The organism is Maribacter sp. UH1 (assembly GCF_056839145.1).
The window spans coordinates 1,872,230-2,102,915 of record NZ_CM166387.1 but is presented as its reverse complement, the minus strand read 5'-3'; the positions used below and the strand labels follow the sequence as shown (position 1 = coordinate 2,102,915).

Genomic DNA, 230,686 nt, shown 5'->3' with positions numbered 1-230,686 from the left:
TTAACTTCATCATTCGGTCTATCTAATTTTAATTCAATACCTGTTACTAGAGAAGTATTAAAGGTTGAAGTAGAAGAAATCGAAGAAAAAATACCGTTCGTTATTAGTCCTGAACGTAGAGAAACCAGCCGTTTTAGACCTTATTTAAAATATGCTGCTATTTTAATGTTGGCATTCTCTACAGGAATAACCGGCTATCGTGCATACCAACAAAAAAATACAAACGAGCAAGTTGCTAGACAAGATGCGGAAGAGTTTGTAAACAAGCAAATACAAGAAGCTACCTTCTTCGACCTATCGCCATTAGAATTACCAACTGTTACGGTTGATGCTACTACAACGTCAGCAGCAAAACCAGTAATGAGAAAGGGTGAAGCAACACATTTTATTGTTGCAGGAGCTTTTAGGGTTAGAGGTAATGCGGATAGAAAGATAGAACAGCTTAAAGCTAGTGGATTTAATGCCGGATATTATGGCACTAACGCTTACGGACTGCACATGGTAACTTTTGATAGTTATACCAATGCAAACGATGCGTTAAAAGCGTTGCGTGAAATTAAACGTACGCAGTCTAAAGATGCTTGGTTATTAACCGAAAAATAAACCCGTACACATTTTATAAGTACTATTGATGCCCGTATCTTTGCGGAAAATTTCAAATTAATGGAAGCAAAGACTCCTGCAGCATCACGTACTACAATGACCGATTTGGTTTTACCGAGTGAGACCAATGCACTTCAAAATTTATTTGGTGGCGAATTATTGGCCCGTATGGATCGTGCAGCTAGTATTGCTGCCGGTAGACATAGCCGTAGAATTACCGTAACCGCATCTGTAAACCACGTCGCATTTAATTTAGCCATTCCGCTTGGCAGTGTTGTTACTGTAGAAGCAGCCGTTTCTAGAGCATATAACACTTCTATGGAGGTTTATATTGATGTTTGGATAGAAGACCGCTACAGTGGCAAGAGCACCAAGGCAAATGAAGCTATCTATACCTTTGTTGCAGTAGACGAAACAGGTACGCCAACGGAAGTTCCTGAACTAACGCCTGAGACTCCATTGGAAATTACACGTTTTGAAGGTGCTTTACGTAGAAAGCAATTAAGTTTAGTTCTTGCGGGTAAAATGAAACCTGATAATGCTACTGAACTTAAGGCATTGTTTACGAAGTAGTAGGCTTAATAAAATATAAGTAGCTTACCGAATTATTTTCGAGATAAATAGTAGGAGCTGAAGATGTAACTATATTATACCTTATTATAGAAAAAATTCTACTAAGCTACCTCTCGGTACAAATCTTTTTCTAATTCTGATTGTTTTAAATCAATTTTAAAAGAAAGATCCATTTCAATTTTATTTGCATTGTTCCAGATATAAAGTGCAGCCAGACCAATGCTTCCAATTACAAAAAAGGAAATGGAATAGGCAATTAGTCCTCCGTAGGCTAAAGTCAGACATGCTACTAAGAAAGCAACATATACCAAAATTGGCTTAAGAGACCAGTTTAAATTTAAACTTGATGATTTAGTATTCTTCTCTAATTGATTTTGAGTAGACTCTGAATTCAAAGTGATCGTGTTGCTCATAATAGTTCCCTTTTACTGATTAATACCGTAAAATTCGGAAAAAATAACCAACCTAGCCTCACATAATATCATGAAAATCAATATGATAACTCAGAATTAAAGAAATCATATTATTTAAATAACAGAAAAATAGTATTAATAAAATTAGCTACTAAAAATTGAAGTTATCGGGATCAGGACCTGAACGTTCTCCAGTTTCCAATCCATCTAAAAAGGTAATATCAGCATCAGACAGTTCAAAATCAAAAATATCAGCATTAGATGCAATACGTTTTGCATGAACAGACTTTGGGATAGCAACAATACCTTTTTGAAGGTTGTAACGTAAAATAATCTGTGCAACACTCTTATGATACTTGCTGGCTAAATCTGCACAAATATCCAACTCAAAAACCTTACCCTGCATAAAAGGAGACCAAGACTCGTATTGAATTCCGTTATCAGCACAAAAATCGATCAGGTCTTGCTGAACTAAATGCGGATGAAACTCCATTTGGTTCACCATAGGCACCACGGTACAATCGCTCATCAAATCTTCTAAATGATGTTTTAGAAAATTACTTACACCAATAGCTCTAATCTTCTTTTGCGCGTACAAATACTCTAAAGCTCTCCAAGTATCTTTGTATTTGCCTTCAACCGGCCAATGAATAAGATATAAATCAAGGTAGTCTACACCTAAACGTTCTAAACTCGCATCAAAAGCTTTCAATGTTTCTTCATATCCTTGATCGGAATTCCAAACTTTGGTCACCAAGAAAATTTCACTTCTATTTAATCCACTTTCTCGTATACCCTTACCTACGCCCTCTTCATTTTTATAAGCAGCAGCAGTATCTATATGACGATACCCCAATTGAAATGCACTCTTTATTGCATCTACAACCTCTTGATCATTATCTGATTGGTAAGTCCCTAAGCCTAAATAAGGCATTTGAACCCCATTGCGCAGTTCAAAGCTTCCTTTAATATCCGTAATTGTTTGTTGCTGTTTCATTTGTGTAAAGTTTTAAAGACGATACACCCATTCTTCTGGATTAAGACGAGATGTATCTTGATATAGATAGAATTTTAATCGTGTCTGACCATTGTTCTTATTCGTGTAAACAATGCCAAGTTCTTCTTTACTGGCTACTTTATCGCCCTTTTTCACGTAAAGCTCAGATAAGTTATAATAAGTACTAATGAAATTACCATGTTTGATCTGTACCCCTTTATTACCACCTGGTACCGCTAAAATAGCAATTACCTCACCTTCAAAAATGGCACGGGCTTTTGAACCCTCATCAGTTGCAATGATAACGCCGTTACTTTGATGTTTTATTCCAGGATAAACCGGATCGGCATATACTCCAAAACCTTGACTTTTAACACCTTTTTCAACCGGCCAGATAAGCTTGCCTTTATTTGCGGAAAAGTTATTTGCAATTACAGTTGCTTCAGGAGTTAAAACGAACTTACTAGTATTTTTAGTCTTGCTACCAGATTTTTTATTAGAAGCTGCAATAGCACTTCTGATCAGCTTTTCTATCTGCTGATCAATCTTTCTAGCTTCCTTCTTTTTCTTATCAATGGCACTGGTATACTTACTCTCATTCTTGCGGATAGTTCCCAACAATGCTTTCTGAGTCTGTATTTCAGCGAATAATTGATTTTTTGCCTTTTTATTTTGAGCCAATAAAACCTCTTTCACTTTTCGCTCTTCGTTCAAATCTGCATTTAAGCGCGAAAGTTCTTCGGTTTTAGCTAATATTTGAGCTCCCTGTTCTTTTCTATAGTCAGTATATTGCTTCATATACTGAAGCCTTTTAAAAGCCTGAAAAAAGCTTTCCGAAGATAACAGAAACATTAATCTATTTTGTTTGGATTTGTTCTGATATGACTTCTGAATCATTTTGGCGTACTCATCCTTTACTTCTTGCAGCTCTGTCTTTAGCTTACCTATATTTCTAATATTGGTATTGATCTGCCTGTTCAACAAATTTGATTGCTGATTGGTAACACGAATTAACTGTTGACGAACGGTAATTTTTTTATCCAACGCCTCCATTTGATCCAAGACATTCCCTTTTTCCTTTTTCTCGGCAAAAAGCAATCTATTGATATCGCGTATTTCAGATTGAAGCTGCTCACGTTTTTCCTCTAAGGCTTTTTGCTCACTAGTCTGCGCAATAGCAGAGACTGCAGTGAACAGTACTAATAGAAAAAAAACATTTTTTAATTTGAACAACATCTGCTTACAACTCTATTTCATTAAACCCTTTTGGTATTGAATATGGAAAGTTGACTTTTCCGTTCAATTCTAAATTTTTAAACTCAAGGTCGATCGTATTCATCTTATCCTTACTTATAGCCTTTACCATAATTTCATTGGGCAAAACTTCTTTATCTATAATTTGATAATTTTTATAAGCAATTTCTAATAAGCGTTTGTCTGCAGGTTGAGAAAGCTGCTGCAATGCCATTTTAAAATTTTTAGGCTCTATCTGAAATAAGGTTTTGTATAAAGCACCTTGCTGCTTAGGCGTAAGCTTATACGTATCTTCAGAAATATCAACATCATATTTCTCCTCTCTCAAATCTACTATTGCCTGACCGGTCAATAAGTTTTGTAGAATAGAAAAATCTACCTCTGTCCCCAGCAAATCGCTTAAATATGAAAAATCACCATCAAAATATTCGTTTTCCAACTTATTATAAAACGATACTCTATCTGGGGTAATATAAGCTTTAACAATACCAAGTGGTGCGCTCATCCATATGGCTTTATCCTTCTCCATTCTCAAGCTTACGGAAACACCTTGAGAAGATTCGCCATCAGAATAATCGATTTTAACCCTACCTGTTAATGTATTAAAACCTGCTTCATTTTGGTAATGCGCTTTTATAACCGATTTAGACGTTAATTTAGCATCTACAGTACCACCAGAAATCACCTTTGTACTTTTACAGGATGCAGTAAAAGCTATTACTACGATTAGTAAAGCATACTCTATCTTCATCATACTCAAAAACTTCGTCATCTGTAATTCCTATTTAATTTTACTAAGGTACATATTTGCTTTAGAGGTATTGTTGGTAGCCGTATATGCATTTGCCAATTCTTTATAAACGGCATGTTCTAAGGCAGTGTCATCAATAATATAATCTAAAGCAGTTTCTAGAATTTCTATAGCATCTTTATATTTAAGGGCTTTATTCAAAGCTGTTCCGTTGGCATAATAAAAATACGGTTGAGAAGGGAAACGCTCCATTGCCTCCTCAGTTGTTTCAAGTAAATTATCATTGTCAGAACCAGTAGTAAGCAAGGTTTCGATTTTTGACTTGTACGCTTCTACACTATTTAAATCTTCAGAAGATACGACACCTTCTTTTTTTGCTACAGGCACCAGTTTCCTTTGTTGTTGAGCAATAGAGTCATTTATTTTACTTTCTAGATACTCTTGCTTTTTAGAAGTTTTGATCCCTTTTAACATGGTCTTAGCGGTAAGGTAATCTTCATTTAGATAATAGATTTCCGCCAAATTACCCCTAAGCTCAGCATTGCTCCATGGTAATTCTCCCTTTACTTCTTCTATTACAGATTTTTTGGCATCTACAACATCAACCAATGTTTCTGCATACCAATAATTCTCAGGCTCACCATTTAGCGCTTCTAATGCATATTCTTGAGCACGTATAAATTGCTTATCATACAAATGAAACTTAGCAAGCTCAAAAGAAACGACCGTATTTTGCGGCTGAAGACGTTTACATTCCAGGAAATAGGTGATAGCACGATCATAATTTCGTATCCCCATTTGTTTTAGCCCTTCAAAAAAGTTCTCTTGAAAAGTATCTGAATATTCTTCCAGAAAAACTTCTGAGCTTTGCTCCACTTCCAGTTCTTGATTTTCTTGCGCATGCGCTAACCTCGGTGTAACAAAAACACCAAAGAGTACGCCCAAAAAAATCAACTTCTTCATTTCAATTTTATAAAATTACTTTACACCTGTACTACCAAATCCGCCCTCACCTCTTGCAGTTTCAGACAAATTATCGACAAGATTCCAATCTGCACGTTCATGCTTAGCGATTACCATTTGTGCAATACGTTCTCCGTTTTCAACTACAAAATCTTCACTACCAAGATTTATCAATATTACTCCCACTTCACCTCTATAATCCGCATCAATTGTGCCAGGCGCATTAAGTACTGTTACTCCTTTTTTAGCGGCAAGACCACTTCTAGGTCTTACTTGGGCTTCGATACCTACTGGTAACTCAATGAAAAGACCAGTTGGTATAATAGCTCTTCCTAAGGGTTGTAAGGTAACAGCTTCGGTAAGGTTAGCTCTTAAGTCCATACCTGCAGAAGCACTTGTTTCGTAATGCGGTAAATCGTGATTCGACTTATTAATAATTTTTATGTTCATCTGTTTACATATAGTTTTTTAAGATTCTCAAACTCTAATTTATACACTAGACCCAAGAACAGAATTAATAGCGGTATACCAACAAAAAGGTTTCTATCAAAAATGTAAAATGAAAGAATAGAAAACAAGATGGATATTCCTAAATAAAAGATAATTTTTCTAAAGTTATACGGAATAGGATAGTACATGCGCCCAAAATAGAATGAAAGCAACATCATAGTCCCATAGGCTAATAAGGTTGCAACGGCTGATGCCATATATCCGAAATACGGAATGAATATTAGATTGATGATAATAGTTAACACAGCACCTATCATTGAAATATATGCACCGAATTTTGTACGATCGGTAACTTTATACCAAACCGATAGATTATGGTAAATACCTAAAAAGAAACTTGCCAATACAATTAAAGGAACAATTGGCATGGCGTCCCAATAAGCCTCGTTCAATACTAAGAACTGTTTTAAAATGTCAGCGAATACCACTACACTTAACAATATTACACTTCCCATAACCACAAAATAATTTGTTATTTGTGCGTAAGCCTTTTCTGGATTTTTAGTGTCAGAGTGACTAAAGAAAAATGGTTCAATACCCATACGGAAGGCAGTAGCAAATAATGTCATAAAAAGCGCCAATTTATAACATGCAGAATATTTACCCATTTCACTTTTTGCAATATCCACAGGCAACAATTCAGAAAGTAAGTACCTGTCAAATACCTCATTGATTGTAAATGCAACACCGGCAACCATCACTGGCATTGCATAACGAACCATTCTTTTCCAAAGATCTTTATCGAATACGTAAGGTCTACGAATGTAAACCCTAATCATTAACAATAAAGTAACTCCACTGGCAAACAGATTTGCAATTAAGATATATGGAATTTCGTAATCAGGTTTATAAAGAGATTGCAGAAACCCTTCAGAAGTTCCTTCTGCTATCCTAGGTAACAGAATCAAGAAAAATAAGGTAAGACCTAAGTTAAGCGATACATTAAGTATTTTGACTATTGCATAACGCATTGGTTTTTCATTTGCTCTCAACCATGCAAAAGGTATAATTGCCAAGGCATCAAGTGCTAAAATTCCTAACACATAGTTCATGAAAGGCAAATCGATATTTAAAGCTAAGGATAATTTTTCCTTAAATAGAAGACCTATTAGTACCAATAAGGCTGTAGAGCCCATGATGGACAACAATGATGTACTAACAACTTTTTTTCTATTTTCTGACTCCTTATAAAAACGGAAAAACGCAGTTTCCATTCCGTAGGCCAAAAAAACATTGAAAATTGCAAACCAAGAAAATATAAGTGTTACTTCTCCATACTTACCAGGCGCCATTACATCAGTGTAAATAGGCACAAGTAAAAACGAAATCATCCTTGGCAAGACAGTTGCCAAGCCATAGATTGCAGTTTGTTTAAAAAGTTTTTTGAGTGGATTCAAGCACTATACATTCAGGCGATAAAAGTACCTATTAAAAGCCTAGTTACAAAGTTAGTTTTTGGTTGCGCCCTTATAAATTAATGGTTGCTTTTGTTTTATGCCATTTACTTTAGCATATTTCATTTCTCCATTTTCATTATAACTTATAACAGCTTCATCTGTATTTAATTTTAAATCTAAAGTTTCAGATGATTCAGGATTGTTGTTAGGTATTCTAACCACAATCATCTTTTGATTATCAACCATATTCACTAATGCCTTTACCTGCTTACCGCGAAAATAAACTTCATTTAATTCGATATCAGAATTTTCAAGTAATGAAACCGGAATACGTAATTCGGTACCAGAGCCACTTTCTTCTCTACCGCCAACATATTGCTGACAAGTAGCGCTACCTATCTCAAAAGGAGCTTCTGCTTGTAGTTTTTTTTGTGAGGTACAGCTGGTTAAACAAAGACAGAAAATTAAAAAGCAACTAAGTACATATTTCATTAGACCCATATTATTCTTATAAAGATAATAAGTAATATGGGTTTAATAGGTCATTTAACATCGTGATCACAAATATTATACTACGTTTTGCATTTTCAATTGCTTCAATTTAAAAAGTTCATTCTTTACTTGTTTGTATAAAAACACAGAGAACAGGACTAAAAATACTACTGATGAGCATAGAATATAGATATAAAATCCGTTTGATAAGCTAGCCTTAAATAATGGCAATAATATTATAAACCCAATGGTATAAATTACAAGAGCTAAAGGAGTAATTATGTAATGCGTATATTTTCTAAAAGAATAATAGGTAGTTAAATCTTCAGTAAAAGTACTTGCATCTTTACTAAAGTTTATGGTACGCAGCCTCTTTAAACTAAACAATTCAATAGCAATTCTAATCACTAAACTACCGATCATTAAACCAATACCAAGCATAAATGTCGCGCTCTTATAACCTGAAACATAAATTAGAAAAGAAACTAGAATAATGATAGTAAGGGTCAAAACTATGTTTCCTGTTCTTTGTTTCTGTTCTATGGATTTTACACTTTTTAAAAGCGATTGAAATCCGTCTTCGGTTGCAGTAACTTCAGATTGGTTCTGCCATTTATTTTGTAAATCTTCAAAATTATTCATTGTTTACACATTTTGTAAGTTGTTGTTTTATTCTATGAATTCTAGTTCGTACAGCTTCATGTTTTATCCCAATTATTTCTGAAATCTCTAGTTGGGGCAAGCCTTCCAATTCTAATAATATTATTGCTTTATTAGTGCTGCTTAGTTTATTTATGCACTTGTATAATTGCACTAACATATCTTCTTTCTCAGCAGGGTTGTCATTACTATCACTTACCTGCAGACTATCAATCTGAAGTTCTCTCTCCTTTTTACGCTCCCGCCGTATTTCAGCTAAACAGGTATTCACACAAATACGGTAAATCCAAGTGCCTATTCCGCTTTCATTTCTAAAAGCGTCTAAATTTTGCCAAATTTTTATAAAAGTTTCCTGTACCAAATCTTTAGCAAGAGACTGGTTACCTGCAGTATACCCCATGCATAATCGCATTACCTTTGGGTAGTTTTCTTCGTATATTTTCTGGTATGCGATTTCTTTAGAGCTCATTAATTCTTCAACGCATTTTTAAGATTCTCTATAAACCACTGTGGTTGATCATACATGATAAAATGTGATGATCCATTTGCAAATTCAATGGTGTATTCTGCAAGCGCTTTATACTGTAGGTCATATGTGGATTTCGCCATTTCTAAACCATAAGGTTCTGTAGCCGCCAAAATGGTCACCGGTGCATTTATCTTAGACAAATCTTCACGTAAATCTAACTTCAATAAATCCGTATACCCATAGACATAGGTCTCTCGATCTGCCTGAATCATCCAATCTTTAATTTTTTCCTGATTCGATTTTTCTTTAGTCATACTATTCGACATTTGCCGTGCCATAGCTTCAAAATCAGAGTCGCTCATAACTAATAGTTGTTTATTATATGGCGAATCATACACCATGTACTCACTTTTAAAATCGGGCATCATTAAAGCACCTGTTGATGGTAAAGCATCAACAATTATCAGTTCTTTAAATGAATTGCCATCTGCTGCCATCCACAATGCCAAAGCACCACCTAAACTATGACCTAGCAAAACAGGATTCTCTAATTTATTTTGTGAAACATATTCCAAAATACCTTCTTTTACTTTTGGTAACCATGGTTTTTCAATAGCGGGTACATCTCCAAAGCCAGCAAAAGTAAATACATGGCATTCGTAATTCTTTGATAATTCATTTACGGTCGCATTCCAAACTTCACCAGTACAGGTAAATCCAGGGAATAGGAGTATTGGTTCTCCTTCGCCAGTAACTTTTACTTCAAAAGCGTTGTATTGTGCAGTACTAGAAAAGGCAATAAATAGAAGTAGTCCGAATAGTAATTTTTTAATTGTTTTCATCATAAGAGTTTTTGTTTGTTTGCCCTTTAGATTCAAAAACTAAAAAATGTTACATCATAAATTGAAAAAAGATATTATTCTGGCTCTACATCCATTCTTTTTATAGCCGTAGATGCTAAAATAAAAGCCGCTAAGAGAAATACAGCCGCCAGAGCATATGGTGCTCCAGGAAAGTAAATTGATGCCTCAGGACGTATAAAATAATAAAACACGGGCGCAAAGATGAATTGCCCAAGTATAGCAGTAATACTAACTAGACCGGTAATTGATCCTTGTAAAATTCCCTGTTCCTTTTCAGATACTTGGTTTGAAATTACGCCTTGCACAGTAGGACCCGCAATACCGCCTAAGGCATACGGAATTAAGAACGCATACAGCATCCACGGTTCTTTGGCGAAAGAAAATAAGAACATACCAACCGTCCATAACAAAAATCCGAATGTAATTACCTTTCGTTTTCCAAACTTCTTTACAATCTTACCTACTAAAAACCCTTGTACGATTGCAACTAATAAGCCTACAACCATTAGCGACAATCCTATTTGTTTCGGAGTCCAATCATATCGCTCAATACCATAATAAGACCACGTTGAAGGTAATGCCTGACCGGCAAGATTTGCCAAGAAGAAAGCAGATATCAATAACAAAATGCCTTTATAATTTCGTAATGCAAACAAAGAAACTCCCGGAATCATTTTTGAAAAATTAATCTGTCTTCTATTCTCTAGAGCTAAAGATTCAGGAACAAAGAAATACCCAAAAAGGAAGTTGGCAAATGTTAAGCCTGCAGCTATATAAAATGGAAGTCGAATATTGATCTCCCCGAAAAAACCACCAATACCGGGACCGATAATAAATCCAATTCCGAATGCAGCACCTATTAATCCGAAGTTCTTCGCCTTATTTTCTTTGGTACTTACATCTGCGATATAGGCCGAGGCAACAGTAAAACTGGCACCAGTTATTCCCGCTAAGAAACGACCTAGAAATAACCAGGTAATTGTCGGTGCCCAAGCATGAATCAAATAATCTATACTTAAACCCAAAAGCGCTAGAAGTAGAATTGGTCTTCTACCAAATCGATCCGATATTTCACCTAACACGGGTGAAAACAAAAACTGCATACCAGCAAATGCCGTGGTCAGCCACATACCATAGATAATTGCCATGTGATTACCCTCACCCGTTAATTCCATTATCAATTCGGGAATAATAGGTAGAATAATACCGATACCTATTACATCAACAAGAATAGTAATAAAAATAAAAAGTAAGGCGGTTTTATTGGATTTCATGGTCAAGACAAAAGTCGGACAAAAAAAAGTAATCTTAAAGCTATAAAACCAAAAACCCCACTTTTAGGTGGGGTTTTCAATTCAATATATTTTCAAGCTTTGCATGACTTTACTCAACTCAGTCATTAAATACAATAGAAGTATTAGTTATTCAGTGCTTCTGCACCACCAACGATTTCTAAGATTTCGTTAGTAATAGCTGCTTGTCTTGCTTTGTTATATGTTAATTTTAATTGATCACGCATTTCTGTTGCGTTATCGGTAGCTTTATGCATTGCAGTCATACGTGCACCATGCTCACTAGCAAATGAATCTCTAATACCTTTGTACAATTGTGTTTTTAAGGATTTAGGAATCAATTGTTCAATGATTTCCACTTTAGAAGGTTCAAAAGTATAATCTGCACTAGCAGTTACTTCAACTTCTTCTAATGGAACAATCGGCAAAAATTGCTCTGTCATTATAATTTGAGTAGCTGCATTCTTGAATTTATTGTAAACAATCTCAATACGATCATATTCACCTTCCGTAAAAAGCGCCATTAGACTCTCAGCAATATCAGCGACATTATCAAAAGTCAAGTCGTCATAAACACCACTGTGATTGGCGATTACTTTATAACGTTTCTCTAAGTAATCATTAGCTTTTTTACCAACTGCTATGAAATCTACTTGTTTACCTGCGTAAACATTTTCGACCAAATTAGTAGATTGCTTTAAAATGTTGGTATTAAAAGCACCACAAAGACCTCTATTAGAAGTAACAGAAACTACTAAAACCTTGTTCACAGCACGATTATCGGCATAAACACTTCCCGAATCACCTTCTAAACTAGCGCTTAAATTTTGCAATAGTTCAGTAAGTTTATCGGCATAAGGTCTCATAGCCGTAATAGCATCTTGCGCCTTTTTCAATTTTGCAGCCGATACCATTTTCATGGCACTGGTAATCTGCATCGTTGATGAAACCGATGAAATCCTATTACGTATTTCCTTTAAATTTGCCATTTGTTCAAGTTAAAAGTTATGAATGAAGAGTTATGAGTTTTTAATAATTGAAACTAAAATTCTAATTAACTCTTCGCATTTAATTTTCATATCCTTTGGTACATTTCTTCCAGTTGCTTCCAATATATCTAACCAATACATTGTCTCGTCTGCCTCCTTTAGAGCAATTCCAAACTTATTTTTAAAATCTTTTTTTACTAACTCCTCGTTGTGCTTCTCTAGTATTAGCTCCAATACTAGTTCCGCTTCTTAACAATTGAGAGGCAAGCTCAAAATCTTTATTTCCTTTTAAAGTATCACAGTACAAAACGATATTACAAGCAAAATCAAAACTTTTTATCCTAATAGGACTTTCATTCAATTTACTCATAACCCATCATTCTGCACTTTTAACTTATTTGTATTTAGCAGAAAGTTCTTTACAAACAGAAGTCAATGTATCAGTAACCTCATCAGTTAATTTACCAGACTTCAATGTATCAAGAACACCTCTGTGCTTAGCGTTCAAAAACTCTAAATAATCACGTTCGAACTCTTTTACTTTCTCAACAGGTACATCTCTTAACAAGTTCTTAGAACCGGCATAGATAATGGCAACCTGATCTTCAACAGTATAAGGATCGTTTTGTGCTTGCTTTAATATTTCTACGTTTCTACGTCCTTTTTCAATAACGTTCAAGGTAGCGGTATCTAAATCTGAACCAAACTTAGCAAAAGCTTCCAATTCACGGAACTGTGCCTGATCCAGTTTCAATGTACCAGAAACCTTCTTCATTGATTTAATCTGAGCGTTACCACCAACACGAGATACAGAAATACCTACGTTAATTGCTGGTCTTACACCTTGGTTGAATAAATCTTGCTCCAAGAATATTTGTCCGTCAGTAATAGAAATTACGTTCGTTGGAATATAGGCAGAAACGTCACCCGCTTGTGTTTCAATAATTGGCAATGCCGTTAAAGAACCACCACCTTTTACCATAGGCTTTAATACCTCAGGTAAATCGTTCATTTCTTTTGCGATATCATCATCATTGATCACTTTTGCTGCACGCTCCAATAATCTAGAGTGTAGGTAGAAAACATCTCCTGGGTAAGCCTCACGTCCCGGTGGTCTTCTTAATAAAAGAGACACCTCACGGTAAGCTACCGCTTGTTTAGATAAATCATCATATATAATTAATGCAGGACGACCTGTATCACGGAAGTATTCACCAATAGATGCTCCAGTAAATGGTGCATATACTTGCATTGGTGCAGGATCAGATGCGTTGGCAGCTACGATAGTAGTATATGCCATTGCCCCTTTATCTTCCAATACTTGAGCGATACCGGCAACAGTAGATGCTTTCTGACCTATGGCAACATAGATACAGTAAACAGGTTCACCAGCATCATAAAATTCTTTTTGGTTTAGAATGGTATCGATACAAACTGTAGTCTTACCAGTTTGACGGTCACCAATAACAAGCTCTCTTTGTCCTCTACCAACTGGAATCATCGCATCAATTGCTTTAATACCAGATTGCATTGGCTCAGTTACAGGCTCTCTATAGATTACCCCTGGAGCTTTACGCTCTAATGGCATCTCATAAGTATCACCAGAAATAGGTCCTTTACCGTCAATAGGATTACCTAAAGTATCCACTACACGACCCACAATACCTTCACCAACTTTTACAGAAGCAATACGTTGTGTACGTTTTACGGTATCACCTTCACCAACTGATTTAGATGGTCCTAAAAGAACCACACCAACGTTGTCTTCTTCAAGGTTAAGAACGATACCTTCAAGTCCGCCTTCGAACTCAACCAATTCTCCGTATTGCGCATTCGCTAATCCGTAGATTCTTGCGATACCATCACCAACTTGTAATACAGTACCTACTTCGTCTAAAGTAGCGGTAGCATCAAATCCAGATAATTGTTTCTTTAAAATTGCTGATACTTCAGCGGCTTTTACTCCTGCCATTTTTAATTAGATATAAGATATTAGGCATTGAATGTAACCATTCTTAGCCTTATATAGTTATTATAGACTATTTGAAAATTCTCTTTTTAAATTATTAAGCTTGTTGCTAACACTAGCATCATACTGCAAATCTCCCACTCTTAAGATGAAACCTCCAATAATACTTTCGTCAACCTTACTTTCAATGGTAACTTCATTACCGGTAAGTTCAGCAACCTTCTTTAATATTTTCTTTTCCATTGCGGCATCTAAAGGTACAGCTGTTGTAACGTAAGCTACATCTTTACCTTTTTGTTGCTCATTAAGGATAATGTACTTCAAGGCAACCTCGTTTAACATTCCTAAACGCTTGTTGTCTACCAACATATTAATGGTTCCTTCTGTAATAGAATGACTGCCCTTGAAAATTTCAAGTAAAGCATTCTTTTTCACAGTACCGGAAACCACCGGACTAGCCAATACATCTTTAAGTTCTTTACTATCTGAAATAGTAGAGGCGATGGAACGCATATCTTTCTCAACAGCATCCAAGGCTTTGTTTTCCTTGGCCATATCCAATATTGCCTTTGCGTAACGTAATGCAGCTCTAGATTCGCTCATTATTTCTTTTAGTTAAGTTTTATATCGCTCAACATTGTATCTACCAATTTCAATTGCTTGTCATTGCTAGATAAATCTTCTTTCAATACTTTTTCTGCTATAGCTACAGACAATTCTGCAACCTGGCTCTTAATGTCAGCAACAGCAGCTTTCTTTTCGCTTTCGATCGCAGTCTGTGCTTGCTTCAACATTTTATCGCCTTCTAATTTCGCTTGCTCCTTAGAGTCAGCGATCATTTTTTCTTTGATTTCACGAGCTTCTTTCAACATCGCCTCACGTTCAGCACGAGCCTCTTGAAGCATCTTCTCATTATCAGCCTGTAAGTTTTGCATGTCTGTACGCGCTTTATCAGCAGCAGCCAATGCATCTTCAATACCAGCTTCTCTTTCGTTCAAAGAGTTTAAAATTGGTTTCCAAGCAAATTTTACCATTAAGAAAATCAATCCTAATAATAATATTGTTTGAACTATAAACAAACCTGGTGAAAAATCGTTCAATAAAACTTCCATATCCTAATCTTTAAAATCTAAATCAAATAATTAAAAAACATTTCCTGTAACCAACCGTTACAGGAAGATGTCTTTGGGTTTTCGTGTTCTTATTTTCCTAAGAACAAAGCACCGAATGCTAAACCTTCTAAAAGTGCAGCTACGATAATCATCGCAGTTTGAATTTTTCCTGCCGCTTCTGGTTGACGAGCAATACCTTCCATTGCTTTACCACCGATTTGACCAAGACCTAGACCTGCTCCGATAACGATTAAACCTGCTCCAATTAAATTGTAAGTTACCATACTAATTGATTTATATAATTAAATTAAAAAAACTCTTATTAAATGAAGTCTGCTCTTACATCTTCTGTATCAGCTACTTCGTGACCCGCCTCATCATGCTCATGATCGTGGTCGTGTTCTGCTACTGCCATACCTATAAACAAGGCTGAAAGCGCGGTAAAAATATATGCTTGCAAGAAGGCTACTAAAACCTCAATAAGCGTAATAAAAAATGATAACACCAATGATAGACCCGTAGCTCCTGCTACACCTAAACTCTCTTTCAAAGTAAACATAATTGCAATTAAGCTCATTACTACAATGTGACCTGCAGATATGTTTGCGAATAAACGCACTAACAATGAAAATGGTTTAATGATAAATGCACCAGCTAATTCTATTATAGCCAAAATAGGTTTTACGAATACAGGTACACCTGGCATCCATAAAATGTGCATCCAATAATCTTTATTTCCACTAACCGTATAAATGATCAATGTAAAAATAGCCAAACAAGCAGTTACTGCTATTTGTCCTGTTACGTTAAAACCGAATGGGGTAAGTCCTAATAAGTTCAACACCCAGATAAAGAAGAAAACCGTTAATAGGTATCCTGTAAATCTTCTGTAATGCTTTTCCCCAATATTAGGTCTAGCAATCTCATCTCTTACATAAAGTACCAATGGCTCTAACACTCTACCAAAACCAGTAGGTATTTTTTTCTTTCCGTATTGTTTCGCCAATGAAGAAAAGGCCAATAACATAAGTAAGCCTACCAACAACACCCCAACAACACTCTTAGTAATAGAAAAATCTAAAACTTTATGTGCATTAGTGGCATGGTGCTCTTCATCAAAATTCACTGAAGATGCTCCAGCATCCAATTCATATATTTTACTATGAAGTTTTACGAATTTAGAACCGTTTCTCTCAACAATTACATGTCCGTTATCATCATGGTGAAATTCTGATGACATAAAAGTTGCCAAACCATTGCTTGACCAAAGAATTACAGGTAGTGGAAAACCAACATGCTTTCTTTCTCCTGAATCACCAGTATAAGAGAACAAATGAAAATCATGAGAATCTTTAAGGTGATGTAAAATATAGGCATCTACCTGTTCCTTACCACTTACCGCACCTTCTGGCTCAGTATCGGATATAGCGAAACTTTGCAATGAAAAACAAAGTATTAGAAGTTGTAATAAGGTTTTAATCGTATTTGAAACTTGCATCATTAGTTCTTTATCAAAAAATTTAGCTCCTAGAAATTTTGCGCAAAAGTAGTTAATTATTGCATAATCTACCCAATTTTAAAGCTTTAAAATTTAGAGTCTTTTTTTGCGCATAATTTTGGAAATAAAAAACACTTCTAGAAACAAAAAAATAATCACCGGTATAAGCAGCGCACCCCTATATATTTGAGGCATAATAAGTTCACCCAAAAGGTAAGGATAGAACATTGCCGCAAAAATTGTAATCTTAAAAACCAATACACCCATATACATAAAACCCAACTGATCAAAAAAAGAATTGTTTTTTGAGGCAATTAAGAAAATGATGACCAATACAAGAGAGAACACGAAGTGAAAAGTGTATGCCTTAACCAATAACGGACCAAAATAAGTTGGCGGATCCAACAAAGCAAGATCTTGCAGAAAATAAGAAGTCGCGCCCACAACAGTGAACACGACTATATATAAAATGATATTTTTTAGCAACGTTTATTTATTTAGCGCCATAACTTTCTTTATGACTAAATAGATGGACAAAAATACAGCAAGTAATGTAAATGTGTCCTCTAAAAACGTTTTTTCAAATTTTTGATCTAACCACTCCCCTAAAAGATTGCCCAAGAATATAGTGACACCCATTTGTATGGCAACACCAGATAAGCTTGCGGCATTTCTTAAAAGTTCAGAATTATCGTTACGAGGCTTTTGCGGCTCCATTATTAGATGATTTAAAACCTGCACCAGCAGCTTTACCACCACCCATTGTACAAGAGGCGTTAAATGTAGCACCCGGCTCAACAGCCAATTTACTTACAGATACGGTCCCTTCTATAACTGCAGATGATTTTAAGGATAACAGATCAGACACTAAAAGTTCACCGTTAAAGCTACCTTCTATATCTGCATTTACACATTCTACTTTTCCATGAATGTAGCCATCTTTACCGATCACCACTTTACCAGAAGTTTTTACATTACCATCTAGCTTACCGTCTATACGAAAATCTGCTTCAGATATGATATCTCCTTTTATTTTGGTGTTCTTTTCTATTCTGTTAGGTTGGCCTCCTACTTCATTCATAGCTCTAGGTTTTTGTTTGTCTGAAAACATTGTTCACGGTTTTGGGGTTAAAAGCGTATTTCTATATTCGATTATATTCTTGTGTACTTGTACAATCTTATAGTTCTCCGATAAAACTACAAAATTCTCATCAGCAACAAGGTAATCCTTATTGTTTTTTAGTAGCTCGGCATACCCTAAAGCAAAATCTTTAGATTTAAATCCGTGCACCACTACAAATTGGTCTTCTAGGTTATAAATATCTCTAGAGACAATATTTTTATATCTAAGGTCAATGATAGATTGCTCTAACAATTCCATCAACTTTAACGCTTGTTCCGTATTACTTCTTTTAAACGGAAAAACTACCTTCCAGTTAGATGTTCCTTTAGAATCTGTTTCTGGTGAAAACTCCTTTTGTTCTAATTTAGGAAGCTGCTCTGCAATCATTTGTTCAGCCTTTTTACCCTCTGGATTATTAGGATATGTCAACGCCACATAATTCAATGCTTCTTTAAAAGGTTCAAAGCCTTGAAGTCTACCAATGGCATTCGCCTTCAACATTTCAAATTTAGGAACAATAGGGTCACCGGTAAATCTATTAATATTCTCTTCTGACCCTGTAATTACCTGTAAATATTGTTGCTCTTTATATTGTTTGAACAAACTCTCATAGCGTTTCTCTGGACTATCAGAACTATCTGCTAATACCGCTTGCGGATTCAATAAAATCTCAGCATATCTAGAGTCGGCATGGTTGGCAATAATATCTGCCTTCATGGTCTCTTTCAACGGACTATCAACTTCTTCGTAAATCTTATAAAGATTATATTTTGAAGGAAGAATCAATCGTTCTTCAGCATTAGACGCCAATACATCTTCTAATTTGGCAGCTGCCAACAGATTCTCGTTAAACTTCTCCTTATATATTAATCCTAATTGATAGTTTGCAAAATTACGTTCTGTTTTTAAGCTGTCAATAACCGCAACATCTGTTGGCAAACGATCCATATAATAGTCTAAAGAGAATTTCTCATCTTCACTGACTACACTTAAACTATCATTTACACCCGGTGCATTTTGCAAGGCAACATTTTCAGTATTGATAACCGATTTGTCTGACCATCGCCAATCATCTGTCAATTCTCTATTGCCCCAACGATTCTTAAAATCGTTCTGACCATAACCTAAACTTGTTATATTATAGAAATAGAATTTACCTTTATTTTCTTTGCCACCTTTACTGTTACTAAATGCAGCAAAACCATCGGTAATTCTTGCTTTTTCTTTTTTCTGTGCAGCTTCTTTCGCCTTCTGTAATTCTTCAATATGCTTTCCAAAATAAGCCAACTGCTCATCTTTAGGCATTTGGTAAATTGTAATTACACTGTCAGAATACTGTACAATGTCTTCGTATTTAATAACATCTTCCAAATTATCGCGCTTCTTCTTAATAGCACGAAATTTTTTGGTGTTTTCATTAAGGTTAGTCAATACACTATCGTAATATGCACCAGCCGGCTTATAAACACTTTCATCAAAATTGTATTCCGCTAAATTCTCGTAATTCAGTGCATTCAATTTTGGCTTATTTTGAGAGGCTCGCAAAGATTTATTGAAATAAACCAAAGCCAAACTATCAGATTCCTGCTTTAAATGAAACTCAGCCAACTGTCTGTAAATACCATCTAAATAAGGTCTGTTCTCCCTATTCATTTCCAATTTTGTCAAATACTCCAAAACCTCTTCCTTATTTTCAGAAGTTACTTGGGTATTCTTTAATTTTTCGATTTTGGCATTTATCATGTAAACACGAGGCGACTTCCTATTTAATTCAATCACCTTATCAAATACGTAATTAGCACTGTCTTTAAAGCCTAATTGATTGTACAATTGACCTATAATATAATAGTACCTTCCTCTTTCTGGATTTTTTGTAGTGTAGTGCGATGCTATCTTAAGATTTTGCACAGCAGTATCTGGTGCATTTAGATTAATAAACGCCTGTGCCATCATTGCTCTTGCATCAGCATATTCTTGATCTTTTAAACGCTCATATTTCATTAAGCGCTTTAAATTTTTAATTGCAAGATCATCGTTTTCTAAGCGGATGTTTACTTTCTCTCTCCAAATACTTGCCTCGTTCAGCTTATCGCTTTCAGAATATTTATTAAGAACATAGTTGAAAGATTCTAATGCCGGTATGTAGCGTTCATCAAAATATCTTGCTTTCCCTAAAAGAAGAAAAGCTTCATCTATTTGTGGGTTTCGCTCTTCATCCTTAATATCCATACTATGGCGTTGAATAGCCTTAGTAGCTTTTTCTTCTGCAATAAGGAAATTAGGATTGTTGTCTTCTGAATCTAATTTAATTTCGCCACTAACCTCTAAACGCTCTATAGGCAAGACTTCAAAATAATCATCTTGATAGGTATCGTTCAAAGTTTCTCGACCTAGCTCAAAAGCAATGTTACCATTATACAAGGTATTGTATTTGGTATTGAGCGCATGCCAATTACGGTTTACGAACTTGTCTTTCTTGACAGAACATGCATTAAAAAGCATACTCGCCAAAACACCGGATAAAATAAGTTTGTTTCTAAGATTCAAAATAGTTGATCTACGTATGTATGTTTAACTTAAAAACAACCAGATTATTATACCGTTCATCGGTAAACTGCATATTTATTTTTGAGCATTCTCAACATTTTAAGACTACTACAACCAAATTTTACCGACCGTGTAGTTTGTTTTGAATTAAAATAACCAAGCGAATATAAGTTTACATCAGATAATCTGATCAAAGAGGTCTTAATCGGATTTTTATCCATCTTGCTATAAAACTCAGAAATAAAAAACCGACCTAGTGGTCGGTTTTTAGATTTTATATGGTTTTTAGCCAAAAGTGTAGTTCGTCTGATCACAAGCTGCCGTAATCTCATGGTTTTTTTAACGAATTGTAATTATCTAGAGCCTAGAACCAGTAGACATCCGTATTATTCCGCAACCGGTAGAACACTCTCTGCACCAAAGAACACCTCTAATTCTTTTAATGTTTCAGCAGATGTTTCTATGTCTTTAACCACTTCACCTTTATTTAGTACTACAATACGTTCGCATACTTCAGTTACATGAATTAAATCATGACTAGAAACTAAAACGGTGACGTCTTCTTTTGCAGCAAGTTCTTTAATGATTTGCTTTAGACGAATCTGTGTAGTGGGATCCAAATTGGCAAAAGGCTCATCTAAAATGACCACTTTGGGGTTACCAATAAAAGAAGCTACAATACCTGCTTTCTTCTGGTTTCCTTTAGATAAATCTCTCAGGTATTTCTTTTGTCCTAGTATTTCTCCATGAAAAAAGTCTTGATACTGCGCTAATAATGCATCGACATCGGCTTTATTTTGACCGCGAAGGTCGCCTATAAAGTAAAAATACTCTTCGGGAGTCAAGTACCCAATCAGAAAAGTTTCATCTATAAAAGATGATGTAAATGGTTTCCAATCTTCACTGGTGTTTACCTGAACATCATTATTAATGATATGACCTGTACTCGGCTGTATTAAATCTAGCAACAAACTAAATAATGTTGTTTTACCCGCTCCGTTATTACCCACCAAACCGAAGCTTTGTCCCGTTGGAATGTTTAAAGATTCAATATTAAGAACTTGTTGTGAACCGTATTTCTTTGATAAATTTTCTATTGTAATCATAATCTTGTTATTCTAATTTTTTAGGATGAAATGAAATGCGTCAAATAAAAAACCCTAACTCGCCTTCTCTTTAAAACCTGCAATCATTCCGTATTTCTTTTTCTTGTATTGTTCTGTTATCAACCCTAGTAAATAATTCTTCATAGCAAAACCTATGATGCCTAGAACGGATAATACTCCCACTGCTACGTCTAAACTAAAGATGTAATAAAAGATGGAAAATATGATAATAGGAACGATTAAAACCGGAACCATTACCAAAAATTGAGTAGCACTAGCACCCTGCATATTACCAAACGGACTCTGATCCAGTTCGATTCTTTTTTTATTAAATGAACCAAAATATAAAATGACCGGTATATTAATTCCTAAGTTATATAATGCACAACCAAAATTGATGGCCAAAGCGTCCCAACCGAAGTAAACATAGGGTAAGGTCAATAAAAACATGAATACGATACTAACAGTAATTAAGGATACTTTAGACTCTAAATATTTGCGCATTGGAATATTTTGCGACATCATCATACTATAGTAACTACTATCCCAAGCAGGAATAAATTGTCCGAAATTACTCAAGAAAATACCCGTCATAAAAATGCCCACAAAGGCTTTCATCGGCATCATACTACTATACATATCTTGGGTGTAAAACACTAATCCGTAGAACACGAACAGAATTGAAATGTACACCTGAGACTTCGTTCTTTTATTACGCCAAATCATTTTAAGGTCAAGTTGTAAGAAAGAACCCATTTCTCCAAAACGCTTTGTCCAAGACATATCTGAGGTATTTGCCTCTACTGATTTCGATTGAAGCTTTGCATCTAGATAAATTTTATCTCGTAGGTATTTAAAATTGACATAATATATAATTGCAGCTAAAGCAATCGGAATCAATACTGTGATTGGATATGCATAAAGCGCATGAAAAACAGGTGCAAAAAACTCTTTTACAGAAAACACTCCAAAATAATCCAATCCGTACCCTAAGACAAGAATACTACCAATTCCAATAAGAACTTTATCATTCTTATTTACTAGCAAGTTCACATAATTAATACTCAGAACAATACCTATAATACCAACTACCCAAAGTAAAACATTTAGTACAGGGTAGCCATTAAATAACAAAACTATTGCAAACGGAACTATAAAGAATATCGTCAATAAATTATAGATAGATGCTGCTGATCTACCTAATATATAATGTGCAATGGTACTTTTCTTAACAGGAGTGGTCAAAAATGGTTTTATATCCATTACAGGAAGCTTCTGCATGAAATACCTTAAGAATAATTCCATTAAAATCCAGTAAATAAAATATTGGCTAATACTCCACATAGGGCTTTGATCAGGGAATATTTCTTTTAAGATAAAGTACATTCCGGCTCCTGCACCAGCAAGTGATAAAAGCATGTATACGCCAAAAAATCCCATCACTATTTTTATCCCTAGACTTTTACCAAGGTTAGAGGACCTAAAAAAGGATTTCCATTGTAATGAAGAAAAACGTTTAAACATTCGGTTGGTTTTAGTATTTGAAATATAAGTAAGAAAAATCTTGAGATTGTTACAAACAAAATTCAAAATATTCATTAAGCCCTTATTTTATACCTTACTATATATACCTAAAAAATTAACCGATTAATTCCTCTTTCTTCCCCATCAAAAACTCCTTTTCTAACGTATTTGAAGTTTGTAAAAGTGCTTTATCTAAAAAAGAAATTGCTAGTTCTTTCTCTAACAACAACCATCAAATAAAAAATTCTCTTTGTTCTAATTCTAAAACTTATTTATATAAAAAAGTTAAACAAAAAGTAGTAACTCCCATTTTTTTGACAAATGTCATATGATATCGCAAAAGCATGCTTAATTTTGTAATTCGATTTAAAGAAACCAACATATGTCGCATTTTCACCCATTAACGGTAAAACATATTAAACAATTGACGCCAACCTCTGTTGCCGTTACGTTTTCAATTCCGAAAGAATTGGCACAGACTTTCACCTTTACGGCGGGTCAGTATATCACCATTAAAAAAGAGATTAAGGGTAAAGAACTTAGAAGAGCATATTCTATAAGTTCATCACCTGAAAAAGATGGCATCACCATCGGCATTAAAAAAGTAGATAATGGCGGATTCTCCAATTACGCCAACTCAGAATTAAAAGTTGGTGATACATTAGAAGTAATGGAACCAGAAGGTCGTTTTGTATTCAATACGACCAATGACGTTCAGAATATTGCTGCTTTTGCTGCGGGTAGTGGTATTACACCAATTATGAGTATTGTAAAGTCTGTTTTAGATAGTAACCCTAAGAACAAATTTGTTTTGGTTTACGGTAACAAATCGTACGAAGAGACCATGTTCTATACAGATTTGGTAAAATTAGAACTAGAATATGCCAATCGGTTTTTTGTGTACTTCACCAATAGTCAAACCCGTGAAGACAAGGCTTTATTCGGTAGAATAGATACCTCAACGGTTAATTATGCCTTGTTGAACAAGCATAAGGATGTTGATTTTGATGGATACTATTTATGTGGACCGGAAGAGATGATTCGTTTGGTACAAGATACCTTAATTGAGAATGAAGTGGATAAGGATAAAATCCATTTTGAACTTTTTACGCCTACTGAAATAAAAGAGGAATTACCTATACAAGCAGATGGCCAAACCGCGGTTACCGTTCTTGTTGACGATGAAGAATTTCAATTTATTATGGATAAGAAAACCATGATCCTCGATGCGGTATTAAAAAAAAATATTGATGCGCCATATTCATGCCAAGGCGGAGTATGTAGTAGCTGTATTGCCAAGGTAACGGAAGGAAAAGCTGAAATGGTTATGAACCAGATTCTGACCGATAAAGAAATTGCAGATGGTTTTATTCTTACCTGTCAAGCTCATGCTACAACACCTACCATTAAGGTAGATTATGATGATGTATAAGCTCATATAATAATCAAAAAACGGCCGGTTGATACAATTCAACCGGCCGTTTTTATTTATCTAAGAAGTAAAGACTTCTTCAAACTTTCTAACCGCGGCTTCATAGCCTATTGCGTAAGCTTTTTCAATGCCTCTTCTATCTAGCAAGCCAATATGTTCCAGTTCTTTAGATTCTAGTACAAGGTGACAATTATTAATTTTTTGTCGGTTAATAGCATAAATCATTAATCCGGTTACTCTGCCTGTCAATTGAAATGAATTGTTCAAATGTTTTTTCTCTAATTGAGAAACCACAGATACATTACTACCTATTACATAATCAACTTTTGGCAGCACAGCTTCAGACGGGAAATTGTTCATGATTCCGCCATCGGCATATAATTCTCCCTTATACTCTACAGGACTAAAAACAGGTGGTAATGCAGCCGATGCCAATAAAGGCTTTATCAATTCACCTTTATCGATAAAAAGCTCTTCACCTTTCTGCAAATTTGTAGCGACTACATGGAGTTCTCTATTCAAGGCCTCAAAACTATCATCTGGAAAATACTGTTTAAAAGAAGCTATATAACTCTCGCTATTCAATAAACCTGGTTTAGCAACAGCAAAGTAATTATATTTAAAAAGCGGTGTTTCCTTAAAAAACTTAAGCATATCTACTACAGGTTTGTCTGCCGCATACAATGCACCCACTAATGCACCAATACTACTACCGGATACCACCTTAGCCTCAATGCCAAACTCTTGCATTGCCTTAATAACACCTATATGTGCCATGCCTCTAATGCCTCCACCGGAAAGCACCAAACCAATGGACTTAGAACCTAATTGCATCTATCTAGAATTAATTTCAAAAAAAATGCCAAACGGATACTATTATCCGCTTGGCATAAAATTAATCATTATAGCGGACTATGAATCCAATCCGAAGGCATAATAATTTTTAGTGCCATCTTCATAAACACCTTCTAACATTACTCCGCCTTTTTTGTTCTCCAAAATAGCAGCAACATCATCAATGTCATCTACACGTTTACCATCAATATGCGTAATGATGAAACCAGCTCTCATTTGCGTCTCACTCTTAATCTTACCAGGGTATAGTTTAGAAACCTGTACCCCACCATCAATATCTAATTTTTTGGCTAATTGCTTGTCTACATTTTCAAAATCCGCACCTAAAAGATTAAATACTTCTTTCTTCTCTTTCTTGATAAAATCTGTTCCACCTTGAGAATTATGTAGCTCTACTTCCAATTCTTTTTCTTTTCCTTTTCTATTTACAATAATAGCAACCTTATCACCAGGTCTTTTTCCTGCTATAATTTCTTGAAGTCTTGGTGACGTAGCTGTTTCTTTACCGTTAACACTAACGATAATATCGCCAGATTGCATACCTGCCAAATCAGCACCACTATCTTCACCTACTTGCTCTACCCAAACACCTTTGGTAAAGTCAACATCTTTTTCTTTTGCCAAGTTACTGTCCATAGTTCTAATAGAAACCCCCAACATACCACGTTGTACGTTACCGAATTTTAGTAAATCTTCAACCACTTTGGTTACGATGTTACTAGGCACCGCAAATCCGTATCCGGTATAAGTACCGGTTGTACTGGCTATAGCAGTGTTAATACCAACAAGGTTTCCGTCTAAATTCACCAAAGCACCACCACTGTTACCAGGGTTGATAGCGGCATCTGTCTGTATAAAACTTTCTACAGCAAACTTATCGGTATTGATATGGATACTTCTTGCCTTAGCACTAACAATACCGGCGGTAACCGTAGAATTCAATCCTAATGGGTTACCAACTGCCAATACCCACTCGCCAACTTCAACATCATCTGAATTGACCAAAGACATCGTTTTTAGATTATCGGCTTTGATTTGTAATAACGCCAAATCTGTTGTCGGGTCGGTACCGATTACAGTGGCTTTATACGATTGATTGTTATATAAAGTTACCTCAACCTCATCTGCATTATCAATCACATGATTATTGGTAACGATATACCCTTTATCATTAATGATAACACCCGAACCTGTACCTACTCTAGGTCTTGATTGCGCTCCATTTGGAGATTGCCCTTTAAACATATCGCCAAAAAATTCTTTAAAAGGGTCTGGTAATTCTCGCGCTCCTTGACTCTGGCTTGTTGATCCCGTTTGGGTAGATTTAATATGTACTACAGCATCTAAAACTTTTTCAGAAGTTTCCGTAAAATCTAAAGGCTTAATATTTCCTTCATTATCCTTTGTGTATAAAGCCTGTGCTCCAGGTACAGATTCTACTACGGTAACTCCGCTAGTTTCTTTTGTTTCTTGTTTGTTAAATTGAATTACTCCGTAACTTACGACTAGAGCAATAACTGCAGAGAAGAAGTAAACCTTCCAAGCGCTTCTAGTATTTGTGTTTGATTTCATATGTATTTAAATTTTTATGATTCTTCTGATGTCTTACTGGCAAAGGCTATGCCACGCACGGGACTGCCAATGCTAAAAAAAAATTAAAACTGATTAAAATTTTAAGGCTTTTTTTAGACTAACCAGTCTGTAACCTTAAAATTTTGCAAGATCCCATGTCAAAAAAAGGAAGATAAACGGACTTTACATTGAGTTTATAGGTTTAGTATTAAGGTAGCACAATATAAATTTGGTTTAAAACCAACCAACTAGTCTAAAACTGACATATTGACCTAAGGTAAGAGATTTCGTATGTTTTAATTTTATAATTATGCATTCTTAGAAAACCTTTGCTATATTTTTACGTAAGTTTAACAACTAGAAAGAACAATTAATTGAATTCATTAAGTACTGCAATTTTGGTATTTGCCAATTCCGCCAAACAAGATTTGGCGAATAAGCACATTCTTAGAAGTGAAGAATTATTTGATGTTTTAACCCGTTCTACTCTTAAAAAAGCAAAAGATACAGGTTTACCTGTTTTTCACTTTTCAGATGAAGATCAAGTTGGTACTTCTTTTGGCGAACGTTTTACAAATGCCATCGCCAGTGTTTTCAACAACGGTTTTTCTAATATTATTACTATAGGTAATGATACACCGCATTTAAAAACCCATCATCTTAAACATACCGCACAACAATTGGCATTCGGCAAGACCGTAATAGGTCCTTCAATTGATGGTGGTTTCTATTTGTTAGGTCTGCAAAAATCTAATTTTGAAGCTAGTGAATTTCAAAAATTACCTTGGCAACGTTTGGGCTTGTATCACCAAATTTCATTGTGGTTACATGAAGAATCATCAGAATTAATAAAATTACCTGTATTACAGGATTTGGATAACGAAAGAGATTTACAATCAATTCTATCGTTTTCTACCGGTCTGTCATCAACTATATTCTTGTTGATCATCAATCTATTAAAAAGTAACAGAAGTCTATACTACACTAACCAAAACTTCTCTACCCTATATTCTAACAGCTTTCCTTATAACAAAGGTTCTCCTGCAGTTTCATTTATCTAAATCCCCCTTTATCCAATAGTTGGATAAATGAAAACTCAGTCCAAAGCTATATATGAAACACTTATTACTAGTGTTGACATTGTTTATGATGAACATGGTCAATGCTCAAGAAACAATTACAGGTATTGTAACAGATACCGATGGAAATACCATACCGTACGTCAACATTCTATTATCTGACACCGCAACAGGTTCTACAACCAATGAAGATGGTTTTTATACTATAGATGTTCCCAAACTTTCTGGCGCCATTGAATTTTCGGTTTTAGGATACGAAACTCAAGTAGTTTCCATAAACAATAGACGTACCATTAATATCACTTTAGCAGATTCATCTGAAGTTTTAGATGAAGTCGTGCTAACGGCTTTAGGTTTAAAACGGGAAACTAAAGAATTAGGCTATGTAGTTCAAAGCTTGGACGCAAAAGGAGTTACGGAGGTAAAATCGGTTAACTTTTTAGACAACCTTTCTGGTAAACTGGCAGGTGTAACCATTAACCAAGGTGCTACCGGGGTAGGGTCTTCCTCTAAAATTACCATTCGTGGTGAAGCCTCTTTTTCTAATAACAATCCGTTATTTATTGTAGACGGAGTGCCTATTAACAACAATTCGGTCTTTAATTTTACCAATGAGGCAGCAGCCGGGTTTCAAGAAATAGATTTTGGTAACGGTGCTATGGATGTGAATCCTGATGATATTGCCGAAGTTTCGGTTTTAAAAGGACCTAGTGCGGCGGCTCTATATGGAACAAGAGCATCTAATGGTGTTATAATCATAGAAACCAAAAGCGGAAAAAATTCAAAAGGATTAGGCGTTAGCTACAACACTAGTTTCTTTGTGGATTCGGCATTTCAACTACCCGAATTTCAAAATGAATACGGACAAGGAAATTCTGGTGAGTTTGCATTTGTAGACGGATTAGGTGGTGGAACCAATGACTTGATCACCTATAGTTGGGGACCACGCCTAGATGTAGGCAATCTTATACCACAATATGATAGCCCCGTAACTTTAGCAGATGGCACTATAGTACGTGGTGGTGATACTGCCCTTTACAGCGGATTACCAATTACACCTACAGAGTTTAGGTCTAACCCAGACAACTTGAAGAATTTCTACGAAACGGGCACAACCTTAATCAATAATATTGCCATTTCTAACGGATTTGACAAAGGTAGTTTCCGTCTATCGTTTACTGATTTACGAAGCGAATCTATCATTCCGGGAGTAAATCTTGACCGACAAACTATAGGTACAAGACTAAATTTTCAACCTATTGATAAACTGCGCATTAATTCCTCTATAAGTTATATTAATTCTAGTAGCGACAATAGACCCTCTAACGGTTATGGTTCAGAGAATGCCAATTACTCTTTAGTAGCTTGGGGACCAAGGTCATTAAATATTGAAAACTTAAAAAACTATTGGCAACCAGGTTTAGAGGGCTTACAACAGTATTCTTATAATTATACGTTTTTTGATAATCCGTATTTTATTCTTAATGAAAATAGAAACTCCTTTAATAGAGACAGGGTATTCGGAAATATTTCGGCTAGCTATGACATTACCGAACATATTACTGCAACTATTAGAACCGGAATGGATTATTCAAGTGAATTACGACAACTGCGCAGAGCCTATAGCTCTAATCGATTTGTAAATGGTGGTTATGCCGAGCATGATGTATTTTTTAGGGAAATAAACACTGATTTCTTATTAAATTATACCAATCAGTTAAATGATTTTAATATTGATGTCTCTTTAGGTGGAAACAGATTAGATCAAAAGGCATTCACTTCACAATCGCAAACCACGAGTTTGGCGCAACCGGGTATTTTTAGGTTATCTAATGCAGCTTCACCAATTGAAGTTTTCGAATTTGAATCGAATAAAAGAATAAACAGTTTTTACGGCTTGGCAAAATTTGGATACAAAGACTTCCTTTTCTTGGATGTTACAGGAAGAAACGATTGGTCTAGTGCATTGGCTACTCCGTTTTCCGTAGACAATACGTCATTCTTTTATCCATCCGTATCAAGTAGTTTTATACTATCAGAAGTGGTTGATTTACCAGAGGCCGTTTCATTTGCAAAACTAAGGGCAAGTTGGGCACAAGTAGGTAATGACACTGATTCCTACCAAACTACAGGTGCTTTTGTAGCACAAACCCCTTTTAATGGGCAACCAACTTTCAGTAACTCAAACACTATAGCAAATGCAAATCTTCAACCAGAACTAACCTCTTCATTTGAAGTAGGTGCAGATGTACGTTTGTTTGGAGACCAATTAAGATTAGATGTTTCTTACTATAACGCATTGACCAAAGATCAAATTATTTCATTGCCTATAGGTATCTCATCTGGTTATACACAACAAGTAGTTAATGGTGGTGAAGTTCGTTCAAAAGGTGTAGAGATTATTCTGGGTATATCGCCGGTTATGAGTCAAGATTTCAAATGGAACAGTACTTTAAATTTTAGCACGAATAGATCTACGATAGAAAGCTTACCACAAGATGAAGGTCGATTAACATTGGCATACTCCAGAATTTATGACAGTCAAAACCAAACGGTATTTTTACAGGCAGAAGAAGGTGGTCGTGTGGGTGATTTGTACGGAACAGGATATTTGAAGAATGAAAATGGTGATTTTATTTTAACGGATGAAGGCAGATACATACCCGATAATGAACTACAAAAATTAGGAAATTACAATCCCGATTTTATGTTGGGCTTCAACAATCAATTTAATTACAAGAACTGGAATATGGGTTTCCTTTTCGATTGGCGACAAGGCGGAATCATTGTATCTAGAACAAGGGCATTGGGTAACGTTGGTGGTCAGTTAGCAGAAACAGCAAACAGACCAGAGGCAGGTATTGTACCCGAAGGAGTTGTAAATACTGGTACTGCAGATAATCCGGTGTATACACAAAATACCGTTGCAGTAACGGCAGAAAGTTATTACAGGCAATTTTATGATCGAAACCATGAAGAGAACAATATGTATGATGCTTCCTTTTTAAAGCTGCGTCAAGTATCCGTTGGTTATACGTTTGATAATCTTAGTCTTTTCAATCAGGATGCTACGTTGAGTTTATCATTGATAGGAAAGAACTTATTTGCAATAACAGAGAATCCACATTTTGACCCCGAGCAATTGGCAGTACAAGGGCAAGGCTTTATTAGCGGTGTTGAAGATATGTCATATGCCACAACAAGAAGTATAGGTTTTAAAGCCGGATTTAATTTTTAAGAAAAAGAAAATGAAACATATATATAACATTCTAGTCTTATTGCTGGTCGTTGGCTGCACAAAAGATTTTGAGGAAATTAATACAAATACAAATGACCCTGTTACGGTGCAACCAAGTCTATTGTTAAGACAGGTAATTTATGACTATGGGGAACAAATGTCATATGAAGGTTTTACTGCCGGTAACCTATTAGGACAATATAGTACCGCTCTAGACTTTAACTTATTTGACCGTCATGATTTAAAATCTCCGCAATTAGGTGGAAACCCATGGCCTATATTCTATCAGAATTTACGAGACAATGAAATTATTTTGAATTTATCTCAAGAGAATACTGCATATACCGTTTATGAAGGCCCAGCAAGAATTATGAAAGCGTATATGGCAGCTGGTTTAACAGATTTATTCGGTGATGTTCCATATTCAGAAGCATTTCAAGGAGATACAGAAACTGTTACTCCGTCCTATGACACTCAGGAGTCAATTTACATGGACGAAGGTGGTGTTTTTGATAATCTTGATAAGGGAATTTTAGCCATTCAGAATTATTCAGGTACCATAGCTTTAGAGGGAGACATTCTCTTTAATGGTGATTTAGACGGATGGATACGTTTTGCAAATTCCTTGAAAATTAAATATCTAATGCGAGTTTCAAGCAAAATAGATGTGGCCTCACAACTACAAGCAATTGTCGCAGAAGGCAATTTTATAGATGATAATAGCGCAAATGCCATTTTCAACTTTACCGATGGCGAACCAAATAGTTTTAGGTTGGCACAGCTTAGGGTGGGCGATTTTAATAATTATGTGCTTTCTGAAACGATGGATGAAATTTTGACCAACTTAAACGACCCACGAATTGCACGCTTATATCAACCTTTTGCCAATAGTACAGATGGCGGTTATAACGGACTATTAAATGGAATCGATGCATCAGCGGGAGTATCGTTAGCTGATTACTCTTTATTGGGTACTATTTTCAGAGATAATACAGGGCTTTTAGATGCCAATTTTATGACCAGCATGGAAACACACTTTCTATTGGCAGAGGCTTCGCAAAAAGGGCTTATTTCCGCTAATACGGAAACCCTATATAATACAGGAGTAACACAAGCTTTTGAATATTGGCAAATAGCACTTCCTGATGATTATCTAACCATTGATGCTGCATTGACCAACGGGAATCCTTTAGAAAATATCATCACACAAAAATGGATTGCAAATAGTATAAACGGTTATGAAGGTTGGATCGAATATAGAAGAACAGGTTTTCCGCAATTGAAAACGATTTCGGCAAGTTTGAACAATAATTTGATACCGATACGCATGCCTTACCCTTCTGAGGAAGAAGCTTTAAATAATGCCAATTATACCGAAGCTTCAAATAACACGGAAGGTAATAGTATAAATGTGGCTGTTTGGTGGGATGAGTAACAGAGTTAGGAGTTAGGAGTTAAGAGTTAGGAGTTAGGAGTTAGGAGTTAGGAGTTAGGAAAAAACAAAAAAATGACTGAAGTAAAGATTTGGCAATGGGGATTGATAATAGCATCAAGTTTGGTGTTGTTCTTCCTTTCCCCATGGGCAAAAGATACCAATCAGTTTTTTAAAGCCGTTCAAAAGAAAAAAGCACCCAACACATTTATGCTAATGGGTAGTTTGATCATCTCATGGATTTTCGCCAAAAGCATTACCAATGCGGCAAATTTAGGATTGGATTTCGGTATTGTTGGTGGTGTTGCCTATGCAGGGTACTATCTATCATTTGCCGTGGCAGGTATCGTAATTTATAAGATGAGGCTACATGGTAAGTATACCAGTATTCATCATTTCTTATCCTCAAAATTTGGAAAAACTGCGGTAATGGTTTTTTCAATTCTTATTGCATTTCGGTTATTCAATGAAGTCTGGAGCAATACCATGGTTATTGGTTCTTACTTTGGTGATATGGGTACGAGCCCATATTACTGGTCCATCTTAGTATTTACCGGACTAACATTGGCATATGTACTCAAAGGAGGCATGAGCAGTTCAATTTTTACCGATGTTGTCCAAATGGGGCTATTCTCTATACTATTAGCGGTAATATTGTTCACTATTTTTGGAAAAGACAATGCCATAAGTATGACAACAGTTATAAATTCAGGTATTTGGTCTTTTGAAACCGGACTTAATTTATTGTTTGCTGCCTTGTTGCAATCGTTCAGCTATCCCTTTCATGACCCGGTATTAACCGATAGAGGATTTATCAGTAGTCCGAAAGTAACATTGAAGAGTTTTTTATGGGCAAGTGTACTAGGTGCAATCTGTATCATTCTATTTAGCCTTATTGGTGTTTATGCCCAATCTCAAGGTATGCAAGGTCAAGCGGCTGTTCAAGTTGGTAAGGCTTTTGGAACAATGATTTTACTGGTCATCAACTTCATCATGATCACATCCGCAGCATCCACTTTAGATTCTACATTTTCATCATTTTCAAAATTACTGGCACTTGATCTAAACCTGGGAAACACTTTAAGATTTGGTCGTTGGTCTATGGTAGCAATCGCTGTTTTGGGTACCGTACCCGTTTTTTTAGATGCAGAAATTTTATCGGCCACAACTATTAGTGGTACAATGGTTATAGGACTAACCCCTGTTTTTCTATTCTGGAAAGATAAAGCACCTAAAATCAGTTTTCATTTGAGCGTTTTTATTGGATTGATATTTGGTTTCCTTTTAATTTTTAACTGGTTTCCAGATAATTTAATTTTTACCACTGGCAAGTATGCCAATTTACTATGGATTAATTTTTGGGGCATTTTATGTTGCCTATTCGTTTATATAATACCCACATGGATAAAGAAATAAAACATATTGGTACCAAAAGCGGAAAGCTGTTGCTTTTCGGCGGTGTGTATAGTAATCTACAGGCATTGGAGAAATTAATTTCTATTGCCGAAGAAGCAAGAATTAGACCAGAGAATTGTATAAGTACAGGAGATCTTACCGGTTACTGCGCACAACCTGAAGAAACAGTACAGCTATTTCAAAAATGGGGAGCACTTAGTATTTCCGGAAATGTAGAATTGCAACTAGCAAGCGATAGTGAAGATTGTGGCTGCGATTTTAAAAGCGGTAGCCGCTGCGACGATTTTTCAAAAATGTGGTTTCCCTATACTAAAGGACATTTATCACAACAGTCTTTAGGTTGGATAAAGCAAATTCCAGAATACTTAAGTTTTGATTATGGGAATAAAAGAGTAACGGTAGTCCATGGCAACTATGGTAATACATCAGAATTTGTATTTAAATCAAACGCTACAGAAAGTAAAGAACGTTGTTTTCAAGAGACTAAAAGTGATATCATTATTGCGGGGCATTGTGGCTTACCATTTCATCAAACCATAAAAGAGAAGGTATGGCTGAACCCTGGTGTAATAGGTATGCCGGCAAATGATGGCACTACTCGCGTATGGTATATGATCTTGAATATTGAGGGTGGTGAAGTTACTTACGCACATCACTCTTTTGAATATGATGCAGAAACCGCACAAAAATTAATGTATAAAAACCATTTACCAGAAGCCTACGGCGATACACTTACCTCTGGCATTTGGGACAATATGGAAATACTTCCCGAACTAGAAAAAATGGGACAGGGAATTCCCATTCATTTTAACCAAGAACTAAAAAATTCAATAAAACCTAAAACACAAAAAAAGATGGCAAATACGTACTACGACCCAGCAGATTTAAGAAAATTCGGAAAAATTACCGAGTGGAGCGAAGAGCTTGGAACTAAATTTTTTGATTATTATGGTAAAGTTTTCGAAGAAGGCGCACTAAGCGCTAGAGAAAAATCTCTAATTGCATTAGCAGTGTCTCATGTAGTAAAGTGTCCGTATTGTATTGATGCGTATACCAAAGACGGATTGCAAAAAGGAATTACGAAAGAAGAAATGATGGAAGCCGTTCATGTAGGTGCTGCCATTGAAAGCGGTGCAACATTGGTTCATGGTGTACAGATGATGAATAAGTACAATAAATTGTCAATGTAAATTTCGTTGTTGGTTGTTGGTTGATGGTTGTTCGTAGCAGCTTTCTGCAATAATCAATTGATTGAAATTTAAATTAGTTTAAAAAATTGCAAATGGAATATTCATAATGAATATCCATGGTTAAGAATAAGAAATTAATTGTTGTCATGTTTAAGTTTAAAGCATTTACAAAATGCCCACAACGAACAACGAACAACGAACAACTAAAAAATGGCTACAAAATCATTAAAAGCGAAAGGGAACGATTTAGCGGTTTCCAACAAGCAGTTAGAAATATTGAACGGAGGCATATTTGCTGATGGCGAGCTTCCTTACTTTAAAGATAAAATTGCAGACATAGGGCATTTTCCTTTACGCCCAAAAAAGCTGGAAATCTTGCAAATTAACGTAGGTTACATGTGTAATCAGGTTTGCGAGCATTGCCACGTAGACGCTGGACCCGATCGTAAGGAGATTATGACCCGTGAAACTATGCAGCAATGTTTAGAGGTGATTAAAAATACAGGTGCGCATACCTTAGATTTAACCGGTGGTGCACCAGAAATGAATCCTGATTTTGAGTGGTTTGTAGAAGAAGCTGCTAAAGCCGGAATCAAAGATTTTATTGTTCGTTCTAACTTGACGATAATAAGAGCAAATAAGAAGTACTATCATCTACCGGATTTCTTTAAAAAACACAACGTCCATGTTATTTCTTCAATGCCACACTATACCCGTGGAAAAACGGATAAGCAAAGAGGGGACGGAGTTTTTGACAAGTCGATAAAGGCATTACAAGAATTGAACGAAAGGGGCTATGGTATGCCAGGTAGCGATTTAAAGTTGGATTTGGTTTATAATCCATCTGGGGCTTATTTACCAGGCGACCAAGCAGCTATGGAAAAGGATTTTAAAAAAGCCTTAAAAGAAGATTTTGATATTCAGTTCCACAATCTTTTCGCCATTACCAATCTGCCAATTGCGCGCTTCTTGGATTATTTAATCGCATCAGAAAATTATGAAGATTATATGTATGCCCTAGTAGAAGCTTATAATCCCTCTGCAGTAGAAAATGTGATGTGCACCAATACCATTTCAATTAGTTGGGATGGTTGGTTGTATGATTGTGATTTTAACCAAATGCTAGACCTAAAAGTAGCTAGCAAAGTGAAACATATAAAAGATTATAACGAGGATATTTTGAACGATAGAAACATTATTATATCTCAACATTGCTATGGCTGTACAGCGGGTGCCGGTAGTAGTTGCCAGGGTACCGTTGCATAATCTTAAAAGCAGTTTAGTTTAAAACAAAAAACACCAAGTTAATACGTTAGCTTGGTGTTTTTAATTACTAAGAATTGTACATATCTACTCCTCTAACAACAGTTCTAATTGCTTGTGAAACAGTAAAATGCTACTAATACTTTTTTGGTCTATTCTTTGACAATTGAAAATAGTTGTTTCTAATTGCTGCATCATCTTATTAAAACCTCCATTTTCAAAAATTAATCCATGTTCTTTTTTCAATTCTCCATTTTCTACCAAAGCTTCCTTTAGTTCTTGAATAGATTCAATATTTGGCATTTGAACAAAATCTAATTTATCCAAATTATTAACTTCCTCGTTTAACGAATCAAATGATTTTTTTACGCTTGCGGTTAATGAGTGTATATGTTCTTTGGTTACTTCGCCAACCTTCTGAACCTCAATTACACGATTGTAAATTGTATTCTTGGTAGTAGTCATATTTCTATAGAACATAGATAGCGTTTCATGTTGCTTATAAAGTCGATGCAATTGCTCTTCTTTACCATCTTTTCTAGCCAGCAGAATAAAGAACGCACAAAAAGAATAATCCCAATTTTCAAAGCTTTGGTTAAAATGCTCCTCCCTTTTGTTTAGTAAAAAATTATATCCATTCTCTAATGTTTTCTTATTATACTCAACCCCTTTAAAAGAAAAAGTCTTTTCCTTAGTTGTACCTTGAGCAATATTTTGAGCTTTGACAATTAAAGTTTCTATTTCTTTAATTGGTAGCATTAAATCTTTTAATTCAGATTTTAAGCTAGCTAAAACCTTCTTTGTGGGCGTACCAATTTCTAGTAACGCAGCTGATAACTTTTCCGCATTCGGAATTTGAAAAAATCGGTTAGAAAACGTATTCTCATATTCTTTGAACAATTCTGCTCCCTGGGTTTCGGACTTTATAAACTCTTCTAATACTTCAGAAGATTGCCATTCTTTTGGAACTTGATTTAAATACATTTTATAAAGCAATAAAGTCATTTCCATCTGAATTTCTTCTCTACTTTCAAATAAATTCCAGGGAGACCTCTCATCAATTTCGCAAAAAACATATGGTGATTTAGCACTATTCTCTCGCTTATCATTAGGCGGGTGACTTGTATACATGCCTACCTTAGAATGTTCTGAAGCAGAAAAATACTTTTTACCACCTCTAATGTCCGTAGGCAATTCTTTAAGTGCTTTAATTTGCTCAACAGCATTTCTTTTATTGGCCAACGCGTTATTGGCATACAGGTTTTTAACGAAAATGTTCTTTTTGCCCGCCAAAATACCATTGTTCACAGTTATACCCCATGCCTCTGAGCCTCCATCTAATTTCCAAAGTGCGGAAATAATTGCATCACTGCCAGAAGTTTTAACGGCAACCTTATCTGCATTAAACTCCATTTCTCTGGACAATGAAGAATACATTAAATTCAAAAACTGATAAAACAAATTTAGAATTTGTCTTATAACCCATATCATTGGTGTAATTACCCAAGCCGCAGCAGAAAGCCTAATGTCAGATGCACGCCATTGATCAAGAGCATCATCCCACTTATCCCTTTCAAAAATCATGTCATGAATAATGGTATTGGCAGATATAATATAACTCCCGATTTTCATGCTACGTTGAGCAAAATGACCAAATTCATGACTAATTACCGCTTTAAATTCAGATAGGTTAAGACAATCTGTAAGACCCATACCAATAGTTAATTCCTTTCTTATTGGTAAAAATAAACTTAACCACATATTGCTATATGATACATAAGCATTGACATCAGGATCCATATAGATAGCCTTAGGCTTTGGTGCACCTGTTTCCTTGCATATCTGATCAATAAAACTCCATAACAATTTATTTTTTTCTTTAACCAACTTAATACGGTTTACCGGTTTATGGTTTTTGAGCTTAAAAATAAACTTGAGTGTAAAAACAAATAGCATTGCTGCCCCTGCAATTGCACCTACCTTAAGAATAATAGTAAACTTATTAATATGCCCCATATCATAGATGACGGCATAGTAAAGCAAATAACCCAATGCTGTTACCATTGCGGCATAAAGCGCAAAAAATAATACAATGGCCAGTATAGCTAAAAATGATTTCAATTGATAGCTGCTTGTTAAACCAGTTAACTTTTTAGGGATTTCAGTAGGACTTGTTGGGTAGAAAGAGTTAATCATTTATGGTCGATTATTGGTTTTGGTACGAATCATAAACTTTTATAAACAAGATTTATTTTAATCCTATTCAAGAAATATCTTAAGGTTAATATGGCATTATGTAGGTTAATGCAATAATTTGTATACCAACTTATTAGTCTGTTTTAATATTGAAAATGTTGTTCTTTGACCAATTTTCAAACATTCATCGAAAAAATATTACATTTCATCCAATTTTATAAATAATCTTAGGAGGTAAACTGTTATGTAAAAAGACCACATGGTCGGATTTACCCAAATCTACATATTATGAACAAGAGCCTTAAACGCATGGCAACCATGCAACGTTTACAGAACACCGGATTAGAATTATTTTATGCCCAAGGGTATTATGATACTAGTGTAGATGATATTCTAAAAAAACTAGACCTTTCTAAAGGTGCTTTCTATTATCACTTCGAATCTAAAGAAGATTTCTTCATACAAATTATAGAAAACCTTCTTGCACGTAAAATATACAGCACCTTAATTGAACCTATTGAGGGTCATGATAATCCATTAACACTTATAACAAAATGTTTTGACGATGCCTTGGAAACCGCAGTGCATAATGAAATGGATTATGGTTGTGTTCTAAGTAATTTTTTGGCAGAATTCAATGGTAAGAATGATGTTGTTATGCGTCATCTAAATGAGATTGTTACTGTATGGGAGGTAAATCTAGTAACTGCTCTACAAAAAGGTAAATTTAATGGCTATTTAGACCGCCATGCAGATTGTGAAGCTGCAGCTACTTTTATAATGAGCTCTTATTTTGGAGTAAGAGTTTTAATGACCAGTGCAGCACCTTCTTCTAAGAAATATCGATTTATGTCTCAGATACGTCAATACTTTAAAAGTATAGAAGCTAAGCCCGTAAATTCTTAAACCGAATCACGTAAAATTTCACTGATTTTCTGAACGATTGTTTCAGGTAATATTGTTTCCATAACCTTATCATAACCATCAGGAAATTTATTACCATAAATAGAAGTGGGTATAGCAGGATATTTTTTTCTATCAGATAAAAGGGCATTTTGCTCTGGCTGATTAAAAGGGAAAAAACCAGCATACGGATGAGTAACACCCCAAATTGTTACGGTTGGCACACCATACATTGCTGCTAAATGCGCATTTCCACTATCCATTGCCAACATTAATTCAAGGTTGGATATAAGTTTCAATTCATCTGAAAAAGATAATTTGCCGGCAACATTATGGCAATTGTTGAACTGAGCATCCCATTTACTCAAAATTTCTATTTCTTTCTCTCCTCCCCCAAACAATACAATTTGATAATTATTAGAAGAATTCAATGAGCCTAGCACTTCTTCCATCAGATTTTGTGAATACATTTTTCCGCTAAAAGCGGCAAACGGAGCTACACCAATTAGAGATTTAGCCTTGGTATCTTTTAAATACGACACATTTTCTGGGATAGTCCTTTTTGGCAAGGTTTCCATCTCTGATACAGCAATTGGGTAACCCAACTTACCGAATACCTCAGCATAGCGCTCAAAAGTGGTTTTTAAAGGAATAAAAGATGTTCTCTGCGGATTAACCAATTCTTTTTTTGCAACCCTACCTTTATCAATTTGGATAAAGGGAATCGAAGAAAGTTTAAAGTACTGCTGTAAAATGGTACTTCGCAGTACATTGTGAATATCTGCGACTGCATCAATATGCAAGGATTTTAATTCCTTGTATAATGTCCATAGTCCTAAAACACCTTTATGTTTTCCTTTTACATCGGCTTTATAAACCCTTACATTAGGTATGTTAGCAAAAATTGGCGCAGTAAAAGCTTTGGTTAAAACGGTAATCTTTACCTCCGGATATTTTTTAATAAGACCCAAAATAACCGGAACGGTCATAGCAACATCACCCATTGCGGATAGTCGTATGACCAGAATATGTTTGGTACTATTTGTTACCACGAAGGATGGGATTTAGTTCCTCATCATTATACATCTTCATTTGCTTGTACACCTTCATATATTTAGCACCACTTTCAATATCCGTAAGTAATTGGTCTATTGCCGAAGAAAGATCGTTTTTCTGTTCAAGCAAAACTTCTAATTTAGCTTGACACTTTTCGCGGTGTTCTAAAGAAGCGTCAGCTCTAGTAGCTTCTTCCGCCATATGGTAAATTTTCAATGCTAAAATAGAAAGTCGGTCAATAGCCCAAGCAGGGCTTTCTGTATTAATAGTAGCGTCTGAATGAACATCTACCGATTGGTATTTTTTAAGAAAATAACTATCAATAAATTCTACCAAGTCTGTTCTATCTTGATTACTTGCATCAATCTTACGCTTTAACACCAAAGCGTCATCCGGATTAATATCAGGATTTCTTATAATATCTTCATAATGCCATTGCACCGTATCTATCCAGTTCTTTCTATATAACAAATGTTCAATATCCTCTTTAGAATAAGGATTTTTAAAACTCTGATATACATCATCTTTAATATGATACTTCTCTATACTTTTATTAAATATATTAAATGCGAATTCGCTAAACATAGGTGACTTTTTTACAAAGATAAAGTTTATAGGATAAAACTATAGTTTTGTTATAAAAACAATAATAGGCACCATTATACTAGCAACAAGTATTAACTCTAACAGCTTAGGTTTTTTAATGGATTCCAAATAATTAACTATAAAAACCACAGAAGGAAAAAAGGTAATCATGACCGCATTATTGTTTTCTGTAGTAACCAGAATATTAACGATTAAGCCAATTACAAATGAAAATGCAATCAATCGCATAATTATGACTTTACCAACACCAGATTTACTAAGGTTAACAAATGCTGAAAAGGCCAGCGCCATATTAAACAAGGCATAGAGTGTCATTTTTAAGCTAGTCCACCATTTTATAGGAAATATAGCGTCATAATCAACCGCAAAATCGTAATGATCTTGAATAAAACTTGGCTTATCCAACAACACTAAAATACCGTAGAGTATCATAAAAAAACAGAACCCTACAGATAATAAAACCAGCCAATTTCTTATATTTTTTGGATCATAAATATAAATAGCAGCAAAAACCAACAATAAATATAACAGAGCCCATTCATAAAATACACTCGAAATACAAATCCAAAGTCCGGCATCGAAAATTTTAAGCTTTATATTTTTCAGAGACTTAATACTTAAAAGGCGTCTCATGGCTAAAAGCAGAAAAAAGCTAGTAAAAATTGCGTTATTATCTCCTAAGGTCTCTGGGAATACAACAAATAATAGCGTAAAAAACAAAATAGCAAATGAATTGGTACCCGTGAGTTTATTACGTTTAACCACAAAGTCAACAACGAAAACACTAAAAAGAAGAATCGTTAGAATACCGATTGAAGGGGCAATTTCTACATTGCTCATCGATAAATCGAATAAGTAAAATTGAACCGACCAATAGAAAAGAAACAAAAAAACCAGAAGAATTATGAAATTCACCGGTTTTGTTTTCTCAAAAATGCTTGAAATCATCTAAGCTTTTTATATTTTTGCTGGTAAATATAGTAATAAGATGAAATCATTTTTTGAAGGTATTGCAGATTTGTTCGTAAATGTACTATTTGCACCGTTAGATTTTTTGCGTTTTACAGATAGCTGGGCATTATCAAATATCTTAAACTGGATATTTATGTTGATTGGTTCAGTTGCTTTTGTTTATTGGATGCTTGAATTGAAGAAATACAATGATACAGGAGAGGAAGATACCTCAAGTACTTCTCACTCTTACTTATAATATAAAATTAAATCAATTATCGGTTTTTAATAAATAAAACCGATAATTGATTTATACTTAAAGATCGAAACCTAGATCTTTTCTATAGTTCATTCCTTCAAAGGAAAGCTTCTCTACATTTTTATACGATTGCGCCAGTGCAGATTTAAAATCGGTACCAAAAGAAGTAATGGCCATTACTCTACCACCGTTAGTAACTACTTTACCATCTTTAAGCGTAGTACCAGCGTGAAATACCAAAGATTCGCTAATAGCATCTATACCAGAAATTTCTTTTCCTTTCTCGTAAGAACCAGGATACCCACCAGATACTGTCATAACAGTTGTTGCTGTTCTTTCATCTAGCTTTAAATCAATCTCTGATAGTTTTTGCCCAGCAACCGCATTTAACAATTCTACCATATCGTTTTGAATACGTGGTAAAACTACTTCAGTTTCTGGGTCACCCATTCTAACGTTATATTCAATAACCTTAGGATCATCACCAACTTTTATAAGTCCGATAAAAATAAAACCTTTATAAGGCATATTATCCTTTTTAAGCCCTTCTACGGTAGGTTTTACAATACGCTGCTCTATCTTATCCATAAAAGCCTTACTTGCAAAAGGAACCGGAGAAATAGCACCCATACCGCCAGTATTAAGTCCGGTATCACCCTCACCTATTCTTTTATAGTCTTTAGCTGTTGGAAGCACTTTGTAACTATCACCATCAGTTAGCACAAATACACTTAATTCAATACCATCAAGAAATTCTTCTATAACCACAGTTGCACTAGCAGCACCAAACTTCTCATCAACCAACATTGATTTTAGCTCAACCTTGGCGTCGTTTAAATCATTAAGAATAACAACACCTTTACCAGCAGCCAATCCGTCAGCTTTTAAAACGAACGGAGGATTCAGTTCTTCCAAAAATTTAAATCCGTCTTCAACAGTTTCTGCAGTAAAACTTTTATACTGAGCGGTAGGTATTTGATGACGCATCATAAATTCCTTCGCAAACTCTTTACTACCTTCTAAAGTAGCCGCCAATTTTTCAGGACCGATAACTGCAACATTTTTCAACTGAGCATCTTCTAAAAAGAAATCATGAATTCCATTTACCAAAGGATCTTCAGGACCAACCATAATAAGTTCAATGTTCTCCTTTAAAACCAATTCTTTAATAGCTTCAAAATCATTTACACCAATTGGTACATTAGTGGCAATTTTCTCAGTACCTGCGTTCCCAGGTGCAACAAATAGTTTAGAAAGTTTTTTACTTTGAGCCAATTTCCAAGCAAAAGTATGCTCACGACCACCTGATCCTAAAATTAAAATGTTCATTTTTTCAATTTTTGCAAAATTACTTTTTGCTTTTATATAACCTTATTTAGTAGAGAAATCTCTATGCTCTTTCTTTTGTAAGTCTTCATGAGACAAGGATTTAAAATAATCGTATACGATTTTAAATCATATCCATAGTCTACAAAATCAAATATTTTAAGGGCAAAAACACTATTATAATTGAGTATAATATTTAAACACCCCTAGAAAATAAAACAGTTGTTACGGTTTTAAATACAATACGTAAATCTAGAGTAATTGATCTGTTTTTAATATAATATAAATCATACTCTAGCTTCTTTATTGAATCTTCTAAATTTTCCCCGTATTTATACTTCACCTGAGCCCAACCCGTAATACCTGGTTTTATTAAATGGCGTGTTCCATAAAAAGGTACTAATGAATTTAGTTGGTTTACAAATACTTTACGTTCCGGTCGCGGTCCGATAAACTGCATATCTCCTTTTATCACTGATAATATCTGAGGTAATTCATCAATTCTAAATATTCTCAATATACGACCAAAAGGGGTTATTCTAGCATCATTTTTTACCGCCATTTTAGCTCCTTCTTTTTCGGCATTAACCACCATCGATCTAAACTTGTAAATTTTAAACTCATTACCATGAAGCCCTACTCTTTTCTGTGTATAAAACAAAGGTCCTCTATTGAAGAAAATATTTAAAATAAAAACGAATGGTATACATAACACTAATACAAGACCAACAATTAATGAAAGAATAAAATTAACTAAGAAACTAAAAATAGTATGCAAGTATCTAATTTTTCTATTTCTTAATTGTAAAATTTCATAAAAACTATCATTATGAGATTGTATTGGCAAGGCTTCATAAGTGTTTTCGTAAAATGATGTATACGATATTACTTCTTTACCTTTAAGAATGGACCTCAAAAGAATTTTTTCTAAATCATCTGGAAATTCGCTATAGTTCTTAATATTAACAATCCACGAATCTACTTTTTCAGTTGCCACTAGAAACTTCTTTCTTACTTCGCTGTGTTGATTTAAGTTATAAGTTAGCTTTACTTTATAAAAAGTTTCGACATCTTCCCCATCAATAGATGAAGTAACTTCTCTAAAATGTTTTTCAGTTTCTTTATCATATATTAATAAAACATTTCGCGTAGTCGGTATTACCCTAAAAACATTTACAAAAAAAAGTCGCCAAAGAGCTATTTCTATAGGTGTTAGAATAAGAAAAACCAACAATGGAATTCTCCAAAAACTAGTGTCAAAAAATAATACGGAAAAAATAAAAACTATGAAGACAAATAATGCAGTTATATACAAAGCTTGTGATACTACATATTTTCTTTTTAGAGTTCTTTGTAAATTATATAGATCTAAAATATAGGAAAGGGTTAAAAATGAAAATACTCCAAATAGAGTTACAACTACCTTTAATTTTAAAGATAAAAACTCAATATCAATTGCATTGCTAACAAATACATTTAGACTCGCAATAATAATTACTAAATCTCCTACTAAGAGAATAAATTTTCTCTCAATTGAATTTAAAATGGAAGGGTTTGGCATTTTATATTGTACTTATAACAATCAAATGTAACTTTTCAATTTCAAAAAAATAGCAGAAACAGTATAAAATGCAGATTTCAAAAATGATAAACCCTCGACATCTCTATATATCTGCCATTCATATTTGAGTAATTTAAATTTATTGGACGAAATTGATTCATTACCTATACGATATGATGATAGACATTGGTTTAATCCAAACCCATTAGATTTTTTTAATAATTTTAGCCAAAGTGCAAAATCTTGGCGTTTGCGAATAGCAGGCATAAATTGCTTTCCATAAAAATCAACACTATAAATTGCTGTTAAGCACCCTATTGGATTTTTGTAAAGAGCTTGACTATAGTTTACAGATAATTTACATTTCACAAGTTTATTTAGTTTACCACCAGTTTCATCAATCATATCATAATCGGTAAAAGTGAAGTGATAATCATTCTCTTTCATGAAGCTTAGTTGTTTTTCTAATTTTTCAGGATACCATATATCATCACTATCTAAAAACGCAATGTAATTACCTTGGGCCAGTTCTATAGCCTTATTTCTCGCAATACCTGCTCCACTATTAACCGATAATCTATGAAGCTTAATTCTGGCATCTTTCTGAACATATTCTTCTATAATTTGAACACTTTCATCAGTTGAGCAATCATCTACCAAAATATGTTCCCAATTAGAATATGTTTGGTTTAAAACAGATTCTATATGACAAATAATATATTGCTTACTATTAAAAACCGGTGTAACAATGGATACTAAATCACTCATTTTATTAAGTATTAAAATATCAATTTATTACTGTACTTTTCAACAACATATTGTAAAAATGTAATAGTTTCTTTTCTTCTATATTCCAATTAAACTTATCATAAACCGCCCTACGACCACGTTCTCCCATTTCTTGGGATTTATCTTTATTATGAACTAAATCCTTAATAGCCTTTCCTATTTCCTTTGGATTTTTGGGATCTACAAAATAAGCACAATCAACATGTTCAATTAATTCTCTCCAATAAGGAAAATCTGAGGCAATTACTGGTATCCCAGAAATCATATACTCGAACATTTTAACTGGGATACTGTCTAAATAACTCTTTGTGGGTTCAAGAACTACTAAGCCTGCAATAGATTTCTGTAAAGTTGTTTTGACTTGATTTCTATTTAAAAAACCGAGTTCAGCTACGTTTTTCCAACCTTCATTATCTAATGATTTCATTCTCAATTCTTCATTCTCAAATTTACCACCCAATAATAATTTAATATTATCAGTAAATTTCATTGCACTAACCATATTTAAAATTCCCCTTACTTTAGATATGGCACCAACGTAACAAACAGCATTTTCTTTCTGTATATTCTCATTACCATGACTTTCAAGTTCTTTTATTTTAGGAAAATTACATATTTGAACAACCTTAGAATTATTTTTTAAAAAACGCCTCTCCAAATTAGGTGTAACAGTTATCACTCCAGACAATTTGGAAACAACACTATCTTCATATCTTTCAATTATACCAGAGATTACTTTTCTTAAGAAAGGTGGTATATAAGCCTTGTCTAAAACTTGTCTTGGAACATCTTCATGCGAATCATATATTACAATTTTATTTTTTTTACGAAGATTTTTACCAATCTTCAATAATTCGGGATCATGAAAATGATATAAACTGGCATTTAAACTTAAAGCCTTTTCATAAGCAATAGATCTAAAGTTTAAAATACGTTTAACTCTGTTTTTAGGTTTTCCTATGTCAAATATTTGCACACCATCTACTGTCTCATTTCCATTTCCGTCTGCTACAATCAAACAAACTTCATATCCGTATTCCGTTAATGACTGACATTCCTTTACAAAAACTCTTGTGTCATATCTATTATGAACTGTAGTAATGTGACATATTCTAATCTTAGCCATACTGTTTAATAGGTTCTTTATGCAAAAATAACGTTTCAATGAATAGTAAAAGAATAAGACAAAAAACAATCTTAACCTTTTATATTTAGCTTAAAAAAACAAACCGGAGAACTCACCTACCTCTCAGATGAAAGTGATTTTGTTTTGTTTTCTCTTAAAATAAATATAGAAACAATTATTAGAAAAAAAGCACCGTGAGTCAACATAACAGTAATTAATGAAGAACTTATAAATGATAACGTCACCCTGAAATATAAACCAAAATATTTAGATGGAATCTTTAAATTATTTAGAACCATAAAAAACAGAGATACTAAAAAAATATTGATAATTACACCAATTGAATTGGCATTCATATATCCGTCAGAAATTAATCCATTGTTCGCAGACATATCTAAACGACCAAAATAACCTTGACCAATGATACGCGTACTTCTATAATCGTAAGGATAATCAATAAATTTTCCAAAAATTGATTCTGACCAATAAATAGGTGCGTCTTTAAAAAAATCCAAATAACAAATATCTAATAAAGTAGGTATAAACTGAATCCTTCTAACTGTCAGAATCCATAGATAATCAAAGGAGAAAAAGGATAAAACCAATGCTACAATCACCAGTAAATTTAAAAATAACAGCATTTTACTTACAATTTCATTATATGTGAATTTGTAAAAAATAAGTATAAAAATAAAGCCTAAATAAACAGATTTATGAGCTCCAAACATATAAAATAGTATCAATAAAATTATACTTATTAAGACAATTATTTTCTTTTTCATCTCTAAAGAAAAAACAAGTAATAAGGGTATTATAATTTTAGTGAATAGAGAATAAGTATAACCAAAATAAGGATTTTTAATACCGGCTACTTGTGCTCGAGTTTTATAAACATCTATTAATAAGAGATTTTTTAGATTTAAATATGGTCCGTAAGCTATTAAGTAAGGTATTATCCCGACTAAAGTTATTCCTAAAAATAACAATAATGTTTGCTTCCTATTAATTGTCGGCAATTTTACCAGTGATTTAATCTTAATAGAACCAATTAGTAGAAGAGCCCAAAACAACAACTGGTGGTAAATTAAAAGTTTAGTTGGGTACATCGATTTAGATGTATATGCTATTAATGAAGGAATAGTAAGTAATACCATTACTACTGTAACGATAGGGTAAATCAATCCTTTAGATTTTCTAGAAATTAATCCTTTGATATTAATAGCAAGTATAATGGTACTTATTGCAAACCTTGAGGTTGAAAAATCAAAACTTCCATCTAATTTATTAGCTATATTTACCCAATAAAAATAATGCTTAACCTCTAAATGATATAAAGTACTGAGTAGTAAATAATATAACCAAAGAGTTATTGATGGAGAAAATTTAATCTTTAGTTTCATCGAAATTTGATATTATAATACACCACCAAAAAGTAAAAAAAGAAATTCCTGAAAATCGATTAAAGTAACTCTCAAAAAAAGCATTGACAAATAACAAAACAAAAGAAGCTAGAAAAAACATACGTTCTTCTGGTTTTTCAATGCATTGCTTAAGTAAAAATATAAATAATAAAACAAATCCAATGAACCCAAGTAATCCGTTTTCTAACCAGATCTGGAAAAACTGGTTGTGGGCATTATAGCTATTTTTTAAAGGGTACTTATATCCTCTATTAAAGTAGACTTCATTTAGTTTGTCTTGTGTTTCATTAGGCCCGTATCCTATTATTGGGCTATGTTTAATTAATCTAATAGCCGCGTCCCAAGAAAGTAAGCGAGTTTTATAGTCATATCTAGCATTCTTATCGAGTAATAATTGTTCTGACCCTAGTTTTTTAAAACTTGCTTTTACTCTAGGGCTATTATAGCCCAAAACTATCATGCATAAACATAAACATATGAATGCCAATAGTTTTATAAAAATACTATACTTTAATGATAATAGTTTAATTAATAAAATTAAAGTTAAAACCAAAAAGCCAGCTTTATTCGAAATCATAAAAACAATCAGCATAAAATAAAGAATAAGACCGATGCGTACCGTTTTAAGTAAATTAATTTTTAAGAAAAGTAATATAGATATTCCTGCACATAGATAAAGTGAAAAATATACTGTTTGGTGAAAGAAAGAATAAAACCTACCAAAAAAGTAATTTCCTCCAAAAACTATAGACTCCATAAAACCTCTACCTTCTTGGACATTCGCAGTAAAACGTAATTCTCCACTATCGAAATGAATAGATTTATACGCAGCTATAAATAAGCAGGTTATTGAGGTAAATACCAATCCATATATTATTGCTAAATAAATCTTTTCTTTTTGCTTCAATGAAAACCTATTAAAAAAGAAAACTATTGGAAATATTAAAAGCGAAAGTTTGCGCTGTAAAATATCAACCGAAAAAGAAGTTAAAACCATACTAAGAGCATAGGTCAAAAATAAAAATACTGGGAATAATAATTCTAAATTATTATAAATCCGAGTTTTAAAAGATGTAATTATTGTAAGTATAACCCAAAGAATCATAGCCAATGTTCCCGCTAGAGGGTAAAATGAAAAGCTAAACGCATAAACTAAGGCCCCTAAAAAAGGTAAGTCATTTATGTTAATTCTTTGAATTGCTAATTTCATTCGGCGTTTATAAATAAAACAACAGGTTTATTTTAATAAAGTTTCTTTATTAATTACCCGCATAAAACTTAATATTTTTTTAAATGCCATTTTCTCCGTTTTTGTATTAAATGTGGAGTTATGCCATAACAAGTTGAAATTTAGATTAGTATCCGCCGCATTATTAATCAATTTATTTGCAAGTAAAATACCTTCATCAATATTCAAATTCATATAAGCCCTATTAAACATTGAAACTTCCATCATAATTAACGGCCGTATTATTAATGAAATAGGAACTCTATTTGTAGAATCATAAAAAAAATACTCACGGCTAGTGCCTGATCTAAAACCTACAGATTCAGGATAGCCTAATGTGCTGTCATACTCCATGCCTGCAGCTAACCAGTTTTTCTCTGTAATACCTGTTTGCCACCTTAAATAATGTTGCCTACCTCCCTTTATCTCCTTTGGGTGTCCTCCAGCTTTGGCATAAACCTTTTTTAGCAAATTAACTTCTTCAATTGTTTTACTTTGATTATTGTAAGAGTCATAACTTCCATGATAGCCAATTTCATGACCTCTTTCAATTATATTTCGCATAAGTTGTAAAACTTCTTCGCTTTCAATATTATAATCTCCGTCGATAGGTTTTTTGGATTTTCTAGGAATAAAATAAAAAGCCATTTTAAGACCATTTTCATCGCATTGGTCCATCATGAAGTCAAAAGTATTAAATGGATCTTTATTCATATTTCCAAAAATACTAACTGCAAAAAATGTTTTTAAGGAATTTGTAAATTGAATTATTGATTTGCGCCTAAACAAATCAGCAGCCAAACGTTTTAGTAGACCAGGAAATCTTATTCCTTTATCGCAGATGTGATCAACATCACAACTTATAAAAAACTGTGTAGTCGTTTCTTTTCTGCTTGTCATTGGCCATAATAAAACAATCTGTTGCCAAAATATTTCTATATATTGATCAACAATAGGCGTATCAATAAAGCCTTCTTTGTAAGCAATGGATGATTTTGCAGAAAACCGTAAATGTCTATCTTTTTCAGTCAACACTAGCTCTTCATACCTTGATAACATAAAAAAACTTGATCCAAAAATATCTATTCCAAATTCAGTACGATTATTTATACTAACAATTTCATTTTTTCCATAAATCACAGGTAAATTTATAGGCGATTGTTCGTCGTTCTGAAATGAAAAAACATTTAAAGGTGATTTAGGCATCGTTTCTTTAGACAACCACTCTTCATCTTTAAATTGTTCAAAAAAATCTGTATTGGTAATTAGTTTTTTATCCTCTTTTACTATTTCAATTGTAGTTAAAGAATCATCTTCAATTAAATCAAATTCAATTCCTAAAAATCTATTTAATATAAGATCAATTATATATCTTTTCTCAGATAGACATATAGAACTAGTATAAACCTTAAACATTATATTCTAAATTTAACGACCTTAGCTGGGTTGCCAACTGCAATGGCATTTTCAGGTATACTTTTAGTCACAACTGAACCCGCTCCTATTACTGCTCCATTGCCAATTACGACCCCTTTAAGTATAATTACTCCTGCACCTATCCATACATCATTTCCTATACAAATTGGTTTTTCAATATGTGGTTGGCTATTCATTGGACTACCTATTTCAATACCATGGTCTCTACTCCAAATCATAGTTTTTGGTCCAATCATAACATTGTCTCCAATAGATATATCACCTAATAAATGGCAATTTGCATTAAGGTAGAATTTAGATCCAATTTTAATATTTGGATTTCCTACCAATCTACAATACGGTTCTATAACAGCGGTGCCACTAAAGGAAACATTACTAAAAGTGGTATTGTTATAAAAATAAACACCCTTTTTTTTGAACTTTGCTTTTTTATAAAATAACCTTACTCTATTAAGTATCGTTTTAGGCATTTTTTGAAGTTATTTTCCTCATCAACAACTTAAACAAAGATACAACAGTATAAAACTGATCAACTATAAAAGGCAGCGGATCCTTTAAACGCCAAAGTGCTAATGTGCTATTTTTAAATTTTAAGTTTTCTTTAAAATATTTAAAATAATCTTTTCTAGTAAATAGATTGATTATTTCGTGTTTAAGATAGCAAAAATGAATCAATTCTTTATTTTGCTCATACTTAGGTATTGGAAGACCAATGGCATCACACCATTGGCTATACTGTAAATACACTCCAGACAAAAAACCTGTACGATGCCACATCATAGATCTTAAATTAATTTCCATAAGTTTATACTGACCATCTCGCTCATCGTATTTAAATTCTGGCTCACAAATACCATATAAAGACATTCCATTCAATAATTTTCTGCCTTGTTCTGCTATTATAGCTGGAGCCTTATTAGATGCTGAGGCAAAAACCCCATAATCATTAGGAAACTGAGTTAACTTTTTCCCTACCCATTCGTTTTCTATTCTACGCGTTTTCTCACTTCTATAGGCCGTATAAGCGTATATAGTACCGTTTGTATGACCTGGTATAATTTCCGAAGCAATAAAAGTTATTCCCTGCTCTACAAAAGGCTGAATTGTAAACTCCAACTCATTTAAATCAGATTTACTACTAATACTAATTGATCTAAAAACTTTTATTCTTAAATCTTCTCTTTTATTTGGTTTAATTATTATTGGCAACTGTAACGACCCTAATTTCGTTATATCATTTAAACCTTTTATTTCTATTGTTTTAGGAAAAGGTACGCCTAGTTTTTGACAAAATTCATATTGAATAGCCTTATCTGCAACCTGGTTTAAATTTTTATCATTAAAAGGTAAAAAACAAAATTTTTCGATTTCACTTTTTAACGTTAGTAGGTTTTCCATTTGATGATCATCGGTAGGAAATAAAACCAGTTTTTCATAGCGCTTATGTAAATTGTTTAAACTATGCAATAAATCTTCACTACCAGTACCAATTTTCAATTTCTCCTTTGGCATATTACTGAATTTACCAATCTGGCTGCCATGGTAAAGAAGAACTATATTCTCTACGCCAAAATGATGAAGCTCTTGAATAATAGAATAACCATTTACATAACCTCCTAAAATTACTGCACAGTTTTTATCCATTATATTTTCTTCAAAATTACACGTTGAATTATGTACAATAAAAGTAAATAATAAAGAAACAGACATATTGTTTGCATCCAAAGAAGATTAGAGATACTTAAATTAAACTGTTTGGAATATAATAGTATTCCTATGGTAAGCAGCATTAGACCTAATTGCCAAAAAAAAGATATCTTTTGTTTTTCAAAGACACTATTTGTAATAGTTAATGGAATTACAACAAATCTCATAAAAACAAGTGGCACCAATATTTTGGCGTATTGACCGGCAATACGCCATTCTTCTCCAAAAACAAATGCATAAAGTTCCTCAATAATAAAGTACAATGGTAAAAATAACAACATCCCAATTATTGTGAGTCTTTTTATCGCGTCGTAAAAAATACGTATTGAAACTTTTTTGTCGTCTTTATTCTTAGCTATTTTCTGAAAATATACTTGACCTATAGAATTTCCAATTAAGGTTATTGGAAATCCTAAATAACGATTGGCATATGAAAAGTGCCCCAATGAACCTAAACTATAAAATCTAGCTATGAAAAAGTTAATCAAATTTGTTGATGCTGTGTTCATGAATATAGCCCATAATGAAAATTTTGGAAAGTCAATATATCTAAAAGCAAGTGATTTTAAATCGGTTTTAGTTACTGTTTTAATCAGTGCTTTGTTTTCCAAAAATGTTCTAACCATTTTTAGATTTCCAAATAAATGTGAAGAAACTTGACCTAAAATTAAGCCGCCTGAAGTATATTTCAACACTCCCAACATAAATTGAGAAAAACTACCTCCAATAGCCTTAAAAACATTTGCAGTTGCTATTACCTTAAATTTCTTCTCTCTAGTATTATAGTAATTTAAAGCGTTAAAACTACCCATCATAAAAATACTAAGAGGAACTAGATATAACCAATACTTTAATTTTTCATCTCCTAATAATTTCGCTATCTCCTCGGGAAAACAAATAACGATAATTAGCACAAACAAAGAGAAAAATAATGTAATAAAAATAGCCAATAAAGTTAATTGAACTCCTTTTTTTCTTTCTTTAGGTAGCATTATTGCAAGTTCATAACGACCACTGGAAATAGAACTTAAAATTTGAACGATAGCAAGATATAATGCTAATCTTCCAAAATCTTCTGGAGAGTATATTCTAGAAAGAATCGGGGCAAGAAGCAAAGGTATTATTTGTGCCAAAGCTGTACCCGATGTTAACGTGAGAACATTTTTTGTAAACTCAGACTTAACTATCTTACGGAAACTCTCTCCAAGTTTTTTCAAAATCAGAAATGGTAATTATAAAAAACTGTGATATTCCCCTTTCAACCCAACAGGTTTAGAGTTTCGAATATCATGTACTATTTCAATTGCTGTTCTAGCTGCATCTACACCATAACCATTACCTGCAAGAATATCTTTATAAACCATAGTGTGCAAATCAGTGAAACCTCCACTAAATTCTAATTCTTCATTATTTATAGTAATTGATCTAAATGTAGTTTGACCTTTGTCTTTAATTTCTTTTGGTAAATAGTCTGAATTTATGGAAAGAAACCATTTAACCCTCGCATTTTCAAATTCCAAATAACCCGCTGCGCGATCTTCTTCATGAACATGCACAATATTTTCTTGAACATCTCCAAAAATCCATGAAAGCATATCATAAAAATGTACGCCAATATTAGTTGCTATTCCTCCGGATTTTGATTTGTCTCCCTTCCAAGATGTATGATACCAGTGCCCTCTTGATGTTAAATAAGTAAGGTCAACTTCAAATTTTGTATCCTTCTTCGCATTCATTACTTTTTCACGTAAAGCAATTATACTAGGGTGAACACGTAATTGAAGAATATTATAAATTTTCTTCCCTGTTTTTTCTTCAACATGTTGCAATTTATCAATGTTCCATGGATTTAGAACCAGAGGTTTTTCACAAATAGCATCAGCACCACTTCGCAAAGCAAATCGAATATGAGCATCATGTAAGTAATTAGGAGAGCAAATACTTACATAATCAAGATAAGTATCAGATTCATATTTTAATTTTTCTATATGTCTATCAAAACGCTCAAATTCAACAAAAAAATCTGCACTTGGAAAATAAGAATCAATAACCCCAACACTATCACCTTTATCAAAAGCGGTTAATAAGTTATTTCCTGTATCCTTTATGGCTTTCATATGCCTTGGAGCTATATAGCCAGCTGCTCCTATTAATGCGAAGTTTTTCATTTATAAAGTTTTTATCAAATTTGAAGTTATATATTCTATTTCGTCTTTATTTAAGTATGGGTTCATAGGTAAGCTCATGACTTCATTTGCACATATTTCACTAATTGGAAAATCACCTTTTTTATGGCCCAGATAAGAAAAACATTCTTGTAGATGCATAGGAATAGGATAATGTACAGCCGTAGGAATTCCTGCTGCTTTTAAGTTTTTTTGAACGTTTACCCTATTTTTAACTCTTACAGTATATTGTGCGTAAACTGATGTTCTATCTTCTTTAACAATTGGTGTTGACACAAAACCAGAAAGCATTTTATCATACATTTTGGCAACATTTTGTCTTCGCTCTATATCATTTTCATAATATTTGAGCTTAACATTTAAGATTGCGGCTTGCAAATTGTCAAGTCTACCTCCCATACCAATATATTTATGAGTGTACCGTTTTACTTGACCATGTACACGCATGGCTTTCATTTTCTCATAAAGCGCTTGGTCTTGAGTGAATAATGCCCCACCGTCACCGAAACAGCCCAATGGCTTTGCTGGAAAAAAACTTGTACAACCCACAGTAGACATTGAACAGCTACGTTTACCTTTGTACAATGCGCCAAAACTTTGTGCAGCATCTTCTATTACAAATAAATTGTGTTTAACTGCTATATCATTTATAGTGTTCATATCTGCCATTTGACCATAAAGGGAAACCGGCATTATAGCTTTTGTCTTCTCTGTAATTGCATCTTCAATTTTGGACGGGTCAATATTAAAAGTTTTCTCATCGATATCAACGAAAACAGGTTTTGCTCCTAAACAGGCGATAGTTTCCGCAGTCGCTATAAAAGTAAACGGAGTGGTAATTATTTCGTCTCCACCACGAATACCAAGTGCCATCATCGCTAATAATAGAGCATCTGTACCAGAAGAAACACCTAATGCATAATCACTCTTCACAAAGTCTTGTAAAGATGTTTCAAGATTATCTGTATCCTTACCTAATATATATCTTGCTGAAGACATTACATCTAATGCCGCAATTTCAAATTCAGAACTATGTTCCTGATAGGCTTTATCTAGATTGGCAAAATCAATTTTCATAAATAATCAATATTTCTATACTACTACTTAATTCTATATACCTTTTCGTTCTCCAATCTATATTCCTGTTTACTTTCAGAGCAAATAGCAGAATTATTATTAGAAAACTCTAATCGATGCCCATATTCGCTTACCCAACCAATTTGCTTACCAGGATTACCTACTATTAGGGCATAATCGGCAACTTCTTTCGTTACAACTGCGCCAGCACCAATTAAACAATATTTTCCAATAGGATTCCCACAAACAATTGTGGCATTGGCACCAATAGAAGCACCTTTTTTTACTAATGTTTTTTGATAACTATCTCGTCGAATTATGGCACTTCTTGGGTTAATGACATTAGTAAAAACCATTGATGGTCCAAGAAAAACATCATCCTCACAAATTACACCAGTATATATTGATACATTGTTCTGAACCTTAACATTATTACCCAAAATAACTTTTGGTGAGACAACCACATTCTGTCCAATATTACACTTCTCCCCAATTTTACAATTAGGCATAATGTGCGAAAAGTGCCAAATTTTAGTTTCTTTTCCTATTTCACAACCATCGTCTATAACAGCAGTTTCGTGTGAAAAGTAATTGGTTTCCGTCATAGACCATTAAATTTGTTAATTGAAATGTTAGACTTTTTACGAATGTAAATATTTAACATGTATTAATTCCAAGAATCAAAATAAAATGAAAAGAAAACAATTTATTTTGATTGATTTTCCAAAGAAAAATCAACCTTAGAAATTACGTTACTCTTTTTCAATCCACTTTTAAATAAACCTACATTTAATTTTTCAACATTTATAATATCGCTATCAATCTCACGACTAACATAGTATCCATTGCTTGTAGGTAAAACTTTAGGATGAAAGTCAAAATTTTCAAAAGTTTTTTTATCGAGTTCTATTTCTTTAGGGTGTAGGTGTACATAAAATTTATATTTGGATAGCAAATCGAAATTATTGCTTTTATCAAATTCTAATATTAATTCACTTTTGCCGTTTATACTTTTAAGAAGATAGGCATGCCTAACTTTAAGATCATTAAAGAGATTTAAGTTTTTTCCAATTTCAATAGTAAATTCGCTTTCTTTATTAGTCAATGTATCATATAAATAGAACTCTTTCTTAAGCTTCATCCTATCTATCCAGTAACTAGAGTTTTTATCTATTTTTTGAATTAAATATTTAGATTTTAAAAGTCTTCCCAAATAGGTGCTAACTTGAACTGCACCATAGTAACTAGTATGTTGATAAGAAATAAATCCATTTTCAAAACTTTTTTTCTCTATTCCAATTTTATCGGAAATAACATTAAAATCTATAAAATTTTCTGGCTCTGGTAGTACATTTTGAATCGTCTTAAATTTTTCTACATAAGTTGGATTAAGTATATCGCTATACTTAGGGCTCATAACATATAGTATCTTAAATTTTTCCTTTTTAGATAAATCATTTATCTTTTGCAAGTATTTATTATCATTCTTACTAATTACATACTTGGACATATCAGAAAACTCTTGTTCCTCATATTTCTTTGCTGTTTTGTTATTCATTTCGCTTTTTCTTGGAGAAAAGCCCCTAAAATCTAAATATTTTTTTAGTTCAATTCTTTCTAAATTTGTATTTATAATCTCTGAATCTTTCCAATTATTATGATTTCTAAAAAACGAAAACATACTATTGAAAAAATCATCAGTTGGTCTTTGAGCGAGAACAGCTTGAATTTTATTTAAGGAAAAGCGCATTCCATCAAGGTTAGAATAAACTCTATAATCTCCCTTTTCAGATTTCCAACTACTACCTGTTAAAGTGGAGAGCTGAATAATTACAATTTTGGGTCTTTGAAACTTTAAAGCTTCATTTAAATTATAATATACCTGTTCTATATTTTGAGAGTTACTGGCAAGTATAAAACTATTTGTTTTACAAATTACATCAATTATATTGGGGTCATAGGTAGAATAAGCATGCGAATTACCTAAAACAAGTATATCTAAACTTTTTTTCGGTAATTTATAAAAGCTTTCCCAACGTTGTTGTATATCATCAAATTCAGTAAAAATTTTCTGTGTTGAGGAAAAAACATATCCAAAAACAACTAAGAAACTTACTACTGATAATAATTTAAAACTGAAAGTATATAAATTGTGCTTTCTCATTACTACCATAATAACCAAAAATCAAAATAAAAATTATCATACATAAATACAACGACCATCTAATAGGTAACCATTGATTTTTAATCCAAAAAGTAATATTATAACTGCGTTGAATTAAATGAACCGTTAATAGTATTAACAAACTTATAAGAGCAATGCTAAAATCTTCTTTATCTAAACCTAGATTAAATAGTTCCTGCCCAAATAAAGTACTCCAATTTTGTACAAAAAGATGCTTAATTATATAAAATGCATCATTAACAGTGTTTGCTCGAAAAAAAATCCATGCAAAACATACCAATAAAAATGTTTTACTTACTTGAAAGAACTTAAAAGAAAAACTATCATAGTTCAGGTTGAATTTATTTAGAACACGCTTTGAAAGAGGAGAAGTAATTTCCTCAATAATCAGATATGCACCATGTAAACCACCCCATATTGCAAATGTCCAATTGGCACCATGCCATAGACCACTTACTAAAAAGACAATTGCAATATTTCTATAAACTTTAATTTTTCCTACTTTACTGCCTCCAAGCGGAAAATAAACATAATCTCGAAACCAAGTCGATAAAGATATATGCCAACGCCTCCAAAATTCACGTAGGGATTTAGAAAAATATGGTCTATCAAAATTCCTCATTAGATCAAAACCCAAAACTTTTGCAGAACCAATGGCTATATCTGAATAACCTGAGAAATCACAAAATATCTGGAAAGCAAAAAAGAAAGTCGCTAGAATATATTGAACTCCTACATAATCCGTTGGGGCATTGTAAACGGTATTTGTAATTACAGCAAGTCTATCGGCTATAACTACCTTTTGAAAATAACCCCATAACATTAACAACAGACCTGATTTGATTCTTTCAAAATCAAATTTTTTAATTAATTTAAATTGTGGCAATAAACTTGTCGATCTTTCTATAGGACCCGCAACTAATTGAGGGAAAAAAGAAACAAACAATGCATAAATACCAAAGTGCTTTTCGGGTTTTAGTTTACCTCTATAAACATCCATAGTATAACCTAGAGCTTGAAAGGTATAAAAGGATATACCCACCGGTAGTAATATATTATATTCATGTTTAGTCCAAGCAAATCCCAATGTTTTTCCAAGTTCAGCTATATTATCATCGATAAAATCATAATATTTATAAAAAAACAAAAGTGAAAGATTGGAAATAAAACTAATAGCTACAAATATCTTTTTCTTCCGTAAATTAAGCTCGAAGTTATCAGAATTTTCATTTATCCGCCCTATGAAAATACCGCTTAAATACGTAATTACTGTAGAAGAAAATATTAGTAAGGCATAAGAAGGACTCCAGCTCATGTAAAAGTAATAACTTACCAATAAGAGCCAAAACCATTTAATTTTTTTAGATAATAAAAAAAAAATTAAAGTAACAACTGGAAAAAAAATAAGATAATTCTCAGAATTGAATAGCATTTACGTTTTAATTATGAGAATAGTCAATTATTTTTATAAGACTACAGAAAAAAGCATTCAAATTATTAATAGTCTTTTCGGCCTAATACACTGTATTTAGGTCTAATAGCAAATGTACGATAATTCTTCGCTTTTTCAAGCAGCACTTTATTTGATAAATTATTATCTACCAATATTTTCTTTGCGAACTGAAACCAATTAAGTACTATACCATCAGTAAAATGAATAATTCCAATAAATTTATTCTGATTTGATATCATTTTTAATACTTTCAGAGCTAAATTATTTGCATTTGTAGGACAACCAGTTTGTTCGTCGGTTACTGAAAGATTTTCCCCTGCCTTCGCTTTACTCAAAATTGTAGTATAAAAATTCTTCCCAAATTCTGAATATAACCAGGAAGTTCTAATAATAGAATAATCTTCCATTATCTCTTGAATATATTTTTCTCCTAATAATTTAGATTTGCCATATTCATTAATTGGATTTGGAATGTCATCTATTGTATAAGGTTTATTTGTCTCGCCATCAAATACATAATCCGTAGAAATATGTATTAGTCGTGTATCGTTTTCACTACATATTAATGCAAGATTTTTAACCCCCTCTGCATTGACCTTATAAGCAATATCTGGGGTTTTCTCGGCTTGCTCAACGTCTGTATAGGCGGCACAATTTATACAATAATCAAAATCATCTACTGCAAAAAAAGATCTCATTTGCTCCTTATTCGTAATATCCAAGTCTTTGGAATTCTTAAAAACAAAAGTATAGTTCTTATAGTTAGGAGCAATTTTCTGTAAGCACTGCCCAAGCTGGCCATTTGCGCCTGTTACTAATACCTTCTTCATACTATCATTTCTTTGAAACTAGGCAAAACCAAATCTTTATCTGAAATTATTAATTCTGACAAGGGATAATTCCAATCTATAGCCAAATCAGGATCATTATATAAAATGCCCGACTCTTGATCAGGGTTATAATAGTCATCACATAAATAATTGAACACCACTTGATCGGTAAGAGCTAAAAAACCGTGAGCCATACCTTTTGGTATAAAAATACTTTTTTTATTTGTCTCAGATAAGTTTATCTTAATGTGTTGTCCATATGATGCGCTATCTGACCTAACATCAACGATAACATCAACTACCTTACCTTTTTGTACAGAAACTAACTTTGCTTGCGCGCTATCTCCTGTTTGAAAATGTAAGCCCCTTAAAACTCCTTTCTTAGAGATAGATGTGTTCTCTTGTACAAAATCTACTTCATACCCTAAAAAACTTTCAAGTTCCTTTTTTTTAAAGACCTCAAAAAAGACACCTCTATTATCTTCAAAAATTTGAGGCTCTAGAATTAAACAACCCTTTAGCTTGGTTTCGGTTATTTTCATTTAATCATATTCATTAAATATTCCCCATAACCGCTCTTTAACAAAGGTTTTGCTAGTTTTTCAAGTTGCTTTTCATCAATAAAGCCCTGAGTAAAAGCTACTTCTTCTATACAACCAATTTTTAATCCTTGTCTCTCTTCTATTACTTGAACAAATTGAGAAGCTTGCATTAGAGAACTGAATGTACCGGTATCAAGCCATGCAATTCCCTTATCAAGAACGCTTACTTGTAACTTTCCCTTTTCTAAATAAGCAACATTAACATCTGTAATTTCTAATTCACCTCTACTGCTAGGTTCTATGTTTTCTGCAATTTCAATTACTTCATTGTCATAAAAATAAATTCCTGGAATGGCGTAATTAGATTTAGGGGTTTTAGGTTTTTCAACAATTGAAATAGCTTTCCCCTTAGCATCAAACTCTACGACACCGTATCTTCTGGGATTATTAACGTGATATCCGTAGATAACACCCCCGTCTGGCTTATAATTTTCTTTCAACAATTTTTCAAGACCATTACCATAAAAGATATTATCACCAAGTATCAATGCTACTTTGCTTGAGCCAATAAATTTTTTCCCTATAATAAATGCTTCTGCTAGTCCCTTGGGTTCTGATTGAACGGCATATTCAAATCTACAACCCAACTGACTACCGTCTGAAAGTAACTTTTTAAATAAAGGTAAATCTTCTGGAGTAGTAATGATTAAAATTTCGCGAATGCCTGTTGTCATCAAAGTAGACAAGGGGTAATATATCATTGGTTTATCATAAATAGGCATGAGTTGCTTACTTAAAGCCTTTGTCAATGGCCATAAACGTGATCCAGTACCACCTGCGAGTATGATTCCTTTCATATATTAGAGTTGATATTTTTTTAAATACCATTCTACAGTTTTCTCTAGACCAGTATCAAAGCTTTCATTGGCATTCCAACTTAGTTCTTTTGAAGCCTTTGACGCATCAATTGCATACCTAAAATCATGTCCTAAGCGATCTTCAACAAATTGAATCTGATCACTATAACTTCCATTATTTTTTGGGCTTTTTACATCTAAAATATCACAAATTTTATTTGCTATAGTTAGATTATCATATTCATTATTTCCTCCTAATAAATAAGTTTCTCCTGCTTTTCCCTTATGGTAAATAGTGTCTATACCTGTACAATGATCATTAACAAACAACCAATCCCTTATGTTTTTTCCATTTCCATATATAGGAATCTTTAGACCTTTTATGGCTGACCTAATAATTGTGGGAATCAATTTTTCATCATGCTGTTTTGGCCCATAATTATTAGAACAATTGCTGGTCACTACGTTCATACCATACGTATGATAATAGCTTCTAACCAAAAAATCCGAAGATGCTTTAGATGCGCTGTAAGGGCTGTTAGGTCGATAATTCGATGTCTCTGTAAAAAATCCATCTTGCCCTAATGAACCATACACCTCATCAGTAGAAATGTGATGAAATCTATAATTCTTCCCGTTCCAATATTTTCTAGCAGCCTCTAATAAATTAAAAGTACCCTCAATATTTGTTTTTATAAATTGTCTAGGAGAATTAATAGAGTTATCTACATGAGATTCCGCTGCGAAATTTATTACACCAGAAATATTATACTTCTCAAATAATTGCTTTACCAAAACATCATCGCATATATCGCCATTAACAAATGTATAATTAGGATTGAGATTTACTTCCAGAAGATTATCTAAATCTCCTGCATAAGTTAATACATCTAAATTTACGACTTTGATACTAGGATTTTTATCTAAAAAGAAAGGTATAAAGTTGCTTCCTATAAAACCAGCGCCACCAGTAATTAAAATTGTCTTGTTAGATTGGTGGTCAACCATAAATTACAATATAGTTTTTGCTTTTTTGTTTAAATATATTAGTGCCGACAAGATGAAGAAAGCCGAAATAAATATTATAGGAATCAAAACAATACTTTTACCAAAAAAAGATTTATGTTCTATTTGAGCTTGCCCCAAATTAATAATACTTACTGGTAATGTTCGCTCCTTCAATTCTAACTTCTTAGCTTCAATATCTCTTATAAGTCTCGTCTTATATTCAAATAAATCAGCAATGTTTACTTGTTCTTGATTATCTAAAATAATTTTTTCATTCGAAGAAATCTTCTCTTTACCAGCTAGCCCACTCGTATAATTAGTTATAATTTGATCTACTTGAACTAATAGTTTTTGATTCTCCTCGATACGATTTTTTGCGTTACCATTATAAACTTCAAGAAGACCATTAAAATAAGTATTAGTATTAATATAATTCAATACTTTTTCGGCAAATTGTTTACCAAAAGTTGCATCCTTATAATAAAAAGTAATCCTATGATTAAATGAACTTTTATTCTGCAACTCAGCTCTAACTATATCTGAAATTGCGTTAGTGTTTTCAAAACTTTGCAGCAATTCTAAATATTTAATATCATTTTCTGTATTACCTATTTCTACAACACGATTAATCTCTACATTTAAGCCCTTGAAATCAATATTTTCAACACCTATAGATTTAAAAAATAAAGTGTCCTTTGATTTTATATTAGATTGAATTTCACTTACAACATCATACAAGTAGTTTTTACTTTCTATTTGCGGTTTGACAATCACCTCTGTTTTATACTTTTTGGAAATAATTTGGTTTAAACCGTAACCAATTGCAAGTCCAACAACTACTAGACCAATAAGTAAAAGCATGTTCTTTTTAAGGTATAAGAATACTCTTAGAATCCAACGAAAAATAGCATTAAAGCCCCTTCCTATTAATTGAAATAATTGTCCCAAATCAATTTCATCGGAATTGTTTTGTGTAGATGGTGTTTGATTACTTGCCATTTATGTATTAAAAATTTGCTTTAAAATTTTATCAGTAATTAAGTATGTAGGTTTTACTCCTGTTGTACCTAATCCTCCTGAAGCTAATGTACTTCCTGTTTCTAAAGGGTTATCTGATGCATAATAAGCATAACGTACTTTTACATCTTCACCTATACTCTTTCTAATTTTAGAGGCAGACTGTATTGCTTTTTGGTAATGCACACCTTCCATCTCTAAACCGATTACATTCCAAGTTGATTTATGAAAGAACTTAAGAATATCTTTGTTTTGAAGAGATGTTCCTAAAACTGTCACCATAGTTCCTTCAAAAACCTCTAAACCGTAACCTTCAAAGTCTTTGGCACACAATTCATTTTTAAAAGGATAATTATCTGCTGTACCTTCAAAAATATGTGCTGACGGAATCATTAAATCTCCTTTTCCGCCTTCCAAAATACCTGCTTTTCCCATTATTGAAACAGAATCAACATTTATCAAAGACACATTGTTCTTTTTAGTATTGTACGGTTTCAATAACTCATCAATTGTTTCATAAGCTTGCTCGCCAAATGCGTAATCCATTACAAATATAACAGGTTTTTTATCAACCTCTTCTTCAGAAAATTCATACGAACAATTGTTGATCTTAATTTTTGCCGTATCAAAAATCTGTACATCTATATTTGTTCCAGAGGTATCATCCATAATAATCATACCATTCTTCTCGGCCAGGTCGGTAACTTTCTTCCTTAGTGCCGCATTACCAGAACTACTAAGTGCTTCAAAAATTTCTAATGAGTCTGTATTTGGGAACTCCTTTTTTAAGGCTGCCTTCGCAAATAATGAATTCATGACACTATGCATATTCGCAGAGATAATATGAATTGGTCTATGCATCAGGTTGTTTTTGGTTAAAACCTCCTTTATGTTATTTGCCCATCTTTCTCCATGAATATGATGCCCTAAACGCTCTCTCAGCAAAGCACTAAATGTAACTGCTCTTTTTTCACCTGAGATTTCTTCGTCTAAAGCTAGTTTGCCTAACCAATAAATAACATTTAGAAATCTATCTGGATTACTTTTAGTGCTGAACTTTTTATAGACTTCTAAAATTTCTTCAAAAGACCTACCTAAAATGTTAGCTGTATGTATAAGTGCAATTTCTCTCTCTGCCTGGGTCAAATCCTCTTTTTGAACCGCAGCTTCAAGTTTAGCCCAATCTCTTATCGTTCTTTCTGTATCTGTTATTAAAACACGCTTACATATTTTCTCAGATTCAATGAACAGAAAAGTAAGGTGCGTAAGAATATCATAGATATCTGAACGACCTCTAGTGATTTCAATATTCATCTGCTCTTCGTCTATACGATAGCAGTTTCTCCTTCTTTTTGGCGGAATGATCGGGTTTATATGAGAAATACCATACCCTTCATCTGAAGTTAAATTTATGAATGAACATTGTTCTATTCCTTCAGGTAATCTTTCTAAAACGTATATAAGTCCGTTTAATTCAGCTTTCTCTTCCCCTACAGAGCCATATATTTCTGGTCTTAGTTGCAGTAAGGCATTTTTCAATGCTTCACCTGAAACTCCGTTTGGTTTATAAAAACCTCTATTAAAAAGATGACGCATAGTAATATACATGCGTTCTATGGCATTTGTAGACTCTTGCGCTCTTGTTGTTGTAATTGCTTTTCCCATTTATGATTTCAAACGAAATTACGATTTATAATTTGTTATTTAAAAGCTAGTTGTTATCAGCCTTATATTTTGACAGGCCCTCAACCACTTTTCGGTCGTTAGATAGCCGCTGAACTTTGTTTTGTCCACCGAGCTTACCTATTGATTTCATATACTCTAAAAATCCTCCACTTTCCACAGCGGTTACTTTTAAAGTTTGCAGCACCTTACCTACAATAAGGTCATAATAATAACTGTTTTGTTTTTGAAGTGCTGAATCTAATTCTTGTATAAATAGCGCCATATCAGATGGTAATTTCTCAAATTCTATAAACCACTCGTGATAAGGCAATTCATTTTCTTTCGGAGTAATTTGTGGTGCCACCGTAAATTCACTTACACTGGCATCGGTTGCCTTTGTAGCTACCAACATAGCCTCTTCCACTTCTTTGGCAATAACATGCTCCCCAAAAGCAGATATAAAATGTTTTATACGCCCAGAGACCACAATTTTAAAAGGATAAGTTGAAATAAACCGAATGGTATCACCTAGGTTATATGCCCATAACCCAGCATTGGTGGTAATAATCATGACATAATCAACGCCTATCTCAACATCTTTTAAAGTGATTCTTTTAGGGTGTTCGTCAAAAAATTCATCTGATCTTACAAACTCATAAAATATGCCTGCATCTAAAAGCAGCAACATTCCTTTTTCGGTTTGAGAATTCTGATAGGCAAAAAAGCCTTCACTTGCCGGAAACAGTTCTATACTAGCTACCTTTCTACCAATTAACGTCTCAAATTTCTTTCGGTATGGTTCATAGTTTACTCCGCCATAGATAAATAGCTCAAAATTCTTGAATAAATCACCTACATACTCATTGGTATTTTCCTTTAATTTTTCAAAGTACATTTGAACCCATGATGGTATGCCGGCAATTACCGTCATATCTTCATTCTTGGTTTCTTCTACAATGGCATTTACCTTAGTTTCCCAATCTTCAATACAATTGGTTTCCCAACTTGGCATTCTATTTTTCTGCAAATAATTAGGAACATAATGTGCCGAAATACCAGAAAGCCTACCTAATTTTACTCCGTTTTTCTCTGTTAGAACAGGGCTGCCCTGTAAAAATATCATTTTACCGGTTACAAAATCTGCATTACCACTTTCATGTATGTAATTAAGAATGGCATTTCTAGATGCTTTTACTTGTTCTTTAATACTACCTTCTGTAATGGGAATAAATTTTGCTCCAGAAGTAGTACCAGAGGTTTTCGCAAAGTATAATGGTTTTCCCGGCCATAGAATATCTTCTTGCCCAGCGACCGATAAATTCACATAATCCTTCAGCTCTTCATAATCTCTAATAGGAACCTGAGCGATAAAATCGTTATGTGTTTTTACTGTTTTGAAATTGTGGTCTTTACCGAATTTTGTTTCACTGCCTTTAGCAATAAGTTCATTAAAAACTTTTTCTTGGGTTTCAATAGGATTACTGACCCACCTATCGGTTCTTTTAGCGATACGGTGTGCAAATATTTTGGCAGCAATGGTCTTTAAAGACATTTTGTTCTAATTAAAATCTATATAATTTAAAGGATCAATAGGTGTTCCGTTGTCCCAAATTTCAAAATGTAAATGTGGTCCCGTAGTGAATTCACCGGTATTACCGACTGCAGCTATTACTTCACCGCCTCTTACAATATTACCTTGATATTTAGACAAAGAACCATTGTGTTTATACACACTTAACAATCCGCCTTCGTGTTCAATTATAATTACATACCCGGTATCTGCCGTCCATTCAGAAAAAATGACCGTACCGTTTGCAACTGCCTTTACCGGACTATCGGTTTTTGCAGTGATATCCACTGCATAATGTTTTTCATTAGGATTGAAGCCCATGGAGACCGAACCTGAAACGGGAGTAAACAATACCAAGTTCTTCTTATCGATGGTTCTTTCGAATAAGTTGTATTTGTCTTCTAGTGCAACTTCAGCCCGTAATAACGAATCTTCTTTTATGGGGTTTAAATCTACTGAAGCGGGATCTAATTTAAACTGTTGAAAAAGAGAATCTCTATTAACAACGTTATTTTCAATATCACCCTTTAATACCATACGAATATTCTCCAAATACTTATTGGTATAATTTAAAGTTCTAATTAAAGAATCTGTTTTATAGGTAAGTTCTGTAGCTTCCTTTTTCAGTCTAGTAGATGAATAACCCGGTATATATTCTCGTAATGGCGTAAAGGCAATAAGTAGTGTTGTAAGCCCTATTAAGGTAATCATAAATAGTGATCCCGTCACAAATACATTAAGTCTACTTAACTTAAAAGAAATTTTCTCTTCAAAAGTACTTTCGTTTAGTATTACCAAACGATACTTATGAAGAAGCTTCCTTTTTATTTCCTTTCTTTTTTTGACTTTCTTTTTGGCCATCTTAACAAAGATAAACTTAGAATTTAATTTTAGACCTTCTTTAAAATGAATAATTTACAAAGAGTTGTTCAAACTTAAATTAATTACAGCATTCTCTACATTTTACATTCATAAAAAACATCTAAAAATTACCTGCCTAATCACAAATGAAAAATCAATTTTCAACCTTTTTCATTTCCCATATGTAATCAAATTTTATATGTAAGTTTATTCCTACTAATAATTTAAACATCAAATAAATGATTGTATTACCACGCTATATCATCTGTTGACAACAAAAATTACTGTTTACCCGTCTACATAGTTAGATTTGAGTTAAGTGTTAAATCAATCCACTAACCTATCGAAATTAAAACTTGATTATCAAGTACTTAATGATACATCCTCAATCTCATATCAAACAGATTCGTAATTTAAAAAGCTCAACGGTATTAATTGCCGCTTTTTTATTTTTTACGATTATAAACATTGGTTACGCTCAAATAAATAATTCTGACTACCGCGTAGAACTTAGCTCTACTAATATGGGTGTTTGCGGTGGATTAAATGATGGCAGTAGTACTCTTAGCATTGCCGCAAAAGCTGCTCAACTACATACTTTTAAAATTAGTCTTGACCTGCCAGATGGTATTTCCTATAAAACCGGAACAGCAGTTATCGATTCTCAAACCGGCTCTGCGGATTTTATTTTATCGGAATTCGATATTACAGATGTAAATCAACCTATTTTTCAAATTGAAAGACCTTCTAACGCAAATTGGCAAATTTCTGATGTAGTTACATTTACGTTTGAAAAAACAGGAGATTGCGATGCTGTACAATTCTCATACGATGGCGGACTTTTTAAAGATGTACACACCATAAATTACACACAAAATACAACGACTAAAACAGCTAATAATACCGACCTAACATCCAACGGTTACACACTCTTAACAGCATACTTAGCAGTAAATGATATTAGCGCAGTAGATGCCTTTGTAGGCGATATAACCAATAGAAATGTAGTTATTAATAATTCTGGTAACGGCAGCATCTCTCAATTTGACCATATTGTAGAAGTCAGTCCGGGTTTACAAGCCAACTATGAACTTTCTTTTAATGGCACTGTTTTAACACCTTCTATAAGTGGCGATTTCTATTCATATAACATCGATCTAAACTCAGCTCCATTTATGGGTCAAGTGGGTGATGGGGATAATCTTTTTGAAAATGAAGATATCACTTTAGTAGAACAGTTGGTATTAACCAATTGTACAGACAATCAATCTACGACCCATAGTCCTAGATGGGGATGTACCGCTGGTACGTATTGCCAAATTGGAGCTGCAATACCGGGTTTTATTGGTTTCAATCAAGAATGGTCAGATATTTCATTTCAAACAATAAGCGATCCACGCCCACAATGGGATGCCCCTGTAACCTATACATACAGACTAGAAAACGACACAAGTGCAGATAATGCCTATAACGTTAATTTTAATATCGGTTATACTTGGGACAATAGAATGTCTGGCATAGGTTTTAATCCTATGTACGGAGATGATAACGATACAAATAGACAATTATCTAACTTCAGATTTACAGGTGGATCTTCATTTACCCCGGTAAGATGGGAAAACACGACCACAGGAAGCTCTCTAGGTTTAGGGTCTTATCTCGTTGGTCAAGATTTCTTTACTACAGATCCTGACGGACCAGGAGGATTACAAGATTTAGATGGTGATGGTTTCTTTGACGATTTATTACCTGGTGATTTTACAGAAATCAATGTTGATCTATCAATGTTGCAGATAACACCTGCTTGCGACCCTTATGATGCAGAGTACTCAAAAAGTGCTAGCTTAAATATGGATGCCTGGGCGGTAAATACTTGCGGTGGCAGTAATAAGTCCGTCCGTGAAGAGCTAGAAAGACATTATGTAAATAGGGCGGCATTGTTCAATGAAGATTTTCCTGAAGATTATGATTTGGACGCAGAAGACGGTTCTGTTTTCAATCTATCATTTATAGGAAATTTCATTGCCTCAAATCAATCGCCAACCTGTAATGGTATTGAAATGTTTTCTAATGACCCCTCTACTATATACAGAGCGGTTCTTGATATACCTACCGGAGTTTCATTAGACCCTAGTGCAGATGCACGTTATGTACAGGTGGGTAATCAAATTATTTTCACCGAAACCCAACTAGAAGATTTTGAATACAATTCCTTTTGGTTACAAATACCTATTAATTTTTCTTTAAATATTGATTGTAGCACATATACAGGTCCTGAAAATCTATCTTTAGATTATACCACTTCTTACGAAAGTTCATGTTACAGTAAAGATTTACACTGTGGGTCTTTTAATATAACAACTCATTGTCCAAATGCTTGTAGTGCTCCAATGACAACCTCTTTTGATGCAAACAGGACTACCGCAGGGTGGACAGACAACACCATGAGCACCAAAGTGATTTTAGACCCAGATGCTCATGCTACCAAATATTACATGCCTAAAGATGAAATGGTGGTAACTACTAGGGCTGTAATGCAAAATACAACTCAAGATAACTTAGTATTTGAAATGCGATACATCACTGAAACCGGTGAAAACATGGATGATATTATTGGGTTTACAGGCGGAACTATTACCATACATGACCTTTCTTCTGGAACACCACAGACATTTCCTATTACCAATACTCCGGTAATTACCACACAAGACACTAATGACAATCGTTTTACATTAGACTTATCATCTTACCAAACATTAATCTCTCCTACCTATGAATATGGAGAAGGATTGGAAGCTGATGAAATATCTTTAGAGCTTACATTTCAATACAAAGAAGACTTCCCAGATGAAGCTTTCCTGTATCAATTTCATGTATTTCAAGGACGGTTTTATAGCTTGGATAGTTCCAATAATCAAATAGATTGTGGTGCGTATAATGAGAGGGCACACTTCTTCCAAAACGAAATAAATATTACCGCAGACATTGATAATCATACAGACGGGTGCGATGAAAAATGGCTTTACGTAGGTTTAGCGCAAGCTTCATCCGTAGATGACAAATTCCCTGATGAATTTAGACCTCCGTTATTATGGAATTCCACAACCATTGAAATACCAACCGGCATGCACATTAATGATCTTGTAACCAGTTATGGATATCCAAGTCTAATGCCTGAAAATGAAGATGCTACATCATGGAATAATGGATTAGATTATTCTGTATCAGGTAATATTGTTACTATAACACCTGGTACTAGATTTGTACATTTAGATCAAGGCGGAAATAACTATCCTAGTGTCTCGATCAACTTAATAGCAACTAGTGCAACACCTTCAATAAGTTCTCATAATATATCTGTCACTTATGATGAATATGCTTATGCGGATACACCAGTTAGAAAAACAGAAACCGACACTGAAGATTTTACATATAACCAACCTGTTTACTTTTTGTCATCTGATAACCCTACAGAAATAGGCAACTCAGAGTTAGAAGGCTTTACTGTTGATATCTGTAAACAAAACTCCACAGAAATTGTCAACAATTGGCTGCGTGTAGATACCGGCGCAAATTACATGATTACCAATGCGTACTTAGTAGATGGCGTTACAGAAACCGCGCTAACTTTTACAAGTGAAAATGATGTTACCTATATTCAATTTGGTGATATGGAAGATGGATCTTGGGTCTGCAGACAAATTAGGTTTGAAGGCACCTATAATACCAATATTCCAATTGACTTAAGTATTTCACATAATTATGATTGTATAGCCTACCCAACAAGCTATAGTGGTATTTCATATTATGATGAAGAAGTTTTCACATTAAATCCGGTTCCGGCAGCAATTCAATTACAAATATTAAATCAGCCAAGTACAACCGTTGATACGTGTACAGATTTTAATATTACCCTTGAAGCAAGAAACGCTGGAGAAGGAGATTTAATTTCTCCTATTGTCGATTTTGATGTGCCTGGTGATATTTCAGCGCTATTAATCAACGATCTTACAATTGAATACCCTAGAGGATCGGGTAATATAGAAACCTTAACACCAATAATATCCGGAAATAATGTATCCATTAACCTATTAGACCACTCATTTATTGCAGCAATAAATGGTATACCTGGATCATTGAATGCAGCATCTATAGAAGAACAAATTGCTATAATTAGCCTTACTTTAAATGCGCAGTGTAATTATGTGTCTAACACAGGTACGGCATATACAATGTATGGCAATAGTCCTTTTGGGGAACCAGCTACAGGAAGTGGTAGTAGAACATCTGCAAATCCTATTATATTAACTGGTGCAGAACCACCTTACAGCACCAATAACAGTTTATCTGTTTCAAACACCGCAAGATTAGAAGGCTGTGAAGCAGAAACGGTAAGTGTAAATACTATTATTGTTGATGGTGTGTCTGGTAATGATGATTATGTTCGTGTGGTTTTACCAGATGGTATACAATATGTAGCTTCCTCATTTACATCTACCAGTGCTTTACAACTTACTTATGTAGGCACAAGTACAGTAGGTGGTCATCAAGAAATAGAGTTAAAATTACCACAAGGTGCAACATCTGCCGATACTTTAACTTACGGTTTTGATATTAGCAATCAATCGACGAGTTGTACTAGTACAGCCAATATTGATTTAACTACATATGTAACTACAAATGCGTTAAGTTGTATGGGTGTTTCATGTGGTACAACAGAAATTGCAACTGGTAATGCCACTATTCCCGTGGAAACATTTAAATCTGAAATTGCAGTTGCAAATCCTGCGCCACAAGCTACTTATGTAAATAACGGTACGGATTATACGTATGACTTAGATTTTAGCATTGAAAATATTGGAGCATATACTGTAGCATCAGGAGCAACTTACGCTGTTTACTGTACTGATGCTTCTAATAATAAATCTGGTACAGCAATCTACACTGGTAATTTGGACGCCGAGATTATAAGCGGTAATACGATAAATGAAACTGCTTCTTTTACAACGAGTGACTTTTGTGGCGCCGGAGGCAATCTATTAATAGAATTAGAACCTGCCGTTGGAAATTGCTTCTGTAATACGGTAACATTTTTAATTGCCTCAACTGATAACTCCGCAAATCTGTCTTTGAATAAATCTGTGTCGGATACAAATCCTGAAGTGTTCGATGTTATTACGTTTACCATTGATTTGGCAAATGCCGGTCCAAATGATGCAACCAATGTAAGTGTTGAAGATGTTGTTCCTGTTGGGTATACTGTCGATGTTGCTACTATTTCTAATGGTGGAACTTTAACAGGTTCAACTATTACTTGGAATTTAGCGACAGTTACTACTGGCACAACTTCATTAACTTATGATGTATCGGTCAACACACCTACTGGAGCAACGGATGAATATAAAAACATAGCGCAAGTAACCGCAAGTGACCAAACCGATCCTAATTCTAAGCCTAACAATGATGACGGAGATCAATCTGAAGATGATGAAGATTCCGTTGACACCGTGAGCGTTGCTATGCAAGCAGACCTGTCTTTGAATAAATCTGTGTCGGATATAAATCCCGATATTTCGGATGTTATTACGTTTACTATTGATTTGGCAAATGCCGGACCGAACGATGCTACAAATGTTAGTATTGAAGATGTTGTTCCTGTTGGATATACTGTCGATGTTGCTACTATTTCTAATGGTGGAACTTTAACAGGTTCAACTATTACTTGGGATTTAGCAACTGTTACTGTTGGCACAACTTCTTTGACTTATGATGTATCGGTCAATGCACCTACTGGAGCAACAGATGAATATAAAAACATAGCGCAATTAACCGCAAGTGACCAAACAGATCCTAATTCTACTCCGAACAATGATGACGGAGACCAATCTGAAGATGATGAAGATTCCGTTGATACTATATCCATCAATAACGCAGATCTATCATTAATAAAGTCTTTATCATCGGATTCTAATCCTATTCCGAATATAGATGAAAGAATTACTTATGAAATAACGCTAACAAATGCTGGTCCAGATTTAGCTACAGGTATTGTTATTGAAGATTATGTACCCCCTGGGTTAGTTGTTATTGCAACTTCAATATCCGATGGCGGCACCTTTTCAAATGACACCATTACATGGAACATTGCTTCATTAGGTGTAGAAAGTCTAACAATATCCTATAGTGTTGTAGTAAATATACCAAAAGGTACAGAAGGGGAATATAAAAATGTTGCTCAAGTAACCCAAGTAAATGAAGCCGATTCTGATTCTAATGCCAACAACTACGACCCGAATACTCCTAACGAGGATGACGAAAGCGAATATGAAATTAACGCTCCATCAACTGACATTTCAATTGATAAATCAGTCTCTGCAGAATCTGCAGAAATAGGTGATGAAGTTATTTTTACAATTACCGCAAGCAACATTGGAAGTTTAGAAGCAACGAATCTAAGTATTACTGAAAATATACCTAATGGTTTTGTTTTAGTAGAGCAAAATAGTAGTCTAGGAACTTACGATGCAGAAACGGGGTTCTGGGATATATCTGTTCTCTTACCTGGTGAAACCGCAGAACTTCTTTTAACCGTAATAGTACAAGACGCAGAAGACTATACTAATGTAGCCAGTGTAGATTATGTTGATCAAATAGATTCGAATACCAGTAATAATCGGGATGAGGCAACCGTAAACATAAATGAACCTTTAGAAGAAGATTGTTTGGTCATTTTTAATGAGTTTTCGCCAAATGGCGATGGTAGTAATGAATTCTTCTTTATCGAATGTATTGAAGATTACCCAAACAATACCTTACAAGTATTTAATCGTTGGGGAACCTTGGTGTATGAAACTAAAGGATATATAAATGATTGGGACGGTACTTCTCAAGGTAGAGCCACCGTTAATGGAAATGAAAAACTACCGGTAGGTACCTATTATTATATACTAGTACCTAATGAAGATATTAACGATGCAAAAACAGGTTGGTTATATATAACTAGATAAATGCTAGAATGAAGTTAAAAATATACAACATGGTCCCATTGCTCATCTTAATCCTTTTTGGATTAATGAGAGCACATGCACAACAAGAACCGCAGTATACTCAATACAACTATAACACTATGACTGTAAACCCTGCTTATACAGGTTCTAAAGGTCATTTGACCGTTACCACTTTATTTAGAAGTCAGTGGGTAGGTATAGATGGATCGCCTAAAACAATATCACTAGGAATAGATTCCCCATATAATAGCTCTGACGGTATTGGTTTTTCTATTGTACAAGATCAAATAGGGCCTTCCTCAGAGACGTTTTTAGATCTTAATTATGCACATAATATTACTTTGAATAGAAAGGGAGATAAATTAGCTTTAGGTTTAAAAGCCGGCGCTCGTTTTCTTAGTGTAGATTGGTCTAAAGGTACATACAGAGATCCAGATGTTCTTTTCAATGAAAATATAAATAGTGAACTCTTACCATCTGTAGGTGTGGGTTTGTTCTATTATACTGACCATGCTTACCTGGGTTTATCCACACCTAATGTATTATATAACAAACGGTATGATGCCATAGAAGAAGCCGTGGGTACAGAGAGAATGCACCTGTATTTAATAGCCGGTTATGTTTTCAATCTAAACTCTGACATAAAATTTAAGCCTTCAACTTTTGTAAAATATGTTGAGGGAGCACCTATAATTGCGGATTTGTCTTTAAATTTCTTATTTAATGAAACATTGACATTAGGTGTAAATTATAGATGGGATGATTCAATTGGAGCTTTATTGGGCTTTCAAATAAATCCACAATTCAATTTGGGATATACCTATGATTTAACAACTAATAATTTGGGAACCTATAATTCTGGTACACATGAAATATTTCTACGTTACCAATTAATATCTAAAATTACAAGGATTAAATCTCCGCGTTTCTTCTAAATATAATAGTAAACTTAAGGTCTTTATGAATTATACCATATAGTATTTTATGTAAAATTAATCTAAGTAGCTTGTTCTAATAAATAAAAAATCACTTGCTATTAATATTAACAGCAAACTAAGAACTTTTTAGTATCTTTGAAATCCATTTTAAATCATAGTCTTATGACAATATTATCTACTTTTTTGGCCATAGGCGCTCCACAAATCATATTAGTGGTAGTCGTAATTCTACTTTTGTTCGGAGGGAAAAAGATTCCTGAACTAATGAGAGGTTTGGGTAGTGGAATTAAAGAGTTTAAGGATGCTTCCAAAGAAGATGAGCAATTAGAAGAAAAGAAAAAGGAATAAGAAATACATTATCCTTTCCAATAATTTATAAAGCCTTGATATTCAAGGCTTTTTTTATGATTTCAATTTTTTTCTACTTTTTTACGAGATAATAAGAGACCAAAAACATCTACAAAATGGTCAAATTATCGGTTTATCGGCTAAAATTTAGTGATGAAGCTACTAAATACTAATCATTCACGACATAAAAACCCTCTTTCACAACAATTAATATTCAGAATATCGCTTTACTACTAATTTCGTTAGACTTATAGTACTAAAAATCCATAACTAACCGTTGGTACTATACTTAAAACCCCAGTTGACCGTAACGTTCAACTAAGAATTATGTCTATGAGAAGTGTAATAAATTTATTTTTTCTGGTCTTTATCGTTTTTGCCCAAGCTCAAGGTTTTCAAGATGAACTAGAGTCCGATGTATCAAATAACATCGAAAACCCAATAGTATCGGTAGCTGAAGAAAACGACAAAAAAGATTTTCAAAGAGCTGCTGAAGCATTGTCTATTCCATACAGAGCCTTTCATGATATTCCAGAAACTGAAAACGGATACTACGTTGTAGCTGGCACTTTTTCAAAAGACAAAAATCTAAAGTCCCAAATTAAAAAATTAACTAGAAAAGGGTTTAACGCAGGATACTTTCAAAATCCTCAAAACCTATTATATTATTTATACTTAAACCATTATACTTCTTGGGAAGAAGCATTAAACGATTGTTCAACAGAATTTGATAATCGTTACGATGATGAAGTATGGGTTCTTAAAATGATTAACAGTAATATATATAATGAGACAGAAGCTGTTTCTGAATTACCAACAGTATCAGAAATAGAAGCTACCTCAGTATTACAAACAACACCTGTAACTGAATTAGAAACAGAAGCAATACCAGTAGAAGAGGTTTCTTATGAAATGCTTACATCATCTAAAGAGAACGACCCAGCGGTTAAATCTAAACTTATAAAAAGAGCAGATGAGTATTTTGATAAAATGTGGTATGCAGAAGCTGCTAAAATATATGAGCAAGCTTTATCTAAAGGAGAAAAAGCTTATACATATGATGTATTAAAGAAAGCGGGTGATGCCCATTACTTTAATACCGATATGGAAAACGCATATAAATGGTATAACATATTATATACTAAATATGAGTCTGACATGAGTTCTGACTACCTATTTAAGTATGCACACTCTCTTAAAGGTATTGGAAACTACAAAAGGTCTAAACGTCTTTTAAAACTTTACAATAAGAAATTAGCAGGTGAAGAAATTGAGCAAGACATTGAACAAAACGAAATAGTTTTGGACGGACTGTTAAGAATGGAAGAAAGGTTTGATATCGACAACCTAAATATAAATTCTAAGTACTCTGAATTTTCACCTATGTATTATGGTGGTGACGAAATGGTTTATGCATCTGCTAAAGATTCATCTATATTTAATACCAGAAAGTATAAATGGAACAATCAGCCTTATTTAGATTTATTCGTTGCAAAGGTAAATGAAGAGTCTCAAGACTTTAAAGATGCCATTAAGTTCTCTAAAAAAATAAACACTAAATACCACGAAGCTTCTGTAGCGTTCTCTCCAGATAATGAGACCATGTATTTTACTAGAAACAATTATGGTAAAAAATTAAAGAGAGATAAGAATGGTATCAATCACCTTAAAATTTATCGATCTAAAAAAGTAGATGGAGAATGGTCAGAGGCAGAAGAAGTATCTTTTAATAGTGATAACTATTCTACCGGTCACCCTGCATTGAGCCCTGACGGAAAGCAATTATATTTCGTTTCTGATATGCCAGGTAGTATTGGTGATACGGATATTTTTGTAGTAGATGTACTTGAAGATGGTTCTTTCTCTTCTCCAAGAAACCTTGGTCCAGAAATTAATACGGAGCATAAGGAAATGTTTCCTTTCATAAATGACAAGAAATTATATTTCTCATCTGACGGTCATGTAGGTTTAGGTGGTTTAGATGTATTTGAAGTTGCCTTTGATGATGAAGCCGGCTTTTTAGAAGTACGTAATGTAGGTAAGCCCGTTAATAGTAGTAAAGATGACTTTTCATTTATAGTAAACGAAGAAACTCAAAAAGGATATTTCGCATCTAATCGTGATGGCGGTAAGGGCGATGATGATATCTATTCATTTAAAACATTGGAAGTTGAAGAAATACCAACTAGTATAAATGCTATTGCTGGTGTGGTAACAGAATTGATCACTGGTGATTTAATGCCTAATGCATTAGTGGAGCTGCTAGATGAAAACAACATTAAACTTAAAGAAATGGAAACCGATGAAAACGGTAACTTCATTTTCGAAGATTTAGATGCTGATACTAGATATGTATTAAAAACCACCAAAGGTTCATACTTTGACGATACAAGAGAAGCTGCAACTAAAGACAATGAAATTGTCAACGTAGATATCTCAATGAGAAAACTTAATGATATGATCGCTGTTGAAAATGGTATCAAGAAGCTTAAGACAGAGATGATCCACTTTGACTTTGATAAATCATACATACGTGACGATGCTGCTGTAGAACTTAACAAGCTAATTGAAGTAATGAACGATTCGCCAAATATGGTCATAAAAATAGAATCTCATACAGATTCAAGGGGTGCAGCGGTATATAACAAATACTTATCTGACAAACGTGCTAAGTCTACCAGAGACTATATCATTTCTCAAGGTATAGACCCAAGCAGAATTGAAAGCGCTATTGGTTATGGAGAAGAACGATTAATAAACGATTGTGATGGTACCATTCGTTGTACAGAAGAACAACACTACTTAAACCGTAGATCAGAGTTCATAATCGTAGATATGTAATATTAAAATAACATCTATGAAACAAAAGACCCGCTACATAGCGGGTCTTTTGTTTTATATCACATTCAAGGAATTGTACTTTCAAAGTAAATACATTCATGATTGGTTATGCAAGCTGTTATGTATCAACCAACTTGAACATTTGAAATGTGTAGTTAATCTATCATTTTTACAGTTAAAAGATAAGCATCTCAACCGGTTACATTTTATAGAGTAATTGGGTTTTTTACCTAAACTTTTCAATAAAGGCATTAAGATTGAACATCTTTACGGAAGAACTCCTAAATCAATGAACATGGAAAAAATTACTTTAGTCAAAGAAATCTACATTGAAGCCTTTAGAAACTGGAAAAGCTTCATTTTAGAACATTATTTTAAAATATTCTCCTGGTTATGTTTTGTATTGATAGCATATGCTTCTTATGCCCTAATTTTTAGAGTATCTACAGGCTTTTCTTTCAGCAACTTATAATACAGAAATAGTTAAGTTCTCATTTTAGAACAAACGGTATTAATATAAAAAAGGCTCAGGTAATTCCTGAGCCTTTTGCTTTTTATAATATTAAATAAGTAGTAGTTATTTACTTTCCTCGTTAACATTGAACTTAACAGATTTCATAATCGCCTCTAGTTCGAACATGTAATCTCTTTTCTTAGTTGCAGGAGCAAAAACAAAACCTTCGATAATTAATTTACGATTGTTCTCTTTATCGCTAATAATATAGGTTAAAAACGGACCTGCCATTGGATAAGCCGACATTTCCCAAATTCCCCTTACCTCTGCTGCTTTTTTACCTGAAACCTCAGCAGGGAAGACATATGGAGAAAAAGCTTTTTCTGTAATCATATGATTTTGCTTGCCAGGTATATCTTCACCACCAATATAAAGTCCGCCAATAGAATCGCGCATCTTTATAATATCCTGTACAAAAGTAGAATCGTTCTGAAAACTATCCCATGGCATGGTGTATGCGATAATATTCATGTTTCCCTTCTGAATTTGACGATCTATCCATACAAAGTTATCTTCTTCTCTACCCACTCTATATATAGAAGGTATTTTCATTGAAATATCAAACTTGTCCTCTAGCGCCTTTTCTTTATTCAAAGACTTCTCAAAACGCTTTTGCGCCTTACCAATTTCCAATGCTTTAAAATCGGCAATAAACTCTGGAGCGGTTTTATGAATATTTGCTATTAACTCTTCTTTATTCAATCCTTTGATGACACCTACTTTCTGTGGCTTGGCATACATGTTTGATTTCATATGCGCAACATTAAGGGTATCTTCCATAACATAAAGTACAGAACTGGTATTACGTATAGCACCGGAAAAAATCTGTTGTGGTATTTGTGTTACGCTAAAAAGAGCTTCATCCCAAGTTAGTCCTTGGGCAGCAGCTGTATAATTTTCACGAATAGCATCACCTACACTACTATTCCAAAGGTCGTTATCAATAACCACTGTTAAGGTGTTCATAGCGCCTACAGATTCTGGTAAGTAATCTGCTTTGCCCTCTTCTTTACAGGCAATTGACAATCCTAAAATTGCCATAAAACAAAGTAAAATTCTTTTTTTCATTGGTGTTTTTAATTTACGATGAACAGTCGCACAATTTAAGTTTTGTGCCTAGTTTTAAATTATTACCACTAATACCGTTCCACTTTCGTAAATTTTCAATAGTTACACCAGGATATTTTCTAGAAATCGTCCATAAACTGTCTCCACTCCTAACCTCATGAGTTTTAGAATTACTTGCAACTGCCGTTCTAGAAGGGGTTTCCTTAGGTTTTACAGAAGAGCTAGCTTTTTTTCTAGGGTATATGGTTAAACGTTGTCCAATACGTAAATTATTACTTCTTAAACCATTCCATTGCTTTAATTGGCTTACACGTACTCCGTAACGTTCCGCAATTTTACCAAGAAAATCACCATCTCTAACTTTATATCTAATACTATTTGCGTCTGCTTGCTTTGTAATTTGAGCTATCGGACTTTCTTTACTCTTCAATTCCTTTTCCACATGAGCATAAATTGCTTCTTCGTTAGCCACAAATTTTCCCATTTTATGAACAGGCAATCTTAATGCATGAGGTTTACCTTCTATAAAAGGAATAACATCTAGTTTATAATGAGGATTAAGGACCTTTAGCTCTTCTTTATCAATAGCCGCTAATTCAGAAATTTGATCGAATGTAATTAAGCTTTTTACATGTATGGTATCCGTTTCAAAATATGCGCGGTCTGTTTTTTTTGATTTTAAGCCGTGCTCTTCTGCATATTCAAATATGTACATGGTGGCTTGAAAAGCAGGAACATAACCAGCGGTTTCCCTTGGTAGGTTTCTTCTAATATTCCAGTAATTACGTTGACCGCCACTTCTACGTATAGCCTTGTTTACATTACCTGGACCAGAATTATAGGCTGCCAATGCCAAATCCCAATCATCATATATTCTATGTAATCTATTTAGATAGTTAGCAGCTGCAGCTGTAGATTTTATAGGGTCGCTACGCTCATCTACATAACTATTGATATTCAATTTCATTTCTTTACCCGTACCGTACATAAATTGCCAAAGACCTGTTGCACCCACTCTTGAACGTGCTTTAGGATTTAATGCAGATTCAACAATAGACAAATATTTCATTTCTAATGGAATATTCTTATTGTCAAATTCTTGTTCAAATAAAGGAAAGTAAAATTGGCTAATGGTAAGCATACGCTCCATTAAACCCCTTTTTCTGGTTAAAAATGATTTGATAACACTTTCTAAAGACTTATTGTACTCAACGTTAAAAGGTGTTTTTGCGTTTAATCTTGCCAAACGCATCTTCAGTGTATCTGTAGGCAAATCTAAAACGAAGGTAGAAGCTGTATCGGGCTCAACTAAGATTTCCTCGTACATTTCATTGTAAAGAGGTGCCGCGTCTACAAGTTCTTTCATCCAAAGACTATCAAACTTGGCTGCCAAAGCGTTATCCTGAAGATTATAAGAAGAAGATTCTGTAGGTTTAAATAGCGTTAAATCTTCTGTTTGAGAATTTTGTACGATACTCAATTGACCTATCGGAGCTTCATTTTTCAATGAATCACTTACGACTATTGTGGTAGTGGTCAAAGAGTCTGAAACAGTTGTGACTGTATCCTGTTGTTGTGCCGATCCTAAAATAGGAACTAAGCTTAATCCTAAAAAATAAAAACAGTTATAGGCTACTTTCTTCATAATGGGGTGAAAATATGTTAACGGAACAAACGAAAATCGTACATTTTTTAATGAGAATAAAATAATTTCTCTTAAAATGCACAAATTTTCGTTGTATGCCGTTTATCGATAACCCCTTTACTAGTCTAATATAGCAGCGATCCCAGGTAATGTTTTACCTTCTAAACTTTCTAACATTGCACCTCCGCCTGTTGATACATAACTAACTTTGTTTTCAAAGCCAAATTGTTTCACTGCGGCAACTGAATCTCCACCACCAACTAAAGAAAATGCACCTTCTTTGGTAGCTTCAGCAATATAATCACCAACAGCTATTGTCCCGGCAGCAAATTTCTCCATTTCAAAAACACCAATTGGTCCGTTCCAAAGAATAGTCTTAGAAGCTAGAATCACTTTTTTGAAGTTTTGTAAAGTATCAGGTCCGGCATCTAATCCTTGCCAACCATCTGGTATTTTATCTACATCTACCACTTGGGTATTTGCGCTTGCATCAAAAGCATCTGCAGCAATTACGTCTACAGGTATATGAACGTTTACATTCTTCTGTTTAGCCTGTTCAAGAATCTCCATAGCAAGTTCCATTTTATCGTCTTCACAAATAGAATCTCCTATTTTACCTCCTTGAGCCTTAATAAAGGTATAAGTCATACCCCCACCAATGATAAGATCATCTATCTTATCAAGTATGTTTTCAATAATCGTAATCTTAGAAGAAACCTTTGCTCCGCCAAGAATTGCCAAAACAGGTTTTTCACCAGTAGCCATCACTTTATCGATCGCTTCTATTTCTTTCGCTAATAAATATCCAAAACATTTAGCTTCCGGAAAAAATTTAGCTATTACTGTAGTTGATGCATGTGCACGGTGTGCCGTACCAAAAGCATCATTTACATATATATCACCTAATTTAGAAAGTTGCTCAGCAAAAGCTTCGTCTCCTTTTTCTTCTTCGCTATGAAATCTAAGGTTCTCCAATAAAAGTACCTCTCCACTTTTTAATTCCGCAACTGCTTTTTCAGCTTCTGCACCAACACAATCTGCAACAAACTTTACAGCTACACCAATAACATCAGAAACAGCATCTACAATATGGCTTAAAGACAAATCTGGATTGCGTTCCCCTTTTGGCCTTCCCAAATGACTCATTAACACAGCACTACCGCCATCTTCCAACACTTTTATGATTGTTGGCTTAGCTGCCTGAATTCTAGTGTTATCAGTTACTTCAAACTGGTCATTTAAAGGAACATTGAAGTCCACTCTAATTAACGCCTTTTTATCTTCAAAATTAAAGTCATTCAATACTTTCATGTGATATTACCTTTTGTTAGGTAACAAATGTAAAGATTAAATGGCTTGTGATAAAGTGCTATTTAGGATAATTTACACCCAATACCATTAAATTTGTTGTGCTTTAAACAACTATATTTGAATCTATGTTATTCAATGAAATTTTAGGACTTTCACATATTAAAACGCATTTGTCCTCTAGTGCAGATGCAGGTAGAATACCACATGCCCAGCTATTTGTTGGTCCAGAGGGGTGCGGTCTTTTGCCTATGGCATTGGCTTATGCTCAATATATTATCTGTCAGAACACTAACGGAGATAACAGTGGTGGCAATGAAGCTTGTAATTTAAAGTTCAAGTCGTTTGCCCACCCAGATGTTCATTTTGCATTTCCTGTTTCTAATTCCGATAAGGTGAAATCTCACGCCGTAAGCAACCATTACATGAAAGAGTGGCGAGAGTTTATTACGGAACAGCCTTATGGAAATCTGTTCGATTGGTATCGCCATATTGAAATTGAAAAGAAACAAGGTCAAATTGGTGTTGATGAAGCACAGGATATCGTAAAAAAATTATCCTTAAAATCTTATGAAGGCGGATATAAGGTGATGCTTATTTGGATGGCTGAAAAGATGAACACGGCTGCTTCAAACAAACTATTAAAACTGATTGAAGAACCGCCAGATAAAACCATCTTCTTACTATTGTGCGAGGACGAGGAGCAAATTATACAGACCATAAAATCTAGATGCCAAATAGTTCATTTTCCTCCTTTGGCGGAAGACGCCATAGCCACGGCTTTAAGTGAGAAAGGGGCAAGCAATGCAGAAGCAATGCTATTGGCTCACGAAGCCAACGGTAATTATAACAAAGCTCTAGACCTTTTAAACAAAGATTCTGAAGACCTTGTGTTTGAAAATTGGTTTGTACAATGGGTAAGAACCGCATTCAAGGCAAAAGGTAACAAAGCCGCAATCCATGAATTGTTATTATGGAGCGAAGAAGTTGCAAAAACCGGTAGAGAAACACAGAAGAACTTTCTAAGTTATTGCATTACCGTGATGAGGCAAGCTTTAATGATCAATTATGGCGCTGAAGAACTTGCTTATCTAAAAATACATGCCGAAGGATTTCAACTAAAGAAATTTGCACCTTTTGTACATGAAAACAATATTTTGGACATTACCAAAGAGCTAGAAGATGCTATTTACCATGTGGAAAGAAATGGGAATTCTAAAATCATATTTACCGACCTTTCTATTAAACTAACTAGACTACTTCACAGAAAGAAGTCTGAACTTAAATAAACCACCATGAATATTTTACTAAAAAATTCTACTGTAATATTGTTGCTCTTATTTTTGATTATCACCTTTTTACAAAGCGGATTTGATAAAATAACCGATTGGAACGGTAATATATCTTGGCTCAAAGATCACTTCTCAAAAACTATTTTTAAAAACATAGTCCCTTTATTGGTCGGTATTATTTTGGTTACCGAAGTTATTGCAGGTTTGCTATGTGTAATAGGTGTATATGAGATTTTTAGTTCCGGGAAATTAAGTTTCGCGCTGTATGGTGCAATACTATCAGGTATAACATTGCTAATGCTATTATTTGGGCAGAGACTTGCAAAAGATTATGAAGGTGCTAAGACAATAGCTGTTTATTTTATACCAACAATTCTTCTTGTATTTCTACTACAAGCTCAGAGCTATCATTTTTAATAAGAGGTAAAACTACTTGTAAAAGATGACCCATTTTTATTCCAACGTTTTGGAAACAAAAGACCCTCCTAGTTAGGAGGGTCTTGGAGGCATCGAGCGGATTCGAACCGCTGTACAAGCTTTTGCAGAGCTGTGCCTAGCCACTCGGCCACGATGCCATTTTTTAGCGAGAGCAAAAATAAACAATATTCCCAATTTAAGCTGCATTAACAACTAAGAAATTATATTTATTTAAAGTCGGATTGATTATTGAACAGATTGTCCCCTTTGCAAATTCAATGATACCGTAACCTTTTCAACGTCACCGTTTATAGGTGGATTAATTTTAGAAACGGAAACCATAGCAGCATCTACGGTTGGAAGTTCAACAAAAATTCTGTCGATTATTCTTTTGGCTACATGCTCTAATAACTTTGAAGGCGTAGCCATCTCTTGCTTTACAATTCTGTTGATATGAACATAATCAACAGTATCTTTCAACTCATCTGAAACTGAGGCAATCAATAAGTTTGTGTCAACGGATACGTTGACCAAATAATCACTACCAATATTAGTTTCTTGAGGCAAACACCCGTGGTGGGCATATGCTTTTATATTCTCTAATTGTACTTTACCCATTATTTATGTTCTGGAGATCAAATTTAATGATTCTCCATGAAGGATTAATATGTACAACGACAATTACTGATACCTTGAAATAAATCTACCCCTAAGGTGATAACATGCGTACCAGAACTATATCCAAGAAGTTCGTTAAGAATTACTTGATAAGAATATCCGAAGTAAAAATTACTTTTCTTTAAACCTGCGATAGGAGCTATATACAGAGGATTACCAATTTGATCGTTCAAGAAACGATAGTTAACACCTGCATAGAAATAATCTTCAAAATCGTAAAATCTGAATTTCAAGTTTAAATCCGTAACAGAACGACCATCACTCTCAAACAATTGAAACAACACAGATGGCTCGATTTCCATCTTACTGGTTCTTTTCTTCATGTATCTATAACCGGTATACACATAATAGTTTCTTAATCTATTAGGCTCGTATAAGGCGTTGAAGTTACTTAAATCCTTATCTAAAATATTTGAAGCATTGATACTAAAATAAAATTTGTCATATCTATAAAGTGCACCAATATCAAAATTGTGGTTTGTAGTAGCTTTATCACCTACATATGCAGGATCGGCTATTAGCTCAGGGTTTGTATTGTCAATTCTAAACTGGTTAAAATTATACGAAATACCGAATGATAAAAACTCATCATCATAACGGTCTAACGTAAGGTGATGCGCAAATGAGAAACGAGCTCCCTGTTGCTTAGTTTCACCATTACTATCATTATACAATAGCATACCAATACCAGATTTCTCACCAACACGCATATCTGCAGCTAGAGATTGGGTATCGGGTGCATCTTTAATACCTACCCACTGTGTAAGACCGTTAAGTCTTATTTTAACATGGTCACCGATTCCTGCGTAAGTTGGGGACATTACAAAGGGGTTATCGGCTAGATATTGAGATAATTGAGGTATAGTAAGCTCCTGCCCTCTTAGGGAGAATACGCTTATAAATAATACCAGTGTCAATAGACTGTTCCGCATCATCATTTTAGGTTAAGTTTTTAACGGTATAAAGTAAAGTGTCCAACAAATTCTCTTTCGTCTCTATCGCCATTAAGTTGTACTACATACCAGTAGTCTCCAGTTGGCAATTCATTGTCTAAATATGTTCCGTCCCAACCTTCAGAATCGACAGATTGTTCAGAAACCACTCTACCATAACGATCAAATATTTTTATTAGTATTTGAGGGTATTGTTCAATGTTTCTTGGGATCCATAAATCGTTCTGCCCATCTCCGTCAGGAGTAAAGAAATTAGGCACTTCAATGTCTATGAACTCCATAAATATGTTAGCAATAGTAGAACATCCGTTCTCATCAACAACACGCACCTCATAGGTATCGGTTCTTGTAACATAGAATATATTATTATCACCATTATCATAACCATCGAAATAGTAAGTATAGCCTTCTCTACCACCTTCTACGACTGCAGTTATTTCATTCATATTGTTTTGCTCTAATTCTAGAGTCAATGGTTCAAACGCTTCAATAACGAAATCGACTGTTTGTATACATCCATTAGAATGAGCAATGGTTATATAGTGATTGCCTGGTGCTGAATTTCTAAAATCAGGATTCAACTGTAAAGCAGCTGGATCAACAGAATCTATTGCATAAAGCACATCACCGATTACACTATCATCCTCAAGGGTGATATTCACAAAATTGTCTGGTGTATCACTTGAACATTCATAAACCGGTACTACGGTAGCATTTAAATTTACACCGGTTTCAATATCAACTACTACGTTGGTATCACAACCATTGGCATCTTTAATTACGATAAGGTAATTACCTGCAGCCATGTTATAGAATTCTGTTCTGTTCAATACAAAGTCTGCATCGCTATTAGAATTCAATGCCGTGCTATATGGTGCCGTACCACCTGTTATTTCAAGGATGATAGAACCATCTTGACTATCAACACAAATTTCTGGTGTTGTCTCTACCGTTACTTCTAAAATTGAAGGTTCTGAAATAGTATATGTCAAGAATTCGAAACAACCATTTTGATCTTGTGCAATGATTGTATACTCACCAGCTGTCAATTCGGTAAATGTACCATCAGCATAAAACTGGTTCAAGTTCGGAGAAATCGCATATTGATAACCACCAGCTCCACCTGAAAGTGTTACCGTAATCTCGCCATCATTTTCACCAGAACATGTAATATCTATTACGTTTTCTGTGTAAGACAATGGTGTTGGCTCATCTATAATAACAGTCTCTGGTGCTGTTTCACAATCATCACTAACTACAGTCACATAATACGTACCTGCACCTAAATCTCTGAATACACCTTGGGATTGTGGACCGGCAATTCTAGAAGCTACACTTAAAGAACTATCGGTAAACAATTCATATTGGTAGTTTCCTAAACCACCATCAGCAGTAGCATAAATAATAGCCGTACTTTCACCCGTACAATTCAGTACTGCAGCAGTATCATCTACGAATAGTAGCAACGGTGGTATTTCGCTTTCAGTAATTGCATTGGAGATTGCAGATTCACAACCGTTGATTGCATCACGTACATAGAATTGATATCTACCAGCTTGATATGTACCTGTTTCTGGCAAGTAAACTACATTGCCTGACATTGGTAAGAAGTTAATGTTGTCAACACTATACTCGTATGTCCCACTACCACCTGACGCGGTAAGTTCAAATTCTGCACCTTCTGCACATGTTAATGCATCTGTTCTAATTAAGCTAGCCTGTACTTCTGTTGGCTCCCTTACCTCTACTATATTGGTCGTGGTATCACAGTTCCATCCATCAACTACAGTAATACTATAGAAACCTGCACCTAAATCATTAAAATTAGGATTCGTTTGTGCTCCCGTTGTAGTTGTAATCGTAGTACCAGTTTCATCATAATAGTTCAACTGATAGCTATACGTACCACTACCGCCACCAGTTACATTTGCAGTAACTACGGCCCCAGTATCTCCGTAACAAGCTAAGTCTGTTACAAGCGGAGTTGCGTTTGCCACTATTGGCGTAGCTGCTGCCAATGTTTCTGTATAGTTTACTACACATCCGGCATCATCGGTAATACTTATGGTGTAAGCGCCTGAAGCTAAATCAGTAAATATTCCTTCATTAACATCATCCATTGTAAACACGTCACCAGTTGTCGTATTTGTTAATACAATATCATAAAGCCTATATCCGCCTTCAACCTCTACTCTAATCACACCTTGGTCATCAGTACAAGTCGCTTCAGCCAAAGGAGTAACAGTTCCGCTTAACGCTATATCCGGAGATATAATAGTCACCATATTCGTGTCTTCTGAACATAAAGGAACATCGGTTTCTGTAATGGTAACATAATAGCTACCGCCAGATAATCCTGTAATCGTTCTTGGATTAACACTAGTATCTGATGCTGTAGCAGAAATAACAGATGCACCTGCTGCAGTAAACACTTCATAAGTGTAATTACCAGTATAGCCATCGATATCAATTTCCAAACTTCCGTTAGCATCACCAAAACATGTAACCTCTGATACAGGTGTAGCTGTTGCCGTAATGAAATCAAACGGAGCAACCGTATAACTAGCTGTATTTACATAACAACCCGTATCTAAATCTGTAACTCTAAATACATAAGAGCCTACAGTAGTTAAATCGTACGTAGCAGAAGTTGCGGTAGAGCTAACTAATGCAGCCGTTGTATTACCAATTGGTAATAACTCATAACCATAGTTATGTGCCAAGCCATTATCGGCAACGGTGATTGTTATTGTTTCATCAACAGTACAATTAATAGCTACATCTTGAGCAATTGAAGCTGTGAACGTGTTAATAGGTTGAATTGTAACCGTATCAAACGTAGTACAACCTTTGGCATCTTTTACATATACATCTATAGTTTGTGCACTTCCTGTGTCTGAAACATTAAATGTATTCTGTGCTTGGAAAATAACATTATCAATACTGTATAAATATGGAGCGGTACCTGTACCAGCGCCAGCAGTTGCCGTTATCGTTGCGGTATTAACACTATTATCCGCTGAACAGTTAAACGCTGTTGCCACTGCACTAACCGTTAATTCTAATGGTTCTGTGATAGTTTCATTCTTGATGTCTTCACAACCTCTACTAGAAATTACTTTTACTTGGTAATCACCTTCTGTTAATCCTGTAAATAAAGGATTTGTTTGAGATGCAATCGGAGTAACCAAATCAGCAATATCATATAATTCATATTGATATTCAGGGTTTGTATTCGTTGCCGGGTCAATGTTAGCGCTAATACTACCATCTGAACCACCGAAACAACTTACGTTTACAATAGTTGCATCTAATAACACTGGATCAACCGGCGCATCTAATGTCTGAGTTACTGTTCTTTCACAAACAGGGTTTGTCGTATCTAAATCACTAACCACAAAAGTGTATGTCCCTTCCTCAGTTAAGTTTGTAAATACTCCTGTTGTTTGCGTTACAATGCTACCTAATGGAGTTGTCATTTCAAACTCAAGATTTGTGGAACCACCATTAACATTTACGGTGATTTCACCTCCTGGTATTGATGAACAATCAATAGACTTATCTACTATAGTAGAAACATCCATTTGCTCATAAAGCACCACCGAATTGGTTGTAAAAGGACAACCCCACTGGTCTATAATCGTTACGTCATAACTACCAGCACCAAGACCTGTGAATACTCTAGTGTTTTGTGGTGCACGGAAATCAGTACCGTTTAATCTTAATTGGTATGTATAGTTACTTCCTTGTCCGCCAGTAGGCATACTCACTTCAATTTCTCCTTGTAAGTTTGTGCAGTTCTCTATGTTTACTTCTAATATTGCCGCTATTGGGTCTGGAACATCCAAAACATTGTTATCTTGAATTAATCGCTCACAACCTTCAGCGTCACGAACCCAAGCTTGATATGTTCCGGCCGAAAGCGAATCGAAAGTAGCACCTGCTACGAAATCTACAGTTGCAGGAACACCCACACCTACATAGTATGTATAGCCACCCCAACCACCAACTACGTCAATGATTGTAATTGAACCATCATCACCAGGGTTACAGGTAATTTCAGTTACAACGGTATCACCACTGATATCAGCTGTAGGTCCGTTTATAGTGAATGCTTCTGTATTTGTACAGAATGGGTTATTATCTTGTGTTATGGAAACATAGTAATTACCAGCTTCTAAGCTAATGTCTGCTGTAGGACCATTTGTTGTTGCTTCTGTACCAGAGATAACAATGGTATCATCACCGGTATTTGCCAGTGTCCCTTCGGTATCATAAATAGTCCAAGTAAATCCGCCAGGGTAAGTTGCATCAACTAATTCAAAATTAACAGCGCCTGTTGCGGTACCATAACAAATAACATCACTTGTTTTCACAACATCGATAGTAAATGTATTTGGCTCTACTAGAGTTTGCGTCGCAGAAACGATACAATCTGTATCTAAATGCTTCACAAGAATCGTATACGATCCCGCAGATAATCCGCCGAAAACGTTCATTGATTGGTAGTTTACACCATTATCAATACTATACTCAAATTTAGTAGCATCACTTAAGGTTGAAGTTACCACCACTGTTAATTCTCCATCACTAATTGGTGCACAAGTAACCGTATTGGAAACATTTGCAACTGCATTAGTAATCTCATCAAAAGGAAGTATAGTTTCAGTTGTGCTACCAGAACATCCTTTATCATCATACACATTAATAGTATAGGTATCTCCTGCTCTATTTGAAACGTTTAAAACATTAGACGCACCAGATTGGACAACGGTAGAACTACTATCTACAAACTCATAAATTACATAGTTGCCGCTACCGCCGGTTATGGCAGCCTCGTCAACTGTAATTGTAGCGTTGTTAGGGTTATTACCTACAGTACAACCGAATTCAACTACCGAAGTATTGATATTCGAAATTAATGCAGGTTCATCAATTACAATATTACCTGATGCAGTACTACAACCATTGGTTCCTGTTGCCGTTACAACATATGTATTTGGAGGTAAACCTTCAAACGTATTGTTACTCGCATTGAACGTTCCAGCTACTGGAGATATCGTAAATGTCAACGGATTTACTCCGTTTTCAACTTGTGTCAATGTAATTGAACCATCATTAGATCCAAAACATGTAATATCTATATGAGAATCTGTAAATACTGGCTGTACGGCAGGAGCTAACTCTTGCGTTACAGGGTACTCACAAACAGGATTTGTAGTATCTAAATCTCTAACTAAGAAACTATATGTACCAGCATCAACCAAACCTGTAAATTTTGGGTCATTCAACTGAGTTACTGCAGCACCTATAGCAGGGGTCATTATAAACTCAAGGTTTGTAGAACCACCAGTTACATTAATCGTAATTGTACCACCTGGTATACTTGTACAGTCAATTGCTTTATCTACTGAAGTAGTAGCGCTCAACTGTTCGTATAATTCCACCGGGTCTGTCGTAAATGTACAACCCCATTGATCTGAAACAATTACTTCATATTCACCAGCACCTAGACCAGAGAAAACCAGCGTGTTTTGTGGTGCTCGGAAATTAGAGCCATCCATTATCAATTGGTATGTATAATTACTTCCTTGTCCGCCAACTACGTTGCTAACCGTTACCTCTCCCTGTAAGTTTGTACAATTCTCTTGAGTAACAAGTAAATCAGCATCAATAAGGTCTGGAACATCCAAAACAATGTTATCTTGAATTAATCGCTCACAACCTTCTGCATCACGAACCCATGCTTGATATGTACCCGCTCCTAATCCTGTGAAAGCAGCATCTGCTACGAAATCAGTTGGTAATGTTGGTGCTACCGTATCAACAAAGTAAGTATAGCCACCCCAACCACCGACAACGTCAGTAATTGTAATTGAACCATCATTTCCAGGTACACATGTAATATCTGTTACTACAGTATTTCCTGTAATATCAGCATCAGGACCTGCAATATTGAAAAATTCAACATCGGTACAATACGGATTGTCTGTTTGTGATATTGATACATAGTATTCACCTACACCTAAATTAATAATCGGTGTTGGACCGTTTGCGGCTTCTGAACCACTAACGACAGAAGTATTATCGGTACGGAAAATTTCCCAATCGAATCCTGTGTTATATGTAGCGTCAACTAATTCAAAAGTAACTTCGCCAGTATCCGTTCCAAAACAAATTACATCACTTGTCTTAACAACATCGATTGTAAATGTATTTGGTTCCTCAATAATAGCTGAAGCTGTTATGATACAATCCGTATCTGTATGTCTTATTAAGAAGTTATAATTTCCTGCAGATAATCCGCCAAAGACATTGGTAGGAACATAAGTTGAACCGTTATCGATACTATATTCATATTTAGTAGCATCACTAGCAGAAGACGTTGCCGTAACCGTAATTACTCCGTCGCCACCAGGTGCACAAGTAACTGTTGTTGTTACATTTGCCGTAGCTCCTGTTAATTCATCATAAGGCAATACCGTAGCCGTTGTGCTACCAGAACAACCATTATCATCATACACATTAATTGTATATGTTTCGCCTGTTCTTTCTGTAACCGTTAACACATTTGATGTACCAGATTGAACAACAGCAGAACTACTATCAATAAATTCATACGTAACATAGGTATTGCTACCACCTGTTATTGCTGCTGTATCTACAGTTACCGTTGCATTATTTGAATTGTTACCAACGGTACAACCAAATTCAACAACATCTGCATTCACGTTTGTAATTTGTAATGGAGTACCTACCGGACTGTCAACCTCTAATTCACAACCACGACCAGAAGTAACACCTACCACATAATCTTCTGCAGGTAAGCCTGTAAATGTACCCGTTGTTTGTGGTGTACCAACCGGAGTTAATGTTGATGGAGCTGTTCTAATATATAATTGATATTCATAAACAGGGTTATCCATTGATGCATCTAACGTTGCAACAATAGTACCGTCAGAATCACCAAAACAAGTTACATCTGTCATCACCGTAGTAAATAATACAGGTGTAGCCAATTCAAGTTCTATAGTGGTTTGAGCACTACATCCGCTTAGTGTAGTATCATATACAAAAGCAGTATAGATACCAGAATCTAAACCTGTAAAGTTTGGCAATGATTCTGGAGTTCCGGTAACACTTACACCACCTTCAAATAATTCATATTCGTAGTTTGTAGAGCCGCCAAAGCCTTTTATTAAGATTTCACCGTCACCTTCTGCACATGATGGTTGTGCAACAACCTCAGCAGAAATAGAAACAGGAGTGAAAATTTCAATGTTTTCTACATTTCCACATCCGTTAAAGTCACGAACTTGAACAGTATAATTACCAGAACTAAGGTCGGTAAATTGATGTGTAGTACCTGCAGTAGTTAAAGTAGAAGACTGGTATGAACCGCTGTTTAAACTAAGTGTATATGGTTGAGACCCTTCTCCGTCTAACGTAATTTCTATAATAAAGTCACCCTCATCTGCAGTACATTGGTTGATTACCAATCCAGAAATAGCTGGGGTTGGATCGTCTTCAATAGTAACATCTATAGGTAAAGCTGTTGAACAACCATTTCCGTCCAATACATAAATATCCCATTCTGTATTTACAGAAGGATCTAATTCTGCGTAATTACTAGTTATATAATCTGTTGCAACCGGAGTAGCTCCGTCTTCAACATATGCATACGTATAAGAACCATTACCACCACCAGCGATAACCGTTACATTAGCGTCTTCTGAACAGTATCCATTGTTTTGGTCTGCTAGAGTCAAGGTAACCGGGTTCGGTTCTAATATTCTGAACTCAAAAGTATTTGTACACTCAGGAGTAGCTGCCTCTTGGAAGAATAATACATAATCTCCTGGAGGAATATTCGAAATTGTTTCAGTAACCGTTGGACCAGGACCATTTGGACCTGTAACACTACCTGAATAAGCACCACCTAATGGTGTGTTGCTAATACTTTCCCTTAATTCATAATTAATGGTAGTAACCGAAGAATCATAACCCTCAAATTGAAAAGCAATTGATCCATTTGTATCACCAAAACAAGCAACATCTGTTACCGTTGGTGTTGGAACTACATCAATAGTTGATACGTTAGGAACATCGACCTCAACAAAACTAGAACATCCTGTGTCTGTATCAATAACTTGGAAAACATAACTAGATCCAGGATTAAGTCCGTTATACGTAGCTACCTCCTCATCTGCAGTAGCACCTGGTGCCTCAGCATCTGGTGTTGTACCCGCACCATAAATCGTAAAGTCATAATTTCCAGAACCACCACTAGCCGTAAGTTCTGCCGTACCGCCGGTGATACAACTAGAAGGCATTAGAACGGGATCAACAGATAAATATGGACTAGAAAGCACACGTACCGGATTTTCATAGTATTCACAACCATTGGCATCCAATACACGAACGTAGTAATCTCCAAAAGCCAAACCATCAAAATTAACGACTGTTGCCGTGGTATTCACTACAGGGTTTGGACTTGTAGTTGCAGCTAAATTATTTAAGTTATCGTAAAGTGTATATGTAAAGTTCGGCTCACCACCACTTGTAATCGTAATTTCAATACTACCTGGTATATCACCAGTTGCACCACAACTAACATCAGTAGCCACAACATTGGCATCAAACAATACAGGGTCAACAACAGTTGCGCTACCATTATAAATACATTCTTTAGAATCCCTAACAATATAATTATAAGTACCTGCAGCTAAACCTGTGTATACTCTTTGGCTTGTAAAAGCACTACCATCAAAACTAATTTCAAATGGCGAAGACCCAAAATTAGGATCAACGTTAATTTCAACAATGCCGTTAGTGTCACCAAAACAAGTAGGATTGGTAATTGTTTCCGTTGCAACAGGATTTACCGTTGCGGTAACCGTAACCAAATTTGAAACAGCTGTACAACCCTGGTCATCTGTTACTCTAAATCTATAAGTACCAACTGTTGAAGTTGAATACGGGAATGTTCCTGCAAAAGCAGCATAGCCACCACCATTAACATCTAATTCATAGGTGTAAGGAGCATAACCACCATTAGTCACTAAGTTCATAGTTGCCTCTGGTGATACCGTACAATCTAAGTCCTTATTTAACGTAAGTGTTGCGGTTAGTTGAGGTTCAATATCAAATGCTACGGTATCCATACAACCGTTAGCATCTCTAATTTCAAAAGTGTAACTACCAGGTGTTAGATTTGTAAACGTATTATCAGTTACAAATGTACCCGTACCTAACCTGTAGGTATAAGGAGCCACACCACCAGTTGCACCAACTTCAATAGTTGCAGAACCAGTTACAGAAGAATCAAAACACACATCTGAACTTGGTAAAATACTTGCTACAGGAGCAACAGGTGCTGTTAATGTAAAAGTATCCGTATCCGTACATCCGTTTGCATCGGTAACAGTTATAGTATGTAAACCTATTTGATCAAGACCAGTAAATATTCCTGTGTTTTGTGCTGGTGTTAAGGAAGCGTCTGGTAATTGAATTACATAAGAATATGCAGCGGTACCACCTGTAACCGTAATATCTACAGCACCATCATCTATACAAGTAGGTTGTGTTGCTGTATTAGAAACCGTTAAAACTACAGGCTCATTAATAATTTGAGTCAATATTTCCGTACAACCGGCAATAGGGTTGTCAACATCTCTAACATAGATAGTATAAGTACCAGCAGCTAAACCAGTTATTTGATGTATTGCATCTGTATCGCTACCTTCAATAGTTGCAAAAGCACTATCATAGCTATACTCATAACCACCTGCTCCAAAATTCTCAACTTCAAAAGTTATGGTGCCAGAATTATCAGCACTACAATCTAAATCTTCATGAGATAAAATTGCAGCTTCAAAAGCATTACCATCTTGAACATCTACAATAATATCCGTTGTACAATCACTACCATAGTCTACAGTAACAGTATGTTGACCAACTGCTACGTTATTAAATACATTGTCACCAATTTGAGGCGTATTTCCATCAATCCTGTATGCATACGATGCATCATTTGGAAGTATTGTAATTATTCCTGTTCCATCACAACTGTAATCAACAGAACTACTTAATAAAGGAGCCGTTGGTAAAGGAGCAATAATGATATTCGGAAGGCTTATTATACATGCAATATTATTTGCATCTCTTACTTGAACGGTAAATGTACCATCAGACAAGTCGGTGAAAACTGTTCCGCCAGCAGTTGCGGCTGTCCAAGTACCACCATTTAAGCTATATTGATAAGAACCAGAACCACCGGTTGTAGGGGTTACACCACCAACGGTGATCTCTGCTAATTGATTACAAGTATAATCTTCTGTCTGTGCACTTTCTGCTACTATTTCAGGTAACTCATCTACATCAACAGATAAAGTAACTTCACAATCGTTTACATCTCTAACTCGAACATCATAAGTACCTGCGGTAAGATTGTTAAAAGAACTTTCCGTACCGAAAGTACCACCATTGATACTATACGTATAAGGTGTCTCACCACCACTTGGGGCTAAAGAGATACTACCGTTATTTCCACCAAAACAAGTAACATCTACAACAGTTTCTGTTGCGGCTACAGGAGCATCTTGAGCAATAGAAATATCATACATCGCAGGACACGCATCTGCACCTCCATTATTGTCTAAAACATAAACATCGTAATCTCCAGCACCCGTGACAGTGACCGGATTGGTTGCTGCATAGTCACCAGCTGAAGGAGTTGCACCATCGGCAACTACCGCATAAACATAATTACCATCACCACCCGCAGCGGTAATATTAATTTCACTATCGGTACCACAAGCAGTTATTGTACTAGCACTTGCGCTAACCGTAACTTGTTGTTCGATAGTTATGGTTTGAGCCGGAGCATCACAACCAAAAGCATCTGTTACTTCTATAGTATATGTACCATTTGAAAGTCCGGTGAATGTATAAGAAGTTGCATTTGCTGGCATTGGAGTTACAAAAGAACCACCATTGATTCTAAATTGATAATCACCATTTCCTGCAGTAACATCTACCACAATAGTTGCATCATTACTACCACTATAACACGTTGTTTCCTGTAAAGTGAAAATTGGTGTTTCTGGTGCTGTAACTACAATTGGGGTATCGCTTACATCTATACAGCCATTTGCATCTCTAGCACGAATATAATACGTACCGGCGGGTAATCCGTTAAAAACGGTTTCTGTTTGGTATGCAGTTACAATACCAAGAATATCTTCTTCTAATTGATACGTATAGCCTGGAGTACCACCAGTTGCATTACCCGTAATTTCTGCACCACCATTGTTACAGGTAAAATCTTGTGTAAGATCTGCATCGGCAACAACCAATGTTGGTTCTTCAATAGTTTCATCGAAAAATGTGATACAACCTGGTAAAGTACTACCTGCTTCTCTAACATAAACTCTATAACTACCAGCTGCAAGTCCAGATATGGTTTGTGGAGATACCGTAGTACTTCCCAAAATACTAGCAAAATTATCTAAGCTATACTCGAATCCGCTTGTTCCGTAGTTGTCAACTTCAAAAGTTATAGAACCAGAATTATCTGCATTACAATCCAAATCTTTAGAAGAAAGCATAGACGCTTCAATAGCATTTCCGTCTTCAACGGTAACCGTAATATCTGTGGTACAATCACTACCATAATTTACGGTAATAGTATGCTGACCAACTAAAACATTATTAAATACATTGTCGCCTATTTGAGGAGTATTACCATCAATGCTATAGGAATAAGATGCATCGTTTGGAAGAATTGTAATTATCCCTGTTCCATCACAACTATAAGCAACACTACTGCTTAAAGAAGGTACTGTTGGTAATGGAGCGATTATAATTTCCGGAAGAGTTACAACACAATTAATATTATTTGCATCTCTAACCTGAACCTGATACGTATTATCCGTTAAATCTGTAAAAACTGTACCGCCCGCCGTAGCCGCCGTCCAAGCGCCACCATTTAAGCTATATTGGTAAGAACCAGAACCACCCGTTGTAGGTGTTACGCTACCAACAGTAATTTCTGCTAATTGATTACAAGTATAATCTTCTGTCTGTGCGCTTTCTGCTATAATTTCAGGCGACTCGTTTACCGGAAGTGATAATATCGCTTCACAACTATTTGCGTCCCTTACCCTAACATCATAAGTGCCCGCGGTAAGATTATTAAACGAACTTTCCGTACCAAAAGTACCACCATTTATGCTATAGGTATATGGAGCTTCGCCACCACTTGGAACTATAGAAATACTACCGTTATTTCCGCCAAAACAAGTAACATCTACAACAGTTTGTGTTGCAGCTACCGGAGCTTCCTGGTCAATAACAATATCATAGTTGGCTTCACAAAAATCAGCGTTTCCACTATTATCCCTTATATAAACATCATAGTCTCCTGTTCCAGTCACCGTTACTGTATTACTTGGGTCAAAATCACCAGCAGTTGGTGTAACTCCGTCAGCTACTACAGCGTACACATAATTACCATCTCCACCAGCACCACTAATAGTAATATCGGTATCGGTACCACATGCAGTAATATCACTTGCACTTGCGTTTACTGTTAATGCCGGGTCTATAGTAATACTTTGTGTATCTCTACAATTATTACCATCTCTAACATCAATAGTATATGTACCCGCTGCAAGTCCAGGGAATATATTGGTACTACTAAAAGCACCACCATTCAAGCTATATTCAAAAGTTCCATCTCCACCAGAAGAAACACTAGCGGTCAGGGTCAACAATACAGCATCATCAAAACAATCTTGATTTGGTGTAATTACTAAAACCGGGGCAGTTGCTGGATTTAAATCGAAAGTAAAAGGTATGCTACAATTATTAGCATCAGTAATAGTACCGTTATAAGTTCCTGATTGTGATAATCCACTAAAAGAACCTGTAGTATTAGAACCAAATACGGAATTATCTGGATTATTAAGTTCATAGACATAACTTCCCCATCCGCCATCGGCAAGAACACTTACACTACCCGCTGATGTACAACTAGGCTGTATTTCCGTTAAACTTGAAATGGTCAATGCCGAAGCCGGACCTTCTAATTCATGACTAGCCGAATATGTACAATTAGTATCCGTGTCTACAATAGCTATGGTATAAACACCGGCAGCTAAATTGTCGATATTATCAATTAAAGCTTCGGTACCGCCTGTTCTTTCAACTCCTGAAGGACCTGTAATGGTATACGTGAAATTTTGACCCGCTTGGAAGTTTACATTAAAACGGATAACGCCATCTGCAGCACCAAAACAGCTAATTGGTTGTATTGTTTGACCACTCACCGATATTGGGTTAATCGCATTTATCGTATAATTTTCTTCATAAAAACAACCATCGGCATCGGTAACTCTTACCGTATAAGTATCAGGAGCCAAATCTTCAAAAACAGCTTCATTTCCTGAAGTGCTTGTTGGGCTAAGAGCAGAAGGTGTTGTAATTGTATAAACATATGGTGCAGCACCATTAATTGCGTTAACAGTTAAATTAGATGTTCCTGTAGAACATGTAATTTGAGACTCCGTTATGGTTAAATCCGTTGGTGGATTTGGTCTGTCAATTATTATTTGGTTTGTTGGAAATGTACAGTCATTGGCATCTCTTATGGTAATGGTATAAGAACCATCGGTAAGGTTTTCAAAACGATGTGCATTAACGGTCGTATCTGGAACAAAGTTGATTCCGTCAATACTGTATGAATATGGTGCGGTTCCGCCTACTACATTTTGTGCCTCGATAATACCCTCTTGAAGACATGTATAATCTTGAATCAAAACAGCATCGCCACTAATGGCTTCTGTAGGTGCGTCTATAGTAAATGTCTCTTCTGATAAACAAGTAGCTGTGCCTCTTGTCTGAGAAATTTCAACCCTATAATTACCTGCAGCAAGGTTTGGAAAACTACCAGTACTATTGTCCGTCAATGGTTGATTTGTACCATCAAATAGAGCGAATGCCAAAGTATATCCGTTTGCGCTTGCAACATTAAATTGAATTCTACCCGTAGTTTCGCCAAAACAAAGCACATCTGTAACCGTTGTTGGGTCAAAATCTGAAGTTGGGTAATATTCTATCGTAACCGTGTTAGATTCTACATAACAACCCGTTCTATCTAATACTAAAAAGATATAATCACCAGCGCCAGAAACATTAAAAGTAGTTTCTGTTTGAAAGTTAGTTGCAGGAATGTCAGCAAAATCTGCATAAGAAGTAACAGTAGTTCCGCCTTCATCTACATAGCTCCAAATTACATAAGAGTAATCTGGGTTGCCACCGTCGGCATCCATTGAAATAATACCATCTTCACAAGTAATATGTTGCGTAACACTTGCGGTTAATTCTAAATCATTTTCATCTAAAACAGTTATTTCTCGACTATATTCACAACCATCAGCTGTAGAAATATAGGCAATATAATCTCCAGCACTTACATCTCTAAAAATGTGGTTATTATCACCTTTACCATCTTCACTATCTATTAAAGTACCTAACCCACTATCTGCACCGTCATTTCTTCTGATTTCAAAATCATAAGTAGAATCAGCATTTGTAATCTGTAGGGTAATAGTACCTTGATTAAAACACGTTTCTGGAGTTGCACTTACATTATAAGTTACATCTCTTTCTCTAATACCTATTACCGGTGTAGTAAATATACATGCATCTTGTATAGGGTCACCATTTAAATCAAGTTGAGTAACCTCTACTCTATAAGAACCATTTTCACCAGAACCAAAATCAAAACTAGGTCCGTTGTTTGAACTAAATGGTACAATAACATTATTAGTATCATTATCTACCAACTGATATCCATATCCACTTCCTAGATTTGTAATGGTAATGTTACCATCGGTATCACAAACAATATCTCTATTATTAAATTCTATATCTAAGTTGTTCTGAAACCCCTTAAAGAAAAAGCGGCTTGTACAACCGTTTTGATAAACAACAGATAATCTGTATTCACCTGGTGCATTTAATAAATAGTTACTACCTGTAGCTACTTCTGTCCATGTACATGTAAGTGCTCTATTAGCACAATCCTCTCCCGCTTCAGCATTAACACCACAACTTCCTTCATCTAATATCTCCCAAGTAACACTTTGAGCATCAACTATATTTACTGCTAATGGTTGAGAATCATTAATACCACACAAGAAAATTTTCGGAAGTTCGGTACCGTCAGAACAAAAAACTATTTCTCCTGGAATATCATTATTTGGGTCGGTATCGTTATTTACTTCGTTGAAATATTCTATAACCGGGTTCGGTAAATTACCAGAACCAAATGGCTCTACAGTAATAATCTCTTTAAATCCTTTACAAGGATCAGCAACAATTTTATCAACTATATATTGGCCAACAAGGGTTACAACTTGTGTACTAGGGTCGTTATCTGGATCACCATCATTAATTTCAATATCAGATGCATCAATTTCTCCATTGTTATTCGTGTCGCGATACCATATATAAGAATCAAAACCGTCACCTGCATTTAAAATGGCACTGGTACCACAAAGTTCAATAGTTCTCTCAAAATTACAATCAGACAAATCATCTAAAAGAAAATTGGTTGCTCCAGGTATAACAAATCCACATGAATTAAAATCAGTCACACTTGGGTCATCTGTTACCTGTGCAGAATTATTCTCTCCCCTATATGAGCTATAAGCCAAGTTTTCAATTAAATCTGAACAAGCATCAATAAAATCAAAACAGTTTTCGGCTACCTGAACTCTAAAGATAATTGAATATTCTCCATCTTCATCTTCTACATAAACATCTGGAATATTGAATTCAATTTCTCTTGTTGCTGGGTCGTAAGTATATGTTATCTCGTAACAAGTTCTTGGTGTACCCGTACATATTTGAGCAGGAAAAGAAAAATCAGTATCATTAAAAAAGCTTCTACCATCTGGTGGTGAAACGTTCACGGGCAACACATCTCTTATAGTATAGTTCACACCATCATCATTACCAATATTTTCAAACGTCAATACATAATCTAGAGTTTGACCTAAATTTACACCTTGCCCGGTTATGTCTACACCTCCAGGTGTCTGAACTCTTTTTTCCAAAACAATGTTTGGGGCAATAATATCTACATCAAAAGAAGTAAAGAAAATATCATATTTATCTTGTGAAGAACTGGCCCTTAAAACGGCACTAGTGGCCCCATTAGGAATTATAGTATTACTAGCACCACCATTAGGTATTTCAAAAAGGTCAACATCCCAACCTAAAGTATTTATACTATTAGGATTTCTGGTTGTATATTGAGTATCAAACTGAGTAATACTAGAATTGAAAAAATTATTAGCTGGATTTTGACCATTTGATAATGTAGTAAAAGAACCGTTTGCATTAATTTGTAATGCATCTCCACCAATTCTGTTATCACCTTCTAAAGCAGCAACACCCATGTTTGCATATACAGGAAAAGGAGCTGGTAAAGTTGTAAATCCGTTTACCGGGATATCAATACTTTCTCCTGATTTAACACCTGCATAACCATCAAAAGTGGTTATAAATTTATCTCCAGGCAAATTAGGATTTTCATAAACAATAACCATTTTCCATCCACCTGAAATACCACCTGAAATATTATTTCCAGTACTAGCTCTTACATTGGCAACAAAGTAATCGCCGTTAGGATTTGCTAATCCTGATACGATTGAGGTTACATCTTTATAAGCTGCATAAGGACTGTAGTAGCCAAAATCAACATCACCATCACCATCAAAAATAATCTCATCTGCTGTAATATCTTGGTATGCACCGCCCGGTGTTCTAAACTTTATTTCATCAATATTACTTCTATCTGAATTTACATAAACAGCAGACCAATAGAGACCTGCATAACGTACTAAAGAACAATCAACATCGGGTATTTCAAGGTTTGCACTACTTGAGCTAAAAGTGCTAGCATCACTATCAACATCAATGTATCGCATGTCATAGTTATCATTGTAGTTTGAAGCATTCCCCGTAGCGTTCAGTGGTTCGTTTGGAGTTACTTCTGGGGTAGTCACCCATTCTAATCTCCATCTACCATTTCTCCAAACCCATTGTCTTTGTGTGGTTTCTGGAATATATCTATTTACAATGTTGTTGGCAATAAAGGTCAATTCACCTCTAATATCTGCTTCGTAACGAACGTCAAAATCATTTTTAACTTGAGAAACGGCAGTTTGTAAACCTAGCGCTAAGAATAAAATGAAAAATAAACATTTTGAGTACTGTTTTCCCATGGGAGAAATGAGTTTGGTAAAATCTAAAAATTGAGTCAGTCTGGTCATTTTGTAAATTTGTTGAAGCCTTCCAATCATTCGATATCCATTTCGCATCGTTCAACAGGGGAATTCTCCATTAACAAATATTACCCATACTAGTTGGGTTAAGAATTAATTGTTGTAGTAACGAGGAATTCTGTTGTGAAACATCAAATAGAATGGGTTTGTGATTTTTGAAAAAGAGTGTATTTCAACGATTAGATACGTACTAGCGCAACTTTTAAATTTTGCCTTTTATAATAAATAGTCAAAATTTAGTTGTGAAAATTCTTGGAATATACTAGTGGTTTTGAACTTTAAAATGACAAATATTATATTAGAAGAACTCAGTTTTTTATAAAAAAACTGAAATAATAGTATTAAAAAACGAGCGTTTTGAAGTCAATTATTTCTTAAAAAAACACCTCAAATTAATTCCGAAATCGTCTTTAAATAGATATAAAAAGGAGATAGAAATAAGAATAATTATATTGATTAAGTTGATTGAATTTTAGAATAATGCACACAGAATGAATGATTATTACATCAATTATATTTTGATTTCACAAAATTTAAATCGTAATCCAATCCACTAAAAAGTATTTGGTTCTTGTGCAAAATAGTCTCTCTAAAGAACAGTTGTTAATTTTAAGCCACTTTATTAGTTATATAATTCATAATCCCTAAGAGGGTCTAAAAAGTGAGTCCAAACAACCCTCTTTAACCCTTAGCCCCGCCAAGTATTAATCGAGAATGACTATCTTTAAAATCTGTTTTACTAATTCTACATATTATCTAAGTCTTTTCTAAAAAGACAAACTCTACCAACGAGTACGTAGTGCATAGATGCTTTCTAATGCACAGATAATTACGACCCATTATTTTATAAAATTTTTAACAAAAACAATTGATTGAAAAATCGATTGCAGTATCTCTTTCAATTGTAGTACACAATCAGAAATGCGATGCTCTTACCGTAAATCAAAAATGAAAAGCGAACAGTTAATACCAAGAAATATAGAAATATTCTATAACAAAGTATCTGAAGAAACCAGACTTGAAAAAGGCATGGGGGTATTTGAGTTTGAAAGAATAAAATCGCTTATTGAAAAATACCTTTCTACATCATCTTCTAAGATTTTAGATGTTGGTGGTGGTACAGGTAAGTATGCTGAGTGGCTTGCCAAAAAAGGTCATGACGTTCATTTGGTAGAACCCGTTGCTAAACATTTACAACTAGCAGAAAATAGAGCTAAGAAATTAAAGAACAAGTTCTTTGTTCATTTGGGTGAATCTAGAAAATTAGACTTCCCAAATAATTATGCAGACCTCATCTTACTTCATGGTCCTCTTTATCATCTTCAGAGAAAAGAAGATAGAAAATCAACCATTATAGAAGCTAGGCGTGTTTTAAAAAATGGCGGAATCATTTTAGGGTTTGCTATCAATTGTACAGCATCAACTTTAGTTGGGCTGTTAAATGGTCTCATACATAAAAGGTCTTTCTTTGAAATGTGCAAGAATGAATTGACTTCTGGAATACACAATCCACCAGATGATTTTCCTTGGCTCTTGACCGAAGCCTATTATCACAAACCCGAACAACTAAAAGAGGAATTTTTACAGCAAGATTTAACGTACTTAAACACATATGCAGTTGAAGGTATGGCTTGGCTTGATAAAGACTTCTTTGCGAACATAGGAAATCATAAAAAAAGAAAGACATTAATTGAACTACTACAAGTTACAGAAAACGATAGCTACATTTTGCCATTTAGTCCGCATATGATGATAGCCGTAAAAAAACAAATTCATGGAAAATAAAGAAAGATATTTTAAAGCACTTATTGAAAACCAAGGTCAATTAAATGCACTTGATTTAGGAGAAAAAATTCAACTAGATGAAAAGGAAACTAGAGAAATAATTACACAACTGTTATCTGAGCATAGAGTTAGATATGATGAAAATAGTGTTTGTAATTATCGGGTTATAAATAAAAAGACTAGGAGCTATTGAAAATCAAATTAGACGAGTTGGTTTTCAATAGTAATAATCTTGATTATTAAGATTTAATATAACAAGTAACATCCGGAAATCTATTTGGTTTCCGGTTACTTGCAAAGTGTTTTTTTAGTGTTGATTGGCAAACACCTACAGTAAAAAGACCTTCTTAATCATAAGTACTATTGTCTTTTGCTTTTATAACTCCAAATGAGCTTTCATCAATCCAAACAAGATTCCAATGCATAATAGGATCAGTATTGTAACTTTCAAGGCTTACTGATTGATTTTGAGTATTAAAACGATAATATCCAGTGATTCCTCTTTGGCGAATGATTCCTCCTTGGTAAATTTCATTTCCACACCGCCTCCCTATTTTCCTTCCAGAATTAAAGGTTATGCGATATTCACCCGTAGTTAAAAAACGAAGTACACTACCAATCTGACCAGTTGTACAACGTCTATAGACTGTAATTTCCGTATCACCTTCTTGGATTTTCTGCTCAACTGTCCAACTACCGATTAGATAAGATTCAGAAACTTGTTGTACTTGACCAGAACTTAATTGAGCTAAAAAAAGAGTAAGCAATATTATTAAATTTCTCATAAATCAGAGAAAACAAGAACCGTTCCAATATAAGTAACACTACCTACAAAAGAAATTGAAGATTACTATTCTATTATTACATTGATGATTCCATATTAAAATCAAGTAACACGTATAGATTTCATTCGTCTTAAACTTATGAAAGGAATACTAATAGTACTTCTAATACTAATTCAAGGTCAACTTAAATCTGATAGTATACTGAAGAAAGAATTAATAGGTCAATGGAAGATTGAAAAAGTTCAAGTTACTCGACCAGGTGTTTGCATTCAAAATGATTTCAGCCAAATGATTGGGACAACTTTTGAATTTAGAGAAAGTCAACAACTATTAATGACTTCAAAAAGTAACTGGTTTCAGTTTAAGTATAAAGAGGAGATACTTTGGTATTTAGAAGATGATTATCTTATTATAAAATCGAAAAACCATCAAGAAGATTATCGTTCAAAAATCACTTTTGAAAAATGCATTTTGAATTTACATCTTAGTAATATTATCGTTCTTAGTTTAAAGAAAAGCAACTAAAACCTAATAGTCTTCAAACAATCTTTATCTCTTATTTAGGACTTAATAATTATACAGAGTGATGGCATTGAAACATAAAATATCTTCTCTCTTTAAAATTAGAATAAGAAATAAGAATTTATAAATACATATCGGTATTTTTAATAAACCCACCGTCAAAACATTTTAAGTTTGTTTGATTTCAATGTTTCATGAAATAAACTTAAAACACCTTCTCAAAATATAATGATTGGTTTTTAAATATTTCATTTTGGAAATGAATCTCAATCTACTAAAACAAAAAGCCCTTATCATCTAAGATGATAAGGGCTTTGTATATGTTAACCTATAGTCATTCTAAACCAGCAGTTCTTGATTGACTCGCATAATCCACATCTTCTCATCATAGGCGTCGTTTAGCTTAGAGTAATAAGATATTAAAGCATTGGTCCAAGAGTCGTGCTTTTTAAGGTATACGTATCTGTAATTGTTCTTAGGATTGATAAAGTAACTCGCGTTCAATCCAAATGAATTTAAAAGCGAAACAAACTTCTTAGCATTGCTAGGGTTGGCAAATACATTGGCAATTAAGTAATACCCAGAACCGGCACCCTCAATAACATAAGATTTAGAATCGGCTTCTCTAGACTCTACGTTATCTCTTACTACCTCATTAGAGGTAAGCACATTAGAGTCGTACTTAGAAGACTTCTCTTTGATCTTATTTACATTACTAGCGTAGGCCTCATTAGTATATCTATTATCAACGTTCATAATCCACATAGCACCATCATATGCACCGTTCAATTTAGAATCGTGTGCAGCAACAGCATCTTCAAATGTATCATAGCGTTGAAGGTAAACATACTTTAAACCTGTATTTGGGTTATCAATATAATCAGCATTAATACCTTTAGAATTTAAGTCGTCAATAAAGTTGTTCATATACTGACCGCCCTTGTATACATTGGCTACTACATAATAACCATCCGTAACATCTGGTAAGTCTTTAAACCTTTGACTTTTTACTCCGTCTTGTGCTAACTCTCTAGCTGCATTAGCTACAGGAGTAGAAGTATTTCTTGGTCTGTTGGCAACTACCGCGTCTTTAGGCTGTACTTGCTCTTGAAAATTATTCTTATCAGTATAATTTGTATTGGTCTCGGCAATTTCTTGTCTTTCCGTAACCGGGTTTTGTCTTTCGTTGGTAATCACCGCTACTCTATCTTGTTGGGTTACGCCAGCTGTTTCATTACTATTTACCAATTCACCTGTATTACTAGGATTATAACTATCGGTATTTGAATTTCCAGAATTGCTTGGGTTATAATTAGAAGCAACCGCAGTATTGCTGTCTCCATCTAAGAATAGTTCTTTTGCCTTATTTTCAAGGTCTGGTCTTTCTCCGTTGGTTTCATTACGAACCATACGCATAACCATGGCAAAACGTCTTTCTAAATCTGATTGACGAATAGCTTCTAATGAATCTTGACGAAACATCAGTTCTTCAATGATGGCATCGTTTTCTGCCAATTTCATCTTCAACTCTTCTATTTCTTCATTGGTAGCAATATTCTCCGGTTCCTCATCATTCTGCACTAAATCATCTTCAAAGTCATCTTCTAACATTACCCTATCTTCAGTAAGGTTTGGAGAGAATGAATATGCAAATGAAATTTCATGCGTAACTCCAAAATTATCAAAGTTATTAGACAATCCTTTTTCCATGGTATAGCCTAAAGAAATTCTTTGATTAAGGTTAAAACCTACACCCGCGGCTGCACCATAAAAGCTATCGTACCCACCTTGAATCCATCCTAATTTTGGAAGATCTAAAATTAAACTTCCCCCAAGGGTAACATCTTCTTCTCCTACTTTTCTAACTCTTGCCAAAGGCATTAAACGCCCTTGCTCAAAAATACCATCTTGCTTTTCAAACTGATGGGTATATTGTAGGTGACCAGAATAAGTTTTGTCTTTAAACTCCGTTACAGATTCGCTTGTCTTTAAGTTGTAATCAAAAAGGTTTTCTGCAAATACACCAACATCGAATTTACCGTAAGAAAGGTTGAAACCAGGTTGAAATGATAAAAGGTTCTGATCTTGTAAACCTGCTAAAAAAGGATCCTCTTCTACAGTAGATGCTCTACCGTTATCAAACCCACTTTGATAGTAAGAAACATTTGCACCAAAAGTAAAATTACTTTTATCGTTCAGTTTAATACCGTAGGCATAATTTGCCAACACACCAAAGTTACTTAAGATACCTTCTCTTTGAGAATATAGACTAAGACCTAATCCGGTTTTATCATTGATACGTCCACTATAGCTTAAGAAATAGTTTTGATTGTTATCATCAAATTGTACCGATTGGTTTCGGTGTAACAAATTAATATAGGATTTATCTTCCCTAACCGTTGAAAACGTTGGGTTGATTAAGAATCGGTTATACTTCAAAAGGTTCTGGGAAGGAACATCGTATGATACAAACGGATTTTCCTCTTGCCCGCTAACCTTCATGATAGCTAACACAAATAACAATAGATATAAAACACTTTTCTTTAGCATGGTGAGCTTAACGTATTACTGTGATCGTACCCTGTTTAAGTACTTCACTGGCATTCCTGATTTTATAATAGAATACCATGTTTTGTTTAGTGAACGCAGTAGTTGACTGCGGCCAGTTATTTTTATAATCGAATTCGTTTACAATTTCTTGCCCTTGCTCATTGTAAATAATTACATTGACATCGGCCTTATTGGAATAAGAGTTAGGTATGATCCATTGATCATTAATACCATCTCCATTCACGGTAATTACATTAGGCACTTTAAAGGTGTCTAAATAGGTTACTTCAATCTGTCTAATAATCTCACAGTTGTCAATAGAAGCTATTAGGGTATAACTACCGGCTTCGGTAAACGTGATACTATCAGAGTTACTCAATTCTACCGCATTGGCATCTAACCATCTGTAAGCAGTTCCTCCACTTGCGGTAACTACTCTAGAAGTACCTTCTGGCATTACTATTTCTGTACCGGGATCAAGGGTAATTAAGTTTTCATCTAACGGTGTTACCACAATCTCATTAGAGATAAGAGAACAACCATCTATATCTATTGCTAAAGTATATGTACCTGCAGTAGAAACCGTTAATACAGCATCTGTGGTATTAATGGATGCACCGTCTAATTGCCACTGATATGTAGCAGAACTTAAGTCGGTTGTTGTGCTTAACGTAATAGTTTCGCCACCACTACAGAAAACCGTTCCTGAACTTGTAATACTAACTGTTTCATTAGTTAATAACTGAACAGGTAAAACATTGCTATCTACATCAAAACTGCCAATGGTTGCATTTAAATCATAATCACCATTTTCAGAATTTGAAGCCAGACTAATACTGTTGCTAGTTGCGCCACTTATGGCAGCACCATCTTTACTCCATTCATAGGTAAATCCATCAAGTAAAGCACTGGTAACATCTGTTTTTGTTCCATCTGCAGCAACTGCGTTTATAAGCTCAACACCTAATGTAGTACTTGTGGTTTCACAAGATGTATACGCATCAGTATAATTTATGGTCATTTCAAAAGAAGCAGGAGACACAACAGTAGTCACATCAGAGTTTTTAGATGACACAGAACATGCACCGCCTGTTTGTGTAACTTCTGCATAGTACTCACCATCTTCAGTAATTGTTATAGAACTACCAGTCTCACCAGAAATCTCAACAGTATTTCTAAACCACTTATAACTTGGTGTAACTGCTGTTGTACTAACTGATAAAACTTCATTTTGTGTAGGTAATAAAACCATGTTGATTTCATTCTCTACAGTTACGGTATAAAGTTCTGCATTGGTTATAGTTACTACGGCCGATCTTTCATTACAGATTCCTGTACCTGAAATCTCTACTGCATAGTCTCCTTCAAAACCTGCATTAGCAGCATTCACATTATAAGAAGTTGAAGTAGCACCAACAATCTCAACATCATCTTTAAACCATTGGTAGCTCCAAGAAGCATCTGTTTGATCTATAGTTAATGTTTCTGTATCTGTACTACATAATGAAGTTTTAGTTGGAGGCGTAACTGCAATACCGGTTCCAGAACCGCCAATAGTTACATCTACAATATTAGAATCTGTATTGCCAGAACCGGTACATCTTGGGCCATAATCAATATATACGTTGTACATACCAGATTGCGTAACATTTAATGTATGTCCAGTTTCACCTGTTAACTCCGTACCACTACGAAACCAAATATACTGGTAGGTTTCTGGGTTGGCTATATTATCAACCTGTAAGGTAATAGCTCCTGTACTACATACCGTACCTGGAGGAACTCCATCACCTAATTCACTAATATTTAAATTAGAAGTTACATCCATATAATACATATTGAATACCTCAGATTCGCTACCTATTTTTTCAGGATCTGTACTTCTTACTCTCATCTTATACCCTTCACCACGAGTGTCTGTAGGTATAGCGAAACTAGTATCAAAATCCTTAACGTCATTTTGATCGGTTATCGTTTGCAAAGTTTGAGCATTGGTAAAGCTTCCGCTGGCATCAGACAATTCAAGTATAAACTCGTTGCCTGCATTGGCGGTACCTATCCAAGTAATATTAACAAAATATTCGTTGAAACCTCCATTACCTGCACATACGGCAGACCACGGAGTACTTCCTGACAGGTTTGGATTGTCTGCAGGTTCTGGAGCATTAATTACTATTGCTTGCGCAGATAATTGAAAAGCGCAGAATAGCATGGATAGTGCTGTAAATACGGTAAGTTTGTTCAAAGTTTTCATATGTATTTGTAGTTATGGGGGCCACTACGGTTGAAAAGTTGGTTAATAAGTTTTTCCGTTCACAACATTTCTTAGACAAATATGTCATTAAATACGACGAAGTGGAACTTTATGTTGTTAGAAGGAAGATTTCTGTTGTGAAACTCATTTAATGTAAGGTGTATGTATTTAAAACATGCCAATTAAGCCAATTTTGCTACTTTTGTACCCTGAAAAATAATGACATGAGCGAGACAACGAAGTCTTTAAATTTTATTGAACAAATTGTTGAAGAGGACTTGGTAAATGGTTATACCAAAGACGAATTACGTTTTCGTTTTCCTCCAGAACCTAATGGTTACCTTCATATTGGGCATGCAAGCTCTATTTGCTTAAACTTTGGTTTAGGTCTAAGATATAATGCACCTGTAAATCTGAGGTTTGACGATACCAACCCAGCAAAAGAGGAGCAAGAATTTGTTGATGCCATAAAAAAGGATGTAGAATGGTTAGGTTTTAAGTGGGATACCGAACGGTATGCATCCGATTATTTCCAACAGTTATATGATTGGGCCGTTGAATTGGTTAAACAAGGCAAAGCTTATGTCGATAATCAATCATCTGAAGATATGGCCGTTCAAAAAGGCACACCTACAGAACCAGGAACCGATAGTCCAAATAGAAATAGATCTATTGAAGAGAATTTAGAACTCTTTGAAAAGATGAAAAACGGAGACTTTGAAGAGGGTACTCATGTATTAAGAGCCAAAATAGATATGGCTTCTTCTAATATGTTAATGAGAGATCCTATTATGTACCGTATACTACATAAAGCACACCACAGAACAAATACCAATTGGTGTATTTATCCGATGTATGATTGGACACATGGAGAAAGCGATTATATAGAGCAAGTATCCCATTCATTCTGTACTTTAGAATTTGCAATGCACCGTGAGCTATACAACTGGTTTTTAGATCAAGTATACGACCAAACTAAAGTAAGACCTAAACAACGTGAATTTGCTCGTAGAAATTTAAGCCACACCGTAGTTAGTAAAAGAAAATTGGCAAAATTAGTAGAAAATGGTGTTGTTGATTCTTGGGACGACCCTAGAATGCCAACTATTTCTGGTTTAAGAAGAAGGGGTTATACTCCAGAATCTATCCGCAATTTTACAGATACTATAGGTATAGCAAAAAGGGATAACTTAATAGATGTTTCTTTATTAGAATTTCAAGTACGAGATCACTTAAATAAAGTTGCTCCTAGGGTTATGGGTGTTTTAGATCCTTTAAAAGTGGTCATCACAAATTACCCGGAAGGTGAAGAAGAGTGGTTAGATGCCGAAAACAATCCAGAAGATGAAAGTGCAGGTTCTAGAAAAGTTCCTTTTTCAAGAGAATTCTACATAGAAAAGGAAGATTTTAGAGAAGAAGCTAACAAGAAGTTCTTTAGATTAAAACTTGGAAAGGAAGTTCGTTTAAAGAACGCATATATTATAAAAGCTGAGTCTTGTACAAAAGATACTGATGGGAATATTATAGAGGTACAATGTACCTATGACCCAAAAAGCAAAAGTGGTAGTGGTACGGAAGAGAGTTTACGTAAAGTAAAAGGAACTTTACATTGGGTTTCTATAAAACATGCTGTTGAAGCAGAAGTTCGTTTATACGATCGTTTGTTTACAGATGCTAGTCCAGATACACATAAGGACAAAGATTTTATGGAATTTGTAAATCCTAATTCGTTAGAGGTAATAACCGGTTTTGTAGAACCTCATCTTAAGGATGCCAAAATTGGAGACCGAGTTCAATTTCAACGCATCGGATATTTTTGTGTTGATCCAGACACCACAGCTGATAAATTGGTTTTTAACAGAACGGTTGGTTTACGCGACTCTTGGGCTAAAATTCAATAAAAAAACCAGTATAGGTATATCTTATAGTTAAAACCCGTTTTAATTAAGGTTCGCTATTAAAAACCGCCTTTAGGCATGTTGTCTAAAGGTGGTTTTTCTTTTTTAGACTAATTGGTATTAATACAAACAAAAGTATTCGCTATTGGCTTTAAAATAGACGATTGAGCAGGTTATTTGTCTTAAGAAGTATATTGCTAAATACTGAATTAAAAAGGCATAAAAAAACCCGGGAACAAAATTCTCGGGTTGTATCTTAAAATGACAAAAGTAAAATTACTTATTCCTTAAGTTTAGGCTTATTGGTTTTTTTCATGCTTTCACCAATCATGTTACTGGCGGTAAAACTAGCAACCATATTATTTAACATGTCACTACCCGCTTGCGGAGAATTTGGTAATAAAATCAAATTCGTATTTGTTTCTTCACCTATACTTTGTAAAGTATCATAATGTTGTGTTACTACAATTAAAGCAGATGCTTCTTGTGAATTGATACCGACTTTATTTAGTACCTCAACCGACTCTTCTAAACCACGAGCAATTTCTCTTCTTTGATCAGCAATACCTTGACCTTGCAATCTTTTACTTTCTGCCTCGGCTTTTGCCTTTTCTACAATTAAGATACGAGCAGCATCACCTTCAAACTGTGCAGCGGTCTTTTGACGTTCAGAAGCGTTAATACGGTTCATGGCTTCTTTCACCTGTGCATCTGGATCAATATCGGTAACCAAAGTCTTTATAATATCAAAACCATAATCCAGCATAGCTTCTTGTAATTCAGATTTTACAGCTATAGCAATATCATCTTTCTTCACGAACACATCATCTAATTTCATTTTAGGTACTTCTGCCCTAACTACATCAAATACATAAGAAGTAATCTGCTCGTGCGGATATTCCAGTTTATAATAGGCATCATATACCTTTTCTCTAATTACAACATATTGTACAGATACTTTCAACTTTACAAATACGTCATCTAAAGTTTTTGTTTCTATGATAACATCTAATTGCTGAATCTTTAATCCTATTCTTGCTGCTATTCTTTGTACAAAAGGAATCTTAAATTGTATACCAGATTGTCTAACGCTGGTAAACTTTCCAAAAGTTTCAATTAAAACAGCTGTTTGTTGTTTTACAATAAATACACCCGATAGAATAGTGAAAATCACTAATAACGCAACCGGAATCCAAATAAATGAGCCCATACTTTTTTCTTTTAAAGTTAATATTGGAAGATACTAAAAGCCTTCATACTATTAGTAGCCTTTCTTACACATTTGTTACAAAATAGCGCCAAATAAAATAGATATAGCAATGAATTAAGTTTTAACGATTGTACTTCTTACCATACTTAAGGTAGTACAACATCCACAATTGTAATTTGGTTTTAGTAATTTGACATCACCGTAATATATAACATATGCTTACAGCCATAATCCCCAAGCTACCAATGCGAAACAGGGACAATACTATATCCTATTATATTGATTCGCTCGAATTTAAAAAAGTAGGTGTAATAGATTATCCTGACTATTTAATGATAGAAAAAGATGGAGTTGAAATACACTTCTTTCTGTTTAAAGCTCTTGAACCTAAAGAAAATTACGGTCAAGTATATATTCGTACTAACGAAATAGATTCTTTATACCAATCGTTCTTAAATGCGGATGTACCCATACATCCAAATGGTGCCTTAGAAATAAAACCCTAGGGGCAAAAGGAATTTTCTCTTTTAAACCCAGATCATAATCTATTAACCTTCGGAGAATCATTCAAGAAATAGATTTGTAAGTAAAAGAAAAAGGCAGCTCTTTCGAGCTGCCTTTTTTTATATATTAAATGTGTCCATTAGATATCAAAACGATCTAAATTCATCACTTTAGTCCATGTTCTACTAAAGTCGCGTACAAATTTTTGTTTCGCATCTTCTGTTCCATAAACTTCTGCTAAAGCACGTAATTCTGAATTAGAACCAAAAATTAAATCTGCTCTAGTACCAGTCCATTTAACTGTACCTGTTTTACGATCACTTCCTTCAAACACAGTATCATCATCAGAAGCTGCCTTCCAAGTAGTACCCATATCTAATAAATTGATAAAGAAATCATTTGTAAGTAACCCTGGTTTATCAGTAAATACTCCGTTATTAGAACCGTCATAATTAGCTCCTAGTACACGAAGCCCACCAACTAATACGGTCATTTCTGGCGCAGTTAAGGTTAATAAATTCGCTTTATCAATTAACAACTCTTCTGGTTGAATAGAAACATTCTTATTGGTATAATTTCTAAATCCGTCCGCAAGTGGTTCAAGTGCATCAAAAGCCTCAATATCCGTTTTCTCTTGAGTCGCATCCGTACGACCAGCGTTAAATGTCACTTTAGTATCAAAACCAGCAAGTTTAGCGGCATTTTCAACAGCGGCAGTACCAGCTAGAACAACCAAGTCGGCAAAAGTAACTTTCTTATTACCAGACTGACTGTCATTAAATTCTTTCTGAATCTTCTCTAACATGGTAGTAACCTTAGCCAATTGCGTAGGGTTATTCACTTTCCAACCTTTTTGAGGCGCTAAACGAACACGACCACCATTGGCACCACCACGTTTATCTGAACCTCTATAAGTTGAAGCAGAAGCCCAAGCAGTAGAAACTAATTCTGCTGTAGAAAGACCTGAAGATAAAATTGTTTTCTTCAACGTTTCTATATCAGCATCATCAATCAAATCAAAATCAACCGCAGGTACTGGATCTTGCCATAGTAATTCTTCTTTTGGAACTTCTGGACCTAAATAACGATCAACAGGACCCATGTCACGGTGCGTTAACTTATACCAAGCTCTTGCATATGCATCTTTAAACTCATCTGGATTTTCTAAGAAGTTTCTAGAAATTTCTTCATAAGCTGGATCTATACGTAAAGACATATCTGTAACCAACATAAACGGTTGGTGTGTCTTACCTGGAATATGTGCATCTGGCATTTCACCAGCACCTGCATCACCAACTGGCTTATATTGCCAAGCACCAGCAGGACTCTTTGTTAACTCCCATTCGAATCCGAATAGATTTTCAAAGAAGTAATGACTCCATTTTGTAGGTGTTTGTGTCCAAGCACCTTCTATACCACTAGTAATAGTATCTGCACCAGAACCAGTACCATAGCTATTCTTCCATCCTAAACCTTGTTCCGTAATATCTGCAGCAGCAGGTTCCGCACTAACATAATCATCAGGGTTGGCGGCACCATGTGTTTTACCAAATGTATGACCACCTGCAATTAAAGCAACCGTTTCATAATCATCCATAGCCATTCTTTTGAATGTCTGTCTTATATAATGAGCAGCTTCTAAAGGATCAGGATTAGCATTATGCCCTTCTGGATTCACATAAATTAATCCCATATGTGCAGCACCTAATGGATTTTCTAATTTATCTCCTTTTTCGTCATATCGTTCTTTGTTTCCTAACCACTCTGTTTCTGAACCCCAGTAAATATCTTCTTCTGGTTGCCATATATCTTCACGTCCACCTGCAAAACCGAACATTGGTAAGCCCATACTTTCGTGAGCAACATTACCTGTAAGAATCAGTAAATCTGCCCAAGAAATCTTCTTGCCATATTTTTGTTTAATAGGCCATAATAATAATCTTGCCTTATCTAAATTGGCATTATCAGGCCAACTGTTTAATGGAGCAAAGCGTTGGTTACCCGCACTAGCACCACCTCTACCATCAGAAATACGGTATGTACCAGCACTGTGCCAAGCCATACGTATAAAGAATGGTCCGTAATGACCGTAATCCGCAGGCCACCAATCTTGACTCGTAGTCATTAAATCAGTCAAGTCTTTTTTAATTGCCGCTAAATCCAAAGATTTAAATTCTTCGGCATAATTAAAATCGTCATCCATTGGATCTGCCATTTTAGAATGCAGTCTTAATATATTAAGATTCAACATATTTGGCCACCAATCTCTATTCGTTGTTCCACCGCCAGCTGCTTGATGCATTTCGCCATTTAAAAATGGACAATTCGCTGCATCGGATTCATTCACATCCCAAGCTTCTCCTTTTCCGTTAGTACTACTCATGATTATATAAATTTTAAGTTGTTTTTAATTCCTAAACACAAAGCTAACAACACTGTGTCTATTGTTTTAATGTTTTTAATAGATAATACCTATAGTGTAATATTATATGTCTAAACATTCGTCTCATATAATTATCAAACTGATTTCGTTTAACCTTTAAAATAATGAATATCATAAAGATAACAACTTATAACAGCTTTATAACAGCGCCTATATCATATTTAATAATTTAGTAAGACAAACTAACACTCAAACCAATGAACCTACTTCCGTTGAATGTGTATCCTATTAAAAAAATATGGGCTCCCTTTTATAGATACTTAACGTCATTAATATTAGTGTTTCCTTTTTTACAAACTATTAATGCGCAGAACATACCAAACCCAACGAATATCATAGGTTTTGAGATTGGGTCGGACTTTCACCTAGCTACTTACGAACAATCAATTACTTATTTTGAAAAATTAGCTTCGGCAAGTGATATGGTAGAGATGAAATCTGCAGGAAAAACCTCTGAAGGAAGAGAATGGCAATATGTAATGATATCAACTCCTGAAAATCTAGAGAAAATAGAGCACTACAAATCTATTTCACAACAATTAGCACATCCAGAAAATCTAACTAGAGAAATGGCTAAAGCACTAGCAAAAGAAGGAAAAGCCATTGTAGATATTAGTGGAGGTTTACATGCTTCTGAAGTAGCAGGAGCACAACACATAATCACCTTGGCATATGACCTTGTTAACAATGCCAAATCAGAAAAGTATAGCGCTATTTTTAAAGATGTAATCTTAATTCTTTGGCCATCATTAAATCCTGACGGGCAAGATATTATTGCAAACTGGTATTTAGGTAATGTTGGAACTCCTTATGAAGTAGCATCTACACCATGGTTATACCAAAAATATGTTGGTCATGATAATAATCGAGATGCATATATGTTAAATCAACTTGAATCTCGCGTAGTTGGTAGTATTTGGCGAGAGTGGGAACCAAGTATTATACATGTTCACCATCAATCTTCACCATTTCCTACTAGAATATGGCTTCCTCCTTTTGCCGAACCAGTTGCTCCCCAAACTCCGCCACTAATGGCAAGAGAAGTAAATATGATAGGCATGGCCATGGCACAAGAATTAGAAACCGAGGGTTTGCCAGGTGCAGTACATATGGGTAAGGGTTTTGATGCTTGGTACCCAGGTTATATTGACTATATGCCAATGATGCAGAACATACCTTCATTTTGGACAGAGACTTCTCTGTACAAATTTGCTACACCTCATTTTTATACCATTAAGGATTTTCCCAAAGAAAGAGCGGATTTACGAGTAGAATCCTTGTATTCTAGCCCATGGAAAGGTGGATGGTGGCGTTTAGGTGATGCTGTAAAATATATGGAAACAGCCTCAGTCGCGGTTTTGGATTATGCATCAAAATATAAAGAAACCTTACTTTTTAATAAGTATCAAGCAGGTATAAATACTATCAACAAGTATAAGCAAGAACCACCATATGCTTATTTTATAAAACAAAAACAACGAGACCCCGTTAGACCTGTAGAATTTCTTAAAAGATTAGCATTTAACGGCATTAAAATTTCGCAACTAGACACCGACATTTCTTTTGAAGGAAATGAATACCCTAAAGGCACATGGGTTATACCCATGGCACAGGAATTTGGTGAATTAGCTAGACAACTTATAGATATTCAAGAATATCCAGATATAAGAGAATCACCAGATGGACCATTGGAACAGCCATATGATGCAGCAGGGTGGACATTGCCATACCAAATGGAAGTAGAAGTTATTGCAGCGATGACTCCTTTATCACAATTGGTATATTCTGGCTTAAAGCCTGTTAAGGGAACTGCTTTAGTCGAAAATTACAATAACGATATTGATTTAAGTAAGGTAGACTTTATTGGTGGGGCAGGTTTTGATACAAATGAAATTGCAGCCGGTATTATTCCTTTACAAGGAACTTTAAAAGGTAGTGGATCTACCATGGTTCTCGATCCCAAAGAAAATAATTCATTCAGGGTTATTGGCGATGCTATGAGCAAAAATTTTCCGGTTAGTTACAACTCAAACCAACAAACTTATACCATTAGCAACATATCAAAATCACAAATGCAAAAATGGGTGAATGAATATGCTTTAAATGCGAAAGTAACTTCAAGTAAATCAAAAACAAAGGTAACATCTAGAATAGCGGTTTATGATCCATGGAAAGCAAGTATGGATATGGGTTGGACAAGATGGTTATTGGATAACTTTAAAATACCATATACCGTCATTAGAAATGCGGACGTTAACAATGGAAATTTAAATGAAAAATTCGATGTTATCTTACTAGCATCTGAAAAACCGGGTACTATAGAAAATGGTTTTCAAAAAGGCATGGCTCCACCACAATATGTTGGCGGCTTAAAAGGATTGGGTGTTAGAAATATCGAATCTTTTATTGGTTCTGGTGGTACATTGGTTTGTTTAAATAAAAGTACTGATTTCGCCATAAAAGAACTTCATTTACCCGTAGAGAACAATGTAGAAAAACTAAAGAAAAACCAGTTTTTTACAGGCGGCTCTATTTTAGAAGTGACAAATAATACATTACACCCAGTTATGGCTGGTATGCCAGAAAAATCAGGTGTTTTTGTTTTTGGAAGCCCCGTGTTTAAAACCCTAGAGGGTTTTAAGGGCGAAATTCTATCTAAATATCAAGAAAAAGGATCCCCATTATTATCCGGCTATTTAGTTGGTGAAAAATACATGAACAATAAAGCGGCAGCGGTTGATGTTCATTATAAAAAAGGGCATGTTGTTCTTTTTGGTTTTCAACCCCAATGGCGAGGGCAATCCATGGGTACTTATAGAGCCCTGTTCAATGCCTTACTTTATACAAATAACGTCGCAAAAAGTCATGAAGTTATACAAGAATGGTCTATTACAGATGAGGAAAAAAAAGTAGAAGAATTTGAAACAAGTCCTGAAAAAGAAAATCAGGATTTTAATTAACGAAACCAGGGATTATTAATGTTGTAGCGCCTTTAACTGTTAAACCTTTTATTTTAACAATTCCTTCTAATAACGGTTTTGTAAATCTGTCTATATTGCCCGTTAACCGACCCAAAACAATGCCAAAAATCACCAAAAGACAAAGACAAGCAAAATGGCTACGTATTTTTAGAAAAGTACATAGGGCCACTGGTGCGGCTTTGTTCATTTTCTTCTTTATTATCTCTATCACCGGACTTCTTTTAGGATGGAAAAAACACAGTGGGGGAGTAATTCTATCAAAATCGTATGAAGGCACTTCTACAGAATTAAAACATTGGTTACCTATTGATAGTTTACACACGCTCGCTAATACCTATCTTTTAGAAAACGTATCTAAAGAATTATCCACTAAAATTGATAGAATTGACATCAGAAAAGAAAAGGGAATGGTGAAATTCGTTTATGAAAATCATCTATGGGGACTGCAACTAGATGGGGCAACAGGCAAATTACTTCATATAGAACGTAGATATTCTGACCTCTTAGAACAAATACATGATGGTTCAATTTTAGATAATTATGTGGGCACTAGTGATAATCAAATAAAAGTCTTCTACACTACAATAATGGGGCTTGCACTTCTTCTTTTTACCATAACCGGTTTTTGGTTGTGGTATGGACCAAAACGTATGCGAAAAAAATAAAACAACAGCTTAAAAATTAAGGTTAGCTTTGGGGTCTTAATAAGGCTCAATAATTATGGCAGACCACAAGAAAAAAGAGGGTTTAGAAAAACCAACTTTACACCCAAGAAACAAACATACCGGTCGTTACGATCTGAAAGCTCTTAAATTGGTAAACACTGATTTAAAGCCGTTTGTAACCAAAAATAAGTACGGAAACTTTACAATAGACTTCTTTAACCCGGTTGCTGTAAAAGCCCTAAATAAAGCAATTTTAATTTCACAATACGGATTAGACTTCTGGGATATACCAGATGGTTTCTTGTGTCCTCCTATACCAGGAAGAGCAGATTATATTCACCACATTGCTGATATCTTGACAGCCAGTAACGATGGAAATTTGGTTAAGGGCGATAAAATTAAATGCCTAGATATTGGAGTAGGAGCAAATTGTGTATACCCAATAATTGGAAATAATACTTACCGTTGGTCTTTCATAGGATCTGATATAGACCCAAAGGCGATAGAAGCAGCACAAAAAATTGTGACGTCAAACCCTTCTCTTCATGGTAAAGTCGAATTTCGACTTCAATCCAAACCTGAACATATATTTTCTGGAATTTTAAATACCGATGAAAAAGTAGATTTAACTATCTGCAACCCACCATTTCATGCTACACAAGCGGAAGCGGAAGCCGGAACACTTAGAAAATTAAGTAACTTAAAGAAAAAAAGGGTCAAGAAACCCGAGCTAAATTTTAGCGGTCAAGGTGGAGAACTTTGGACAGATGGCGGAGAAAAACGATTTGTACTTAATATGATCAATGAAAGTGCGCAATATTCTAAAAATTGTGCCTGGTTTTCAACTTTGGTTTCAAAGCAATCTAACCTACGTGCGTTTTATGATAGATTAGAAAAAGTAGGAGTTGTGGAGCACAAAACTACACCAATGGGGCAGGGTAATAAACTAAGTAGAATAATTGCTTGGACATTTTTATCGGCCGCAGAAATGAAAACTTGGGCAGAAGATAGATGGATAAACGAATAGAATTTTGCCGCGGACCTTTTTTAATCATCAAAAGAAGTATTTTAAACGGTTCTCTTTGGTAAATTGACCCGAAGGGTCGAAATTTTTTTGAAAATTCAGCAAAAACGCTAAAATGGCAGGAGAAACCGATTTAAATATACTTTTAAGGACTTTAAAACCTAGTTTGAACAAAGGGAATTATGTTTTTATATCTGTAAAGGATATTCAGCATATTTCCAGGGACAATATTTTATTCGAGTTCAAAGAAAAAGAAGGTATAACTATCATCTTAGAACAAGCCAAAGCCGATGAATTAAATTTTAAATACGAATTTGTTGCATCTTGGATTACACTTACCGTTCATTCTGCATTAGATGCTGTTGGTTTAACAGCTGCAGTTTCAACAGCACTAACAAAACATAATATCAGTTGCAATGTTGTTGCGGCATATTATCACGACCATATTTTTGTATCAACCAAAGACACAAAAAAAGCAATGGAAGTTTTAAGTGAATTTTCAGGAAAATAAAGACTGCTTCATTTTCCTGAAAATTTTATTTTATCCCAATTTATTTAAAGCTGTTTCTATTCTAGAGATACTTTCCTCTTTACCAATCATGGCCATGATATCGAAAATATGTGGTCCTTTCATATCACCAACTAAGAATAGCCGTAAAGGTGGCATCACTTTTCCAAAAGACAATTCTTTCTGGCCAATCCATGCTTTTACTATGGTTTCGCTGTTTCCAGAAGAAAAATCTTCTATGGATTTTAATACAGAAATAAGATCGTTCATGATTAAAGCGGTATCTTCTTTCCATTGTTTTTTTGCAGCTTTCGCATTATACTCATTAGGCGCTACGAAGAAATAATCGCTCAAGTCCCAAAAATCTGAAACAAAAATTGCGCGCTCTTTTATTAGCGTAACCACTTTGGTAACATACTCTAAATCTAGTTTGTCACTATCAGAAATATGCTCTTTTACTGTTGGTAAGAATAACTTAGCCAACTCATTATCAGCAGTTTCTTGAAGATAATGCTGGTTGTACCATTTGGTTTTTTCTGGATCAAATCGAGCTCCAGATTTATTTACACGGTCTAGACTGAAGGTTTTTACCAATTCATCTAAAGAAAATAATTCTTGTTCCGTACCAGGGTTCCATCCTAATAATGCCAAGAAATTTATAACCGCCTCAGGAAAATATCCTGATTCTTTATACCCAATAGATTCATTCCAAGAAAGGGGAAAAACCGGAAAGCCCATTTTTTCGCCATCACGTTTACTCAACTTTCCTTTTCCTACAGGTTTCATAATCAAAGGTAAATGTGCAAATTCTGGAGCATCCCATCCAAAGGCGTCATACAGTTGTTTGTGTAATGCCATAGAAGGCAACCATTCTTCACCACGAATTACATGGCTTATTTCCATTAAATGATCATCAACAATATTTGCTAAATGGTATGTAGGCATACCGTCACTTTTAAACAATACCTTATCGTCTAAAACATTAGTGTCTATTTTTATGGACCCACGTATTAAATCTTGTAGAAGTAGCATTTCATCTGGCGGAGTCAAAAAACGAATTACATAATCATCACCATTATCTAACTTGGCTTTTACCTCTTCTGGCATTAATGAAAGTGAATTATCAAGCTTTAATCTATTGTGCCAATTATAAATAAACGTTTTGCCTTTTTTTTCATGCTCTTTTCTATGACCATCCAAACTTTCAGAAGTATCAAAAGCATAATATGCCTTACCTTTTTCAACTAACTCATCGGCATATTTTTTATACAATGATTTTCGCTCGCTCTGTCTATATGGACCAAAACCACCGTCTTTACCAATTCCTTCATCAAAAGGAATTCCGCACCAATTCAAAGAGTCAATAATATATTGCTCAGCACCTTCAACATATCTATTCTGGTCTGTATCTTCTATTCTTAGAATAAAATCACCGCCATGTTTTTTGGCAAATAAATAATTAAATAGGGCAGTACGAACACCACCAATATGCAATGGTCCAGTAGGACTAGGGGCAAAACGAACACGAACTTTTTTAGACATAGTATTTTTATAAGGCTACAAAGATACACATCCCTAACTTTTTACTTAATAATGCCAAATAGGAATTTTACAAAAAACAGCTACTTAGTTTCATGTAGTTCTGTAGTTATCAACAGGTCAGTGTTTTGATTTAACAAATATTTCCCAACAAACATAGGTGATAACCGTTATCTTGGTATAAAAAAGAACAATTGCAAGACTACCAGCACATATTACAGCGTTTAAATCAGTTTATTCAAAAACATTATTCTCAAGTTCTACTGAAAGGTATATTATTGTTTTTTGCCTTAGGATTATTGTTTTTCTTATTGATTTTAGGAGTAGAATATTTTCTATGGATGAACACCACCGGAAGAATGATACTTTTCGGAATTTTTATAGCGGTTGAGCTATTTCTACTTTTTAAATACATCTTAACCCCAATATTTTACTTATTTAAATTGAAACAGGGTATTGGTCCAAAAGATGCTGCTCAAATGATAGGAAAGCATTTTCCTGAAGTAGGAGATAAGCTTACTAACTTATTAGATTTAGCAAATGACCCACAACAATCTGAATTATTACTTGCCAGTATAAATCAAAGATCAAAACAATTAGATCCCATTCCATTTTCAAACGCAATAGATTTTAGAGATTCTTTAAAATATTTGAAATATGCTATAATTCCGATAGCCATAATAGCGCTGTTATTCATTTCCGGAAACTGGAATACTTTCTTTGGCAGTTACGAACGTGTTGTCAACTATGAAATGGCTTATGAAAAACCAGCACCGTTCCATTTTGAAGTATTATCAAATAATTTAAAAGCCTTACAAGATGAAACTTTTACAATACAGGTTGTTACTAGAGGGGAAGTAAAACCAGAGAACGTATTTATAGAAATAGATGGCAAACAGATGCTTTTACAAAAAAACAATGGTTTTTATGAATATGTTTTCACCCCACCAATATCCACAACGAACTTCAAATTCAAAGCAAATGAAGTAAGTTCTAGAGATTATACCTTAACAGCTTTAGAGACACCTTCTATCTTAGATTTCACCATGAATCTTACATATCCAACGTACCTGAACAAACCAAATGAAACTATTAAAAGTACGGGAAACGCAGTAATACCAGAAGGAACCAAAATACAGTGGAAGATAAATGGAGAAAATACCGATAAGATTAATCTTTCTACAAAAGATACGGTAATACCATTAAATAAAGAAAAAAATACGTTTCAATTAGAAAAACGAATCTATAATGATTTGAATTATATACTTACAACTACCAACAAAAACGTTCAAGATTACGAACGATTAACCTATAATTTTAAAGTAATAAAAGATGCATACCCTTCAATAAAAGTTAATCAGGTTCTAGATAGTTTAAATCCTAATATTTCCTACTACACTGGTAATGCAAGTGATGATTATGGATTACGCAAAATAGATGTAGTCTATTTTGAAGTAGGTGAAGAGGAAAATAAGAATACGGTTAACCTATTAAAAACTACTTCTAATTACGAACAATTCTATTACACTTTCCCATCTGGTTTAGAGCTAGAAACTGGCAAAAATTATGGCTTTTATTTTGAGGTTACGGATAACGATGCCATACATAATGGCAAGACGATAAATAGTCAAATATACCAGCAGGTATTACTAGATGAAAATCAATTAAAAAACAAAGATTTAGAGTCCCAACAATCTCTCATAAAAGACCTTGATAAATCATTACAAAAATCTAAAGAACAGAAGGAATCCTTAGAAGAGATTAATCAAAATCAGAAAGAAAAAAACAGTCTAAATTTTAATGATAAGAATCAGATAAAAGACTATCTAAAAAAACAAGAACAGCAAGAACAGCTGATGCAAAAATTCAGCAAAGAATTAAAAGAAAATCTGAGTAAAGAAAATAAAGATGACAAATTAAACCAATTGTTACAAGAGCGCTTAGAACGCCAAGAAGAACAAGCTAAGAAAAACCAGCAACTCCTTGAAGAACTTAATAAAGTAGCTGATAAAATAAAGAAAGAAGACCTTACCAAAAAACTTGAAGAACTAGGTAAAAAACAACAAAACAGTCAACGTAGCCTTGAACAGTTATTAGAATTAACCAAACGTTATTATGTAACTGAAAAGGCATCTCAAATTGCACGCGATTTAGAAGAATTAGCTAAAAAACAAGAAGAGCTTTCTCAACAAAATGAAGAAAATAATACCGCTGAAAAACAGAAAGAATTAAATAAAAAATTCGATGAGATTTCATCTGAAATGGATGACCTTAAAAAAGATAATGAAAAGCTCAAAAAACCGATTGATATAAATATTGAAAAAAGTAAAAAAGACGGCATAAAAGAAGACCAAAAAAATGCATTGGAACAACTAGAAAAAGATGCAACCAACGACAAGAATAAACCAAACAGTTCCGGTGCAAATAAGAAGCAAAAATCTGCTGCAGAAAAGATGAAAGAAATGGGTGAACAACTTAGCGAATCATCTTCAAGCGAAGGCGGTGGTTCATCTGTAACTGAAGATGCGGAAATGCTGAGACAAATTCTTGATAACCTGATCATATTTTCATTCAAACAAGAAATCCTATATGATCGATTATCAGCTAGAGAAGACCAAGATGCAACCCAGTATTCTGAAACCGTGCGTGATCAAAATGAATTGAAGGGTTTATTTGAACATGTAGATGATAGTCTTTTTGCATTATCACTTAGACAGGCTGAGCTTTCAGAATTTGTAAATGAACAAATTACCGAAGTGTATTACAACATTGATAAATCTTTAGAAACTATGGCAGATGGTCAAATGTTTCAAGGTATTTCTCATCAAAAATATGTTTTAACTGCAGCAAATAGTCTTGCAGATTTTCTCGCCGAAGTAATGGATAATATGAATTCAAGTATGCAAATGGGAAAAGGTTCTGGAGAAAGTGAAGGTGGTTTTCAATTGCCGGATATCATCAAAGGTCAACAAGAATTAGGTGAAAAAATGGGACAACAAGGTCAGTCTGGGAGTGAAGGAAAAGAAGGTAAAAGTGGAGAAGGAAAACAGGGTGAAAATGGAAAAAGTGGTGAAGGTGGAAAACAAGGCGAACGTGGTAAACAGGGGGCTAATGGAAAAGAGGGAGAGAATGGAAATAACGGTGAAAATGGGAAAAATGGAGATGGAAAAAATGGAGAAAATGGAGAAAATGGACAGGGTGGAGAAAACGGGCAAGGAAATAATGGCTCTAACGGTACAAATGGGCAAGGGCAAGGGCAAGAGTCAATGAGTGAAAGTGAGCTAAAAGAAATTTATGAAATCTATCAAAATCAGCAAAAATTAAGACAGGAATTAGAAAAACAACTTGAAAACATGATTAATTCCGGTGACCAAAAACTAGGTCAAAAATTAATTAAACAGATGGAAGATTTTGAGAACGATCTTTTAGAAAATGGAATAACACAACGTACCATCAACAAAGCCAATACTATACAGTATGAATTGTTGAAATTGGAAAACGCAGCTCTTAAGCAAGGAGAGAAATCTGAGCGAGAAAGTAATAGAAATACCAAAGACTTCACAAATCCTATTACTACTAAACCCTCATTATTAGATAATTATCGTAATGAAGTTGAAATTTTAAATAGGCAAAGCTTACCTTTGCGGCAAAATTTTCAATCAAAGGTTAAAGAGTACTTCAAAGCAAATGATTAATTACAATTACCTAACTGATTTTAAACTTGTAGCAGAAAATAACTTCGATTCATGGATTACTGAATCTTGTAATACCGAAGGGTTTTCTATAATTGAACTCAACTACATTTTCTGTAGTGATGACTACTTGCTTAAAATAAATCAAGATTATTTACAACACGATTATCTAACAGACATTATCACTTTTGATTATGTGTCAGGAAAAAATGTATCGGGCGACCTTTATATTTCAATTGACCGCGTAAAAGAAAACGCAGAAGAGTTTAATGTTTCATTTGATAATGAGTTAAAACGCGTAATGATTCATGGGGTTTTACATCTTATGGGTTATTCGGATAAATCGGATACAGCTACTGCCGAAATGCGCGCTAAAGAAGAAGAAAAAATAAAGCTGTTCCACGTGGAACAATAAAGATATGTTTGGAGAAGAATATGATGTAATTGTAGTTGGCGGAGGACACGCCGGTGCAGAAGCGGCAGCAGCAGCTGCAAACTTGGGTTCAAAAACCTTATTAGTAACCATGAATTTGCAAAATATAGGGCAGATGTCTTGTAACCCAGCAATGGGTGGAATTGCAAAAGGACAAATTGTTAGAGAGATAGATGCTCTTGGTGGATACAGTGGAATTGTATCTGACAAATCTGCTATTCAATTTAAAATGTTGAATAAATCTAAAGGACCTGCAATGTGGAGCCCAAGAACACAAAACGACAGAATGCGTTTTGCAGAGGAGTGGCGTTTAATGTTAGAACGTACCCCTAATGTAGATTTTTATCAAGAAATGGTCTCAGGATTGTTAGTAGAAAATCATAAAATAGTTGGAGTAGAAACCTCTTTAGGAATTAATATAAAATCTAAAGCAGTAGTATTGACCAACGGAACCTTCTTAAATGGATTGATACATATTGGTGAAAAACAATTTGGTGGAGGTAGAGCAGGAGAAAAAGCGGCAACCGGAATTACAGAACAATTAGTAGAATTAGGTTTTGAAAGTGGGAGGATGAAAACCGGAACTCCTCCAAGAGTTGACGGAAGATCTTTAGACTATTCTAAAATGATCATACAACCTGGTGATGCGATTCCTGAAAAATTTTCTTATACAAATACAAAACCTTTAGAACATCAACGCGATTGTTACATGACACATACTAGTGCTTTAGTACATGATTTGTTACGCGAAGGTTTTGATAGATCACCAATGTTCAACGGTAGAATAAAAAGTTTAGGTCCTAGATACTGTCCATCTATTGAAGATAAAATAAACAGGTTTGCAGATAAAGACAGTCACCAAATGTTTATTGAACCAGAAGGATGGGAAACTGTAGAAGTATATGTAAACGGATTTTCAACTTCATTACCAGAAGATGTTCAGTTCAAAGCATTACGTTCTGTTGTAGGATTTGAAAAAGTAAAATTCTTTAGACCGGGTTATGCAATAGAGTACGACTACTTTCCGCCCACACAACTAAAGCATACATTAGAAACTAAGCTAGTTGAAAATTTATATTTCGCTGGACAAATAAATGGAACAACCGGCTATGAAGAAGCCGCATCTCAAGGTTTAATGGCTGGTATAAATGCACACCTAAAAATAAAAGAAGAAAATCCGTTAATTCTAAAAAGAGACGAAGCATACATTGGTGTTTTAATAGATGACCTAATTACAAAAGGTACAGAAGAACCATACCGTATGTTTACTTCTCGTGCAGAATATAGAACCTTACTTAGACAAGATAATGCTGATTTAAGATTAACACCATTGAGCCATGCTATAGGTTTTGCAACTGATTCTAGAATGAAAAGAATGGAGAAAAAATTAGAACAGTCTGAAGCTCTTGTTAACTTCTTTAGAGAAACAAGTGTATTACCAAAAGACATTAATCCAATTTTTGAAAGTGTTGAGTCTTCTTTAGTAAAACAATCAGACAAAATGTATAAAGCATTTTCAAGACCTAATGTTACCATGGATCATATGTTACAATTAGAATCAGTTTCAAATTTTGTAAAAGAAAACAATTTTGATAGTGAAATTCTTGAACAAGCAGAAGTACAAATTAAATACTCTGGGTACATAGCCAAAGAAAAATTAAACGCTGATAAACTTCATAGATTAGAAGCAGTAAAGATTCCAGAAAATTTTGATTATTCTAAACTGAAATCACTTTCTTTTGAAGCAAGAGAAAAAATGACAAAAATTCAACCCGTTACTATTTCTCAAGCATCAAGAATTAGTGGAGTTACACCGAGTGACATCAGTGTACTTTTAGTTTATCTTGGAAGGTAGGGCAAATTGTTCCACGTGGAACAATGAAAAATTACTATACATTAAAACACCTACTAACATCATGCAAGAAATAATTTCAAACCTACAAACCAGGGATTTTCTAGTAACGCAGGAAAATTTTGAATTAGTCTATGACTCAAAAACAGACATGCTAGTTACTAAACCTGTTCCTAAAGATTTATCCAAATACTATGACCCTAATAACTACATTTCACATTCAGATGATAGTAATAGTTTGTTAGAAAAAATTTACCAGCTAGTAAAAAAATATACCTTAAATAAAAAAATTCAACTCATAAACCACTATTCTAATCAAGAAAAAAAACTTCTAGATATTGGTTGTGGTACGGGTGAATTTCTAATACATGCTAAAAATAAAAATTGGAAAACAGTAGGAGTAGAGCTAAATGATCAAGCAAGACAAAAGGCATCAAATAAAAAAATAGATACTTTCAAAAGCTTAGATAATTTAAACAATCAAAAATTTGATGTTATAACCTTATGGCATGTTCTAGAACATCTGCCAAATTTAGAAGATCAAATTCTAAAAATAAAATCTCTTCTAGAAAAAAATGGAACTTTAATAATAGCCGTACCAAACTATAAATCTTACGATGCAAAATACTATAAACAATATTGGGCAGCATATGATACTCCCAGACATTTATGGCATTTCTCCCAAAAAGCAATTAAAACAATATTTGCTGAAGAGAACTTGATAGTTAAAGATACATTACCAATGTACTTTGATTCATATTATGTTTCTCTATTATCTGAAAAATATAAAAATGGTTCGTCCAATTATATAAAAGCATTTTATCGTGGTTTGGTATCAAATTTAAAGGCAAAATCTACAACTGAGTATTCCTCGCTTATATATGTGCTTAAAAAAGAGTAAATACCTATTTAGAGCTGTTTTAAGAACATATATACCATAAACCGTATATAATACTATAAAATTTAAATAAACGTCTTAAATACCCTTTAAAATACCTATTAATAATAAGTAAAATCAATGAAATATTATTTTAATATAACTAAATCTTATTTTAAGCCAAATCTAAGTATTTATCTTAAATTTTAAATATTTTCATTCTAAAAGCTTTATTACTTTTGCACCACATAAAAATGAAAAAATGAAAAACCTAATTTTAATTTTCGCTATCGCATTATTAGCATCTTGCCAACAAGAAAAAATTGGATACGTAGATAACGTAAAATTGATGGATGAGTATCAACAAAAAATTGATGTTGAATCTAAATTTAAAGTAAAGGCAGATGCCTTAGCTAAAACTAGAGATAGTATAACTCAAGCTTTTCAAATTGAAGCTCAAGCTTTTCAAACCAAAGCTCAAAAAATGTCTCAATCAAAAGCTCAAGAAGAATATGCAGCAATGCAACAAAGAGGTCAGATTATAGGTCAACAACTTCAACAACAAGACCAACAATTACAAATGGAAGGTCAAACAGAAATGGATAGTATTGTTTCTAAAGTAAAAGAAGAAATAAAAGCTTATGGTGAAGCCAAAGGTTACTCTTACATTTTAGGTGGAGGTGATGGTGGTAGCGTTCTTTATGGTAAAGAAGCTAATGATCTTACTGATGAAATAGTAAAACTACTAAACGATAAGTACAAGAAATAAATTCAAAATTTCTTAATTAAAAAGCCGGTCATTGACCGGCTTTTTTTATTCTATAGTATGTGTATCAAATCTTTCTAATTCTTGTTCTATGTTAAACTGATCCTTAGGTAAAAAACCTTTTGTAATAAGAACAATTCCACATATAACCAATATTACTCCTATAATCTTTTTAATATAAATTATGCGTTTAGCTGTGAGCTTCCGTTTTAATTGTTTCGCCAAAAGTATTTTAAAAATATCTGTTACAAAATAGGAGAGAAGCACAGTTGCAAAAAAGGTGAAAAAACGATTAGGCTGATTATCTAAAGTAGGACCAACAATTATGATTATTCCTAACCAGAAAACCAATACACCTATATTAATAAAGTTAAGTAGAAAACCTTTTACGAAAAGCCCGAAATAATCTGATTTTCTAATTTTCTTGGAATCTACAGGTATCTCCTTTTTGTCTACTTTAAAAAAGGTTACCAAGCCATAAACAAGAAGTATTACACCACCAAAAACATAAAGACCAGGTTGATTACTTAAATTTTCCAATAACTGGAAACTACTAAAATAAGCAACCAGAATAAAAAGTATATCGGCTAATAATACACCAATATCAAAGGTTAGAGCAGCCCTAAATCCTTTTACCGCACTAGTTTGTAACAAGACAAAGAAAACTGGACCAACCATAAAACTTAGGAAAAAGCCTAGTGGAATTGCTGCCTGTATATCTTCTAACATGAACTATTGCATTCTTTTAATAGTACCGCCAAATACCGTTTTCTCTTCCAATTTCCCAGGGTTACCAAATACCAAAACTTCACCACCGGCTTTTACCGTTGCTTTGACATAATCTTTAGCATTTATCTCTGCCCTAGAACCGGCGTTTACATTTATAGTGGAAAAATTGGTAACAAAACCTTTGCCTTCATAAACACCACCAGTATTTATTTGAACGTCTTGTAAATTTGAAGAACCTGCAGTTCTAATAACTCCGCCAGATACAGATTTTATCAACATCTGTTCAACCTCTGCATTAATAACAAGTTCACCACCTTCTTGAGCTTTCAATTCTAGAACATCTTGTTGTATGATATCTTCCGTAACTATTCTAGCATCTTCATTTACATCAATTACCACAATATCACCAGCATAATATAAATCTACAAAGGTTTTATAACCACTGAAAATTTTACCTATTTGCATTCTAATTTTTAAAATACCTTCGTTATTAACAATAGCAACTTTACCCGTATTTTCTCCAGTAATAATAACCTTGTTTTCTGAAGATTTAATTAGGTTAATACTCAAACCATCAAAAACCTTTAACTCTTTAAAAGGTTCTAAGTTTTGGGTAACCTTATTGTCTTGGGCAACCACCGAAAGACATCCTAAGAGAAACATTAAAACTAAAACTTGTTTCATTTTGTTATATGTAATTTATGTAAGTAAACAACTTATAAACAAAGGGTTTACTTAATTCAGCCATGATATACCAAAATCTATTCCAAATTATTTTAAGTTATCAGGAATCAAAGCGAAATCTAAATGCCTTTTTATTAAATCGGTACTTTTAACCATAACGGTTATTTCATCACCTAAAGTGTATTTTTTCTTGGTACGTTCACCAACAATAGCGTATTGCTTCTCATCAAAGATATAATAATCTCCTTTGATGTCTCTAATACGAATCATGCCTTCACATTTATTATCAATGATTTCAACATAAATTCCCCATTCTGTAACACCACTGATAACTCCGCGGAATTCTTCATCTTTATGGTCTTGCATAAATTTAATCTGCATGTACTTAATAGAATCTCTTTCAGCACTAGATGCTAGATATTCCATATCAGAAGAATGCTTACATTTTTTCTCAAATTCTTCAGCATTTGCAGAACTACCACCATCCAAATAATGTTGTAATAATCTATGTACCATTACATCTGGGTATCTTCTAATTGGAGAAGTAAAATGTGTATAATAATCAAAAGCCAACCCATAATGACCAATATTATCAATAGTATAAATCGCTTTACTCATACTACGTATCGTAAGCGTATCTACCATATTCTGTTCTTTTTTACCTTTTACATCTTGTAGTAATTGGTTCAAAGAAGAACTTATAGATTTCTTATCCTTAAAATCTAATTTATGTCCAAATTTAGAAACGATACCATTCAAAGCCATTAACTTATCTGGATCTGGATCATCATGAATTCTATAAACAAATGTCTTTTTAGGTTTTTGTTTACCTATAAATTCAGCCACTTTTCTATTAGCTAAAAGCATGAACTCTTCAATAAGCTTATTAGCATCTTTAGATTCTTTAAAATAAACACCAATAGGTTCACTATTCTCATCTAGATTAAAACGAACTTCAACTTTATCAAAAGAAAGTGCACCCTGATCCATACGCTTAGAGCGCATAATTTTAGCAAGTCTATCCATTTCTAACGTAGCCTCTACAACATCATTAGAAACCGTGTATGCAGCTTCTCTAATGGATATTTCCTCTGGTATGTTACCATTACCGTTCTCAATGATATACTGAGCCTCTTCATATGCAAAACGTTCGTTAGAATCGATTACAGTTCTTCCAAACCATTGATTTCTAATAATAGCGTTGCTATCTAATTCAAAAATGGCAGAAAAAGTATATTTTTCTTCATTAGGTCTTAATGAACAAGCATTATTAGAAAGCACTTCTGGTAACATAGGTACCACACGATCTACTAAATACACAGATGTTGCTCTTTCATAAGCCTCATCGTCTAAAATGGTATTTTTCTGTAAATAGTGAGAAACATCGGCAATATGAATACCTATTTCATAATTACCATTTTCTAATTTTTGAAAAGAAAGGGCATCATCAAAATCTTTAGCATCTTTTGGATCTATTGTAAATGTGAGAACGTTACGTAAATCTCTACGCTTTTTAATTTCATCTTCTTTAATACTGGTATCTAAACCATCTGCAAATTTCTGAACATCCGCAGGAAATGAATATGGTAAACCATACTCTGCTAAAATGGAATGAATCTCTGTATCATGCTCTCCAGGAATACCCAATACTTCAGTAACTCTACCAAAAGGAGAATCTACATCATCTGGCCAATCAGTAATTTCGACTAAAACTTTTTCACCATCTTGAGCACCATTTAACTTATCCTTCGAGACAAAAATATCAGTATACATTCTAAAATCTGAAGGTCTTACAAAAGCAAAAGTCTTTTGCATATCAACAATACCAACGAAAGTGGTCTTATATCTTTCAAGTACTTTAACTATTTCACCTTCAAGCTTTTTACTCTTTTTTCGAGGATAGATATATACTTCAACCTTATCTTTATGAAAGGCTTTATTTAATTTGTTGGCAGGTATAAAGATATCGTCATCCATACCATCAACAACAATATATGCATTTCCTTTTCCGGTAACATCTACAGTACCTTCATGATAGCTTTTTGTATCTTCTAATACTTTATACTGACCACGATCTATTTCTTGAATTCTTTTTTTCTCTTTTAGCTCATTTAACCTTTTAATAAGGGTGTTTCTATCTTGAGCATCTGTAATATTAATTTTAGCAGCAATCTGCTTATAGTTGAAACTCTTATTTGGTTCCTTTTCAAGAACAGTAAAAATTCCTCTTGTAATTTCGTTCTTTCTATGATTCTTCGCCTTCTTATTCTTCTTCGACATTAAACTTTTAATTTATTGGAAAATTACGAATTATAATCCACTAGCTGTTATTCAACTTCTTATAGAAAAGTTAAGTAAACGAGTTGTTATTAACATATATATCATATTAGACATTTTTTCTTTTAAATTAAATTAAATATTAATGGTTATTATAGCTTGTTAATATCTAGAATAACTTATTTCAATATTACTTGTCTTTATGAGATACTAATACTTGTTGACAATATGTTTTATAAATCTACAATTGAAAATCAGTATTTTGAGAAGTTATTAAACATGGTTTATAAGTGCTATTAACATGAATTTATTAATAACTAAATGTAATTTTAATGTTAACTAGGGGTGTTAATTTGATGAAAATCCTCTAATAGTTTCTAATATTTAAATTCGTCTTCAGAGGATTAAAAGTGTAAGCAGATGTCAACTTTAATAACCAAATTTTTTAGCAACTTTTTCTAAACAATTTATGCATTACGTAATCTTGCTTATAACATACTAATTAACAATTTTTATTAATAACATGATAACTATTGTTGTGAACTCCTCGTTTTTTGTTGTGAATGTCTGATTATTGTACCTTTAGCTCGGTTTTGTTCCACCCCCACTGGATATAAACATGAACTATTAACCTTTAAATACTATACATATGAAAATAGCTATTGGTAACGACCACGCTGGTACAGAATACAAGTTAGCTATTATAGGTTTATTGAAATCTAAACAAGTTGAAGTTATCAATTATGGTACAGATGGTACTGATAGCGTTGATTATCCAGATTTTGCACACCCTGTAGCGCTAGATGTTGAAAATGGTACGGCAGATTTCGGTATTTTAATCTGTGGCAGTGGTAATGGGGCTAATATGACCGCTAATAAACAACAAAATGTAAGAGCTGCTCTTTGTTGGACAAAAGAAATCACCAAATTGGCAAGAGAACATAATGATGCAAATATATTATGTCTACCCGCAAGATATATTGCACTACCACAAGCACTTGAAATGGTATCCACCTTTTTAAACACTTCTTTTGATGGCGGTAGGCATGAACGTAGAATTGAAAAGATTCCATTATAAAGTTAGTTATTACAACTATGTTGATAACCTAAAATAGTTATTATAAGTACTTATTAATCAATTGGTTATTTTATAATAGATATGAACATAACTAGTTAATTAAACAATTTCATGTTAGATATTAAGGTAAAAAGTTTTAAAGAATTTGATATTGAAGAACTATATAATGTGCTACAGTTACGTAGTGATATTTTTGTGGTAGAACAAGATTGTGTTTATTTAGATATAGATGGTAAAGATGATAAAGCCATTCACGTACTAGGATATAAAGATGATAAGGTAGTAGCATATACCCGTATTTTTAAGCCAGGTGATTATTTTGACCAAGCTAGTATAGGTAGAGTGGCGGTGCACAAAGAATATAGAAAATTTGGTTATGGAAAAATTATAATGCAAGCCTCTATTAAAGCTGTTGAAGAACAGTTTAATATAAATGAAATAAAAATTTCAGCTCAAAAATACCTTACCAAATTTTATACTGACTTAGGTTTTAAATCAACAGGAGAAGAGTATTTAGAAGATGGTATACCACATATAGCAATGATTAAAAAATAAAAAAGACAGCTAAAAGCGGTCTTTTTTAATATGTTGCATTCAAAGATTTAAATTTTGATAGGTGTTTTATTACTTAGGTTAATATCCTCAAGCATATTATCTGTAAACTTATAGTGCCCTTTGGTAGTAATAATTCTAAATCTGTTGGAATTCATTCTACTCAAAGTATCTAAAAACAACCACTTAGATTTCAGTAATCTGGTTTTTGGAGATTTTAAGCTAATATCAAAATAATATTTTCTACCGTTTTTAATAGCTACAATATCTGGAGTAACATTGTCTTCCAAACCTTTTCTTGAGTATGATTTAGGAGTTTCATAGCCTTCCATATCAGCTTTGATATTCTCGAAACCGGTAGCTTCTAAATGTTGAATTGACTTTTCTAAAAATTCTACGTTTTCTGACTTTTCTACTTTTACCATACCTAATAAAATAACAAAAAAAAGGACAATTCCTAATTTTAAACGTTGATTAACAATATGTTGAGTTTAAAAACAGATTTTAATGAAGTATGATTTTTAGTTAGACTAGTTCCCTTTTGCTTAAAGAAGGAAGAAATATTATGTTGATTTAATTTTATCTGAAAGCACTTCACCTATTCTTTTGACTACACCTACTACAAGTGCATTACCCATGAAAAAGGCTCTTTTGGTATTAGAAATTCCTTCAAGTAAAGTATGATCATCGGGGAACATATTTAAACGTTCCAGTTCTACGGGAGTTAATCTACGAAGTCCTTTTTTGGTGTTGATAACATGTTTAAAGCGCGATGCACTTTTACCGCCTTCACCTGTAATAACTGTTCTAGAGGCATTATCTAGAGCATCAGGAAAAATCATGTTACCTTCATTATAATGATAGGCAAAACCAGATTTAGAAGTTCTGGTTTCTTTTTTAGCACCTTTTAGATAGTACCACTTATCATGCTCCTCTTCAGGAATATAAAATTCTTCAGGTATGATTCCTTTTTCAAGAACATCGGCTAAAACCGTTCTTTTTCCAATATAACTGGCTGTAGTTTTAGTAGTATATGCTTTTCCTTTAATGAATACTCCGGTATTTTGAAATGGAGATAATTTTTCGCCTAGATTAAAATTCTCAGATAGTGTAACAAGGTCATCGGTGATATCAAAAGAAATCACTTTTGAAGAAGTGCTTGTTATTGGAAAAGCCGTTGCTATAGTTCCTTTTTCAAAAATCCAAGCTTCGGCTTTGACCTTTTTAAATTGTTTGTATAAAGGTGTAGATTTATGGTATCCTAAGAAAAAAATACGTCTACGTCTTTGTGGCATTCCATAATCTGCAGCGTTAATAACTCTCCATTCTACTGCATAGCCTAAGTCATCTAAACTTTTAAGCATAATGGCAAAATCCCTACCTCTTTGGCTTGATGGAGATTTTAATAACCGATCTACATTTTCAAGAAATAAGTATTTAGGCGGATTTTTCTTTTCCGATAGTATTCTGTGGATACTCCACCATAAAACTCCCTTTTTACCAATAAGTCCTTTAGAGTTATTAGAAGTTGCGGCAACTGAATAATCTTGACAAGGAAAACCACCAACTAAGATATCGCCATCTGGTATGTCTTTGGTAGGTACTTCAGAAATGTCTTCATTTCTATGGTTTTCATGACCAAATCTAGCTTCATAGACTTTAGAGGCGTGTTGTGCTTTCGTACTAGGCTCAAATTGATTACTCCAAACTACTTCGTAGTTCTCGGTATCCTCTAATCCTAAGCGAAATCCGCCAACGCCAGCAAAAAGTTCTATGACCTTTAGTTTCTTCATTTGCGATAAAATTACATAATTTCACAAGGCTAATACTATTAGAAATTATTTTACGGATGAAGAGAATTATCTTAAAGAGGTCTTTTGTATTGATTTTGATTGCTTTAAATACGGCATGTGGTGTACATATAGACGAAAAGAAATTATTGGTCAAAGAAATTGAAATCATAAAAAACACATTTGCACCAGATAAACGTACCGCACTTTTTAATTTAGAAGTATTAGATGGTCCATCAGGTTTTACCTTAGTTGGTGAAACTAACTTACCATTAGCTGTAGATTCTTTGAATAATCTATTAAAAGAAAAGGGAATAAAAACCACTAACGATATTAAAATTTTACCTGGCGCCGAGCTAGAAGGTATGACCAATGCAGTTATTAATATCTCTGCCGCCAATCTTAGAAGTAACCCAAAACATTCGGCAGAATTGGCAACACAGGCAACTTTAGGTACCATTGTTAATGTTCTAAAAAAAGAAGGAGATTGGTATTTGATACAAACACCAGATAAGTATTTAGCATGGGTAGATCCAGGCGGAATTCAATTAATGAACACACAGGAAATTAAAAATTGGATTACAGCACATAAAATCATTTACACTGATACTTATGGGCATGCTTTTAATACAGAAGAAGCTAAAGAAAGAACATCTGATATTGTTGCCGGTAGCTTATTAAAACTGTTAAGTAGTAACGATGATTTTTATAAAATTGAATTTCCCGATGGTAGACAAGGGTATATTTCTAAAGACGAATCTGTAGCATATAACACGTGGATTTCAAACTTGAATTTTAATGCAGATTCACTTATTGCAACCTCAAAAACATTAATGGGCGTACCGTATTTGTGGGGAGGAACTTCTACAAAAGGTGTTGATTGCAGTGGCTACACAAAGACTATCTATTATTTAAATGGTATGGTAATTCCTCGTGATGCCTCTCAACAAGTGCACGCTGGTAAACCAATAGATTCTATTGCAGATTTCAGCAAATTGCAGAAAGGAGATTTATTGTTCTTTGGAAGAAAAGCAACAGAAACTACTTCAGAAAAAGTAGTGCATGTAGGTATGTGGATCGGTGATAATCAGTTTATACATTCATCTGAAATGGTACGTATAAGTAGTGTAGATAAAGATGCACCAAATTATGATGCATTTAATGTAGGTAGATATTTAAGAACACAGCGCTTGTTAAATGAAGAGGATCCTTTGCTTCAAAACTTAAATATTACTATGCCTATTAAAGATTAAGTAGTTCATTTATTAAAATGGCGTTTCATCGATTTTAAGATAAAAATTATAACATAGTAAAATTGTACCCGTTTTATCATAGTTATCTCTCATTTACCTGCTATGAAAAAAACAACTCTTTTAGTTTTAATCTGCTGTTTTGTTGGATCATCTATTGCTATTGCCCAAAAAGATGCTGCAACTTTATATTTTAAAGATGGCAAACAATTAAGGGGAATGGCTAAGCTTGTAAATGGCAACCAGGTGAAATTCAAAAAAGATAAAGGAGACAAACCGGAAAAATATCATTTTGAAAATATAGAGCAAGCAGTTATAAATGATAGGGAAGAGCCATCTACCTATATTTATCTAGAGACAAAAAAAGGCTATTTCAATGTCGTAAGAGAATTAGAAATAGGCACTGTTAACTTATATATTTTAGAGCAAACAGGTTATTCTGCCCCTATGTTTGTTGGTAGTGCAAATGGTCAAATGAACATGATGCACGGAAATTACTATGATATCAAAAATCTCTATGTCAGTACAGGAGTAAATGGAGAAGTAACCCACTTGGGATCGAATCAACTTTTTACTAAAAATTTTAAAAATGCTGCCTCTGATTACTTTGCCGATTGCCCTGAACTGGTAACTAAGATTCAGAACAAAGAGTTCAAGAAAAAGCATGTTAGAGATATTGTCAAATTTTACAATCTACAATGTAATAATCAGCATGTGGTTGTTTTAAAGAAATAGGGTAATTATTTTAATTAATTAGCTGAAATAAACTCACGTATATCTTTACTTAATTTAATAAAATCTGGTTCATGTGTATACATCATATGTCCAGCTTCATAATACTTCATTTGTACACGATCTTTTACGATTCCGTTTCTATCAAAAGTAAATTCAGCATCAAAAAACGGAGTAATTAAATCATAATAGCCACTAGCAACCATAACTTTCATAGCCGTATTTCTACGCATGGTTTCACCAAGATCCGGGGCGGTATTAACAGGCATAGGTTCCCAATATTTACCATCTGGCACCGTTCTCCATCTCCAATTAGATCCACCGCCAGAAGTAATATAGGGTCTATCCATTTTCACCTTTAATTCAGATGCAAAATAATGATTTAAACTAGCCGTGTACGCAGCACTTATTTGATAACTAGCTGCATCTCCCAAATGTGGTTTTTCAGATACCTTATCTTCTTCATTACCCATAAATCTTCCGTCAAGTCTGCCAATTGCTAAACCTTTATCTTCTAATAATTTTTTCTGAAAACGGCCCATTAGAATTCTTAAATTAGATTGTAGAATATATGTTTTATCCAATCCTGTAAAATAAGAAAGCTTTTCAGCCAATGTATTCTTTTCTGTATCACTTAAAGAATTGCCTTTATATAAAGAAGGTATATAGGTGTTGTACGTAAAATCTCTACATTCTTGAGTAAAGCTTTCTAAAGATTTACCCTGCCCTGCTTTTTTATGATACCATGCGGTAGCTGCCATACTAGGTAAGTAGGTAATGAAAGAAGTAATATTATTTGATATAGATGTAGAACCTGCATAATCTAAAGCTTGCGATATAAGTATCATTCCGTTAAGTGCCATGTTCTGGCCAGATCCTTCTAAAGCCTTTCCTAATGCCGCAGCACGTGTAGTACCATAACTTTCACCAGCTAAATATTTGGGTGAAAACCAACGTTCGTTTTCGGTCACCCATTTTCTAATAAATTGGGCAAAAGAATTCACATCCTCTTTTAATCCGTAGAAATCTTTCCCTTCTCCTTTACCAACCAAACGACTATAACCGGTACCTACGGGATCAATAAAAACTAAATCGGTAACATCAAGCAAACCATGGTCGTTGTTGACTAAGTTGTATGGTGCGGCACCATCATCAGATTTGGCATCAGAATCTACCTTTACAATTTTAGGTCCAAAGAATCCCATGTGTAACCACATTGAAGCAGATCCTGGTCCGCCATTGAAAACAAAGGTTACCGGTCTTTTAGTAACATCTCCCATATTAGTTTTAGTGTAGGCAACAGACCAAAAAGTAGCAATAGAATCTCCTTCTTTATTGGTTAAAAAAGTTTCTTTTGCCGTAGTGGTATAATCAATTGTTGTAACGCCAAAAGTGCCCTTATGTTTAGTTATAAAAGATTTAGCTTCTGGTATAGGTTTAGGTTCAGCATCTTTTTTTGAGTCTTGGGCTTTTGTTGATTGAAGTATTAAAATACAACTAGCTAATAAAAGTAGATTTCTCATATTGCATTAAGGTATTGCTGTTGGCGTTAGTTTGTACATTTAAAAGTAGGAATAATAAATGAACAGTTAACTGGCATTGAATGGAATATGTTTCATTCGTAAAATCCACAAACAATCTTAAAAAAGCAAGATTGGTTCATGGTACTTTGAATACCTATTTTAGGACAGATTAAAAAAATGCCTAATAAATAGCATGCAACTACTAAAAAGAAATCTAAGATAACTTAAGAGCTATTCTATTTTAAAATAGCGCTGTATTTAGAATTATTACTTAATAATTCGGTAGCCGCTAAAATAGCATCATCGTTATTTAGATAGTATTGGTATAAACCATCTCTGTAGAAATATCGCTTAACAATTTCATCTTCTAGGTTCTTTTGAATCTCGCTTTGGTATTTGTCTAAAGCATTGATTTTACCTTTTTCTATGTTCGCTAACAAGGTTTTGTAGCTATCCTTAACATCTGAGCCTAAAAAGTCGTTTTCATCGCCTGAGAGCGCTTTTTTAATAGCTTCTTCTGCCTTGGTCTCGAATGAGAAACTACTTTGCTTTACATAGTTTTTAAAAGCATTAAAATCAGCATCTGTGAATTTAAAATCGGCAACATCGTTATACTCGTGTGTATAGTGGTAATTGGTAGCATAATCGAAAATAACATTGTTCTGTAGCAGTGCTAAAGTAAGGTCATTGGTTTTAGAAGTAGCTACTTCAATATCTGGTAAAATACCACCACCGTCTTGTACTTTTCTACCATTACGAGTAGTAAAATCATTGAAGGTAGTATTACGAACCGCTTTACCACTTTCATCACGGTTCCAATAATCCAATGATTGTATACAACGACCAGAAGAAGTGTAATATCTAGAAATGGTAACCTTTAACTGTGTACCGTAAGTTAGTTTAAGAGGGCGTTGTACCAAGCCTTTTCCAAAGCTTCTGGCACCCATAATAACCGCTCTATCTAAATCTTGTAAACTACCTGAAACAATTTCACTTGCAGAGGCACTACTTCCATTTACCAATACCACTAATGGAATTTTCTCATCTACAGGTTGGTTGTTGGTATGGTACTCTCTGTTGAATTTTTTAACCTTAGATTTTGTAGTAACGACCAATTCCCCTTTTGGAACGAATAAATTGGTAACATTGATAGCTTCTGATAACAAGCCACCAGGGTTTCCTCTTAAGTCCAAAATGATTTTTTCAGCCCCTTTTCCTTTTAGATCCAATAAGGCGGATTTTGTTTGTTCCGTTGCTTTGGCATTGAACTTTGCAAGAACAATATACCCTGTTTTGTTATCGATCATTTTAAAGAAAGGCACGGCATCTACTTCTATCCCTTCTCTTGTGATACTTGTAGTGTTTAATTTACCTTGTCTCTTGTAAGTAACGTTTATAGTTGACCCATTAGCCCCTTTTAAAAGCTCACTGGCATTATCTTCAAAATCCGCAACTTTGATATCTCCTATTTGTATTATTTCATCACCAGCCTTTAATCCTGCTTTATCTGCGGGATATCCCTGGTGTGGTTCAATAATCAGTAATTTATCATCAAAAGAGCGTACCATGGCACCAATACCAGAATATTCACCAGCATTGTTTATGCGATACGTTTCAACATCTTGTTCGTTTAAGAATTTGGTATAGGGATCCAATTCGTTCAGCATATTTTTAATGGCGGTATCCATTAATTCTGCCGGATTGGTTTCGTCCACGTAATTCATGTTCAGTTCTTTGAACAAGGTGGTAAAGATTTCTATCTGTTTGGCTATTTCAAAAAAGTCGCTTTTATAACTACTTCCTACAAAAAGGAAAGCGATGGCAATTATGGGTACTAGTACTTTTTTACTAATTATTTTTTTCATCAATCTGTAGCTTAAACTTGTTTAAAACGAGCTTCATTTTATGATCTAACTGCTCAAAGGTGGGCATATCTTTACCAAGGTATAAAAATAGAAACGCAAAGTTTGTATCTGTATTGTTAAAAACCAAGCCTTTGTTAAGTCTATAAGACTCTCTTAGCAAACGTTTAATGTGGTTTCTATCTACGGCACTTTTAAAATTGCGCTTAGATACCGTAACAGCGGTTTTGATTGGAACTTCTTTTTTCTCTACGGATTGATAAATTAATTTCAACGGATAAACAGAAATACCCCTACCCTCTTCAAACAACTGGGTAATGAGTATTTTACTTTTTAGTTTTTCCTTTTTTCCGAAGGATGCATCCATTTATAAAAGAAGTTTTAAAAAAGAATTAGCCCCCAATTTGGAGGCATAAATATCTTAAAGTTTAGAAGAAGAAATTACTCTGCTTGCCAAACATTATTCTCTAAATTAACATCTGCCATTAATTGAGAAGGATCAATAACGATTGCTTGTATTGAGGACATTGGTTTATTGATTTCAAAATCATAGGTTGGGTAAGCCCATGGCCAATCTTCAATGACAGTTCTTTCAATACCCTCATAAGGGTTCTCTTTTTCTCCTCGCATCATACGTAAAGGAGCATAAAAAGTTTCTTTGCTACCATCATTATACACTACTAAAATATCTAAAGGCATTGGCATTAGACCAATTCGTTCTAAAGTAACTTTAGTGTTGTTTTCTGATGCCGTAACTTCTTTAATACCATAATCAATTGTATTTGTAGTTTGTGTCCAATCTGTTAAATACCAGTCTAGTTCAAAACCAGATACTTTTTCTGCAACACGTTTAAAATCGTTAGGAACAGGGTGCTTAAATTTAAACTCATCATAATATTTACGAATAGTTTCCATCAATTTATCTTGACCGATAACATAGCCCAATTGAGATAAAAATATAGAACCTTTGCTGTATGCAGAAACACCATAGGCAAAGTTAAGAGCGTAACGATCTGCATATGTACCTTGTGGTTGTTCTTTACCTGAAAGGGCTAAATTCCTATACCCTTTGTAAGTACCCTCAAAAGGATTTTCTTTTTCGTAGTCCATAATTTCAGTCATACAAAGCTTAGAAATAAAAGATGTAAATCCTTCATCCATCCACTCGTGTTTAGCTTCGTTTGTAGCTAATATATGTTGAAACCAAGAATGCGCCATTTCATGAGCCATAACACCCACTAGACTACCAAACTTTCTGTTACCGGTAATAAGTGTTGACATGGCATACTCCATACCGCCGTCACCACCTTGAATAACCGAATATTGATCATATGGGTATTTACCAATGTTTTTACTGAAAAACTCCATAGCCTCTATAGTTTTAGGCTGAAGCTTTTTCCAGTTCTCTAAAATTTTAGCATCGTCTTTGTAAAGAAAATGAAGTACTGGTCCGTCAGGTACTTGTTGAATATCATGAATGTATTCTGGGTCTGCGGCCCACATAAAATCATGTACCATTGGAGCTTTAAAGTGCCATGTTAAGGTCTTGCCCTTTTGTTTTTTGATTTTGGTACCAGGGGTTTCATACCCATGACCTATTTCGTTAGGGTTTTGCAGGTAACCACTTCCACCAACGGTATAGTCTTTGTCAAGAGTCAATTTTACATCAAAATCTCCCCAAACACCTTGAAACTCTCGAGCAATATATGGATCTGCGTGCCAACCTTCAAAATCATATTCTGCTAATTTTGGATACCATTGGCTCATGGACAATGCAACACCTTCTTCACTGTTTCTACCAGAACGTCTAATTTGTAAAGGCACTTGACCTTTGAATTCCATATTAAAAGTAGACTTTGCACCAGTCGCTATTGGCTTAGCTAAATCAACAACTAACACAGTTCCTTCTTCTGAAAAAGTAACCTTACTTCCATCTTGTGTTAAAGAGGTAGCATGCAGATATCCTATTTCACTATCGGTAAGAGAAGCAATTCTACTTTTCTTGTCTGGAGTAGTCATTCTATCATCTGGATCTGCAATTGTCTGTAGTCGAATATCCATTTCACTACCTGGCTGAAAAGCGTTGAAATACAAATGGAAATAAACACGTTTTAACTCATCTGGTGAGTTGTTCGTGTATACTAAAGTTTGGGTACCGGTATATTGAAAAGTTTCAACATCCATATCAACGGCCATGGTATAATCAACATGTTGTTGCCAATAATCTGTCTTGTTTTGTGCCAGCAATCCTATGGAGAAAATTGCGGTCAAAAATGTAAAAAATGATTTAGTCATATGAGTTATGTAAGTATTATAATTTAATCTGTCCTGCAGCTACTTTACTGGCTAAAACCAATGCATTGTAGGCATTAGCAATTTTTCCAGAAGAAGATATTTCATCTAAAGAACCGCTCTTACCTGTGTTTTTACCCAATACTACTTTGGTTTTAATAGGTAAACCAGATTGTAATATTATTTTCTTCACTTGAGCAGCCGTTAAACTTGGATATTGAGACATTACTAAAGCAGCGACACCCGCAACACCAGGTGCTGCCATGGAAGTACCTGGCGAATATTCATATTCGTTATTAGGGTAGGAAGAATAGATATCTGTACCTGGAGCAAAAATATCAACATTTATTTTACCGTAATTAGAATAGCTTGCTACCAATTCTGACCCGTATTTTGGGTTTAAGGCACCTACAGTAATAACATTATCGGCAATTTCTGGTCCGTTGTTTATTTGATCATTAGGGAAGTTAGCGTTAACCGGGTTATCTAGATCAGCACCATCATTACCGGCAGCATGTACAAAAAGAACATTATTATCTGCAGCATATTTAATAGCGTCGTATACCCAATCAGCATTAGGAGAAAAAGACTTTCCAAAACTTCCATTGATTACACGTGCTCCGTTATCAACTGCGTAACGAATACCTCTGGCAATATCCTTATCATACTCATCACCGTTAGGTACGGCTCTAATACTCATAATAGCTACATTGTTGGCAACACCGTTAACACCTTTACCGTTGTTACGTTCAGCACCGATTATACCCGCTACGTGTGTTCCGTGGCTTTCATCATCTACTCTATTATTTGGGTTTCCGTTACCATAATCTACATCGGTAATATCATAGGCATTATCACCAACAGAGGCCCTACCATTGAAATCTTTGTTTAGATTATAATTAAGTTGTTCTGTATAGTATTTAAGTCCCTTAGTTAAATCTTCCAGAACACCTGGTATGGTTTCATTAATGCCGAACATTTGATTAAGAATGGCTACATTACGTTGCATAGTCTCATCCGTAGCATTAATACCAGCTAGATCTTCTTTGGTATAGGTATCTTTATTTAGATGCTTTTTTACATCTGCATCTGCATTTTTTACAGCTTGGTAAATAGATTCGTATTGTTCTTTACCCTGTAAAGCTTCATTATACTTGGTGTCTAATTTGGTTTTTGCTTTTGCTAAAGTAGCAGCGTCACCTATGCCCAAACGAAGCATACGAACATACTCTAACTGCTCGTTATAAGATTCGCCTAAGAAATTATAACCGTGTATATCGTCAATGAATCCGTTGCCGTCATCGTCAATACCGTTACCGGCTTTTTCTTTGGTGTTGGTCCATAATACATTTACAAGATCTTCATGACTTAGATCAATACCAGAATCAAGAACGGCAACAATTGTTTTAGTTCCTTTTTTGTTCTTAATGATTTCACTGTACGCTTTATCTACACTCATGCCAGGTATAGTATCGGCAACTAAATCTAAATGTCCCCAGTTATTCTTTTCATTTGTAGTAAGATCAGAAATTTTTAAAGGAGTAGCATCTATGTTTTCTACTGGGGTGAGGATCAACCCGCTTCCTCCAGCAGTTTTTGTGCTTCCGCATCCTGTTAATATTGCGGCTATAGAAAGGGCAAAAATTGATTTAAAATATGAATTCGTCATATGTGGGCAACTGTTAGTTAATGTTTTTTATTTATAATGTAAAATTAATTGAAGAGCTCGTTAAAAGTGTATATCTGATCTAAACGAACACCTCTATCCGTGTGTTTTAGGGTACAAAGTTGGTTGTGGGCATCGTGTTCAAAAAAGAGAAAGTAATTATTATCTGCAGCTTCGTTCAAGAATATCTTTTTTTCGGACATTGTCATTAGTGGTCTAGTGTCATAACCCATAACATAAGGTAATGAGATATGCCCAACTGTAGGTATGAGGTCTGCCATATAGGCAATTGTTTTACCTTGATATGAGAATTGGGGAAGCATTTGTTTTTCTGTATGACCATCTACAAAACGGATGTCAAAACCTAGAGGACTATTCTTTAGAAAACTTTCTTCTGCATCATCAACAAAGAATAATTGTCCACTTTCTTTCATAGGCAAAAGATTCTCTGTCAAGAAAGAAGCTTTTTCTCTTGGATTGGGTTCAGTTGCCCATTTCCAATGTTTTTCATTGGTCCAAAATTTAGCATTTTTAAAAGCAGGTTCGTATCCGGTTTTATTTTTGTTCCATTGTATGGCACCACCTACGTGATCAAAATGAAGGTGTGTTAAAAAGACATCGGTAATATCATCTCTATGAAAACCATATTTTTTTAGAGAAGAATCTATCCTATAATCTCCCCATCTATAGTAATAGCCAAAAAATTGATCAGATTGTTTGTTGCCCATACCGGTATCTACCAATATTAATCTATCTCCATCTTCAATTAATAGGCTTCTGGCAGCAATATCTATTAAATTATTATCGTCTGCTGGATTTGTTCTTTGCCAAATTGTCTTTGGTACTACACCGAACATAGCACCACCGTCTAATTTAAAATTACCGGTTTCAACAGGATAAATTTTCATAGGGGGCAAAATAATAAAAGTGAAGGTATTCTTGGGATTATTAAGAAAGTATTATCATTTAACCAGCAGATTATAAGCCTTTTTATAGGCAAAGTGGTATAAATATCTAATTACGAGAGCATAGTTTTACGCATCATAATCAACATTATAGTAAAGATGCAACTAATCCTCATTCAATAAATCTCCTATAATATGGTGTGCCAAAGGTTTGGTTAATTGTTTTTTAATTAAAGGATATTCTTTCCCTTTTTCAGCATCTAAATTATCCATTGAAGAGCTAAGAATGTAAATTTTACAGTGATCGGTTATGGAATTAGGTAAGTTGACATATTCATCTAAAAATTCAAATCCGTTCATTCCAGGCATTTTAATATCCAAGAAAATAACATCAGGATAAGCTTCTGTATTGTCAATTATGCTACTTAAATGAGTTAAGGCTTCCCGCCCAGATGTCATGGTTGTAATTTGAGAAATATTGTCTTCTTTCGAAATAATGGCTTTGTTTATAAAGTTGTCCACATCTGAATCGTCGATCAATAAAATATTAAAATTTTTAGCCATATTATCTATTTGCTTCATTTGGTATTATTATAGTAAACGTTGATCCGTCACCCACCTTTGATTGTACATCTATTGTTCCTTTCAATTTAGACAGTACTTCTTTAACAATAAAGAGCCCAATACCAGAACCCATAACTTTAGAAGATACTCTATAAAACATTTCAAATATTTTTTCCAATTGATCTTCTGCCATACCAACACCGTTATCTTTAATAATTAAAACCGCCTCTTTTTTGGTTGTTTCTACGTTAATCCAAATAGCGGCATTATCGTTATTAACATCATGATATTTGATTGCATTGGATATAAAATTATTTAAAATAACTGAAATTCTTTTACTATCCGAGACAAAATTAACCTTGTCCTTTATATTTATTTCTATGTTTATTTTATGCGTGTTTTCTAAATACCATAAGCTTTCAATAGAATGTTCAATTAAAGTAGTAAAATTTATGGATTCTAACCTAAGGGCTATGTGTTTATTTCTAGAGTATTCTATAATATCCTTTATAAAATCATCTAACCTTTCAATGGATTTTTCCATCATATTCAAGTGCTGGAATAATTTTGGATTAATATCTTCCATTTGAATTAATTGAATTAGTCCTAAAATGGATGATAAAGGAGCTCTTAATTCATGAGAGGCACTGTATACAAAACTATCTAGTTCTGAGTTGGTTTTTTGGAGTTCATGGAATTGGGTCTCTAGATTACTTTCTGCTTCTTTTCTTTTAGAATCATCAAATATGTTAACCAAGTAGCTAATTTCTCCTCTTAAATATAATGGAGCTATGGACATTAAAAGTGTCTTTTTTATACCACTTTTAAGTTCTACTTTATACTCTTCATTTAAAATTTCGCCTTCTTCCAAAAGTTTTTTCCAAAGTCTTTCTCTCTCATTTTCATTAATCATTATTTCTTTAGACTCTATAACCGTTTTGCCAAGTAGCCTTTTTTTGGTGGTATCTAATATGGCGTATACCATTTCATTGGCATCAATTACTCGCCTTTGCTCATCTAAAATGAGCATGCCCATAAGATTTGTTTGAAAGGCTTTAGAGAATTTCTCTTGGCTTTCTTTTAATGCCTCTTCTGCTAATACGTTTTTAGTAATATCCATAGAAGTTCCACGATATATAATAGGTTCGCCATTATCGTTATATTCTACTTCAGAATAAGCTAAAAAGTATTTGAATGATTTATCTTTTAGTTGAATTCTATAGTAATTTGGATTTGTATTGTCTTCATTTTTATTTTTTGAAAGTTTAGAATCTACAAGACTAAGATCTTCTTTATAAATAATCTCTCTTAATAAAGTTGGGGTCATTATGGTGCTTGGATCAACTTCATGAATGGCATACATTTCTTTAGACCATTCTACGACATCAACCGTCATGTCCCAATACCAATATCCGAACTTGCCAATTCTTATCGCAGCATCCATTTTAGATTGTAGCGATAGTATTTCTTTATCAGCTTCTTTTTGTTTTGTTATATCAATAATGGTACCCCTATATTTTAAAGGAGATTTATCTTCAGCTCTAACAACCTCCATTTCTGCAAGTATGTATTTAATAGAGCCGTCTTTTTGAATTATTCTATATGAAATAGAATACGTATCAACATCAAGCGTTACACTTTTTAGCAGCTCTCTGTGACTTTCTAAATCATCTGGGTGCATTAAGCTTTCTATAAATGCTAAAGTAATTTCGGTATTTGGGTCTACATCATATATAGCGAACAATCTCGGTGACCAATAAAATTTTTCCGTACTTAAATTATAATCCCAATAACCAATTTTGCCAATGCGCATGGCAATATCCATCTTGTTTTTTAGATCGATTATCTCAAAATCGGCCTCTTTCTCTTTCGTAATATCTATTACCGTTCCTTTAAAATCAATTGCTCTATTGTCAGCATCTCTAGTAACCTCTATATCTACCATAACATATTTAATAGAGCCGTCTTTAACAATGATTCTATAAGTAAAGGCATGCGAACTTTTCTCCCGTATGATATCCTTAATATTCTTTCTATGTTTTTCTACATCGTCTGGATGAATAATACTTTCAAGAAAAGGTATGGTTAAAACTACATCTGTATCTATGTCGTATATGGTATACATTAAAGGTGAGCACTCAAAAGTTTCGGTAGTAATATCAAAATCCCAATATCCAATTTTACCGATTCTAATAGCGGCATCCATTTTGTTTTTAAGATGTAATATTTCTTTTTGTGTTTTTTTACGTTCTGTTAAATTAAAACCTATTGCGCCCAATGCTATAGGCTCATTGCTGATTTTGTCTTTTATTAAAAAACCCGAAAACTCTAAAGGAATACTTTCATTGGTTTTAATATTTTTTAAAGGCACCTCTCCTGTCCACAAACCTTTTTCCATAATAGTAGGCATGTGTTCATTTAAAATCACGTCTTTATAATGATCATCAAAATAATCAAAGATCGTTGTGTTTTTCATTTCTAAATCACAAGGTAGATTTATTAGTTTTTTACCTGCATCGTTCATGAAAATTGGTTCGCCATTCAATTTTGCTAGACCAATAAATCCTGGGCTATTTTCAATTACGGAGATAAGCAACTGTTTTTCCTGCTCAGCTCTTTTTTTATAGGTAATATCCTTAAAGTATATAGAGAGTCCGTTAGGTGAAGGGTATAGGTGGTTTTCAATCCAAATATCCTTCTTTGGATGATATTGTTCGTAATAGGTGTAAGACTGCAGCTCCATAACTTCTACAAGTGTTGTATAAGCCTCAGAATTTTTAAATTCAGAAAATTCGTCCCAAACATTTTTACCTATCATTTCTTTTGCATCTATTCCTATAATTTTAGCTGCTTTTGCGTTAATATCGGTAAAGCACCAATTTTGATCAAAAGCTACAAAGGCGTCAGATATTCTTTCGGTGAATTGTTTATATTTTTTTTCACTTTGAAGTATTTTTAAACTGGCATTTTTTGCCTCTGTATTATCGATATACGTACTTAAGGTGAATTCTTCTCCATAATATTCATATGGTTCTATTGATGTAAGTAGATGTAATATTTTACCCTCTTTTGTTCTAAAATCAATTTCTTTTTTATTCGTATTTATTGATGAGGAAGTAGTTTTAGGCGTTTTATGGTAATCAACATCTTCTTTCTTTATTATTAGGTTTAGTTCTTGAATTGTTTTTCCTTTTATTTCTTCTAAGAGGTAGCCTATTAAGTCAAGAAAATAATAATTGGCATCAACCAAACAATTATTCTGGTCTCTAATGACCATGCCTACAAAACCATTGTTATATGCTTTACTGAATTTTACAAAATTTTCTTCTGCTTCTAGCTCAAGCTTCTTTCTTTCGGTAATATCTCTTACAACGCCCATAAATGTATCTTCATTTATCTTTTTGGCATTTACCTCTCCATAAAATATGGTATTATCTTTTTTAATCAATTTACGTTCAGAACGTACGATTTTACCTTTGGTCATTGCAGTGTAACGAACAGGTTGCTTTTTTAAATCTTCCGGAACAACAAGTTCTCTTACATTTTTGTTTAATATTTCCTCTTTAGAGTAACCGAACATTTGAATACTGCATGGGTTTGCGTCTATAATATTACCATCGAAATCATTTAAATAAATACCATCTGAGGCTTCATCAATCAACAACCGGTATCTTTCCCTGCTTTCTTTTAATAAAGCTGTTTTTTGTTCAACCAATTTATTTAATCTAGCTGGCTGTCTCATAAGAAACCATGACAGAACGCCACATACCAATGATAACAACAAACCTAAAATTGAGAATAAAATAGTAATTGATTGTGATTCAGTGGATTTTAAATAAACATATAATTTCCATTCTCCTTGGCTTGTAGTAAGTGGTAATGATTGGGCATTTTCTACAGATAGATTTTTAGAGGTATAAAAGGTTTCTTCAGTTTGATCGTCATTGATTTTCACCAATTTATATGCGAATTGCTTATTTTCGATAGAGTCTAGTTGAATGGCTTCTAAAACTGTAGACAAGCGTACCACAGCAGCAACAAATCCATTAAACTCACCTTTATTATATAATGGTCTTCGCCCTATAATACCTGAGCCACCTTGTCTTAGATATATGGGTCCTGCAGTGTAATAATCCTTCTTTTTAATGGTAGTTTTAGCACCAAATTTATTATCCGGGTCATTTAAAATATTCAACCCAATGACCTCGTTTCCTTTTAATGGATGTACATGAGTAATTACCCCGTCTTTATCAACAAGTTCTAAAGCGTCAACGTACTTGTTACTGTTTAGAAGTATTTGAGCAACACTATCAAAGTTTTCCGGTATACCGTAATGTTCAACTATAAACGCTAAGGTTTGGGTGGAGTTAAAACTTTGTCCCAATATATTTTGTAGATCAACCTTTAAATTTGATACTCTTTGTTCAATTTCTTGTTGTTCTGTTTTTTGATGGAGTTGGTGTTTTTGAAAGGCGACGAATTGAGTTATAATTAACACAATTAAAAATGCAAAAAACCCGTAAAATAGCGGGTTTTTAAAGATAGACCGGGTGTTGGTATCAGACATTTTTATTAATATAAATTATATAATATCGCTTAAAACCATATTATTCACGGTAATAGCTTAATCTCTCTAGATATACGAAGTTAAAAAAGTCACCATTATGAAGACGTTTTTTCTTCATTTTTTGTAAGATTAATTTTAATGTATTTATTACACTTATTACTTATAAGTGAGGTGGTTATGATGATAGAAATTAAACCTTTTAATAGCAGCGACTAAAACTGTTTAACTAATTATTGTTAAAATCAGCGTAAATAGGTTGATTTTAGTTATTCCCATGAAACAAAAGTGTGCTAAATAGAAACACTTTCACAGAGAAGATGATTAAGTTGGTTACCAAAATAGAGCATTGCTTTGATCATTAGCACTTAATAAACGTTCCTTGTTAAGATAAGATTAGAGTTACCCCTTGGTTTAAATCATAAACGCTTTTTAAAATGTGGTTTTCATTAATTTTAAGAGCTATTACTACTGTCTATTCCATCATGCAAAATATAAGTTTGCACTTTGAATAGTATTCAATACGATTAGATTCTTAATATGTTTATCTTAAGCGAAGGGGAGAAAGTAAAGCCAATAAAATGGAGTTATTTAGTTTGATGTGTAGTTGCTTTTACATAATTAGCCTAAAATTATAGGCTTAAAGTATTACGAGTGAAATCTAGCTACTGTGCCTAGTCCCTAAAAATGCGCTGTTTCCCAATGTTTTTATGTTATATAGTGGCGTATAATTGTTATTTTTATCCAAAATCAAATAAATGCTAGAGCTTGCTGGGATTATCATTTTAGGAATACTTGCTCAATGGGTGGCCTGGCGCTTGAAACTACCCGCAATTTTGCCTTTAATTCTTATAGGTTTAATCGTTGGACCATTGTCAACATTGTATACTGAAGATGGTTCTAAAATTATTGAACCTATATGGAACGGGGACAAAGGTCTTTTTCCCGGAGAGGGATTGTACTATTTTGTGTCGCTGGCCATTAGTATTATTTTGTTTGAGGGCGGACTTACGCTTAAGCGTTCAGAGATTAAAAATATTGGTCCTGTTATTACTAAATTAATTACTCTTGGTAGTTTAACCACCTTTTTTGGGGCGGCATTGGCAGCCTATTTGTTGTTTGGACTTTCATGGCAGTTATGCTTCCTGTTTTCAGCTTTGATAATTGTAACAGGCCCAACGGTAATTACTCCTATTTTAAGGAATATTCCGCTTAAAAAAGATGTTTCCGCAATATTAAAATGGGAAGGTATTTTAATTGATCCCATTGGCGCATTGGCCGCGGTTTTAGTTTATGAATTTATTAGTGTAGGCGAGGGACAGGCATATACTATGACTGCATTGATCGAGTTTGCTAAAATATTATTATTCGGTTTTACTTTCGGGTTCACTTTTGCCCATGCACTTACATTTTTAATCAAGAAGAACTTTATTCCGCATTATTTATTGAACGTAGTATCATTATCCGTGGTTTTGGGAGTTTTTGTAATGTCAGATGTTTTTGCACATGAATCTGGCTTATTAGCTGTAGTTGTAATGGGTATGGTAATGGGTAATACCAATTTACCGAACATTAAAGAGCTTTTATATTTCAAAGAATCTTTAAGTATTCTTTTGATATCCATACTGTTCATTTTACTGGCGGCTAATATTGATATTTCAGATCTAGAATTAATATTTACATGGAAAACGATAGCACTGTTCTTATCCATTGTATTGATCATTAGACCACTTGGGGTTTTCTTGAGCTCCATTGGTTCTAATTTAAAATTCAATGAAAAACTGTTTATTAGTTGGGTAGGTCCCAGGGGTATTGTAGCGGCAGGTATAGCATCTTTATTTGGATCTAAATTATTGACTAAAGGAGAGGCTGGGGCAGAATATATTACACCATTGGTATTCATGATCGTTCTTGGAACCGTTTTGTTAAATGCCACAACGGCAAGAGTGTTTGCTAAACTAATAGGGGTTTTTCTAAATAAGTCTGAAGGAATTTTGATTTTAGGGGCATCAAAAGTATCACGTTTAATAGGTGAATATCTCCATAAAAACGACAGGCACGTTGTATTAATTGACAATAACCAGTCTAATATTGATAAAGCCGAAAAATTAGGTTTAGAAGCTATTTCGGCTAATATATATTCAGACAACTTAACCGATAATATAGAACTGAACGATATTGGATATTTAATGGCATTAACGGCAAACTCTGATATAAACAAGTATGCCATAAATAAGTTTCAAGATGCATTTGGTGAGAACGGATCGTTTAGATTGGTAGATGCAGATGAAATGTCTGACCCAGAAAACAACCCTAAAGAAGGCTTGTTTTCACATACGGATGATTTTATAAAATTGACCGAAGCAGCAAGAAAATTTCCGGCTATTCATGAAATAGAACTTCACGACACGGAGCATTATGAAGGTTTGATTGAGATTACAAAGGCAGACGCGGATATTGTTCCATTGTTTCTTTTGGACCCAGAAGGTGATATTCACATTATTACAGCATTCAGTAAAGAATTTACAGATATTCAGAAAGGCTATAAACTGGCATATTTAGGTAAAATGTTTCCTAACGAAGACCCAGATAAAGAAGAAGCCAAAGAAATCTAAAACATCATAAGCTTAATCTATTTTCTTAATATTGAACCTTATTGTTTACCATGTAAACGATATAGAATTTAAAAGATTTTTTTCCGCTACTGTTGTATATACATAAGAGATTTGGCACTATTATCTATTTGTTTTTGGCAGGTCATAAATTTTCTAAACACCATGATCTCGCAATATTTTGTAAAACGATTTCGTTAGGTAGGTAAGAAAAACCAACCAAAACCAAATTTTTTTATGAAAAAATCAATTTTATTTTTAGCATTATGTGCTACCGTAGCTTTTACTAGTTGTTCAAAAGATGACGATGAAAATGGATGTAAATCATGTACCGCTGCAGATCAAAAAGTGGAAATTTGCGATAATGGCGACGGAACATATGATTTAACCGTTGGCGGTGAAAGCGCCGGAACGTTAGATGAATCTGATTTAGAAGGTATGTCTCCACAACAAGTAGTAGATGCAACTTGTGAAGCTTTAAATTTACTTTCCGATTTCTAAAATAGGAAATTAGTTTTTTTTTAAAAGTCCTACATTTTAAATGTAGGACTTTTTTGTTTTCTAAAATCTATATCCAAAAGAATACCCAACTCATCCCTTTTTTATCCCAATTGGGCAGAATCTACTTTATTAAAGCATGTGCTGTCTATAGTTTTACGGTATCAATAATAAAACGACCAGTCATGAAATTTAAATTAACAACTTTAATAGCAGCACTATTCATCACAGCTGTTTCTATTGCACAGAACACCATCAACGGTACTATTACAGACACATTAGAAACACCGCTTTCTTTTGCCAACATTCTTCTTTACGAAGTAGGAAAAGAAGAAGCGGTTACGGGAGTAATTAGCAATGACAACGGAACTTATGTGTTTGAAAACCTTGCAAATGGAACTTATGTAATAGAAGTATCGGTATTGGGTTTCGAAACCAAAAAATCTGATGAATTACAATTATCAGGATCGAATGTAGTCCTTGATTTTACCTTACAAGATGAAGCTCAAAACCTAGATGAGGTTGTTGTAAAAAGTAAGAGACCACAAATTAAACAGACCGCAGAAAAGCTTATAGTAAATCTTGAAAATTCAGATATGGTGAATACCAATCTTCAAGATGTCGTAAAAAAGGTTCCCGGTATTATATTGACCAACGGCAATGTAAGTTATGCGGGCCAAGGTAATATTAGAATACTTATAAACGGAAAGACTACAGATTATATGGATACGGCTAGCTTGCTCAGAGATTTGCCTGCAGACAATATATCTAAAGTAGAATTAATACAACAGCCAGGTTCGGAATATGATGCGGAAGGCGCGGGTCCTATATTAAACATCATATTAAAGAATAATGTAAAACTAGGTACTCATGGTAACGTAAAGCAAATGGTGGGTTATGAGAATAGGTTTGAGTATGCTACAAGTGCATCGGTTGCTAGTTATAAAAACAAACTTAATTGGCAATTAAGCGCAGGGTATAGAAAATCTACTTCAAGAGATGATCTAATTTTGTCTCGTAGCGTTTTGGATGACACTTATGAACAGACTTCAAAATCTGCCTTTGACCCAATTATTATTAATGTTGGGGCAGGTCTTGACTATTACCTAACAGACAAACATTCAATTGGTGTAAGTGGTAGAATAGTCAATAGCGATTCTGACCGTGTTTCTAATAATAACACGACCATTTCAAACGGTACATCTAACATTACCTTATTAACCGATAATAGTTTCGATAGAAACAGAAATATTAAATCCTTGAACCCGTATTACGAGTTTAAAGACGACAAGAATAAACTTGTACTGGATTATAATTTTGTGGACTACGGTTATGACAATGAAAACAATTTATTTCAAATAGGCACTTCTGAACTACCTTATGATAATAGACGTTACTTTCAAGAAGCAGCATACAAGATCAATACGTATAAAGCCGACTATAAAAGAACGGTTAATGAGAGCTTTTCCTGGAATGCAGGCGCCAAATTTTCAGATGTAGAATCAGATAGCGATTTACAGTCTTTTACAGAAGATGATGAAGGTGTATTTCAGTTTCAACCGGCAGAGAGCAACAGGTTCTTGGTAGATGAAACAATACTGGCTCTGTATTCTAAATTAAACGTAAAGGTCGATAAATGGAGTTTTTCCGGTGGATTACGTTGGGAAGAAAGTGATACCCGGGGCACTGCAACTACTACGGGAGAAACAAGAACAAGAAAAATATCTAAACTATTTCCAAGTGCAAGCCTAAGCCGAGAAATTACAGAAGAGATCAGTGCTAACCTTGCATACAGTTATAGAATTCGCAGACCGTCTTATAGCTCGCTAAATTCTTTCGTGTATTTCTATGATCCGTTTACTTTTGAAGAAGGAAACCCCAATCTAAAACCTGCTTTTACCAACAGCTATCAGTTTAATTTGACATATGAGAACCAACCGTTCTTCAATATAAGTTATAGAGAAACCTCAGATCAATTATTTGAAATCATAACCCAAAACGATGCATCTGCCGAGACTTCTAGAACTATGATCAATTTGGCAAAGAACGAAAATTGGAATTTTAGCCTCTTTGCACCCTTAAGTTTTATTAATGGATTAGATGGGTATACTGGCGTAATCGCCAATCATAATCGTTACGCATCAGAAAATCTAAATCCTGAGCTAGATTTGTCTAAATGGAGCATAACCTGGTTTACGAGCGCAGAATATGAATTACCTTGGGAAATCAATTCGGAAATATCTGGATATTATACTTCAGGCGGATTGGAAGGTATTATTGAATATGAATGGATGGCAGGTATTGATTTAGCCATCAGTAAAAGTTTTCTTGATGACAAATTAAAGGTTAGTTTAGAGTATGAGGAGCTGATACAAAGACCTTTTACCGGTAATGTGAGGTATGATAATGTAGATGCAACTATCGTTTCTAATTGGGCCAGAAACAATGTATTTTTACAATTGAACTATAGTTTTGGTTCAAAATTTGGAAAAAGCAATAAGCGAGAGAACGCTTCAAAAGAGGAACAAAACCGTATTAAACAAGACAATTAATACAGCAACGTAAATGAATACGAAACTAAATAAGTCAGACTTCATATTACTGGGTGTTATTATAGGAGTAACATCACTTTTTAATGTTTGGCAGTATTATGTTTATGGTAATGATCTGTTAGAATACATAGTTGATATTCCAACGTATATTGTAATGGCATGCATTGCTATTGGCTTGTTCATGTATTGGTTATTGCCAAATTTCTTATTGAAGAAAACGAACTACTTTCTGCTCATTAGCTTAGCTATTGTAATATTGACCGTAACGGGTTTTATAGAAAACCTTGCCGGGTATTGGTCATGTGAAAATGATTGCAGAACATACCCGGTTTGGCACAGAGCATTATTAGACGGTCTTTTTGCTGGTGCTGATAATGTTGGTATTCCTTTGGGTATTTTGTTGACCAAGAAGTTTTATGAAAGCCAAACACAGGTTGTAAAAATTCAAAAACAGCAGAAAGAGAATGAGCTTAAACTTTTACGTTCGCAATTAGACCCTCATTTTCTATTTAACAATCTAAACACATTAGATGCCTTAATAGACAGTAATGCCAATAAGGCAAAAGAATATATAAATCGTCTTTCATTAATCTATAGATACTTGATTCAGACAAAAGATGCTGAGGTCATGGAGCTGTCAGAAGAAATGAATTTAGCGGATAATTATATGTTTCTTATTCAAACTCGATTTGGTGATGATTATAGTTTTCATATAAACAAGAACAGCGACTTTTCCAATAAATTTTTACCCACCGGTGCTATACAGGCCTTATTGGAAAATGTAGTAAAACATAACAAAGCAAGTGGAGAAAATATAGTGCATACCAGTATTGATATTGATGAGAATTGGCTGACAGTGACAAACAACAAATCAAAGTTTACAGATTTAAACGATAGTTTAGGTACGGGTCTTAACAACCTAAAAGCACGATATAAATTACTATCAGAAGAGATTCCTAAAATAGAGGATAGTGAAACCGAGTTTAAAATTTCAATTCCGATAATTAAGTTAAGCAACTAATGAGAAGCCTATGACACTTTTAATTTTAGAAGATGAAATTCCCGCTTATCAGAAATTATTAAGCCATCTTAAAACATTTTTTGATAATGATATAACAAATCATTGGGCAAGATCAATTGCAGAGGGTAAAACGCTTTTAGAAGCTAATACGTACGACCTTATTTTGTCAGATATTAAATTGTTAGACGGTATTTCTTTTGATTTGTTTAATGCCGTTGAGGTAAGTTGCCCAATCATATTTTGTTCGGCTTATGACGATTATTTATTTCAGGCATTTAATACCAACGGCATAGCCTATATTTTAAAACCATACACGAATGCAGATTTCATAAAAGCATTGGAAAAGTATGAATCTCTTTTTAAACAGGGAAAATATGATAGTAAACTAAGCAATGAAACATTAAGTGCATTAAAATCAGCATTGCAAGAAGAGCAGAGCAATTATAAGAAGCGTTTTGTTATCAAGAGACCTAATGGCATACAACTATTGAATACATCTGAAATTGCTATGATAGAAGCCTCTGGAGATTTCTGCATTGCCGTGGATCAAGAAGGCAAAAGACACCCTATATCACAAACTATTGGGGGCATAATACAACAATTACCACCTAAAAAGTTCTTTAGAATCAACCGCAGTCAAATTGTGCATATAGATTTTATAGAACAGATAGAGAGTCACTTTAAAAACCGATTACTTATTACGGTAAAAGGCTGTAAAGAAAAAGCAATGACCAGTACCTCTACCACTTCCGACTTTAGAAAGTGGTTAGAGTAATCTGATGTTTAGTCGTTCAACTTCAATACCGCCATAAATGCCTCTTGTGGCACCTCTACGTTACCTACTTGACGCATACGTTTTTTACCTTTCTTCTGCTTTTCTAGAAGCTTACGCTTACGCGAGATATCACCACCATAACATTTAGCGGTTACATCTTTACGTAGTGCTTTGGTAGTTTCCCTAGAGATAATTTTTGCACCGATAGCTGCCTGAATAGGAATATCGAACTGTTGTCTTGGTATCAATTCCTTCAACTTTTCACACATTTTTTTACCGATATGAACAGCATTATCCGCATGAATCAATGCAGAAAGGGCATCTACCGGTTGTGCGTTTAAAAGGATGTCTACACGTACTAATTTAGAGGTACGCATACCTATTGGTGCATAATCAAAAGAAGCATAGCCTTTGGAAACAGTTTTAAGTCGGTCATAGAAATCAAAGACGATTTCTGCCAATGGCATGTCAAAATTAAGTTCAACACGTTCGGTAGTCAAATACGTTTGGTTCGTAATTTGACCTCTTTTCTCAATACACAAAGACATTACATTACCAACAAAGTCAGATTTTGTAATGATAGTGGCTTTAATATAAGGTTCTTCTACACGATCTATACCAGAAGGGTCTGGTAAATCTGTAGGGTTGTTTACAATAATAGGTGTTTCAGGATCTTTACGTGTATATGCATGATAACTAACGTTGGGTACCGTGGTAATTACCGTCATATTGAACTCTCGTTCTAAACGCTCCTGAATGATTTCCATGTGAAGCATACCTAAGAAACCACATCTAAACCCAAAACCTAGGGCAGCACTACTTTCTGGTGCAAAAACAAGAGAGGCATCGTTTAATTGTAATTTTTCCATTGAAGCACGTAACTCTTCAAACTCATCTGTATCAACAGGGTAAATCCCTGCAAATACCATTGGTTTTACATCTTCAAATCCTGCAATTGCATTTTTAGTAGGGTTAGCGGCATCAGTAATGGTGTCACCTACTTTAACTTCACGAGCATCTTTTATCCCAGTAATTAAATAACCAACATCACCAGCTTTCACGCTCTTTTTAACTTCTTGGGTCAACTTTAAAGTTCCTACCTCATCAGCAAAGTAGTCTTTGTCAGTAGCTACGAATTTTATCTTTTGTCCTTTTTTAATTTCACCGTTTATAACTCTAAAGTAAGTTTCAACACCTCTAAAAGGGTTGTATACAGAATCAAACACCAAAGCTTGTAATGCTTCATCTGGATTACCGGTAGGAGCAGGAATACGCTCAATAATAGCTGCTAATATTTCTTCAATACCAATACCTGTCTTTGCAGATGCAGGTATAACTTCATCTGCATCACACCCTAAAAGGTCAACGATATCATCAGTAACCTCTTCTGGGTTGGCACTAGGTAAATCTACCTTGTTTAAAACAGGTATAATCTCAAGGTCGTTTTCTAAAGCTAAATATAGATTTGAAATCGTCTGCGCTTGTATGCTCTGAGCCGCATCTACAACTAGCAATGCACCCTCACAGGCTGCAATGGATCTAGAAACTTCGTAAGAGAAATCTACGTGGCCAGGAGTGTCAATTAAGTTTAAAATATATTGCTCACCTTTATAGTTGTAGTCCATTTGTATGGCATGACTTTTTATAGTGATACCACGCTCCCTTTCAAGATCCATACTGTCCAGTAGCTGTTCTTTTTTCTCTCGATCTGTAACAGATCCTGTAAACTCTAACAGTCTGTCTGCCAAGGTGCTTTTACCATGGTCAATATGTGCAATAATGCAGAAATTTCTAATGTTTTTCATAGCGGTAACAGTAATAATAAAGCTGTTTTATACCCAGATTCTTGCCAGGGATTAAAGAGCAATTGCAAATATAATCTAATTTATAGCGCTAAGCTTGAGTGCAGTTACCTATTTATTGTTGTAAAGATTGGTTTGGATTACATATATTGTAAAGGATTACAACGTTTTTTTTACTAGATTTGATTACCAACCCCGAGTCACCATTGAAACTACTAACAGCTATTTTACTCTTCTGCATAGGTATGTCCCATTTTGGATATAGTCAATCCTTTGAATTAAAAGGAGAGGTTAAAGATCAATACCAAGAACCTATTGCATTTGCATCCGTGTTTTTGCTGACCGTTACAGATTCAACTTTGGTAAAAGGTACTTCTGCAGATGAAAATGGGGTTTTTTTATTTTCTGAGGTTGATGAAGGACTTTATTTCTTAAAGGCATCATATGTTGGTCAAGTCTCTAAAAATTTACCTCTTGAAATTTTAAAGGACACTAAAATTGGTGCCTTGATTATAGAAAAGGAAGCAGAACAATTAAACGAGGTAACTGTAACCAGTAATAAACCCGTAGTTAAAAGAGAAGTGGATCGTATTGTTTTCAATGTAGAAAACACGGTTATTTCTCAGAACAGTTCTTGGGACATTCTTCGTCAAACACCAGGAGTGATTATGATGAATGATGAACTGAAAGTCAGAAATCAAGCCACTACAGTCTATATTAACAATCGTAAAGTGCAATTGTCTTCAGAAGAGGTGAGAAGTCTTTTAGAAAATTACCAGGGGGATAATATACAGTCAGTTGAGGTAATACATAATCCGCCAGCAAGTTATGATGCTGAGGGCGGATCAATTTTAAATATCGTTACTAGTAAAAATGTATCCATTGGTTATAAAGGCAATGTAAATGCTGGGTATACACAAGGGGTCTTTCCAAAGTACAATTTTGGAACATCGCATTTTTATAAAACCAAAAAGTTAAACGTTCACGCCAGTTATAATTTTACTCCTAAGAAGGAATTTAAAAATACACTGAACAATACTAATTTCATGGATGATACCGGTATTGTTTCTGTTTGGGATACTGATTTTGATCAAGTAATCCGAAGCAATACACATAGTGCGGGTTTAGCTATAGATTATGATTTTAATGATAACAATACACTAAGTTTTACAAGTAATGCCCTATTTCAACCAAAAAGGGATGCCGATTTTTTCCAGGAAACTACAATTAAAAATGCATCGGGTGTTTTAGATTCTTTATTTACAACACAGAGTTTTCTGAGTGAAAGAAAGAATAATATTTCCGGTGATCTTACATTCAAACATCAATTTAAGGACCAAGGGAACTTAACAGTAAATGCACATTATACAAATTTTGATTTAGATCGAAATCAAGAAGTAAACTCAGATTATTTTCAACCTAACGGCTCATTTCTGCGCGATTTTAATTTCTCGACCATTGCCGATCAGCAGATAGAAATAAAGACTGCTCAAATAGATTACACTGATTATTTAGGTAGTGTATTTTTTGAAACAGGGGCAAAAGGTTCTTTTATAGACTCTGAAAGTAAATTAGATTATTTTTTAGAGAATAACGGAACGGAGTTTATATCCAATTTGTCTGATGACTACACCTATGATGAAAGCGTATATGCGGGATACTTTAGTTTATCCAAAGACTGGGAAAAATGGAGCGTAAAAACAGGATTACGTGCAGAACAAACAGAAAGTTCTGGGGTGTCGGTCAATGTATCTAGTATAAATGATCTTAACTATTTTGAACTTTTTCCGTCCTTGTACATACTACATAGTATTAATGAAAATCACAGTTTATCGTTTGATTATGCAAGAAAGGTACAGCGCCCTAGGTATGAAGATTTAAATCCGTTTAGAACATATATTAATGAGCGCACCTTTGAGGAAGGGAACCCTAATTTAACACCAAGCTTTAGTCATAATTTTAATTTGAATTATACGCTGAATCAAGAATACTATTTTGATTTCTATTATAGAGATAATGGCAAGTATATTTCAACTCTTACTTTTCAAGACAATAATGATTTTGTTTTGAGGGATATTACGCAAAATGTACTGGAAAGTACTTCCTATGGGTTCGATTTTACCTATGGAAAATCTATTACCAACAGGTGGTATTTGTATAGCTATATTTCGTTATTTCATGAAGATGAAACATTTATAGCCCTACAGAGCGATGATTATACATTTAAGAATGATTACAACGGGGCATATGTTGACCTTACCAATTACGTGACGCTTTCCAACGATGGTAGTTTTAAGGGAGAATTAGGATTTGTATATTTATCAGGTTGGTTACAAGGTTCTTTCATTCAAGAGGAATCTACCAATCTATCAGTGGGCCTAAGAAAATCTTTTTTAGATAACAGAGCGGTTTTGAGTGTAAGTGCCAATGATTTATTAGGAAACTACAATTCTTATTTATCTTCTAAATATTTAAATCAGGATAACAGTTTTTTTATTAAACCCGAAACCCAATATGTAAAGTTTGGCTTCACGTATAACTTTGGTAATTTTCGCTTAGAGGACAATCAACGTGATATTGATAAAATAGAGCGAGAGCGTCTTGATTAAGGTTAAATTACTCACAATCAATAACTTGATTTTTTATTAAGAAAAATTTAAGAATACTGTAAGATAATTCAATATTACTTTCCTACATTTAGGTGTTTTACGCACACTAAATGACTAGGAATTTTTACTTAACACTACTATTCTGTCTTACGTTTACCCTAGCGTTTGCCCAAGATTTTATTATTAATGGTGTAGTAATAGATGACAATCAAAACCCTGTTGTTTTAGCGAATGTAATATTGTTAACCGGCGAGGGTGAATTCATAAAAGGAACGGTCACAAATGACCAAGGTTTTTACGAGTTTAAAGCTGTTACTTCTAGCACTTATAACATAGTTGCCAGTTATATAGCAAATACTGTAGAGAGCTCTAATATTTCAGTTACAGAAAACATTGAAATGAAACCCTTAGTTCTTCAAAGTGCCCAAGAGTTAGACGAAGTGGTTGTAACTCAAAACAAACCGAAATTAGAACAACTGGCGGACCGGCATATTTTTACTGTAGAAAACACAGCAATTTCTGATGGAGATATCTGGGGTGTTCTAAAACGTACTCCTGGTGTAATGGTAATGAATAATCGGTTATACATTAATGGCAGCCCTAATGTTAATGTGATGATCAATGGTAAGCTAGTGAACTTACCAGAAAGTGATATTATTAATTTACTTAGCGGCAGTTCAGCAAGTAATGTACAATCTATAGAAGTAATAACGAGTCCCCCTGCAAAATATAGTGCTGAAGGCGGATTGTTGATTGACATTAAAATGAAGAAAAACCTGGTTGCAGGGTATAATGGTGCTGTTTTTAATAGATATACACAAGGGGTTTTACCAAAACATACTGTAGGTACAGATCACTTTTTTAAAGGTAAAAAGATAGATTTTTCAACGAACTATAGCTTTAGTCATGATAGGGATTGGACCAGATATTCTGATGTTACCACATTTTTTGAAGACGGACAAGAAAGTGAGATTTGGACAGCAGAGCAAAAATCTGTAACTAAGAAAAAAAGTCATAATCTAAACCTTTTTTTAGATGTTGAATTAAATGATAAAAATGCGATTAGTCTTTCTTCCACCTCAAGTTTTTCGCCCAATGGCAACACTCTATATACTTCTACGACCGATATAGAAAATACAGATGTAGATTTAATAGCGCGTTTAAAAGGTCTCAATATAGTAAACGATGATACCTATAACTCTTCTAATTATTTAGATTGGGTGCATAAGTTGAATGATAAAGGAGCAGAAATAACAACAAATGCACATTTCACATATTATGATTCTAGAGATAGTCAAGAATTAAATAATGATATTGTAGCGGGTTTTACAGAGAATACTTCAGAGAATACTTTAAATGTAGGATCAGATCAAATCATAAATCTTTTCAGTGCTCAAACAGACCTTACGTTACCACTGTCAGAACAGTCGACTATGGAAACAGGCTTGAGATTTGCAAATATAAATTCTGAGTCAAGTATTCTACAGTCCGGTTTTGATGAATCTTTTGAAGGTATTAACCCTACGGAATCTGGTATTTTTAATTACGACGAACAAATTTATGCAGGGTATGTCAGTCTTAGCAACAGTTGGGAAAAATGGAAGTTGAATGTAGGTCTTAGAGCAGAATATACAAATACAAAGGGAGATTTAGATGTTTTATCGTTGACGAATACGACTTCTTATTTTGATTTGTTCCCAAACCTGTCAATGTCTTATACAAAAGACAAAAATGCTTTCATGGTAAAATACTACAGGCGAATTACGCGGGCAAGATATAGCAGTATTAACCCTTTTCAATATTACCTATCCGCAAATTCTATCCTTGAGGGAAACCCTAATTTAAAACCAGCTTACCGCACATACGCAGAAGTTGATTATGTGTACGACAAAGACTTTAAGTTTGCCTTATTTACCAGTATAAAATCAGACGAACAAGTACTACAATTTATTCAAGATAATACGACGAATATTCTCAAAGCCCAATATCTAAATTTAGAAACCAATTACAGTTTTGGCGCAGATATAAGTGTGTCTAAATATCTTACGTCATACTGGTACTTTTATTTTTTGGTGAGCCAATCTTATAATCAAAATAAGTTTAATGATATAACAACAGATGCAATTATTGAGAATTCTATTTGGACAACATATGTAAGAGCGAATAACTATTTTACCCTTTTAAAAGATGAATCCCTCTATGCAGATCTAGCTTTTAACTATATTTCTCCGTACGTTAGAGGTAATGCTAGATATAGAGCCTATAGTAAATTAGGTATAAATTTTAGAAAGACTTTTTGGAATAAAGATGCTAGTGTTTCAATAGGAGTAGAAGATATATTTAATAACGGAAATACCTTTTCTACAAGAAACTACCTTGACCAAAATAACGCTACCAGTACTAGGCCTGAAAGTCGATTATTTGTATTCGGTTTTAGATATAAATTCGGGAACACAAAAATTCGAGATAATTCTAAAAGTAAGAATACAGACGAAAATAAGCGATTATAACAATTTCTAAGATAGCATAGCACCGCATATACCAAGGCTTATTAGGCAATACACGCCTGCTAATATCATAAAGACCTTACCCGCTTTTTTCTTTTTATAATAAAACAAAATCGCCCCGATTATGATGAACAATATTGCGGGACCGAACATAATTAGAAACAAAAATGTAGCAAGACCATCAAGATTACCAACTTCTAAAATCATATCATTTCGTTTTGTAGTTCTTTTAATCGTTCAATTTTATCATCTCGGTAAAAGAGGTTCATAGTCTCGAACGGAATAATTTTATAGTCTTTATTTACAATGTGTACACATGATTTTTTAATGGCACGTACATCAAAATTATGGGCATCTATAAATTGCATGATAATGATACGAAATAGGTTGTCATATCCAAGCTCAGGCGCATCAATCTCTGGTAAGCAGCACATAATACTCTTTAGGTTTTCAGAAGCTTTTTCAACGGAATTTCCAGTACTGAACAACTCGATCATTTTACCATGTAGCTGTTCATCTTGCTCATAGATAATAGTATTTTTTCCTTCGTTCAATAAGTCATCAGGATTTATAAAACGCGTTAACGGATTCACTTCATCTCCTAATTTTAATGCATAAGCCATCACCAAAGCATCAGGGTTACAAGGCACAGGTATTAGGTCATCAGATTCAAAAATGGGAGATTGCTCTAATATTTTTCGTCGTACCTCGGTTAATGTAATACGATTTTCATCAACTTCGAAGTTCTCTAATCGCCCAGCAATCTGTGTGGGTTGAAAAGTAACTCCGCGCACACATTTTTGTTTTAAGGCAAAGTCAATAGTGCTTCCCATTTCATGATCGTTGAGTTCTTTTTGTAAAACAACAACAAGAGTGGTAGAAAGATTTAATCTGTTAAGATGTTCAAGGGCTTGTAAACGAACATCCGCAAGGTCTGCGCCTCTTAAAGTTTGCAGCACTTTGTTGTCCAAAGAATCAAACTGTAAATACACTTCAAAATCTGGGGCATAGGAGGCCAATCGTTTTGCAAATGCAAAATCTTTGGCAATTTTAATTCCGTTGGTATTCAACATTAAATGCCGAATAGGAAGTGATTTTGCATAATCTAGAATTTCAAAGAACTGCGGGTGTATAGTGGGTTCACCACCGCTCAGCTGCACCACATCTGGTTCTCCTTCGTTTTTTACAATGACGTCGAGCATTTTCTTTATTTCCTCAAGCGTTCTATGTCTACCATAAGTAGGAGAAGATCCTGCATAACAAGTTGGGCAGGTAAGGTTGCAACGATCGGTAAGTTCAATTACCGTAAGACAAGAATGTTGTTCATGGTCAGGGCAAAGTCCGCAATCATATGGGCAACCATAATGCGTTTCTGTATTGAATGTTTTAGGGTATTCAGAAGCCTTATTATAGTTTCTAATATTCTTGTAATACTCAATATCATCGGCTATAAGCACTTTAGATTTACCATGCTCTTTACAATTTTTAAGCATGTATACCTTATCGTTTTCAAAAACGATTTTGGCATCTACCCGTCGTAAACATTCCGGGCAAAGGCTTAAAGTAAAATCATAATACGTATAGTTTCTTTCGGACATATGTAATTCCCTGTAGGATGAATTTATAGTAGTAAACCAAACAAATTAAACATAATATTTGAATGCTGCTCAGTCCTAATAAATAAAAACTGTTGGGTTTTAAAAACTCGATACAGAAACGAAGGGAAAAGTAACAGACCATAAAGAGCTTAAATAAGTCACCGTTTTTAAAAGTATGATTCGAATTTTTAAGTCTACGGATAATCATAAAAAGAACCGTTAAAAATACCACTTCATACAACGCAATAGGATGCCTTTGAATACCGTCTCCTAAGTCCATTCCTGTAAACAATGTTGTTTCTTTTCCATAGGTAAACTCTTTAATACCTGCTAAAAAGCAGCCGATTCTACCAATAATAATCCCTAAGATAATAGGTAGGGTAAATAGGTCTCCAGACGAATGCTTCTCCTCTATGATTTTTTTGGCAAGCTCCACACCCAGTAGACCACCAAAGAGTCCGCCCATTATGGTTTTATTGTTCAGATTGTATAGCCAATCTTCATGAATATGAGCCACAGGATTTTCAAAAAAGGCAACTACCCTAGAGAGAAACAAAGCCCCAAAGACGGCACCTATTATAATAGAAAGTCGGTTGTTAGATGAAATGACATCAGCACTCCTTTTTCTAAGAAAAACATAGTATCGAAATCCAATAAAGAAAGCCAGGTACTCTAGAATAAGATGCATATTTAACTTTACACCAAACACAACAGGCTCAAAAGGAAGCGAGACGATAAGAAGTGTATTGTTCATAAAGTAATTGGCAAGAGAAATAAGTGATAAAATGTCAGTCTGAGCGCAGTCGAAGATTAATTTAGTTACTAATTTACGCCCTTTCTACAAACATGTATTTCAGACCTCAGCAATCCACTTCAAAAGGGCATAATTTATACAAAAATGGTAGTAATGCCCTTCCCGTATTTTTATATAACTTTGCAACCCAAAATTAAAATACGCCAGTGCCCAAAATAGGAGACATACAACTGCCTGATTTCCCGTTGCTTTTAGCACCGATGGAAGATGTGAGCGACCCACCATTTAGAGCCCTTTGTAAAGAGCAGGGTGCCGATGTGGTATACACAGAATTTATTTCTTCGGAAGGATTGATTCGTGATGCCGCAAAGAGTGTCATGAAGTTAGATATTTACGAAAAAGAACGCCCTGTAGGTATTCAAATATTTGGTGCCAATCTAGATAGTATGCTACAATCTGTAGAGATTGTAGAAAAGTCTAAGCCAGATATTATAGATATTAATTTTGGTTGCCCTGTAAAGAAAGTAGTTTCTAGAGGAGCAGGAGCTGGTATTTTGAAAGATATCGATTTAATGGTCTCTTTGACCAAGGCAATGGTAGAACATAGCAATTTGCCCATTACGGTAAAAACTAGACTGGGTTGGGATGATAGCTCTATAAAAATTGTTGAGGTTGCAGAGCGCTTACAAGATGTAGGCTGTGCCGCAATTGCTATTCATGGTAGAACCCGTGCACAAATGTACAAGGGTAGTGCAGATTGGAACCCAATTAGGGATGTCAAGAACAACCCAAGAATGCATATACCTGTATTTGGTAACGGTGATGTAAATTCCCCGGAAACAGCTATGAAAATGCGTGATGAATACGGCTTGGATGGCGCTATGATCGGTCGTGCAAGTATTGGTTATCCTTGGATATTTAGGGAAATAAAGCACTTTTTTGAAACAGGAACACACTTGGCGCCACCTACTATGGCAGAACGCGTAGAAGCTGCTCGACGTCACTTGCAGATGTCAATAGACTGGAAAGGGGAAATCTTAGGGGTTTTTGAAACCAGAAGGCATTATACCAACTATTTCAAGGGTATTCCTAATTTTAAAGAATATCGTATGAAAATGGTTACTAGTGATGATTCTGCATCTGTATTTGCTGCTTTTGATGAGGTGTTGCAAAAGTTTGGTGACCACCAATTTACCAACGCTTAAAGGTCTACCAGCTTTTTATTAATACGGCTACTTGCAATTTTAGAAGCAATTACGCCCAATACTAAAATGGTTGCCAGCACTATGACAATGTTGATGAATTCAAACTTTACAGGGTAAGCCAGCGACGGCGTAATTTTCAACCAACTAAACGCAAGTTGAGACCATACAATCAGCACACCTAGTAGCACACCAATTAATCCGCCAAAACCAGTAACTAGAACTCCTTGTACAAAGTAAATTCGGCGCAATTCTTTAATGGTAGTACCAAGGCTGTAAAGTGTTTTAGAATTTTGCTGCTTATCTAAAATCATCATTATAATAGCGCCTACTACATTAAACAGTGCAATGATAAGTACTAAAGTAAAAATGAGATAGGTAGCCACATTTTCAGTATTTAGCATTTTATAAAGCGTACTATTCAGTTGTTGTCTATTTTTCAATTGCACGTTAGCGCCTAGGATAGACTGAATTTCATCTCGAACCGAAATTGGTTCAACACCTTCATCCATCTTAAAATTAATACCAGAAATGGAAAGCGAATCTTTTTCTAATAAAGCCTGAGTCAATCTTAAATTGGCAAACACATATTTATTATCCAAATCTGCCTCAACTGCATAAACACCACCAATGACCATAGGTAGTTGATTGTAGAGCGTTGATGTGTTCATGGTTTGTGAAAGCGAACCTTTACCGGGTTTAAAGGCATAAATCTGCATAGGACTACGAAACTGATTGATGGTAACCCCTAAAATATTGGCAATACCTAAACCTGCCACTACTTGGGTATCATTAATGGTCCAATCGCCAATGTAGAGTGTACTGTCAACACCGGTTACTTTGGTGTAATTACTATCGATTCCTTTTATGTATGCAATATGATTCTTGCCTCGGTGTTCAAGAGATACTTTTTCTTCTATTTCTTTAGAGTAGAATGCTAGACCGTCAACAGACAGTAAACGTTGTTCTTGTTCTGGCGTTATGGTAAATATCTTTCCGGTTACGGGAGAAGCCTTTAAGTCAGGATCAAAAGATTCGGTAAATGAAAGGCTAAAAGTTTTTAATCCGGCGAAAGCCGAAAGCACAATAAAAAGTGCTGCAGAGCCAATAACTATAACTAAAAAGGTGATAAAATTAATGATGTTGACCGCGTTCTGGGTACTTTTAGAACGCACATACCTTTTAGCGATATAGAGAGGAAAATTCAACCGATCAGCTCTTTTTACGTTTAGGTAACAAATCTCTGTTCTCTATTGGGTTCTCTTCGCGTTTTAACGACTTTTCTATATTCTCTATGTAATCTAAAGAATCGTCTAGGTAAAATAACAACTCAGGTACTCTACGCAATTGGTTGCGGGTACGTTGAGAAAGCTCATGTTTAATAAGTGGTTGGTTAGATTTTATACCCTCCATCAATTCACCCGATTTCTCATTAGGGAAAATACTCAAGTATATTTTAGCGATAGATAGATCTGTAGTTACTGAAACCTTGGAAACAGAGATAAGCGTATTACGAAGTCCGCCATCAATGGCAGCCTTTTGTAGAATGTCTACAATGTCTTTCTGAATGACCCCAGCTATTTTACGTTGTCTTTGCGTTTCCATACTGCAAAAATACATAGAAATTGTATCTTAACCCCTATATAAGGCACACTGAAGTAAATAAGGAATGAAAAAGATAGAACATTTAGGTATAGCGGTGAAGAACATGGAAGATTCTAATGCACTTTTCGAGAAATTATTGGGTGTCGCTCCCTATAAACAAGAAGAAGTAGCTTCTGAGGGCGTAATGACTTCTTTCTTTCAAAACGGACCTAATAAGATAGAGCTTTTGGCTGCCACAGAACCAAACGGACCTATAGCCAAATTCTTAGAAAAAAAAGGTGAGGGCATACACCATGTAGCTTTTGAGGTAGAAGATATCGTTGCAGAAATGGAACGCTTAAAAAAAGAAGGCTTCACATTATTGAATGAAAAACCTAAGAAAGGAGCTGATAACAAGCTAGTAGCCTTTGTTCATCCAAAGACTGCGAACGGAGTGTTGGTAGAGTTGTGTCAAGAAATTAGAGAGTAAGCATTATTTTGTTTGTGTCAGTTAAAAATAAGTAGTAATATTGCATCCGCAATTTGCGGGTTTTGTAATGCAGCTGGTATGAGCACCGGTCTTACTGATTTTAATCAGAATACGTATTTCAAAATTATAACCGGTCCTATAGCTCAGCTGGTTAGAGCACCTGACTCATAATCAGGTGGTCCCTGGTTCGAGTCCAGGTGGGACCACACATAAAACTCCTTTTAAATCTAATGATTTAAAAGGAGTTTTTTATTTAGTTTCATGTCTTCACAGAAATAGGTACTAGAAAGTAGTGAAGACGACTTTTAAAAAAGTATTACTTAGATTTCAACAATCAGAAAATCATTTCCTCAACAATACACCCACCAGATCACGCAATCAGAAATTAACATTTCTTTTAACACAATCTTTCTTGGATAGATTTACCCAACTCTGTTCTATTTCTTAATTTACTAGTTCAAACAAACTAATTCTAAAAATGACTACAAAAAACTCTTGGTACAAGGCGGCGTTGCTGACCTTTGTACTAGCCATTTCGTGCATATCTGTGACGATGGCGCAAACCGTACCTTCACCAGAAGATGTTTATGGTTTTAAGGTAGGTACCGACTACAAACTGGCAGACTACAGCCAAATTGAAGACTACCTTTCTCAATTAGATGCATCTTCTAAGCGTGTAAAAAAAGTAGAAATAGGGACTACTGTACTAGGTAGAAAAATGTACATTCTATTTATTTCTAGTGAAGACAATCTTAAGGATTTAGACAAGTGGAAAGACATTAGCACCAAACTTGCCAGAGTACAAGTTTCTAATGAAGAAGCCATGAAATTGTCTGAAGAGGGCAAAGCTATCGTATGGATTGATGGAGGAATGCACTCTACTGAATTGGCGCATGGGCAAATGACTTCTGAATTTGCATATACTTTGGCTACCTCTGAAACTACGGAAATAAAGAAAATCAGGGAAAATGTAATCACCATTTTAATGCCTGTAATGAATCCTGATGGTTTGGATATTGTTGTAGACTGGTACAAGAAGAACTTAGGTACTGCTTATGAAACATCAAGACCTCCAATTTTATATCACTACTACATGGGTCATGATAATAACAGGGATTGGTTCATGAATACCATGCCAGAGACGTATAATGTTACTAAGATATTGTACAATGAGTGGTATCCACAGATTGTGTATAACCACCATCAATCTTCTCCATCTTGGACAAAAATATCGTTACCACCATATGCAGATCCTGTAAACCCAAGAATTCACCCAGCAATTACTGCTGGTGTTAGTGAGGTAGGTTCGGCAATGACCAAAAGATTTTCACTTGAGAACATGCCAGGTGCCATTGCAGATAATTTTTATACCATGTTCTGGAACGGTGGCGGGCGTACCGTGCCTTACTACCATAACATGATCGGTATCTTAACAGAAGTTGGTCATACTTCTCCAACACCAAGATTTTATGATCCAGAGAAATTACCTAAAACCGTTGCCGGTGGTACCCCAACCGATGGTACGGATATTATGTACCCGGATCCATGGAAAGGTGGCGAATCTCACTTTCGAGATGCGGTAGATTATATGTTGACCGCTACATGGGCAACGTTAGATTTGGCTGCCGATCGTAAGAGCAACTACCTATATAATATTTACAAAATGGGAGCTTCGGCAATCGAGAAGTCGAAAGAAGAAGGTCCGTTTGCATACGTAATCGGTAAAGATCAATGGGATGCTTTCGAGTCTGTAAACTTGGTAAATGTGTTGCTTAAAGGTGGAATCGAAATAGAGAAAACCACTAAAAGCTTTGAACTTAACGGTAAGAAATATGAGAAAGGCGCCTATGTAATTTACACGGCACAAGCATTTAGACCGTATTTGATGGATCTAATGGAAAAGCAAAATTACCCAACACGTTTTCAATATCCAGGTGGACCACCAGATACTCCGTATGACTTAGCAGGTTGGACATTACCTATGCAAATGGGAATAACGGTAGATAAAATTGCAAAACCTTTTGAGGTAGCTACAGAAAAGGTGTTGGATTCAGCTCCTTATTATGAAGGAGAAGTAAAAGGGAATGCTTCGTACGGGTATTTGTTAAGCGCTAACAGTAATGCATCGGTTATAGTAACCAACAAAGTATTAAATGCTGGTGGCACGGCTTATAAAACAAAAGCATCATTTAAATCAGGGAAAACAACATATCCGGCAGGTGCTTATATTGTTTCTGGCGGTAGTGCTTCAGTAGAAGGCCTAGCAGCTGAATATGGTTTAGAAGTAACAGGATTATCCGCAGAACCAAAAGTAGAAATGACAAAGGTTCACGCACCAAAAGTGGGCTTGTACAAATCTTGGGTCTCTAATATGGATGAAGGGTGGACACGTTTTATTATGGATGAATATTCGTTTGAAACAGATACGCTTCATGATACCGATATTCAAACAAAAGATTTATCGCAGTATGATGTATTGATCATACCATCGCAACGACCAAAGTCTATATTACATGGTAATTCTCCTTTAAAAATGCCAGAGAAGTTTACAGGTGGTATTGGTTTAGAAGGATCTGTAGCCTTAAGTAATTATGTAAAGAATGGTGGTACATTATTGGCTTTCGATGAAGCTAGTAACTATGTAATAGAACAATTTGGTTTGCCGTTGAAAGATGCTACCGAAGGTACTGATAGTAATGAATTCTTTATTCCGGGGTCATTAATAAAAACAGGAATAGATACAACGCATCCGTTAGCATTTGGAATGCAAGACACGGTAGCGGTATCTTTTAATAAAAGTCGTGCATTTGTAATTGACAAGCAATCTAAAAAAGGAGAAGGCGGTACAGAAGATATTAAAGATGCGCCGGCACCAAATGTTGAGGTCATTGCCAATTATGCACCCAAAGATTTATTGATGAGTGGTTGGGCAATGGGCGAGAAAAAGTACATTGCAAAAAAGCCAGCTATGGTAAAAGCAACATACGGGAAAGGTTCTGTTGTTTTGTTTGCTTTTAGACCGCAGTTTAGAGCGCAACCAAGAGGAACTTATAAACTTATTTTCAACTCCATTTTTGAAGGAGCGGCAGAATAGTCTATTGATGAGAAATCTAATCATATACAGGCACAGTCGAAATTAGTTTAGAGCAAGTCGTGCAAAATTTTCTAATAAAATGCCCATCAAATTTTGATGGGCATTTTTCTTTTTTAAAAACTTTAAAATAAAAATAATCGTACAAATACCGTGGCTATTGACTTGAGGTGAATATTACGGAAAACCGTAATATAATTGGTGCAATAATTTTAAAATCTGTTGGTTAAATAAAGACCTAACAAATAAATTAAAACCAAAATCACCAATGAAAACATTTAATCAATTACTAGTACTTTCTTCTATTGCAGTATTTAATTTTAGCTGTGAAAAATCAACATCAGAAGAGTTTGAAGAAGTAAACGGAAATGTAGAAACTAAGCTAATAAGTTCTATTGATGTAGCATCTGCAGTAGATACAGAAGACAACGCAAATATTTTATTTTCGTATAATAATGATTTACAGTTGACATCAATTTTTGACGGAACGGAAACAACCAATTTTACCTACGAAGATGGTGATCTTAGTAATGTAACGGGCAATGTAGAAAACGGTAATGTAGAAGAATTGTACGAATCTCCTTATGATGCTTTTGAAACCGGACAAATTGAGGAGTATGATGATAACGGTAACCCATCTGTAATTAAATTTATTGAGTACGATTATGATTATATGACAGGAGAAGAGGAAGTAGTGTATTACACAGCGGAAATCTCTTATGATGACAAGCCAAATCCGTTTTACAAAACTGCGGAAGCAGCAGGTATGATAGCTGTATTAGATCAAATTAAATTAAACTTTGCAGAGGCGCCGCAAGCAGAAGAAATTGTAAGAGCAAAAGCTTTGTTCCCAAACAATAATCCGTCGCAAGTAGTTTATAAAAATGAGGAAGGTGAAATAGAATATACCATTAATATGTCATACACCTATGATGGTGATTACCCAACAGCAGCAACCGTATCTTCGGCTTCAGCAGATGGTAGTGACAGTGAAACATATTTAACCACCTTCACTTATGTACGTGACTAAGGAAATTGAAAATTTTTTAGATATTAGAAAGCAGCCTTAAAAGGCTGCTTTCTTGGTTTTTAGGTAATTTTTATTCAATAAGATGCTATTGGTTTTAAAAAACTGATTTCTGTATTTCCTAATAAAATGTTAAATTGATGCTGCCCTTAATATTAGTATACTAAAGTTCCCCCAGAATAGATTAGTGTTACTATTTATTATTGGGCTTTTTTTATTGTTAAAGACAACCCAAAGATTTTTGTCTCTAATTACCTCATTCAAGTAAAAACATCTAAAGCTACGTTCAAGAAAACCTACTGAATTAGCAGCGTAACATTGAAAATTCTAAAAATTCAATTAACTTTAAAAGGTAAATGTCCTATCAGGATATTTATCGGCACAGAATTCAAAGAATAGTATTAAATTAGGCAAGCACTATATAAAATGCATTTGTAAATAATGGCAAAGATTGAAATTAAAGGTTCCCCCGAAGAGCTAGAAAGAGTAGCTACTTTTTTAGCAAACAATAATGTGAAATTTGATATCGTAAATGACTATGGTAATCACTCTCTAGATGATTTAGATAAGTATGAGCATTTAAAAACTAGGTTCTCTGACCCAGTGCCAGAAAAATAACCCAGATCCATGAAAGGCTTACAACAAATAAAATCTGAAATTGAATTATTAACGAGTTCTAGTAACAAAACCGAACTAGAAGTAGTAGATGCATTACATAAGTATTATTTCAATAAAGCGGTAACGGCAGAGATCAAACTTTATAAGAAGAAAAAGAAAAAGGTAGCTCAAATAACCAAAGACCTTAAAATTAGTCACCGTAGATTCTACAAAATCTTGGAAGATAAAAAGGTAGAATTCACCAAATACAATAAGTCCAAGGAAGAAGTGGAAGAGTAGATTTTCTTTTGGCAGATTCATTCGCTATAATTATCAAAAAAATGAGAGTTATAAAGTACATGCAAGTATTTCTTATTTCTACTTGGATGTCTCAAGCTGCCTATTCTCAAAAAGTAGTAGTAAAAACTCAAATACAAACTACAGTTGATATTGAATGCAATGATGATGGTTGTTTTGGCAGTTATTATGGCAAAGAATTTATAGACGGTTCAGATGTAGCTCATCAGTTCTCTAACACCATGTCGGCTAAAGTAGGAGATAAATTAAAGGAACTCTATTTTAAAGATACATGCGTAAAAGTAGATTTTGAGAATATAGAGATGTCTACCAAGGGCATGGGTTCTGGTATGGTGAGTTATGAGCTGAAAATTCCATTTGTTATGGTGGATACAAAATGTGATGCCTATACGTCTTTTGATCATGTTGGTGGCTGGAATCATACACCATCTTTACCCAGAAGAAAGAAGGAATTAAGTTCTCTTTTAATGCCTGGCGAGTCTTTAGATATCAGTAAGCTAAAAACGACCACTGAAGGACTACAGGAATATTGGATTCAATGGAAGAACAAAACTACACAACATAACTGTAACCAAAACTAAACCATATGGCATTTCAGAAAAGAGAGCTAGTAATTGCATCACCTTTTTTGATCATTGCCGTGAATTTTGCGGTTGCTTTTGGCTTTGGTGAATTTATGGGAAAATGGGCATTTATACCCATGATTCTTATAGGTTGGGCACTTTGGTTGTTCTTTATAGTTAAATACGGAGGAAAAGAATCAATTACCAATTGGTTAAAGAAAGCTAAAGGAGTTTTAGGTTGGAAATTATTTGCGGTAATTGTCGGATTGATTCCGTTACCCCTTTTTCTAATGCACTATCAATTGTTAAATCATTGGACCATTTGGTTACCTTGGATTCTACTTGCAATATTTAATCCCTTTATTGAAGAGTTTTACTGGCGCGGACTATTTAGACTATACCAAAACATGGTCTAATTGGTCTTCTGTGTTGTTTACGGGAGTACTATTTGCCATTAATCATGCAGCATTCGGAGTCAATTCAGTCGTAAATAGCGGATTTGAATTGGTAATCTCTACCCTAATTATGGGTGTCGTTTGGGCGTGGGTTTATAAAAAGACAAACAGCTTACGTTGGACCATCTTCTCTCATTTTTTAGTGGATTTTCTTGGCGTTTCAGTAGCAGCTTTCTTAGATTTATATGAGAAAGGAAACTGGTGATAAAATTTTAATTTAACGAATATGAATCAAGAATCACTCTCTAAACTAAGTAACGAAGAACTACTTAAAAAGTATACAGCCGCTAAAACTATGGTTTGGCTCCTGGCAATTGTTTTAACCGGAGTTTTACTCTTTTTTATCTACGTTTCAATACAAGATGGACTTACTCCGTTATTGGCAGTTCCGCTAGCGTTATCAACCATCATTCCTTTGAATGTAAAGAACATGAATGCGTTTAAAAAGGAATTGGACTCTAGAAAATAAGTGTTCAATTTTTATCAAGTAATTAGAAAATAACATTAAATATTATGAGAAAAACACTGTCAATTATTGGAATGATATTAGCTTTAATAACCATCGCATACAGCTTTTTGGGTATGGGAGATACAGGACGATTCTTCGGTTATGAAATGGATATTTGGCTGTATCGCTTAGTTTGGCTTGCCTTGTTCGGGGTGATTTTAAATGGTTATTTAAAGGAGAGAAAGAATACCTGATTGTTCAAAAAATTGAACAATAGTATCATTTTGGGCACAATTGAAAGGAAAAAATGATAAAATAGTATTATTATATAAGCTTGTACGTAGATTTCCGTAATCAATCACCAAGTATTTCGACTCACACATTACATGAAAAAGCGAAAATTTAAAATCAGTGATATCATTTTTGTGGTGTTCATTTTGTTGTTGATAATTCCACAGACAAGAACGCCAATTCAGGTTGCCGTCAATAAACTGAAAGTAGCAATTTGGTCACCCAGTATTGAAGATGAAGAAGACCAAGATCAAGTTACACCATTTCAATATGCAGTAACTAATTTACAAGGCGATACCAAGAGTATTTCTGTAGGTAAAGGCAAGGTTACTTTTATCAGTTATTGGGCAACTTGGTGTCCGCCTTGTATTGCAGAATTACCAGGAATTCAAGAGTTGTATAAAAACTATGGAGACAAGGTCAATTTTATATTGTTGACTCAAGAAGAACCAGAAAAAGTGCAGCGGTTTATTGAAAAGAGAGGTTATGAATTACCTATTTATTTTCCACAAATGCAAGCTCCGGAAGTGTTGCAAGAAAATAGCATCCCTACCAATTATGTAATAGATGCTGCGGGGAAAATCATCATCAAAGAAACCGGCGCCGCAGATTGGAACAGTACAAAGGTGCGTAAGTTGCTAGATGGGTTGGTAGCTAATTAGCATAAAAAAAGCCGAAAAATGAATTCCGGCCTTTCCCACATCTCCCAATCAAAGAAACATTAATCAATCATCTCGCTAAGTACTTTTCCACTTTCGTTGAAAACCACATCTTTTTCGTCATTCCAACCTTTTTCAAGTTCTACATCATAAGTAGTAGACCCGTTAACAGTAGTTTTTTCAATAGAATCTACCTTATATCCGGCATAGTTACGGGCAATTACAGATGTAATAGCTTGTGGTAAATCTGCTGAGGTAATTTCGTGTTCCGCTCTAGTTGCTTTTCCATCTGTAGCATACCAAATTTCATGTTCCAGTCTATTATTGTCAAATTCAACCTTGTAAGATTGTCCGTCCAATTCCCATTCTACATCACTTGCCTGTGGGTAATGCTGCTTAAAACTCTGTCTTAAATTTACGGGTACAGAATTAGGGTTAATATCTTGTGCAAAAATTGTAAATACACCAAGCACTGTAAATGCCCCTGTTATTAAATTTCTATTTTTCATTATCAGTTAATTTTTAAATTCTCTTCAAAGAAAAGGTCCAAAACTAGAAGAAATTGGGAATTACTTTTTCCACATTAATTTTAACAGGTAATTAGTACAGCACCATTATTCCCATATCTTTCTAGAATTCTTTTATATTGTTGTAGCAAACAACAATACCATAAATAATACCATGAAGATTCTAATTATAGAAGACGAACCGCAAATGATGGAGAACATGAGACATACATTGGAGCGCGAGCAGTATATGGTAGAAACAGCTGCAGATTTTGCAACCGCCAGTACTAAAATTGGCGTGTATGAATATGATTGTATTCTGTTAGACATTACACTGCCAGATGGTAACGGTCTAGCACTTTTAAAACAATTGAAAGAACAGGGTAAAGATGATGGAGTCATTATAGTTTCTGCAAAAGACTCTTTAGATGACCGTATAAAAGGTCTTAACTTAGGGGCAGATGACTACTTGCCCAAACCTTTTCATATGGCAGAATTGCATGCACGGGTAAAGGCAATTGTACGCCGTAGAACTTTTGATGGTAATAAACTCATAGAAATAGGCAACGTTACCATTGACCCAGAAAGTAGAAATGTTTATATCGATAAAAAGGAAATTGCACTCAACCGAAAAGAGTACGATGTGCTTTTATATATGATTTCTAACAAAACACGTTTGGTGACCAAAACCGCCTTGGCAGAACATGTTTGGGGAGACCATATTGATCAAGCAGATAGCTTTGACTTTATCTATTCTCAAATTAAAAACTTGCGTAAAAAACTTTCAGATGCCATGGCTAGTATAGAGATAGAAGCCGTTTATGGTGTAGGTTATAAACTTCAGGTCAAATAAATTGTAGCATTTATGAAATTGTTAAACCATACTACAAAATATTTTGCATTGTTGCTCATAGTACTTATTTCTGTATGGGCGGTAATCTTCTACTTTGCTATGATAGATGAGGTGTATGATAGTTTAGATGATGGTTTGGAAAACCAAAAGCAATTAATTATTAGAGCGGTAAACGACAATCCCAGTTTATTGCAGGACGCGGAATTTGGAGTCAATAATTATACGATTAAAAAGACCCGTGTTACCACAAATGCCAAGTTTATAGATAGTTATAGAGACACATTAATGTACATGCAGAACGAAGATGAGTACGAACCTATTCGTATGCTTGAAAGTACTTTTTTGCAAGACGGTAATTACTACAAGATAAAGCTCATTACCTCTATGGTAGAAGAAGATGATCAAATAGAAAATTTATTTACCTACTTGGTAGGTCTTTACTTGGTATTGATTTTGAGTATTGTAGTGCTTAATAACCTGGTCATGAAAAAAGTATGGAAACCTTTCTATACCCTAATTGATAGGTTAAAGGGCTTTCGGATAGAGAAAGACGACCCTATTAAATCTGAACAGACCGCTATAGACGAGTTTAATTTGTTGAACCAAAGTGTAGAACGGTTAACAGAGAAATCTAGAGATAGTTATGTAGCACAAAAAGAATTCATTGAGAACGCTGCTCATGAATTACAGACCCCGCTTGCTATAGCTATTAACAAATTGGAGTTGTTATTAGAAAAAAATGAATTATCTGGTTTACAGTCTCAAGAAGTGGGTGGTGTATTAGATAACCTTACCCGATTAACCCGACTTAATAAATCTTTATTGTTGCTTTCAAAAATTGATAATCGCCAGTATTTAGAGGAAGAGCAGGTAGATTTTAACCGACTTATTGAAAATGTTGCGGCAGATTTTTTAGACTTTGCTACGCATAGAGAGATTCATTTAAATGTAATTTCAAATGCTACAGTAAACTATACAATGAATACTGATCTGGCGGTAATCATGATAACCAACTTGATTAAAAATGCCATAGTACATGGTAATAAAGGAAAAAAAGTAACGATTACGATAGATACAGATCAAATAAGCATCAACAATTTTGGTCAAGAAAAAGCCATAGACGGCAACAGTCTTTTTACACGGTTCAAGAAAGTTTCTACAGATAGCCGCTCAACAGGTTTAGGACTTGCTATAAGCAAGGCAATAGCAGATAAATACCAGCTACAACTAAAATATGCTTTTACCCAACAGCATAATTTTATGATAATTTTTCCTCCAAGTCGTTAAGGTTTTTATAAAAATAGATGTCATACTATTTCTTCCCATTTCTTTACAGATTTGAAGGCTACCTTTATCTAAATTGTTTTAAATAATGGAAATATGACAACTACAAATAAGACATTTAGTATGGCAAAAATCAAATTTTGGACCATAGCGGTTATCGTTTTAGGGATGAGTTTTCTGTTTATGAACTTTAGAGATTGGTTACCGTATGATAGTGCAGATAAGGTAGCTTATGAAATATCTGGCCGATGGGAGCTACCGGCAGAATTGCGCGAAGTTTCCGGTATTTCTTGGATGGATGAAAATCAAATAGCCGCAATACAAGATGAAGACGGGATCATATTTATCTATGATTTGGAGAAGAAAAAAGTAGTAGAGGAAATTGAATTTGATGGTGCCGGTGATTATGAAGGTCTGGCAATTGAAGGGAATAACGCTTATGTACTTGAAAGTGATGGAACCATTACAGTAATTACTAATTTTTTAAATAATGACAGAAAGGTAACTACATACGAGACCAAGTTCAATGAAAAGAACAATATGGAAAGCCTGTGGTTAGATCTGCCGGGAAATCAGTTATTGGTAATGCCTAAAGACCGTGATATAAATTCGGATAATATAAAGGGTATTTATGCTTTCTCTTTAGATGAATATAAATTGGGGTATACACCAGTTATGCATTTAAATATGGATGATGAGGTTTTGAAGCACTTTCGAGAGAAAAAGGTATACAAGAATTTTCGCCCTTCAGATATTGCAATACATCCACATACAAAAGAAATTTATATGTTGGAAGGTTCCAAGCCTAAACTTTTGATTTTAGATGAAAATGGAGTAGCTAAAAAGGGATATGGCCTTGACAAGAAAATTTTTCCACAGCCAGAAGGCATTACTTTTAGTCCCAATGGTGATCTATACATTTCTAGTGAAGGTAAAAAAGACGGTATCGGTACGATAACCAGATTAAAATTATTGCTTTAATATATGTCAGATAACAAAAACACTACATCTAAAAGCAAATTGCCATTATATATTTCAATTGGTCTTTTGGTGGTTTTGGTGGCATGTTATTTTTTGGTGCCCAGCGTAAAAGAATTTTTAGATGAGGCATGGTCCGTGTTGACCAGTGATGATGAGGAACGCATACAAAAATGGGTGGCAGACTTTGGGTGGTTTGGACCCTTTGCACTCGTTTTGACTATGGTAGCGCAATTATTTTTACTGGTGGTGCCCAGCCTTTTGTTAATGGTTGTTTCGGTATTGGCATATGGTCCAATTTGGGGTAGCGTCATTATTTGCCGCTTCTACAGTAGGTTATTTTATAGGAAGCTATTTTGGTGATGCCATGGTAAAAAGAATTATAGGTAATAAATCAGAGGAGAAAGTAGCGTCCTTTTTAGATGATTATGGGTTTTGGGCGGTAATTGTTACACGTTTAAATCCGTTTTTATCCAATGATGCCATTAGTTTTGTAGGTGGCGTGTTGAGTATGGGCTATTGGCGTTTTATGGGTGCCACCATAGTAGGTATTTTACCACTAACAGTTTTCATTGCTGTCTTCGGTAAAAATATAGAAGACCTAAAAATGGGTTTATTATGGGGTTCTATAGTAAGTGTACTAATTTTTGGAATTTATGTTTGGTGGGATAAGCATAGAAAACAAAAGAAAAAATCTAATTCCTAACCTAGGCTACTTTTAATACAAGCTGCCGTAAAATCTTTCTTACTGAGTGCCTTTTCAGCAAAATCAAAAAGGCTTAAGCAACGGTCTAAATTCTGATTCTCGTAAGTAACTTTGTAATATTTGTTATTGTTCAGGTAGTCGGTCAATGCACGTAAACCATGAATAAATGGCATAAAAACAACACCTAAGGGTAAGCTGTCTTTATCTTCGGTCTTTAAAAATGAACTATTAACAGCTAAACCATCAAGAAAAGCTTTAAATAATGATTCATCAAAGTTTATGAGTTTATGGTTTTGCTCATCTTCAGGTGCATTGTTAACTACAGTTCTTATAGCATCACCAAAATCATAGAAGAAATAGCCTTTCATAATGGTGTCCAGGTCAATAAGGCACAATGCTTTATTGTTGGTTTCTGAGAATAGGATGTTATTTAACTTGGTATCGTTATGACAAATTCTAACAGGTAAGTCGCTAATATTAAGGTCTTCAAGTTCAGTTAAGAAAAGATGAGCTTTATTAATGGCATGTTCGGCAATTTGTTTTTTCTGTGCATCTGCATTTGCAAGTGCTTCATTAAACTCTTGTTTTCTATGGTTCAGATTGTGAAATTTTGGCAACGTATCTTTAACTATAGAAGGGTCCACGTCTTTTAATAAACTATGAAAACGACCCACAATACGACCCGCTTCAAAAGCAATAGTATTATCTGTAGTTGTGTTATATGTGGTACTGTTAGGTATATAAGTCATCATTCTCCATAGACCATCATTTTTCTTTAAAGAATGTTCTCCATTTTTTGTTTGTAAAAAAGTGATTTGTGCATAATCATCTGCATTCAAAAATGGGAGGGTATAGCTAATGTTATCCATTAGTATTTCTGCATTTTTAAATATAAGAGTGTTTACTTTCTGAAGGATATACTGTTGACCATCCTCCTCCGTAACCAAATACGTGTCATTAATGAGTCCGCTAGTCAAGGGTGACCATTTTAATGAATTTCCGTTAAGGTTGAATTCAATCAGTATTTTTTGGATGGATTCTTTAGTCATTTTTTAACACTAAGATTCAGTTTTTAAAGGTATGTAAAACTTGTGCTTTGTGTTGAACAAACTTAGTAGCCACAAACAGTATTTAATAAGAATTTTCTTTATTTTGTGCAGTTGGCCTAATTATAATACGATTTTCAAATTATCGCAGTTAATAACTAAACCAATCAAATTTCCCCCAAGAATGAGTAATATTAAAACCTGCCTAAAAGTTGTTGTATTTTTATTTACAACCACTACCGTACAAGCACAATGCGAAGTTTTTAAAAGTGAAATCAGCGATGTACAACGTTATATGTCGCAATTTAGTCAGCTCTCAGATTCATTGAGTACCGCTGTTGAAACTGCTTCTTTTGATGCCTCTATTAGTAAGGCAAGAAAAAGCACAAAAGCTGCAATGTTGTTAATGGGTCAGGCAGTTAATGCAGCAGATGAAGCTGTAATTTTAGCATCAGAAGCTCAATATGATTCACAAACTTGTGGTTTACAAGACGCCATGAGTTATACGATTGATGCCGAAAGACATACTATTGATTCTCGTGATTTTTCTACCGAAGCTTTTGAGAATGTAAAAAATGCCGCAAAGGCAAACAACTTGGGTAACTTACAGTTTTACATGCGCAAAGCGCAAAGGCTTATGCGAGAAGCACAAGAGTCTGCAGATTCAGCAGTATATGCAGCAGACAATGCGCATTATAGCTGTAGCCATGACGTTGCCCATCTTAGTTTTGAGAACTAAATCACTCCTCTTTCTTATTTACTAAACCTTTGGTAAACTCATTTAAGGTTTCCACTTTTTCTTCGAAATCTCCTTTGATGGTTTTTCTAAACTCGTTGAGGTTTTTAACCAGGTCGTCTATATTTTCTGGAATAACATCCTCAAAAAATTGACGCAATCTTTTGGCGGTAGTAGGTGATTTTCCATTGGTGGAAATCGCCACTTTTACATTGCCCTTAGTAACAATGCCGCCCATATAGAAATCGCAAAAAGGAGGATTGTCGGCCACGTTCACTAATATTTGTCTTTCCCTACAATCATGATATACCTGCTCATTTACCGGTACATTATCTGTGGTTGCTATGGCAATATTTTTCCCTTTCAAATAAGAAACATCATAGGTTGCCACATTCATTTTTATATTGAACTTGTTGGCCAATGCAATAGTTTCTTCCCTAAACATTGGGGAAACCATTTCAACTAGTGCGGTAGGACTTGACTTTAATAAAAAAGTCAATTTTTCTAAGGCAACATTGCCTCCGCCAACAATTAAAATCTGAAGGTTAGATACTTTTAAAAATACGGGGTAAAGCTCATTCCGTTCCATTTGCAATTTTATTTTCTTCTGTTTTATAGTTGATGGTAACACGTGTACCTTTTCCAAGTTCAGAGTTTATAAATAAACGACCATTAATATAGTCGATACGTTCTTTCATAAAAAACAGCCCCATACCTCCTTCACTATTATTTTTTGGTAGTTTTCCTAAAATAGAATCATCAAAACCTTTGCCATCATCATCTATGACTACACTTAAAATTGGATAGGAGTAATTTAAGGTAACCAAAATATAATTTGCTTCTGCATATTTTATGGCATTATTAACCGCTTCTTGGGTAACACGATAAATATTGGTTTCAGCTAGCGAATCAAACCTAATATTGGCGTCGGTCTTATTTTTAAACAGAACGGTTTTTCCTGTAAGTTTAGACAGCTCTGTAGTCATTTTATGTATTGCAGGGAAAATGCCGTGATCACTTAATTCTGGTGGAGTTAAGTTAAATGTGGCCGTTCTGACCCCTTTTATAAGATCAGATGTTAGCCCTTTTAGATAGGCTATTTTTTCTCCGGTTTTAGCCTGGTCTTCAATATCTATAGATTCAATATTAAACTTTAAAGCGGTTAGCATTTGACCTATACCATCATGAATATCTTTGGCAATACGCTTTCTTTCCTCTTCCTGACCTTCTACGATTTGGCTTGCTTGCACCTTTTTTTGCTGCATGCGCTCCTCAAAATTCAGCTTGGTCAATTGCTGTACCTTAAGCTGGTTTTCTTTACGCTCGGTTATATCTGAACATAAAATTAAAATGTCTTGCTCTAAAGAAGACTGGTGCATGGGTACAATAGACATATCTAACCAAAGATTGGTGCCTTTGGCATTCACTATTTGTAACTCTTCTGTACGGATAACGTTTTTTCTATTGATTTTCAACACCTCTTTTAAGTAGGATTGCTGTCCTTCTTCGGTGGTCAATATTTCAGAAATAGGTTTGTTTACAGGTGTGGTCTCAAGACCTAAAAGGTCAAGAAACTTTTTACTTATAAATACGATACTACCGTCTTTACGAATGCTGGCAAATAGCGCGGCGTTATCTATTACGAAATTTAGTTCTTGCAATTCTTTTAATGAGCGCTCTTTTTCATCATATAAGTTTTGAATCTTTTCTAATTGCCCTTTAGACTCTTCGTCTTTGCCAATAAGGTGTCCAATAGTATTTTTAATTTGGATGGATAAGGGTCTGAAGATTACAAAAATCTCTAGCAGAAGAATTAGTAAAGAAAAAGCAAGAAGCCAGTATTCTTTTTGTTTTAGTTTTTGAAGCTGTTCATTGCTACGGGCATCATATTCGTTTACGATCTGATCCATAAGATTCAAAAAAGAACGTTCATTGTTGAGCAAAGCATCTAAGTCGTTTTGTTGTACAGATGCGTTAATATCTTGTTTATGGGTTGCAAGTACATGCTCTACTGCACTTACCATTGCCGAGTGGTGAGGGTCAAGTTTTTTAAATAAAGCTTGAACTTTAGGATCATCTTCATAAGGCAGATTAAAAGAGGCATCGCCCAGATGAAGACCTACATGAGATACTTTCCAAACTGCAAGGGTTTTCTCTATTTCAGAGAGCACCATCTTTTTGTCTTCTGGATTATTTAGTTCTTTTAAAAGTAAGGTCTCTTTAGTCAATTTTTGGCTAAAGGCACGTTGTCTACCTGCTATATTTATAAGTTCAGAATCACCAGATTGTGCCTTTAGGTGTAATTGAATAAGTACTTGGGCTATAATAACGGTCAGGGCAATGGCTGCCAATGCCAACAAATACCATTTTCGAATACGTATAAACGTAGCCGTGTCCAATGGTATATTTTGCTCATTATTGGCCATAAAAAATGAATAGTAACTAGTAATTAGGCTTGAAGTGCCTTTGTAATTAAATCTAAGGAAAATTTAGATAGCGGTAATTTTAATGCGGCCTCTTGGCCCTTAATAGACATTTTTCTCCATGTTTTCTGAAGGATATCTATGGTTTTGTCTTCCTCATGTTTATGTGCAAAAGGCTCAAAGTAAAACTCTAAGAATACCAAACAGATGACATCTTCCAATGCTTGTGTTTCTTCGTTTTTCTTCAGCTGTTTTTTCTCTAGAAGAAACTTGACATTATCAATGGTTTCGTCATCATAGCCTACATCTTCTAAAATAGAAGCAGCTTTCTTTGCATGAAATTTCTTTAATTCTTGGCGCCATCTTAAGTAGCCCTCACGATTCATTTCATAAGACTCTCGTGGTATTTCCCACCTACAGATATGTTGACATCTTGCGGTTAACCGTAAAGCTTCAGATGCTGCTGGGTCAAATTCGTTTAATCTTTCTGTCATTCTAATACCATAAAGTACTTCTTTTGGGTAGGTAGTACCTTCAAAAACTTCGGTATTTGGGTCTTGCTTATTGGCTTCATCAAAATGTTGAAATGCTACTAGTAATTTATCCGTGGTGGCCATAAGTCGTATGTTTACTCAAAACTATTCAGAAAAGCCAACATACACAAAATCATCTTCTATTTTAATAGGATATACTGCTATTGGGTCCAAATCACTATTTAAATTTTCGCCATTTTCTAATGAAAATGTCTTTTTGTGTAACGGACAGGCTACCATTGGTATACCCTTATGGTCACCAATCATACCTCTGCTTAAAACCATTTCTTGTTTTTCAGGAGAAAGGTTTTGGCAAGCATACCATGTATTTAGTCGTTCAAAATTAAATACAGCAATTTGTAAGTCTTTATATTTTACACAAGCGCCTCCATCTTTTGGAAACGCAGTAACTGGTGCTGCTTTAAACCAAACGGTTACTTCCTCTAGTTTTACGGTCTTATATTTATCTGAAATTATAGTCATTTTTTAAATCTTAGAAATTGGTTGTTTAAAACGTGGTTAGACCCATTTTTCTGGCATTTTTTGTTCTCTTAATGGAACAAAAACTAAATTGTCATCTTCTTCTTCACTGTTTACAAAGTGATTAAAACGCTTCATCATTTCTGGGTCGTTAATAGCTTGTGTCCATTCGCACTCAAACTTATTGACAAGCGTTTGCATTTCATTTTCTAAATCTTCTGCAATCCCTAATTTATCTTCAATAATTACTTCTTTTAAATAATTAAGACCACCTTCTAAACGCTCTTGCCATGCTGCTGTTCTTTGTAAAGGTTTTGCAGTACGCATGTATAGCATTAAGTAACGATCTATATATTTTATCACAGTTTCATTATCTATTTGTTCTGCAAATAACTCAGCATGTCTTGGTGTAGCGCCACCATTACCTCCAAGATATAAGTTCCAACCACCTTCGACAGCAATTAAACCAAAATCTTTTCCACGTGCTTCGGCACATTCACGAATACAACCAGAAACACCACCTTTAATTTTGTGTGGAGCACGTATTCCTCGGTATCTATTTTCCAATTCAATACCAAAACTTACACTTTCATCCATACCGTAACGACACCAAGTAGAACCCACACAAGTTTTTACTGTACGTAAAGATTTGCCGTAGGCGTGTCCGCTTTCAAAGCCATGATCAATTAAATCTTTCCAGATTAATGGCAATTGGTTTAAGGTAGCACCAAATAAATCGATACGTACACCACCAGTTACTTTGGTATATAAATCATATTTTTTAGCAATTTCTCCAAGAGCAATTAGCTTATCTGGTGTAATTTCTCCACCAGGAACACGAGGAACAACAGAATAGGTTCCATTACGCTGAATGTTTGCTAAGAATCGATCATTAGAATCTTGTATAGCATATTCTTTATTTGCAGTATCAGCATTTATACTCGCCATTAATGATGCTACAACCGGTTTACACAATTCGCAACCATGACCACCGTTTCCGTGGTTATCTAATACTTCATTAAAAGTTTTGTATCCTTTTACTTGTATTATTTTATATAAATCTTGTCTGTTTAAATCAAAATGTTCGCAAACTGTATCCTTAACTTCTATACCTAAAGATTTTAGAGTAGCCTCGGTAAGGTCTTTAACCATGGGCTTACATCCACCACAACCAGTACCTGCTTTAGTACAACTAACCACATCAGCTAAATCTTTAGACTCTCCACTTTCTATTGTGCCACAAATTTGTCCTTTGGTAACATTTTCACAAGAACATATTTGTGCTTCATCTGGTAAATCCATAACATCACCAAAAGAACCACCACCTTCACCAGCAGGTAAAATTAATTGTGCAGGATCCTCAGGGATAGCCATTCCATTTAAAAATATTTGGTGTAGCATGCTATAATCTGATGCATCACCAACTAGAATACCACCTAATAATGTTTTGCCGTCAAGACTTACATTTATTCTTTTATAAAGGTGTTTTGTTTTGTTTTCAAAAATAATAGAATGTCCTTTAGCTGCTGGCATAAAAGGCTCACCGAAACTTGCAACATCAACACCAATTAGTTTTAGTTTGGTGGACATGTCTATTGAAGCGGGCATTAGCGTTTCTTCTCCTAGAATTTGGTCTACAACAATACCTGCCATATCATAGCCAGGAGCTACTAATCCATATATCATTTGATTATAAAGAGCAATTTCGCCAATGGCGTATATATTACTGTCAGATGTTTGCATTTTGTTGTCCACAACGATACCACCACGAACACCAACTTCTAATCCCGAATTTTTTCCTAGTTCATCCCTTGGGCGAATTCCTGCAGAAACCACTAACATGTCAACATCCAAAACATCATCTTCTCCAAACTCCATTCCTGTAATGTATCCGTCATCCCCAAGAATTTGATTGGTTGCTTTGCTTAAATGAATGTTTAAACCGATAGACTCTAGTTTCAATTGTAATACCTGACTACTTCTAGAATCTAACTGTCTTGGCATTAATTTAGGTGCGAACTCTACAATATGAGGTTCCAGTCCCATGTCCATAACCGCTTTTCCAGCTTCCAGACCCAGAAGTCCGCCACCTAAAACAGCAGCTTTTGCATTTGGTTTCTTTGCTTTTATTTTAGCTGCGTAAGCCAACATGCCTTCTAAATCTTCAATAGTTCTATATACAAAAACACCTTCCTTCTCAACACCCTTAATAGGTGGTACAAAAGCAGATGATCCTGTTGCTAGAACCAGATAGTCATAAGAAAACGCTCTGTCTTTGGCTGTAGTTATGGTTTTGTTCGTTCTGTCGATGTCGGCAACGCGTTCATCTACGATAAGATCAATACCATTTTCTGTATACCATTCTGCCGGAGCCATTTCCAAGGCTTTAGCATCTTGGTTTTCGAAAAACTCACTTAAGTGAACTCTGTCATACGCAGGTCTTGGCTCTTCACCAAAAACAATAAGTTTAAATTGTTTGCTTTCCTCCTTAGCTACAAATTTCTCACAGAATTTGTATCCTACCATTCCATTACCGACAACTAGTATAGTTTTCATACCCTTATTATTTATGCTACACAGCAATATTACGTATAAATACGTACATATTCTATGATTATACCAAAATAAATACGTATTCTTGTTGCAGAATCGATAATTAATAATGCTAAATACTATGAAGATGGAATTAGAGAAAACGGCAAAAGTAAGTTTAGTTGGAGCAGGACCAGGAGCAAAAGACCTAATAACAGTAAGGGGTTTGAGGGTTTTGAACGAGGCAGATGTTATATTGTACGACGCATTAATTAGTGATGAACTGTTATCTGAACTACGTACTGATATTCCTAAGATATATACGGGTAAAAGATGTGGAAAACACTCTCATACTCAAGATGAGATCAATGAATTGATAGTAAAATATGCTTTTGAATACGGACATGTAGTTAGATTAAAAGGCGGAGATCCATTTGTTTTTGGTAGGGCAAACGAAGAGATAGAATATGTAGAAGCCTTTGGTATTCCCGTAAGTATTATACCGGGTATTTCAAGTTCTATTGCCGTACCATCTAGTCAAGGAATACCCATGACCAAAAGAGGTGTCAGTAGTAGTTTTTGGGTAATGACCGCGACCAAAAAAGATGGTACATTCTCTCAAGATTTACAATATGCCGCTAAGTCAACGACTACTATGGTGATTTTAATGGGGATAAGGAAATTAAATCAAATTATTGATGAGGTCAGTAAATATAGGGGTAGAATGACACCTGTTGCTGTAATTCAAAATGGAACAACACCAAATGAAAGATGTGTTGTGGCTACTTTAGAAACTATACATAAGTATACATCGACTATAGAAACCAATATGCACGGTATCATAGTTATTGGTGATGTTGTCGCGGATCACCCATCCTTTTTTGAAGATGAAGTGCAACGTATATTGCATGATGCTATTTAAAGCAAATTTCTTCCTTTAAATATTACTTTCTACGTAGCTATTTTAAGAAATCAACTACTTGTTTTAAATCTGAAATTAAGAATAGCTAAATTTTACACGTCCAAAATTTATAATATAATAATGAACAGACTTAAATTCTAAATTTTATGTAATTATACGTAGTAAATTAGTAAATTATTCAAAACTACGTATAATTACGTATAAAATAGTTTAGGTTTGTACTGATTTATAAACGAAACAAAATATATCATGGAGAATCAATCCAAAAAATCGACTACTTTAAAGTTAACAGATTTAAAAAGTATGCCCATACGTACTTTCTGGATTACATCAATAGCATTCTTTATATGCTTTTTTGCATGGTTTGGTATCGTTCCTTTTATGCCAGATGTGGTTAAGGATTTAGGATTGACTCCGGATCAAAAATGGAACTCTATTATTTTGGCGGTTACAGGTACTGTTTTTGCTAGACTATTAATTGGTAAGCTTTGTGATAAATATGGCCCTAGATTATGTTATACCTATTTATTGATTTTAGGGGCTATACCCGTAATATTGATTGGATTTGTTCAAACACCTACACAATTCTTAATATGTAGATTGTTTATAGGATTTATTGGTGCGTCGTTTGTAATTACACAGTTTCATACTTCTATTATGTTCGCCCCTAATATAGTGGGTACTGCCAATGCTACTTCCGCAGGATGGGGGAATTTAGGTGGTGGTGCCAATCGTCTGGGTATGCCATTAATTGCTGCTGCAGTGGTAAGTTTTGGGGTTGCCGATGAAATTGCCTGGAGATATTCCATGATTATCGCTGGTGTTATCGCCATGATAATGGGTATTGTGTATTACTTTTTTACGCAAGATACTCCTGAAGGTAACTTTAAAGAATTGAAAGAAGCAGGCAAAATGCCGAAGCTTAAAAAAGATGAAGAATCATTTGTAAGTGTATTAAAGGATTATAGAGTTTGGATTCTTTTCATTGTGTACGCAGCATCTTTTGGAATGGAGCTTACTGTTTATGGTACAATGGACGATTATTTGCAAAACACATTCGGATTAACAAGATCCACTGCAGGTAATCTGGTACTGTCATTTGCGCTCATGAACATTTTTGCAAGAACCTTGGGTGGTTTTTTTGGAGATCGTTTTGGTAGATTAAAAGGATTGCGTGGAAGAGTGCTTTTCTTGACCGTAATTTTGGCGCTTGAAGGTATTATGCTTTCAACATTTTCTATGGCTACTAGTTTTGCAATGGGTATCGTGTTTTTGATAGCCTTTAGTTTAACGGTACAAATGGCAGAAGGGGCAACTTTCTCAGTAGTGCCATTTATAAACAAAAAAGCAATTGGTTCCATATCAGGTATAGTTGGTGCCGGCGGTAATGTAGGTGCTTTTTTAGCGGCACTTTTATTAAAATCTAAATCGGCATTGGCAGAAACCAACGCTTTGGCAGCGAATGCAAATTTAGGAGAAGAAGCTATGAAAGCGGCACAATCCGCAGCCGCATCAGGAGCAGTTTCTAGCGGTTACTTTATTATTGGCGGATTCGTAATTGTTACCGCATTGACCACATTGGCTATTAAATTCTCTGCAGAAGATGAAAAACAGGTAAAGGAAGAATTGAAAAAATCTGATACTCCAGTAGTTAAATTATCTACAAGTACTATATAAATAAATATATCTATGCGCACAGGCACAACAAACATATCAAAGTTTTCTTCTGAAAATTCAGAACTACTTGATAGTGCCTGTGGTATTTGTACCAATAAAAAATGCCTGATTCAAAAGAATATTCATTCTTCTAATATTGAAAAATTAGTTCAAGCAAGAAAAGAAATTAAATGTAAAAAGGGGCAACAGTTTATCATGGAAGGTGCTTCCGTTACCGGGCTGTTTTTTTTATTGAGCGGCAAAGTAAAAGTATTAAGAACCGGACTTCACGGTAAAGAACAGATTGTACGTTTTGCAGTACCAGGTGAAATTATTGGACATAGAGGTTTTGGTACAGAAGAGACCTACCCCATAAGTGCCATTGCATTAGTAGATTGTACACTATGTTATTTCTCAAAAGAATTACTACAAGAAACATTAAGGGAGACGCCTAGTCTAACCTATGATTTTATGCTGTTTTATGCGAATGAGCTTAATCGCAGTGAAATCCGAGTAAAATCTTTATCTCAAATGACAGTAAGGGAACGTGTCATAGATACCTTATTATACATCAATCGTAAGTTTGGGCAAACCAACGGATTTTCTTCCCTATTATTAAGCAGACGAGAGTACGCAGACTATGCCGGCACTACAGAAGAACAAGTCATTAGAATGTTCTCTATCCTTAAAAAAGAAGGGTTATTACTTACCAAAGGCAAAAGAGTTGGTATTTCTAATATTGAATTGCTTAAAAAAGAAATATCAGAGCATAATTTCTATCTAGACAGCTAGTAGTACGTACTTATTTCACACTTCTGTTTACGTAGTTAACACCACGCCTTTTATTCATTATAAGTCATTGCTTTACAGTTTATTATTTGTAATAAACTGTCTTTTAGCAGTTTTTAATATGGTTGATTGATATGTTTTAATGTGTTATAAAAAGAGGTTTAAACATCGTTTATATCATTAACGAGAAATGCTGTTACGTATATATTTGTAGAAATAAGTATTAATACGTAGAACACTAAATGATAAGATTATGAAAAACATTTTTACTTCATCTATTTTAACCCTTTCCCTCGCCTTGGTATTTACGGCGTGTGGAGATACAAAAACTAAGAAAACCGAAGCGGTTTCTGAAGAAGCGATAGCTTCAAAAACTAAAATGCTAGATATTGAAAAGCCACAGTTAACATTTGGCTTTATCAAACTAACGGATATGGCTCCTTTAGCGATTGCTAAAGAAAAAGGATTTTTTGAAGAAGAAGGACTTTTTGTTTCTGTAGAAGCACAATCTAACTGGAAAAATGTTTTAGACCGTGTAATTGACGGTCAATTAGACGGATCACATATGTTGGCAGGTCAGCCAATTGCTGCAGGAGCAGGATTTGGTAGACAAGCGGAATTGGTTACTCCGTTTTCAATGGATTTAAATGGTAACGGAATTACCGTATCTAATGATGTTTGGTCAAAAATGAAACCAAATGTACCTGCAGATTCAGATGGTAAGCCAATTCACCCAATTAAGGCAGATGCTTTAAAACCGGTAATTACATCTTATAAAAATGAAGGGAAACCTTTTAAAATGGGAATGGTTTTCCCGGTATCTACCCATAATTACGAATTGCGTTATTGGTTAGCTGCAGCAGGTATTCACCCAGGTATGTATACAGCTGATAATGTACAAGGGCAGATAGATGCCGAGGTTTTACTTTCTGTAACGCCACCGCCACAAATGCCAGCTACATTAGAGTCTGGTACTATTTACGGATACTGTGTAGGTGAACCTTGGAACCAACAAGCGGTATTTAAAGGTATTGGTGTACCGGTTACTACAAACTATGATATCTGGAAAAATAATCCTGAAAAAGTATTTGTAATGACAAAGCAATTTGTAGAGCAAAACCCTAATACGGCAATTGCGGTTACCAAAGCATTGATCAGAGCTGGTAAGTGGTTAGATGAACCAACAAACAGAGACGAAGCGGTAGAAATATTATCTATGTCTCAATACGTAGGTGCGCCAAAAGAAGTATTGGCTAATTCTATGACAGGAACATTTGAATTTGAAAAAGGAGACAAGCGAGAAATGCCAGATTTCAATGTATTCTATAAGTACAACGCAACATATCCATTCTATTCTGACGGTATTTGGTTCTTAACTCAAATGCGTAGATGGGGACAGATTCCTGAGGCTAAATCTTCAGATTGGTATGCATCAACAATTAAAGATATTTACCGTCCTGATATCTGGAAAAAAGCGGCCGATTTATTAGTAGCTGAAGGACAGATTCCTGCGGCAGACGTTCCTGATACGGATGGTTACAAAGCTGCCACTTCAGATTTTATAGATGGAACTAGTTATGATGCCAAAGACCCAATTGGGTATATCAATAGCTTCTCAATAGGTAACAAAGACAAGAAATAATTAAAGCAATTCATTGACCCTAAACTAGATATTATGGAACAGGAAATGGTCTTAAAAAAGGAAAAGAGTATGTCTACAAATTTCAAGCAGATACTTGCAAAACTTACACCAAGCATAAAAAAGGATGGTATTATGAATTCCTTAAAAAATACTGGTATAACACTACTATCCATATTATTGTTTTTAGGGTTATGGCACATGGGTTCTAAAGCCTTATACAATAAAGAAGCGGACTATAAAATTGAAAAAGCCTTAACGGAAAGAGGAGAAGAAGCGGCTGCGGCAGAACGTGCATGTATTGAATCTGGTGATAGCAGTTGCCAACCAAATACTTTGCCTTCTCCCACTCAAGTATGGGCTTCTTTAAAATCTTTAGTAGCGGATCATCATGTAATTAGCGCTGACAAAGCTGCTTTTGCAGAGAAAATGGCTGCTACCAATGAAAAGATGATCGCGGCGGGTAAAGACCCCATTGTTTATACGGGTAGGGCATCATTTATAGATATCGTTCTTACTAGTATAAAAACAGTATTTGCCGGTTTCCTATTAGCATTATTGATAGCAGTGCCTATTGGTATAGTTATAGGGTTAAGTCCGTCATTACGTAGTGCCTTCAATTGGTTCATTCAAATTTTTAAACCGGTATCTCCTGTAGTATGGTATTTGTTGGTTTTCATGATTGTAAAAACCTTGTATATAGGTGACAGTTCTGATAATGCTTTTGTTATCTCCTTTATAAGTGTTGGTTTTTGTGCCATGTGGGCAACATTGGTTAATACGGCAATGGGCGTGGCATCGGTAGATAAAGATTATATCAATGTTGCCAAGGTTTTAAAGTTGGGCACTTTTCAAAAAGTGTTCAAGGTGATTTTACCTTCTTCATTACCATTGATTTTTACAGGACTACGTATTACACTTTCTGTGGCGTGGATGGTATTAATTGCTATTGAGCTTTTAGCACAAAGTCAAGGTTTAGGTCTTTTCGTGTGGGAAGAATTTCAAAACGGAGCCAATGATTCAAACGCAAAAATTATTGTGGCAATGTTTGTCATCGGTATCATTGGTTTCTTGTTAGATAGACTAATGCTTGCCGTACAGAATATGGTTTCCTTCAATAAAAACGAAATGGCATAACGCTTTTAAAAGATAGAACATGGCATACTTAGAACTAAATAATATATACAAAACCTATGGTGAGGGTGAGAACAGTACAGAGGTACTTTCTAACATAAACCTTTCTATGGATGAAGGAGAGTTTGTAGCTATTGTCGGCTTTACCGGAAGTGGAAAAACCACTTTGGTAAATCTTATAAATGGTCTGCTACAACCCACAAGCGGTGAGGTTCTTTTTAAAGGAGTTCCAGTTACTGATACCAGTCATGAGCGTGGTGTAATTTTTCAAAACTATTCGCTTTTACCTTGGCTTACCGTTGGGCAAAATATTTACATGGCCGTAAAAGGGGCTTTTCCAAAAGAGAGTAAAAAAGTGTTGATGGAAAGGGTAAAAGAGTATGTGGCTATGGTAAGTTTAAGTCCTGCAATCAACAAAAGACCTAAAGAGTTATCTGGTGGTATGCGTCAAAGAGTTGCGGTAGCCCGCGCGTTGGCCATGAATCCTGAAATGATCATAATGGATGAACCTTTGGGTGCTTTAGATGCTTTGACCCGTGGAAATTTACAAGATGAAATTTTAAATATCTGGAGCCAAGATAAACGTACTGCTTTATTGATCACCAATGATGTCGATGAAGGTATTTATATGGCAGATCGGATTATTCCTCTAAAGCCAGGACCAAATGCAACGTTGGGACCAGAGTTTAAAATCGACATTGAAAGACCACGGGATAAAACGGCAATGAACGATAATCCTGTATACAAGAAAACCAGAAATGCCATCATAGAATATCTAATGGATATTGGCGATGATAGAAAAACAGTATCAGAGGTAGAATATAAATTACCGGAGCTTACTCCTAAAAGCTTTGTAGCCTAAAGAAAAAGAATATGAACATGACACAACAATCTAACGAAGTGTATTCAGAGAATGGTATTGTCTACCCTGATAATGTAATGCTGGATCTCGCAAATTTGAAAAAGGTTTATCCTACCCCAAAGGGCGATTATGTGGTACTTGAAGATTTGAACCTGAAAATCTTAAAAGAAGAGTTTGTAACCATTATCGGGCATTCAGGTTGTGGAAAAACAACCATGCTTTCTATGATTGCAGGTCTTAATGAAATCTCTGGAGGTAATATATCGGTTTTGGGCAACCCGGTAAAAGGTCCCGGTCCAGATAGGGGTGTCATTTTTCAATCTCCAAGTCTAATGCCTTGGATGACCGCTTTGGATAATGTATTGCTAGGTGTAAATCAAGTTTTTCCAAGTGCAACTAAAACACAGCGTCAAGATGTTGCAAAATATTACTTGCACAAAGTAGGCTTGGAAGACGCATTTTATAAAAAAGCATCTGAACTTTCGCAAGGTATGCAACAACGTGTGGGTATAGCACGTGCTTTTGCCATTAAGCCAAAAGTATTGTTGTTAGACGAGCCGTTTGGGATGCTAGATTCTTTGACCCGTGGAGAACTGCAAGATATTTTAATAGAAATCTGGAACAAAGAAAAAATTACCGCGGTCATGATTACGCATGATGTAGATGAGGCTATCTTTTTAGCAGATCGTGTGGTAATGATGACCAGTGGACCTAAAGCTAAAATAGGGGATATTCTTTCCATAGATTTTGAAAGACCAAGGACTAGAAAATCCGTTTTGGAAAACGATGATTATTACACCTACAGAAAACATTTAATAGACTTCTTAGAACACTAACAAATAACTCAATCAAACATTAAAAATTACGATTATGAAAAAGCAATATCTAATCATTACACTATTGTTTCTAACCGCAAATGGCATTTATGCACAATTTACGTTAGACGGGCAGTTTAGACCAAGAACAGAATACAGACATGGTTTTGGTAATTTAATACCAGATGCCGCAGATGCTGGTTTCGCCATTTCTACACGAGCTCGATTAAATGCAAAGTATGAATCTGAGGCGTATCAATTTTACCTAAGCTTACAAGATGTAATGGTTTGGGGAGAAAACAGACAAATTTTACCAGATGATCAGAATGATTCTTTTGCCGTTTTTGAAGCATGGGCAAATATAAATTTAGGCAAAGGCTGGTCTACAAAATTAGGGCGGCAAGTAATATCTTATGACGATCAAAGAATTTTTGGTGGCTTAGACTGGGCGCAACAAGGTAGAAACCATGATGCGGGGCTTTTAAAGTATAAAAAAGATAAGTTTATCATGGATATAGGTTTGGCTTTCAGTCAAGATTTTGACAACCCAACAGGTTTTCAATCTGTAGGTACAGCCTATAATACATCTGGGTTCTTTACGTATAAAACAATGCAGTACTTATATGCAAAACAACAATGGGATGGTTTTTCTGCAAGTTTGTTGGCATTGAATAATGGCTTTCAAAATTTCGATGATACCGATGCTGCAGACGGTGTAAGCAATCTACAGACAATTGGTACGCACTTAAATTTTAAACAAGGGAAATTCAATGCGAACGCTAACTTGTTTTTACAAACAGGAGAAAGACAAAACGAAGTGAAATCCAGTGCGTATTTATTAGGTTTGGAATTGGGTTATAAAGCAAGTGACAAAGTGATGTTGGGTGTAGGTACGGAAGTAATCAGTGGTAACAAGGCTGATACTACAGATAAAACAGAAGCATTTTTTCCTTTATACGGAACCAACCATAAGTTTAACGGATTCATGGATTATTTCTACGTAGGTAACCATGCTAATTCAGTAGGTCTTTTTGATATTCATGCAAGTGCGAAATTCGATTTAGGCAAGCAGTCAAGCTTACTGGTTAAAGTATTGAACTTTAGTGGAGAACAAGAATTAGCAAGTGGTGAAAAATCATTGGGTACGGAAATAGATTTGGTATTTGCAAAGAAATTTAAAGGTTACGGTCTGGCAATTGGGTATTCTCAAATGTTCGCTGCAGATGGTATGTATGAGCTTAAGGGAATTACAGATGACTTAGCGGCAAGCAGTCAAAATTGGGCTTGGGTTCAATTAACGATCAAACCTCAGTTTTTGAACACAAAGAAAGAGTAGTTTTATAAAAGTAAGTAGTTAGTTATGCGGTCTATACAGCTAGTGTTGTACAGACCGCATTTTTATTTTTAAAATATTACGTAATTTAGCATGTTACGTATAATTACCTATATTTTGAGTGAAACAACGAGGATAGTATTGGCAGATGATCACGCTTTGGTTAGGGACGGAATTCGTTCTTTATTGGAATCGGAATCTGATTTAGAAGTAATCGGAGAGGCAGCCAACGGAAAAGAAGCTATTGAGCTGGTAGGCAAAGTATCTCCAGATATTTTAATCATAGATATTAGAATGCCCGTAATGAATGGGATAGATGCCGTTGCAGAATTGACCAAAAGTAAATCAGAGGTAAAGACCATTATACTCTCTATGCATGATTCTGAGGAATATATCTTAAAATCCATCAGTTCTGGTGCCAATGGGTATTTGTTGAAAGACACTGATAAATCAGAGTTTATAAAGGCAATCCATACCGTAAGGGAAGGCGGTAAATACTTTAGTGGAGATATAAGTAATGTTTTGGTAAATAACTTATTGGGAGCCAAAAAGGAAGAAGTTAAAGAAGAAGCGCCGCGCAAAACAGGTGATAATGTCTTTGATTTGACCAATAAAGAATTGAAGGTATTGGAATTGGTGTTGTCAGGATTAACCAATCAACAAATATCAGAGAAACTTCAAAACAGCAAACGTACTATAGAAACGCACCGTTTTAATTTAATGCGTAAGATGGATGTAAAAAACCTTATTGATCTTTCTAAAAAATCACAGAAACACAATTTGATTTAGTAAAAACTTACCATATTGTAAGAAAAATTCTAAATGAAAAATAATATCCTCATAGCCCTTGTAGCTTTCGTATTTATTTTTAATTCTTGCGATAATTGTGATGATAAAGCTTGCTTTACACCACCAAATGGATTCACCTTTGAATTGGTAGATAAAACAACGAGGGAAAATCTTTTTACAAACGAGACCTTTAGTTCCAATGAAATTAGTGTAACTAACCTTGTTGATAATTCGAATTTAGAATTTAATTTTATAGATGAAGATGATGTTAATCTAATTCAAATAAATGCTATTGGTTGGGAATCTGAAACAGTAGATGCATTGATTACCGTGTCAGGTATTGATATTTTCAATGTAATCGTTGACGCAGAAAGAACTACTGAAGATTGCTGCACGTTTACAAAATATAATGAAATAAGAATTGAAAACGCTGAATTTGAATTGAGTGATGAAAATGGAATTTATACCATCCTCGTAACGCAATAAACTAAATAATAGGCTTTGATTTAATGCGTAAGATGGATGTGAAAAACCTCATTTACCTTTCTAAAAAGGCACAGAAGCGTAATTTGATTTAGAGATTTGTTTGGTTGTTGTAAATAATTTGATACTAGCCTTTTAACATTTAGAAAAAATTTTATAAGCCTAAATGACGATAATAATTTTACCATTATACTTTGCTCCCTTTATCTTATTGCTTTTTGGAGTTACGTTAATTATTGGAATTACCGTAGTTCTTAGAACTGTAAAATTGTATAAGTCAAAAAAAATCAGAAAAATTGATTTGTTAGCAGGACTAATTATTTCACTTACTCTTTACGGATTTCTTTATTCGCTCTTCCATGGGGAAAATAATGATTTTGGTCGAATTATGTTTGGGTTTCTAATCATGTTGTTCATTCCTTTTGTTATCTATCTAATTGCATATAACAGTAAAAAAGAAAATTTTATATCTACAGTGTTTTTAATTAGTATAGCCTTTACATTTACAGTTATAATTTCTCTCTTTTTGTTTACCAGCATATTAATGGTAGTTACTAAATAAAAACTGGTTACAAAACCTATCAACAATACGAAATACAGGCTTAAACAAACAGTTGGTCATGGTGTAACTTGCTCTTTTATTTTAACATTTCAACACCTCACTTTCTCATTTATTGATCAATTCTCAGTGTCTGCTTGTCAAAATTGCGGATCACTCGATTTAATCCAAAACATTTGCGATAAAAAAGTACGTATTTATACGTACTTTTTATAATTTGCAGTATACTTCTGAACCATTCTTTATCATTGATAAAATGAATAGTAATAAAACTCATAAAACAATATGTTCCTATTGCGGTGTAGGCTGCGGTATACTTGTAGATGTTGATGCAAAAGGAACTATTTCGGTAGACGGTAATCCAGATTATCCGTCTAATAAAGGCATGCTTTGTACAAAAGGGCGTAATCTAAACTACGTAGCTCAAGATACTACAGATAGAATTCTGTATCCAGAAATGAAATGGAGCAGAAATCACCCATTGCAACGTGTTTCTTGGGATGCCGCTTTTGAGCGTGCCGCTGCAGTTTTTAAAAGTATTATTGCCAAACACGGTCCAGATAGTGTAGGGTTTTATGTATCTGGTCAGTGCTTAACAGAAGAGTACTACCTCATCAATAAATTGACAAAAGGATTTATTGGCACCAATAATATAGATACCAATTCTAGGCTATGTATGAGTTCTGCCGTGGTAGGGTATAAGAAAACCTTGGGTGAAGACTCCGTTCCCATTTCATATGAAGATATAGAACTGGCAGATTGTTTTTTAATTGCAGGAGCAAACCCGGCATGGTGCCATCCTATCTTATATAGAAGATTGGAAAAGCATAAAGAAGAAAACCCGAATGTAAAGATAATTGTAGTAGATCCTCGTAAGACACAGACTTGTGCCGGGGCAGATTTACATTTGCAAATACTACCGGGTACAGATGTAATTCTATTCAATGCTATTGCCCGTAGATTAATAGAGAAAAGAAAAATAGATAGTGCTTTTATTAAAAAGCACACTGCTAATTTTGAAGCTTGTAAAGAAATGGCTTATAGCTTATCTCTTAAAGAAGCGGCAAAAAAATGTGGTATTCCCGTTGCTGATATTCGTAAGGCGGCAGAATATATAGGTAACGCCAAAAAGTTCATAAGTATGTGGACCATGGGGCTGAACCAAAGTGTTATAGGTGTTGCTAAAAATGTATCGTTATTAAACCTATCCTTATTAACAGGTCAAATAGGTAAGCCAGGATCAGGACCATTTTCATTAACAGGTCAGCCAAATGCTATGGGCGGCAGAGAAGTTGGTGGTATGGCAAGTTTATTGGCTGCACATAAAAATTTAGGTAATCCTGCACATAGAAAAGAAGTCTCGGATTTTTGGGGAGGCGGAGAAATACAAGCCGAACCAGGGTACACGGCAACAGAAATGTTCGATGCATTAGATGAAGGAAAGCTAAAAGCAGTTTGGATCGTTTGTACTAACCCGGCGGTAAGTATGCCCAATTCCAATAAAGTAGAAAGAGCATTGAAAAAGGCAAAGTTCGTAGTCGTTCAAGATATATCACATAACTCAGAGACCACAAAATTTGCCGATTTATTATTACCTGCAGCAGGTTGGTTAGAGAAAGAAGGTACGATGACCAATTCAGAAAGACGAATTAGTTATCTGCCTAAAGTGATAGATGCTCCCGGTGAAGCACTGCCAGATGCCGAAATTATTTGGCGTTTTGCACAAGCCATGGGTTATAGTGGCTTTGACTACAATAATAGCAGTGAGGTTTATGACGAACATTGTTTATTGACTAAAGGCACAGATATAGATATTTCTGGGTTGTCTTATGAAAGGTTAATTAACGAAGGTAGTTTTCAATGGCCGGTACCGCATAAAACACATAAAGGAACACCAAGGTTATTTACAGACCGTAAATTCTTGACCAACGATAAAAAAGCGCATTTTAATGCTCCTACTACCCTATACAATAAATCTGAAGAAACAAGTAGTGATTATCCGCTGATATTAAATTCAGGTCGTGTACGCGACCAGTGGCATACCAGAACCAAAACCGGTAAGGTGAAAAGGTTATTGACCCATATACCCCAACCATATTTAGAAATGAACGCGGTAGATGCCTATTTACGTAAAATTAGGGAAGGTGATATTGCAGTAGTAAAAAGTAGAAGAGGGCAAGTACAGGTAAAAGTGCAGCTTAATTATGATATTAGAGAATCGGTTGTTTTTTTACCAATGCATTGGGGTAAAGTATTAAATAATGATTTTGGTAGGGCAAATAACTTGACCAATGATTTGGTTGATCCGGTTTCTAAAGAGCCAGATTTTAAGTACTGTGCCGTTGAGGTCACAAAGTTTGTAAAAGAAAAACAGAAGGTGGTTGTTATTGGTGCTGGAGCTGCGGCTTACCGCTTTATACAATCGTATAGAGAGAAAAATAGCCTAGATGAACTTCATGTATTTTCTAAGGAGAAAGACCCTTTTTATAACCGTGTATTGTTACCTGAGTATGTAAGTGATGAACTCTCATGGGAAGCTTTGGAAAAGTTGAAAGATGGCGAATTACAGAAGCTTGATGTTACGTTACACCCAGGTGTAGGTATCAATAACGTAAATGCAGATGACAAAACAGTAATAGATTCTAAAGGAGAAAAGCATAGCTATGATTTGCTTATTATGGCAACAGGTAGTAGAGCTTTTATACCAAGTGATGTACAAATAAAATTACCGGGCCGTTTTACCATGCGTGAAAGAGGCGATGCAGATAAACTTAGAAAATATCTGTTAGAAACCGGATTGCAGGCAAAAGACCAAAATGTGGTTATTGTTGGTGGCGGACTCCTAGGATTGGAGCTTGCGGCAGCTTTAAAGAAAATCAACATTAACATCAGTATTATTCAACGTGCACCTAGATTAATGGAGCGTCAACTAGATAGTGTGGCCAGCCGTTTGTTGGCAGAAGATGTTATGGAACGCGGTATTAATCTATATTTTGACAATGAAGTAAGTACCGTTTTTGAAGATAAAGAACAAAAACATAGCTTGTTGGTAAACCTTAAAACGGGGCGTACCATTCAGTGTAATGCAATTGTTTATGCCATAGGTACAAGACCGAATATAGAATTGGCAAAACAGACCGGCGTGCATACCCGTAGAGGTGTAGTGGTCAATTCATATTTGCAAAGCAGTGATCCTTCTATTTTCGCTTTGGGAGAAATTGCGGAATTTAAGAATTCGTTGTTCGGTATTACCTCTGCAGCAGAGCAACAGGCAGATATTGCAGCTAATTTTATACTGGGAGACTTTAGTAGTATTTACAATGGTTCGGTTTTAATGAACATATTAAAATTTGAAAATCTTGATCTCTGCAGTATAGGTATGGTGAATTCACCAATTGGCGATTCATCTTACGAAGAAATTATTTTAATGGATGTAAGCAAGCGCTTCTATAAGAAATGCATTGTAAAGGACGATACCCTTAAAGGAGCCATTTTAATGGGCGATAAAAATGAGTTTGCGGAGTTTAAAAGGCTAATAGAAGAAGAAATTGAACTCTCTGAAAAACGAGACGAATTGTTGCGCGGAGCTTCCACCTCGGTTCCTTTAAAGGGGAAATTGGTCTGCTCTTGTAGTCAGGTTGGGGAAGGCAATGTTATAGATGCTATCAATGGAGGATGCTCAGACTTCAATAAATTATGTTCAGAAACCGGGGCAGGTTTGGGATGTGGTAGTTGTAAGCCCGAAATAAAAGATTTATTAAAGAAACAGCTGGTTTTAGCCAATTAAAAGAGCACATTATGAATGATGATCTGCATAGAATATTGATAAAAGGAGGCGTTACCTCTCCTGGTGAACTAAAAGATATTATTACCATGTTAGAAGCTGCGGGACTAACAAGTGTAAACTTTGGATCACGGCAAGATATTTTATTTCCTTTGAAAGATGCAAAAGAAGAGCAGCTAGAAAGTATCTCAAAATTCAATACCGATATCATCGCCAATCGTTCATTTCAGAATATCGTTAGTTCATATGTTTCTGCAGATATTTTTGATATGACCCATTGGTTAAAAGGGTCTACCTATCTCTATATTTTAGAAGGATTTGATTTTTTGCCCAAGCTTAAAATCAATATTACGGATCCAAAGCAAAGATTGGTGCCAATTTTTAGTGGTAACCTCAACTTTATAGCCTCTGATCAAGAAGATTATTGGTATCTGAATATAAAACTTCCGCACTGGAGTTCATCGGCATTTTATCCTGTTCTAATTTATAGTTGGGATATCAATTCCATCTCCAAACAGATTGAAGAAATATATGAAGATATCTCAGATATAGACGAGCTTTTTTTCATCATGAACAAAAACTTGGAGACCAATAATAAGACTATGGAGAAGGAATTAAAGGTTCCTTTTCAAACCTTTCCGTATTATGAAGGTATGAACCGTTTAGGGTCAGATTTGTACTGGTTGGGTCTCTATTGGAGAAATAACAAATATGACCTGTCTTTCTTAAAAGAATTTTGTGGTTTTTGCTTGGATAACAGTATAGGTAAAATATGTATTACACCCTGGAAATCATTTGTGGTAAAAGGAATAAAAAAATCTAGTAGACCAGAACTTGAACGTTTTCTGGGTAAAAAAGGTATCAATGTAAGGCACTCTCAACTAGAGATGAATTGGCATGTGCCCATTGATGACGGTGAGGCGTTAGAGCTAAAAAAATATTTGGTACGTAGCTTTGATCAAAATGATATTAGTACTTATGGCCTCACCTTTGGTATTAGTAATGAAGTGGGTAAACGTTCGCACTTTGCCTCGGTGATAATTGAAAAGAACAGTTTGCCCACTATCGTTAAAGAATTTGAAGTTCGCCCTACCTATAATGTATTGCACTTTGAACATTTTGACCCTAATAGTCAAAAGTACATTACCTATGCACAAGACATAGATAAAATTGAATTACCTGGTCTTTTAATGGAGTTGAGTAAAATGTATTTTGATCAATTAGGTCGCGTAGATGATAATGAAGAAAAGGCTAGTGTTGAAATTGTGGATGCTACCCAGTCTTTGTATCAATGTCAAGATTGCCTTACCGTATATGATGAATCTTTTGGTGACGCAGAATTAAATATTGCTCCGGGCACAAAATTTCAAGATATAGATGAAAATTATGAATGCCCTGTATGTTCAGCGCCAAAGTCTAGGTTTAAAGAAGCGATGATACAAATGATTTAAATAGCGAGGAGTTAATTGGTATTACACATGATGTCAAGGCATTAAGAAATAGCAAAAGAGATAAAAAATTGGTTTTTGAAGTTAAGAGTCTAAGGAGTATGCGCATAAATTTGTAGTATAATCTTAAATAGACCAACACTCATGACCAGAGTAAATATAGATAACCAAAACAAGGAGCCAGCTTTGGCAAAGGCATTAAAACTAACTATTGTAATTGCTGCAATAGGTATATTATTATGTATACATTTAATGACTATTGGAGCTTAGAATAGCTTTCCACATTTACCTAAGGTTGCATAACGGGAAGTTCTAAGGCTCTTTCCGGACCATAAAACTTAAGCGCTATACCAAATACGATTACAGAAATAATCATACCTACCATGAAAACGGTGTAGGTCCAACGTAGAATTCTATATTTCCTTTCCAATACTACACCAAGAAAATATAAGTCTTTTGTCAATGAACTATAGATATAGTCCTTATCTTTTATAAGCTCGTTCATTGCCCAATTATACTGCTCTAACTTCATTTTATGAAAATTACCAAAGAACAATAAATTAGTTTTTTTTGTGTTCACTTCTTCTTCCGTAAACTGCCCAGTGGTAATGTTAGGTTTTGTGGCTATGATAGACATCACCATAGAGATGACACTAAATACAATGAATAAAAAGGTAGGATAAAAGAGATAATCGTTTGAAGGATTATCTAATTTAGGAACCAAATTTGCCAATGCCATAGAAATGATAATGGCGTTTACCGAAAGTAAGATATTAGCTTTGGTATCGGCAATATCACTAAGCTTTAAATGATTTTGAAGCGTAACCCTATACAAGGTTTGTATTCCCCTATCAGGTAACTCTCCTTTATACTTGGCTTTTAAGCTTTCTTTTTTAATAAGCTCATTATTCTTTTTTCTAGCCTTAATGAGTCTCTTAATATTTTTGTCTTTTCCTTTTTGCCAATTATTGATGGCGTAATCTGTATAAAAACGATGTTTTGTGCGTAAAAGAGTTATATTTTCTTCTCGCCAATCTGCAGATGTGCTATGCTGCTTTTCTACTAAAGAAAGCTCTTCTCTTAATAATTCTGTGGTAGCCGTAAAGTTCTTCACATGAAAATGAGAAGAATCTGCATCACGTATTATTTTCTCTAATTCATTTTTAGGCTCATAATTTTTTTTGGTAGCCATGATAAGACTACAAACATTATCAATAAATGAATCTGGACTATTATGTTGTACTAAGAAGTCTTTGGCTAGTTGACAACTGTTTTCTTCATGATTGTCATAAGAAACAGTAAATCCAAGATCATGAAACCAAGCAGCAACTAAAAGAAGCTCACTATCTGCGTGGCTAATATGTTCACCTTCAATAAGCTCTTTTGTACTGTCTACTACACGCTGAGTATGCCTAAGGTTATGATATAGAAACTTTGGGTCAATATCACGAGTTAGTTTATCAGTGGCAAAAACTTCAGCTTTAGAAACTAGTGTAGACATGGTTATTTTATAAGACTTTAGAAAAGTACAAAATAATTGGCTTTGGTTAATAAGTGGGTTTGAAACCTTCTTAAATTCATCTTTTTACAAATAAAACAAAAGACGAAGATGTGCTTGCCTAAGTATTTTGAGTTGTGTTCTTTAGTTTGTGAAGAACACGTTTGAAACTATAATACCAACAACTAGAACAACTAAAAATGCCACTAATATGGTAACACCTAATTTTGTTTTCTTATTCTTCTGAAGGATGTACTCGCGTGTTTCCTCTTCTGGTTCTTTTACAAATTTTGTTTCGTCTGTCATAATTTTATTTTTTAATGTATACTGTTTTTTTGTTCACAAATTCTAAGATTCCCTCTCTAGATAATTCTCTACCGTAACCAGATGCCTTTGTACCTCCAAAAGGTAATCTAGGATCAGATTTTACCATGTCGTTTATAAAAAATGCCCCATCTGGTATGCTGGATATTGTTTTCATTGCGGCATCTATATCTTCAGTGAATAACATACTGCCTAGTCCCAATTTAGAATTTGCAGCTAAGGCAATAGCTTCTTCTCTGTTTTTTGCTTTGGTAATTGCAGCAACGGGTCCAAATGTTTCTTCTTTAAAAACAGGCATATCTGTAGTTACTTCGGTAAGAATGGTAGGTGAATAATAAGCTCCGTTGCGCATGTTGCCCAAGACGACTTTTGCGCCTTGTTTTATAGAATCGTTTACTTGTTTTTGTAGCTCTTCTGCTAAATCTTCACGTGCCATAACGCCTATGAAAGTTTCTTTGTTCATAGGATCACCACTTTTGAGCGACTTTACTTTGGCAATAAATTTTTCTAAAAACGCATCATAAATATCAGCACAGACTATAAAGCGTTTTGCTGCAATACAGCTTTGACCGGTGTTCTGCATACGTGTAGTTACCATAGTGTCCATGTGCTTATCCAAATCTGCATCTTCCCAAACAATACAAGCGTTGTTTCCGCCAAGTTCTAGAACAGATTTCTTTAAATTTTTACCTGCGGTACCCGCTATAGATTTACCGGCTTTTTCGCTACCGGTCAAGGTAACCGCTTTAATTCCGTCATTGGAAATCAGCTTTTCTATTTCTTCATGACCGGCTTTTAAACTTTGAAAACATCCTTCAGGATAACCAGCATCCAAAAACAACTGTTCTATTGCTAAAGAGCACCCGGTAACATTTTGTGCATGTTTTAAAAGTGCTGTATTCCCAGCTGTTAAAGTAGGCGCGGCAAAACGAATTACCTGCCAAAAAGGATAGTTCCACGGCATAACGGCAAGTATGCATCCTAAGGGATCGTGGCTTATAAAGCTTTCGTCTGCATCGGTTTCTATTACTTCATCGGCTAAAAGATCCTCAGCATTGTGCGCGTAAAAGTCACACGCCCAAGCACACTTTTCAATTTCAGAAACACCTTGAGCATATGGTTTGCCCATTTCTTGTGTCATAAGAGTTGCATATTCCTCTTTACGTTCTATTAGCAGTTCTGCGACATTGGTGAGCAATTCGCACCTGTCTTCAATTTCCATATTCGCCCATGAACTTTCAATGCTCAGGGCTTTTTTTAATTTCTCTTCAATATCTGCGTAGGTATCCTTTGTATATGTGTCTACAACGGCACCATTATAAGGGTTTGTGATTTCATAATTTTCCATAGTACAAATTTAGAATTAAGAAGGTAGTTCTATTAATTCGTTACAAATAATTCTTAACCCTTTTGAGCTATTATTAACGTTAATATAAATAGGTTTAGAGTTAAGTAAATCTGTCATTTACTAAGACCTTTGTTACAGACGATAATACAAATATTGTCCTTTAGTAAAAGAAACGTTTAACCTTAAAAAATTATAACATGAATAATAGTGGAAATACATTATTGGCGATTATTGCAGGTTCTGCCATTGGGGCAGCCTTAGGAATTCTTTATGCACCTGACAAGGGTGAGAATACCAGAAGATTAATTGCCGATCAAGCAGCTGCAACAAGAGATAATTTTGCGGATAGTGCAGTTGATTTAAAAAATAGAGTCACTTCTAAAATGACTGATGAAAAGCAAACTTTGGACACTAGAGTTGAATCTTTAGTATCTGATTTAAGCTATAAGACAGAAGATGTAATATCAACTTTAGAGAAAAAATTGTCAGAGTTGAAAACGAAAAATAAAAAACTGCAGAAAACGGTATAAATGGGAGTTATTGATTCACTTAACGAAACGTCTAACAAGGCAATTGATGTAGGAGAGGTTTACTATAAAAAAACCCAAGAATACTATAGGCTTAAAGTGTTTCAACAATTAACGATGACCACTGGTATGCTGCTAAAAATGGCAGTTATGGGTGGTCTCGCTTTTTTGGCACTTATGTTCATTACTGTGTCTGGGGTTGTTTTCTTGGCAAACATTATTGAAAGCATGGTAGGTGCTTGTCTAATTGCAGGCGCCCTATTTTTAGTGTTGTTGGTTTTGGCTTATGTTTTTAGAAGTAAAATTGACAGCATGTTGGTAAGAAAGTTATCGGATAAATTCTTTAATTAAATAATTATGTACAAAAATTTTGAGGAGGTCGAGTTTAATTTGAAACGCTTAAAGTTAGAGCGTGAAATTGCTTTAGAGGAACTGAAAGGACTTAAACAAGATGTACAGGAAGATTTGAGTCCGTATAACTGGGTCTCTACCGCATTTTCCGCAGCCAAAAAATTTGGAATGCTCTATCTCATGCGTAAAGTGGTAAAATAATAAGTATACAATATTGTCGTAGCAAAGGCTACTGCATAAAAAAGCACCTTTATAAAGGTGCTTTTTTTATGTTTATTCTTTTAAATGTCGTTATTTTTTGTTCCAGGCATCTAACATCCAACTTACTTTTTCAATTTCGCCAATATAACCACCGATCATATCAATTGTACCTTCATCACCACCAGCTTCAGCTTTCTTGATGACCTTGTTCATTTGCTTTAAAAGTGTTTCGTGTTGATCTAAAATGTTTCGTACCATTTTGGTATCGGCAATTAGAGATGGCGTTTCTTTTATAGAAGACATTTCAAAATATTTTGAAAACTCGCTTGTTGGGTTGTGTCTTAAAGTTAAAATACGTTCTGCAATTTCATCAATCTTAATTCTTGCGTCTGTATACAGCTCTTCAAACTTTATATGAAGGTCAAAGAAGTTCTTTCCAGACACGTTCCAGTGATATCCTCTAAGGTTTTGATAGTATAAATTGTAATCTGCCAACAGCGTGTTTAATTCGTCAACTATCGGCTTTATATCTTTTGATTTTATATCTAAATAGCTCATAAAATTTTGTTTAATTGTTTTGAACAAAATTAATGAAGTTGATTCGTTAGTGTTAACTCAGATACCTACATGATGAACCCTTTAACGAATATTTTACGTGTAGATCACTATTCGTTTACCAAGGGTTTAAGGTTTATGTAAGAGTAGTTTATCTCTCCTACATGGTCATACTCAGTAGAGTTTTGCTTTAGCGAACCCCAATCGAATTGATCGTTCAGATTATTTTCTTTATAGTAGTTGGTTAGACCGTCTGTTAGTAAAAGATACTCGCTCAGTTTTATTTTATTCTTCAATAATTTATGGGCAATGATAAGGTCTTCACCAAAAAGCTTAATACTGTTGCCAACTTTGGTAAGGGCTATTTCTTTGCCGTAATGTAGAATAATTTTTAAGCCAAGTATATCTGGTATAGATGCAGCATCTTTATTTTTTTTATACTTTTTTCTAAGTGCATCAAGTTCTTTATAGAATTCAGTATAAAAAATTCTGCATTGGTCTATTAGATTTTCTAGACTTGGCATTTCTCCGGTCTTAAAAAAGAGAACCGCATCGCCTTCTATCTCTGAGACTTTTAGTCCAATTTTATTGGTGTAGATAATTTGATTTAAAAGCGCAGGAATAATTTTTGAACTCAGTTCAAAATCTGTTTCGCTCATAAACTCTGTAAATCCGCTTATGTCTGGTATACATATTAACATAGGTTCTCCTTTCATAAGCTTTGTATTTTATATAGTGTCAAGTTATACAACTTCTGGTGTTTAAAAGAATCCTTTTCAGAAAAATAATATCCCAATACCGCTAGTTGAAATAATAGTTCATGCGATATAAAGCGGTTTTAGGCTACAAAAGATTGTGATAGAACACTAATCTAGCAGCGCGAATTCTTATTTTTGTTTCATGTTGCAACAAAAATCATAAACAAAATTTCTTACCTAGTTTATGCGATGCAAATATTATAAAAAACCAATATATGAACTACTCTGAACTATTAGCAAGTGAACCACATGACGTAGCTGCGCATATGCATTTAAAATATGTAAATAGGGAAGCGCTATCTATACAGCGTATTAAAGAGAAGGATCAATTTCTATATCTACTAAAGAATAAACCGCTTAGTAAAAAAGCTGAATTAACTAGAATTAAAAAATTAGTGATTCCACCGGCATGGCAAGAGGTTAAAATAGCGCCTATTGCCAATGCTCATTTGCAAGCAGTAGGTTATGATGTAAAACATAGGTTGCAATACCGTTATCATGATCTATGGTTGAGGGTAAGAAACCGAACCAAGTTTTTAAGAATGCATCATTTTGGGGAAGCCTTACCTAATATTCGTAAAAAGGTAGATGAAGATTTACAGTTAGATGGGTGGCCTAAAGAAAAGGTTTTAGCCTTAATTGTTAGGTTAATGGAAGAGACCCATATTCGTATTGGTAATCGCCAATATGCAAAAAGAAATAAAACCTATGGCTTATCAACTTTAAGAACAAGACACTTAAAGACCAGTAAGAATAAGCTAAAGTTTGAGTTTACCGGCAAGAAGGGTAAAAAGCATAACATTACCCTTAATAATAGAAAATTAAGAAAATTGGTTTTACAATGTGAAGAAATACCAGGTTGGGACCTTTTTCAGTTTTTTGATGAAGACGGAACAAAAATGGGTGTGGATAGTGGTATGGTCAATGAATATTTGCAGGAAATTAGCGGAGACCTTTTTACGGCAAAAGATTTTAGAACCTGGTCTGGGACACTTATATTCTTTGAATCTCTTATTGAAAATGAAACTACAAAGGTAGAAAGCGAGATTAAAAAGAATATAATAAAAGCTTTTGACGACACCGCAAAGGCTTTAGGTAATACTAGAAATGTATGTAAGAAATATTATGTGCATCCGTTCGTAGTAAGTAAATATGAAAGAAATGAACTAGACGAAGCCATTAAAAAAGTAGCATCTACAAAAGCAACGGAAAACCAAACTGCCGCAGAGAAAGTGTTGATCAATTTAATAGCAGATTTTAATCCGTTACAGAGTTTAGCTAAAGAAAACTAATGGTTAATCAATAACTTAATCCGCACGTTCCACTTCGCTTTCGCTTTTTAAAACGTAATCACCATCTTCTTGTTTAATGTAAAGTGCCTTGTCGTCATCACTTCCATTTCTGGTCACTTCATTTCCTTTAATCGTCTTTATTGTTTTTGAAGTATATGTTTCTTCTACCTTACCTTGGGCAGTACCATTGCCCCAAGACCATTTTACGGTTGTACCTTTTCTAATCATAATATTTTTAATTTTTGTTTGTGCTTTCCATCACTTCTAGTGTTTGGAGAACAAGTGATGGAAACTACCTATATAAGATGCACAAACGTGAGAACTAATTTGATACTGCAAGTTCTAAAATCTAACAGTTTATTGTGTTAGAAGGGCACTATATTTTTAATCCTATACACCTGATTATTAACCCTATTCAAAGGAGTTAATGCTACTTTTTTTCAAGGTAAAAAAGACCGCTTATCTATTATAAATTTGAATTCAAAACAAAGCATATGTTAGATTTAGTAATAGGTATTTTGATAATGGGCATTTTGGGTTATGTAGGTCTATTAGTAAGAGATTATTTGGTGGATAGTACCTTAAATGATTTAACGGATGATGATGAAGATGCAATTTTTGAAATTGATATGGAGCATGTACTCATGTATTCAAATCAATCTAAAGCAAAAGACATTGGTGAACTAAAGAGAAAATTACAGGATTTTAAGAATAGAAATAAATTTTACAAGATGTAATTGTGGTTGACATCTATAAATAAAAAATCACATCATTAAAACAATAAGAAATGAGTACATATACAGAAGAAGTAGGAAACAAGTTGAACGAACTTTTAGAAAAAACGTACGATGCTGAGAAAGGGTTTAAGAAAGCAGCAGAGAATACAGAAAACAAGCAACTAAAGTCTTTCTTTGAAATCAAGGCAAAACAACGTTATGATTTTGGACATGAATTAAAAGCTGAAATCAAAACTTTTGGTCAAGAAATTGATAAAGGGGACAGCGTAACCGGTAAAGCACACAGAGCATGGATGGATGTGAAAGCCTTATTTTCTTTAGATAATGAAGAAGCTATGCTAGAAGAGGCAATTAGAGGAGAGAAAGCTGCTATTGAGGAGTATGATGATGTGTTGGAAGATACTTCATTACCATCAACAACGGCAACCATTTTAAGAAGCCAGAAAGAGGCTATTAAAAATGGCCTTTCAAATATTAAAATGTTGGAAGACATTAGTTAGAACTTGGTTTAAAGAATTAGAAAAGAGGCTATAATTAGCCTCTTTTTTTTGCTTTTATATGAGAGATTTACATTTTTTAATTGAACCTATTAGCTCTTTTTTAATGCGTTATCTTTTTATGTTTCTGCAACAAGAGTGCTATGGTTATTTGCCGAACTTTATGTTTAAAGCAAAAGATTGATATGTATTTTAAAATTTCGAATACAGCAAAAATGAAGGAGATAGAGCGAGATGTAAATGCTTTGTTCAAGTATCCAAATTTATATAAACCACAAGTGGTCATTAGTGGTTTAGCTGAGGTATCCATACCTATTATCACTATGAATGAACCAGACGCCATCAATTTGGCAATTTGGGGTTTACTGCCCAGTAATTTCAATGATGATTGGGAGTTGTTTCAAAAACTGACCAATACACTCACCATACCGGCACACAAATTAGAATCTGACATTTGGTACCATGATTCTTTCATGAATAGGCGATGCATAATTCCTGTTACGGGTTTCTTTACATCGGTATTAAAAAATGGAGAAATATATCCGTATCATGTTAGCTGCAAGAAAGGAGAAATTCTGTATTTAGCAGGCATCTATACCATTTTAGATGATGGTTTTATTACGTGTTCTTTATTGACGGGACCATTAGAAAGAGAAGTGGTCAATTTTCAGAACTTAGTAGATTATATGCCGGCAATTATTGACCGCGATGATAAATATGAATGGTTTTTTAGTGACACTACAATTGAAAGGGCCCAAGAGATATTGCAGCCGCCTCATAAAACAGATTTGGAGATAAGACCTATTGCCAAGAATTTATTCAATCAAGACATATCGTATGATAGTATGCTTATGCCGTATGAATATCCAGAGAATTAGTGTAAAGAAGAGTTTTTGTTTTTCAAGTGTTTTCTATAGTCTGTTGGCAGAATATCATAAGCTTCAAAGAAAATCTTAGAAAAGTAACTTCTACTTTTAATACCAATTGCATAGACTATTTCTGAAACCGTTAAGTCAGAATTTTTAAGGTAGTCCTTTGATATTTCTAATTTCAATTGTCTTACGTATTCATTCACGGTTTTTGAATATAGAATTTTGAATCCCAATTGCAGTTTTTTAGGGCTCAAGCCAGATTCTGCACTCAAAGTAGAAATAGATATATTTTCAGAAATATGTTCCAATATATAGGAAGTAAGATTATGGATTTTAAGAATATCTTCCTTTGAAATAGCTTCAGGTAAATTCATGTTTTCTTCAAAATTTTTATGTTCCAACAATTGCAACGATAGAATAAGGTAAAGTCTACCTTCTAAAGAAAGAGACCTTAACATACCGCTATGGGTATCATCATCGTTTAATAATTTAATTTCGTCTGCAATTCTTAAGCTAAAACTTCCCCCGTGTTGAAAAGCAGCCTCTCCTTTGCTATCGTTAAACAATGAAACCAATAGTTGATTTAATTGAGAAATATTATTGTTTTTCTTTTGTAAATACTCTTTACGGTTTATACGAATAAAATTGATTTTTAAATGTTCATCTTTTGGAAATAGAAAGGTTTTTTTCGCATCTCGTTTGTGAGATATTATCGTGTTTTGAAATTGTTCTAACCTGGTATATTTATCCGTATTATTCTCACTATACTTAAAGTATCCTTTACTGATAAAAATGAATTCAATGGGTGATAAATCTTGAGATTCAAAAACTAACTTGGTTTCCTCAGCTAGTTTCATGTTACAATCTATAAGAGAAACTCCCCAATTAAAATCTATAGTTCTTAAAGATCCTTTACCCACAGCATTATCAAAAGTTAAAACACTTTCGCCACAGTCCTCTAAAAGCTCTCCCTGAATACACATTTGTATTTGGGAAAACATATCGTCTGACTTTGAACTATTAATGGTTAACTCTTTCATTGTTTTATTTTATGCACAATGGCAATTGTACACTACAAAAAAACTAGAAAAAAGAGATTAACCTTAACACTTTCAAGATGTTAATTGACACAAATGCGCTTTTGGTAGATGAGTTAATATCCATTTTTTTACAACTAAGCGCTCTCTCTTAAAAAGCGCATCTTTGGTATGAAAGGTATTGGAAACTATATAGTTAACAAGTCATCCAATATACTTACATATTAAAATGTTAACCTAATTATTAAAATCACATATTATGAAAAAGTCACTATTAATGATCGTATTTGCATTTGCAACAATGAGCATTGCAACAAGCTGTAGAGAAGAAAAGACCACAGGAGAGAAAATTGAAGAAGGAATGGATGATGTTGGAGATGAAATTGAAGATGGAGCTGATGAAGTTGAAGAGGCGGTAGAAGATGCTACAGATGACAACTAGAATATAATATTGCTATGAAAAGAGAAGCCAGGCAGTGCAACTGCCTGGCTTTTTTACTTGTAAACCTTATTTAATCTTTTTTGCCATTGCCCGTTAATACACTTAACAATCCGTCTTGGAGATTAATCCATAAGTAATTGAAAAATGATTTATGCCTTACCCGTTCTGCAGAAATATCTCCGTATCTATAACCGTCTGCATCTGTTTTTGAACCATCGTTAACAAATAGATTACCAATGAATGAAAGAACTTTTTTTACTCCGTTTCTTTCTTTATTAAGTACTTGAAATTTAAAATCTTCATAACTCATTTTTATATCACCGGTAGAGGTATATTCATCTCCAGAAATAGTAAAATAGAGTTGATCTATAGTGCCTGTTGTCTTGGTTCTAAGATTGGGTACAAGAAAATCATTTAAGTTAGCCGTGTTGAAATTTGATAGTCCTCCAGAAATAAGAAAAGTGCTTTTTGGATCAAAAACATTGAACTGCCAATCTAGATGAAATTTACCAGCACCCATAAGGTTGGCATTTAGTTTAATTTTTAAAGGATCTTCATTTTCAATATTAGAAAGATTACTAATGGCTACGTCTAAATTTTCAAAACTTAGAGCTCCTGCAGATGCATTATTTGGAATATCTTCTTCATACACAATTGCTCCTTTTTTAATAAAAACGGAGTCAATTGCAACTTTAAATGGCAGTTTTTGCAATAATTTGCCATAAAGTGGCTTGTTTTTGAAATCTTCTAATCTAGATTTGTCCCTGTAGATTTCTAAATATGGTTCAGACAGAAGTAATTCTTGAAAATTAATATGAAGAGAATCGTTTGTTGCCAAATATTTATGATTGTCAACTTTTAGTAATGGAATAAACAAGTCTATATGATCACGTTCATACCTGATTTTTTTGCTCAATTCTGACTTGGAGTATATAGTTTCAAGAGAAATGTTATTGATGTCAATAGTGGAGTTATTGACTACCATAGATTTCATTTTCAGCTTTTCGAATTCACCTAATGGAGCATTAAAATTTAGAATTTCAATTTGGTAGTTGTCAAAGGTAAAAGGAACATATTTCTTAATGATATCTGGATCGGTAACTACTTGCTTTAAGGAGAGATTAATTTCGTCTACTGCAATCAATTTTACATCTTCGCTATGATCCCAAATTTCAACAACGCCAGATTCAAATATAAGTTCTTCAACAAATATTTCTTTTAATAAATTTATAGGGTTGCTCTTATTGGCATCATCGTTATCCGTGCTTTCAGGACATGTTTTAAAATTGAGATGCGGTTTACTAAGTGTTAGGTTTTTAATGAAGATAGAATTCTGAAATAGAATTTGCCAATAGCTAAAGCCTGTTACCGACAGCTCATCTGCATTCACCTTTATTTCACATGAAGAAGTTTGTTTCCCTAAACTTACTACGGCAACATCCGTAAATGCGATATCTCCACTTAGTAAACTAATGGTAAGTTCATCATATGAAAAATCTATATGGTCAGGAACTTTTCGCTCTAGAAAGCTAATTATTTCTTTCTTCATCCTCCATTCGGCAAGCATATAGCCGCCAACGCAGATAATAAAAAATAGTAAAATCCATTTTAAAATCTTTGACATAAGGTAGTTATTAGAAAGTAATTTAAGGTATAGACACCCTATGTGCAGAAGAAGACCTTATAGGGTAATAAGGCTTTTATTTATACGGCTTTTCTATTCCGGCACTATCAGGATCCATATATTGCTTAAAGTCTGATGCACTTGTAAGTTCAATAAATTCTTTCCCTTTAATAACAATGGCATTTTTAAGTAAGCTTGGGTTCTTATCCAATATTTTCAACCAACCATCATCATCAAGATTTACAGTGTCTTCACCGTAGGCATCTTTAAAATCCGGGTGGTCTGTATTCACCAAATCGGAAATATTTTTACCAAGACCATCTGCTAATTCTGCCCATTGGGTACCGGTTACATTGGTTTTAGAAATGTCTATTGTTAAATGTTCTTTACCAGAAGACTCCACATAAGCATTTAATTGTTTGCCTATTGAGTTTTCTGAACTGTAGTATAATGTTATCTGTTTTTTATCCATAGCAATTACTCCCATTACTTTTTTTTAAATGTACTTACATCTAGCGCCAGTAATTAACTCGTTTAGTACTAAAAGTGTCTTGATTGGATTTTTAAGCCCAAGGGTGGGGTTATTTATGGTATATTGATGATAAACAATAATTAAGGTGGTAAATACTATTTTTTGGTTTGCTTATATAGCAGTTACTCTATGGAGTATTGTCAATATAATTTTTAATGGATCAAAGGCAACTAAGATGATTAGTTGGTCTTTGTCTGTTATTATATTTCCTTTTTTAGGACCACTATTATACTACCTATTCGGTATCAACAGAAGAAAATTTAAACTCTTTAAATTAAAGCAGACCGAAAAAAGAAGACTGTATTCAGAAACCCATAAAGAGCTTGAGGGTGGTGAACAAAGTGTGCATAAATTTGATGATTATAAGCATGATAAACTTGCTACACTTATTAGAAAAAACAGCTTTTTTGCACCTTATGATGGTAATGAAATCACCTTGTTAAATGATGGTGAAGAAGCATTCGGAGCCATTTTTAAGGCAATAGAAGAAGCCAAAGATTTTATACATCTTCAATATTATATTTTAGAAGAGGGTATGCTGTTAGACAAATTTCATGACCTGTTTGCTAAAAAAGTAAAAGAAGGGGTAGAAATTAGAATGTTGTATGATTCTTTTGGAAGTAATTCTATGCGCGGCAAGCGAGTAGAACGTTTTAAAGAATTAGGGGTAAAAGCCTATTCTACAATGCCAATTAGATTCGGTAATCTATTGTTTACCCTTAACTACAGAAATCATAGAAAAATTATTATAATTGATGGCAAGGTAGGTTTCACTGGCGGATTCAATGTATCCGATAAATATATGAAACCGGTATCTGAGCTAGGTGTTTGGCAAGATTTACATCTTAAAATAGAAGGTCCTGCGGTAAATAGTTTGCAACGTGTTTTTGTAAAAGACTATCATTTTGCGGGTAAGGAAGAATTGTTACTTCAAGACAAGTATTTTCCAAAAGTAGAACCTGTTGGTAATACGGTAACACAGATAATTTCAAGTGGTCCGGATTCTAAATTTCCAGCTATTATGCAGCAATATTTGGCAATGATCAATATTGCAACTAAAAGCATCTGCATAGCCAACCCTTATTTTATTCCTGGAGAACCGGTATTGGAAGCCATAAGAATTGCAGCTTTAAGTGGAATTGAAGTAACATTGCTGACTCCTAAAATATCAGATTCCTTATTAGCGCAATACAGTATGTTTTCCACTTTTGAAGCTTTGCTTGAAGTTGGGGCGAATATTTACCTAAGACCAGATTTTTCTCATAGTAAGGTGATAATTATAGATGGTGAAGTTGTTTCTGTAGGTTCGGGTAATTTTGATTACCGAAGCTTTGAGCACAACTTTGAAACCAATGCAATACTGTATGACAAAGAAAAAGCATCGCATATAGAAAGACTTTTTACAAAGCACTGTACAGATGATGCAAAAGTAGATTTAGAAAAGTTTAAAAAGAGATCACCCTTTAGTAAATTTTTAGAAGGTCTCGCCAAATTCTTTAGTCCGTTACTATGATATTGACCCAATTCAAAAAAACAATAAATTTCATAATCCTATTAATATTAAGTTACCCTATGGTTGCATCCGCACAACATACTATTCCCCTTGTAATTAAAGAAGAAGCGAAAATTGCACTTTCTCACTATCCTGAGCTTACAGATGTGGCTATAGAATTTAAGTTTAAAAAAGAAATCAAGAAGTCAACAATGCAAGCGCAGCCTTCATTCTGGAGCGTATTTAAGTCTAAGAAAAATAGGTCTTATAATATTTTGATCAGTGAAAGAATAAAGATTGCAGATTCTGTGTATTACACAAAAGATATACCGTCAGAAATTATGATTGGCTGGCTGGGGCATGAACTAGGACATATTATGGACTACCAGCAGCGAAGCGGTTTTAATTTAATAGGCTTTGGGTTTAAATATGTAACTTCTGAAAATTATATACGTGATGCGGAAAGACGTGCAGATTCTTTTGCAGTAGCGCATGGAATGGAAACATATATTCTGGCTACCAAAGAGTTTATCCTCAAGAAAGCAGGTTTAACACCAGAGTATGTAGATCGCATCAAAAAACTGTATTTATCTCCTGAAGAAATTATGTTGTTGGTGGAAGAAAGAGATGCTATAGGTCAAGATAAATAAGCAGTTATAACACTACTTGTTAACGAATGCTTCCCATTCGGCAAACTTTTTCTCTTTCATAACACGTTCCATCTTTACTTGTCCGCCCTTCTTTTTGTTACTATCGTTCCACTCGTAAAATATATCAGGGTTTACGGTAAAAACTTTCACTCCTTTTAAAGCTTTTGACCTAGCAACCTTATAATTTTTATTGGCAGCCTTTAAAGATTCATCTAGTTTTTCAGCTATAGCTTCAGCGTCTTGTGTTGCTGTAGTACCCAAATACCAAGTGTGGTAAAATCCGTCCTCGTACTTTTTGGCACAAAGGGTATATTCAGGTATTTCAATATCAAAAGTTTCCATGATGTCTTGTAGTGCATCATCCAATTTATTGACAGATAATTGCGAACCTACCGTATTTAAGAAGAATTTGGTACGCCCTGTAATTTTAATTTCGGCACGTTCCACATCGGTAAACTCAATGGTATCACCAATAAGATAGCGCCAAGCACCACTAACTGTGCTGATTATAAGCACATAGTTCTGACCGGTTTCAACCTCTGATAAAGTTAGGGAAGGAGCATCTTGAGAAAGAGAACCATCTTCTAAAATATAATCAGGATTAAAGGGAACAAACTCAAAATAGATTCCGTTATCCGTTACTAGTTTCATGGCATCGGTTTCTGGTCTTGCTTGAAAGGCAATAAACCCTTCGGAAGCTAAATAGGTGTCAATTACCGTTACCGGTTTCCCCATTAAGGCATTAAAACTCTTTTCATAGGGTCCAAATGCAACTCCGCCAGAAGTGTACACCTGCAGGTTTGGCCAAATCTCGTGAATGTTGTTGAGGTTGTGCTTTTTAATGACTTCTTTCAACATTAACTCGATCCAAGATGGTATTCCGCTAAGAGCACCAATATCCCAATCTGCAGCTTTTTCGGCAATTTTAGCAACACGCTCGTCCCAGTCATCAATTTTGGCAATTTCTTTTCCGGGTTTATAGTAACCACTAAACCAAGATGGAATATTACTGGCACTAATACCGCTGATTTCACCTTCTAAATGGTCGTCGTTTTCAACCAAATCAGTAGAACTGCCCAGCATTAAAATTCCCGTTTCAAAGAAATCTGCCGGAAGATCAAAATTCGAAATTGCTAACACTTGTTTAATACCTGCTTGTCTAATAGCATCTATCATAGCATCGGTGACCGGAATACGTTTGCTTGTTTTACCCGTTGTACCAGAACTCAGTGCAAAATAATCAGGACTACCGGGCCACGTTACATCGGTCTGGTCTTCGTGCAATTTATGCCACCATTTTTCATTGATTTGATTATAATCGAAATAAGGCACGGCATCACGAAATGCTTGCTGCGGATGATCACTTTCTAGAATATTATTGAAGTCATAGGCTTTACCAAAAGAAGTATCTTTTGCGGTTTCTAAAAGGTTTTGAAGAACAGCTTTTTGATCTTCAATAGGTTTATCATCACCAGTAATTTTGTCGGTAATATCGATAACTCCTTTTATAAAATTTCCTATGATATTCATGTGTAACGGTATTTTAGGTTAGTACTGCTAAATTACTGGTTACGTGGGGTAAAGATTAACCCTAATCTTAAATATGTGGACTTTATTGGGTTGGCGGTTTAAGGATATAGCTTTAATTTCTAATTGGACCATTTTATAATCCAAGCCATTAGTTCATCTTTATCTACTGCAAGCCAAGTAGCAGCAGTATTCTTTTTTTCTGTTTTACTTTCATGTGGATAAAATATCACTAAATCTGACTTCTCATTTCCCGTCAATTTTAATTGAGCAATGAGACCGACCATATCTGGTCCATTATTGTCAATTGTAGTCTTTCTTTTCTTTTCTAACCAGTATTCTATAGCAACTTCCATGTAAGCTCTTACCGGATAGTTTTTAAAATATTTAATTTTTCTATCGGTTTTGTCTGAATAGCTGTAAGATGAAAAATTAAGATAGTTCTCAAGATTTGAAGTTGGACTACCTTTAAGATTTTCCTCAAGTATAAAATTTGAGAAAGACCCTTCCCAAACAGCACCTTCGTCATAATTAATTCTTCTATCTCTATTGCCTTCATTGTATTGTCTTACCCAATCTAATGGTGCATCGCAAATAACGAGTCCAGATATGTTAAATGCGAAATCAGGACTATTTTTTTCTTGATATTCAACATATTTTAAGGCTCTATGTCCAGATAGACCAACACCAATTAAGAATACATTATTATTCGGTAAATTATTTTTGTCGAAAGCCCTCTCGATTATTTTATGCGCATCTATAATTGAGTTCTCAGAGAAAAAGAAGTCCAATGGTATTTCTGTTGAAACAGATAAAACAGCATACCCGGCTATATTTGCCTGAGTATACAATTGTTTTGCACTCATATTCTTTTTGTCAAATTCAGAACCCTCAAAAAAGATAATTACCCCAGAAATATTCGATGTATTATCTGGTTTGGCAAGTGTATATCCTTTTTCAATATATTCAAGAAAATCAGTGTCAAGTTCTCCGATTCTTAAACTGTCTTTTTTTGCTTTTTGATATTCTTCAACGATGTTTTGTCCATTAGTATTTGAAAAAGCCAGTAATGAAAGTAAAGCCAGTAATGATTTTAATCCAATTTTCATTTTTTACACAATTTGACAATTATACTAAGAATTCAACCTAAAGATACAACTCTAACTAAGCATAATAAGCATAGCTCCCACAGAAATCAACACCAAAATAATTCTATTAATTGGACTTGTTTCTTTGGTAATATATTATTTGCCTACTATTTGAATATTGCCACATTTTGCATGCGATGTCCAAATCTTAGATGACACAAAATTGTATCTCAATAGCATTTCCCAACTTTCATTGTGGTATCTATATAGTAGGGTGTAACCTTCACCTTTACAACGGTGGTTTTCAAAAACAGAAATTTTAGCATATTTATGGTCTTTCGAAAATATTGGTTTAGAAATTTGAAAGTATATATTCTCTTCTTCATTAATTTCCTCGTCAATTTCCCAAGCTTTAACCACTTCTTCGTTAAGTTTTTTATTTTCCCAAATCTTATTTTTATTCCAAAGAAGTTTTTTCTTTACTACTATAGAATGGCGTTTTTTATTTCTTAAAATACTATCGTATTTCCTGGGACTAATATTATACTTTACAAAAATGATACTCTTTGCTAGAGGTGGAGAAAACCTTTTATACTTATTACTAGACAGAGTTTTTACATTTTTTAAAGAGTAGTTTGTCCAGTCTATAATTTCCTCATTTGATTTATATATCAAGTCTAAAGGAAAATTATTGCTTACCGATTTTAATTCTCTTATTTGATATTTTTGAAGCGAATCGTTTATAATAGGTTCTTCTAAACCTTCTTTAAATAATAAATAGTGCTCAAAGTCTTTCGGAAAATCATGATCAATAACACCTTCAACTAAACTTGCAGTCATCGAATCTTGACCGAATATATTTAAGACAGAAAAAATTGAAAGTATTAAAATATAATTTTTCATCTAGTATCGAAAAAGGTCTTTAAAATTGATTTTCACACCAAAATAAATCAAACTTAAAAATTCTAACTAAGCATAATAAGCACAGCACCCACAGCCGTTAATACTAAAATCATCTTTCTAAAGAAAGCTTCTTTAATGTGTTTTATAAATCGAACTCCAACGAAAAACCCTAAAAGAATACCAGGTAAAAGCATCAAGTTCAATTGTAAAGATTCAATAGATATGGTTTTCCAGATGAAAAAATGAAATGGAAGTTTAATGATATTTACAATTAAAAATAACCAAGCAGCCGTACCTATAAATTGATTTTTTGGCAAGCGCATGGCTAAAAAGTAAATGTTAGAGAAAGCTCCGGCTAAATTACCCACCATGGTGGTAATACCGGCTATGGTACCAATGGCTCCGGCAAATGTCCAGTGAGATGGTACGTTCTTGTCCTTTTTGCGATCCCAATAAAACATCATACCAACGGTAATGATGATTATGATTGCCATGGCTATTTTAAAGAACTTTTCGGGCAGTTCGTTTCCTATGAATACACCTATTAATAAACCAACGAGCATCCACGGTAATACTTTAAAGACATATTTCCACTGTGTATATTTATTATAGTAGATAACGGAAAATATATCAGCAAGAACTAAAAGAGGTACCACCATGCCTGTAGACTGTCTTGCACCAAATGCCAAAGCCATTATGGTAACGTTCAAAACAGCAATTCCTTTAATGCCCGCTTTAGATAATCCTATAATGAAAGTGGCAATTGATGCCAAAATCCAAGCTGTTGGGGTAATTTCTGTAGTTATTGATAGTAGCACGAGGTACGTTTAGCGTATTAGGTATAAGAATGTCCTAAAATAATATATCTTTAACAATCAACCTAAAACCAACTTATGGAACTCAGTACGCTAGACTATAGTTTTATTATAGTTTTCTTCTCCCTTGTCTTAGGCATAGGGTTTTATGTATCAAAAACATCGGGTAAAAATTCATCGGAGTTTTTTCTATCGGGTCGTACTATGCCATGGTGGTTGCTAGGTCTTTCAATGGTGGCAACAACATTTTCAACGGATACGCCCAATTTGGTAACAGATATTGTGCGTACCAACGGTGTTTCTGGTAACTGGGTTTGGTGGTGTTTTTTGATTACTGGAATGTTGACCGTTT

191 protein-coding genes, 2 tRNA genes and 1 pseudogene (2 of these 194 cut by a window edge) are annotated in these 230,686 nt (G+C 34.5%); 87 read left to right on the top strand and 107 right to left on the bottom strand.

The genetic code is table 11. The annotated features are described in order from the left end of the window. Together UH1x_RS09200 and UH1x_RS09195 are read left to right on the top strand one after the other, a co-directional pair. Positions 1-603, top strand: partial view of an HU domain-containing protein gene (locus UH1x_RS09200; protein WP_482626296.1) — the 3' portion only. Its footprint begins 369 nt before the window's first position; the window shows 603 of its 972 coding nt (coding positions 370-972); its start codon lies beyond the left edge, outside the window; it ends in the stop codon at positions 601-603. A 60-nt stretch (positions 604-663) separates the two neighbouring features. Further along, positions 664-1,176: an acyl-CoA thioesterase gene (locus tag UH1x_RS09195; RefSeq protein WP_036151042.1), complete on the top strand. Its 513-nt coding sequence runs from the start codon at positions 664-666 to the stop codon at positions 1,174-1,176. A gap of 101 nt (positions 1,177-1,277) precedes the next feature. Here UH1x_RS09195 and UH1x_RS09190 read toward each other — a convergent pair whose 3' ends face one another. The 26 genes from UH1x_RS09190 to UH1x_RS09065 form a co-directional block, all read right to left on the bottom strand. Continuing rightward, positions 1,278-1,589 carry a hypothetical protein gene (locus UH1x_RS09190; protein WP_482626295.1) on the bottom strand — a complete coding sequence of 104 codons (312 nt, stop codon included), beginning with the start codon at positions 1,587-1,589 and terminating at the stop codon, positions 1,278-1,280. Positions 1,590-1,740: 151 nt separating this feature from the next. Then, positions 1,741-2,586, bottom strand: coding sequence for an aldo/keto reductase (locus UH1x_RS09185; protein ID WP_482626294.1), 846 nt, complete (start codon positions 2,584-2,586; stop codon positions 1,741-1,743). Between the two features lie 12 nt (positions 2,587-2,598). Further along, entirely contained in the window at positions 2,599-3,822 is a 1,224-nt protein-coding gene (locus tag UH1x_RS09180; protein ID WP_482626293.1) for a murein hydrolase activator EnvC family protein, read from the bottom strand. Positions 3,823-3,826: 4 nt separating this feature from the next. Next, positions 3,827-4,612, bottom strand: a complete 786-nt coding sequence (lolB1, locus tag UH1x_RS09175) for a lipoprotein insertase outer membrane protein LolB1 (RefSeq protein ID WP_482626292.1) — start codon at positions 4,610-4,612, stop codon at positions 3,827-3,829. Positions 4,613-4,621: 9 nt separating this feature from the next. Further along, complete coding sequence (locus tag UH1x_RS09170; RefSeq protein ID WP_482626291.1) at positions 4,622-5,554, bottom strand: tetratricopeptide repeat protein; 933 nt, start codon at positions 5,552-5,554, stop codon at positions 4,622-4,624. Positions 5,555-5,569: 15 nt separating this feature from the next. Beyond that, positions 5,570-6,004: a dUTP diphosphatase gene (gene dut / locus UH1x_RS09165; protein WP_405411461.1), complete on the bottom strand. Its 435-nt coding sequence runs from the start codon at positions 6,002-6,004 to the stop codon at positions 5,570-5,572. Beyond that, the gene (locus UH1x_RS09160) at positions 6,001-7,461 is read right to left on the bottom strand and encodes a lipopolysaccharide biosynthesis protein (protein ID WP_482626290.1); all 1,461 of its coding nucleotides are present in this window, start codon (positions 7,459-7,461) and stop codon (positions 6,001-6,003) included. The genes dut and UH1x_RS09160 overlap by 4 nt, the downstream gene beginning before the upstream one ends. 51 nt (positions 7,462-7,512) lie before the next feature. Then, a complete protein-coding gene (locus UH1x_RS09155) occupies positions 7,513-7,953 on the bottom strand; it encodes a hypothetical protein (protein ID WP_482626289.1) in 441 nt (146 codons plus the stop codon). 75 nt (positions 7,954-8,028) lie between these two features. Further along, positions 8,029-8,595, bottom strand: coding sequence for a hypothetical protein (locus UH1x_RS09150; protein ID WP_482626288.1), 567 nt, complete (start codon positions 8,593-8,595; stop codon positions 8,029-8,031). Beyond that, on the bottom strand, positions 8,588-9,082 hold the full coding sequence (locus UH1x_RS09145) for an RNA polymerase sigma factor (protein WP_482626287.1): 495 nt from the start codon (positions 9,080-9,082) through the stop codon (positions 8,588-8,590). Before UH1x_RS09145 ends, UH1x_RS09150 begins: the two co-directional genes overlap by 8 nt. Continuing rightward, entirely contained in the window at positions 9,082-9,924 is an 843-nt protein-coding gene (locus UH1x_RS09140) for an alpha/beta fold hydrolase (RefSeq protein WP_482626286.1), read from the bottom strand. Before UH1x_RS09140 ends, UH1x_RS09145 begins: the two co-directional genes overlap by 1 nt. Before the next feature lie 74 nt (positions 9,925-9,998). After that, positions 9,999-11,219 (bottom strand): TCR/Tet family MFS transporter, encoded by a 1,221-nt coding sequence (locus UH1x_RS09135; RefSeq protein WP_299798733.1) that lies wholly within the window; start codon positions 11,217-11,219, stop codon positions 9,999-10,001. Between the two features lie 143 nt (positions 11,220-11,362). Then, on the bottom strand, positions 11,363-12,226 hold the full coding sequence (gene atpG / locus UH1x_RS09130; protein ID WP_482626285.1) for an ATP synthase F1 subunit gamma: 864 nt from the start codon (positions 12,224-12,226) through the stop codon (positions 11,363-11,365). Between the two features lie 30 nt (positions 12,227-12,256). Beyond that, positions 12,257-12,367 carry a hypothetical protein gene (locus tag UH1x_RS09125; RefSeq protein WP_482626500.1) on the bottom strand — a complete coding sequence of 37 codons (111 nt, stop codon included), beginning with the start codon at positions 12,365-12,367 and terminating at the stop codon, positions 12,257-12,259. A gap of 40 nt (positions 12,368-12,407) precedes the next feature. Next, complete coding sequence (locus tag UH1x_RS09120) at positions 12,408-12,596, bottom strand: four helix bundle protein (RefSeq protein WP_482626284.1); 189 nt, start codon at positions 12,594-12,596, stop codon at positions 12,408-12,410. Between the two features lie 24 nt (positions 12,597-12,620). Further along, positions 12,621-14,198 carry a F0F1 ATP synthase subunit alpha gene (gene atpA, locus UH1x_RS09115; protein WP_036151008.1) on the bottom strand — a complete coding sequence of 526 codons (1,578 nt, stop codon included), beginning with the start codon at positions 14,196-14,198 and terminating at the stop codon, positions 12,621-12,623. Positions 14,199-14,258: 60 nt separating this feature from the next. Further along, complete coding sequence (gene atpH, locus UH1x_RS09110) at positions 14,259-14,798, bottom strand: ATP synthase F1 subunit delta (RefSeq protein WP_482626283.1); 540 nt, start codon at positions 14,796-14,798, stop codon at positions 14,259-14,261. 8 nt (positions 14,799-14,806) lie between these two features. Beyond that, positions 14,807-15,307: a F0F1 ATP synthase subunit B gene (locus UH1x_RS09105; protein ID WP_036151002.1), complete on the bottom strand. Its 501-nt coding sequence runs from the start codon at positions 15,305-15,307 to the stop codon at positions 14,807-14,809. A gap of 89 nt (positions 15,308-15,396) precedes the next feature. Then, on the bottom strand, positions 15,397-15,591 hold the full coding sequence (gene atpE / locus UH1x_RS09100; RefSeq protein WP_027065438.1) for an ATP synthase F0 subunit C: 195 nt from the start codon (positions 15,589-15,591) through the stop codon (positions 15,397-15,399). A gap of 38 nt (positions 15,592-15,629) precedes the next feature. After that, positions 15,630-16,808, bottom strand: coding sequence for a F0F1 ATP synthase subunit A (atpB, locus tag UH1x_RS09095; protein ID WP_482626282.1), 1,179 nt, complete (start codon positions 16,806-16,808; stop codon positions 15,630-15,632). Between the two features lie 90 nt (positions 16,809-16,898). After that, positions 16,899-17,291, bottom strand: a complete 393-nt coding sequence (locus UH1x_RS09090; protein WP_482626281.1) for a DUF6168 family protein — start codon at positions 17,289-17,291, stop codon at positions 16,899-16,901. A gap of 3 nt (positions 17,292-17,294) precedes the next feature. After that, a complete protein-coding gene (locus tag UH1x_RS09085; RefSeq protein WP_036150997.1) occupies positions 17,295-17,522 on the bottom strand; it encodes an AtpZ/AtpI family protein in 228 nt (75 codons plus the stop codon). Continuing rightward, on the bottom strand, positions 17,500-17,916 hold the full coding sequence (locus UH1x_RS09080) for a bactofilin family protein (protein WP_036150996.1): 417 nt from the start codon (positions 17,914-17,916) through the stop codon (positions 17,500-17,502). Before UH1x_RS09080 ends, UH1x_RS09085 begins: the two co-directional genes overlap by 23 nt. 3 nt (positions 17,917-17,919) lie before the next feature. After that, positions 17,920-20,430, bottom strand: a complete 2,511-nt coding sequence (porW, locus tag UH1x_RS09075; RefSeq protein ID WP_482626499.1) for a type IX secretion system periplasmic lipoprotein PorW/SprE — start codon at positions 20,428-20,430, stop codon at positions 17,920-17,922. A gap of 431 nt (positions 20,431-20,861) precedes the next feature. Further along, positions 20,862-21,581 carry an ABC transporter ATP-binding protein gene (locus UH1x_RS09070; protein ID WP_482626280.1) on the bottom strand — a complete coding sequence of 240 codons (720 nt, stop codon included), beginning with the start codon at positions 21,579-21,581 and terminating at the stop codon, positions 20,862-20,864. Positions 21,582-21,635: 54 nt separating this feature from the next. Beyond that, the gene (locus UH1x_RS09065) at positions 21,636-23,105 is read right to left on the bottom strand and encodes a DUF5687 family protein (protein WP_482626279.1); all 1,470 of its coding nucleotides are present in this window, start codon (positions 23,103-23,105) and stop codon (positions 21,636-21,638) included. 382 nt (positions 23,106-23,487) lie between these two features. Here UH1x_RS09065 and UH1x_RS09060 point away from each other — a divergent pair, with 382 nt between their 5' ends. After that, entirely contained in the window at positions 23,488-24,537 is a 1,050-nt protein-coding gene (locus UH1x_RS09060) for a 2Fe-2S iron-sulfur cluster-binding protein (RefSeq protein WP_482626278.1), read from the top strand. A gap of 60 nt (positions 24,538-24,597) precedes the next feature. Here UH1x_RS09060 and UH1x_RS09055 read toward each other — a convergent pair whose 3' ends face one another. Beyond that, positions 24,598-25,371 (bottom strand): patatin-like phospholipase family protein, encoded by a 774-nt coding sequence (locus tag UH1x_RS09055; RefSeq protein ID WP_482626277.1) that lies wholly within the window; start codon positions 25,369-25,371, stop codon positions 24,598-24,600. A gap of 78 nt (positions 25,372-25,449) precedes the next feature. After that, positions 25,450-26,964, bottom strand: a complete 1,515-nt coding sequence (locus tag UH1x_RS09050) for a Do family serine endopeptidase (RefSeq protein ID WP_482626276.1) — start codon at positions 26,962-26,964, stop codon at positions 25,450-25,452. A gap of 374 nt (positions 26,965-27,338) precedes the next feature. Here UH1x_RS09050 and UH1x_RS09045 point away from each other — a divergent pair, with 374 nt between their 5' ends. From UH1x_RS09045 to arsS, 7 genes and pseudogenes are all read left to right on the top strand, one after another. Further along, positions 27,339-28,025 (top strand): TIGR04282 family arsenosugar biosynthesis glycosyltransferase, encoded by a 687-nt coding sequence (locus UH1x_RS09045; protein ID WP_482626275.1) that lies wholly within the window; start codon positions 27,339-27,341, stop codon positions 28,023-28,025. A gap of 52 nt (positions 28,026-28,077) precedes the next feature. Then, on the top strand, positions 28,078-31,281 hold the full coding sequence (locus UH1x_RS09040; protein WP_482626274.1) for a SusC/RagA family TonB-linked outer membrane protein: 3,204 nt from the start codon (positions 28,078-28,080) through the stop codon (positions 31,279-31,281). Between the two features lie 10 nt (positions 31,282-31,291). Further along, the gene (locus tag UH1x_RS09035) at positions 31,292-32,716 is read left to right on the top strand and encodes a SusD/RagB family nutrient-binding outer membrane lipoprotein (RefSeq protein ID WP_482626273.1); all 1,425 of its coding nucleotides are present in this window, start codon (positions 31,292-31,294) and stop codon (positions 32,714-32,716) included. Positions 32,717-32,788: 72 nt separating this feature from the next. After that, on the top strand, positions 32,789-34,129 hold the full coding sequence (locus tag UH1x_RS09030) for a sodium:solute symporter (protein WP_482626272.1): 1,341 nt from the start codon (positions 32,789-32,791) through the stop codon (positions 34,127-34,129). Further along, positions 34,084-34,746, top strand: a pseudogene (locus UH1x_RS09025) (metallophosphoesterase family protein); the annotation flags it as partial. The gene UH1x_RS09030 and the pseudogene UH1x_RS09025, both read left to right, overlap by 46 nt. Before the next feature lie 237 nt (positions 34,747-34,983). Further along, a complete protein-coding gene (locus tag UH1x_RS09020; RefSeq protein WP_081819435.1) occupies positions 34,984-35,319 on the top strand; it encodes an arsenosugar biosynthesis-associated peroxidase-like protein in 336 nt (111 codons plus the stop codon). Between the two features lie 210 nt (positions 35,320-35,529). Then, positions 35,530-36,585, top strand: a complete 1,056-nt coding sequence (arsS, locus tag UH1x_RS09015; protein ID WP_482626271.1) for an arsenosugar biosynthesis radical SAM (seleno)protein ArsS — start codon at positions 35,530-35,532, stop codon at positions 36,583-36,585. A gap of 84 nt (positions 36,586-36,669) precedes the next feature. On the opposite strand, the gene UH1x_RS09010 is transcribed toward arsS, so the two are convergent. Next, the gene (locus UH1x_RS09010; protein ID WP_482626270.1) at positions 36,670-38,778 is read right to left on the bottom strand and encodes a M48 family metallopeptidase; all 2,109 of its coding nucleotides are present in this window, start codon (positions 38,776-38,778) and stop codon (positions 36,670-36,672) included. A gap of 288 nt (positions 38,779-39,066) precedes the next feature. Between UH1x_RS09010 and UH1x_RS09005 the strand changes: the two genes are divergently transcribed. Then, positions 39,067-39,684: a TetR/AcrR family transcriptional regulator gene (locus UH1x_RS09005; protein WP_482626269.1), complete on the top strand. Its 618-nt coding sequence runs from the start codon at positions 39,067-39,069 to the stop codon at positions 39,682-39,684. Here UH1x_RS09005 and UH1x_RS09000 read toward each other — a convergent pair. The 3 genes from UH1x_RS09000 to UH1x_RS08990 are packed head-to-tail and all read right to left on the bottom strand — an operon-like array spanning position 39,681 to position 42,183. Beyond that, positions 39,681-40,733 carry a glycosyltransferase family 9 protein gene (locus UH1x_RS09000; protein WP_482626268.1) on the bottom strand — a complete coding sequence of 351 codons (1,053 nt, stop codon included), beginning with the start codon at positions 40,731-40,733 and terminating at the stop codon, positions 39,681-39,683. The two genes, UH1x_RS09005 and UH1x_RS09000, sit on opposite strands and share 4 nt — an antisense overlap. Continuing rightward, a complete protein-coding gene (locus UH1x_RS08995) occupies positions 40,720-41,322 on the bottom strand; it encodes a DUF4254 domain-containing protein (protein WP_482626267.1) in 603 nt (200 codons plus the stop codon). Before UH1x_RS08995 ends, UH1x_RS09000 begins: the two co-directional genes overlap by 14 nt. A gap of 39 nt (positions 41,323-41,361) precedes the next feature. Then, positions 41,362-42,183: a DUF6427 family protein gene (locus UH1x_RS08990; RefSeq protein WP_482626266.1), complete on the bottom strand. Its 822-nt coding sequence runs from the start codon at positions 42,181-42,183 to the stop codon at positions 41,362-41,364. 148 nt (positions 42,184-42,331) lie between these two features. On the opposite strand from UH1x_RS08990, the gene UH1x_RS08985 reads away from it, so the two are divergent. Beyond that, the gene (locus UH1x_RS08985) at positions 42,332-42,553 is read left to right on the top strand and encodes a DUF6341 family protein (protein WP_482626265.1); all 222 of its coding nucleotides are present in this window, start codon (positions 42,332-42,334) and stop codon (positions 42,551-42,553) included. A gap of 57 nt (positions 42,554-42,610) precedes the next feature. Here the strand turns inward: UH1x_RS08985 and purD are convergent, their stop codons facing one another. The 23 genes from purD to UH1x_RS08870 form a co-directional block, all read right to left on the bottom strand. Continuing rightward, the gene (purD, locus tag UH1x_RS08980) at positions 42,611-43,882 is read right to left on the bottom strand and encodes a phosphoribosylamine--glycine ligase (RefSeq protein WP_482626264.1); all 1,272 of its coding nucleotides are present in this window, start codon (positions 43,880-43,882) and stop codon (positions 42,611-42,613) included. Positions 43,883-44,075: 193 nt separating this feature from the next. Further along, positions 44,076-45,440, bottom strand: a complete 1,365-nt coding sequence (locus UH1x_RS08975; RefSeq protein WP_482626263.1) for a sugar transferase — start codon at positions 45,438-45,440, stop codon at positions 44,076-44,078. 21 nt (positions 45,441-45,461) lie between these two features. Next, positions 45,462-46,208, bottom strand: a complete 747-nt coding sequence (locus tag UH1x_RS08970; protein ID WP_482626262.1) for a glycosyltransferase family 2 protein — start codon at positions 46,206-46,208, stop codon at positions 45,462-45,464. Between the two features lie 19 nt (positions 46,209-46,227). After that, positions 46,228-47,355 carry a glycosyltransferase family 4 protein gene (locus tag UH1x_RS08965; protein WP_482626261.1) on the bottom strand — a complete coding sequence of 376 codons (1,128 nt, stop codon included), beginning with the start codon at positions 47,353-47,355 and terminating at the stop codon, positions 46,228-46,230. 116 nt (positions 47,356-47,471) lie between these two features. Then, on the bottom strand, positions 47,472-48,755 hold the full coding sequence (locus UH1x_RS08960; RefSeq protein WP_482626260.1) for a hypothetical protein: 1,284 nt from the start codon (positions 48,753-48,755) through the stop codon (positions 47,472-47,474). Further along, the gene (locus UH1x_RS08955; protein ID WP_482626259.1) at positions 48,739-49,986 is read right to left on the bottom strand and encodes an O-antigen ligase family protein; all 1,248 of its coding nucleotides are present in this window, start codon (positions 49,984-49,986) and stop codon (positions 48,739-48,741) included. Before UH1x_RS08955 ends, UH1x_RS08960 begins: the two co-directional genes overlap by 17 nt. Positions 49,987-50,013: 27 nt before the next feature. After that, entirely contained in the window at positions 50,014-51,420 is a 1,407-nt protein-coding gene (locus UH1x_RS08950; protein ID WP_482626258.1) for a polysaccharide deacetylase family protein, read from the bottom strand. Then, the gene (locus UH1x_RS08945) at positions 51,420-51,911 is read right to left on the bottom strand and encodes a DapH/DapD/GlmU-related protein (protein ID WP_482626257.1); all 492 of its coding nucleotides are present in this window, start codon (positions 51,909-51,911) and stop codon (positions 51,420-51,422) included. Before UH1x_RS08945 ends, UH1x_RS08950 begins: the two co-directional genes overlap by 1 nt. Beyond that, the gene (locus UH1x_RS08940; RefSeq protein ID WP_482626256.1) at positions 51,904-53,085 is read right to left on the bottom strand and encodes a hypothetical protein; all 1,182 of its coding nucleotides are present in this window, start codon (positions 53,083-53,085) and stop codon (positions 51,904-51,906) included. The genes UH1x_RS08945 and UH1x_RS08940 overlap by 8 nt, the downstream gene beginning before the upstream one ends. Beyond that, complete coding sequence (locus UH1x_RS08935; RefSeq protein ID WP_482626255.1) at positions 53,085-54,365, bottom strand: lipopolysaccharide biosynthesis protein; 1,281 nt, start codon at positions 54,363-54,365, stop codon at positions 53,085-53,087. The genes UH1x_RS08940 and UH1x_RS08935 overlap by 1 nt, the downstream gene beginning before the upstream one ends. 15 nt (positions 54,366-54,380) lie before the next feature. Then, complete coding sequence (locus tag UH1x_RS08930) at positions 54,381-55,316, bottom strand: Gfo/Idh/MocA family protein (protein WP_482626254.1); 936 nt, start codon at positions 55,314-55,316, stop codon at positions 54,381-54,383. After that, positions 55,317-56,411 (bottom strand): DegT/DnrJ/EryC1/StrS family aminotransferase, encoded by a 1,095-nt coding sequence (locus UH1x_RS08925; RefSeq protein ID WP_482626253.1) that lies wholly within the window; start codon positions 56,409-56,411, stop codon positions 55,317-55,319. A 23-nt stretch (positions 56,412-56,434) separates the two neighbouring features. Further along, the gene (locus UH1x_RS08920) at positions 56,435-57,016 is read right to left on the bottom strand and encodes an acyltransferase (RefSeq protein WP_482626252.1); all 582 of its coding nucleotides are present in this window, start codon (positions 57,014-57,016) and stop codon (positions 56,435-56,437) included. A 101-nt stretch (positions 57,017-57,117) separates the two neighbouring features. Beyond that, positions 57,118-58,575 carry a hypothetical protein gene (locus UH1x_RS08915; RefSeq protein ID WP_482626251.1) on the bottom strand — a complete coding sequence of 486 codons (1,458 nt, stop codon included), beginning with the start codon at positions 58,573-58,575 and terminating at the stop codon, positions 57,118-57,120. Continuing rightward, positions 58,541-59,911 carry an MBOAT family O-acyltransferase gene (locus tag UH1x_RS08910; protein WP_482626250.1) on the bottom strand — a complete coding sequence of 457 codons (1,371 nt, stop codon included), beginning with the start codon at positions 59,909-59,911 and terminating at the stop codon, positions 58,541-58,543. The genes UH1x_RS08915 and UH1x_RS08910 overlap by 35 nt, the downstream gene beginning before the upstream one ends. Before the next feature lie 182 nt (positions 59,912-60,093). Then, positions 60,094-60,879, bottom strand: coding sequence for a dTDP-4-dehydrorhamnose reductase (gene rfbD / locus UH1x_RS08905; protein ID WP_482626249.1), 786 nt, complete (start codon positions 60,877-60,879; stop codon positions 60,094-60,096). Then, on the bottom strand, positions 60,876-61,421 hold the full coding sequence (gene rfbC, locus UH1x_RS08900; protein WP_482626248.1) for a dTDP-4-dehydrorhamnose 3,5-epimerase: 546 nt from the start codon (positions 61,419-61,421) through the stop codon (positions 60,876-60,878). Before rfbC ends, rfbD begins: the two co-directional genes overlap by 4 nt. Further along, positions 61,418-62,278, bottom strand: a complete 861-nt coding sequence (rfbA, locus tag UH1x_RS08895; protein WP_482626247.1) for a glucose-1-phosphate thymidylyltransferase RfbA — start codon at positions 62,276-62,278, stop codon at positions 61,418-61,420. The genes rfbC and rfbA overlap by 4 nt, the downstream gene beginning before the upstream one ends. A gap of 3 nt (positions 62,279-62,281) precedes the next feature. Continuing rightward, complete coding sequence (rfbB, locus tag UH1x_RS08890) at positions 62,282-63,286, bottom strand: dTDP-glucose 4,6-dehydratase (protein WP_482626246.1); 1,005 nt, start codon at positions 63,284-63,286, stop codon at positions 62,282-62,284. A 3-nt stretch (positions 63,287-63,289) separates the two neighbouring features. Then, positions 63,290-64,285 (bottom strand): hypothetical protein, encoded by a 996-nt coding sequence (locus tag UH1x_RS08885; RefSeq protein ID WP_482626245.1) that lies wholly within the window; start codon positions 64,283-64,285, stop codon positions 63,290-63,292. Next, entirely contained in the window at positions 64,286-65,968 is a 1,683-nt protein-coding gene (locus UH1x_RS08880; protein WP_482626244.1) for a DUF6909 family protein, read from the bottom strand. 46 nt (positions 65,969-66,014) lie between these two features. Next, complete coding sequence (locus UH1x_RS08875; RefSeq protein ID WP_482626243.1) at positions 66,015-67,520, bottom strand: GH3 family acyl-acid amido synthetase; 1,506 nt, start codon at positions 67,518-67,520, stop codon at positions 66,015-66,017. 6 nt (positions 67,521-67,526) lie between these two features. After that, positions 67,527-68,399, bottom strand: coding sequence for a M23 family metallopeptidase (locus tag UH1x_RS08870; protein WP_482626242.1), 873 nt, complete (start codon positions 68,397-68,399; stop codon positions 67,527-67,529). 374 nt (positions 68,400-68,773) lie between these two features. On the opposite strand from UH1x_RS08870, the gene UH1x_RS08865 reads away from it, so the two are divergent. The 5 genes from UH1x_RS08865 to UH1x_RS08845 all read left to right on the top strand — a co-directional run bounded on the left by UH1x_RS08865 (position 68,774) and on the right by UH1x_RS08845 (position 80,005). Further along, positions 68,774-75,406 carry a T9SS type B sorting domain-containing protein gene (locus tag UH1x_RS08865; protein ID WP_482626241.1) on the top strand — a complete coding sequence of 2,211 codons (6,633 nt, stop codon included), beginning with the start codon at positions 68,774-68,776 and terminating at the stop codon, positions 75,404-75,406. A gap of 8 nt (positions 75,407-75,414) precedes the next feature. Next, positions 75,415-76,341 (top strand): PorP/SprF family type IX secretion system membrane protein, encoded by a 927-nt coding sequence (locus UH1x_RS08860; protein ID WP_482626240.1) that lies wholly within the window; start codon positions 75,415-75,417, stop codon positions 76,339-76,341. A gap of 165 nt (positions 76,342-76,506) precedes the next feature. Beyond that, a complete protein-coding gene (gene tatA, locus UH1x_RS08855; RefSeq protein ID WP_073241438.1) occupies positions 76,507-76,692 on the top strand; it encodes a twin-arginine translocase TatA/TatE family subunit in 186 nt (61 codons plus the stop codon). 333 nt (positions 76,693-77,025) lie between these two features. After that, a complete protein-coding gene (locus UH1x_RS08850) occupies positions 77,026-79,533 on the top strand; it encodes an OmpA family protein (RefSeq protein ID WP_482626239.1) in 2,508 nt (835 codons plus the stop codon). 295 nt (positions 79,534-79,828) lie between these two features. Continuing rightward, on the top strand, positions 79,829-80,005 hold the full coding sequence (locus UH1x_RS08845; RefSeq protein ID WP_482626238.1) for a DUF6747 family protein: 177 nt from the start codon (positions 79,829-79,831) through the stop codon (positions 80,003-80,005). 105 nt (positions 80,006-80,110) lie between these two features. On the opposite strand, the gene UH1x_RS08840 is transcribed toward UH1x_RS08845, so the two are convergent. From UH1x_RS08840 to UH1x_RS08830, 3 genes are all read right to left on the bottom strand, one after another. Then, positions 80,111-81,115 (bottom strand): DUF4837 family protein, encoded by a 1,005-nt coding sequence (locus tag UH1x_RS08840; RefSeq protein WP_482626237.1) that lies wholly within the window; start codon positions 81,113-81,115, stop codon positions 80,111-80,113. A gap of 13 nt (positions 81,116-81,128) precedes the next feature. Further along, positions 81,129-82,760, bottom strand: coding sequence for a LysM peptidoglycan-binding domain-containing protein (locus UH1x_RS08835; RefSeq protein ID WP_482626236.1), 1,632 nt, complete (start codon positions 82,758-82,760; stop codon positions 81,129-81,131). A 120-nt stretch (positions 82,761-82,880) separates the two neighbouring features. Then, positions 82,881-84,071, bottom strand: a complete 1,191-nt coding sequence (locus tag UH1x_RS08830; RefSeq protein WP_482626235.1) for a phosphoglycerate kinase — start codon at positions 84,069-84,071, stop codon at positions 82,881-82,883. A gap of 125 nt (positions 84,072-84,196) precedes the next feature. On the opposite strand from UH1x_RS08830, the gene UH1x_RS08825 reads away from it, so the two are divergent. Continuing rightward, the gene (locus UH1x_RS08825; protein ID WP_482626234.1) at positions 84,197-85,357 is read left to right on the top strand and encodes a DNA polymerase III subunit; all 1,161 of its coding nucleotides are present in this window, start codon (positions 84,197-84,199) and stop codon (positions 85,355-85,357) included. Positions 85,358-85,363: 6 nt separating this feature from the next. Next, the gene (locus tag UH1x_RS08820; RefSeq protein ID WP_482626233.1) at positions 85,364-85,777 is read left to right on the top strand and encodes a DoxX family protein; all 414 of its coding nucleotides are present in this window, start codon (positions 85,364-85,366) and stop codon (positions 85,775-85,777) included. Positions 85,778-85,861: 84 nt separating this feature from the next. Here the strand turns inward: UH1x_RS08820 and UH1x_RS08815 are convergent. The 4 genes from UH1x_RS08815 to UH1x_RS08800 all read right to left on the bottom strand — a co-directional run bounded on the left by UH1x_RS08815 (position 85,862) and on the right by UH1x_RS08800 (position 104,753). Next, positions 85,862-85,935, bottom strand: a tRNA-Cys gene (locus UH1x_RS08815). Positions 85,936-86,023: 88 nt separating this feature from the next. Beyond that, on the bottom strand, positions 86,024-86,395 hold the full coding sequence (gene folB / locus UH1x_RS08810) for a dihydroneopterin aldolase (RefSeq protein ID WP_405411568.1): 372 nt from the start codon (positions 86,393-86,395) through the stop codon (positions 86,024-86,026). A 44-nt stretch (positions 86,396-86,439) separates the two neighbouring features. Continuing rightward, complete coding sequence (locus tag UH1x_RS08805; protein ID WP_482626498.1) at positions 86,440-87,390, bottom strand: PorP/SprF family type IX secretion system membrane protein; 951 nt, start codon at positions 87,388-87,390, stop codon at positions 86,440-86,442. A gap of 17 nt (positions 87,391-87,407) precedes the next feature. Next, positions 87,408-104,753 (bottom strand): T9SS type B sorting domain-containing protein, encoded by a 17,346-nt coding sequence (locus tag UH1x_RS08800; RefSeq protein WP_482626232.1) that lies wholly within the window; start codon positions 104,751-104,753, stop codon positions 87,408-87,410. 960 nt (positions 104,754-105,713) lie between these two features. Between UH1x_RS08800 and UH1x_RS08795 the strand changes: the two genes are divergently transcribed. Together UH1x_RS08795 and UH1x_RS08790 are read left to right on the top strand one after the other, a co-directional pair. Beyond that, positions 105,714-106,550 carry a class I SAM-dependent methyltransferase gene (locus tag UH1x_RS08795; protein WP_482626231.1) on the top strand — a complete coding sequence of 279 codons (837 nt, stop codon included), beginning with the start codon at positions 105,714-105,716 and terminating at the stop codon, positions 106,548-106,550. After that, positions 106,540-106,743, top strand: coding sequence for a hypothetical protein (locus UH1x_RS08790; RefSeq protein ID WP_482626230.1), 204 nt, complete (start codon positions 106,540-106,542; stop codon positions 106,741-106,743). Before UH1x_RS08795 ends, UH1x_RS08790 begins: the two co-directional genes overlap by 11 nt. Before the next feature lie 154 nt (positions 106,744-106,897). On the opposite strand, the gene UH1x_RS08785 is transcribed toward UH1x_RS08790, so the two are convergent. Then, entirely contained in the window at positions 106,898-107,317 is a 420-nt protein-coding gene (locus tag UH1x_RS08785; RefSeq protein ID WP_482626229.1) for a hypothetical protein, read from the bottom strand. Between the two features lie 156 nt (positions 107,318-107,473). Here UH1x_RS08785 and UH1x_RS08780 point away from each other — a divergent pair, with 156 nt between their 5' ends. Beyond that, positions 107,474-107,860 (top strand): hypothetical protein, encoded by a 387-nt coding sequence (locus UH1x_RS08780; RefSeq protein WP_482626228.1) that lies wholly within the window; start codon positions 107,474-107,476, stop codon positions 107,858-107,860. 336 nt (positions 107,861-108,196) lie between these two features. On the opposite strand, the gene UH1x_RS08775 is transcribed toward UH1x_RS08780, so the two are convergent. Then, on the bottom strand, positions 108,197-110,407 hold the full coding sequence (locus tag UH1x_RS08775) for a PorP/SprF family type IX secretion system membrane protein (protein ID WP_482626227.1): 2,211 nt from the start codon (positions 110,405-110,407) through the stop codon (positions 108,197-108,199). Positions 110,408-110,414: 7 nt separating this feature from the next. Beyond that, the gene (locus tag UH1x_RS08770) at positions 110,415-112,661 is read right to left on the bottom strand and encodes a T9SS type B sorting domain-containing protein (RefSeq protein ID WP_482626226.1); all 2,247 of its coding nucleotides are present in this window, start codon (positions 112,659-112,661) and stop codon (positions 110,415-110,417) included. 224 nt (positions 112,662-112,885) lie between these two features. On the opposite strand from UH1x_RS08770, the gene UH1x_RS08765 reads away from it, so the two are divergent. Further along, positions 112,886-114,562 carry a glutamine--tRNA ligase/YqeY domain fusion protein gene (locus UH1x_RS08765; RefSeq protein WP_482626225.1) on the top strand — a complete coding sequence of 559 codons (1,677 nt, stop codon included), beginning with the start codon at positions 112,886-112,888 and terminating at the stop codon, positions 114,560-114,562. A 277-nt stretch (positions 114,563-114,839) separates the two neighbouring features. Here the strand turns inward: UH1x_RS08765 and UH1x_RS08760 are convergent, their stop codons facing one another. After that, on the bottom strand, positions 114,840-115,769 hold the full coding sequence (locus UH1x_RS08760) for an SPFH domain-containing protein (RefSeq protein ID WP_405411583.1): 930 nt from the start codon (positions 115,767-115,769) through the stop codon (positions 114,840-114,842). Between the two features lie 215 nt (positions 115,770-115,984). Here UH1x_RS08760 and UH1x_RS08755 point away from each other — a divergent pair, with 215 nt between their 5' ends. After that, positions 115,985-116,275 (top strand): VOC family protein, encoded by a 291-nt coding sequence (locus tag UH1x_RS08755; protein WP_482626224.1) that lies wholly within the window; start codon positions 115,985-115,987, stop codon positions 116,273-116,275. A gap of 137 nt (positions 116,276-116,412) precedes the next feature. Here the strand turns inward: UH1x_RS08755 and katG are convergent, their stop codons facing one another. Then, positions 116,413-118,656 carry a catalase/peroxidase HPI gene (gene katG / locus UH1x_RS08750; protein WP_482626223.1) on the bottom strand — a complete coding sequence of 748 codons (2,244 nt, stop codon included), beginning with the start codon at positions 118,654-118,656 and terminating at the stop codon, positions 116,413-116,415. 257 nt (positions 118,657-118,913) lie between these two features. On the opposite strand from katG, the gene UH1x_RS08745 reads away from it, so the two are divergent. The 4 genes from UH1x_RS08745 (at position 118,914) to UH1x_RS08730 (ending at position 123,897) form a co-directional block, all read left to right on the top strand. Next, positions 118,914-121,676 (top strand): M14 family metallopeptidase, encoded by a 2,763-nt coding sequence (locus tag UH1x_RS08745; protein WP_482626222.1) that lies wholly within the window; start codon positions 118,914-118,916, stop codon positions 121,674-121,676. Positions 121,677-121,795: 119 nt separating this feature from the next. Beyond that, positions 121,796-122,362, top strand: a complete 567-nt coding sequence (locus UH1x_RS08740; RefSeq protein ID WP_482626221.1) for a PepSY domain-containing protein — start codon at positions 121,796-121,798, stop codon at positions 122,360-122,362. A 55-nt stretch (positions 122,363-122,417) separates the two neighbouring features. After that, complete coding sequence (gene rlmF, locus UH1x_RS08735) at positions 122,418-123,389, top strand: 23S rRNA (adenine(1618)-N(6))-methyltransferase RlmF (protein ID WP_482626220.1); 972 nt, start codon at positions 122,418-122,420, stop codon at positions 123,387-123,389. A gap of 112 nt (positions 123,390-123,501) precedes the next feature. After that, positions 123,502-123,897 (top strand): ACT domain-containing protein, encoded by a 396-nt coding sequence (locus UH1x_RS08730; RefSeq protein WP_405411595.1) that lies wholly within the window; start codon positions 123,502-123,504, stop codon positions 123,895-123,897. A 30-nt stretch (positions 123,898-123,927) separates the two neighbouring features. Here the strand turns inward: UH1x_RS08730 and gltX are convergent, their stop codons facing one another. Continuing rightward, a complete protein-coding gene (gltX, locus tag UH1x_RS08725) occupies positions 123,928-125,436 on the bottom strand; it encodes a glutamate--tRNA ligase (protein ID WP_482626219.1) in 1,509 nt (502 codons plus the stop codon). A gap of 191 nt (positions 125,437-125,627) precedes the next feature. Between gltX and UH1x_RS08720 the strand changes: the two genes are divergently transcribed. From UH1x_RS08720 to UH1x_RS08700, 5 genes are all read left to right on the top strand, one after another. Then, positions 125,628-129,128, top strand: a complete 3,501-nt coding sequence (locus UH1x_RS08720; protein WP_482626218.1) for a hypothetical protein — start codon at positions 125,628-125,630, stop codon at positions 129,126-129,128. Beyond that, on the top strand, positions 129,121-129,540 hold the full coding sequence (gene ybeY / locus UH1x_RS08715; RefSeq protein WP_396632721.1) for an rRNA maturation RNase YbeY: 420 nt from the start codon (positions 129,121-129,123) through the stop codon (positions 129,538-129,540). The genes UH1x_RS08720 and ybeY overlap by 8 nt, the downstream gene beginning before the upstream one ends. 4 nt (positions 129,541-129,544) lie before the next feature. After that, positions 129,545-131,413, top strand: coding sequence for a tRNA uridine-5-carboxymethylaminomethyl(34) synthesis enzyme MnmG (gene mnmG / locus UH1x_RS08710; protein WP_482626217.1), 1,869 nt, complete (start codon positions 129,545-129,547; stop codon positions 131,411-131,413). A 61-nt stretch (positions 131,414-131,474) separates the two neighbouring features. After that, positions 131,475-132,311, top strand: a complete 837-nt coding sequence (locus tag UH1x_RS08705) for a class I SAM-dependent methyltransferase (protein WP_482626216.1) — start codon at positions 131,475-131,477, stop codon at positions 132,309-132,311. A 238-nt stretch (positions 132,312-132,549) separates the two neighbouring features. Further along, positions 132,550-133,056 (top strand): OmpH/Skp family outer membrane protein, encoded by a 507-nt coding sequence (locus tag UH1x_RS08700; RefSeq protein WP_482626215.1) that lies wholly within the window; start codon positions 132,550-132,552, stop codon positions 133,054-133,056. Between the two features lie 45 nt (positions 133,057-133,101). Here the strand turns inward: UH1x_RS08700 and UH1x_RS08695 are convergent, their stop codons facing one another. From UH1x_RS08695 to rnr, 3 genes are all read right to left on the bottom strand, one after another. Then, complete coding sequence (locus UH1x_RS08695) at positions 133,102-133,782, bottom strand: LysE family translocator (protein ID WP_482626214.1); 681 nt, start codon at positions 133,780-133,782, stop codon at positions 133,102-133,104. Positions 133,783-133,785: 3 nt separating this feature from the next. Then, complete coding sequence (locus UH1x_RS08690; RefSeq protein ID WP_482626213.1) at positions 133,786-134,466, bottom strand: head GIN domain-containing protein; 681 nt, start codon at positions 134,464-134,466, stop codon at positions 133,786-133,788. Positions 134,467-134,553: 87 nt separating this feature from the next. After that, positions 134,554-136,746, bottom strand: a complete 2,193-nt coding sequence (rnr, locus tag UH1x_RS08685) for a ribonuclease R (RefSeq protein ID WP_482626212.1) — start codon at positions 136,744-136,746, stop codon at positions 134,554-134,556. Positions 136,747-137,392: 646 nt separating this feature from the next. Between rnr and rpiB the strand changes: the two genes are divergently transcribed. Beyond that, positions 137,393-137,821, top strand: coding sequence for a ribose 5-phosphate isomerase B (rpiB, locus tag UH1x_RS08680; RefSeq protein ID WP_482626211.1), 429 nt, complete (start codon positions 137,393-137,395; stop codon positions 137,819-137,821). A 111-nt stretch (positions 137,822-137,932) separates the two neighbouring features. Then, positions 137,933-138,376, top strand: a complete 444-nt coding sequence (locus UH1x_RS08675) for a GNAT family N-acetyltransferase (protein WP_482626210.1) — start codon at positions 137,933-137,935, stop codon at positions 138,374-138,376. 47 nt (positions 138,377-138,423) lie between these two features. On the opposite strand, the gene UH1x_RS08670 is transcribed toward UH1x_RS08675, so the two are convergent. Both UH1x_RS08670 and dcm read right to left on the bottom strand, forming a co-directional pair. After that, a complete protein-coding gene (locus tag UH1x_RS08670) occupies positions 138,424-138,798 on the bottom strand; it encodes a hypothetical protein (protein ID WP_036150827.1) in 375 nt (124 codons plus the stop codon). 138 nt (positions 138,799-138,936) lie between these two features. Continuing rightward, a complete protein-coding gene (dcm, locus tag UH1x_RS08665) occupies positions 138,937-140,166 on the bottom strand; it encodes a DNA (cytosine-5-)-methyltransferase (RefSeq protein ID WP_482626209.1) in 1,230 nt (409 codons plus the stop codon). Positions 140,167-140,222: 56 nt separating this feature from the next. Here dcm and UH1x_RS08660 point away from each other — a divergent pair, with 56 nt between their 5' ends. After that, positions 140,223-141,416, top strand: coding sequence for an NlpC/P60 family protein (locus tag UH1x_RS08660; protein ID WP_482626208.1), 1,194 nt, complete (start codon positions 140,223-140,225; stop codon positions 141,414-141,416). 102 nt (positions 141,417-141,518) lie between these two features. Continuing rightward, a complete protein-coding gene (locus UH1x_RS08655; protein ID WP_482626207.1) occupies positions 141,519-142,148 on the top strand; it encodes a hypothetical protein in 630 nt (209 codons plus the stop codon). Between the two features lie 14 nt (positions 142,149-142,162). On the opposite strand, the gene UH1x_RS08650 is transcribed toward UH1x_RS08655, so the two are convergent. The 8 genes from UH1x_RS08650 to UH1x_RS08615 all read right to left on the bottom strand — a co-directional run bounded on the left by UH1x_RS08650 (position 142,163) and on the right by UH1x_RS08615 (position 155,341). Continuing rightward, the gene (locus UH1x_RS08650; RefSeq protein WP_482626206.1) at positions 142,163-143,668 is read right to left on the bottom strand and encodes a S10 family peptidase; all 1,506 of its coding nucleotides are present in this window, start codon (positions 143,666-143,668) and stop codon (positions 142,163-142,165) included. 236 nt (positions 143,669-143,904) lie between these two features. After that, positions 143,905-145,533, bottom strand: coding sequence for a S41 family peptidase (locus UH1x_RS08645; RefSeq protein WP_482626205.1), 1,629 nt, complete (start codon positions 145,531-145,533; stop codon positions 143,905-143,907). After that, a complete protein-coding gene (rnpA, locus tag UH1x_RS08640; protein ID WP_036150808.1) occupies positions 145,517-145,897 on the bottom strand; it encodes a ribonuclease P protein component in 381 nt (126 codons plus the stop codon). The genes UH1x_RS08645 and rnpA overlap by 17 nt, the downstream gene beginning before the upstream one ends. A gap of 74 nt (positions 145,898-145,971) precedes the next feature. After that, entirely contained in the window at positions 145,972-147,825 is a 1,854-nt protein-coding gene (locus tag UH1x_RS08635; protein ID WP_482626204.1) for a M1 family metallopeptidase, read from the bottom strand. 16 nt (positions 147,826-147,841) lie between these two features. After that, positions 147,842-149,491 carry a S8 family peptidase gene (locus UH1x_RS08630; protein WP_482626203.1) on the bottom strand — a complete coding sequence of 550 codons (1,650 nt, stop codon included), beginning with the start codon at positions 149,489-149,491 and terminating at the stop codon, positions 147,842-147,844. A gap of 44 nt (positions 149,492-149,535) precedes the next feature. Beyond that, complete coding sequence (locus UH1x_RS08625; protein ID WP_482626202.1) at positions 149,536-150,396, bottom strand: MBL fold metallo-hydrolase; 861 nt, start codon at positions 150,394-150,396, stop codon at positions 149,536-149,538. Positions 150,397-150,558: 162 nt separating this feature from the next. Next, positions 150,559-150,975, bottom strand: coding sequence for a response regulator (locus UH1x_RS08620; protein WP_482626201.1), 417 nt, complete (start codon positions 150,973-150,975; stop codon positions 150,559-150,561). Beyond that, positions 150,959-155,341: a PAS domain S-box protein gene (locus UH1x_RS08615; RefSeq protein WP_482626200.1), complete on the bottom strand. Its 4,383-nt coding sequence runs from the start codon at positions 155,339-155,341 to the stop codon at positions 150,959-150,961. Before UH1x_RS08615 ends, UH1x_RS08620 begins: the two co-directional genes overlap by 17 nt. A gap of 938 nt (positions 155,342-156,279) precedes the next feature. On the opposite strand from UH1x_RS08615, the gene UH1x_RS08610 reads away from it, so the two are divergent. The 5 genes from UH1x_RS08610 to UH1x_RS08590 all read left to right on the top strand — a co-directional run bounded on the left by UH1x_RS08610 (position 156,280) and on the right by UH1x_RS08590 (position 162,979). Further along, positions 156,280-158,136, top strand: coding sequence for a cation:proton antiporter (locus UH1x_RS08610; protein WP_482626199.1), 1,857 nt, complete (start codon positions 156,280-156,282; stop codon positions 158,134-158,136). A 234-nt stretch (positions 158,137-158,370) separates the two neighbouring features. Continuing rightward, positions 158,371-158,634, top strand: coding sequence for a hypothetical protein (locus tag UH1x_RS08605; RefSeq protein WP_482626198.1), 264 nt, complete (start codon positions 158,371-158,373; stop codon positions 158,632-158,634). A 182-nt stretch (positions 158,635-158,816) separates the two neighbouring features. Further along, the gene (locus tag UH1x_RS08600; protein WP_482626197.1) at positions 158,817-161,183 is read left to right on the top strand and encodes an outer membrane beta-barrel protein; all 2,367 of its coding nucleotides are present in this window, start codon (positions 158,817-158,819) and stop codon (positions 161,181-161,183) included. Between the two features lie 13 nt (positions 161,184-161,196). After that, positions 161,197-162,204, top strand: coding sequence for a sensor histidine kinase (locus UH1x_RS08595; protein ID WP_482626196.1), 1,008 nt, complete (start codon positions 161,197-161,199; stop codon positions 162,202-162,204). A gap of 10 nt (positions 162,205-162,214) precedes the next feature. Then, the gene (locus UH1x_RS08590; RefSeq protein ID WP_482626195.1) at positions 162,215-162,979 is read left to right on the top strand and encodes a LytR/AlgR family response regulator transcription factor; all 765 of its coding nucleotides are present in this window, start codon (positions 162,215-162,217) and stop codon (positions 162,977-162,979) included. Between the two features lie 8 nt (positions 162,980-162,987). Here the strand turns inward: UH1x_RS08590 and lepA are convergent, their stop codons facing one another. Beyond that, the gene (lepA, locus tag UH1x_RS08585; RefSeq protein WP_482626194.1) at positions 162,988-164,784 is read right to left on the bottom strand and encodes a translation elongation factor 4; all 1,797 of its coding nucleotides are present in this window, start codon (positions 164,782-164,784) and stop codon (positions 162,988-162,990) included. 203 nt (positions 164,785-164,987) lie between these two features. On the opposite strand from lepA, the gene UH1x_RS08580 reads away from it, so the two are divergent. Together UH1x_RS08580 and UH1x_RS08575 are read left to right on the top strand one after the other, a co-directional pair. Further along, on the top strand, positions 164,988-167,390 hold the full coding sequence (locus UH1x_RS08580; protein WP_482626193.1) for an outer membrane beta-barrel protein: 2,403 nt from the start codon (positions 164,988-164,990) through the stop codon (positions 167,388-167,390). Positions 167,391-167,500: 110 nt separating this feature from the next. Next, positions 167,501-169,900 carry an outer membrane beta-barrel family protein gene (locus UH1x_RS08575; protein WP_482626192.1) on the top strand — a complete coding sequence of 800 codons (2,400 nt, stop codon included), beginning with the start codon at positions 167,501-167,503 and terminating at the stop codon, positions 169,898-169,900. A gap of 6 nt (positions 169,901-169,906) precedes the next feature. Here UH1x_RS08575 and UH1x_RS08570 read toward each other — a convergent pair whose 3' ends face one another. Genes UH1x_RS08570 through UH1x_RS08560 form a run of 3 tightly spaced genes read right to left on the bottom strand, consistent with a single transcriptional unit; the run spans position 169,907 to position 172,249 of the window. Continuing rightward, positions 169,907-170,104, bottom strand: a complete 198-nt coding sequence (locus UH1x_RS08570) for a hypothetical protein (protein WP_036150782.1) — start codon at positions 170,102-170,104, stop codon at positions 169,907-169,909. Further along, complete coding sequence (locus UH1x_RS08565) at positions 170,101-171,495, bottom strand: radical SAM protein (RefSeq protein WP_482626191.1); 1,395 nt, start codon at positions 171,493-171,495, stop codon at positions 170,101-170,103. The genes UH1x_RS08570 and UH1x_RS08565 overlap by 4 nt, the downstream gene beginning before the upstream one ends. Then, positions 171,467-172,249: a prolipoprotein diacylglyceryl transferase family protein gene (locus UH1x_RS08560; RefSeq protein WP_482626190.1), complete on the bottom strand. Its 783-nt coding sequence runs from the start codon at positions 172,247-172,249 to the stop codon at positions 171,467-171,469. The genes UH1x_RS08565 and UH1x_RS08560 overlap by 29 nt, the downstream gene beginning before the upstream one ends. 206 nt (positions 172,250-172,455) lie before the next feature. Between UH1x_RS08560 and dusB the strand changes: the two genes are divergently transcribed. Beyond that, entirely contained in the window at positions 172,456-173,454 is a 999-nt protein-coding gene (gene dusB, locus UH1x_RS08555) for a tRNA dihydrouridine synthase DusB (RefSeq protein ID WP_036150776.1), read from the top strand. Here dusB and UH1x_RS08550 read toward each other — a convergent pair. Beyond that, positions 173,451-174,659 carry an ABC transporter permease gene (locus UH1x_RS08550; RefSeq protein WP_482626189.1) on the bottom strand — a complete coding sequence of 403 codons (1,209 nt, stop codon included), beginning with the start codon at positions 174,657-174,659 and terminating at the stop codon, positions 173,451-173,453. The two genes, dusB and UH1x_RS08550, sit on opposite strands and share 4 nt — an antisense overlap. Positions 174,660-174,663: 4 nt before the next feature. Beyond that, positions 174,664-175,056 carry a 30S ribosome-binding factor RbfA gene (rbfA, locus tag UH1x_RS08545; RefSeq protein ID WP_036150772.1) on the bottom strand — a complete coding sequence of 131 codons (393 nt, stop codon included), beginning with the start codon at positions 175,054-175,056 and terminating at the stop codon, positions 174,664-174,666. A gap of 64 nt (positions 175,057-175,120) precedes the next feature. On the opposite strand from rbfA, the gene mce reads away from it, so the two are divergent. The 12 genes from mce to UH1x_RS08485 all read left to right on the top strand — a co-directional run bounded on the left by mce (position 175,121) and on the right by UH1x_RS08485 (position 182,977). After that, positions 175,121-175,525, top strand: coding sequence for a methylmalonyl-CoA epimerase (gene mce / locus UH1x_RS08540; protein ID WP_396632751.1), 405 nt, complete (start codon positions 175,121-175,123; stop codon positions 175,523-175,525). Positions 175,526-175,657: 132 nt separating this feature from the next. Beyond that, positions 175,658-175,731 (top strand) — tRNA-Ile (locus UH1x_RS08535). A 272-nt stretch (positions 175,732-176,003) separates the two neighbouring features. Beyond that, positions 176,004-178,619, top strand: coding sequence for a M14 family metallopeptidase (locus UH1x_RS08530; protein ID WP_482626188.1), 2,616 nt, complete (start codon positions 176,004-176,006; stop codon positions 178,617-178,619). A gap of 265 nt (positions 178,620-178,884) precedes the next feature. After that, positions 178,885-179,646 carry a hypothetical protein gene (locus UH1x_RS08525; protein ID WP_482626187.1) on the top strand — a complete coding sequence of 254 codons (762 nt, stop codon included), beginning with the start codon at positions 178,885-178,887 and terminating at the stop codon, positions 179,644-179,646. Positions 179,647-180,084: 438 nt separating this feature from the next. Beyond that, positions 180,085-180,261: a hypothetical protein gene (locus UH1x_RS08520; RefSeq protein WP_299318171.1), complete on the top strand. Its 177-nt coding sequence runs from the start codon at positions 180,085-180,087 to the stop codon at positions 180,259-180,261. Between the two features lie 9 nt (positions 180,262-180,270). Next, a complete protein-coding gene (locus UH1x_RS08515) occupies positions 180,271-180,540 on the top strand; it encodes a hypothetical protein (protein WP_482626186.1) in 270 nt (89 codons plus the stop codon). Positions 180,541-180,581: 41 nt separating this feature from the next. Next, positions 180,582-181,139, top strand: a complete 558-nt coding sequence (locus UH1x_RS08510; RefSeq protein ID WP_482626185.1) for a hypothetical protein — start codon at positions 180,582-180,584, stop codon at positions 181,137-181,139. Between the two features lie 5 nt (positions 181,140-181,144). Beyond that, positions 181,145-181,537, top strand: a complete 393-nt coding sequence (locus tag UH1x_RS08505; RefSeq protein ID WP_482626184.1) for a hypothetical protein — start codon at positions 181,145-181,147, stop codon at positions 181,535-181,537. Further along, on the top strand, positions 181,485-181,781 hold the full coding sequence (locus tag UH1x_RS08500) for a CPBP family intramembrane glutamic endopeptidase (RefSeq protein ID WP_482626183.1): 297 nt from the start codon (positions 181,485-181,487) through the stop codon (positions 181,779-181,781). The genes UH1x_RS08505 and UH1x_RS08500 overlap by 53 nt, the downstream gene beginning before the upstream one ends. A gap of 21 nt (positions 181,782-181,802) precedes the next feature. After that, positions 181,803-182,045 carry a hypothetical protein gene (locus UH1x_RS08495; RefSeq protein ID WP_482626182.1) on the top strand — a complete coding sequence of 81 codons (243 nt, stop codon included), beginning with the start codon at positions 181,803-181,805 and terminating at the stop codon, positions 182,043-182,045. A 44-nt stretch (positions 182,046-182,089) separates the two neighbouring features. After that, on the top strand, positions 182,090-182,278 hold the full coding sequence (locus tag UH1x_RS08490) for a hypothetical protein (protein WP_482626181.1): 189 nt from the start codon (positions 182,090-182,092) through the stop codon (positions 182,276-182,278). 132 nt (positions 182,279-182,410) lie between these two features. Continuing rightward, positions 182,411-182,977: a TlpA family protein disulfide reductase gene (locus tag UH1x_RS08485; protein ID WP_482626180.1), complete on the top strand. Its 567-nt coding sequence runs from the start codon at positions 182,411-182,413 to the stop codon at positions 182,975-182,977. Between the two features lie 59 nt (positions 182,978-183,036). On the opposite strand, the gene UH1x_RS08480 is transcribed toward UH1x_RS08485, so the two are convergent. Then, complete coding sequence (locus tag UH1x_RS08480; RefSeq protein WP_482626179.1) at positions 183,037-183,483, bottom strand: PepSY-like domain-containing protein; 447 nt, start codon at positions 183,481-183,483, stop codon at positions 183,037-183,039. Between the two features lie 172 nt (positions 183,484-183,655). Here UH1x_RS08480 and UH1x_RS08475 point away from each other — a divergent pair, with 172 nt between their 5' ends. From UH1x_RS08475 to UH1x_RS08455, 5 genes are all read left to right on the top strand, one after another. Further along, entirely contained in the window at positions 183,656-184,333 is a 678-nt protein-coding gene (locus tag UH1x_RS08475) for a response regulator transcription factor (protein ID WP_036150733.1), read from the top strand. Between the two features lie 12 nt (positions 184,334-184,345). Continuing rightward, positions 184,346-185,620 carry a PorY family sensor histidine kinase gene (gene porY, locus UH1x_RS08470; RefSeq protein ID WP_482626178.1) on the top strand — a complete coding sequence of 425 codons (1,275 nt, stop codon included), beginning with the start codon at positions 184,346-184,348 and terminating at the stop codon, positions 185,618-185,620. 93 nt (positions 185,621-185,713) lie between these two features. Further along, positions 185,714-186,598, top strand: coding sequence for an SdiA-regulated domain-containing protein (locus tag UH1x_RS08465; protein WP_482626177.1), 885 nt, complete (start codon positions 185,714-185,716; stop codon positions 186,596-186,598). A 3-nt stretch (positions 186,599-186,601) separates the two neighbouring features. Continuing rightward, positions 186,602-186,958 carry a hypothetical protein gene (locus UH1x_RS08460; protein ID WP_482626176.1) on the top strand — a complete coding sequence of 119 codons (357 nt, stop codon included), beginning with the start codon at positions 186,602-186,604 and terminating at the stop codon, positions 186,956-186,958. Continuing rightward, complete coding sequence (locus UH1x_RS08455) at positions 186,885-187,301, top strand: TVP38/TMEM64 family protein (protein ID WP_482626175.1); 417 nt, start codon at positions 186,885-186,887, stop codon at positions 187,299-187,301. Before UH1x_RS08460 ends, UH1x_RS08455 begins: the two co-directional genes overlap by 74 nt. On the opposite strand, the gene UH1x_RS08450 is transcribed toward UH1x_RS08455, so the two are convergent. Beyond that, positions 187,298-188,350 (bottom strand): phosphotransferase enzyme family protein, encoded by a 1,053-nt coding sequence (locus UH1x_RS08450; protein WP_482626174.1) that lies wholly within the window; start codon positions 188,348-188,350, stop codon positions 187,298-187,300. The two genes, UH1x_RS08455 and UH1x_RS08450, sit on opposite strands and share 4 nt — an antisense overlap. 181 nt (positions 188,351-188,531) lie before the next feature. On the opposite strand from UH1x_RS08450, the gene UH1x_RS08445 reads away from it, so the two are divergent. Further along, positions 188,532-189,086, top strand: coding sequence for a hypothetical protein (locus UH1x_RS08445; RefSeq protein WP_482626173.1), 555 nt, complete (start codon positions 188,532-188,534; stop codon positions 189,084-189,086). A 1-nt stretch (position 189,087) separates the two neighbouring features. On the opposite strand, the gene UH1x_RS08440 is transcribed toward UH1x_RS08445, so the two are convergent. The 5 genes from UH1x_RS08440 to nirB are packed head-to-tail and all read right to left on the bottom strand — an operon-like array spanning position 189,088 to position 195,075. Continuing rightward, positions 189,088-189,672 (bottom strand): precorrin-2 dehydrogenase/sirohydrochlorin ferrochelatase family protein, encoded by a 585-nt coding sequence (locus UH1x_RS08440; RefSeq protein WP_482626172.1) that lies wholly within the window; start codon positions 189,670-189,672, stop codon positions 189,088-189,090. Further along, the gene (locus UH1x_RS08435) at positions 189,659-191,509 is read right to left on the bottom strand and encodes an ATP-binding protein (RefSeq protein ID WP_482626171.1); all 1,851 of its coding nucleotides are present in this window, start codon (positions 191,507-191,509) and stop codon (positions 189,659-189,661) included. The genes UH1x_RS08440 and UH1x_RS08435 overlap by 14 nt, the downstream gene beginning before the upstream one ends. A 23-nt stretch (positions 191,510-191,532) precedes the next feature. Continuing rightward, on the bottom strand, positions 191,533-192,123 hold the full coding sequence (locus tag UH1x_RS08430) for a DUF4202 domain-containing protein (protein WP_482626170.1): 591 nt from the start codon (positions 192,121-192,123) through the stop codon (positions 191,533-191,535). A gap of 21 nt (positions 192,124-192,144) precedes the next feature. Further along, positions 192,145-192,522: a nitrite reductase small subunit NirD gene (gene nirD, locus UH1x_RS08425; RefSeq protein ID WP_482626169.1), complete on the bottom strand. Its 378-nt coding sequence runs from the start codon at positions 192,520-192,522 to the stop codon at positions 192,145-192,147. A gap of 36 nt (positions 192,523-192,558) precedes the next feature. Beyond that, positions 192,559-195,075, bottom strand: a complete 2,517-nt coding sequence (nirB, locus tag UH1x_RS08420; RefSeq protein ID WP_482626168.1) for a nitrite reductase large subunit NirB — start codon at positions 195,073-195,075, stop codon at positions 192,559-192,561. A gap of 124 nt (positions 195,076-195,199) precedes the next feature. Here nirB and cobA point away from each other — a divergent pair, with 124 nt between their 5' ends. From cobA to UH1x_RS08355, 13 genes are all read left to right on the top strand, one after another. Then, a complete protein-coding gene (gene cobA, locus UH1x_RS08415) occupies positions 195,200-195,973 on the top strand; it encodes a uroporphyrinogen-III C-methyltransferase (RefSeq protein WP_482626167.1) in 774 nt (257 codons plus the stop codon). A gap of 249 nt (positions 195,974-196,222) precedes the next feature. Continuing rightward, positions 196,223-197,650: a NarK family nitrate/nitrite MFS transporter gene (locus UH1x_RS08410; protein ID WP_482626166.1), complete on the top strand. Its 1,428-nt coding sequence runs from the start codon at positions 196,223-196,225 to the stop codon at positions 197,648-197,650. 12 nt (positions 197,651-197,662) lie between these two features. After that, complete coding sequence (locus tag UH1x_RS08405; RefSeq protein ID WP_051941658.1) at positions 197,663-198,421, top strand: Crp/Fnr family transcriptional regulator; 759 nt, start codon at positions 197,663-197,665, stop codon at positions 198,419-198,421. A 250-nt stretch (positions 198,422-198,671) separates the two neighbouring features. Further along, positions 198,672-200,060 (top strand): CmpA/NrtA family ABC transporter substrate-binding protein, encoded by a 1,389-nt coding sequence (locus tag UH1x_RS08400; RefSeq protein WP_482626165.1) that lies wholly within the window; start codon positions 198,672-198,674, stop codon positions 200,058-200,060. Between the two features lie 33 nt (positions 200,061-200,093). Next, on the top strand, positions 200,094-201,194 hold the full coding sequence (locus UH1x_RS08395) for an ABC transporter permease (RefSeq protein ID WP_482626164.1): 1,101 nt from the start codon (positions 200,094-200,096) through the stop codon (positions 201,192-201,194). 19 nt (positions 201,195-201,213) lie between these two features. Next, positions 201,214-202,053 (top strand): ABC transporter ATP-binding protein, encoded by an 840-nt coding sequence (locus UH1x_RS08390; RefSeq protein WP_482626163.1) that lies wholly within the window; start codon positions 201,214-201,216, stop codon positions 202,051-202,053. A 17-nt stretch (positions 202,054-202,070) separates the two neighbouring features. Then, complete coding sequence (locus UH1x_RS08385) at positions 202,071-202,889, top strand: ABC transporter ATP-binding protein (RefSeq protein WP_157486618.1); 819 nt, start codon at positions 202,071-202,073, stop codon at positions 202,887-202,889. 34 nt (positions 202,890-202,923) lie between these two features. Continuing rightward, a complete protein-coding gene (locus UH1x_RS08380) occupies positions 202,924-204,204 on the top strand; it encodes an alginate export family protein (RefSeq protein WP_482626162.1) in 1,281 nt (426 codons plus the stop codon). Between the two features lie 90 nt (positions 204,205-204,294). Continuing rightward, on the top strand, positions 204,295-204,990 hold the full coding sequence (locus UH1x_RS08375; RefSeq protein ID WP_051941657.1) for a response regulator transcription factor: 696 nt from the start codon (positions 204,295-204,297) through the stop codon (positions 204,988-204,990). A 33-nt stretch (positions 204,991-205,023) separates the two neighbouring features. Continuing rightward, positions 205,024-205,476, top strand: coding sequence for a hypothetical protein (locus UH1x_RS08370; RefSeq protein ID WP_482626161.1), 453 nt, complete (start codon positions 205,024-205,026; stop codon positions 205,474-205,476). Between the two features lie 812 nt (positions 205,477-206,288). After that, positions 206,289-209,819, top strand: coding sequence for a molybdopterin-dependent oxidoreductase (locus UH1x_RS08365; protein ID WP_482626160.1), 3,531 nt, complete (start codon positions 206,289-206,291; stop codon positions 209,817-209,819). Positions 209,820-209,830: 11 nt separating this feature from the next. After that, entirely contained in the window at positions 209,831-211,267 is a 1,437-nt protein-coding gene (locus tag UH1x_RS08360) for a rubredoxin (protein WP_482626159.1), read from the top strand. Between the two features lie 141 nt (positions 211,268-211,408). Beyond that, the gene (locus UH1x_RS08355) at positions 211,409-211,534 is read left to right on the top strand and encodes a hypothetical protein (RefSeq protein ID WP_482626158.1); all 126 of its coding nucleotides are present in this window, start codon (positions 211,409-211,411) and stop codon (positions 211,532-211,534) included. Between the two features lie 19 nt (positions 211,535-211,553). Here UH1x_RS08355 and UH1x_RS08350 read toward each other — a convergent pair whose 3' ends face one another. The 3 genes from UH1x_RS08350 to UH1x_RS08340 all read right to left on the bottom strand — a co-directional run bounded on the left by UH1x_RS08350 (position 211,554) and on the right by UH1x_RS08340 (position 214,434). After that, the gene (locus tag UH1x_RS08350; RefSeq protein ID WP_482626157.1) at positions 211,554-212,765 is read right to left on the bottom strand and encodes a Pycsar system effector family protein; all 1,212 of its coding nucleotides are present in this window, start codon (positions 212,763-212,765) and stop codon (positions 211,554-211,556) included. A 141-nt stretch (positions 212,766-212,906) separates the two neighbouring features. Further along, entirely contained in the window at positions 212,907-213,068 is a 162-nt protein-coding gene (locus UH1x_RS08345) for a hypothetical protein (protein ID WP_482626156.1), read from the bottom strand. A gap of 4 nt (positions 213,069-213,072) precedes the next feature. Next, the gene (locus tag UH1x_RS08340) at positions 213,073-214,434 is read right to left on the bottom strand and encodes an NAD-dependent succinate-semialdehyde dehydrogenase (RefSeq protein ID WP_482626155.1); all 1,362 of its coding nucleotides are present in this window, start codon (positions 214,432-214,434) and stop codon (positions 213,073-213,075) included. Between the two features lie 197 nt (positions 214,435-214,631). Between UH1x_RS08340 and UH1x_RS08335 the strand changes: the two genes are divergently transcribed. The 3 genes from UH1x_RS08335 to UH1x_RS08325 are packed head-to-tail and all read left to right on the top strand — an operon-like array spanning position 214,632 to position 215,513. Then, positions 214,632-214,964 carry a YtxH domain-containing protein gene (locus tag UH1x_RS08335; protein WP_482626154.1) on the top strand — a complete coding sequence of 111 codons (333 nt, stop codon included), beginning with the start codon at positions 214,632-214,634 and terminating at the stop codon, positions 214,962-214,964. Then, on the top strand, positions 214,965-215,312 hold the full coding sequence (locus tag UH1x_RS08330) for a hypothetical protein (RefSeq protein WP_482626153.1): 348 nt from the start codon (positions 214,965-214,967) through the stop codon (positions 215,310-215,312). 6 nt (positions 215,313-215,318) lie between these two features. Beyond that, positions 215,319-215,513 carry a hypothetical protein gene (locus UH1x_RS08325; RefSeq protein WP_276470658.1) on the top strand — a complete coding sequence of 65 codons (195 nt, stop codon included), beginning with the start codon at positions 215,319-215,321 and terminating at the stop codon, positions 215,511-215,513. Positions 215,514-215,603: 90 nt separating this feature from the next. On the opposite strand, the gene UH1x_RS08320 is transcribed toward UH1x_RS08325, so the two are convergent. Further along, a complete protein-coding gene (locus UH1x_RS08320; protein ID WP_482626152.1) occupies positions 215,604-216,071 on the bottom strand; it encodes a Dps family protein in 468 nt (155 codons plus the stop codon). Positions 216,072-216,178: 107 nt separating this feature from the next. Then, positions 216,179-216,784 carry a DUF2652 domain-containing protein gene (locus UH1x_RS08315; RefSeq protein WP_482626151.1) on the bottom strand — a complete coding sequence of 202 codons (606 nt, stop codon included), beginning with the start codon at positions 216,782-216,784 and terminating at the stop codon, positions 216,179-216,181. A gap of 257 nt (positions 216,785-217,041) precedes the next feature. Here UH1x_RS08315 and UH1x_RS08310 point away from each other — a divergent pair, with 257 nt between their 5' ends. After that, on the top strand, positions 217,042-218,118 hold the full coding sequence (locus UH1x_RS08310) for a DNA topoisomerase IB (RefSeq protein WP_482626150.1): 1,077 nt from the start codon (positions 217,042-217,044) through the stop codon (positions 218,116-218,118). 15 nt (positions 218,119-218,133) lie between these two features. Here the strand turns inward: UH1x_RS08310 and UH1x_RS08305 are convergent, their stop codons facing one another. Next, positions 218,134-218,346, bottom strand: a complete 213-nt coding sequence (locus UH1x_RS08305) for a hypervirulence associated TUDOR domain-containing protein (RefSeq protein WP_482626149.1) — start codon at positions 218,344-218,346, stop codon at positions 218,134-218,136. Between the two features lie 266 nt (positions 218,347-218,612). Between UH1x_RS08305 and UH1x_RS08300 the strand changes: the two genes are divergently transcribed. The 3 genes from UH1x_RS08300 to UH1x_RS08290 all read left to right on the top strand — a co-directional run bounded on the left by UH1x_RS08300 (position 218,613) and on the right by UH1x_RS08290 (position 220,230). Beyond that, positions 218,613-218,855, top strand: a complete 243-nt coding sequence (locus UH1x_RS08300; protein ID WP_482626148.1) for a hypothetical protein — start codon at positions 218,613-218,615, stop codon at positions 218,853-218,855. A 50-nt stretch (positions 218,856-218,905) separates the two neighbouring features. Then, the gene (locus tag UH1x_RS08295; RefSeq protein WP_482626147.1) at positions 218,906-219,355 is read left to right on the top strand and encodes a ferritin-like domain-containing protein; all 450 of its coding nucleotides are present in this window, start codon (positions 218,906-218,908) and stop codon (positions 219,353-219,355) included. A gap of 182 nt (positions 219,356-219,537) precedes the next feature. Further along, complete coding sequence (locus UH1x_RS08290; protein WP_482626146.1) at positions 219,538-220,230, top strand: SOS response-associated peptidase family protein; 693 nt, start codon at positions 219,538-219,540, stop codon at positions 220,228-220,230. Here the strand turns inward: UH1x_RS08290 and UH1x_RS08285 are convergent. Continuing rightward, positions 220,227-221,264, bottom strand: a complete 1,038-nt coding sequence (locus tag UH1x_RS08285) for a helix-turn-helix domain-containing protein (protein ID WP_482626145.1) — start codon at positions 221,262-221,264, stop codon at positions 220,227-220,229. The two genes, UH1x_RS08290 and UH1x_RS08285, sit on opposite strands and share 4 nt — an antisense overlap. A 256-nt stretch (positions 221,265-221,520) precedes the next feature. Between UH1x_RS08285 and UH1x_RS08280 the strand changes: the two genes are divergently transcribed. Then, positions 221,521-221,703, top strand: a complete 183-nt coding sequence (locus UH1x_RS08280) for a hypothetical protein (protein WP_482626144.1) — start codon at positions 221,521-221,523, stop codon at positions 221,701-221,703. Between the two features lie 70 nt (positions 221,704-221,773). Here the strand turns inward: UH1x_RS08280 and UH1x_RS08275 are convergent, their stop codons facing one another. Both UH1x_RS08275 and UH1x_RS08270 read right to left on the bottom strand, forming a co-directional pair. Further along, on the bottom strand, positions 221,774-223,327 hold the full coding sequence (locus UH1x_RS08275) for a hypothetical protein (RefSeq protein ID WP_482626143.1): 1,554 nt from the start codon (positions 223,325-223,327) through the stop codon (positions 221,774-221,776). Between the two features lie 76 nt (positions 223,328-223,403). Beyond that, entirely contained in the window at positions 223,404-223,814 is a 411-nt protein-coding gene (locus UH1x_RS08270; protein ID WP_482626142.1) for an arsenate reductase family protein, read from the bottom strand. A 130-nt stretch (positions 223,815-223,944) separates the two neighbouring features. On the opposite strand from UH1x_RS08270, the gene cls reads away from it, so the two are divergent. Then, positions 223,945-225,372: a cardiolipin synthase gene (gene cls, locus UH1x_RS08265; protein WP_482626141.1), complete on the top strand. Its 1,428-nt coding sequence runs from the start codon at positions 223,945-223,947 to the stop codon at positions 225,370-225,372. 59 nt (positions 225,373-225,431) lie between these two features. Next, entirely contained in the window at positions 225,432-226,001 is a 570-nt protein-coding gene (locus UH1x_RS08260) for a hypothetical protein (RefSeq protein WP_482626140.1), read from the top strand. A gap of 12 nt (positions 226,002-226,013) precedes the next feature. On the opposite strand, the gene UH1x_RS08255 is transcribed toward UH1x_RS08260, so the two are convergent. The 4 genes from UH1x_RS08255 to UH1x_RS08240 all read right to left on the bottom strand — a co-directional run bounded on the left by UH1x_RS08255 (position 226,014) and on the right by UH1x_RS08240 (position 230,337). Further along, a complete protein-coding gene (locus UH1x_RS08255; RefSeq protein WP_482626139.1) occupies positions 226,014-227,531 on the bottom strand; it encodes a GH3 family acyl-acid amido synthetase in 1,518 nt (505 codons plus the stop codon). Between the two features lie 119 nt (positions 227,532-227,650). Further along, positions 227,651-228,637, bottom strand: coding sequence for a hypothetical protein (locus tag UH1x_RS08250; protein WP_482626138.1), 987 nt, complete (start codon positions 228,635-228,637; stop codon positions 227,651-227,653). A 135-nt stretch (positions 228,638-228,772) separates the two neighbouring features. Beyond that, a complete protein-coding gene (locus tag UH1x_RS08245; RefSeq protein WP_482626137.1) occupies positions 228,773-229,519 on the bottom strand; it encodes a hypothetical protein in 747 nt (248 codons plus the stop codon). A gap of 62 nt (positions 229,520-229,581) precedes the next feature. Beyond that, the gene (locus UH1x_RS08240; protein ID WP_482626136.1) at positions 229,582-230,337 is read right to left on the bottom strand and encodes a sulfite exporter TauE/SafE family protein; all 756 of its coding nucleotides are present in this window, start codon (positions 230,335-230,337) and stop codon (positions 229,582-229,584) included. 75 nt (positions 230,338-230,412) lie between these two features. Here UH1x_RS08240 and UH1x_RS08235 point away from each other — a divergent pair, with 75 nt between their 5' ends. Continuing rightward, positions 230,413-230,686, top strand: partial view of a sodium:solute symporter family protein gene (locus UH1x_RS08235; RefSeq protein ID WP_482626135.1) — the 5' portion only. It continues 1,538 nt past the right edge of the window; 274 of the gene's 1,812 nt are visible here — the first part of the coding sequence; it begins with the start codon at positions 230,413-230,415; its stop codon lies off the right edge, out of view.

Bases quoted from the DNA above. Each gene is read 5' to 3' on its own strand.
- UH1x_RS09195 (WP_036151042.1), top strand. From the start codon at position 664: ATGGAAGCAAAGACTCCTGCAGCATCACGTACTACAATGACCGATTTG.
- UH1x_RS09190 (WP_482626295.1), bottom strand. From the start codon at position 1,589: ATGAGCAACACGATCACTTTGAATTCAGAGTCTACTCAAAATCAATTA.
- UH1x_RS09185 (WP_482626294.1), bottom strand. From the start codon at position 2,586: ATGAAACAGCAACAAACAATTACGGATATTAAAGGAAGCTTTGAACTG.
- UH1x_RS09180 (WP_482626293.1), bottom strand. From the start codon at position 3,822: ATGTTGTTCAAATTAAAAAATGTTTTTTTTCTATTAGTACTGTTCACT.
- lolB1 (WP_482626292.1), bottom strand. From the start codon at position 4,612: ATGACGAAGTTTTTGAGTATGATGAAGATAGAGTATGCTTTACTAATC.
- UH1x_RS09170 (WP_482626291.1), bottom strand. From the start codon at position 5,554: ATGAAGAAGTTGATTTTTTTGGGCGTACTCTTTGGTGTTTTTGTTACA.
- dut (WP_405411461.1), bottom strand. From the start codon at position 6,004: ATGAACATAAAAATTATTAATAAGTCGAATCACGATTTACCGCATTAC.
- UH1x_RS09155 (WP_482626289.1), bottom strand. From the start codon at position 7,953: ATGAAATATGTACTTAGTTGCTTTTTAATTTTCTGTCTTTGTTTAACC.
- UH1x_RS09150 (WP_482626288.1), bottom strand. From the start codon at position 8,595: ATGAATAATTTTGAAGATTTACAAAATAAATGGCAGAACCAATCTGAA.
- UH1x_RS09145 (WP_482626287.1), bottom strand. From the start codon at position 9,082: ATGAGCTCTAAAGAAATCGCATACCAGAAAATATACGAAGAAAACTAC.
- UH1x_RS09140 (WP_482626286.1), bottom strand. From the start codon at position 9,924: ATGAAAACAATTAAAAAATTACTATTCGGACTACTTCTATTTATTGCC.
- UH1x_RS09135 (WP_299798733.1), bottom strand. From the start codon at position 11,219: ATGAAATCCAATAAAACCGCCTTACTTTTTATTTTTATTACTATTCTT.
- atpG (WP_482626285.1), bottom strand. From the start codon at position 12,226: ATGGCAAATTTAAAGGAAATACGTAATAGGATTTCATCGGTTTCATCA.
- UH1x_RS09125 (WP_482626500.1), bottom strand. From the start codon at position 12,367: ATGTATTGGTTAGATATATTGGAAGCAACTGGAAGAAATGTACCAAAG.
- UH1x_RS09120 (WP_482626284.1), bottom strand. From the start codon at position 12,596: ATGAGTAAATTGAATGAAAGTCCTATTAGGATAAAAAGTTTTGATTTT.
- atpA (WP_036151008.1), bottom strand. From the start codon at position 14,198: ATGGCAGGAGTAAAAGCCGCTGAAGTATCAGCAATTTTAAAGAAACAA.
- atpH (WP_482626283.1), bottom strand. From the start codon at position 14,798: ATGAGCGAATCTAGAGCTGCATTACGTTACGCAAAGGCAATATTGGAT.
- UH1x_RS09105 (WP_036151002.1), bottom strand. From the start codon at position 15,307: ATGGAAGTTTTATTGAACGATTTTTCACCAGGTTTGTTTATAGTTCAA.
- atpE (WP_027065438.1), bottom strand. From the start codon at position 15,591: ATGGTAACTTACAATTTAATTGGAGCAGGTTTAATCGTTATCGGAGCA.
- atpB (WP_482626282.1), bottom strand. From the start codon at position 16,808: ATGATGCAAGTTTCAAATACGATTAAAACCTTATTACAACTTCTAATA.
- UH1x_RS09085 (WP_036150997.1), bottom strand. From the start codon at position 17,522: ATGGAGCCGCAAAAGCCTCGTAACGATAATTCTGAACTTTTAAGAAAT.
- UH1x_RS09080 (WP_036150996.1), bottom strand. From the start codon at position 17,916: ATGTTTTCAGACAAACAAAAACCTAGAGCTATGAATGAAGTAGGAGGC.
- porW (WP_482626499.1), bottom strand. From the start codon at position 20,430: ATGCTTTTTAATGCATGTTCTGTCAAGAAAGACAAGTTCGTAAACCGT.
- UH1x_RS09070 (WP_482626280.1), bottom strand. From the start codon at position 21,581: ATGATTACAATAGAAAATTTATCAAAGAAATACGGTTCACAACAAGTT.
- UH1x_RS09065 (WP_482626279.1), bottom strand. From the start codon at position 23,105: ATGTTTAAACGTTTTTCTTCATTACAATGGAAATCCTTTTTTAGGTCC.
- UH1x_RS09060 (WP_482626278.1), top strand. From the start codon at position 23,488: ATGTCGCATTTTCACCCATTAACGGTAAAACATATTAAACAATTGACG.
- UH1x_RS09055 (WP_482626277.1), bottom strand. From the start codon at position 25,371: ATGCAATTAGGTTCTAAGTCCATTGGTTTGGTGCTTTCCGGTGGAGGC.
- UH1x_RS09050 (WP_482626276.1), bottom strand. From the start codon at position 26,964: ATGAAATCAAACACAAATACTAGAAGCGCTTGGAAGGTTTACTTCTTC.
- UH1x_RS09040 (WP_482626274.1), top strand. From the start codon at position 28,078: ATGAAACACTTATTACTAGTGTTGACATTGTTTATGATGAACATGGTC.
- UH1x_RS09035 (WP_482626273.1), top strand. From the start codon at position 31,292: ATGAAACATATATATAACATTCTAGTCTTATTGCTGGTCGTTGGCTGC.
- UH1x_RS09030 (WP_482626272.1), top strand. From the start codon at position 32,789: ATGACTGAAGTAAAGATTTGGCAATGGGGATTGATAATAGCATCAAGT.
- UH1x_RS09020 (WP_081819435.1), top strand. From the start codon at position 34,984: ATGGCAAATACGTACTACGACCCAGCAGATTTAAGAAAATTCGGAAAA.
- arsS (WP_482626271.1), top strand. From the start codon at position 35,530: ATGGCTACAAAATCATTAAAAGCGAAAGGGAACGATTTAGCGGTTTCC.
- UH1x_RS09010 (WP_482626270.1), bottom strand. From the start codon at position 38,778: ATGATTAACTCTTTCTACCCAACAAGTCCTACTGAAATCCCTAAAAAG.
- UH1x_RS09005 (WP_482626269.1), top strand. From the start codon at position 39,067: ATGAACAAGAGCCTTAAACGCATGGCAACCATGCAACGTTTACAGAAC.
- UH1x_RS08995 (WP_482626267.1), bottom strand. From the start codon at position 41,322: ATGTTTAGCGAATTCGCATTTAATATATTTAATAAAAGTATAGAGAAG.
- UH1x_RS08990 (WP_482626266.1), bottom strand. From the start codon at position 42,183: ATGAGCAATGTAGAAATTGCCCCTTCAATCGGTATTCTAACGATTCTT.
- UH1x_RS08985 (WP_482626265.1), top strand. From the start codon at position 42,332: ATGAAATCATTTTTTGAAGGTATTGCAGATTTGTTCGTAAATGTACTA.
- purD (WP_482626264.1), bottom strand. From the start codon at position 43,882: ATGAACATTTTAATTTTAGGATCAGGTGGTCGTGAGCATACTTTTGCT.
- UH1x_RS08975 (WP_482626263.1), bottom strand. From the start codon at position 45,440: ATGCCAAACCCTTCCATTTTAAATTCAATTGAGAGAAAATTTATTCTC.
- UH1x_RS08970 (WP_482626262.1), bottom strand. From the start codon at position 46,208: ATGAGTGATTTAGTATCCATTGTTACACCGGTTTTTAATAGTAAGCAA.
- UH1x_RS08965 (WP_482626261.1), bottom strand. From the start codon at position 47,355: ATGGCTAAGATTAGAATATGTCACATTACTACAGTTCATAATAGATAT.
- UH1x_RS08960 (WP_482626260.1), bottom strand. From the start codon at position 48,755: ATGAAACTAAAGATTAAATTTTCTCCATCAATAACTCTTTGGTTATAT.
- UH1x_RS08955 (WP_482626259.1), bottom strand. From the start codon at position 49,986: ATGAAATTAGCAATTCAAAGAATTAACATAAATGACTTACCTTTTTTA.
- UH1x_RS08950 (WP_482626258.1), bottom strand. From the start codon at position 51,420: ATGTTTAAGGTTTATACTAGTTCTATATGTCTATCTGAGAAAAGATAT.
- UH1x_RS08945 (WP_482626257.1), bottom strand. From the start codon at position 51,911: ATGCCTAAAACGATACTTAATAGAGTAAGGTTATTTTATAAAAAAGCA.
- UH1x_RS08940 (WP_482626256.1), bottom strand. From the start codon at position 53,085: ATGGATAAAAACTGTGCAGTAATTTTAGGAGGTTATGTAAATGGTTAT.
- UH1x_RS08930 (WP_482626254.1), bottom strand. From the start codon at position 55,316: ATGAAAAACTTCGCATTAATAGGAGCAGCTGGCTATATAGCTCCAAGG.
- UH1x_RS08925 (WP_482626253.1), bottom strand. From the start codon at position 56,411: ATGAAAATTGATTTTGCCAATCTAGATAAAGCCTATCAGGAACATAGT.
- UH1x_RS08920 (WP_482626252.1), bottom strand. From the start codon at position 57,016: ATGACGGAAACCAATTACTTTTCACACGAAACTGCTGTTATAGACGAT.
- UH1x_RS08915 (WP_482626251.1), bottom strand. From the start codon at position 58,575: ATGAGAAAGCACAATTTATATACTTTCAGTTTTAAATTATTATCAGTA.
- UH1x_RS08910 (WP_482626250.1), bottom strand. From the start codon at position 59,911: ATGAGCTGGAGTCCTTCTTATGCCTTACTAATATTTTCTTCTACAGTA.
- rfbD (WP_482626249.1), bottom strand. From the start codon at position 60,879: ATGAAGAAGGTATTAGTAACAGGCGCAAATGGCCAGCTTGGGCAGTGC.
- rfbC (WP_482626248.1), bottom strand. From the start codon at position 61,421: ATGAAAATAACCGAAACCAAGCTAAAGGGTTGTTTAATTCTAGAGCCT.
- rfbA (WP_482626247.1), bottom strand. From the start codon at position 62,278: ATGAAAGGAATCATACTCGCAGGTGGTACTGGATCACGTTTATGGCCA.
- rfbB (WP_482626246.1), bottom strand. From the start codon at position 63,286: ATGGTTGACCACCAATCTAACAAGACAATTTTAATTACTGGTGGCGCT.
- UH1x_RS08885 (WP_482626245.1), bottom strand. From the start codon at position 64,285: ATGGCAAGTAATCAAACACCATCTACACAAAACAATTCCGATGAAATT.
- UH1x_RS08880 (WP_482626244.1), bottom strand. From the start codon at position 65,968: ATGGGAAAAGCAATTACAACAACAAGAGCGCAAGAGTCTACAAATGCC.
- UH1x_RS08875 (WP_482626243.1), bottom strand. From the start codon at position 67,520: ATGTCTTTAAAGACCATTGCTGCCAAAATATTTGCACACCGTATCGCT.
- UH1x_RS08870 (WP_482626242.1), bottom strand. From the start codon at position 68,399: ATGGCCAAAAAGAAAGTCAAAAAAAGAAAGGAAATAAAAAGGAAGCTT.
- UH1x_RS08865 (WP_482626241.1), top strand. From the start codon at position 68,774: ATGATACATCCTCAATCTCATATCAAACAGATTCGTAATTTAAAAAGC.
- UH1x_RS08860 (WP_482626240.1), top strand. From the start codon at position 75,415: ATGAAGTTAAAAATATACAACATGGTCCCATTGCTCATCTTAATCCTT.
- tatA (WP_073241438.1), top strand. From the start codon at position 76,507: ATGACAATATTATCTACTTTTTTGGCCATAGGCGCTCCACAAATCATA.
- UH1x_RS08850 (WP_482626239.1), top strand. From the start codon at position 77,026: ATGAGAAGTGTAATAAATTTATTTTTTCTGGTCTTTATCGTTTTTGCC.
- UH1x_RS08845 (WP_482626238.1), top strand. From the start codon at position 79,829: ATGGAAAAAATTACTTTAGTCAAAGAAATCTACATTGAAGCCTTTAGA.
- UH1x_RS08840 (WP_482626237.1), bottom strand. From the start codon at position 81,115: ATGAAAAAAAGAATTTTACTTTGTTTTATGGCAATTTTAGGATTGTCA.
- UH1x_RS08835 (WP_482626236.1), bottom strand. From the start codon at position 82,760: ATGAAGAAAGTAGCCTATAACTGTTTTTATTTTTTAGGATTAAGCTTA.
- UH1x_RS08830 (WP_482626235.1), bottom strand. From the start codon at position 84,071: ATGAAAGTATTGAATGACTTTAATTTTGAAGATAAAAAGGCGTTAATT.
- UH1x_RS08825 (WP_482626234.1), top strand. From the start codon at position 84,197: ATGTTATTCAATGAAATTTTAGGACTTTCACATATTAAAACGCATTTG.
- UH1x_RS08820 (WP_482626233.1), top strand. From the start codon at position 85,364: ATGAATATTTTACTAAAAAATTCTACTGTAATATTGTTGCTCTTATTT.
- folB (WP_405411568.1), bottom strand. From the start codon at position 86,395: ATGGGTAAAGTACAATTAGAGAATATAAAAGCATATGCCCACCACGGG.
- UH1x_RS08805 (WP_482626498.1), bottom strand. From the start codon at position 87,390: ATGATGCGGAACAGTCTATTGACACTGGTATTATTTATAAGCGTATTC.
- UH1x_RS08800 (WP_482626232.1), bottom strand. From the start codon at position 104,753: ATGACCAGACTGACTCAATTTTTAGATTTTACCAAACTCATTTCTCCC.
- UH1x_RS08795 (WP_482626231.1), top strand. From the start codon at position 105,714: ATGAAAAGCGAACAGTTAATACCAAGAAATATAGAAATATTCTATAAC.
- UH1x_RS08790 (WP_482626230.1), top strand. From the start codon at position 106,540: ATGGAAAATAAAGAAAGATATTTTAAAGCACTTATTGAAAACCAAGGT.
- UH1x_RS08780 (WP_482626228.1), top strand. From the start codon at position 107,474: ATGAAAGGAATACTAATAGTACTTCTAATACTAATTCAAGGTCAACTT.
- UH1x_RS08775 (WP_482626227.1), bottom strand. From the start codon at position 110,407: ATGCTAAAGAAAAGTGTTTTATATCTATTGTTATTTGTGTTAGCTATC.
- UH1x_RS08770 (WP_482626226.1), bottom strand. From the start codon at position 112,661: ATGAAAACTTTGAACAAACTTACCGTATTTACAGCACTATCCATGCTA.
- UH1x_RS08765 (WP_482626225.1), top strand. From the start codon at position 112,886: ATGAGCGAGACAACGAAGTCTTTAAATTTTATTGAACAAATTGTTGAA.
- UH1x_RS08760 (WP_405411583.1), bottom strand. From the start codon at position 115,769: ATGGGCTCATTTATTTGGATTCCGGTTGCGTTATTAGTGATTTTCACT.
- UH1x_RS08755 (WP_482626224.1), top strand. From the start codon at position 115,985: ATGCTTACAGCCATAATCCCCAAGCTACCAATGCGAAACAGGGACAAT.
- katG (WP_482626223.1), bottom strand. From the start codon at position 118,656: ATGAGTAGTACTAACGGAAAAGGAGAAGCTTGGGATGTGAATGAATCC.
- UH1x_RS08745 (WP_482626222.1), top strand. From the start codon at position 118,914: ATGAACCTACTTCCGTTGAATGTGTATCCTATTAAAAAAATATGGGCT.
- UH1x_RS08740 (WP_482626221.1), top strand. From the start codon at position 121,796: ATGCCAAAAATCACCAAAAGACAAAGACAAGCAAAATGGCTACGTATT.
- rlmF (WP_482626220.1), top strand. From the start codon at position 122,418: ATGGCAGACCACAAGAAAAAAGAGGGTTTAGAAAAACCAACTTTACAC.
- UH1x_RS08730 (WP_405411595.1), top strand. From the start codon at position 123,502: ATGGCAGGAGAAACCGATTTAAATATACTTTTAAGGACTTTAAAACCT.
- gltX (WP_482626219.1), bottom strand. From the start codon at position 125,436: ATGTCTAAAAAAGTTCGTGTTCGTTTTGCCCCTAGTCCTACTGGACCA.
- ybeY (WP_396632721.1), top strand. From the start codon at position 129,121: ATGATTAATTACAATTACCTAACTGATTTTAAACTTGTAGCAGAAAAT.
- mnmG (WP_482626217.1), top strand. From the start codon at position 129,545: ATGTTTGGAGAAGAATATGATGTAATTGTAGTTGGCGGAGGACACGCC.
- UH1x_RS08705 (WP_482626216.1), top strand. From the start codon at position 131,475: ATGCAAGAAATAATTTCAAACCTACAAACCAGGGATTTTCTAGTAACG.
- UH1x_RS08700 (WP_482626215.1), top strand. From the start codon at position 132,550: ATGAAAAACCTAATTTTAATTTTCGCTATCGCATTATTAGCATCTTGC.
- UH1x_RS08695 (WP_482626214.1), bottom strand. From the start codon at position 133,782: ATGTTAGAAGATATACAGGCAGCAATTCCACTAGGCTTTTTCCTAAGT.
- UH1x_RS08690 (WP_482626213.1), bottom strand. From the start codon at position 134,466: ATGAAACAAGTTTTAGTTTTAATGTTTCTCTTAGGATGTCTTTCGGTG.
- rnr (WP_482626212.1), bottom strand. From the start codon at position 136,746: ATGTCGAAGAAGAATAAGAAGGCGAAGAATCATAGAAAGAACGAAATT.
- rpiB (WP_482626211.1), top strand. From the start codon at position 137,393: ATGAAAATAGCTATTGGTAACGACCACGCTGGTACAGAATACAAGTTA.
- UH1x_RS08675 (WP_482626210.1), top strand. From the start codon at position 137,933: ATGTTAGATATTAAGGTAAAAAGTTTTAAAGAATTTGATATTGAAGAA.
- UH1x_RS08670 (WP_036150827.1), bottom strand. From the start codon at position 138,798: ATGGTAAAAGTAGAAAAGTCAGAAAACGTAGAATTTTTAGAAAAGTCA.
- dcm (WP_482626209.1), bottom strand. From the start codon at position 140,166: ATGAAGAAACTAAAGGTCATAGAACTTTTTGCTGGCGTTGGCGGATTT.
- UH1x_RS08660 (WP_482626208.1), top strand. From the start codon at position 140,223: ATGAAGAGAATTATCTTAAAGAGGTCTTTTGTATTGATTTTGATTGCT.
- UH1x_RS08655 (WP_482626207.1), top strand. From the start codon at position 141,519: ATGAAAAAAACAACTCTTTTAGTTTTAATCTGCTGTTTTGTTGGATCA.
- UH1x_RS08650 (WP_482626206.1), bottom strand. From the start codon at position 143,668: ATGAGAAATCTACTTTTATTAGCTAGTTGTATTTTAATACTTCAATCA.
- UH1x_RS08645 (WP_482626205.1), bottom strand. From the start codon at position 145,533: ATGAAAAAAATAATTAGTAAAAAAGTACTAGTACCCATAATTGCCATC.
- rnpA (WP_036150808.1), bottom strand. From the start codon at position 145,897: ATGGATGCATCCTTCGGAAAAAAGGAAAAACTAAAAAGTAAAATACTC.
- UH1x_RS08635 (WP_482626204.1), bottom strand. From the start codon at position 147,825: ATGACTAAATCATTTTTTACATTTTTGACCGCAATTTTCTCCATAGGA.
- UH1x_RS08630 (WP_482626203.1), bottom strand. From the start codon at position 149,491: ATGACGAATTCATATTTTAAATCAATTTTTGCCCTTTCTATAGCCGCA.
- UH1x_RS08625 (WP_482626202.1), bottom strand. From the start codon at position 150,396: ATGAAAATTTATCCTGTTGAAACCGGTAATTTTAAATTAGACGGTGGT.
- UH1x_RS08620 (WP_482626201.1), bottom strand. From the start codon at position 150,975: ATGAAGCAAATAGATAATATGGCTAAAAATTTTAATATTTTATTGATC.
- UH1x_RS08610 (WP_482626199.1), top strand. From the start codon at position 156,280: ATGCTAGAGCTTGCTGGGATTATCATTTTAGGAATACTTGCTCAATGG.
- UH1x_RS08605 (WP_482626198.1), top strand. From the start codon at position 158,371: ATGAAAAAATCAATTTTATTTTTAGCATTATGTGCTACCGTAGCTTTT.
- UH1x_RS08600 (WP_482626197.1), top strand. From the start codon at position 158,817: ATGAAATTTAAATTAACAACTTTAATAGCAGCACTATTCATCACAGCT.
- UH1x_RS08595 (WP_482626196.1), top strand. From the start codon at position 161,197: ATGAATACGAAACTAAATAAGTCAGACTTCATATTACTGGGTGTTATT.
- UH1x_RS08590 (WP_482626195.1), top strand. From the start codon at position 162,215: ATGACACTTTTAATTTTAGAAGATGAAATTCCCGCTTATCAGAAATTA.
- lepA (WP_482626194.1), bottom strand. From the start codon at position 164,784: ATGAAAAACATTAGAAATTTCTGCATTATTGCACATATTGACCATGGT.
- UH1x_RS08575 (WP_482626192.1), top strand. From the start codon at position 167,501: ATGACTAGGAATTTTTACTTAACACTACTATTCTGTCTTACGTTTACC.
- UH1x_RS08570 (WP_036150782.1), bottom strand. From the start codon at position 170,104: ATGATTTTAGAAGTTGGTAATCTTGATGGTCTTGCTACATTTTTGTTT.
- UH1x_RS08565 (WP_482626191.1), bottom strand. From the start codon at position 171,495: ATGTCCGAAAGAAACTATACGTATTATGATTTTACTTTAAGCCTTTGC.
- UH1x_RS08560 (WP_482626190.1), bottom strand. From the start codon at position 172,249: ATGAACAATACACTTCTTATCGTCTCGCTTCCTTTTGAGCCTGTTGTG.
- rbfA (WP_036150772.1), bottom strand. From the start codon at position 175,056: ATGGAAACGCAAAGACAACGTAAAATAGCTGGGGTCATTCAGAAAGAC.
- mce (WP_396632751.1), top strand. From the start codon at position 175,121: ATGAAAAAGATAGAACATTTAGGTATAGCGGTGAAGAACATGGAAGAT.
- UH1x_RS08530 (WP_482626188.1), top strand. From the start codon at position 176,004: ATGACTACAAAAAACTCTTGGTACAAGGCGGCGTTGCTGACCTTTGTA.
- UH1x_RS08525 (WP_482626187.1), top strand. From the start codon at position 178,885: ATGAAAACATTTAATCAATTACTAGTACTTTCTTCTATTGCAGTATTT.
- UH1x_RS08520 (WP_299318171.1), top strand. From the start codon at position 180,085: ATGGCAAAGATTGAAATTAAAGGTTCCCCCGAAGAGCTAGAAAGAGTA.
- UH1x_RS08515 (WP_482626186.1), top strand. From the start codon at position 180,271: ATGAAAGGCTTACAACAAATAAAATCTGAAATTGAATTATTAACGAGT.
- UH1x_RS08510 (WP_482626185.1), top strand. From the start codon at position 180,582: ATGAGAGTTATAAAGTACATGCAAGTATTTCTTATTTCTACTTGGATG.
- UH1x_RS08505 (WP_482626184.1), top strand. From the start codon at position 181,145: ATGGCATTTCAGAAAAGAGAGCTAGTAATTGCATCACCTTTTTTGATC.
- UH1x_RS08495 (WP_482626182.1), top strand. From the start codon at position 181,803: ATGAATCAAGAATCACTCTCTAAACTAAGTAACGAAGAACTACTTAAA.
- UH1x_RS08490 (WP_482626181.1), top strand. From the start codon at position 182,090: ATGAGAAAAACACTGTCAATTATTGGAATGATATTAGCTTTAATAACC.
- UH1x_RS08485 (WP_482626180.1), top strand. From the start codon at position 182,411: ATGAAAAAGCGAAAATTTAAAATCAGTGATATCATTTTTGTGGTGTTC.
- UH1x_RS08480 (WP_482626179.1), bottom strand. From the start codon at position 183,483: ATGAAAAATAGAAATTTAATAACAGGGGCATTTACAGTGCTTGGTGTA.
- UH1x_RS08475 (WP_036150733.1), top strand. From the start codon at position 183,656: ATGAAGATTCTAATTATAGAAGACGAACCGCAAATGATGGAGAACATG.
- porY (WP_482626178.1), top strand. From the start codon at position 184,346: ATGAAATTGTTAAACCATACTACAAAATATTTTGCATTGTTGCTCATA.
- UH1x_RS08465 (WP_482626177.1), top strand. From the start codon at position 185,714: ATGACAACTACAAATAAGACATTTAGTATGGCAAAAATCAAATTTTGG.
- UH1x_RS08460 (WP_482626176.1), top strand. From the start codon at position 186,602: ATGTCAGATAACAAAAACACTACATCTAAAAGCAAATTGCCATTATAT.
- UH1x_RS08455 (WP_482626175.1), top strand. From the start codon at position 186,885: ATGGTCCAATTTGGGGTAGCGTCATTATTTGCCGCTTCTACAGTAGGT.
- UH1x_RS08450 (WP_482626174.1), bottom strand. From the start codon at position 188,350: ATGACTAAAGAATCCATCCAAAAAATACTGATTGAATTCAACCTTAAC.
- UH1x_RS08445 (WP_482626173.1), top strand. From the start codon at position 188,532: ATGAGTAATATTAAAACCTGCCTAAAAGTTGTTGTATTTTTATTTACA.
- UH1x_RS08440 (WP_482626172.1), bottom strand. From the start codon at position 189,672: ATGGAACGGAATGAGCTTTACCCCGTATTTTTAAAAGTATCTAACCTT.
- UH1x_RS08435 (WP_482626171.1), bottom strand. From the start codon at position 191,509: ATGGCCAATAATGAGCAAAATATACCATTGGACACGGCTACGTTTATA.
- UH1x_RS08430 (WP_482626170.1), bottom strand. From the start codon at position 192,123: ATGGCCACCACGGATAAATTACTAGTAGCATTTCAACATTTTGATGAA.
- nirD (WP_482626169.1), bottom strand. From the start codon at position 192,522: ATGACTATAATTTCAGATAAATATAAGACCGTAAAACTAGAGGAAGTA.
- nirB (WP_482626168.1), bottom strand. From the start codon at position 195,075: ATGAAAACTATACTAGTTGTCGGTAATGGAATGGTAGGATACAAATTC.
- cobA (WP_482626167.1), top strand. From the start codon at position 195,200: ATGGAATTAGAGAAAACGGCAAAAGTAAGTTTAGTTGGAGCAGGACCA.
- UH1x_RS08410 (WP_482626166.1), top strand. From the start codon at position 196,223: ATGGAGAATCAATCCAAAAAATCGACTACTTTAAAGTTAACAGATTTA.
- UH1x_RS08405 (WP_051941658.1), top strand. From the start codon at position 197,663: ATGCGCACAGGCACAACAAACATATCAAAGTTTTCTTCTGAAAATTCA.
- UH1x_RS08400 (WP_482626165.1), top strand. From the start codon at position 198,672: ATGAAAAACATTTTTACTTCATCTATTTTAACCCTTTCCCTCGCCTTG.
- UH1x_RS08395 (WP_482626164.1), top strand. From the start codon at position 200,094: ATGGAACAGGAAATGGTCTTAAAAAAGGAAAAGAGTATGTCTACAAAT.
- UH1x_RS08390 (WP_482626163.1), top strand. From the start codon at position 201,214: ATGGCATACTTAGAACTAAATAATATATACAAAACCTATGGTGAGGGT.
- UH1x_RS08385 (WP_157486618.1), top strand. From the start codon at position 202,071: ATGACACAACAATCTAACGAAGTGTATTCAGAGAATGGTATTGTCTAC.
- UH1x_RS08380 (WP_482626162.1), top strand. From the start codon at position 202,924: ATGAAAAAGCAATATCTAATCATTACACTATTGTTTCTAACCGCAAAT.
- UH1x_RS08375 (WP_051941657.1), top strand. From the start codon at position 204,295: ATGTTACGTATAATTACCTATATTTTGAGTGAAACAACGAGGATAGTA.
- UH1x_RS08370 (WP_482626161.1), top strand. From the start codon at position 205,024: ATGAAAAATAATATCCTCATAGCCCTTGTAGCTTTCGTATTTATTTTT.
- UH1x_RS08365 (WP_482626160.1), top strand. From the start codon at position 206,289: ATGAATAGTAATAAAACTCATAAAACAATATGTTCCTATTGCGGTGTA.
- UH1x_RS08360 (WP_482626159.1), top strand. From the start codon at position 209,831: ATGAATGATGATCTGCATAGAATATTGATAAAAGGAGGCGTTACCTCT.
- UH1x_RS08355 (WP_482626158.1), top strand. From the start codon at position 211,409: ATGACCAGAGTAAATATAGATAACCAAAACAAGGAGCCAGCTTTGGCA.
- UH1x_RS08350 (WP_482626157.1), bottom strand. From the start codon at position 212,765: ATGTCTACACTAGTTTCTAAAGCTGAAGTTTTTGCCACTGATAAACTA.
- UH1x_RS08345 (WP_482626156.1), bottom strand. From the start codon at position 213,068: ATGACAGACGAAACAAAATTTGTAAAAGAACCAGAAGAGGAAACACGC.
- UH1x_RS08340 (WP_482626155.1), bottom strand. From the start codon at position 214,434: ATGGAAAATTATGAAATCACAAACCCTTATAATGGTGCCGTTGTAGAC.
- UH1x_RS08335 (WP_482626154.1), top strand. From the start codon at position 214,632: ATGAATAATAGTGGAAATACATTATTGGCGATTATTGCAGGTTCTGCC.
- UH1x_RS08330 (WP_482626153.1), top strand. From the start codon at position 214,965: ATGGGAGTTATTGATTCACTTAACGAAACGTCTAACAAGGCAATTGAT.
- UH1x_RS08325 (WP_276470658.1), top strand. From the start codon at position 215,319: ATGTACAAAAATTTTGAGGAGGTCGAGTTTAATTTGAAACGCTTAAAG.
- UH1x_RS08320 (WP_482626152.1), bottom strand. From the start codon at position 216,071: ATGAGCTATTTAGATATAAAATCAAAAGATATAAAGCCGATAGTTGAC.
- UH1x_RS08315 (WP_482626151.1), bottom strand. From the start codon at position 216,784: ATGAAAGGAGAACCTATGTTAATATGTATACCAGACATAAGCGGATTT.
- UH1x_RS08310 (WP_482626150.1), top strand. From the start codon at position 217,042: ATGAACTACTCTGAACTATTAGCAAGTGAACCACATGACGTAGCTGCG.
- UH1x_RS08305 (WP_482626149.1), bottom strand. From the start codon at position 218,346: ATGATTAGAAAAGGTACAACCGTAAAATGGTCTTGGGGCAATGGTACT.
- UH1x_RS08300 (WP_482626148.1), top strand. From the start codon at position 218,613: ATGTTAGATTTAGTAATAGGTATTTTGATAATGGGCATTTTGGGTTAT.
- UH1x_RS08295 (WP_482626147.1), top strand. From the start codon at position 218,906: ATGAGTACATATACAGAAGAAGTAGGAAACAAGTTGAACGAACTTTTA.
- UH1x_RS08290 (WP_482626146.1), top strand. From the start codon at position 219,538: ATGTATTTTAAAATTTCGAATACAGCAAAAATGAAGGAGATAGAGCGA.
- UH1x_RS08285 (WP_482626145.1), bottom strand. From the start codon at position 221,264: ATGAAAGAGTTAACCATTAATAGTTCAAAGTCAGACGATATGTTTTCC.
- UH1x_RS08280 (WP_482626144.1), top strand. From the start codon at position 221,521: ATGAAAAAGTCACTATTAATGATCGTATTTGCATTTGCAACAATGAGC.
- UH1x_RS08275 (WP_482626143.1), bottom strand. From the start codon at position 223,327: ATGTCAAAGATTTTAAAATGGATTTTACTATTTTTTATTATCTGCGTT.
- UH1x_RS08270 (WP_482626142.1), bottom strand. From the start codon at position 223,814: ATGGGAGTAATTGCTATGGATAAAAAACAGATAACATTATACTACAGT.
- UH1x_RS08260 (WP_482626140.1), top strand. From the start codon at position 225,432: ATGGTTGCATCCGCACAACATACTATTCCCCTTGTAATTAAAGAAGAA.
- UH1x_RS08255 (WP_482626139.1), bottom strand. From the start codon at position 227,531: ATGAATATCATAGGAAATTTTATAAAAGGAGTTATCGATATTACCGAC.
- UH1x_RS08250 (WP_482626138.1), bottom strand. From the start codon at position 228,637: ATGAAAATTGGATTAAAATCATTACTGGCTTTACTTTCATTACTGGCT.
- UH1x_RS08245 (WP_482626137.1), bottom strand. From the start codon at position 229,519: ATGAAAAATTATATTTTAATACTTTCAATTTTTTCTGTCTTAAATATA.